The 168,599-nt window shown below is 55.6% G+C and carries 153 protein-coding genes, 4 tRNA genes and 3 pseudogenes; 85 read left to right on the forward strand and 75 right to left on the reverse strand.

Annotated elements, in window-relative coordinates; genetic code table 11:
• Positions 1-479 precede the first annotated feature (479 nt).
• Positions 480-1,175 (reverse strand): cyclic nucleotide-binding domain-containing protein, encoded by a 696-nt coding sequence (locus ABWV33_RS19310; protein WP_113821985.1) that lies wholly within the window; start codon positions 1,173-1,175, stop codon positions 480-482.
• Positions 1,176-1,421: 246 nt separating this feature from the next.
• On the opposite strand from ABWV33_RS19310, the gene ABWV33_RS19315 reads away from it, so the two are divergent.
• The 9 genes from ABWV33_RS19315 to ABWV33_RS19355 all read left to right on the forward strand — a co-directional run bounded on the left by ABWV33_RS19315 (position 1,422) and on the right by ABWV33_RS19355 (position 13,909).
• Positions 1,422-2,843 carry an MFS transporter gene (locus tag ABWV33_RS19315; protein WP_113821941.1) on the forward strand — a complete coding sequence of 474 codons (1,422 nt, stop codon included), beginning with the start codon at positions 1,422-1,424 and terminating at the stop codon, positions 2,841-2,843.
• 56 nt (positions 2,844-2,899) lie between these two features.
• Complete coding sequence (locus ABWV33_RS19320) at positions 2,900-4,507, forward strand: MFS transporter (protein ID WP_353333103.1); 1,608 nt, start codon at positions 2,900-2,902, stop codon at positions 4,505-4,507.
• Positions 4,508-4,571: 64 nt separating this feature from the next.
• The gene (locus tag ABWV33_RS19325) at positions 4,572-8,297 is read left to right on the forward strand and encodes a nitrate reductase subunit alpha (RefSeq protein ID WP_353333105.1); all 3,726 of its coding nucleotides are present in this window, start codon (positions 4,572-4,574) and stop codon (positions 8,295-8,297) included.
• A complete protein-coding gene (gene narH / locus ABWV33_RS19330) occupies positions 8,294-9,814 on the forward strand; it encodes a nitrate reductase subunit beta (protein WP_113821944.1) in 1,521 nt (506 codons plus the stop codon). The genes ABWV33_RS19325 and narH overlap by 4 nt, the downstream gene beginning before the upstream one ends.
• Complete coding sequence (narJ, locus tag ABWV33_RS19335) at positions 9,814-10,539, forward strand: nitrate reductase molybdenum cofactor assembly chaperone (RefSeq protein ID WP_353333107.1); 726 nt, start codon at positions 9,814-9,816, stop codon at positions 10,537-10,539. Before narH ends, narJ begins: the two co-directional genes overlap by 1 nt.
• An 11-nt stretch (positions 10,540-10,550) precedes the next feature.
• Positions 10,551-11,243 (forward strand): respiratory nitrate reductase subunit gamma, encoded by a 693-nt coding sequence (narI, locus tag ABWV33_RS19340; RefSeq protein ID WP_353333109.1) that lies wholly within the window; start codon positions 10,551-10,553, stop codon positions 11,241-11,243.
• A gap of 6 nt (positions 11,244-11,249) precedes the next feature.
• Positions 11,250-12,026 (forward strand): peptidylprolyl isomerase, encoded by a 777-nt coding sequence (locus ABWV33_RS19345; protein ID WP_353333111.1) that lies wholly within the window; start codon positions 11,250-11,252, stop codon positions 12,024-12,026.
• A 9-nt stretch (positions 12,027-12,035) separates the two neighbouring features.
• Positions 12,036-12,653: a carbonic anhydrase gene (locus ABWV33_RS19350; RefSeq protein ID WP_353333113.1), complete on the forward strand. Its 618-nt coding sequence runs from the start codon at positions 12,036-12,038 to the stop codon at positions 12,651-12,653.
• The gene (locus ABWV33_RS19355) at positions 12,650-13,909 is read left to right on the forward strand and encodes a molybdopterin molybdotransferase MoeA (protein WP_353333115.1); all 1,260 of its coding nucleotides are present in this window, start codon (positions 12,650-12,652) and stop codon (positions 13,907-13,909) included. The genes ABWV33_RS19350 and ABWV33_RS19355 overlap by 4 nt, the downstream gene beginning before the upstream one ends.
• Here the strand turns inward: ABWV33_RS19355 and ABWV33_RS19360 are convergent, their stop codons facing one another.
• A complete protein-coding gene (locus ABWV33_RS19360; RefSeq protein ID WP_353333117.1) occupies positions 13,910-14,797 on the reverse strand; it encodes a LysR family transcriptional regulator in 888 nt (295 codons plus the stop codon).
• Between the two features lie 98 nt (positions 14,798-14,895).
• On the opposite strand from ABWV33_RS19360, the gene ABWV33_RS19365 reads away from it, so the two are divergent.
• The 4 genes from ABWV33_RS19365 (at position 14,896) to ABWV33_RS19380 (ending at position 19,768) form a co-directional block, all read left to right on the forward strand.
• Positions 14,896-16,347, forward strand: coding sequence for an aldehyde dehydrogenase family protein (locus ABWV33_RS19365; protein ID WP_353333119.1), 1,452 nt, complete (start codon positions 14,896-14,898; stop codon positions 16,345-16,347).
• Between the two features lie 123 nt (positions 16,348-16,470).
• Positions 16,471-17,454 carry a membrane dipeptidase gene (locus ABWV33_RS19370; RefSeq protein ID WP_113821952.1) on the forward strand — a complete coding sequence of 328 codons (984 nt, stop codon included), beginning with the start codon at positions 16,471-16,473 and terminating at the stop codon, positions 17,452-17,454.
• 5 nt (positions 17,455-17,459) lie between these two features.
• Positions 17,460-19,148 (forward strand): hypothetical protein, encoded by a 1,689-nt coding sequence (locus ABWV33_RS19375; protein WP_353333121.1) that lies wholly within the window; start codon positions 17,460-17,462, stop codon positions 19,146-19,148.
• A complete protein-coding gene (locus tag ABWV33_RS19380) occupies positions 19,145-19,768 on the forward strand; it encodes a DUF3726 domain-containing protein (protein ID WP_353333123.1) in 624 nt (207 codons plus the stop codon). The genes ABWV33_RS19375 and ABWV33_RS19380 overlap by 4 nt, the downstream gene beginning before the upstream one ends.
• Positions 19,769-19,823: 55 nt before the next feature.
• Here the strand turns inward: ABWV33_RS19380 and speB are convergent, their stop codons facing one another.
• The 4 genes from speB to speA form a co-directional block, all read right to left on the reverse strand.
• Positions 19,824-20,672, reverse strand: a complete 849-nt coding sequence (speB, locus tag ABWV33_RS19385; protein WP_353333125.1) for an agmatinase — start codon at positions 20,670-20,672, stop codon at positions 19,824-19,826.
• Positions 20,669-21,838 (reverse strand): carboxynorspermidine decarboxylase, encoded by a 1,170-nt coding sequence (nspC, locus tag ABWV33_RS19390; protein ID WP_353333338.1) that lies wholly within the window; start codon positions 21,836-21,838, stop codon positions 20,669-20,671. The genes speB and nspC overlap by 4 nt, the downstream gene beginning before the upstream one ends.
• Positions 21,839-21,937: 99 nt before the next feature.
• Positions 21,938-23,149, reverse strand: coding sequence for a saccharopine dehydrogenase family protein (locus ABWV33_RS19395; protein WP_113821957.1), 1,212 nt, complete (start codon positions 23,147-23,149; stop codon positions 21,938-21,940).
• Positions 23,150-23,174: 25 nt separating this feature from the next.
• Positions 23,175-25,064 (reverse strand): biosynthetic arginine decarboxylase, encoded by a 1,890-nt coding sequence (gene speA / locus ABWV33_RS19400; protein ID WP_353333127.1) that lies wholly within the window; start codon positions 25,062-25,064, stop codon positions 23,175-23,177.
• Positions 25,065-25,355: 291 nt separating this feature from the next.
• Here speA and ABWV33_RS19405 point away from each other — a divergent pair, with 291 nt between their 5' ends.
• Positions 25,356-25,610 carry a hypothetical protein gene (locus tag ABWV33_RS19405; RefSeq protein WP_353333129.1) on the forward strand — a complete coding sequence of 85 codons (255 nt, stop codon included), beginning with the start codon at positions 25,356-25,358 and terminating at the stop codon, positions 25,608-25,610.
• A 17-nt stretch (positions 25,611-25,627) separates the two neighbouring features.
• Here ABWV33_RS19405 and ychF read toward each other — a convergent pair whose 3' ends face one another.
• Positions 25,628-26,725, reverse strand: coding sequence for a redox-regulated ATPase YchF (ychF, locus tag ABWV33_RS19410; RefSeq protein ID WP_113821960.1), 1,098 nt, complete (start codon positions 26,723-26,725; stop codon positions 25,628-25,630).
• 240 nt (positions 26,726-26,965) lie between these two features.
• Here ychF and trpA point away from each other — a divergent pair, with 240 nt between their 5' ends.
• Positions 26,966-27,757, forward strand: coding sequence for a tryptophan synthase subunit alpha (trpA, locus tag ABWV33_RS19415; RefSeq protein ID WP_164622562.1), 792 nt, complete (start codon positions 26,966-26,968; stop codon positions 27,755-27,757).
• On the opposite strand, the gene ABWV33_RS19420 is transcribed toward trpA, so the two are convergent.
• Together ABWV33_RS19420 and ABWV33_RS19425 are read right to left on the reverse strand one after the other, a co-directional pair.
• Positions 27,754-29,115, reverse strand: coding sequence for an ATP-binding protein (locus ABWV33_RS19420; RefSeq protein ID WP_353333132.1), 1,362 nt, complete (start codon positions 29,113-29,115; stop codon positions 27,754-27,756). The two genes, trpA and ABWV33_RS19420, sit on opposite strands and share 4 nt — an antisense overlap.
• 5 nt (positions 29,116-29,120) lie before the next feature.
• Complete coding sequence (locus ABWV33_RS19425; protein WP_113821963.1) at positions 29,121-29,666, reverse strand: heme NO-binding domain-containing protein; 546 nt, start codon at positions 29,664-29,666, stop codon at positions 29,121-29,123.
• Between the two features lie 135 nt (positions 29,667-29,801).
• On the opposite strand from ABWV33_RS19425, the gene ABWV33_RS19430 reads away from it, so the two are divergent.
• The 5 genes from ABWV33_RS19430 (at position 29,802) to ABWV33_RS19450 (ending at position 34,967) form a co-directional block, all read left to right on the forward strand.
• A complete protein-coding gene (locus ABWV33_RS19430; RefSeq protein WP_353333134.1) occupies positions 29,802-30,965 on the forward strand; it encodes an alpha-hydroxy acid oxidase in 1,164 nt (387 codons plus the stop codon).
• A 284-nt stretch (positions 30,966-31,249) separates the two neighbouring features.
• A complete protein-coding gene (locus ABWV33_RS19435; protein ID WP_353333136.1) occupies positions 31,250-33,292 on the forward strand; it encodes an oxidoreductase in 2,043 nt (680 codons plus the stop codon).
• A 45-nt stretch (positions 33,293-33,337) separates the two neighbouring features.
• Entirely contained in the window at positions 33,338-34,084 is a 747-nt protein-coding gene (locus tag ABWV33_RS19440; RefSeq protein ID WP_353333138.1) for an NAD(P)-binding domain-containing protein, read from the forward strand.
• 112 nt (positions 34,085-34,196) lie between these two features.
• Entirely contained in the window at positions 34,197-34,496 is a 300-nt protein-coding gene (locus ABWV33_RS19445; RefSeq protein WP_353333140.1) for a hypothetical protein, read from the forward strand.
• Between the two features lie 9 nt (positions 34,497-34,505).
• Positions 34,506-34,967: a hypothetical protein gene (locus ABWV33_RS19450; protein WP_121996510.1), complete on the forward strand. Its 462-nt coding sequence runs from the start codon at positions 34,506-34,508 to the stop codon at positions 34,965-34,967.
• A 76-nt stretch (positions 34,968-35,043) separates the two neighbouring features.
• On the opposite strand, the gene tcuB is transcribed toward ABWV33_RS19450, so the two are convergent.
• Both tcuB and tcuA read right to left on the reverse strand, forming a co-directional pair.
• Positions 35,044-36,102: a tricarballylate utilization 4Fe-4S protein TcuB gene (gene tcuB / locus ABWV33_RS19455; RefSeq protein WP_353333142.1), complete on the reverse strand. Its 1,059-nt coding sequence runs from the start codon at positions 36,100-36,102 to the stop codon at positions 35,044-35,046.
• The gene (gene tcuA / locus ABWV33_RS19460; RefSeq protein WP_353333144.1) at positions 36,092-37,477 is read right to left on the reverse strand and encodes an FAD-dependent tricarballylate dehydrogenase TcuA; all 1,386 of its coding nucleotides are present in this window, start codon (positions 37,475-37,477) and stop codon (positions 36,092-36,094) included. Before tcuA ends, tcuB begins: the two co-directional genes overlap by 11 nt.
• Positions 37,478-37,556: 79 nt before the next feature.
• Between tcuA and ABWV33_RS19465 the strand changes: the two genes are divergently transcribed.
• The 4 genes from ABWV33_RS19465 (at position 37,557) to ABWV33_RS19480 (ending at position 44,029) form a co-directional block, all read left to right on the forward strand.
• Entirely contained in the window at positions 37,557-38,459 is a 903-nt protein-coding gene (locus tag ABWV33_RS19465) for a LysR family transcriptional regulator (protein ID WP_353333146.1), read from the forward strand.
• A 353-nt stretch (positions 38,460-38,812) separates the two neighbouring features.
• Positions 38,813-40,609, forward strand: coding sequence for an adenylate/guanylate cyclase domain-containing protein (locus ABWV33_RS19470; protein ID WP_353333148.1), 1,797 nt, complete (start codon positions 38,813-38,815; stop codon positions 40,607-40,609).
• A gap of 38 nt (positions 40,610-40,647) precedes the next feature.
• On the forward strand, positions 40,648-41,874 hold the full coding sequence (locus ABWV33_RS19475; RefSeq protein WP_353333150.1) for a phosphatase PAP2 family protein: 1,227 nt from the start codon (positions 40,648-40,650) through the stop codon (positions 41,872-41,874).
• A gap of 13 nt (positions 41,875-41,887) precedes the next feature.
• Positions 41,888-44,029, forward strand: coding sequence for a S8 family serine peptidase (locus ABWV33_RS19480; protein ID WP_353333152.1), 2,142 nt, complete (start codon positions 41,888-41,890; stop codon positions 44,027-44,029).
• 287 nt (positions 44,030-44,316) lie between these two features.
• On the opposite strand, the gene ABWV33_RS19485 is transcribed toward ABWV33_RS19480, so the two are convergent.
• The gene (locus tag ABWV33_RS19485) at positions 44,317-45,237 is read right to left on the reverse strand and encodes a LysR substrate-binding domain-containing protein (RefSeq protein WP_353333154.1); all 921 of its coding nucleotides are present in this window, start codon (positions 45,235-45,237) and stop codon (positions 44,317-44,319) included.
• 63 nt (positions 45,238-45,300) lie between these two features.
• Here ABWV33_RS19485 and ABWV33_RS19490 point away from each other — a divergent pair, with 63 nt between their 5' ends.
• The 7 genes from ABWV33_RS19490 (at position 45,301) to ABWV33_RS19520 (ending at position 52,686) form a co-directional block, all read left to right on the forward strand.
• Entirely contained in the window at positions 45,301-46,410 is a 1,110-nt protein-coding gene (locus ABWV33_RS19490) for a dipeptidase (protein ID WP_353333156.1), read from the forward strand.
• A 54-nt stretch (positions 46,411-46,464) separates the two neighbouring features.
• Positions 46,465-48,060: an ABC transporter substrate-binding protein gene (locus tag ABWV33_RS19495; RefSeq protein ID WP_121996519.1), complete on the forward strand. Its 1,596-nt coding sequence runs from the start codon at positions 46,465-46,467 to the stop codon at positions 48,058-48,060.
• Entirely contained in the window at positions 48,061-49,119 is a 1,059-nt protein-coding gene (locus ABWV33_RS19500) for an ABC transporter permease (RefSeq protein ID WP_502930924.1), read from the forward strand.
• A gap of 13 nt (positions 49,120-49,132) precedes the next feature.
• Entirely contained in the window at positions 49,133-50,047 is a 915-nt protein-coding gene (nikC, locus tag ABWV33_RS19505) for a nickel transporter permease (protein ID WP_113821977.1), read from the forward strand.
• Positions 50,044-50,898: an ABC transporter ATP-binding protein gene (locus tag ABWV33_RS19510; RefSeq protein WP_113821978.1), complete on the forward strand. Its 855-nt coding sequence runs from the start codon at positions 50,044-50,046 to the stop codon at positions 50,896-50,898. The genes nikC and ABWV33_RS19510 overlap by 4 nt, the downstream gene beginning before the upstream one ends.
• Positions 50,895-51,635, forward strand: a complete 741-nt coding sequence (locus tag ABWV33_RS19515; RefSeq protein WP_353333159.1) for an ABC transporter ATP-binding protein — start codon at positions 50,895-50,897, stop codon at positions 51,633-51,635. Before ABWV33_RS19510 ends, ABWV33_RS19515 begins: the two co-directional genes overlap by 4 nt.
• Positions 51,636-52,326: 691 nt before the next feature.
• Positions 52,327-52,686, forward strand: coding sequence for a CHAP domain-containing protein (locus ABWV33_RS19520; RefSeq protein WP_353333161.1), 360 nt, complete (start codon positions 52,327-52,329; stop codon positions 52,684-52,686).
• A 314-nt stretch (positions 52,687-53,000) separates the two neighbouring features.
• Here the strand turns inward: ABWV33_RS19520 and gntH are convergent, their stop codons facing one another.
• The 3 genes from gntH to ABWV33_RS19535 form a co-directional block, all read right to left on the reverse strand.
• The gene (gntH, locus tag ABWV33_RS19525) at positions 53,001-54,440 is read right to left on the reverse strand and encodes a guanitoxin biosynthesis MBL fold metallo-hydrolase GntH (RefSeq protein WP_353333163.1); all 1,440 of its coding nucleotides are present in this window, start codon (positions 54,438-54,440) and stop codon (positions 53,001-53,003) included.
• A gap of 63 nt (positions 54,441-54,503) precedes the next feature.
• Complete coding sequence (locus tag ABWV33_RS19530) at positions 54,504-55,193, reverse strand: DUF3299 domain-containing protein (RefSeq protein WP_353333165.1); 690 nt, start codon at positions 55,191-55,193, stop codon at positions 54,504-54,506.
• On the reverse strand, positions 55,190-55,423 hold the full coding sequence (locus ABWV33_RS19535; RefSeq protein ID WP_181824529.1) for a hypothetical protein: 234 nt from the start codon (positions 55,421-55,423) through the stop codon (positions 55,190-55,192). Before ABWV33_RS19535 ends, ABWV33_RS19530 begins: the two co-directional genes overlap by 4 nt.
• 172 nt (positions 55,424-55,595) lie before the next feature.
• On the opposite strand from ABWV33_RS19535, the gene ABWV33_RS19540 reads away from it, so the two are divergent.
• Entirely contained in the window at positions 55,596-56,855 is a 1,260-nt protein-coding gene (locus ABWV33_RS19540; protein ID WP_353333167.1) for a tetratricopeptide repeat protein, read from the forward strand.
• A 215-nt stretch (positions 56,856-57,070) separates the two neighbouring features.
• Here ABWV33_RS19540 and ABWV33_RS19545 read toward each other — a convergent pair whose 3' ends face one another.
• Positions 57,071-57,412 carry an Lrp/AsnC ligand binding domain-containing protein gene (locus tag ABWV33_RS19545; RefSeq protein WP_502930926.1) on the reverse strand — a complete coding sequence of 114 codons (342 nt, stop codon included), beginning with the start codon at positions 57,410-57,412 and terminating at the stop codon, positions 57,071-57,073.
• Between the two features lie 45 nt (positions 57,413-57,457).
• Between ABWV33_RS19545 and ABWV33_RS19550 the strand changes: the two genes are divergently transcribed.
• The 6 genes and pseudogenes from ABWV33_RS19550 (at position 57,458) to ABWV33_RS19575 (ending at position 60,884) form a co-directional block, all read left to right on the forward strand.
• Positions 57,458-58,132 carry a Glu/Leu/Phe/Val dehydrogenase dimerization domain-containing protein gene (locus tag ABWV33_RS19550; RefSeq protein ID WP_353333342.1) on the forward strand — a complete coding sequence of 225 codons (675 nt, stop codon included), beginning with the start codon at positions 57,458-57,460 and terminating at the stop codon, positions 58,130-58,132.
• A 238-nt stretch (positions 58,133-58,370) separates the two neighbouring features.
• Complete coding sequence (locus tag ABWV33_RS19555) at positions 58,371-58,595, forward strand: acyl-CoA dehydrogenase family protein (RefSeq protein ID WP_353333171.1); 225 nt, start codon at positions 58,371-58,373, stop codon at positions 58,593-58,595.
• Between the two features lie 23 nt (positions 58,596-58,618).
• Complete coding sequence (locus ABWV33_RS19560) at positions 58,619-59,200, forward strand: acyl-CoA dehydrogenase family protein (protein ID WP_353333173.1); 582 nt, start codon at positions 58,619-58,621, stop codon at positions 59,198-59,200.
• A gap of 80 nt (positions 59,201-59,280) precedes the next feature.
• Positions 59,281-59,415 (forward strand): annotated as a pseudogene (locus ABWV33_RS19565) (hypothetical protein); the annotation flags it as partial.
• Between the two features lie 8 nt (positions 59,416-59,423).
• Positions 59,424-59,657 (forward strand): DUF1330 domain-containing protein, encoded by a 234-nt coding sequence (locus ABWV33_RS19570; protein ID WP_353333344.1) that lies wholly within the window; start codon positions 59,424-59,426, stop codon positions 59,655-59,657.
• A gap of 249 nt (positions 59,658-59,906) precedes the next feature.
• Positions 59,907-60,884 (forward strand): quinone oxidoreductase family protein, encoded by a 978-nt coding sequence (locus ABWV33_RS19575; protein ID WP_353333175.1) that lies wholly within the window; start codon positions 59,907-59,909, stop codon positions 60,882-60,884.
• 513 nt (positions 60,885-61,397) lie between these two features.
• Here ABWV33_RS19575 and ABWV33_RS19580 read toward each other — a convergent pair.
• Positions 61,398-61,847, reverse strand: a complete 450-nt coding sequence (locus tag ABWV33_RS19580; protein ID WP_113822858.1) for an Lrp/AsnC family transcriptional regulator — start codon at positions 61,845-61,847, stop codon at positions 61,398-61,400.
• Between the two features lie 172 nt (positions 61,848-62,019).
• Between ABWV33_RS19580 and ABWV33_RS19585 the strand changes: the two genes are divergently transcribed.
• Positions 62,020-62,457: a universal stress protein gene (locus ABWV33_RS19585; RefSeq protein ID WP_353333177.1), complete on the forward strand. Its 438-nt coding sequence runs from the start codon at positions 62,020-62,022 to the stop codon at positions 62,455-62,457.
• Positions 62,458-62,466: 9 nt separating this feature from the next.
• Positions 62,467-64,008, forward strand: coding sequence for an alanine/glycine:cation symporter family protein (locus ABWV33_RS19590; RefSeq protein WP_353333179.1), 1,542 nt, complete (start codon positions 62,467-62,469; stop codon positions 64,006-64,008).
• 531 nt (positions 64,009-64,539) lie between these two features.
• Here the strand turns inward: ABWV33_RS19590 and ABWV33_RS19595 are convergent.
• The 6 genes from ABWV33_RS19595 to ABWV33_RS19620 all read right to left on the reverse strand — a co-directional run bounded on the left by ABWV33_RS19595 (position 64,540) and on the right by ABWV33_RS19620 (position 70,792).
• On the reverse strand, positions 64,540-66,177 hold the full coding sequence (locus ABWV33_RS19595; protein ID WP_353333181.1) for a class I adenylate-forming enzyme family protein: 1,638 nt from the start codon (positions 66,175-66,177) through the stop codon (positions 64,540-64,542).
• Entirely contained in the window at positions 66,174-66,956 is a 783-nt protein-coding gene (locus ABWV33_RS19600; protein ID WP_353333183.1) for an enoyl-CoA hydratase/isomerase family protein, read from the reverse strand. Before ABWV33_RS19600 ends, ABWV33_RS19595 begins: the two co-directional genes overlap by 4 nt.
• A gap of 23 nt (positions 66,957-66,979) precedes the next feature.
• A complete protein-coding gene (locus ABWV33_RS19605; RefSeq protein WP_353333185.1) occupies positions 66,980-67,768 on the reverse strand; it encodes an ABC transporter permease in 789 nt (262 codons plus the stop codon).
• Positions 67,768-68,589 (reverse strand): ABC transporter permease, encoded by an 822-nt coding sequence (locus tag ABWV33_RS19610; RefSeq protein WP_121997432.1) that lies wholly within the window; start codon positions 68,587-68,589, stop codon positions 67,768-67,770. The genes ABWV33_RS19605 and ABWV33_RS19610 overlap by 1 nt, the downstream gene beginning before the upstream one ends.
• A gap of 64 nt (positions 68,590-68,653) precedes the next feature.
• On the reverse strand, positions 68,654-69,706 hold the full coding sequence (locus ABWV33_RS19615) for an ABC transporter substrate-binding protein (protein ID WP_353333187.1): 1,053 nt from the start codon (positions 69,704-69,706) through the stop codon (positions 68,654-68,656).
• 27 nt (positions 69,707-69,733) lie between these two features.
• Positions 69,734-70,792 carry an ABC transporter ATP-binding protein gene (locus tag ABWV33_RS19620; protein ID WP_353333189.1) on the reverse strand — a complete coding sequence of 353 codons (1,059 nt, stop codon included), beginning with the start codon at positions 70,790-70,792 and terminating at the stop codon, positions 69,734-69,736.
• Positions 70,793-70,867: 75 nt separating this feature from the next.
• On the opposite strand from ABWV33_RS19620, the gene ABWV33_RS19625 reads away from it, so the two are divergent.
• The 3 genes from ABWV33_RS19625 to ABWV33_RS19635 all read left to right on the forward strand — a co-directional run bounded on the left by ABWV33_RS19625 (position 70,868) and on the right by ABWV33_RS19635 (position 73,293).
• Positions 70,868-71,581: a TetR/AcrR family transcriptional regulator gene (locus ABWV33_RS19625; RefSeq protein WP_353333191.1), complete on the forward strand. Its 714-nt coding sequence runs from the start codon at positions 70,868-70,870 to the stop codon at positions 71,579-71,581.
• 325 nt (positions 71,582-71,906) lie between these two features.
• A complete protein-coding gene (locus ABWV33_RS19630) occupies positions 71,907-72,143 on the forward strand; it encodes a hypothetical protein (protein WP_353333193.1) in 237 nt (78 codons plus the stop codon).
• A gap of 94 nt (positions 72,144-72,237) precedes the next feature.
• Entirely contained in the window at positions 72,238-73,293 is a 1,056-nt protein-coding gene (locus ABWV33_RS19635) for a hypothetical protein (RefSeq protein ID WP_353333195.1), read from the forward strand.
• Positions 73,294-74,061: 768 nt separating this feature from the next.
• On the opposite strand, the gene ABWV33_RS19640 is transcribed toward ABWV33_RS19635, so the two are convergent.
• Complete coding sequence (locus ABWV33_RS19640; protein WP_353333197.1) at positions 74,062-74,319, reverse strand: hypothetical protein; 258 nt, start codon at positions 74,317-74,319, stop codon at positions 74,062-74,064.
• A gap of 130 nt (positions 74,320-74,449) precedes the next feature.
• Here ABWV33_RS19640 and ABWV33_RS19645 point away from each other — a divergent pair, with 130 nt between their 5' ends.
• Positions 74,450-77,407: a hypothetical protein gene (locus ABWV33_RS19645; protein ID WP_353333199.1), complete on the forward strand. Its 2,958-nt coding sequence runs from the start codon at positions 74,450-74,452 to the stop codon at positions 77,405-77,407.
• A 117-nt stretch (positions 77,408-77,524) separates the two neighbouring features.
• Here ABWV33_RS19645 and ABWV33_RS19650 read toward each other — a convergent pair.
• The 9 genes and pseudogenes from ABWV33_RS19650 to ABWV33_RS19690 all read right to left on the reverse strand — a co-directional run bounded on the left by ABWV33_RS19650 (position 77,525) and on the right by ABWV33_RS19690 (position 82,573).
• Positions 77,525-77,599, reverse strand: a tRNA-Phe gene (locus tag ABWV33_RS19650).
• 79 nt (positions 77,600-77,678) lie between these two features.
• Complete coding sequence (locus ABWV33_RS19655) at positions 77,679-77,861, reverse strand: DNA gyrase inhibitor YacG (RefSeq protein WP_353333201.1); 183 nt, start codon at positions 77,859-77,861, stop codon at positions 77,679-77,681.
• Complete coding sequence (locus tag ABWV33_RS19660) at positions 77,858-78,880, reverse strand: ribonuclease E/G (RefSeq protein WP_353333203.1); 1,023 nt, start codon at positions 78,878-78,880, stop codon at positions 77,858-77,860. Before ABWV33_RS19660 ends, ABWV33_RS19655 begins: the two co-directional genes overlap by 4 nt.
• Complete coding sequence (locus ABWV33_RS19665) at positions 78,877-79,455, reverse strand: Maf family protein (RefSeq protein WP_121996559.1); 579 nt, start codon at positions 79,453-79,455, stop codon at positions 78,877-78,879. The genes ABWV33_RS19660 and ABWV33_RS19665 overlap by 4 nt, the downstream gene beginning before the upstream one ends.
• A gap of 10 nt (positions 79,456-79,465) precedes the next feature.
• Positions 79,466-79,684, reverse strand: coding sequence for a translation initiation factor IF-1 (gene infA / locus ABWV33_RS19670; RefSeq protein ID WP_005978431.1), 219 nt, complete (start codon positions 79,682-79,684; stop codon positions 79,466-79,468).
• Positions 79,685-79,767: 83 nt separating this feature from the next.
• Entirely contained in the window at positions 79,768-80,646 is an 879-nt protein-coding gene (locus ABWV33_RS19675; RefSeq protein WP_353333205.1) for a carbon-nitrogen hydrolase family protein, read from the reverse strand.
• 420 nt (positions 80,647-81,066) lie between these two features.
• The gene (locus ABWV33_RS19680; RefSeq protein ID WP_353333207.1) at positions 81,067-81,324 is read right to left on the reverse strand and encodes a hypothetical protein; all 258 of its coding nucleotides are present in this window, start codon (positions 81,322-81,324) and stop codon (positions 81,067-81,069) included.
• Positions 81,325-81,459: 135 nt separating this feature from the next.
• A pseudogene (locus ABWV33_RS19685) lies at positions 81,460-82,107 on the reverse strand (tripartite tricarboxylate transporter permease).
• 154 nt (positions 82,108-82,261) lie between these two features.
• Positions 82,262-82,573: a type 2 periplasmic-binding domain-containing protein gene (locus ABWV33_RS19690; protein ID WP_353333209.1), complete on the reverse strand. Its 312-nt coding sequence runs from the start codon at positions 82,571-82,573 to the stop codon at positions 82,262-82,264.
• A 331-nt stretch (positions 82,574-82,904) separates the two neighbouring features.
• On the opposite strand from ABWV33_RS19690, the gene ABWV33_RS19695 reads away from it, so the two are divergent.
• Positions 82,905-83,315 (forward strand): FAD-binding oxidoreductase, encoded by a 411-nt coding sequence (locus ABWV33_RS19695; protein ID WP_353333211.1) that lies wholly within the window; start codon positions 82,905-82,907, stop codon positions 83,313-83,315.
• Between the two features lie 372 nt (positions 83,316-83,687).
• Here ABWV33_RS19695 and ABWV33_RS19700 read toward each other — a convergent pair whose 3' ends face one another.
• The 8 genes from ABWV33_RS19700 to ABWV33_RS19735 form a co-directional block, all read right to left on the reverse strand.
• Positions 83,688-84,146, reverse strand: coding sequence for an arsenate-mycothiol transferase ArsC (locus ABWV33_RS19700; protein ID WP_113822822.1), 459 nt, complete (start codon positions 84,144-84,146; stop codon positions 83,688-83,690).
• Between the two features lie 6 nt (positions 84,147-84,152).
• Positions 84,153-84,632, reverse strand: a complete 480-nt coding sequence (locus ABWV33_RS19705) for a UPF0262 family protein (protein WP_113822821.1) — start codon at positions 84,630-84,632, stop codon at positions 84,153-84,155.
• 118 nt (positions 84,633-84,750) lie between these two features.
• Positions 84,751-86,052 (reverse strand): histidinol dehydrogenase, encoded by a 1,302-nt coding sequence (gene hisD / locus ABWV33_RS19710; RefSeq protein WP_353333213.1) that lies wholly within the window; start codon positions 86,050-86,052, stop codon positions 84,751-84,753.
• A 61-nt stretch (positions 86,053-86,113) separates the two neighbouring features.
• Positions 86,114-86,617 (reverse strand): anthrone oxygenase family protein, encoded by a 504-nt coding sequence (locus ABWV33_RS19715; RefSeq protein WP_353333215.1) that lies wholly within the window; start codon positions 86,615-86,617, stop codon positions 86,114-86,116.
• Positions 86,618-86,687: 70 nt separating this feature from the next.
• Positions 86,688-87,197: a GNAT family N-acetyltransferase gene (locus tag ABWV33_RS19720; RefSeq protein ID WP_353333217.1), complete on the reverse strand. Its 510-nt coding sequence runs from the start codon at positions 87,195-87,197 to the stop codon at positions 86,688-86,690.
• 42 nt (positions 87,198-87,239) lie between these two features.
• On the reverse strand, positions 87,240-87,716 hold the full coding sequence (locus tag ABWV33_RS19725; RefSeq protein ID WP_353333219.1) for a DUF2948 family protein: 477 nt from the start codon (positions 87,714-87,716) through the stop codon (positions 87,240-87,242).
• On the reverse strand, positions 87,713-88,981 hold the full coding sequence (gene murA, locus ABWV33_RS19730) for a UDP-N-acetylglucosamine 1-carboxyvinyltransferase (protein ID WP_353333221.1): 1,269 nt from the start codon (positions 88,979-88,981) through the stop codon (positions 87,713-87,715). Before murA ends, ABWV33_RS19725 begins: the two co-directional genes overlap by 4 nt.
• Before the next feature lie 5 nt (positions 88,982-88,986).
• Positions 88,987-89,142, reverse strand: coding sequence for a hypothetical protein (locus tag ABWV33_RS19735; RefSeq protein ID WP_162930571.1), 156 nt, complete (start codon positions 89,140-89,142; stop codon positions 88,987-88,989).
• A gap of 84 nt (positions 89,143-89,226) precedes the next feature.
• Here ABWV33_RS19735 and ABWV33_RS19740 point away from each other — a divergent pair.
• Positions 89,227-89,301, forward strand: a tRNA-Thr gene (locus ABWV33_RS19740).
• A 521-nt stretch (positions 89,302-89,822) separates the two neighbouring features.
• Here the strand turns inward: ABWV33_RS19740 and ABWV33_RS19745 are convergent.
• Complete coding sequence (locus ABWV33_RS19745; RefSeq protein WP_353333223.1) at positions 89,823-90,017, reverse strand: hypothetical protein; 195 nt, start codon at positions 90,015-90,017, stop codon at positions 89,823-89,825.
• Positions 90,018-90,166: 149 nt separating this feature from the next.
• On the opposite strand from ABWV33_RS19745, the gene ABWV33_RS19750 reads away from it, so the two are divergent.
• Positions 90,167-93,844 carry a calcium-binding protein gene (locus ABWV33_RS19750; protein ID WP_353333225.1) on the forward strand — a complete coding sequence of 1,226 codons (3,678 nt, stop codon included), beginning with the start codon at positions 90,167-90,169 and terminating at the stop codon, positions 93,842-93,844.
• Positions 93,845-93,881: 37 nt separating this feature from the next.
• Here the strand turns inward: ABWV33_RS19750 and ABWV33_RS19755 are convergent, their stop codons facing one another.
• The 7 genes from ABWV33_RS19755 to ABWV33_RS19785 all read right to left on the reverse strand — a co-directional run bounded on the left by ABWV33_RS19755 (position 93,882) and on the right by ABWV33_RS19785 (position 100,209).
• Entirely contained in the window at positions 93,882-94,442 is a 561-nt protein-coding gene (locus ABWV33_RS19755) for a hypothetical protein (RefSeq protein WP_113822814.1), read from the reverse strand.
• An 80-nt stretch (positions 94,443-94,522) separates the two neighbouring features.
• Entirely contained in the window at positions 94,523-94,768 is a 246-nt protein-coding gene (locus tag ABWV33_RS19760; RefSeq protein ID WP_121996597.1) for a MoaD/ThiS family protein, read from the reverse strand.
• Between the two features lie 6 nt (positions 94,769-94,774).
• Positions 94,775-97,015, reverse strand: a complete 2,241-nt coding sequence (locus ABWV33_RS19765) for a xanthine dehydrogenase family protein molybdopterin-binding subunit (protein ID WP_353333228.1) — start codon at positions 97,013-97,015, stop codon at positions 94,775-94,777.
• Positions 97,015-97,494 (reverse strand): (2Fe-2S)-binding protein, encoded by a 480-nt coding sequence (locus tag ABWV33_RS19770; protein ID WP_164619040.1) that lies wholly within the window; start codon positions 97,492-97,494, stop codon positions 97,015-97,017. Before ABWV33_RS19770 ends, ABWV33_RS19765 begins: the two co-directional genes overlap by 1 nt.
• Positions 97,491-98,372, reverse strand: coding sequence for an FAD binding domain-containing protein (locus tag ABWV33_RS19775; protein WP_164619039.1), 882 nt, complete (start codon positions 98,370-98,372; stop codon positions 97,491-97,493). The genes ABWV33_RS19770 and ABWV33_RS19775 overlap by 4 nt, the downstream gene beginning before the upstream one ends.
• 225 nt (positions 98,373-98,597) lie before the next feature.
• The gene (locus tag ABWV33_RS19780) at positions 98,598-99,431 is read right to left on the reverse strand and encodes a tryptophan 2,3-dioxygenase (RefSeq protein ID WP_353333231.1); all 834 of its coding nucleotides are present in this window, start codon (positions 99,429-99,431) and stop codon (positions 98,598-98,600) included.
• Between the two features lie 4 nt (positions 99,432-99,435).
• On the reverse strand, positions 99,436-100,209 hold the full coding sequence (locus tag ABWV33_RS19785; protein WP_353333233.1) for a hormone-sensitive lipase: 774 nt from the start codon (positions 100,207-100,209) through the stop codon (positions 99,436-99,438).
• Between the two features lie 132 nt (positions 100,210-100,341).
• Here ABWV33_RS19785 and ABWV33_RS19790 point away from each other — a divergent pair, with 132 nt between their 5' ends.
• The 9 genes from ABWV33_RS19790 (at position 100,342) to ABWV33_RS19830 (ending at position 109,609) form a co-directional block, all read left to right on the forward strand.
• Entirely contained in the window at positions 100,342-102,636 is a 2,295-nt protein-coding gene (locus tag ABWV33_RS19790; RefSeq protein WP_353333235.1) for a bifunctional salicylyl-CoA 5-hydroxylase/oxidoreductase, read from the forward strand.
• A 2-nt stretch (positions 102,637-102,638) separates the two neighbouring features.
• Positions 102,639-103,391 (forward strand): SDR family NAD(P)-dependent oxidoreductase, encoded by a 753-nt coding sequence (locus tag ABWV33_RS19795; RefSeq protein WP_353333346.1) that lies wholly within the window; start codon positions 102,639-102,641, stop codon positions 103,389-103,391.
• Complete coding sequence (locus ABWV33_RS19800; RefSeq protein WP_113822805.1) at positions 103,388-103,855, forward strand: MarR family winged helix-turn-helix transcriptional regulator; 468 nt, start codon at positions 103,388-103,390, stop codon at positions 103,853-103,855. Before ABWV33_RS19795 ends, ABWV33_RS19800 begins: the two co-directional genes overlap by 4 nt.
• Positions 103,852-104,652: an enoyl-CoA hydratase family protein gene (locus ABWV33_RS19805; protein WP_353333237.1), complete on the forward strand. Its 801-nt coding sequence runs from the start codon at positions 103,852-103,854 to the stop codon at positions 104,650-104,652. Before ABWV33_RS19800 ends, ABWV33_RS19805 begins: the two co-directional genes overlap by 4 nt.
• Before the next feature lie 3 nt (positions 104,653-104,655).
• Positions 104,656-105,804, forward strand: a complete 1,149-nt coding sequence (locus ABWV33_RS19810; RefSeq protein ID WP_353333239.1) for an acyl-CoA dehydrogenase family protein — start codon at positions 104,656-104,658, stop codon at positions 105,802-105,804.
• 2 nt (positions 105,805-105,806) lie between these two features.
• The gene (locus ABWV33_RS19815; protein WP_353333241.1) at positions 105,807-107,429 is read left to right on the forward strand and encodes an AMP-binding protein; all 1,623 of its coding nucleotides are present in this window, start codon (positions 105,807-105,809) and stop codon (positions 107,427-107,429) included.
• Positions 107,430-107,441: 12 nt separating this feature from the next.
• Positions 107,442-107,837 carry a RidA family protein gene (locus ABWV33_RS19820; RefSeq protein WP_353333243.1) on the forward strand — a complete coding sequence of 132 codons (396 nt, stop codon included), beginning with the start codon at positions 107,442-107,444 and terminating at the stop codon, positions 107,835-107,837.
• Positions 107,838-107,887: 50 nt separating this feature from the next.
• Positions 107,888-108,700 carry a TauD/TfdA dioxygenase family protein gene (locus ABWV33_RS19825; protein ID WP_353333245.1) on the forward strand — a complete coding sequence of 271 codons (813 nt, stop codon included), beginning with the start codon at positions 107,888-107,890 and terminating at the stop codon, positions 108,698-108,700.
• A gap of 78 nt (positions 108,701-108,778) precedes the next feature.
• Positions 108,779-109,609 (forward strand): 3-oxoadipate:acetyl-CoA acetyltransferase, encoded by an 831-nt coding sequence (locus ABWV33_RS19830; RefSeq protein ID WP_353333247.1) that lies wholly within the window; start codon positions 108,779-108,781, stop codon positions 109,607-109,609.
• Between the two features lie 131 nt (positions 109,610-109,740).
• Here ABWV33_RS19830 and ABWV33_RS22440 read toward each other — a convergent pair.
• A pseudogene (locus ABWV33_RS22440) lies at positions 109,741-110,349 on the reverse strand (hypothetical protein); the annotation flags it as partial.
• Positions 110,350-110,441: 92 nt separating this feature from the next.
• Here ABWV33_RS22440 and ABWV33_RS19840 point away from each other — a divergent pair.
• From ABWV33_RS19840 to ABWV33_RS19855, 4 genes are all read left to right on the forward strand, one after another.
• Complete coding sequence (locus tag ABWV33_RS19840; RefSeq protein ID WP_113822799.1) at positions 110,442-111,674, forward strand: TRAP transporter substrate-binding protein; 1,233 nt, start codon at positions 110,442-110,444, stop codon at positions 111,672-111,674.
• Positions 111,675-111,791: 117 nt separating this feature from the next.
• Positions 111,792-112,463, forward strand: coding sequence for a TRAP transporter small permease (locus ABWV33_RS19845; protein WP_113822798.1), 672 nt, complete (start codon positions 111,792-111,794; stop codon positions 112,461-112,463).
• A complete protein-coding gene (locus ABWV33_RS19850) occupies positions 112,463-113,821 on the forward strand; it encodes a TRAP transporter large permease (RefSeq protein ID WP_353333250.1) in 1,359 nt (452 codons plus the stop codon). Before ABWV33_RS19845 ends, ABWV33_RS19850 begins: the two co-directional genes overlap by 1 nt.
• Before the next feature lie 9 nt (positions 113,822-113,830).
• Positions 113,831-114,595 carry an IclR family transcriptional regulator gene (locus tag ABWV33_RS19855; RefSeq protein WP_113822796.1) on the forward strand — a complete coding sequence of 255 codons (765 nt, stop codon included), beginning with the start codon at positions 113,831-113,833 and terminating at the stop codon, positions 114,593-114,595.
• Between the two features lie 312 nt (positions 114,596-114,907).
• Here ABWV33_RS19855 and ABWV33_RS19860 read toward each other — a convergent pair whose 3' ends face one another.
• Positions 114,908-118,120, reverse strand: a complete 3,213-nt coding sequence (locus ABWV33_RS19860) for a reductive dehalogenase (RefSeq protein ID WP_353333253.1) — start codon at positions 118,118-118,120, stop codon at positions 114,908-114,910.
• Between the two features lie 80 nt (positions 118,121-118,200).
• On the opposite strand from ABWV33_RS19860, the gene ABWV33_RS19865 reads away from it, so the two are divergent.
• The gene (locus ABWV33_RS19865) at positions 118,201-119,109 is read left to right on the forward strand and encodes a LysR family transcriptional regulator (protein ID WP_353333255.1); all 909 of its coding nucleotides are present in this window, start codon (positions 118,201-118,203) and stop codon (positions 119,107-119,109) included.
• A 26-nt stretch (positions 119,110-119,135) separates the two neighbouring features.
• On the opposite strand, the gene ABWV33_RS19870 is transcribed toward ABWV33_RS19865, so the two are convergent.
• The 4 genes from ABWV33_RS19870 to ABWV33_RS19885 form a co-directional block, all read right to left on the reverse strand.
• A complete protein-coding gene (locus ABWV33_RS19870) occupies positions 119,136-120,416 on the reverse strand; it encodes an NAD(P)/FAD-dependent oxidoreductase (RefSeq protein WP_502930925.1) in 1,281 nt (426 codons plus the stop codon).
• An 80-nt stretch (positions 120,417-120,496) separates the two neighbouring features.
• Positions 120,497-121,531, reverse strand: a complete 1,035-nt coding sequence (locus tag ABWV33_RS19875) for an ACP S-malonyltransferase (RefSeq protein ID WP_353333259.1) — start codon at positions 121,529-121,531, stop codon at positions 120,497-120,499.
• A complete protein-coding gene (locus ABWV33_RS19880) occupies positions 121,528-123,717 on the reverse strand; it encodes a dehydrogenase E1 component subunit alpha/beta (RefSeq protein ID WP_353333261.1) in 2,190 nt (729 codons plus the stop codon). Before ABWV33_RS19880 ends, ABWV33_RS19875 begins: the two co-directional genes overlap by 4 nt.
• Before the next feature lie 52 nt (positions 123,718-123,769).
• A complete protein-coding gene (locus tag ABWV33_RS19885; RefSeq protein WP_353333263.1) occupies positions 123,770-124,927 on the reverse strand; it encodes a pyridoxal phosphate-dependent aminotransferase in 1,158 nt (385 codons plus the stop codon).
• A gap of 106 nt (positions 124,928-125,033) precedes the next feature.
• Between ABWV33_RS19885 and ABWV33_RS19890 the strand changes: the two genes are divergently transcribed.
• A complete protein-coding gene (locus ABWV33_RS19890) occupies positions 125,034-125,939 on the forward strand; it encodes a LysR substrate-binding domain-containing protein (protein ID WP_353333265.1) in 906 nt (301 codons plus the stop codon).
• A 165-nt stretch (positions 125,940-126,104) separates the two neighbouring features.
• Here the strand turns inward: ABWV33_RS19890 and ABWV33_RS19895 are convergent, their stop codons facing one another.
• The 7 genes from ABWV33_RS19895 to ABWV33_RS19925 all read right to left on the reverse strand — a co-directional run bounded on the left by ABWV33_RS19895 (position 126,105) and on the right by ABWV33_RS19925 (position 135,463).
• Positions 126,105-127,262 (reverse strand): acyl-CoA dehydrogenase family protein, encoded by a 1,158-nt coding sequence (locus ABWV33_RS19895; RefSeq protein ID WP_113822789.1) that lies wholly within the window; start codon positions 127,260-127,262, stop codon positions 126,105-126,107.
• Positions 127,263-127,368: 106 nt separating this feature from the next.
• A complete protein-coding gene (locus ABWV33_RS19900) occupies positions 127,369-128,160 on the reverse strand; it encodes a TIGR03084 family metal-binding protein (protein WP_353333268.1) in 792 nt (263 codons plus the stop codon).
• Positions 128,161-129,288, reverse strand: a complete 1,128-nt coding sequence (locus ABWV33_RS19905; RefSeq protein ID WP_353333270.1) for an NAD(P)H-dependent flavin oxidoreductase — start codon at positions 129,286-129,288, stop codon at positions 128,161-128,163.
• A 3-nt stretch (positions 129,289-129,291) separates the two neighbouring features.
• A complete protein-coding gene (locus ABWV33_RS19910; RefSeq protein WP_353333272.1) occupies positions 129,292-131,265 on the reverse strand; it encodes an acetyl/propionyl/methylcrotonyl-CoA carboxylase subunit alpha in 1,974 nt (657 codons plus the stop codon).
• A 4-nt stretch (positions 131,266-131,269) separates the two neighbouring features.
• Positions 131,270-132,064 carry an enoyl-CoA hydratase/isomerase family protein gene (locus ABWV33_RS19915; protein WP_353333274.1) on the reverse strand — a complete coding sequence of 265 codons (795 nt, stop codon included), beginning with the start codon at positions 132,062-132,064 and terminating at the stop codon, positions 131,270-131,272.
• A gap of 2 nt (positions 132,065-132,066) precedes the next feature.
• Positions 132,067-133,686, reverse strand: a complete 1,620-nt coding sequence (locus ABWV33_RS19920; RefSeq protein WP_353333276.1) for an acyl-CoA carboxylase subunit beta — start codon at positions 133,684-133,686, stop codon at positions 132,067-132,069.
• 10 nt (positions 133,687-133,696) lie between these two features.
• Positions 133,697-135,463: an acyclic terpene utilization AtuA family protein gene (locus ABWV33_RS19925; protein WP_353333278.1), complete on the reverse strand. Its 1,767-nt coding sequence runs from the start codon at positions 135,461-135,463 to the stop codon at positions 133,697-133,699.
• A 114-nt stretch (positions 135,464-135,577) separates the two neighbouring features.
• Here ABWV33_RS19925 and ABWV33_RS19930 point away from each other — a divergent pair, with 114 nt between their 5' ends.
• Both ABWV33_RS19930 and ABWV33_RS19935 read left to right on the forward strand, forming a co-directional pair.
• On the forward strand, positions 135,578-136,237 hold the full coding sequence (locus ABWV33_RS19930) for a TetR/AcrR family transcriptional regulator (protein WP_162930578.1): 660 nt from the start codon (positions 135,578-135,580) through the stop codon (positions 136,235-136,237).
• On the forward strand, positions 136,234-137,391 hold the full coding sequence (locus ABWV33_RS19935) for an acyl-CoA dehydrogenase family protein (RefSeq protein WP_353333280.1): 1,158 nt from the start codon (positions 136,234-136,236) through the stop codon (positions 137,389-137,391). The genes ABWV33_RS19930 and ABWV33_RS19935 overlap by 4 nt, the downstream gene beginning before the upstream one ends.
• Positions 137,392-137,425: 34 nt before the next feature.
• Here ABWV33_RS19935 and ABWV33_RS19940 read toward each other — a convergent pair whose 3' ends face one another.
• On the reverse strand, positions 137,426-138,421 hold the full coding sequence (locus ABWV33_RS19940) for an AraC family transcriptional regulator (RefSeq protein WP_353333282.1): 996 nt from the start codon (positions 138,419-138,421) through the stop codon (positions 137,426-137,428).
• 101 nt (positions 138,422-138,522) lie between these two features.
• Here ABWV33_RS19940 and ABWV33_RS19945 point away from each other — a divergent pair, with 101 nt between their 5' ends.
• Entirely contained in the window at positions 138,523-139,731 is a 1,209-nt protein-coding gene (locus ABWV33_RS19945; protein ID WP_353333284.1) for an acetyl-CoA C-acetyltransferase, read from the forward strand.
• An 11-nt stretch (positions 139,732-139,742) separates the two neighbouring features.
• Complete coding sequence (locus ABWV33_RS19950) at positions 139,743-141,887, forward strand: 3-hydroxyacyl-CoA dehydrogenase NAD-binding domain-containing protein (protein ID WP_353333286.1); 2,145 nt, start codon at positions 139,743-139,745, stop codon at positions 141,885-141,887.
• 34 nt (positions 141,888-141,921) lie between these two features.
• Here the strand turns inward: ABWV33_RS19950 and ABWV33_RS19955 are convergent, their stop codons facing one another.
• Positions 141,922-142,488 (reverse strand): TetR/AcrR family transcriptional regulator, encoded by a 567-nt coding sequence (locus tag ABWV33_RS19955; RefSeq protein WP_113822779.1) that lies wholly within the window; start codon positions 142,486-142,488, stop codon positions 141,922-141,924.
• Positions 142,489-142,790: 302 nt separating this feature from the next.
• On the opposite strand from ABWV33_RS19955, the gene ABWV33_RS19960 reads away from it, so the two are divergent.
• The 5 genes from ABWV33_RS19960 to ABWV33_RS19980 all read left to right on the forward strand — a co-directional run bounded on the left by ABWV33_RS19960 (position 142,791) and on the right by ABWV33_RS19980 (position 146,073).
• Complete coding sequence (locus ABWV33_RS19960; protein ID WP_164618983.1) at positions 142,791-143,255, forward strand: nuclear transport factor 2 family protein; 465 nt, start codon at positions 142,791-142,793, stop codon at positions 143,253-143,255.
• A gap of 26 nt (positions 143,256-143,281) precedes the next feature.
• On the forward strand, positions 143,282-143,908 hold the full coding sequence (locus ABWV33_RS19965; protein WP_353333288.1) for a pyridoxamine 5'-phosphate oxidase family protein: 627 nt from the start codon (positions 143,282-143,284) through the stop codon (positions 143,906-143,908).
• An 89-nt stretch (positions 143,909-143,997) separates the two neighbouring features.
• Positions 143,998-144,498 carry a DUF8737 domain-containing protein gene (locus ABWV33_RS19970; RefSeq protein ID WP_353333290.1) on the forward strand — a complete coding sequence of 167 codons (501 nt, stop codon included), beginning with the start codon at positions 143,998-144,000 and terminating at the stop codon, positions 144,496-144,498.
• Between the two features lie 56 nt (positions 144,499-144,554).
• Positions 144,555-145,502, forward strand: a complete 948-nt coding sequence (locus tag ABWV33_RS19975; RefSeq protein WP_353333292.1) for an alpha/beta fold hydrolase — start codon at positions 144,555-144,557, stop codon at positions 145,500-145,502.
• A 157-nt stretch (positions 145,503-145,659) separates the two neighbouring features.
• Complete coding sequence (locus ABWV33_RS19980) at positions 145,660-146,073, forward strand: GFA family protein (protein WP_353333294.1); 414 nt, start codon at positions 145,660-145,662, stop codon at positions 146,071-146,073.
• Positions 146,074-146,110: 37 nt separating this feature from the next.
• On the opposite strand, the gene ABWV33_RS19985 is transcribed toward ABWV33_RS19980, so the two are convergent.
• Complete coding sequence (locus ABWV33_RS19985; RefSeq protein ID WP_353333296.1) at positions 146,111-146,752, reverse strand: TetR/AcrR family transcriptional regulator; 642 nt, start codon at positions 146,750-146,752, stop codon at positions 146,111-146,113.
• A 73-nt stretch (positions 146,753-146,825) separates the two neighbouring features.
• Between ABWV33_RS19985 and ABWV33_RS19990 the strand changes: the two genes are divergently transcribed.
• The 6 genes from ABWV33_RS19990 (at position 146,826) to ABWV33_RS20015 (ending at position 154,934) form a co-directional block, all read left to right on the forward strand.
• Entirely contained in the window at positions 146,826-148,142 is a 1,317-nt protein-coding gene (locus ABWV33_RS19990; RefSeq protein WP_353333298.1) for a flavin-containing monooxygenase, read from the forward strand.
• A complete protein-coding gene (locus tag ABWV33_RS19995; RefSeq protein WP_353333300.1) occupies positions 148,139-149,041 on the forward strand; it encodes a bile acid:sodium symporter family protein in 903 nt (300 codons plus the stop codon). The genes ABWV33_RS19990 and ABWV33_RS19995 overlap by 4 nt, the downstream gene beginning before the upstream one ends.
• Positions 149,038-149,970 (forward strand): SDR family oxidoreductase, encoded by a 933-nt coding sequence (locus ABWV33_RS20000; RefSeq protein ID WP_353333302.1) that lies wholly within the window; start codon positions 149,038-149,040, stop codon positions 149,968-149,970. Before ABWV33_RS19995 ends, ABWV33_RS20000 begins: the two co-directional genes overlap by 4 nt.
• Entirely contained in the window at positions 149,967-150,725 is a 759-nt protein-coding gene (locus ABWV33_RS20005; RefSeq protein WP_353333304.1) for an SDR family NAD(P)-dependent oxidoreductase, read from the forward strand. The genes ABWV33_RS20000 and ABWV33_RS20005 overlap by 4 nt, the downstream gene beginning before the upstream one ends.
• Before the next feature lie 168 nt (positions 150,726-150,893).
• Entirely contained in the window at positions 150,894-151,766 is an 873-nt protein-coding gene (locus ABWV33_RS20010; RefSeq protein ID WP_353333306.1) for an NAD(P)-dependent oxidoreductase, read from the forward strand.
• 108 nt (positions 151,767-151,874) lie between these two features.
• A complete protein-coding gene (locus ABWV33_RS20015; protein WP_353333308.1) occupies positions 151,875-154,934 on the forward strand; it encodes an aminotransferase class III-fold pyridoxal phosphate-dependent enzyme in 3,060 nt (1,019 codons plus the stop codon).
• 74 nt (positions 154,935-155,008) lie between these two features.
• Here ABWV33_RS20015 and ABWV33_RS20020 read toward each other — a convergent pair whose 3' ends face one another.
• Both ABWV33_RS20020 and hemP read right to left on the reverse strand, forming a co-directional pair.
• Entirely contained in the window at positions 155,009-155,482 is a 474-nt protein-coding gene (locus tag ABWV33_RS20020; protein WP_353333310.1) for a hypothetical protein, read from the reverse strand.
• Complete coding sequence (gene hemP, locus ABWV33_RS20025; protein ID WP_113822765.1) at positions 155,479-155,649, reverse strand: hemin uptake protein HemP; 171 nt, start codon at positions 155,647-155,649, stop codon at positions 155,479-155,481. Before hemP ends, ABWV33_RS20020 begins: the two co-directional genes overlap by 4 nt.
• 295 nt (positions 155,650-155,944) lie before the next feature.
• Between hemP and ABWV33_RS20030 the strand changes: the two genes are divergently transcribed.
• Together ABWV33_RS20030 and gph are read left to right on the forward strand one after the other, a co-directional pair.
• Positions 155,945-156,880, forward strand: coding sequence for an MBL fold metallo-hydrolase (locus ABWV33_RS20030; RefSeq protein ID WP_353333312.1), 936 nt, complete (start codon positions 155,945-155,947; stop codon positions 156,878-156,880).
• 162 nt (positions 156,881-157,042) lie between these two features.
• Entirely contained in the window at positions 157,043-157,708 is a 666-nt protein-coding gene (gph, locus tag ABWV33_RS20035) for a phosphoglycolate phosphatase (RefSeq protein WP_353333314.1), read from the forward strand.
• Here gph and ABWV33_RS20040 read toward each other — a convergent pair.
• The 3 genes from ABWV33_RS20040 to tmpT form a co-directional block, all read right to left on the reverse strand.
• Positions 157,681-158,094 (reverse strand): acyl-CoA thioesterase, encoded by a 414-nt coding sequence (locus ABWV33_RS20040; RefSeq protein WP_353333316.1) that lies wholly within the window; start codon positions 158,092-158,094, stop codon positions 157,681-157,683. The genes gph and ABWV33_RS20040 overlap by 28 nt on opposite strands.
• 55 nt (positions 158,095-158,149) lie before the next feature.
• Entirely contained in the window at positions 158,150-159,004 is an 855-nt protein-coding gene (locus ABWV33_RS20045) for a 2-dehydro-3-deoxygalactonokinase (protein WP_353333318.1), read from the reverse strand.
• A gap of 71 nt (positions 159,005-159,075) precedes the next feature.
• Complete coding sequence (gene tmpT, locus ABWV33_RS20050; protein WP_353333320.1) at positions 159,076-159,708, reverse strand: thiopurine S-methyltransferase; 633 nt, start codon at positions 159,706-159,708, stop codon at positions 159,076-159,078.
• Positions 159,709-159,874: 166 nt separating this feature from the next.
• On the opposite strand from tmpT, the gene ABWV33_RS20055 reads away from it, so the two are divergent.
• Both ABWV33_RS20055 and ABWV33_RS20060 read left to right on the forward strand, forming a co-directional pair.
• Positions 159,875-160,819, forward strand: a complete 945-nt coding sequence (locus tag ABWV33_RS20055; protein ID WP_353333322.1) for an aminotransferase class IV — start codon at positions 159,875-159,877, stop codon at positions 160,817-160,819.
• An 80-nt stretch (positions 160,820-160,899) separates the two neighbouring features.
• Positions 160,900-161,373, forward strand: coding sequence for an excalibur calcium-binding domain-containing protein (locus tag ABWV33_RS20060; RefSeq protein WP_353333324.1), 474 nt, complete (start codon positions 160,900-160,902; stop codon positions 161,371-161,373).
• 109 nt (positions 161,374-161,482) lie between these two features.
• Here ABWV33_RS20060 and ABWV33_RS20065 read toward each other — a convergent pair whose 3' ends face one another.
• Positions 161,483-161,938, reverse strand: a complete 456-nt coding sequence (locus ABWV33_RS20065; RefSeq protein WP_353333326.1) for a hypothetical protein — start codon at positions 161,936-161,938, stop codon at positions 161,483-161,485.
• 4 nt (positions 161,939-161,942) lie between these two features.
• Positions 161,943-164,141, reverse strand: a complete 2,199-nt coding sequence (gene uvrB / locus ABWV33_RS20070; protein WP_113822757.1) for an excinuclease ABC subunit UvrB — start codon at positions 164,139-164,141, stop codon at positions 161,943-161,945.
• A 164-nt stretch (positions 164,142-164,305) separates the two neighbouring features.
• On the opposite strand from uvrB, the gene ABWV33_RS20075 reads away from it, so the two are divergent.
• Together ABWV33_RS20075 and ABWV33_RS20080 are read left to right on the forward strand one after the other, a co-directional pair.
• Positions 164,306-164,617, forward strand: a complete 312-nt coding sequence (locus ABWV33_RS20075) for an ETC complex I subunit (RefSeq protein ID WP_353333328.1) — start codon at positions 164,306-164,308, stop codon at positions 164,615-164,617.
• Positions 164,618-164,619: 2 nt separating this feature from the next.
• The gene (locus ABWV33_RS20080; RefSeq protein WP_353333330.1) at positions 164,620-165,096 is read left to right on the forward strand and encodes a GNAT family N-acetyltransferase; all 477 of its coding nucleotides are present in this window, start codon (positions 164,620-164,622) and stop codon (positions 165,094-165,096) included.
• A 67-nt stretch (positions 165,097-165,163) separates the two neighbouring features.
• On the opposite strand, the gene ABWV33_RS20085 is transcribed toward ABWV33_RS20080, so the two are convergent.
• Both ABWV33_RS20085 and ABWV33_RS20090 read right to left on the reverse strand, forming a co-directional pair.
• Positions 165,164-165,241, reverse strand: a tRNA-Arg gene (locus ABWV33_RS20085).
• Between the two features lie 136 nt (positions 165,242-165,377).
• A complete protein-coding gene (locus ABWV33_RS20090) occupies positions 165,378-165,662 on the reverse strand; it encodes an ATP-binding protein (protein ID WP_353333332.1) in 285 nt (94 codons plus the stop codon).
• Between the two features lie 1,453 nt (positions 165,663-167,115).
• Here ABWV33_RS20090 and ABWV33_RS20095 point away from each other — a divergent pair.
• On the forward strand, positions 167,116-167,268 hold the full coding sequence (locus ABWV33_RS20095; protein WP_353333334.1) for a hypothetical protein: 153 nt from the start codon (positions 167,116-167,118) through the stop codon (positions 167,266-167,268).
• Positions 167,269-167,578: 310 nt separating this feature from the next.
• On the opposite strand, the gene ABWV33_RS20100 is transcribed toward ABWV33_RS20095, so the two are convergent.
• Positions 167,579-167,654, reverse strand: a tRNA-Trp gene (locus ABWV33_RS20100).
• 147 nt (positions 167,655-167,801) lie between these two features.
• Between ABWV33_RS20100 and ABWV33_RS20105 the strand changes: the two genes are divergently transcribed.
• Positions 167,802-168,500, forward strand: a complete 699-nt coding sequence (locus ABWV33_RS20105; RefSeq protein WP_353333336.1) for a lysophospholipid acyltransferase family protein — start codon at positions 167,802-167,804, stop codon at positions 168,498-168,500.
• Positions 168,501-168,599 lie beyond the last annotated feature (99 nt).

Raw genomic sequence — 168,599 nt, forward strand, 5'->3', positions numbered from 1 at the left:
TGGAAACAAAGCCAACGACATCCCTTAAACATCTAACCACATTACGCACGCACCCCTCCCAAAACACCCTTATCCACAGACTCACCCTCCAAATCCACCGAACAACACCACAAATCCAAGAGGCATAACTCATTTCTTCACCAAGAATCAGACCTTCGGTCATGCGGAATTCACTTCGATACGGGGGTTCACCTATAAGAGTTCAGCACCCCCCCTCCTGTCTCCCTCCTCAGGCTCCGCTACTATCGTGTGTCAGATTTCAAAGACGTTGTATCGTTCGGTATTACTCAGGAATGTACGCGGCCTTCGTTCATAACCTTGAAGGACTGTTCATTGAGTAGACATTGAGAACGCAATGAGAGCTGCACCGAACACGTGCCTCGCATTTTTGAGTTCCCTAGGAAGATGAAGATAATGCCGAGGCCAATTTGCGCCTCTGAGCAGTCAAGTTGTTTATGCCACAGTCTCTAAGCGATGTGTCAAACCGAAAAATCGTCGATCAAAGGGTCTGGACGAGCCAACTGATTAAGGTCTTCCAAGTTGGTGATCGTTACTTTTGCCGCGTCGACTTGAACACCATAGGGCCGCAACGCCTTGATTGCGCGTGACAGGTTTTCTGGCGTCATGCCCAAAAAGGACGCTAATCTGCGCTTATCCATCATCAGGTCAAATTCCAGCGAACCCGCGCGAATTTGGCTTCGCGAGATATAGTTTGCCAACCGCTCCAGAGACGTTCGCAATTTGAGGTTCTTCGTATTCTTAACCACCGAGCGATAGCAATTCGCCAGTTCATTGACCACGGAGCGGGCAAAAACACCGTCTTGTTCAAACGCGGTGCGCACATCATTGGACGGCAACAAAACAACGCGCGACTTTTCAACCGTCCGTGCCGACATCAAATATGGCCCGTCTTTGATGGTAGCAGCCAGAATGAATGTCGAGATCGGGCGCACCATGGCCATGGTCGTATCCCGCCCATTCCAATTTGCATAAAGCTCGACGCATCCCCCAACTACGATATGCAAAAAATCCGCAGGATCGCCCTCTTCGACCAAGTCGATCTGTGGTGGAAAGTTCTGAACATAGGCTCCGCGCACCAGAACTTTGAATGTGTCATCAGACATGTTCTGAAACAAATCCAGAGTTCGAATCTCGGGGATATCTTCGGGTCGCATCAACAGCTGCCTAATTGGGTATTTTGACCTACATCGGCCATCCAATTGATATTTGTCAACCGGCAGGCGGATATCTGCCACATTCAAAGGCGGCATTTTCACTCAGGCCACCCCACGTCCGTTGGGCCGTCATTTATTTCGACCGGGGCACGCGAAAAGCATGACATAGATCAAGTGGGTCTCGGTTCGCATAATAAAAGAGTTCCTCCAACTGTTTTGGCCTCGTGCCAATAGACGGAGGGACCGATGGAATTACAAAACAAGGCAACAAGCCTCTGGGGCAACTTCTTCAACGTGAAGATGGTGCAAATCAGAACCTTCCACATGACGTGGTTTGCGTTCTTTTCATGCTTTTTCGCATGGTTCGGCATCGCGCCGCTGATGATTATCGTGCGTGACGAGTTGAACCTCACAAAAAATCAGGTGGGCTGGTCGATCATTGCCTCGGTTACGGTGACGGTTTTCGCGCGCTTCTTCATAGGCTGGCTCTGTGACCGGATCGGGCCGCGGTTGGCATATACCTATTTGCTGATGCTGGGGGCATTCCCAGTCGCCCTGATCGGTTTGGCCGACAGCTTTGAAGCCTTTTTGTTCTTTCGCCTGTTGATCGGTGTGATCGGTGCTGCATTCGTCATCACACAGTACCACACCACTGTGATGTTCGCGCCCAACGTTGTGGGCACCGCAAACGCAACCTCGGCTGGTTGGGGTAACTTGGGCGGCGGCGTCACCCAATTCGCCATGCCCATGGTTTTTTCGATGTTCGTTGTCGGTTTTGGTTTTTCCGAAGCGGTGGGTTGGCGCCTGTCGATGGTGGTTGTGGGCTGTGTGATCTTCCTCACCGGTATCGCCTATTACTTCCTCACTCAGGATGCGCCTGACGGCAATTTCAAAGAACTGCGCGAAAAAGGCATGATGCCACCCAAGAAATCGGTCACCGGAGACTACTTCCGCGCCATGGCTGATTACCGCGTGTGGGTTTTGTTCCTGATTTACGGGGCTTGCTTTGGGATCGAGCTGACCGTCAACAACGTCGCCGCGCTCTATTTCTATGACTACTTCGACCTCAGCCTTGTTGCTGCGGGTGGTGTGGCTGCCTCATTCGGCTTGATGAACATCTTTGCCCGAACCCTGGGCGGCATCTTTGGTGACAACTTCGGTGCACTCTGGGGCCTCAAGGGGCGCTCGTTCTGGCTGTTCGTTGTGCTCTTGGGCGAAGGCTGTGCCTTGATGATCTTTAGCCAGATGCAGGTTCTGTTCCTCGCATTGCCCATGCTCATCATCTTCTCGCTGTTCACCCAGATGGCCGAAGGCGCGACCTATTCGGTTGTTCCCTTTATCAACAAAAAGGCATTGGGCGCTGTTGCCGGTGTGGTTGGTGCAGGCGGGAACGCTGGTGCGGTGGCTGCAGGCTTCCTGTTCAAAGGTGCGATGGAGTGGAACGACGTGTTCCTGATCATCGGGATTACCGTTGCCTGCGCCTCGGTTCTGGCCTTCTTCGTGCGTTTCTCTGAAGAGCAGGAAGAAGAAGAACGTGCCAACCTCGAAGCGGCACACCTCAACACCCTACGCGTTCGTGCGGATCGTGCCAACGCAGCCTTGGCCCGCTCGGTCGATGTGGTCGAGCAATACAATCGCGCGCACCCCGAAAACGCCAAATCATTCTGAAATAATACGGCGCGCCAACAAGGCGTGCCACAACCCTCATCCTGAGGAGGACTAAAGTGGGACAAGACCTAAGAAACTACACCCCGGAAGACGAGGCCTTTTGGTCGTCGACCGGTAAGTCAATTGCAACCCGCAACCTGTGGATTTCAATCCCGTCGCTGCTGTGTGGCTTTGCTGTCTGGCTGTACTGGGGCATCATCACCGTTCAGATGATCAACCTTGGTTTCGATTTTGAAAAATCAGAACTGTTCACACTGGCAGCCATCGCTGGCCTGACTGGTGCAACACTGCGCATTCCGTCTACATTCTTTATCCGCATCGCCGGTGGGCGAAACACCATCTTTTTCACCACTGCCCTGCTGATGATCCCTGCCCTCGGAGCCGGGTATGCGTTACAAAACCCCGATACGCCCCTGTGGCAGTTCCAGATCCTCGCCTTCCTCAGCGGTATCGGCGGCGGTAACTTCTCCAGCTCGATGTCCAACATTTCGTTCTTCTACCCGAAAAAGGTTCAAGGCTATGCACTGGGCATGAACGCGGGTCTGGGCAACTTTGGTGTGACCACCATGCAGATCGTTATCCCGCTGGTGATGACATTTGGCCTGTTCGGCGGCGAACCAATGATTCTGGAAAACACCTCGGGCACCCTGATTGGTAAAATCCCTGCCGGAACCGAGACCTACATTCACAACGCGGGTTATGTCTGGCTGCTGTTGCTCATTCCACTGGCCTTTGCGGGTTGGTTCGGCATGAACAACATTCGTGACGAGCACGTCAGCCCCGATATCCCCGGTCCTGTTGGCGCGTTCTCAACCATCACCTTTATGTTGTTGATCGGTTTTGTAACTGCTGCCTTTGGTCTGTGGCTGATGTTGCCCGCCAAAGTTGGTGGATCCGGCTTTATGGTTTCAAAGTGGATCGTTCTGCCCATCGTAATCGCCCTGACCGTATTCCTGCTAAAACTGATCCCCGGTCAGATCGGTCAGAACCTGACTCGTCAGTACAAGATCTTTGGCAACAAACACACTTGGGCCATGACCGTGATCTATACCATGACCTTTGGCTCGTTCATCGGCTACGCCGCAACCTTTGCCCTAGCAATCAAAGTGGTCTTTGGCTTTCAGCACGTCGAAGTTGACGGTGTCATGACCCATGATCTGGCCAACCCCAACGGTCCTTCGGCCCTGATGTATGCTTGGATGGGCCCTTTCATCGGCGCGTTGATCCGCCCCGTGGGTGGTATGATCGCGGATAAATTGGGCGGTGCCCGGGTTACCCAGTGGATCTCGATCGTTATGGTCGCTTCGGCACTGGGCGTGGCTTACTTCCTGAAACAGGCCTATGTTTCCGCGACCCCGGAAGAATTCTTCTTCCCCTTCATGGTGCTGTTCCTGATCCTGTTCGCTGCCACCGGTATCGGCAATGGTTCAACCTTCCGCACCATCGCGTTTGCATTCGACAAAGAGCAAGCTGGCCCGGTTCTGGGTTGGACCGCTGCGGTCGCTGCCTACGGCGCGTTCATCATTCCCAAAGTGTTCGGCGAACAGATCAAAGCCGCGACGCCTGAGTACGCTCTGTATGGTTTCGCCGTCTTCTACGGCGTCTGCATCCTGATCAACTGGTGGTTCTACCTGCGCCCCGGCGCATACATCAAAAACCCCTGATCCAGCCCGCCCGCCTGCCCCGGCACAGATCGGGGCAGGCCAGCCAATCCAAGGAGGCCTAAGAATGAGCCATCTGCTTGATAAATTGAACTTCCTTCAGCCCAAAAAGCTGGACACGTTCGCCAACGGCCACGGGGTCACAACCCGCGAGAACCGCGATTGGGAAGACACCTATCGCAACCGCTGGCGGCACGACAAAATCGTGCGGTCGACCCATGGTGTGAACTGTACCGGGTCCTGCTCTTGGAAGATCTACGTGAAGTCGGGAATTGTCACCTGGGAAACCCAGCAGACTGATTACCCACGCACCCGCTCCGATCTGCCCAACCACGAACCACGCGGCTGTGCCCGTGGCGCTAGTTACAGCTGGTATCTCTATTCCGCGAACCGGGTGAAGAACCCGTTGATGCGCGGCAAACTGGCTAAAATCTGGCGCAAAATGCGCGCCACGATGAGCCCGATCGAGGCTTGGACCAAGCTCCAGAATGACCCGATCCTGCGCGCGTCTTATGTCGAAAACCGTGGCAAAGGAGGCTTTGTCCGCTCCACTTGGGACGAGTCGACCGAACTGACGGCTGCTGCCAATGCTTATACCGCCAAAACCTACGGCCCCGACCGAGTCTTTGGATTCTCGCCCATTCCTGCGATGTCGATGGTGTCTTACGCCGCTGGCTCGCGGTATCTCAGCCTCTTGGGCGGCACATGTATGTCGTTCTACGACTGGTATTGCGATCTGCCACCCGCCTCGCCGATGACATGGGGCGAACAGACCGACGTTCCAGAATCTGCTGACTGGTACAACGCTGGCTTCCTGCTGCTCTGGGGCTCGAACGTGCCACAGACCCGGACACCAGATGCGCACTTTTACACCGAGGCACGGTATCGCGGCACCAAATCCGCCGTCATCTGCCCCGACTATTCCGAAGCCGCCAAATTCGGTGATGTCTGGCTGGCCCCTCAACAGGGCACGGACGCGGCACTGGCAATGGCCTTTGGCCACGTGATCCTGCGCGAATTCCACCTCGACCGTCAGGCCGAGTATTTCGAAGATTACTGCCGCAAGTATTCCGACTTCCCCATGCTGGTGAAGATGGAAGAAAAAGACGGCAAGCTGGTTCCCGGCCGGTTCCTGCGTGCCGACGATCTGGACGGCAAACTGGGCGAAGACAACAACCCCGAATGGAAAACTGTCGCCTATGATCGCACAGCCAAAGGCTTTGTCGCGCCAAACGGGTCTGTCGGTTATCGCTGGGGTGAAGACGGCGAATGGAACCTCGAAACACGCGCGGATGGCAAAGACACACAGTTGGCCATGACCTTTGTGTTGGAAGAAGATCACGACGAAGTAGTCGGCGTCGATTTCCCATACTTTGGTGGCTTGGCAACTGAAAACTTTGTCAAATGTGACCACCCCGACGTACTGACACGCAATATCCCGGTGAAAACAGTCAAAACGGGTGAGGGCGACGTTAAAGTTGCAACCGTCTTTGACCTGTTCTGTGCCAACTATGGCTTGGATCGCGGGTTGGGTGGCGAATGGGTTACATCTGACTATGACGCCGATATCCCCTACACCCCCAAGTGGGCTGAAAAGATCACTGGCGTCTCTGCAGAAAAGATCGTCACCGTTGCTCGCGAGTTTGCACTGAACGCCGAAAAGACCAAGGGCAAGTCCATGGTCATCCTCGGCGCTGGTTTGAATCACTGGTACCACATGGACATGAACTATCGTGGTATCATCAACATGCTGGTGATGTGTGGGTGTATTGGTCAATCCGGTGGTGGCTGGTCCCACTATGTGGGTCAGGAAAAGCTGCGTCCGCAAACCGGCTGGCAACCCCTGGCATTTGCGCTCGATTGGGCCCGCCCACCGCGCCACATGAACTCGACCTCAGCTTGGTATGCCCACACCAACCAGTGGCGTTATGAGACCCTGAAATCGGATGAGATCCTGTCCCCCACCGCCCCCGAAGGCGATTGGGATGCCAGCCTGATCGATTACAACATCCGAGCGGAGCGCATGGGCTGGTTGCCCTCGGCTCCACAGCTCAAAACCAATCCGTTGGAGGTTACCAAAGCGGCCAAAAACGCAGGTGTTGAGATCAAGGATTACATCGCTGACAAACTGACATCCGGCGAGTTGGAAATGTCCTGCGAAGACCCGGATGCGCCTGAAAACTGGCCACGTAACCTGTTCATCTGGCGGTCCAACCTGCTTGGGTCTTCGGGCAAAGGTCACGAATACTTCCTCAAGCACCTGCTTGGCACCGACCACGGTGTTCTCGGTAAGGATCTGGGCGAAGAAGGCGGCGAAATGCCGAAAGAGGCCAAGTGGCACAAGGATGCCCCCAAAGGTAAACTTGACCTGCTGGTCACGATCGACTTCCGTATGTCCACCACCGCCGTCTATTCGGACATCGTTCTGCCGACGGCATCCTGGTATGAGAAAAACGACCTCAACACCTCGGACATGCACCCGTTCATCCACCCGCTGCAGGCGGCTGTAGACCCGGCGTATGAATCGAAATCAGATTGGGAAATCTTCAAGGCCATCGCCAAGAAGTTTTCCGAGGTTGCCCCAGAGATTTTGGGCAAGGAAACCGATGTTGTCGCTCTGCCGATCCTGCACGACACCCCTGCCGAAATTGCCCAGGATCAGGTCAAGGATTGGAAGAAAGGCGAATGCGACCTGATACCCGGTAAAACCGCACCCAACTATGTGCCGGTCGAACGGGACTACCCTGCGCTGTATGATCGCTTCACTGCTCTTGGCCCATTGATGGACAAGGTCGGCAATGGCGGCAAAGGCATCGCTTGGGATACCAAGCATGAGGTGCAGGAACTGCGCGATCTGAACGGTGAACACCGCGACGGCTACAACGCAGGCATGCCCAAGATCGTGACGGATATCGACGCCACCGAAGTCATCCTGATGCTGGCACCCGAAACCAATGGTGAGGTTGCCGTCAAAGCGTGGGAAGAGATTGAAAAGGCAACTGGACGTGAACACAAACATCTGGCCGAAGGTCAGCAGCATGTGAAAATCCGGTTCCGCGACATCGCGGCTCAACCGCGCAAGATCATCTCATCGCCCACATGGTCGGGCATCGAGAGCGAGGAAGTCTGCTATAATGCCGGCTATACCAACGTTCACGAATTGATCCCATGGCGCACCCTGACAGGTCGACAGCAGCTCTATCAAGATCACCTGTGGATGCGGGCCTTTGGCGAAGGGTTCTGTACATATCGCCCTCCGGTCGATCTGAAAACGATCACCAAAGACGTGCAGGATGACGGCGACAGCCTTGTGCTGAACTTCATCACCCCACACCAGAAATGGGGTATCCACTCGACCTATTCAGACAACCTGTTGATGCTGACGCTGAACCGGGGTGGACCTGTGGTCTGGTTGTCCGAAGTGGACGCCAAGAAGGCCGGGATCGTGGATAACGATTGGATCGAAGCCTACAACGTCAACGGTGCACTCACTGCCCGTGCCGTGGTGTCCCAGCGGATCCGCGAAGGGTCGGTCTTTATGTACCACGCACAGGAAAAGATCGTGAACACACCGGGGTCGGAGAAAACCGGCAACCGTGGTGGGATCCACAACTCGGTCACCCGTACGACGCTGAAACCCACCCATATGATCGGCGGCTACGCGCACCAATCCTATGGCTTCAACTACTACGGAACCGTCGGCAGCAACCGAGACGAATTCGTCGTCGTCCGGAAAATGAAGAACGTCGACTGGCTTGACGACGAGCCGACCACGAAGGAGGCCGCAGAATGAGAGTACGCGCACAAATCGGCATGGTGCTGAACCTCGATAAATGTATCGGGTGCCACACATGCTCAGTCACCTGCAAGAACGTCTGGACCAGCCGCGACGGTGTCGAATACGCTTGGTTCAACAATGTGGAAACCAAACCCGGCACCGGCTATCCAAAGGACTGGGAAAACCAGAACAAATGGAACGGCGGCTGGGAGCGAACAAAATCCGGCAAACTGCAACCAAAGCAGGGCGCCAAATGGCGCATCCTGTCCAACATCTTTGGCAATCCGGATCTGCCCGAAATCGACGACTACTATGAGCCGTTCGATTTCGACTATGACCACCTGAAATCGGCCCCCGAGGTCAAGGCGTTCCCCACTGCCCGCCCCCGGTCCAAGATCACCGGCGAGCGGATGCAGAAAATCGAGATGGGCCCCAACTGGGAAGAAATCCTGGGTGGCGAATTCTCGAAACGCTCTGAGGACTATAACTTTGAGGGCATCCAAAAGGAGATCTACGGCGAGTACGAAAACACCTTTATGATGTACCTGCCGCGTTTGTGCGAGCACTGCCTTAACCCGGCATGTGCAGCGTCGTGCCCCTCAGGTGCGATCTACAAGCGCGAGGAAGACGGCATTGTCCTGATTGATCAGGAAAAATGCCGCGGCTGGCGCATGTGTGTCTCGGGCTGTCCTTACAAAAAGGTCTACTACAACTGGGAAAGCGGCAAATCCGAGAAATGCACCCTGTGTTACCCACGTATTGAATCTGGAAATCCAACCGTCTGTTCCGAAACCTGTGTGGGTCGAATCCGGTATCTGGGCGTTATGCTCTATGATGCGGATAAGATCGAAGAGGCGGCCAATGCGCCAGACGAACAGGACCTGTACGACGCCCAGCTAGGTGTCTTCCTTGATCCCAACGATCCCGAAGTGATCGCAGCGGCCCGTGCCGATGGCGTGCCCGAGGATTGGATCAAAGGCGCACAGGAAAGCCCGGTCTGGAAAATGGCAATGGATTGGAAAGTTGCCTTCCCACTGCACCCTGAATACCGGACCCTGCCTATGGTGTGGTACATTCCGCCACTCAGCCCAATCCAGAACGCAGCCGAGGCTGGCAAGATCGGTCACGACGGCGAAATGCCCGATGTCCGCTCTTTGCGTATCCCGGTCAAGTATTTGGCCAACATGCTGACCGCTGGGGATGAAGCCCCTGTGGCCCACGCGTTGGAACGGATGCTGGCTATGCGCGCCTATATGCGGTCCAAAACTGTGGATGGTGTGATCGACGAGGGCATCGCCCAGCGCGTCGGTCTGGACAGCGCAATGATCGAAGACATGTACAAGATCATGGCTCTGGCCGACTACGAGGATCGTTTCGTAATCCCAACCACCCACCGCGAACAGGTCGAAGATGCCTATGAACTGCGTGGCGAATGCGGCTTTACCGACACCAACGGCTGCTCGCCGGGGATTTCCAAAGGCTCGCTGTTTGGCGGCAAGAAGAAAGCCCTAAAAATGCCGGAGGCAATGTAATGGATCGCTCTCTTAAAGCGCTTTCGCTGTTGCTCAGCTATCCTTCAACCGAACTGCAGGCAGCCATGCCAGAAATCAGCGGCGTGCTGATGTCGGATACCCGCATGACCACGGTTTGCCGTCGCACCCTCAGCCAGTTGTTGGATAAGCTGGCCACGGACGACATATATGATCTGCAAGAGTCCTATGTCGGGCTCTTTGATCGCTCGCGCACCCTCTCGCTCAACCTGTTTGAGCACGTCCATGGTGAAAGCCGGGACCGAGGTGGCGCGATGGTCAGCCTGGTGGAAATGTACCGTGAGGCCGGGTTTGACCCGGTCACATCGGAACTGCCTGACCACCTGCCCGTTCTGCTCGAATTCCTGGCGACGCGTCCCTTTGCGGAAGTTCAGGATACCTTGGCGGACGCGGCTCATATCTTAGACACACTAAGCGAACGGCTTGCCCGTCGCGAAAGTGGATATGGTGCCGTGTTCGCCGCTCTTTTGCAGATCGCGGATGCCAAGGTTGACAAGGCGGCCGTCGCCGAGCTGCTCGAGCAGCCCGAAGACGATCCAACCGATCTAGATGCGCTCGACGCTGTTTGGGAAGAATCCGAAGTCACCTTCGGCCCAGATCCGAACGGTGGCTGTCCTCAGGTCCGCGATATGCTGGCCAACATGGACACTCCTGTGAACCCCGCACCCAATCCAGCCGTGGGCGCATCTGCCCAAGCGGCTGAGTAACGGAGGCTCAGATGCACGATTTTTTCTTTGGAACTTACCCCTACATCGCACTGACAGTGCTCTTTGTGGGATCAATCGCACGGTATGAAACCGAACCGTTTACTTGGAAATCCAGTTCATCCCAGATGCTGCGTCGCAAGCAGTTGATCATGGGCTCAGTCTTATTCCACATCGGTGTTCTGGTGATTTTCTTTGGTCATCTGATCGGCCTGTTGACCCCGATCTGGATCTTTGACGCTCTGGGCATCAGCCACGGTGCCAAACAATTGCTTGCAGTTCTTGCTGGTGGCGTTGCTGGCATCATGGCGCTGGTGGGTGGCGGTATGCTTTTTCACCGCCGCTGGACCGACCCACGCATCCGCCGCACCTCCAGCTTTGCTGACATCGGCATTCTGGCGCTGCTGTTGCTGCAACTGGTGCTCGGCATCCTCACCATCTTTGTGTCGCTGGGGCACTTGGACGGCCACGAAATGACCAAGTTCATGGCCTGGGCGCAGGGGATCTTTACCTTTGACAGCCAAGCCGCAAGCTACATCGCGGATGTTTCCCCGATCTTTAAGCTACACTTGTTCTTGGGGTTGACCATTTTCATCCTGTTCCCCTTCACCCGGTTGGTTCACATGTTTTCCGCACCCGTTCGCTATCTGGCACGTCCGGGATATCAGGTGGTTCGGTCACGTCGCACCCCCCCTCCAGCGGAGTAAGAGCAGATGAACGCACCTCTGTTCCCCCCGATCTTGGTCAATGGGTCCACAATTTCTGCCGCGGATATCGCGGCAGAGGCCCAAAACCAGCAAGCGCCCAAAGGCAAACCCGGCCTAGCTTGGCGTAAAGCCGCGCGAGCGCTGATCATCCGGCACTTACTGCTGGCTCAAGCAAAGGAGTTGGCCGTCGAGGCCTCTCCAACCGAAATCGCCCCGGGCAAATTTGAAACCGAGGAAGAAGCGCAAATTCGCGCCGTCTTGGATCACGCTCTAACACCTGATGCGGTCGAGACTGAAACGCTTCGGGCCATTTATGATCGCGATCCCGGAAACTTTCGCGCGCCAACGCTCTATCAACCGTCCCATATCCTGTTTTCAAGTGAAGACGCACAGATCCGGGCTGAGGTCGCGCTGAAGACCCTGCTAAAGTCACCTCGGGATTTTGCCGCACTCGCCTCACGCGAAAGCGATTGTGGGTCCAGAGAGGCAGGCGGCCAACTCGGCCAGCTGAGCAGCGGCGATACGGTGCCCGAATTCGAGGCCGTGATGCGGATTGCCGAAGAAGGGCAAATCCACCCTGAATTGGTGAAAACGCGGTATGGCTTGCATATCCTTCGCATGGATGCGCGCGCGGATGGGGAAATCCTCCCCTTTGAATCCGTCCAGCCACGCCTTCGGGATGCCGCTGAGAAATCTGCTTGGACTCATGCCGCCCAAGCCTATGTCGCGGGCCTGTTGGATACAGCCGACATTCAGGGGATCGACCTGAGCCAACCCTTTTAGGAGCCAGCCATGCTGACAGACCTGCTGACACGCAATCGCGGCTGGTCCGCGGACCGGACCGCTGGCGATCCGGACTACTTCACCGGACTCGCCGCACAGCAAGCGCCCGAATATTTCTGGATCGGTTGTTCCGACAGTCGGGTGCCTGCAAATGTGGTGGCAGGTCTGGCCCCCGGCGAAGTGTTTGTGCATCGCAACGTAGCAAACGTTGTGCATTCCTCAGATATGAACCTGCTTAGCGCGCTGGAATTCGCAGTCGATGCGCTCAAAGTGCGGGAAATCATCGTCTGTGGCCACTACGGCTGCGGCGGTGTCCAAGCCGCAACCGAGGACTTGCCACATGGCTTGGCCGACCATTGGCTGGAACCCATTCGCCGGTTAGCCCGGCAGTATTCAGTCGATCTGTCCCGGTCGACCAATCATGAAGCCCGCCGCGATAAGCTTGCTGAATTGAATGTGATCGAAGGAGTCATGCGCGTGGCCGAAACGCCGATCCTTCAACGTGCATGGGCCAATGGCAGTGAAATCGCAGTGCATGGATTGATCTACGGCCTGCGCGATGGGCTGTTGCATGACCTCAACTGCACGATCAGCCGCGGACACCTGCACCAAGAGGTAACATCATGACTTTGTTCGACCGAATTGATACCCCCGGGTGCGGTTGTGACACCAGCGATCTTGCAGCGACGCTTTTGCCAGTCGACACCGCCCTCAATCGCGGATTGGCCTTGGTTGATCCTTTGACTGCTACCGAAGATTTGCCCCTGCATCAGGCAAACGGCCGCGTTCTCGCAAGGCCCGTCAAAGCCCGCGCTGATCTTCCGCGTTTCGACAATTCGGGGATGGACGGCTATGCGCTGCGGCTGACCGATCTGAATGGCACCAAAACGCTCCCGGTATGCGGTACCAGCGCGGCCAGTGATGCGCCTCAGCCCCTTCCTGCTGGAACCGCCATGCGAATTTTCACTGGAGCGCCAGTTCCCGCCGGGGCCGATACTGTTGTGATGCAGGAATGGACCACGCGCACGGGTAACATGGTAACCTTCGAAAAACGCCCCCAAACCGGCAGTAATATTCGCCGGCAAGGCGAAGATCAGCGCGCGAACGCCACGGTGCTGACAGCCGGCCAACGCCTAAACGCACGCCATCTTGCGATCTGCGCAGGTGCTGGGCACGGCAGCGTTTCAGTCGTTTGCAAACCCAAAATCGCGCTGCTGATGACAGGCGACGAGCTGATCGCACCGGGAGCAGAGGCCACAGGTGGCGCGATATGGGACGTCAATACGCCCTTGCTAACGTCTGTGCTGAGTGATGTGGCTGATATCAGCTTTGTCTATCAGGTCCCTGACAGTTTTGACGCCATGATCGACGCCATTAAATCAGCGGCACAAGACGTGGATTTGGTCATCACATCCGGCGGGGTTTCGGTTGGAGATCGGGATCACGTGAAACCAGCCCTTAACCTGCTTGGGGCTGAAACCGCTGTAAGCGGCGTCGCCATCAAACCTGGCAAGCCGATTACATTGTCCCGGCTCGGACGAGTGCCGATCATCAGCCTGCCGGGCAACCCGCTTTCGGCCTATGTGACTTGGCAAGTGTTTGGCAACCCAATGCTGAACAAGCTATGCGGGCTAACAGAGGCTGTCCCCCCCAGACGTTTGGTCCGCGCGCAAACTGAATTGCGGCACAAACCCGGAAGGTGCGAGTACCGCCCTGCCCGGTTCTGCGGAATGGATCACTCCGGACTTGAGGTCGTGGAATGCCCTTCAGCGACACATTCGGGACATTTGGGTCCAATGGCACAGGCTGATGGATTGGTTTTGATTCCCGGAGACATCGACAAAACAGCCACCGGTGACTTGCTGGAATTTATGCCTTTCTGATCACCGGGTTCCGATCAGGCTCCAATCCGTGTCCAGAATGACCTCGCACATATCTTGAGCTTGGGCAAAGAAGGGGGTTTTTTCTCGCAACAACAGGCTGACATGCCGGTGATCCTGTAGATCCGCCAAGGGGCGAAACACCAGATCCGATGGGGCGATGCGCGCGACCGTTTGCGGCAGGATAGTCACCCAGTTCCCTGACCGGATCATTGAAATCAGCGACAGAGTATTGCGCGCCGACAGCTTTGCCTGCGCGCTCGCGGTTTGAAACTGTTCAGATCCGATCGACAGGCACAGATCGTTCCGCACAAAACCCGCCGCTAGAACCTGACCCATTGTCGGCTCTTCCACCTGCTTGGCCAAAGGGTGATCGACAGAACAAATCAATCCAAACGGATCTGACAATAGCGGCTGGGCTTTGACACCGTTCAACACGTGTTTGGGCGATGCGATACCGATATCAGCATACCCCCCGGTCAGGGCATCTACCACCTGTTGGGAATCTGTATCCCGCAACTCAATATCAATCCCGGGGTGGCGGCGCGTAAACTCTTTGACGATGACCGGAAACACCAAGCTCGCGACCGAGGGCACTGACACAATGCGAATGACCCCCTGTGGCGCCTTTGCAGAGGTTTCGATGGCCCTAACGGTTTCGTCGAATTGGCGCAGTTCGGTTTGGGCCAGCTCGAATACCTGTTCCCCCAGCCGCGTCAGCCGGTTTTTGCGGTCGCTTTCGAACAGCCGGTTGCCCAGATGATCCTCTAGCTGTTTCAGCGTCATCGACACCGCAGATTGGGTGCGCCCCAACCTTTGTGCAGCCTCTGCCAATGTCCCGGTTTGGGCCACGATACTGAAACATCGCAACATTTCGATCTTAATTGCCATATTTCAAAATTCCTGAAATTTTCTTCAATTATTTGAATTTGACTGATGCTGCACTCAGAGTCCATCCTGCAATCAAGCCAACCTCATTGGAAATTGTTATGTCTGATCTGAAACTGAACCTCATCGCTGGCGAATGGATCTCTGGCGAAAGCGAAATCGAAAATCGTAACCCTTCGGATCTGAGCGATCTGGTTGGTACCTTTGCCCAAGCCAGCGCCGATCAGCTGGACGCAACTCTGGATCAAGCCCGTGTTGCACAGGTCGAATGGGCCGCCTATGGGCTCGAGCGCAAGCAGGCCGTGCTGAATGCGATCGGCAACGAAATGATGCAGCGCGCCGAAGAGCTGGGCACCTTGCTCAGCCGCGAAGAAGGCAAACCACTGGCCGAAGGCAAAGGCGAAGTGTTTCGCGCCGGTCAGTTCTTTACCTACTATGCTGCTGAATGCCTGCGCCAATTGGGTGAAAACGCCGATTCCGTCCGCGATGGCGTTGAAATCGACGTGCGTCGCGAACCCATCGGCACCGTTGCCATCATCAGCCCGTGGAATTTCCCAACCGCAACCGCATCCTGGAAAATCGCCCCTGCGCTCTGCTACGGCAATGCCGTTGTGTGGAAGCCCGCAAATGTGACACCCGCCTCTGCTGTGGCACTGGCAGAAATCATCAATCGTCAGGACATCCCCAAGGGTCTGTTCAGCCTCGTTATGGGTTCGGGCGGTTCTATCGGTCAGCGTCTTGTCGAAAGCCCCAAGATCAACGCCATCTCCTTCACCGGCTCGGTTCCCGTTGGCAAAGGCATCGCATCCGCCGCGATCCAGAACCTGACCAAAGTGCAAATGGAAATGGGTTCGAAAAACGCACTGGCCGTGATGGATGACGCCGATCTGGATCTGGCGGTTTCGCTGGCTCTGGGTGGCGCGTTTGGTGGCTCAGGTCAGAAATGTACCGCCTCATCGCGTTTGATCGTACACGCCAATATTCACGACGCCTTTGTCGAGAAATTGGTTGCAGGCACACAGGCGATGAAGGTTGGCCACGCGCTGGAAGCCGGCATTCAGATGGGCCCCGTCGTCAGCCAACAACAGCTGAGCGAAAACCTTGCCTACGTTGACTTGGGCACAACCGAAGGCGCCGAATTGGCCTGTGGTGGTGCACGTTTGGACATGCCACACGACGGTTTCTACATGTCCCCCGGCGTGTTCCTGAACACCAACAACGATATGCGCATCAACCGCGAAGAAATGTTCGCGCCCCTGACCAGTGTCATCAAAGTCGGCAGCTATGACGAGGCACTCGCCACCGTCAACGACACCAACTTTGGCCTGACCTCGGGCATCGTGACCCAGTCACTGGCCCGCGCCACGCACTTCCGCCGCAATGCGCGCACCGGCGTTGTGACCGTGAACCTGCCAACTGCTGGCACAGACTATCACGTGCCATTTGGCGGCCGCGGCGACAGCTCTTACGGTCCACGCGAACAGGGCAAGAACGCGGCTGAATTCTACACAACCGTCAAAACCGCCTACATCAGCGCAGGCACACCGGTCTAAGACCGCTCAGACAAAGAAATGTATCCGGCCATTGGCCGGGTACAGCGCCCGACCCTCCCCACCAGAGGGCGCTCTGATCCCTGTTCAGGGTCAGACGGGCTGTCAAATTTACAGGGGACTTCCATGACCAATTTTCGCATCGACAACCTGCAATATGCCAACTGGTCCGAAAAGATCTTTCGCCAGATGCGCGAAGGCGGGTTGGACGCAGTACATGTCACCATTTCCTACCACGAAAACTTCCGCGAAACGGTTCTGAATTTTGAACAATGGAACCGCTGGTTTGAACAATACCCGGACCTGATCATGAAAGGTCAGTGGGCCAGCGACATCGACAAAGCCCGCGAAACCGGACGTACCGCGATCTTTTTCGGGTTCCAAAACCCCAGCCCGATCGAAGACGACATCGGTCTGGTGGAAATCGTGCACACCCTTGGCGCCCGCTTCATGCAGCTCACCTATAACAACCAGTCCCTGCTGGCGACCGGCTGCTATGAGTCCGAAGATCCCGGCATCACCCGCATGGGCAAACAGGTCATCAAAGAGATGAACCGCGTTGGTCTGGTGGTCGACATGAGCCATTCGGCAGATCGCTCTACCATCGAAGCGGCTGAAATTTCCGAACGCCCCATCGCCATTACCCATGCCAACCTGCATTCTTGGGCGCCTGCTTTGCGCAACAAAAAAGACGACGTTGTCCGCGCGGTGACCGAACGTGGTGGCATGTTGGGCTTTTCGCTCTACCCTCATCACCTCAAGGGGAAATCGGAGTGCAAATTGGAAAGCTTTTGCCAGATGATCGCACAGGCGGCAGATCTCTATGGCGCTGAACATCTAGGGATCGGCTCCGATCTGTGCCAAGATCAACCCGACAGCGTTGTCGAATGGATGCGTGTTGGCCGCTGGAGCAAGGAAATCGACTATGGCGAAGGCTCAGCAGCAGCGCCCGGTTTCCCCCCCATGCCCAGCTGGTACGAAGACAACCGCCACTTTGGCAACCTAGAGGATGGCCTCAAAGCGATTGGTATGAACCCGGAAGAAGTCACCGGGATCATGGGAGGAAACTGGTATCGGTTCTATGCCAAGAACTTTACACCGCAGGGATAACCGCCATGCTGGACGCACAGAATAACAAGATAGAACGCCGCGAACCGGCACAGGTGATGCGTCTGTCGCGCCTCGGCTCGCTGCATCAATGCCGCCTAAGTTTTATGCGCAATCTTACGCGTCGCATGGCGCGCGAGGGGTGGCAATTTTCCCGTCCGGTGTTTGATATCAACGACGCTGGCGTTGGACGGGCCGTCTACAGCGCAAAGGGGCCTGATCGCACCTACTCGTTGGTGGCCTTTGCACATGATTTGCCAGCTGAATTGCGCTCGGACCGTGTGATCGCAGAAGCCTGGGACGCGACATTTGCCTTGTTCGATGGGGTTCCCACCACCGAAGATGTGGACCGCCTGTCCCAAAACGTTCCCCTGCAAGAAGCAGGCCGGGTCAGCGAAAAGGAACTGTCCCTGTCACGGGCAAACCGGTCTGGTCGGCTCTGGGCCCATGTGGTTGATTCACTAGCCGCAGGCCATCAGCCGGATGCGGACCAGATTGCGCAAGTTGGGTACCTGATGCGCACGACAGCCGTTTACGGATCGGGCAAATTCGGCGCAGCGGATCGCGAAAAACTTTCGGATCGCCCCGAAATGAACGCCCCGTTTCAAGCTGAAATGCTGTCTGTGTTTCTCACGCGCGCTTTTGTCCGCGATCTGGTGCAGCACATGGCGCAAGCGAAAGGCGGTGATACCGCAGTTCCTTTGGACCCCGCCCTAGCGCGCGATTTCGGGATCGGCAATTCGACAGGCTTGGGCATGGCCCCCTTCATCGTCAATCACCCGATCCTGTTCAACAATTGGATCATGGCCCGCGAAGAAGCGATCGCCCGCGTTCGCAATGTTGAAACTGCCACGCCCGACGCGGTCACCACCTTCCGCAATCTGCTTCACCGCAGTGAGGCCTCGATCCACAATTGGCATTCAGCTCATGAAATCCAAATCGCAAAGCTTGCGACTTTGCGCAAGGATCTGCAGACAATCAGTGGTTTTGTTGCCGGGGATGATTTGCTGAACGATCACCCTTGGGATCGCATGCACAGGTGGGCTGCTAAGACGCTATCAGAAGATGGGCAGGAGCTGCTCGCCTCGCTGATGCTAGAGCCATACGGTGACTTGGTGGACACCCTCACACAAGATATGTCTGACAACGCCTCTGATGCTTTCGTCATTGATGGTCACCAGACGATTTCGCAAAGTCGCGACCAGATCGAAAATAGCTTTGGCTGGGCTTTGGGCATAGATTGGGCATCTCGCGAAAACATCGCGCGCGCTTGGTATGTATCCGAGGAAAAACTGGAACCCCGGTTGGGCGAGCGATTTGATGAGCCAATCGCAGAGTATGAACAACCACTAGCCCCGGCCCGAGATGCGGCCCTTGCCCATGCGGCAATGATGGGTTGGGACGCAGGACAACCCGTTGCAGATTTCCTTTTGCGTCACCCAGAACACCGTCACACCATCCGGCGCGCGCAAATCAATGCGACGGCACCTTACAGCGAAATCCACGACAACACGATCAGCGCGACAGTGCTGCCCATCGACATGTTGCGTGCCAAACTTGCCTTCTTTGGCGCAACGCATTTTGATCCACGATCAGATCGCTGGGTGCGGATCAGCATGTATTCAGGCGCGCCTTATCCCGAAGATCTGAACCAAGGAAACGCAGACCTGTGGGTCTATCCAGAGGTGTCGTCATGAACCTGTCCCTGAACGAAGTCGAAGTCACCGCGAAGAAGGCCGCACGTGGTGCGGGCTATAGCTGGGGCCTGGCCGAAGAGGCTGGCAAAGCGACACGCTGGCTCTGCGCTCAAGGTCTGGATGGGTGTGGGATACTTGCTGATCTCTTGTCCGCGACCGACGGTCAGGACCTTTCAAAAATGAGCCCAACCGCGTTGGACAATGAATGGACGGCAGCATCCGGGCAACTGTGCCCATTGATCGCCGGGGCTTCCCTGTCAGATCATTCTGCCCAGATCTCTCAATCTGGCTTGAAACTAGGTACGGTTTTGTCGCCCCTGTTTTTGATCCCCTTTGTCGCGCGCCTAAACGGACAGTCGATTAGGGTTGAATGGAACGGTGGATCTGCTGTGACCGATGGGGGAAATCTATCCCTGTCTTTGAACGGCACACCCACAGCAAGCGCCGTAACTGTCCACACGACGGATCAACCTGTCCCTTTATCTGTAGTACACACGCGCGCAGAACCGAGTGATCAGGATTGGGCCACCCTCATACAGTTGACTGGGCGAACCTATGCGCCGGCAACCGAAGAGTCTCGGCTGCTCGGGGCCGGATCTGGGTTGTCTGACGCGGACTAAAAGAGCGGCACAAACGTAAAAAAGGCGCATCCAACCGGGTGCGCCTCTTTCTATTCTATGCGGTCGCTGCCGCCATCAGTCGATAAACGATCTGCGCCGCTGTGAAATCCCAAGCGGCATTGCCATCAGGTGCCAGTTCCACAACATCAAAACCAACGCAGGTCCGCCCCTTCAGGGCATGTTCAACAAGATGCAGCGCTTGGTAATATCCCAGACCACCCGGTACTGGCGTTCCGGTTGCGGGCATTTGAGACGGGTCCAGCCCATCCACGTCAAAACTGACATAAACCAGTTCGGGAAAATCCTCTGGCAGATCGACGGCGTGAATATTTGCCGTGACCAGCTCTTCGGCATCTTTGTAGAAGACACCGTTTTTCGTACGACTTTCGGCCTCTTGTGTACAAAGTGCGCGCACGCCGAATTGCGCCAGCTTTACGCCCTCTTCTGCCAGCAAATGCATCACAGATGCATGCGAGTGCCGATTGCCCTGATAGGCCACCCGCAAATCTGCGTGCGCGTCAATCTGAACGATCCCAATCGGATTACCCAAAGCCCGCGCTACGCCCATAACCGCACCATAACTCAGCGAATGTTCCCCGCCGAGCGTTACCGGAACTTTGCCAGCCTTTACGGCCGCCTCAGTGCGCGCGGCCAAACGCTCCATCACATCCGGCATGTCGCCAGTGCAATCCACAGCTGGTTCTGTCACGATGCCCTGCGCACAGGGTTCTATGCCCTGACACAAGCGTTCCAGCTCATTCGACGCCTCGATGATTGCCTCTGGGCCTTTGGCCGTGCCGGACCCATAGGAGACTGTGCGCTCTAATGGCATCGGGATCACGCGAAAACGGGCATCTGAACCACGCTCGGACGAGCTGAGTTCACTGTCGAGGAAAATGCTCATGAGAGTCTTTCTTTGAAATCATCATAACTGAACTGTTTCACGATCTGCAGCGCATCAGTTTCACTGTTCCACAGCGCGATGGTCGGCAGGGGTACCCCGTTGAAGGTGTTGGTTTTCACCATCGAATAATGCGCCTGATCCAGAAAGGCAAAACGATCACCGACCTGTAGGGGCTGCGCCCAAGTGTAATCGCCAATCACATCACCTGCCAAACACGATGGCCCGCCCAGACGATAAGTGTGGCCCGTGTCGGTCTCATTCATCAAGGCCGGGCGATACGGGGCTTCGATCACATCAGGCATATGACAGGTCGCAGAGATATCCGTGATCGCAAGATCCATCCCGTTTTCCGGTAGATCGAGGATTTCACCAATCAGAATTCCTGCATCCAATGCCACGGCTTCACCCGGTTCAAGATACACGTCGATGTCGTATCTGGCCCGGATCTCTTTGATGAACGCAATCAAAGCCTCGCGATCATAATCATCGCGGGTGATGTGATGGCCGCCACCAAAGTTCACCCATTTGAGTTGCGACAGGTAAGGGGCCAATCGCGGCTCAACCGACGCCCACGTCCGCGCCAACGGATCAAACCCCTGTTCACACAGCGTATGCATGTGCACCCCATCAACCCCAACCAGCGTTTCGCGCGTCACTTGCGAAACAGGCGTTCCCAAGCGTGAACAAGGCGCACAAGGGTCGTATTTGGGAATTTCGCCCTCGGAATGTTCCGGGTTGATCCGCAATCCAACCTGTTTGCCAGCAGCCTGACATTTGGCCAGAAACCTGTCTTTCTGAGTGGGACTGTTAAAAATTACATGATCGGACAGCGCGATAATTTCATCAATCTCACTGTCTTTGTAACCTGCGCAAAACGTGGCCACTTCGCCTCCGTATTCTTCGCGCCCTAATCGGGCCTCAAAGATACCGCTCGCACAGACGCCGCCAAGGTGCTGACGTACCATCGGGGCCAAAGCGAACATCGAAAACGCCTTGAGCGCGCTGAGCACATGAGCCCCGGACCGGTCCGCAATATCGCCTAGAATAGTCAGGTTCCGTTCAACAGCCTTTTCGTCGACCACAAAGCACGGTGTCGGCACACGAGACATATCAAAGCTGCGGAAAGCGCCGGCATCACCGGCCTGAGTGGTCATCATCTCGGACAAGATGAACCCTCCGTATGAGGCAGGGGCAGCGCCCGACTGCGCGTGGATGTGAATGCCCGGCGACCTTGTCACCGGGCAACTCTTTTTTTTACGGATAACTTAGAAGTCGACCGGGCCGTCAAGCTCGTGAACTTGCCACGGCAGACCATGCTCGTTCAGCATGTCCATGAAGTTGTCGGGATCTAGCTGTTCCATATTCCAGACGCCGGGTTCTTTCCAGTTGCCCTTCAACAGCTGCGCGGCACCGATCATAGCGGGCACACCAGTCGTGTAGGACACGGCCTGCGATCCAACTTCGGCATAGCACTCTTCGTGATCACAGATGTTGTAGATGTAGAAAGTCTTTTCACCCGAGCCATCCTTGGCTTGACCCGTCGCGATATCGCCGATGCAAGCCTTGCCCTTGGTTTCTTTGCCCAGGTCACCGGGATCGGGCAACAAGGTCTTGAGGAACTGGATCGGAATGATTTTCTGACCGTCATGCACAACCGGATCAATCCGCGTCATACCGACGTTTTCCAGAACCTTGGCGTGCATGATATAGGCATCGCCAAAGGTCATCCAAAAGCGGGCGCGCTCAATCTCGGGGAAGTGGGTGCTGAGTGACTCCAGTTCCTCGTGATACATTAGGTACATGTTTTTCTGCCCGATTGCCGGGAAGTCGAACTCGACCTTGTGGGTCATCGCAGGGCTGTGTTTCCATTCACCGTTTTCCCAGTGACGCACTTCGGCCAGCACTTCGCGCAGGTTGATTTCCGGATTGAAGTTGGTGGCAAATTCCTGATCGTTTGACCCACCGTTTGCGTCCAAAACATCAATCTGGCGGATAGTATCCAGCTTGTGTTTCTTCAACCAAGTGGCAAAGACAGACGTGACGCCCGGATCAAAGCCAGAGCCAAGGATGGCGGTCAGGCCAGCCTCTTTAAAGCGATCCTGATAGGCCCACTGCCAATGGTATTCGAATTTGGCCACATCTTCGGGCTCGTAATTCGCGGTGTCCAGATAGTGGCACCCGGCCTCTAGGCAGGCGTCCATCAGCACCAGATCCTGATATGGCAGCGCCAAGTTTACCAAAAGCTCCGCCCCGGTTTCCTTGATCAGCGCGACAGTCGCGGCCACATCGTATGCGTCCAACGCGGCGGTCTTGATCTCAACGCCCACACGGTCCTTAACGGCCGCGGCAATGGCATCGCATTTCGACTTGGTGCGACTTGCCAGCGTGATATCGGTAAAGATATCGCTGTTCATCGCCATCTTGTGCACTGCGGCGTGGGAAACGCCCCCTGCACCGACAACCAGTGTCTTACCCATGCGCAAATCTCCTCTGGGTGGGGTATTATTCGTAGTAAGTATAGCCATTGATGCTGTCGCGATAAGCCCCAATGATCAGCTTGCGTTCGCTGGCTTTGAGTGTTCCAGCAGAAATTGCACCATCGACCAACTTGCGGAATGCCGCGACGCAGTCGGTCGGGTCAAACTCAACATAAGACAGCACCTGTGAGATCGTGTCGCCCTCTTGCTCGTGCAACAGGTCAAACCCACCGTCTGCGCGCAAATCGATGGTCACCACATTTGTGTCGCCAAAGAGATTGTGTAGATCGCCCAGCGTTTCCTGATAGGCGCCAACAAAGAACACACCCAGATAATAGGTCTCTTCTTCGGGCAGGGAATGCACCGGTAGGGACGGCGATACACCATCTGCCAGAATAAACTTGTCGACCTTACCATCACTGTCACAAGTGATGTCCGACAGAACCGCGCGGCGATCCGGGGTCTGGTTCAACATCTGTAAGGGCACGATCGGGTGCAACTGGTCAATCGCCCAGACATCGGGCAGCGACTGAAACAGCGAGAAATTGCAGTGGTAGATATCGGCCAACTTCTCCAGTTGGTCATCCACATCCGTCTCGCCGTCTTGCGCCGCAACCAGCGCTTTGACACGGGCCATCAGGTTCAGATAAATGCGTTCAGCGCGCGCCATCTGGCGCAGATCCACATAGCCACGACGAAACAGGGCGCGCAGTTCGTTGCGATAGAAATTCGCGTCGTTCCAGCATTCCTGTAACCGGTCGGGTTTCAGGTATCCGCGCACAGCGGCTAGATCCGAAACAAGGTGATGGTCGTCAGGATCCGCATCCGGTGCTGTTGGCGCGTCATAGAGCGTGCATTCCAAGACATTGAACACCAACATCGACGAGGTCGCGACCACCGCCCGGCCGCTTTCGGTGACCAAAGTCGGGTGCGCTACCTCTGCTTCGTCTAGAGCATAAGCCACGGTTTCAACGACATTGGCACAGTATTCTTCAACCGTGTAATTGATCGAATTCTCTGCAGCTTTCTTTTCGCCGGTGTAATCCACCCCCATGCCACCGCCCAAATCCAGATGGGTGAGCGGCACGCCTTCGGCAGTCAGTTCAGTGTAGTATCGGCAGGCCTCGCCCACGGCGCGGCGCACGTCGTTCACATCCTGCACCTGAGACCCCAGATGCGAGTGCTGTAGCTTGAGACATTGAATCAGCCCAGCATCACGCAACTTATCAACGACGGCCACCAGTTGATCGGTGTTCATGCCAAAGGCAGATCGGTCGCCCGAGCTTTCCTCCCACTTACCGCTGATCTGATTGGTCAACTTGACCCGCACGCCCAACAACGGTTCGATGCCCAATTCACGATAAACTTCGATGACAGTGTCGGCCTCTTTCGGGCTTTCCAACACGATCACAGTGTTAAAGCCCAGCCTGCGGGACAGAATCGCCAACTGTATGAATTCAGCATCCTTGACGCCATTGCACACAATCAGTGCCTCTTTGGCCAGCCGATGTGCCAATGCAATCACCAGCTCTGGCTTAGAGCCTGCTTCAAGACCGTAGTCGAATTTGTGCCCAAACTCGACGATCCGATCGATCACCTGCGCCTGTTGGTTGACCTTGATCGGAAAAACACCACGATAATTGCCCTTGTAGCCAACGCGCGCGATGGCATCCGCAAAACTTTCGTTGATGTGGGCGATCTCGTTTTCCAGGTACGAACTGACCCGCAGGATCATCGGAGATTTGATACCCCGTTCGTCCAGATCGTGCAGAATGCTCGGCAGGCTGATCGCGGGCGCCTCGGGTGCCAGTGGATTGGTCAGTCCAATCTCACCCTCGTCCGTCACCACGATGAGGCCCTTGCCCCATTTGTCCACGCCATAAACGGAATGCGGTGCGTCGTGAGAGTGTTTCAATAAGGTGGACCTACAGCTGAAAAAAAGGCGGTGTGGAAGCGCCGTTTACGTCAGAGGGTTGATTCGTCCAAGGGTTTTCTTTTGATCAGATTTGGGGGCGACAAAAAGACATTGTCTCATCCGCAGAGCATATCAGCAAAACTTACTAGCCGGCGCACCGAGGGTGGATCACGAAGGGGTGAAGCAGGGTGAGTTGATATATATTGATCTGAAGCGCAGTCTGTCTCTGTCGGATTTTCCTCAGACCCACCCAATCAACAGGCCCTAAAAGCCCTCTGGAGGCGTTAGAAAATGACATTACCGAGATATGTGGCATCCAGCATAGGAATTGCACTGCTGATCCTGCCGCAAGTCGCAGCGGCGACCGGGAAAGTAGATCCAAAAGACCAAAAAATTGAGAAAGGCGCGCAGGTGCCTGATACAGACCCGCGCTGGTCTAACTGGCCGCACTTACCCGATGGGCAAGCTGGTCGGTCATATCGAAAGCTTGTGCGCCCTGAATATGGCGGCCCGGTCGAGCGAAATTTCGAATCCGGGCGCCGTTAATCAGAACGCGCCTTGGTTCAGGTGTTGAACAAGAAGTGCAGCACGTCGCCGTCTTTAACGATGTACGACTTGCCCTCTGCGCGCATTTTGCCCGCTTCTTTTGAACCCTGTTCGCCATTGTGGGCGATGTAGTCGTCATAGGCGATGGTTTCTGCGCGGATAAAGCCGCGTTCGAAATCACCATGGATGACGCCCGCCGCCTGTGGCCCGGCTGTACCTGTTTTGATGGTCCAGGCGCGCGCCTCTTTCGGACCGACGGTGAAATAGGTTTCCAGATGAAGCAGCTCATAACCTGCCCGGATCAAACGATCGAGTCCGGCTTCTTCTAGGCCCATCTCAGTCAGGAACATTTCAGCTTCGTCATCTTCCAACTGGCTGATCTCTTCTTCGATCTGCGCTGAGATAATGACGTGTGAATTCCCCTGAGCGGCGGCCATTTCAGCAACCTTGGCAGAATGCGCGTTGCCTTCTGCGGCCTCGGCTTCACCGACGTTACACACGTACAGAACTGGCTTGGTTGTCAGAAGCTGCAGCATTTTCCACGCTTTTGCATCTTCTTCGTCAACTTCGATCAAACGTGCGGGCTTGCCGTCTTCGAGCATTGCGAGCGCCTGACGCAACAGGCGTTCTTGCTGAACAGCCTCTTTGTCGCCGCCACGCACCTTACGCACGATATTCTGCAACCGCTTTTCGATGCTTTCAATGTCAGCCAGCATTAGCTCAGTTTCGATGGTTTCCGCATCTTCTACCGGGTTTACGCGGCCATCGACGTGGGTCACATCTCCGTCTTCGAAACAGCGCAACACATGCGCAATCGCGTCTGTTTCACGAATGTTGGCCAGAAACTGATTGCCCAGACCTTCGCCTTGGGACGCGCCTTTGACCAGGCCAGCAATGTCCACAAAGGTCATGCGCGTTGGAATGATCTGCTTTGATCCCGCAATCGCGGCGAGTTTATCAAGGCGCGCATCCGGCACGCCGACCTCTCCGACATTGGGTTCAATTGTGCAGAACGGAAAATTCGCCGCCTGCGCTGCTGCTGTTTTGGTCAACGCGTTGAACAGGGTCGACTTGCCAACATTGGGCAGACCCACGATTCCCATTTTAAAGCCCATTGCCGGTCTCCTGAAGCCATATGACGGCTGCTTCTAGGCAGCTAGGGGCTAAGACGCAAGACAAGGTCGTGCTTTCACCCCGCACTTAAACCTCGATATCACAGAAATTCGGAGGGAATTGTACAGTTCGGCCCCCTTATCGTACGGTTTCAGCGCATTCTTCTCACGACTGGACTCAGTCGGGATTGATTTTCCCGCCAAGTTTCTGCACATCAGACTCAACCGAAAAGGATGCAGACCATGACCCGTATCGACGCCAAATTCGCAGATCTAAAATCCAAGGGCAAAAAGGCCTTTGTTTCTTATGTGATGGCGGGTGACCCGGATTTTGAAACATCACTGGAACTGGTCAAGGGTCTTCCCGGTGCAGGCGTCGATATTATCGAGCTCGGCTTGCCCTTTACCGACCCGATGGCAGACGGCCCAACCATCCAGTTGGCCGGGCAGCGCGCCTTGGACGCCGGGATGACATTGAACAAAACTCTGGAACTTGCGCGCCAGTTCCGCGAGACCGACGATACAACCCCTATTGTTTTGATGGGCTATTACAATCCGATCTATTCCATGGGCGTCGACGCCTTCCTTAGCGCTGCAAAAGCGGCTGGCATTGATGGCTTGATTGTCGTGGACCTTCCACCTGAAGAAGACGATGAGCTCTGCCTGCCTGCGCAGGCCGCCGGCTTGAACTTTATCCGCCTGGCAACCCCAACTACGGACGATCAGCGTTTGCCCCGTGTCATGCAAAACACGTCTGGTTTTGTGTACTACGTCTCGATCACAGGGATCACGGGTTCCGCCGAAGCACAGGCCGGTGATGTTGGCCCCGAAGTTGCACGCCTGAAGGCGGCCACCGATCTGCCGATCATTGTCGGGTTTGGCATCAACACTCCGGAACGCGCGGAAACCATCGCCAGCCTGTCAGACGGTGCCGTGGTCGGCAGTGCAATTGTCAGTCAATTGGCACAGGGCAAATCCACCGCAGAAGTTCTGGCATTTGTAAAAACCCTGTCAGATGGGGCTCATCGCGCCTAACCCACAGATTTCGAGGTCAAAGCTGTTGCCATCGCCCGGACAAGTTCAGCGCGACGCAACGGCTTTGCCACATGATCCGTTATCCCATGCGCAAGGTATCCATTGACCTGATGCGACATCGCATTGGCTGACACCGCAATAATCGGGATCGGCTCGAGGCCTTCTTCGTGTTCGTGATCACGGATGATTTGTGTCGCTCGCAACCCATCCATGACAGGCATGTTCACATCCATAAGTATCAGATCCCAAGGTTCCGCCCGCCAGCGCGAAATCAGCTGTTCACCGTTTTCTGACATTTCCAACTGCATCCCAAATCGCTTAAGCATGTGATGCAATACTAAGCGATTGGTCCGGTTGTCTTCGGCCGCCAGAATGCGCCATCGCGTTCCAGTGAGCACCGCTTCACTGTGCTCTAAGTCCTCACCGATCATTTCTTCATTGTCGCAGGGTTCGACCAATACCGAAGCCACGAACTCGGCCCCCTGACCAGCATCACTTTTCAGGGTGAGGGCACCCCCCATTTCTTGGCAAATTCGACGCGATATAACCAAGCCTAGCCCTGTCCCACCAAAATTACGCGTAATACCGGAATTTGCCTGAGAAAATGGCTTGAACAAACGCGAATGCTGATCCTTGGGGATTCCGGGGCCCGTATCCGTGATGGTTATCGTTAGTTTTGACCAGCCGCCATTCAAAGGGATGATATCTGCCAACATTGCGACAGAGCCCTTGTCCGTAAATTTGATTGCATTGGACAACAAATTTCCAACGACCTGACGAAGACGCGTTGCATCCGTTTTTACCCAAATGCCAGCGCCCTCAAAGATGGACACCCGGAATTCCAACCCTTTTTCCTGCGCGCCCAGTTGATACTGTTTTTCAATCGATCCCAAAAGCTGACCCAGTCCACACGGAATGTGTTCGCATTCGAGCTTTCCAGCCTCAATTTTTGAGAGGTCGAGGATGTCATTGATGACGGATAACAAAAGTGAGCCACTGTCTCGAATGACATCAACAATTGCGTTTTGCTCATCCGTAAGCCCGTTTTCTGACAGCGCCAACGCCATCCCAAAGATACCGTTCAGGGGCGTCCTGATTTCGTGGCTCATGGAGGCCAAAAAGACAGATTTGGCCGCATTCGCAGACTCAGCGGCGATGCGGGCTGCTTCAAGCTCAACAGTGCGTTCTTGGACCGCTTTTTCCAACCATGATTTTGACTTCAGCAAACCTTGATTGGCTTCATACAATTCACGGCTTTTGGCCTCTAGCAACCGCTCGGCCTCTTCTCTGGCGATCAGAGCCCGTTCATAGCGGCGACGCGACACCACCTGAGGTAAAGGGTGAGACGTCTCAGACATTCAGTTCAAGCCGCCTTCTCGATCAAAAACTCAGCTCGAAACTTTCGTGGATCCGACTGCTCGACCATCTGAATATCTGCTTGGTCTTCAAAATGCGCGATACACGCCTCGATCAAGCCAAGGCAGAAATGCATCAAAGGACGATCAGATTCGTAGACCATGCGCAATTGCGATGGGAGCGGTCGGTTGGTGGCAAAGCTCGGAAGCTCAACCTCTGGATACAGTTTCCGAACCTCGACGTGAACCTCACCTTCGATCGCCTCTAGCATTTCAAAGGCATCCTTTTTGCCATCGAAAAATTCGGGATATCCCTCAACGAACCGGCTAAACATCCAATGTCCAAACTTCACCTGTAAAGCTTCTGGCGGCGCACCAAGGCGCTCTCCGAACGCGTCAACCAAACTAAGAAGCTCTCGACAGGGGTAGTTACCGACCGCGCTGAACGCGCCATTAGATTGCAGTTCGGTTTGGTCCAGCACCTGATCTACGGCTTCTTCGCCCAAGACAGTCTCTGCCATCCGCAATAGCTCAACAAAAACAACGCCCTTCATGGCATCCTCCGACGTTCGGTCCGTCTAAAGTATGCTCAAGTCGTAAATGGCCGCTTAACGATGCCGATCTGCGATTGCATCCTGGAGCTAAAATTGGTAATAAAACTTAACCACATTAGCGAGGGAGTGCCTTTCGTGCCTGTCATCACCAATATCGCAGACCTCAAACGCATCTATGAACGCCGCGTTCCCCGGATGTTTTATGACTATGCCGAAAGCGGCAGTTGGACCGAACAGACGTTCCGCGAGAACACATCAGATTTCGACCAGATCCGTCTGCGCCAACGGGTGGCAGTTGATATGACTGGGCGCAACACGGCGAGTCAGATGATCGGGCAGGATGTTGCAATGCCGGTTGCCCTTGCCCCTGTCGGATTGACAGGTATGCAACATGCAGATGGCGAAATGAAAGCCGCACGCGCAGCCGAAGAATTCGGCGTGCCTTTCACGCTTTCAACCATGTCGATCAATTCGATAGAAGACGTCGCCGACTATACCAACAAACCTTTTTGGTTTCAGCTTTATACGATGAAAGACACGGACTATGTCAGCCGTCTGATTCAGCGCGCGAAAGACGCCAAATGTTCAGCTCTGGTGATCACGCTGGACCTTCAGATCCTTGGACAGCGGCACAAAGATCTAAAGAACGGTCTGTCCGCCCCGCCAAAACTGACCCCAAGCACGGTCGCAAACTTGATGACAAAGTGGACCTGGGGTTTGCAGATGTTGCGGGCGCATCGTCGCGAATTTGGCAATATCGTTGGCCACGTTGATGGTATCTCCGATGCCTCCTCTCTCGGGGCGTGGACCGCCGAGCAATTCGATCCAAGCCTGGATTGGGGCAAGGTTGAAAAGCTGATGAATGAATGGGGCGGCAAAGTGATCCTCAAGGGGATCCTGGATGCTGAAGACGCCAAAATGGCAGCTAAACTGGGGGCGGATGCAATTGTCGTGTCCAATCATGGCGGGCGTCAATTGGATGGGGCCCTAAGTTCTATCAGGGTTTTGCCAGAGATCATGGACGCGGTCGGTGACAGCGTTGAAGTCCATCTGGACAGCGGCATTCGTTCAGGCCAAGACGTTCTGAAAGCCCTCGCCCTAGGGGCAAAAGGAACTTACGTCGGGCGAGCTTTTGTTTATGGATTGGGCGCAATGGGACAAGCCGGCGTCACCAAGGCCCTGGAAGTCATCCACAAAGAGCTTGATACAACAATGGCGCTCTGTGGCGAAAAGAATGTGGCAGGGCTCAGCCGCGACAACCTCTTAGTCCCTGCCGACTTTGGCGGCCGTTGGGCCTAAGGTTCACAGTACGACACATACAAATACCACCACCACTCACGAACGAACCTGCCCTCCGATGCAATTTTCGCACTCGGAGGGCAGTTTTTCTCTGGCTCAGCCAGAGCCTCTTTACCTCATCAGTCTTTATCCCCTCAGCTACGACGCGCCTTTCTGCGAGGTTCTAAGGTGAGCTGAATTAATGCCCCTATGAGTTTTTTGCTCTGGTACACGGTGCATGATTTGCCCCATTCTTTGGACAAAGCCCGCACCTTTACTGAGATCGATTGAGAGGTTCAGCCATAATGTCCACAGATCCGCTGCTGCAGCCTTATCAATTGAAACATCTAACCCTTCGAAACCGGATTATGACCACCAGCCATGAACCGGCTTACCCCGAAGATGGCATGCCCAAGGATCGATACCGCGCGTATCACGAAGAACGGGCCAAAGCAGGTGTCGCCCTGACCATGACAGCCGGATCTGCGGCAGTCTCTCGAGACAGCCCGCCAGTATTTAATAACATTCTCGCCTACAAAGACGAAGTCGTGCCATGGATTCGCAACCTAACGGATGCCTGTCATGACCATGGCTGCGCCGTAATGATCCAACTGACCCATCTTGGGCGGCGCACCGGATGGAACAAAGGCGACTGGCTACCCTCGGTGTCTTCAGGTGCAGATCGTGAACCGGCACATCGCGCATTTCCTAAAAAGCTCGAAGATTGGGACATAGACCGTATCATATCGGACTATGCTGACGCCGCTGAACGGATGCAGGCCGGAGGCATGGATGGGATCGAATTGCAGGCCTATGGCCATTTGATGGACCAATTCTGGTCACCACTTTCTAATACTCTCGAAGGGCCCTATGGCGCAGCAACTTTGGACAATCGTCTTCGGTTTACGATGGATGTGCTCGATGCGATCCGAAAACGGGTCGGCTCCGAGTTCATCGTGGGTCTACGCTATACTGCAGATGAGGCTCAAAGCGGCGGAGTCTCTGCCCAAGAGGGTTTGGAAATCTCTAAACGGTTGCGCGACACAGGTCAGGTTGATTTCCTTAATGTGATCCGTGGCCGCATTCACACCGACCCAGCCATGACCGATATTATTCCTGTCCAAGGCATGAAAAGCGCGCCCCATCTGGATTTCGCGGGTGCGGTGCGCAAAGAAACCGGCATGCCGACCTTTCATGCCTCGCGCATCCCGGATGTAGCGACCGCTCGCCATGCTGTGGCCAGTGGCCTGCTGGATATGGTCGGCATGACCCGCGCGCACATGGCGGACCCCCATATTGTCCGCAAAATCATCGACGGGCGCGAAGACGATATTCGCCCCTGCGTAGGCGCGACTTACTGCTTGGATCGGATCTATCAAGCCGGAGAGGCACTGTGCCTGCACAATGCCGCAACAGGTCGCGAGTTGAGTTTGCCGCATGATATCTCGCCAGCGGAGATACCCAAAAAGGTCGTTATTGTCGGGGCGGGTCCTGCCGGATTGGAAGCCGCCCGTGTCGCGGCAGAACGCGGCCACCACGTCACCGTGTTCGAAGCCGCTGCTGATCCCGGAGGGCAAATACGGTTAACAGCACAATCCCAACGGCGACGCGAAATGATAGGCATTATCGATTGGCGCATGGCCCAATGTGCGTCACGCGATGTCGTGTTTCACTTCAACACATGGGCCACAGCCGAAGATGTATTGGCCCAGAACCCCGACGTGGTTATCGTGGCCACTGGCGGCTTGCCAAACACGCAGCTGTACGAAACTCATGCGGAGCCAGACCACGTCACCTCAAGCTGGGACATCATTTCCGGCGATGTGAAACCCGCAAAGTCGATCCTGATCTATGATGAAAGCGGGGACCATCCAGCCTTGCAAGCTGCGGAAATTGCAGCCGCTTCAGGAGCCCGGGTCGAAATCATGACCCCGGATCGGACTTTCGCACCTGACATCATGGGGATGAACCTCGTGCCGTATATGCGCAGCCTACAATCACAGGATGTCCATTTTACCGTGACGAGACGTCTGACCGGGGTGGCACGTGCTGGCAATCAACTGACCGCTACCATCGGTACAGACTACAGCGATCACACTTATCAAGCCAAGTATGATCAGATCGTTGTCAATTACGGAACTATGCCCTTGGATGATTTGTACTTTGAACTCAAAGATCAAAGCCTCAACAAAGGGGCTGTGAATTACGACCATCTGATAAGTGGAATTCCGCAGATACCGGATGAAGCGAGCCAAGGGTATCATCTGTTCAGAATTGGCGACGCAGTTTCCGCGCGTAACACCCATGCGGCAATCTATGACGCCCTCCGACTGGTCAAAGACATTTAAAATGCCTGGCCGCAAATAAACGCAAACACAGAAAAGAAACCTGTCATGAAAATCGGAGTTATCGGAACCGGAACAATCGCATCTGCCGTTATAACGGGCATTGCAAATGATGGGCATCAAATCGTGGTCAGCAATCGTAATGCGGCCAAATCGGAGCATCTGAAAACGACGTTTCCACATATCGAGATTGCGGATAATCAGAGCGTCATTGATGCCAGCGATGTGATATTCCTTGGCACCACTGTGGATGTCGCCGGGTCGGTTCTTTCAGCACTCACGTTTCGCCCGGATCAGAGCATCATCTCGTTTATGGCTGGCATATCATCCGAACAGATTTCGACCCTCATTGCGCCTGCCGAATTTACGGCCACCATGATCCCGTTCCCGTCGATTGCTCAGGGAAACTCACCTGTGTTGGTCCGCCCGCAATCGATGTTGGTTGAGTCTCTGTTCGGGACGGCGAACACCGTCTTCTCGTTCGACACCTCAAATCAGATGGAGGCCTATTTGACTGCACAGGCTGTCCTGTCTCCGGCCTTGAAATTGACCGAAGTAGCGGCAGATTGGCTGGGTGACCGGACCGGAGACACCGCAACCGCCGACCAGTTCCTGCGGCTATTGCTTGGGAGCACCCTGTCATCTAGTCCGCTTTCGGATGCGCTTGCCGACTTGAACACCCCCTGCGGGTTGAACGCAGAGTTGAGAGAGCATCTGGCCGAACAGGGCGGTTACAAAGCCTTGCGGACTGGGCTTGATCGACTGGAACGCAGGTTGGCAGGGACAACTGAGTAAGCGCAGAGTTCGAAAGTAGTGTTCATCAAAGCCAATCTGACTAAGATCAAACCCGAGCACGATGGGGTAAACTTAGACTGCGCCAAACCGGGCAATGGAGGGCAACGTTTTCATGACAACCAAAGCTGAACTGGAAATTGAATTGGAAAAGCTCCGTACGCGCAATGCGGAGCTAAAGGCGCAGGTGGAACTAAAGCCGGAAAGCGATGAGGGCGCGCAAGACTCCACACTGACCAAAACAAAGGACGAGATCAGGAAATCGCTGGACGATCACGGCATTGATATCAAGAAGATCGAAACGATGGGTGATGAAGTTGTTGAGGAAATTCACAAGCTTCAGGAACACTATCCCATTACCGTTTTATTGGTTGCTTTTACGCTTGGATATGTCGTTGGCCGCGTGCAGAAATAGGATACAGTCATGAACAGAATTAGCCGAAACTTGACCACCGTTTACCGTACCGAGCGGCTGATCGCACGCCGCCGGTTTGCGGTAGTGCAACAACAAACCATCATGATGGTCGTGGCGGGCATCGCGGGTCTTGCTGGGCTGATCCTGCTGGATATCTCTCTTTTTTTCGTACTGAAAACCTGGTTATCCTCAGCTGCTGCGGCGGCGTTGCTATCGCTTTCGAACCTCCTTCTGGCGGGTCTGCTCGTGCTGGTCGCAAAGCGTTCAAACGTTGAGCAAGAGATCGCGCCAGCCATTGAAGTGCGCGATATGGCCATCGCAGACATTGAAGAGGAGCTGGAAGAAATGGCCACCGAGGCTCGAGAAGTGGTAGAGGCTGTCAAGAGTTTCGGGGCGAACCCTCTGGGATCCCTACCCGCACTGTTGGTGCCGATTTTGACCACAATTCTGAGTAACAAAAAGAACGATTAAATCGCGATTGCGCCTTTCAGCAGATGCCCGGGCGCAGGCCTTGCCTGACGATACAAGGCCGTGGTGCCCGCAGGCCCTACTTTTGCTGAGCTTCGCGGATCAAAGCCGTCAATCGATAGAATCCGTGCGCCATCTTCGAATACGGTGTTATAAGAAAAAAGCTCAGCACCGAACCGAGATGCAAGGCGAGCAGCACAGGCATGGCTGCCGTTGATCCAAGCGCATAGAGCATAAGCCCGCTGAACGCGACAAAGCCTAAGAGCGCGATAAACCCCAGATCCCCACCCCACGCGCGCGCATCGCCAAGGTTCCGTTCTGCGCGTATCTTTAGGGCCGCCATCCACCCGCAGCCCACCGTCAGCAATACGCCCCCGGTCAATCCAAACACCTTGGGCACAGACCAAATCGCATACGGAGCCGGCATATCTAAAACGTAATGCATCACAGTGCCTACGCTGGTCGCTGCGAAGCACAACAGAAAACCGTACATGATGGCCTGATGCGCAAAGCGGCGGGCATGCGAAAATCGGTCTTCGTCTTCATAATTACACCCGTCGCCATGTCCAGCAGCCAAATCTTTCATCTGGGCCACCATCGAAAGCGCGGCGCTGATATCTCGGAACCTGAGCGTTTGTCCACCGACAGCCCGCCAATATTGGCGCAAGCTCTTAGCCAAGCTGACCAAAGGAAACAAAAACGCAGGCAAGAAAATAGCCACCATCGCATTGTGTGATAACACCGCGTAAAATCCGTTGCCATCGCGGGAGCCAATGAACCGGAGAGCCAAAAAAGTAAGTGTGATTCCGACCACCAGAGACAATGCAATAGCGCCACCATATGTGTGAAAACGGCGTGCAACGGGCTGGGGCCAAGCATAGCTTTCCCAACTGTCGCGGCGGACTTCGGCCAACGCTTTGGGCAGGTTCAAATCGAACTCATGCGGAGCCGTATACTGGCAAGCGTAATAGCACCCGCGGCAATTGTGACAGAGATTGGCAAGCTGGGTGATATCGCCGTCCGCAAAGGCTCTTTCCCGATGAAGGGCCGGGAACACTGAACAATACCCCTCGCAATATCTGCACGCGTTACAGATTTCTGCCTGACGACGGGCTTCTTGGATAAGATCAATTTGCATAGGCTGCGGCCCCCCGACCTGCGATGCGGCCAAAGACGGTGCCTATTGTCATTCCGAAACCTGCCAAATACCCCTGTCCAAGAATGGATCCCGCCATGGTTTCACCAGCGGCCCAAAGATTCTGGATGGGCCCTTGGTCACTGCTGCATTGTGCATTTTCATCAACCTTTAGCCCTAGGTAGGTAAAGGTCACACCCGTCCGAAGGGAGTAGCCATAAAACGGCGGATCAGTAATCGGGCGCGCCCAATTTGTCTTGGGCGGCTTTAGCCCATTTGTAGCCACACCATCCAATTCAGTGGGGTGAAAAGTCGAGGTGTCCCCACACGCGGCATTGAATCCATCTATAGTTTTGCGCAACTTTTCCGCAGGCAAACCCATCTGATTGGCCAGATCATCCAGAGTATCTGCTTTCAAAGGTGGAAAGACCGAAGGCATGAACAGCTCAAGAGATTTGGCATCAATGATCACATAGCCAATCTGATCTGGTTGTGCGGCAACCAGACGTCCCCAAATGGCATAGCGTTTAGGCCAGACATCTTCACCCTCATCATAGAAACGTTCCGCGTTCTTGTTCACAACAACGGAAAAAGGCACGCAATCCAGCCGGGTTACGATGCCACCGTCAAATTTGGGTGACCGCCCATCGATCGCAACTGCGTGGCATTGATCTGCCTCCCCGACGGAGTGCGCCCCCTGCTCCAACAAGTCGGCAAGCACCACGCCCCGATTGTAGGGCGAACCGCGGATCAAGAAATTCTGTGCTGCAGGCCCCCACGCCCTTGCGAGCCAATTCATATCTGCCTGAAACCCTCCAGACGCGACAATCACAGCTTTGGGTGCAATACGACGCGCGCACCCTTCGTAGGTGTAATCAATATGTGTGACACGATCGCCATCAAGCTCCAGATGGGCCACATGGGCCTCATAAAGAACATCTACACCCAGTCTTTCAGCTGAGCGGTAGTAGGCGTTTACCAACCCTTTGCCACCGCCCATGAAAAAGGCATTGGTGCGCCCCAACGACAAAGTGCCCGAAAGGGAGGGCTGAAAACGGACCCCGTGGTCGCGCATCCAAGGCAGACATTCCTCTGATGTGCGGATCGCCAGGCGCGCTAAGTGTTGATTGGTTTTCCCGCCGGTGACTTTCAGCAAGTCCGCAAGGTATTCTTCCTCGCTATAGTCATTTACCAATGGCCCCAACGGCCCAGTGTGCATGCAACGAAAATTGCGCGTGTGACGTGAGTTGCCGCCACGGTACGGTTTAGGGGCGGCTTCAAGGATCAATACTTTGGCTCCGGCTTCGGCCGCTGTCATAGCAGCGCAAAGGGCTGCGTTTCCGCCCCCGATGACCGTAATGTCATAGTCTCTGTGCATGCCGAATTCCTTTGTTGAAATCTTGCTACGGCTCCCTGTTTAATTTGACCAATGATGCTTTTCCTGGGATTATTGCGCCATGCGCATCAATTATGATTTCAGTGACCTAGAGGCCTTTCTTGCTGTCAAGGACACAGGATCCTTCCATGCCGCTGCAGAGCGATTGAATTTGTCCCAATCTGCAGTGACCCGACGGGTTCAAAAGTTGGAACAGGCACTGGACAGCGTGCTTTTTGAACGCACCACGCGCGCGGTGAAACCGACCCTAGCCGCCAAGCGCTTACACCCCCGTGCCGAAGCCATTGTTAACGATGCCGCAGAGACTGCGCGTGCGATGCGTGACGAAAGCGTTGCCTTTGTTCACCAACGGAATGCTTTGGTGACAATCGCGACCGTTTCGACCGTTATTTCAAGGCTACTGACACCGGCTATTCATACCTTTCGAGACAGTCCATTTTCTGCGCGAATTCGGCTGCTCGAAGCGAGCGCCAACGAAGTTGCAGAGACGGTTGCGGAAGGAGAGGCCGATTTTGGTTTGTGTTCGATCCCAATGCTCGAACCCTCGACGCTTTTTGAGCCTTTGTATGATGATAAAATTGTGCTGGCCCTGCCCCTCAGTCATGTTTTGGCCAGAAAAACATCCGTTAGCTTCGAGGAGCTGAGTGGCACCCCTTTAATCCTGCCCGCAAGGGGCACGGGGAACAGGTTGCTGATAGACGAAGCCATGGCGCGCGCGCGCCTGCGAATGGTTTGGGCACACGAAGTTACCCGGTCTTCGACCGCATTGGAACTTGTGGCCAGCAACATCGGCGCGGCGCTCTTGCCCCGATCTGTGTTCCATTCTGCAAGTGCTGCCCAGGTGGCGACCTGTGAATTGCACGATTTGGAGATTACACGACCGATCGGCCTCTTATCCCGGGTCAGTCAAATTGATACACCCCCTATTGCAGCAATTAAGGATGCAATCCGCTCAGCGGTTTAGGCCGGTTTCGATTAATAAATCAACCAAACGAATTCAAAAGTTGAGAACACTTGGTGGCAAATACCTGTTTCAATCGGTGAAATTTCTGCAAGATCTGAAATTACCAATTGAGAGCCGCAAGTCGCGCTGATTTTAGTGATGCCGGCCAGATAAATCTCATTTAATCAATGCCTTAATTTTTTGTTCAGGCGATAAATCCCAAACCTTGCAACACCTCTGACGCATCAGTTTTGGCAGGGGTTTCCTCGGAAAGCATCTTTCTGATTCCCCCACCCTTTTGCACGAAGGGTGCAATTTTCAATTAACTTGTTATAGTGGGGGCTTCAATAAAAGTAATTTGTGGAGTGCCGCACATGGTAGGCACGCGCGCGAACCTTTCTCGGGAGGTCTTTGGGATAAAATCCCTACAGCGCTCATTTGAGACTATCGTTTTTGCCGATGTTGTTGATTCAGTGCGGCTGATAGACAGTGACGAAGAAGGCACCGTTCAACGTTGGCTAAGCTTCGTTGATGCCGTCGAGTTGGACATATCCGAGCGAAAGTGCGGCCGCGTCGTTAAACGCCTCGGCGATGGAATTATGCTGGAATTCGACGATCCAATTGATGCCGTGCGCGGTGCTCTAAAGATGCGGCAGGACCTTGCTAAGGTTAATCAACGCGACCCAAAACTGCAGCGCATCGAAATTCGCATCGGCATACACACCGGAGAGGTGTTGCGCGGACCGGACTCCGATCTGTACGGAAAGGACGTCAACATCGCAGCCCGGCTTGCTGCGGCCGCCAAACCCGCCGACGTAATGGCGTCGGCCAGCGTTCGAGACGCGCTTGCCAACAGCGTTGATGCCGAATTCGAGGATATTGGACCGGTTTTCCTCAAGAACGTGCCCAATCCGGTTCATGCGTTTCGCGTTGTGCCACCTCATGAGGTGGCGCGTGTCATGCCGATGATGTCATCCGAAGATCTTTTGCCGACGATCGCGGTGCTGCCGCTAGTTGTGCGAAACAGTGACGAAGCCTCAGTCTGGGGTGACATGCTGACGGATGATTTGATCACAGCTTTGTCACGCTCTCACAGGATGCACGTGATTTCGCGCCTGTCTACGGTTGGCATTTCAATCCAAAAATACGAGCCGTCCAAGCTGTCTGAAACACTTGGGGCTGATTTTCTGCTTTCGGGGTCCTGCTCTGTGGGTAAAAACCGGCATGTTCTTGACCTTAGTCTGACTCGCGCCCGCGTTGGACGGGTTATCTGGTCAGAGCGCATAGAAGTTGAAGCAGCTGAAGTACTTAAAAAGAACGTGATTTTTTCTGAATTGGCCAACCAGATCCATCTGGCAATTCTTGATCTGGAAATGAAACGCGCTGTGAGCCACCCCGTGCCGACGCTGGACAGCTACGAAATTCTGATGGCCTCGGTTGCGTTGATGCATCGATTGTCGCCGACGGACTTCAACCGGGCTGGGGAGTTGCTGGATGCTTTGATCGAACGCATCCCTCATAACCCGGTGCCGCTGTCTTGGAAATCCCGATGGCATGTTCTTAAGGTCGTTCAGGGCTGGGCAACGAACCGAACTGAAGAGGCGCGGCAGGCGCTGAATCTCACGCATCGGGCCCTTGATTTAGACCCAACAAACAGCGGGGCGTTGATTGCGGAGGGTTTTGTCCAAACCAATTTGTTTCACGATCTGGACGAGGCCGAAGAGCTTTATAACAGTGCATTGGAATACGAACCCAGCGAGGCGACGGGACGAGCCTTGCGCGGTACTCTTTATGCCTTTCGCGGCGACGGCGCGCGCGCGGTTCGCGATGCGGAGCGTTCATTGCTGCTGGCCCCGCGGGATCCACATCGGTTCTTTTTCCAATGTCTTGCAGGCAGTGCCAGTCTGGTCGCAGAAGACTATCCCCGGGCGCTTGAGCTGATCAAAAGCTCGCTCCGTCTCAATCGATTGCACATGTCTTCGCACAGGATGTTGGCAGTGACCGAGTGGCGCCTGGGCAACCAGGTAGCCGCGCGTCGTGCGCTTGAGAAGATTCTCAGGTTGGACCCCGGGTTCACCGTCAGCAAATGGAAACGCAGCACGCCAAGTGCAGATTTGCCGGTTGGGCAGGCCTTTGCAAAAACACTAAAGGAGATCGGAGTTTCGGACTGAAAATTATTGGGACGCTTTAACTAATTGGAGGATTTTTTATGTCTAATGCATCAAACGTTGCACCCGAAGGCGCATTTGGGGCCTTTGGAGCTTTTTCCGGTAGCGGAGCTTTTGGCGCCTTTGGGGCCTTTGGCGCGTTTGGGGGACCCGGCTCGGCCAACCCTCCCTTGATTTCACAGGCTCTGATCACCAATCACGACGGGATCGCCGGCACTTGGGCATCGGTTGGCGCAGATGCGGTCAATCCAAATGTCCAAGAGAGTACCGATTATCTGGGGCGCCTCTCGCCCGCTGTGCGTGCCAGCATTTTTGCGCTGGAGCTGGGCAGCCACATCGGGTTTTCCTTTGAACCCAATATGACCGCTGGTGATCCGGGTTTGGGCAGTGTTTTCCACCTTGAAACAACATCGGTATCCCCTGTGCCCGACACCAAATATCAAAAACTGGTTGCCCTACGACGGCCCACGATCGACATCTTTGCTGAGCAATTGACGCTGGTTGCCAACTACGCTGATCTACGCCAAGATCGAATGGCGGAAATTCTAGCGGCATTGGGCACACCGACAGAATTTTTACGCGCAATCGCCTACATCGAACCGGCTCGCACACCGTTCACGATCGAACTTCTGGCCACGGCACACTGGTTGGCAAACTTCGTCGAGATGCGATTGAAATATGCACTCGGGTGCAAACGACCGATTGAATTCTCGCCCCAGATACAACCGATGATCTGGACCCCTTCGCACGGTAGCTTGCCCAGCGGTCACGCCACCGAGGCCTTCACAATGGCGCGAGTGCTGTGGCTGCTCTTGCGGCAACACAACGTCAAACCCTATTCACAAGGCATTTGGGGTGAGATGCTTATGCGCCAAGCTGCGCGGATAGCGATCAATCGCACAGTTGCTGGAGTGCATTTCCCAGTCGACAGTGCAGCGGGAGCGGTATTGGGTCTGACGCTTGGCCGGTATTTCGTGGATCGCTGCACGGGAGTGGCTCCAGCAAATAGCTGGGAATTCGACGGCACAAACTATCCCGGCCACATGGATTTTGATTGGCGCGACTATTTTGACCCACAGAACCCAGCCGACAACATCGCGCCAGAGCAGAAAGAGACGACCTGGGCAACAGAATCCATCCTCACGGATGCAGACCAAAACCAGACAAGGTCTGCGCCCCTAGACTGGCTCTGGCAGAAAGCGGCGGCGGAATGGGTCGATCTCGCTGCTGACATTGATCAGGATACCGAAACCGGCGACGGTTCATAATTGGGGGTGAACAATGGCTTATGAATGGAAAGAGCTGGCTCTAGAAGACCAGCCCCGCAATCCGTTGGCAGATTTCGCCCTGAATGTGATGGCGCGGTTCACCGCGGCGGAAATAGGTCTGAGCAATGAGCACCGACCGATGGATCGCTCGTCAGACTTTGACCAACAATGGTGGCTGGCGTTAGTAAGTGTAACACCGGGTCTGAGTATTGCCGGTTTGCTGGAACGCGCAGCAGACTTTCTGCCCCCAGATCACCCGGGTTCACTGGTGATCCCCGGTGAATATAGCGAAGGCTTCCGGAACAGACAGGACATCGACGTCATCACGCTCTATGCGCGCCGCGACTATCTCAATGCTGCCAATGCTGCCAATGGGGCGGAACAGCTGGGCATCGAAACGCTTTTGGTAAGCACTCCCTTGGAAAGCCAAACGCTCAGCTCGCCAGCGGAGCCGTTCACCCCCCCTGACCTGAAGGTGCCGGTCACGCCAAACACGGTTGTCACTGCGGTCATTGATCATGGGGTCGCCATCGCGCATGATCTGTTTCGCCGCAAGGATATCAACGGCGATCTGGTCTTAAGCCGCGTCGATTTCTTTCTCGATATGGACGGCACCCCCGATCCGAATGCGCCCGTACCAAGCACAATCGGGCGCGTTTGGACAGGTCCAGAGATTAACGAGATCCTGAAAAACAACCTTCACAATGGTCTGCTAGATGACGCTTCTGTGTATCGTGATTTGGGGTTAATCGACTGGAAAACTCGGCCCTTCAACGCCTGCGCACATCGCCTTTCGCACGGTACACATGTGACCGGCCTAGCATCAGGCTATGACGCGTCAGACGCTGATGGGCTGGAACGGCGTATCATTGTCGTGCAGTTGCCTACGCGTTTGGTCGCCAACACTTTGGGGTTTGGGCTAGAGCAGGCAATCGAGCAGGCGATGTCTTTCATCTCGCAACAATTGGTGCACTTCCAAGTAGACGAAGTAGCACAACAAATGCCTTTAGTTGTGAATTTTAGCTTTGGGAATTTCATGGGGCCCCACGATGGCACCGGCGAAGTTTCACGTTCCATTGATACAATTATGAGCAACATGGAGGCTTCCTCGAACCGCCCGCGGTTGCTGATGATGCCTTCAGGTAATGGGAACCTTTCGCGCTGCCATGCGGTGATCAATCTGAAGCAGGCGGCACCAACAGCCGAATTAGATTGGCAGCTGCAACCAGCCGATCGCAGCGCTTCGATCCTGAGCGTCTGGCTGCCGGTCATGACTCCGGTCGAAGATAACACCGTTACGATGCAAGTCACCGTGCCGGGTTTTGACACGCCCCGTACGCTCACCGCTGGAATGACACCTAGTTACAACTGGCTGACAGAACAGGATCATTTAGGAAATACCATCATCCTTGGCCTTGTCGTATATCAGCCACCAGTGGCCCCAACAGCACGGGGAAAGTTCACAATTGCGGTCGTCCCGACGGACAACCCGATGAGAGTTGGCCTTGTTGCGCCGTCGGGGGATTGGAAACTGCAGTTTGTGAAAGGCAATGCAGTGGACAAGCTATCGCTGAACGTTTGGGTCCAGAGGGACGAAACGCTGCCCGATTTTCCCGAGTTTGGGCGACAGTCCTATTTGTCTGACCCCAGCTATACTCGGTTCAACGTGCCGGGCGGAAAAGTGATTTCTGAAGATCCCGTGGCCCATGCTAGCCCGGTGAGGCGGGCGGGCATGATCAACGGCATCGCCTGTGGCAACCTGCCAGCCGTGATCGCGGGCTATGTTTCGTCAGACGGCAGGATGTCGGCATACTCCGCCGGAGGCCCCACGCTGAACGGTTTCCGTTTAACCGGACCAGATGCCTCGGCCGTCAGTGATGATAGCGTTGTCCTGCATGGGGTGCTGAGTGCTGGCTCCAACTGCGGTTCAAGGGTGAGCATGAGCGGAACAAGCGTTTCGACCCCACGTGTTGCGCGATGGGTTGCGGATCAATTCGCGCAATCCCCAACCACTCCATTTGGGCGCGGAAATGTCGTCGCCAAAGCTCTGAACGACGATCCGCCATCACCGCACAAGCCCAGCGCCTTTCGCACAGGAGGCGGTCGGATGGAGCTTAGAAACATCTTTGGCAGCTTGCGTTGGCCAGGGCAGTAATAGCCCTGGCAAATGTAATGCCAATTGGCTCAGGTCACCGTCGTTATGACGGTGATTGGCTCAGAGACGCATTGGGAGACAAACGTATTGCAGCTACATCATCGAGTTGATGCCTAACCCGTCCAGCCATTTTAACGGGCAATCCGCGCAACTTTGCCTACTTAACCTTCCAGCCCGACTTCTGGGACGCGATGCCTACCAGTTCATGCAGAGACTCGGTCGATCTGGAGCCACGACGACCTTTTCTCAGGACGTCTCATGTAGACTTGGATTTTCAAACTCATTTTTCAGGTATTTGCTGCAACCTTTTTTGAGTGCGGATCAGACGGTGTATGTAGCCTGAGATGGCGAATAAATGCGCGCGCTACGCGAGGTAGAGGGCGTTGGTCGGACATAACAAAATAGCTACGATATTCGATTTGCGACACGAACCTACGAAAGACCAAATCGTCTGAGCGATAATGATAAACTGGAAACGGATTCACCACAGCCAACCCCAGCCCTTCTTTGGCGAGATCCACTGCAGCAAACGAGGTTGAGACCTCGGCCATGATCCGTGGATTACTGCGTGCTTGACTAAAGATTTTGTCGAGTTGGGTCCGGCGCGCATGACGTGACGCAATCGCAACGAATGGTTGATTGTTCAGGTCAATTGGAAGCACATCTTCTTGTGCTGCAAGAGGATGATCCGCTGTCATGACACAGACAGCAGACGATGTTCGAAAAGCCTGCATTTTCACACCAGCCCGCGCAAGTTCAATGCCCGTTAGACCAAGATCGAAACGGTCCTCAAGGATTGCGCGGATCACTTCGTCGGATGTGTTTACTTCGAGGCTAACAAAGAAATGCGGATTGATAGCAAGAAAGCTGGCGATTTGACTGACTAGAAACCTATGAGCGTATGTTGGCGGAGCAATTAGGCGGAGCGTTTCTTTAACCGGTTGTGTGGGCCCGTCAATTCGATCCAAGGCTTCAAATAGCGGATCAAGGCGATGGTTTAGCCGTACTGCCTCTTCAGTAGGGCGCAATCGACCCGATTCACGTTCGAAAAGCGTCAAGCCTGTACGTGCTTCGAGGCTACCGATTGATCGGCTGACAGCGGATTGCGAAAGGCCCAAACGCTCAGCAGCAACCGTTGCTGTGCCCCCCTGCATCAAAGCGCGCAAAGCTTGATACTCGGATAAACTATGCCAGGATTTTCGTCTCATCCACTGCCTCTTGCATAAACTGCATAAGAATATGCGTATAACTCATGGCATTTTGACTCGCCCATGACAAAACATTTGATAGTCTCAGCACAGAAACTACCGGTGATTGATTTGAACGCTGCCAACGCACCCATAATTTTTGACGGACACAACGATGTCTTGCTGCACCTTTACCGAGCGGGAGGCCTGTCTGCCTCTGACAGTTTTCTGACTGGGCGCGATGGGGCTCTTGATTTGGTAAAGGCTAAAGCCGGTGGTTTTGGCGGCGGTTTCTTTGCTGTGTATATCCCATCCCCTTTGGATAAAGCCTTCAAGATGGAGGAAATGGCGAAGCCCAGCTATGATTTGCCGTTGCCGGATGCCATTGACTGGGAAGACGCCTTGCCGGTGGCAATTTCCATAGCAGCGATACTTTTTGATCTGGAGAACAAAGGTGCGTTGAAAATATGTCGGAGCGCTGCTGATATACGTGCGACCTTGGCGGCAAACCAGATCGCTGCGATCTTTCATATTGAGGGAGCAGAGGCGATTGACCCTGATTTGCACACTTTGGAAGTTTTGTATCAGGCAGGTTTACGCTCCATCGGACCCGTCTGGAGCCGCCCGACAATCTTTGGCAATGGTGTTCCGTTTCGCTATCCAAGTGACCCCGACATTGGCAAAGGCCTGACAGACCACGGTCTGCGTTTGGTAAAGCGGTGTGACGAACTCGGCGTGATAATCGATCTATCTCATTTAAACGCAGCCGGTTTCTGGGATGTAGCGCGTCATTCCACCAAGCCGCTGATAGCCACACATTCCAACGCACATAGCATCTGTCCGCATTCGCGAAATTTGACGGATGCGCAACTCGCCGCGATCAAAGACAGCGATGGCATGGTCGGTTTGAATTTCGCCGTGGCGTTCTTGCGCGATGACGGGCGCATGATTCCGGATGTACCACTGGAACAGATGCTCAGGCATCTAGATTACTTAATTGAACATCTAGGCGAAGACCGCGTTGGTCTTGGCTCTGACTACGATGGGGCGATTGTACCACAGGACGTGACCACGGTTGCTGATCTGCCCAACTTGAGATTGGCCATGGCGCAGCATGGGTATGATGATGTTTTGATGAACAAGCTGTGTCACGGAAACTGGTTGCGTGTGCTAGAAAAAACCTGGGGATCTTAACCCCAAAGTGCACTCTCGATTTTGTCCATAACCAAATAGGAGAGGTTTAGAATTATGAATGCTTTTAACCGTTTACTATCCACTGCGGCCATCGGCCTGGCAGTTGGGTTAACATCATTTTCTGCGATGGCAGAAACACCGGCAAACATGTTGGTGATCGCTAATCGAATAGATGACATCACAACAATTGATCCCGCCCAAAGTTTCGAATTTGCCGGGTCTGACGTCAGTCGCAACATCTACAACAAGCTGGTGAACTTCGATCCGCTGGACCTTGACGCGGGCTATCAGCCCGATCTGGCTGAAAGCTGGACCGTTAGCGAGGATGGCCGGACCATTACCTTTACAATGCGGGACGGCGTCAAGTTTCATTCTGGTAATCCTGTGCGCGCCGAAGATGCAGAATTTTCGCTGCGCCGTGTTGTGACGCTGAATAAAACACCATCGTTCATTCTAACCCAATTCGGCTTCACCCCTGAGAATGTCGGCGAAACAATTGTCGCCGAGGGCAATACTTTGCGTATCACGACGGACAAGCGCTATGCGACGTCCTTTGTGTTGAACTGTCTGACAGCGACAATCGGCGGTATCGTGGATAAAGAGGTTGTCATGGCCAATGAGGTCGACGGCGATCTGGGCAACGCATGGCTGGCAACGAACTCTGCAGGGTCTGGACCTTACGTCCTTCAAGGTTGGAAGCCCAATGAAAGCGTTACCTTGGTCAGCAACCCTGAATACCATGGCGGTGCCCCAGCGATGGAGCGCGTTATCGTGCGTCATGTTCAGGAGAGCGCAACCCAGCGCTTGATGCTGGAACGCGGCGATATTGACGTTGCTCGCAACTTGAACCCCGAAGATATCGCCGGTGCTCGCGCTGCTGACGGCATTGCAATTGACGACGAGTTGCGTGGTCGATTGATGTATATTTCGGTTAACCAAAAACACGAAATGCTATCCAAGCCCGAAGTGCGTCAGGCCATCAAGTATCTGGTCGACTATGAAGGGATGCAAAACAGCTTTCTCAACGGGCAGTACACCATCCACCAGAATTTCTTGCCTCGTACCTATCTTGGGGCAGTGGATGAGAACCCGTTCAGCCTGAACATAGACAAAGCCAAGGAATTGCTGGCGTCTGCTGGTGTTGGACCGTTTGAAATCGAGGTCGGCGTGCGAGAAGCACAAGAACGGATCGAGATCGCGCAATCGCTTCAAAACACCTTTGCGCAGGCTGGTATCACACTGAATATTACTGTGGGAACTGCCAAGGCCATCCTGGGCCGCTATCGAGCGCGGGAATTAGACATGTATATGGGCGCATGGGGACCGGATTATCCGGATCCGCACACAAACGCCGGTACTTTCGCCTATAATCCTGACAATTCTGACGAAGCAGGTGCAACAGGTCTCTTGGCCTACAGAAACGCATGGGACACTGGCGGATTGACCGAAAAGGTTGCGGCAGCAGTTATTGAAAGCGACCGTGACACACGCGCGGCGATGTACGCTGACATTCAATCTGAATTCCGCGACAACGCGCCCTTTGCGGTCATGTTCCAAAAAATCGAACAGACAGGCCGTAGCGAAGCGGTTCAGAATTTGAACCTAGGTGGGGCCATTACAGCTGTGTCTTACTGGCCGGTGACTAAGTAAGTGGCTTTGGCTGAAAACAATAACGGGGGGCGCCATAAGGCGCCTCTTGAGCTTTGGATCAGGGCAACCTTTCTGACCCTTGGTTCAATCATCGTGACGATGCTGGGCCTAATGTTCGTCACTTTCATTATCGGGCGCGTAATGCCGATAGACCCGGTGCTGGCAATTGTCGGAGAACAAGCGTCGAAATCCACCTATGACGCAGCATACGAGCAACTGGGCCTGGACCGGCCGATCATCGTACAATTTGGTCTCTATGTCTGGGATGTCATTCACGGCGATTTCGGGAAATCGCTTTTGACAGCACGTCCTGTGGCGGAGGATATCAAACGGGTTTTTCCGGCAACGCTGGAGTTGGCCACGATTGGTGTCTTTGCCGGAATTGTTCTGGGTGTACCCTTGGGTGTCGTCGCTGCTGTTAAACGCGGCTCCTGGATTGACCAAATCGCTCGGGTCATTGCCCTTGTTGGGTATTCGATGCCGATATTCTGGCTGGGCTTGATGGGCCTTCTGGTGTTTTACGGCATTCTTGGATGGGTTGGAGGGCCGGGCCGAGTTGGCATATTCTATGTCGATGTTGTGCCAACTGTAACGGGCATGATCCTTGTTGACAGTATCCTTGATCGCAATTGGGCCGTCTTCAAAGACGCGCTAAGCCATATTGTATTGCCCGCCTCTCTGCTGGGGTACTATTCGCTGGCCTATATCAGCCGCATGACACGGTCGTTCATGCTTGAACAACTCAGCGCAGAATACATTACCACCGCTCGGGTAAAGGGCATGTCAGAAAACGCAGTCGTCTGGCGGCACGCGTTCAAGAATATTCGGGTGCAACTGATTACCGTGATCGCTCTGAGCTATGCGAACCTGCTTGAAGGATCAGTTCTGACTGAGATCATATTCAGTTGGCCCGGCATCGGTAGTTACATCACCACTGCCCTTTTATCGGCGGATATGAATGCGGTTATGGGGGGCACAGTTGTGGTCGGCTTGATCTTTATCTTGCTGAATATTTTCTCTGACCTTCTCTACAAGGTGTTTGATCCCCGTGCAAAATAGAATGGCGATATAGATGGCCCAAGCCCAAACATGGCGCGCATGGTTGTTGACCGACACACCGACGTCGCGCAGACACGCAAAGCTGTCGGCACTTTATCAGGGATGGCTGTCATTTCGCGGCAATACGATGGCAATGGTCGGGTTGTGGATATTGATCCTACTTGGGGTGATCGCCCTAGCAGCCCCTTTGCTGGCGCCGCATGACCCGTTTGCACAAGAACTTGGCAATCGCCTGCAACCTTTGTGGTCGGAAGGTCATGTTTTGGGCACCGACAGCCTAGGCCGGGATATACTGAGCCGGTTGATCTACGGTTCTCGGATCACGCTATACATTGTTGGCCTCGTAGCGCTGATCGCGCCTATCACCGGCCTTCTGGTTGGAACTGTTGCCGGGTATGTTGGGGGCTGGACGGATCAGATTCTGATGCGGATAACAGATATATTTCTTGCATTCCCACGCCTTGTTTTGGCCTTGGCCTTTGTTGCAGCTTTAGGGGCTGGCATCGAAAACGCGGTTCTTGCCATCTCGTTAACCGCATGGCCTCCCTATGCCCGGATTGCTCGGGCTGAGACACTTACGATCCGGTCTTCGGATTACATCAGTGCCATACAGTTACAAGGTGCCGGCGCCCTTCGCATCATCACCAAACACATTTGGCCTTTGTGCATTTCCTCGCTGATTGTGCGGGTTACATTGGACATGGCGGGCATAATTCTAGCTGCCGCAGGTCTTGGGTTCTTGGGCCTTGGGGCACAACCGCCCAGCCCGGAATGGGGTGCGATGATTTCCGAAGGACGTCGGTTCATCCTTGATCACTGGTGGGTCGCTACGGTGCCAGGCATGGCTATTTTCACGGTCTCGCTGGCGTTTAACCTGCTCGGAGATGGGCTGCGGGATGTATTGGACCCGAAGGACGGTGACAAATGACGCTACTTGATGTCGAAAACCTTTGGGTGCAGTTTCCCTCGCGCCAAGGCGTCTTTGATGCGGTTCGGGGGGTGTCTTTTACACTCGGGCGCGAACGTCTTGCGATTGTTGGTGAAAGCGGGTCAGGCAAGTCGATGACAGGCCGCGCCATCCTGCGATTGATCCGTCCACCGGGAATTGTGACCGCTGATCAGATATCGCTGGACGGTATCGATTTGATGAAGAAATCAGAACGAGAAATGCGCGATGTACGCGGGCAGAAAATTTCTATGGTCATGCAGGATCCAAAGTTTTCGCTCAACCCAGTCATGACCATCGGACAGCAAATTATCGAAGCCTATCGCCTGCACAACAAGGTCAGCAAGTCTGCGGCTTTCGACAAAGCTATCGAAATGTTGGAAGCCGTCTCGATCAGAGATCCCGAGCGCGTTATGCGGGCCTACCCCCACGAAATGTCGGGTGGCATGGGACAGCGTATCATGATTGCAATGATGCTGATCCCAAATCCCGAAATCCTGATCGCGGATGAGCCGACGTCAGCGCTCGACGTTTCTGTCCAAGGACAAGTTTTGTCGATCATCGACAAGCTGGTGACAGATCGAGGCATGGGCTTGATCTTTATCAGCCATGATCTGAATCTGGTGGCCGATTTTTGTGATCGCGTATTGATCATGTATCTTGGCCGTATCGTCGAGGTCTGCGATGCTAAAAACCTCCACAACGCCAAGCACCCATACACACAGGGATTGCTCAATTCGTTGCCGCGACTAAGTGAACCGCGCAGAAAACTGGACGTTCTTAATCGTGATCCGGCATGGTCCGAAGCCCCAAGCGTGAGTGGCCGCGTATGACTATGCTGAATATTGAGAACCTGAGTGTCTGGTTCGGTGGCGGTCGTGACCGTGTGGATGCCGTGCGAAGTGCAAACTTTCATGTCAACCGGGGTGCTAGTTTCGGGTTGGTTGGCGAAAGTGGATCGGGCAAATCCACTATCCTACGGGCGATTATGGGGCTCGTGCCCAATTGGTCTGGCACAATTTCAGTGGACGCAACACCCGTCGGTAAAAAGAGAGAAAAGACCTTCTACAAAGCAGTTCAGATGGTGTTTCAGGATCCTTATGCTTCACTTCATCCGCGTCATTCCGTGGATCAAGTACTGGGTGAAACCCTGTATCTTCACGGTTTTCGCGACATCGACGCGCGCGTTGTAAAGCTATTGGATGATGTCGGCCTTGGCGCTAAATTCCGATTTCGCTATCCCCATCAACTGTCCGGTGGGCAACGCCAAAGGGTTGCCATCGCCCGCGCTTTGGCCCCTGAGCCAAGCATTTTGTTGCTCGATGAACCCACATCAGCCTTGGATGTCTCGATACAGGCTGAAATTCTGAACTTGCTGACAGATTTACGCTCGGAACACGGGTTGACCTATGTGATGGTGTCCCATGACCTGTCTGTCGTGGGTCATATGTGTGAGAGTTTGGCAGTCATGAAAGATGGCGAAATCGTCGAAATAATGGATGTTGAAACCCTTCGAAATGCGAAGGCGCAGCACGCCTATTCGAAAAAATTGCTTGCGGCATCAATTTGAACAGCGCCAAGGCCGACATTTGGACATAACAAGTTTGAGTGGATTGGTCGACTTCAGTCAGACGACACCTCAAGGAAGCTGCAACGACTTAGACACGCTTGGAGAAATCCCTTCAAAAACCGAGGGTTCCTCCTTGGAAGGCATGCGGTGGGATGAGCGGGCGCTTCACAGAAATTCACCCATTTTGAACGCGCTCCCCCTACCGAAATGTCTTTTTCAAGATTTGAGTTATTGCATTTCGCACATCCAGATTTTGCAGACTTCCAAACCGGAAACGCTTAAACGTCTATCTGCTTTGCGCTCATTGAAGACCCTTTGGTCAAACGCAGCGTGGGGCACTCAGGTCGGATACACACCGTTTGCCTAAGCCTTGAGACCAAATGCGGCACGGGTAACTGGCAAAATCTTGCCGGGGAATAGCAGACCTCTTTTCTTTCCCGATTGGATCACCCTAAAATTCCGCGATTCTTCGAACAGGCCGTGAAAACTCTTGCTAAACAAAGCCCGCAATACGACGACGATGTCGCCGCGCCTATCCGGCGCCGCCCGAACAGCGGTTGCGTTGGGGCTTTTGAGTCTTTTCTCTGCCTGCGCTCAAAACACGACTTATGCGAAACTCGATCCGGCACGTCAGTCGATGGCGTTGCTAGAGGTCTCGCAAAAGCAAGCCCGTGGACAAAGGGTGTGGTGCGTGCCTTACGCACGAAACCTCAGCGGCGTTGAAATTCGCGGCAACGCCAAGACCTGGTGGGGTAAGGCGCACAATACCTATGAACGGGGCACTGAACCGGATGTCGGCGCAGTGATGTCGTTTCGCGCGACCAATGGGATGCCACTGGGCCATGTTGCGGTCGTGTCCGACATTGTGACTGACCGGGAAATCATCGTGAACCACGCCAACTGGCATCGCAACAAAGTGTCGTTGAAAATGGGCGTGAAAGACGTGTCCAAACACAATGACTGGACGCTAGTCCGTGTCGAAAGCCTTCCAGGGCAGTATGGCAAATTCTATCCAGTGAACGGGTTCATTTATCCGAATGTTGACGGATAGCCTAACCTAAATTTCTTTCGCGACCACGGCGATCCAGAGGAATTCGCCACAGTCACAAAACGCCTGCACTCGCTTTCCGCGCTGGGTGACGGAACGGCTGCCGTTAGTGCTCTGATCAGCCTCACCGGTTGACCGGGTCCCGCTTATAACGGACTTGTTTAAACAAAATAAAGAGCGGGAAGCGCACTTTATCTATGGTCTGAAGCAATGGCTGCTCAGTAGAAACTGTGCAGGCAATTGAGCGTCGGATAAAAAGCGGGCGGCACCCCTGTTAAGTGCCGCCTTCAGTGTTAGAATATGAAGTTGTTCGCTCCTTAGAACTTGCCCATATCCTTCAACACTGCGCGGTTCTTTTCACGATGACGCCAAGCGGCACCCATGCTGCTTTTCAAGTTTTCAGGCAGCATTTCCATGGGTACAACGAGATCCCCATCAACGGGCCAGTGTTCAAGCAATTCCGGTTTGTAGCCTTCTGGGTAGTATAGATCCGGATCCAATTCACTTTCACGGATGAACGGTTCTTGAATGTCTTCACGGGCATGAGGCGGTGCTGGGACAACCAACTGCTCATTTGTAAAGTCAAACTGTGGCGCGCGCACGTTGGGGAATTCCGGGAGAATGCCTTCACGCACCCAGATCTGGTCTTTCGTTACGTTGACAACTATCCCGTCTGGCGCGCCAAAGTGGAACGGGCCTTTCCAGTGCTCTCGGATTTCGGCGACCGACTCTTCCAGCAAGTATTTGTCATAGCTCATGTGTGTGGTCATGAAGATACGTGGTTGGATCAAGTTGGCAATATAGCCGGCCGCGTAGGTTGGCGTGTGGTGTGTGTCGATCGTGTAGCGGGCAAGGAAAGGCGGTACACCCTGTACACCGGAGTTGATTTCAACCACTTCCTGTTGTTGCTCGGTGATGTAGACGTCACAGCCTTTGGCATATTCAACATCCAGCAAATTCGGACGGCCGTCGCCGGTCCAGACGAAACACAAGTCATTCCAATCGAGACGATAGGCGGTGGCACCGTCTTTGGCGTGGCTGCGCTGCCAATGACGCACGGTGACGCCATTTTCGTCGTAGATGATCCCACCGTTGTCGCGGAAATCAAATTCATTGACTTCGATGTCCCAACCAACACCTGCCGGAAAAACGCTAAAGGCATCTCGGTGCCAAGCCGTCATCATCTTCATACCTTCGACCATCGCCGCGGTGCCAAACTCGGGCGTACGGCCTGATGGGCCGTGAATACGCAATGGCTCATGCCAGCCGCCGCTCCACGTGCGGAACATCCATACATATGGCAATGCGCCAAAGTGATCGACGTGAAGGTGAGTGATAAAGATGTTTGTCATCTCATTGAGCGCAACACGAGCGGCTTGGTAGTTCGCTACAGAGCCTTCGCCGATGTCAAAGATGAAATTGTCGCCGTTGCCCAATTCAACAAAAACAGATGTATTGGCCTGACCGGGGCGGAGAATAGGCGCGGTCCCCATAAAGGTGATCCGCATTTCCTCGGGCTGCACCTCCTCAGAGCCGGGGAACCAGTTCGCGGCGCTTGTCAGCCATGGCTGTGGGGATATCCCCTCAAACATCAACCCTTCTTTCCATCGTCCATTTGGCACGCCGCCAGTTAGAGCTTTCTGGATATCCTCTTGTGACGATGGTTCTCCCAACTCTGGGGCTTGTTGCGCGTTGGCCCAGCCAGACAAGCTTAGCGAAGCGAGTGCCGCTACGCTCAATGCTCTGATATTTATCATCTTTTCCTCCTGTTCGGATTTTTCGGAATGAGATCTCTATGGATTCGCAAGGGTTTTCGCGCCTTACCTATGTTGCTCAATACCTTTGGCCTTCATGCTGTAGGTGGTCTCGAGGCTAAGCTGGCCGTCAGATAAGGTTACAAGCTCAACCTGTTTTTCGGCCTGCAGTTCACCGATGATCCAAACCGGATCATAAAGCCCGCGAATTTGATATCCGTCGGGGTAGCGGACGTGAATCATCTGGTTGGCATCAGGTGGGGGAGTATGGATGCAAGCGCCAACGGTTGGCACCAACAAGAACTCGACAGCCAGTGTGCCTTTCATTTCAAGTGGAATGATATATCCAGGCACCCGCACAATCTGTGCTATGACTTCGGGGTTAGGAGCACTCGCTTGGCGTGTGTGCTCCTGCATCAATCGCTCCCGTTGCTTAAACAACCAATCGGGATCCAATCCATCAGCTTTGAGCCGCGCGCGAATTTCGACCGCTTGCGATTTCGTGAATTCGCTTGTGGTGCTATTTTGACTTGCCTCAAGGCGGTACAGTTTTGCCAAATCATTGGTTTGGCGAAATTCTAAGCTTTCGAAGGGGTTCTGTACTTTCTGTACCCGAGGCACCAAGTCATCCCAGTTCAGATTGCGCGCCTCTGTGGCACCTGCGTGCGCAGCGGTTGACAAAACTAGCCAAGCTGCAAACCAGAGCCGTATGATCACCCTGTGGCGTCCCAATTCCGCCAGAAGAACCCGTATCATGTATTGCCCCCTGATTTAGATTGACGCGAGATCAGCCTTTCAAGTTCAGCTGCGACTTCCTTTCGGATACGGCTCCACTCGGCCTTTTCATCCAAGCGCATAGTGCCGTCCTTTTCTTTGGCGCAGGCTAATTCATAATCCTCCAATGCTTCGAGAATGGCCTTGTTTTCAGGCGCACGCGCTCGAACTATCGACGCTAATAGTGGCAAATCTGCTTCGAGTTTGGACATTGACTCTGCACCGATGAACAATACGATTGGATCACCGATAGGATTTGTTAGCTTTGAAATTTCAACAAGTAAGTCACAGTGAGTTTGGAGTGAGTTGGCCGTGAGCCACGTCCAAATACCTCTTGCAAATCAGACGTTTGATGCAAATCAGCGCGAGGCGATTGCAGCAGAGTTGGATCGTGTTGTTTCGAGCAAGGTGTTTTTAGCCTCCCCCCGTTTGCAAGAGTTTTTGACCTACGTTGTAAGCGAAGCCAGCGCCGGAAGAGGCGGCGGCATTCGGGGCAAATCCGTTGCTGTTGATGTTTATCATCGCAAGCTTAAGGGGGATGCAGGTATAAACTTGGTGCGGGTTGAAGCGCGCAGGTTACGGCGTTTGCTCACAGAGTACTACGACACCGAAGGAAGCAGTGATGCCGTACACATCGCGGTAGACCCTGGCGGATACTGTCCCAGGTTCGAGTTTGCAGACACCCTTGATCAACCGCCTAAATCTACGGAAGAACCGGCACGGCCGCTGCGCTGGCCGAGACTTACAGCAGTTTTGGCTGTGCCTTTAGTTGGTTTGGTAGCACTTTTCGCTTTCTTACAGATGCAGCCAAACCTAGAATTGCCTTTTCCAGCAAAGAATGAGGGTCCCGCGCGCGAGGCTCTAAGAGAGCATTCCATTCTATCCCTGCAAGCTGCGAATATCTCAGACCAAGCTCAAGGTATGTTGTTTCCAGTTTTTGACTTGAAGCGGCAAGCCTTAGCGCTCGGTATGTTTCGGCATGCAATTGAACTGGATGACGCTCTTTCAAGCGGCCATGCTGGTGCCGCGCAAACGTTGACAGTTATGGGCATGTTTTCTCCTGACCAAGATGCGGCTGAAACGTTCCTTCTTGACGCTCAAGCAGCGGCTGATAGAGCGCTCCAAATTGCGCCCACTGATGCGTGGGCTAACGGTTCTAAAGCATTTGCTCTAGCGGCCACCCACGAATATGCCCATGCCCTGAAGTATGCCCATATCGCGTTTGACTTGGCCCCAAATGATGGCCACGTGCTCGACCTTGTTGGTATGACGGCCATTGTCGCAGACGATGCTGAACTTGCGGCGCTAGCGAGCGATCCAACGCGCTTACGCGAAGGCACTGGGCGATTTGGCTCTCGAAACATTTGGGGGGTATCACAACTAATGCTGGGCAACTATCCGGAAACGGTAGAGGCCTTTAAAGGCGCGGCTGCATCAGGGGCGCCTGTAAGCCCGCCTTCATTGCTATTACAGGCAGTTGCCTTTGATCAAATGACAGATGACCGTAAAGCTCAAGCGTTGATGCTCGAGTTGCGTGAGACCTGGCCTGACTTCCCTGCCCTATCCGTTGTTGATGCCATGTTTCGCGAGGGCTCGCATGCGAAACGGGTCGTATTAATGACGCTTGAGAAGTTTCCTCATTGAGGGCGGCTCTGGTGCATGGAAAAAACTTTGCGAGAGCCACATAGAGCAGCCATCAGTTTTGAACAAAAGCGGACCAAAAACTTGCGGCTGTCCAGCGGCCAGTATGCGGCGTGATCCCCATGCAAGCCAAAGACTAAGTTTTGACCTTGCAAGGCCTCTCCATGTGCATAGCTACGCTTCAAGCGGTTCTCGTAGTCAAATTCAACGGATCCAGCTCACGTCCAAGTTTTTATCAGCCCAGAGTAATCCTTGCCTACCGAAACATCGGACGAGAAGCTGACATTCGTTGCGCACCCCTTCACCACCCGCTTTGTTTTTCCGGTCGACTTGACGGTTTCCAAAATGAGCATTGTTGTCTCAGACGCGCAAGGAATGGTTTTCAGCTTGGTCAGAACGAAGTCCTTAAGGGCTTCGACATCTGTCGCGCTGAACTGCAGGATGTAGCCTAGGTTCCTAGCCACCAATAGGCATTCAGTAAGGTCAGGTAAATTTCGAATGGCCGTCAGGAATTCTTCGATATCCAAAGGGCCTTGGCGCGACAACTGAACACTGACCAGAACGCTGACCTCTTAAGGGGATCATTGCGGTGCACTCGACCGCTCTTGGCCCCGCGGCTGGCGGCTGGCGGCTGGCGGCTGGCGGCTGGCGGCTGCAGAATGCATCCCTATGCCTCGACGGACGAGGCGCTAACGGATGTGTTGTGCCTGTCCAAAGGGATGAGCTTCAAGAACTCGATAGCGGGACTACCATTGGGCGGCGGCAAATCGGTGATCAACGCGGACCCATCGCGCGCGAACAAACCTGATCTATTGCGCGCCTTCTCGCGACATGTTCAGGATCTCGGTGGGCGCTATTGGGCTGCGTCCGCTGCGAACCACGCGCTCGGGCGCAATGATCTATCAGGTGGGCGCGTCACCGTTCAGGGGCTCGGACAAACAGGTGGCGATCTGTGTCGGCAGCTACACGAAGTTGGTACCAAACTGATCGTTGCCGATGTGAACGAGATGGCCGTACGCGGCATGCTCGAACGTTGCGGCGCAACGCCTGTCGCGCCTGATGCCATTCATGCGCAGGATGTCAACAGTATCGCGCCAAGTACCATGAGCGACGGGATCAACGATTTCACCTTACCTGACATCAAAGCCCGCGCGATCTGTGGTCTGGCGAACAACCAACTTGCCGAACTGCGCCACAGGGCAGCGCTGCAAGAGCGCTGCATCACCTATGTGCCTGACTATGTTCTCAACGCGGGCGCGATGATCTGGCCTCGACGGTGATTATTGATACGCCATCGCGCGACGCATCAACCCGACACATCCTGAGGCTCTAATATACGATCCTGACTATCCTTGACCGCGCAGATGAGGCTGGGCGGCCAAGTTCAAAGATCGCCGACAAAATAGTGCTTCAGCGGATGTTTGACGCGTCATCGCGATGACCCCAAAAAGGTAGAAATGCCATGACCCAACTGCTCTCCCCCTCGTATCTGATCCGTTGACAGGCTTCGATGCAGACTTGCGCAACAGGGCCAGTGCCTTTGCGCGCTGCTACATCTTTGAGAATGCCGAGCAATGGGAACGCGACCGTAGCTATCCTCATGAGGTGGTAAAGCTGGCCTCGAAAGGGTTTGGCGGATTTCTTGTCTCAAACGAGCTAGGGGGAAATGGCGGAACTGCCACTGATTTCCTAATGATGGTCGAGGAGTTTGCCAAAGCGGGTATCGGCTGCTTCCAGACCTGATTTCTGAAGAGAAGATCGGCGCGGTGGCTGATGTCTTGGCGGTCTTTGCCATGAGCGATGAGGGCCAAGGCGCCAAGAGCATGGGTTGCTTTGCCATCGACCCGGCTGCTGAAGGCGTCTCTCAGGGCGCGCCCTATGGAATGATTTCTGGTCATGTTGCCCAAGTCTACGATGTTAAGTTTGACCAAGTTGCGCTCTCTGTACAGGCGATAATGTTTTATGCGGGCACTGGCTTTGCTTCCGCTATGGGCGCGCTTGAAACCGCCTTGACCTATGCCAGTCAGCGAAAGATGTTCGGCGCGGACACGCTGAACCAACAAGGCAAACAGTGGGCCTTAGCCGATCATCTGACCCAGTTGGAACCCAGCCGTGCGTTGATGTTCCAAACGGCGCGTCTATTTGAGGCAAATCAACCAGCCACACTCGCGGCGGCACACGCCAAGAAATTCGCCAATACCGCCGCGAATGCAGGTCTGTCTTGGGCGATGCGCGCCATGGGGTCCGAAGGCAAGCGGCTGGAAATTGACCAGTTTAGAAGGCACATGCTGCACGTCATGCGTGATGGTCAGACAAAGCCGCCGCCAAGGCCTTTTTGCCGACCCTGATTATCTGAAAGTGGCCGTGCTGCGCAGAGCCGAGCCTACAATGGAACTTCTGATTGTGTAGAATGGCATCAATTATACCAATGCACCGGCACTTGACTTCAAGGCCTAAAACAGAAACCCACATACCCGCATATATCGTGTCACTGATGACAATCACCTACCCTGAAACCTACAAGCAATACACCAGCCGCACCCCACCGATTATTAAGAAATACGGTGGCAAATTTCGACCCTTGGAGAAGAGGTCACCTGCGTCGAGGGACAGGACTATGAAAGTCGCATGGTCATCCTCGAGTTTCCAAGTAAGGCGGGCCTCGAAGCATGGTTTACCGACCCCGACTATCAGGACGCGATGACATTTCGCCATACGGCCTCGACGATGAACTACCTGTTATTGCAAGAAGGTGCGGCAAATACCAATGACCCAGATCCAAAGCTTAAGATATGTTTGAACTGAACACTTCGGCCAAGTTGACCTGCGCATATGACGGCGTCTCGCGCCTCGTCACAGATGCGGCGCGTTTTGGGTTTGCCTTGCGCGAAATGAACGTTCAAACGTAACAAGATGGCCCGGCACGCGCGGACCTGGTCCTGGCCTCCAGCACCGCAATTCACGGCAATATGATCGCTAACCGCTTCGGTCGCCATCCCGGCATCATCGCGGTTGAGGTGAAAAAAAGACAAACAAAACAGGAGGTCGAAGGACATGTCCAAGGCCATCGTGATAAAAAACTATGGTGACTCAGACGTCATGTGCATCGAAGACATTGATGTGCCATCGCCCGGAAAAGAGGAGGTACGCGTCAGGCAAACGTCCATTGGCGTGAATTTTCACGACGTCTACGTGAGGTCTGGCCTCTACAAGACACTCCCGCTCCCAGGGGTCCTTGGCTGTGAGGCAGCAGGTGTCGTTGAGGAACTCGGCGCAGACGTAGAGGGGCTCAAGGTCGGCGACCGTGTGGCCTATGTTACCGGCCCGCCCTACGGAGCTTATGCGTCACACCGCCTTCTACCCGCGCACACCGCAGTGCCTTTGCCAGATGGAATTGATGATGATTTGGCCGCCGCCACACTGTTGCGTGCGCTGACCGTGGAGATGCTGACCAATCGTGTGCATAGGTTGGATGCCGGCATGACGATCCTCGTGCATGCCGCAGCTGGTGGTGTTGGTCGGCTGATGTGCCAATGGGCGTCTCATCTAGGCGTCACAGTTTTGGGCACCGTTGGGTCTCCCGAGAAGGGAGAAATAGCCAAAGCGTCCGGCTGCACCCACCCGATCCTGTATCGTGAAACAGCGTTTGAGGACGAGGTGTTGCGCCTGACAGATGGGCGTGGTGTGGACGTGGTTTACGATTCCATCGGAGCGGATACCTTTTCCGGCTCGCTCACAACGCTTGCCTCTTGTGGTCATTTGGTGAATTTTGGGCAATCCTCCGGTCCTGTTGCACCCTTGGCCATGACCACACTGGCCGAAAAGTCCCTGACAGTTACACGACCTATCCTGTTTCACTACCTTGCAGATCCACCACAATATCGCGCGATGGCGGAAGCGGTGTTCAGGAGCTTTGAACTGGGAATTCTTCATTCCGAAAGCCCCCAGACGGTCCCATTAGCTGATGCCCGGAAAGCCCACGACATGCTGGAAAGTCGCAAAGCAATGGGTGGACTGGTTTTGAAGCCTTAACCGATTTGGTAAACTTTCCAACGGTGCCGGTGGAAATATCCTAGCTCAACGCCGGCTTTGGGCCGTTTGCTTTCTTCAAGAGTTTCGGGGGAGAGCTAAGTTTCACTATCCATGAATGATAGCGACACGCAAAACAGCCTTGGAAATTGTGGTTCAAAGTTATGCTCAATCCTACAGCCTGTGTGGCACCAGGAATACAGATCAGCAGCCTGCAGATAGCACCTCTCGCATCGCTCAAAGATATGGGCGGCCGGTAGAAAAAGCTGCACTTAAATGCATTTGGGCCGCACTTGGGACGCTGCGGTTCAGCTTGCCTTAACCAGCCTTTCGGCCGGATGGCCTGGGGCGTTTAAAACTCGCTGCAATCATATTTACGCATCATTTTGGCTGCAACTTTGACGGTTTCTCGGATATGTAACCGGCCCGAAACAGCCCCCTTTCAGAGTATTTATTGCGCCCGCTCCAATCGGATGCATAAAAACCAAAACTCACAATTGGTCCACGCGGCGCGAATTAATTTTTGACAACTTCCATCACTGCAAAGGAATTCGTTTGAAGGATGCCGGGTAGCTTGTTGATGTTATCTCCCAGAACTTCCCGAAAGTGGCGCATATCTCTTGTTCGGACCATCAACAGATAATCGAAAGCCCCTGCAAGCATGAGGCAACTTTCGACCTCGGGGATTGCATGGACCGCCTTGTTGAACGCATCAAGTGAGTTATCCCCACCTGTTGCCGTGAGTGAAACCTGCACAACAGTTAGGTGGCTCAGCCCAAGCTTGTCCAAATCCAACGTTGCCCGATACCCCGTTATGTAACCGGACCGTTCCAACCTTTTGACCCGTTCTGAACAGGGTGTGTTGGTTAAATTCACCCTTTGAGCAAGCTCAACAATAGACAGTCGTCCGTCCGATTCGAGCTCTGCCAGGATTTTGGAATCTATGCTGTCAATTTCCCTGTTCATCAGTGATTTTTCCTGAATTTGCGCCAGTATATGGGGATTATTTCAGCTTATACCCTGCTTTCATCACCAATTTCTAGTGATAATCACTTATTCTTAAACTTGTTACCATCGCCTTTCATCTGATTTGAAAACGGTGGCGACCTAAAAGAAAAACCAACACGGAGCCTGACCAATGACAGTTAAAATAGCAGTTGGACTGGATGGCACGGATACCGGTGAACGCGCACTAACCTTCGCTCGAGACCTCGCGTCTCGTATCGAAAATTGCGAGTTGATCGTAACCTATGTCGTCGAATGGTCCCCCTTCACTTTCCAAACCGCGGAAGAGAACGAAAAACGCCATAAAAGGCGTGAAGAAGAGATCAAAATTGCGACAACGCGGGTTGTGACCCCCGCCGTCCATACCTTGCAAGATGCCGGTATCAAGGCAACGGGCGTGGTGCAGCATGGCGATGTTGCAGAGACGCTGAACCGGATCGCAACCCAGCATGGCGCCTCTCAGATCATAGTGGGCCGCGTTTCGAATGACGGATTCACAAAACGCATTTTCGGCAGCTCAACACAGAACTTGGTCATGCATGCAGACGTGCCCGTCACGGTTGTTGGATAGAGGTCAATCATGAAATATTTTAGAACACTTACCTCGGCATTTATCGCCAGCATCGCTGCACCCGCCGCGTTCGCCCAAGGCATAGACGAACAAGTCAATCAGGCCTTTGCAACAGTGACAGGGCCGTTTGTTGGCTTTATTTTCGCCCCCATTCCAGGGACCAGCTTCCCTTGGATCGTCATGTGGCTGGTCATTGCCGCGACGGTTTTTACGATCTACTTTGGTGCCGTCCAGTTTCGGTTTTTTAGCCATGCTATTCGGCTGGTAAAAGGTGACTACTCCGATCCAAATGATGCAGGCGAAGTCAGTCACTTCCAAGCTCTCGCAACAGCACTGTCTGGTACAGTGGGCCTTGGTAACATCGCTGGTGTCGCGGTTGCCGTAGGCATTGGCGGACCCGGTGCAACCTTTTGGATGATCCTGGCGGGTTTGCTTGGGATGGCATCCAAATTCACCGAGTGTACGCTTGGTGTTAAATATCGAAACGAATACGAAGACGGCACCGTGTCTGGTGGCCCGATGTACTATATCTCAAAGGGTTTCAACGAACTTGGTTTACCCGGTGGGAAAATTCTCGCTGTGTTGTTCTCGATCTTTTGTATTCTGGGGGCTCTAGGCGGCGGCAATATGTTCCAAGCCAACCAAGCCCACGCGCAGATTTCCGGAATTGTTGGCGATTATCCGGGTTGGATCACTGGCCTGATTTTCGCTGGCGTGGTTTTTGCCGTGATTGTAGGTGGCATCAAATCCATCGCCAATGTGACGGAAAAAGTCGTGCCGTTCATGGGTATCTTGTATGTTGGCGCCGCGCTAATCATCCTGATCGCCAATTATGACATGATCGGTTGGGCGTTCGGCCAAATCTTTGCTGGTGCCTTTACCGGTTTGGGTGTTGCGGGTGGTATGGTCGGGGCCTTGATCCAAGGTTTCAAACGGGCGGCGTTCTCGAACGAAGCAGGCGTTGGGTCGGCTGCGATTGCGCACTCCGCCGTGAAGACCAAAGAGCCGATCACCGAAGGTTTTGTGTCTTTGCTTGAACCTCTGATCGATACGGTTGTCATTTGTACAATGACGGCCTTGGTCATCGTGATTTCCCAGCAATTGGTTATCGATGAAGCAACCGGCGTTTATATGCTGAACGAAGCGGGTTCGGCGATCGCAACCGTAGATGGCAACACAGGTGTTGCTCTCACATCGGCGGCCTTTGGGTCCACAATCAGCTGGTTCCCGTTTGTGCTGGCCATCGCTGTGGTGCTGTTTGCCTTCTCTACCATGATCTCTTGGAGCTACTATGGCCTAAAAGCCTGGACCTACCTCTTTGGCGAGGGGAAAATGGTTGAGCTGGTTTTCAAAGTTATTTTCTGCATCTTTATTGTGATTGGCGCATCTGCTTCGCTGGGACCGGTCATCGATTTCTCTGATGCAGCAATCTTTGCTATGGCCGTGGTGAACATTCTGGCTCTGTACTTCCTGATGAAGCTGGTTCGGGTAGAGCTTAACAGCTACTCAGAGCGGCTGGAAAAGGGTGAGATTAAGAAGTTCGGTCACTAATTGAAAAATCCCCGGCGCATTTAGGTGCCCCGGGGAACCCGTTTAGAGATTGAGCACTGCAATGGCTTTTCGGCAAAACTGCATTTCGCAAATGACCCTATTTGGAGCCATAAGCGCTGACATCAGACACCGTTGAAAACAGGCCATTGTTTTCAAACGCGCCGGAATTCGATCAGCGCTGGCTGAATCGTCTGTTAGGCCACCATTGCCCCGTGATCTCTGACTTTGACGGAGCAGTATGGGCCGCATTTTCAAGTGAAGGCTGCATGGTGCCAGGGCATCTTCACTGAGTCTATTGCAACATGCAAAACCGGCCCACCTTGCACCGTGCTGGCGCGGATGCCGCCAATTTAATGTACGCTTGGAGAGACGGGATCGGGAAGTGAGCGAAAAACGCAAAATTATCAAGGGAGACCCGCCTCATCGACACGTAGCGACTACCCGGGTACGGCCCAAACCGGACCTTCACAAAGACATTGTAAAATGTCCGGTTTGAAATTGTGGGGGCTATCGAAATCGCGGTATCAAGAATCATCTGCCTATCAGATTTCTCGCTTTCGTTGCCTCAACCGATTTCATACTTTCGCAATCAAACACGCTCCCGGTCAGGTGTGTCACAGATAGCTGCTTCTTTGCGATCTTGTTGGTCGCGGTTCGGGGAAACTCCTCGACAAAGGCGAAATATCGAGGTCGTTTGAAAGCAGCCAGCCTCGTGCTGTGGTCCAATAGTCGCTCGGCTGTGAAGTCATCTTCACCAAACCCGTCTGCCAGCTTTAGGACCACCATTACCTCTTCCCGCCTCATCTCATCAGGAACAGAAATCGCCGCCGCTTCGGCAATTTCAGTGGCTTCGCGCATGGCAGCTTCGATCTCAGTCGCCGAGATGTTCTCACCCGCGCGTTTTATCATTTCTTTCAGGCGCCCGACGATGCGATGGTAACCATCGGCATCCTTGACGAACAAGTCGCCCGAGCGGAACCAGTCGCCATCGAAATTATCAGCATTGGCATCAGGCCTTTTGTAATAGCCCAACATGATCCCTCGGCCGCGGATTTGTAGCTCACCCGGCTCTCCGGGTGCACATTCCGCGCCGTTCTCATCTACAACACGGGTTTCACGATAGGGGGCGGCCACACCGCAGGTGTTCTGCTCCAGCTTCTCCCCACTTGCCTCGGGGCAGATGATCGCGGGGCCGACTTCCGTCATGCCAAAACTGTCGCGCGCCACCAGGGTGAAGCGGGCCTCGGCCTCGGCCCGGGCAGAAGGGCGCCAGCCAAATGCGTGCACGAATTTCAAGGGTATCTTGGCATCTTCGGTGGTCGGGGGAACCGCCTTCAGGATCGGTTCCGGCAGGACACAGTAATGAGCGTCTTGTTCATGCATCCAGCCAAGGAACTTCGTAAGGCTCATCTTAGAGGCGATAATCGCAGTGCCTCCGGTCGCCATGGCGGACAGGAATGACCATTGCCCGTCCATGTAGAAAAACGGGGCCCAGAAGAACAGGCGCGTGTTGCCGTAGTGATTGTGCACCTGGGCAATCGAGTGGCTGAGCACGAGCCAATAGTCCTGGGCCAACATGCAGCCCTTGGGGAAGCCGGTGGTGCCTGACGTGTATTGCAGATTGGCAAGGTCGGTCGCTGTGACCGGGTAGCCGGGGTCGAATTTGACCAGTTCGCCGCCTTTTTCCAGGCCACCCAATTCGCCGCTCAGGACGACAATCGGATCGCTCAGCAGGTCGGGGCAGGCTTTCATTTCCCGGAAGGCTTCCTGGAACTGGTCCCCGATAATCAACGCCTGTGCGTCAGACTGGTTGAGGATGAAATCAAGCTCCTTGCCGCGATAAGCGGTGTTCACCGGCACGATCACCGCGCCGATCTTCATGATCGCAAACCAGATCAGCACCGAGGCCGGGCCGTTGGGCAGCATCACCGCGATATGCGCACCTTTGCGGTAGCCGCGCTTCAGCAGGTTGGCGGCCACTCGGTTCGACCGTTGGTGCAGCGCGCGATAACTGAGCTGCACACCATCCTGGAAATAGTCGATGGCAATCGCATCGCCGTATTTTTCTGCCTGAGTTGCGCAGAAGGTGGGCAGGTTCTCAGGAAAGCCGGTCGCATCCAACGCAGTAGCCAGACTCTCCACTTCAATCTGTCCGGGATGTGTCATCATTCCGCCGCATCCTGATCGGCCAGAGGTGGCTGGGTTGGCTGTACTGAGCGTGCCAGACGGTACATGTGGCCGGCCATGGCCATGCTGTCAGAACGGCTCATGTCAAAGCCACGCTGATAGCTTTCCATCTCGACCCGAATACCCAAGGGAGGATGCGAAGCGATGCGTTCGGCAGCCGCCTGCGTTTTTTCCATCAGCTTGTCGGGGGCAACCACATCATTCACTAGGAACAGTCTCTGGGCTTTTTCAGCGTCTATCTTCTCGCCCAGAAGCAGCAATTCCATTGCGGCGACATGCGGGATCATCTTACCCAGCGACAAGGCTGCGCCGGCTCCACCCATCCCATAGGCGATTTCGGGCATTCCAAAAACTGCGGTGGTCGCGGCATAGCGAATGTCGGTGAGCAGGTTGAAATAGATGAAACCCTGCCCGAAACAGTATCCGTTCGCGGCACCCACGATGGGCTTGTAGCGTTGCATGGTCATGACCTCATGCTCCCACCCTGGATATTCCTCGGTGTCGAAGGACCGTGACGGGGTCAGATGACGTTCGACAACCTCTTCGCGGGTGCGGTCGGGGCGTTTCGATTTGATGTCGTCTCCGGCGCTGAACGACCGGTCCCCGGCGCCCGTCAGGATACCGCAGTAAACATCTCGGTCTGCGTTGAATTCCTGCAAGATCTCAAACATCTGCTTGTGCATCGCAGGGGTGAAGACATTCACCGGCGGGTTGTCGATTGTGATCGTGGCGATATGGCCGGATTTTTCGTATCTCAGCATGTCGGGTCTCCGGTCTTATGCGGTCAGGCCGCATTTTTCTTTTCTGCGCGGCGGCGCAGCAGTTCGGTGCTTGACATGGCGACGGTGGTCACCAGCACGAAGAACACGCTGACGGCAGCAATGGTCGGGTTGATTTCAAAGCGCAGGTCATTCCAGATGCGCATTGGCAGGGTTTCGGCGCTCGACATCAGGAAGAGCGAGATGATCAGCTCGTCAAAGCTGACGAAGAAAGCAAAGATACCGGCCGACAGGATTGCCGGCGTCAACGGCGGCAGAGTGGCCGTTAGAAACGCGCGCGCCGGACCGGCCCCCATGATCCTCGCCGCGCGTTCCAGCGTCGGGTCGATCTGGCGATAGGCCGAACCGACCATCAACACCACGAATGGCAGGCCAATCGCCGCATGGGCGCAGACCAGGGTGAATTCTTTGTCGCTGACACCAAGGCGAATGGCGAAGATGAACACACCCAGCGCGACGATGATGTTGGGCACGATGGCGGGGGCCACAAAGATGGCGGTCAGGAAGCCGCTTGTCTTGGTGCGGCGACGGCCAAGTCCGACAACCGAAAGCGTACCCACAAAGGTGGCGAGGATGCTGGCCCCCAGCGCCACGCGCAGCGAACGGAATGTTGCCGACATCCACACCGGATCGGAGAAATAAGCGCGATACCAGCGCAGGCCGAATTCTTCCGGGGGAAAGCTCAGAAAGCGCCCGTTCGAGAAGGAGATTGGAACCACGATCAGGATCGGGAAGAACAGGAAGAGAACGACCAGCAAGTAGAAGACCGGCAAGAGGAAATTTCTGTCACGCATCAGTGGGCCTCCTCATGGTGGTGCACCAGCTTGGCCGAGGCACCGCGCACAAGTGTCAGGATCAAAAGGGTAGCGGCCAGAAGCACGATGGCCAGGGCGGCGGCAAAGCCCCAATTGGTCTGGCTGACCTGTCCGCTGATGACGTTGGCCATCATCGTGTCCTTGCGTCCGCCTATCAGTGCGGGGACGATAAAGAATCCCATCGACAGGATGAACACGATCAGCGTGCCGGTGATTGCGCCCTCGGCGGAAAGGGGCAGGAACACTTCACGGAAAGCTTTGCGTGGGCTGGCGCCCATGATCCGGGCCGCGCGCAGCAGCGATTGGTCGATCTCGGTCATGGATGAAAAACAGGTCACGATCAGGATCGGTAACATGATCTGCACCATGCCCACATAGACCGCACCGGTGGTGAATAGCATTTGAATGGGTGTGTCGATGATGCCAAGTGCTATCAGCGTCTGGTTGATGATGCCTTCCTTGCCCAGCACCACCATCCAGGCATAGGTCCGCGCCAGGATCGACATCCACATCGGCACCAGCACCAGGAACATCAGGAACGGGCGGCGTGCAGTGGGCTGGCGGACGATGAAATAGGCGATCGGATAGCCGATCAGCAGACAGGCCAAGGCGACCACCGCCGACACCTGAAGCGTGTTCCAGAAAATCCGCATATAGGCGCCGCGGGTGGCAAAGCGGGTGAAATGCTCGATCGTGAAAGCCGGATCGAACAGCCCCTGCTGAAACACGATCCCAACGGGGATCAGGAACAGTATGAGGATCAGCGCAATGCCGGGCAGTAATGTTAGCCGTTTGCTCATCGGTCAGCTCCGAAAGGAAAGAGCGGGCCACCGTGGAGTGGTGGTGACCCAAGAGAGAGGTGGATTATTCTAGGATCCAGTCTTCCCAGCGTTCTTTCAGGGGCCCCAGGTTCTTGCCCCAGAAAAGGGCATTGGTGACGAACTGATCGCCCACATTGTTGGGGTGGGTCGGCATCATTGTGCCTTTTTCAGCCGGGATATGGTCATAAAGACCCTTCACCATGCCCGGGTAGGGCACCATTGAGGCGAACTGGGCGGCGCGTTCGGGGCTGGTCATCATGAAGCTGATGTATTTCTGGCCGGCTTCAACGTTCTCGGAGCCCTTCACGATGGCCACGTAGGACGCCTTGATGCCACCGCCATTCCAGTTGATCGTTACCGGCACACCTTCGGCTGCCAGCTTGGTGATGCGGCCGTTCCACGCAGAAGTATAGGCAACTTCGCCATCTGACAGCATCTGTACCGGCTGCGCCCCAGCGGTCCACCAGACAGCGATATGCGGCTTGATCTCGTCCAACTTGGCAAAGGCACGGTCCTGGCCTTCTTCGGTGGCCAGAACGGTATAGACATCCGCCGGGGCCACGCCATCGGCGATCAGAGCAAATTCAAGATTGTCGATCGGTTGGTTCTGCAAGGCGCGGCCACCGGGAAAGCCTTCTACATTCCAGAAATCTGCCCAGGAGGTCATCTGCTTGCCCTCGGGCAATTTGTCAGTGCGCACGGCCATGACGGTCGAGAAGGTCGCCGCGATCCCGGCATCCGCCAGTTTGGCGTCATCCGGCAGCGCGTTGTTCGGGTCCATAACCGACCAATCCAACGGGGCCAGCCAGCCCGAAAGCGACGCGGTGGCGTATTCGATCGGGTTAAGCTCGGTCACGTCCCAGGTGACCTTACCCGCGACCTGCATGGCCTTCAGCGCCGAAGCACGGTCAGAGGTGGCCAACGCATTCACGGCAATTCCGGTCTCGGCAGTGAACGGGTCGTCAAACACGCCTTTCATCACCTGGGCCAGGCCACCGCCCGACCCTGCATAGGTCAGGGTGCCTTCAGCAAAGGCAGCACTTGCCGCCATGGTCGCGCCCAGCGTGAACGCAGTGAGGGTCTTGGTGAGTTTCATGGTTCTCTCCCGTTGAACTCCGAAAAATCAGTCCGCCGCCAGAGGAGCGGCATCTGCTGGATCGAAAGCCAGCCTGATGGTTTCGCCTGCATGCGGCAGGCGGTCATGCCCCGAGCGTTGGCTGCGCACGTCCAGCACCCGGCCAGAGGCCAGGCGCACTGTTTGCGCGACAACGGGGCCAAAAAAGGTCTCGTCCTCCACGACCCCTTCGAAAACGGATTTGTCAGCCGGTGCATCGCCAAGGACCACGCGGATACGTTCCGGGCGCAGACTGATTGCAACGGCGTTTGCGTCGACCACGGGGATGGTGATCCCCATATCCGGCACATCGGCCTGCCCGTTTTGCACAGTTGCCAGATCAAACATGTTTGACTGGCCAATAAAGTCGGCGACGAACCGGGTGCGCGGACGGTCATAAAGCGCCTCGGGTGCATCGATCTGTACAATCTTGCCGCCTTCCAGGATAGCAATCCGGTCGGACATGGTCAGCGCTTCGGTCTGGTCATGTGTCACGAACAGAACCGTGGTGCCGATCTCGCGGTGGATACGGCGGATTTCGTCTTGCAGTTCTTCACGCAACTTCAGGTCCAGCGCCGAAAGACATTCATCCATCAACAGCACCGGCGGCTCGAACACCACAGCCCGCGCCAGAGCGACACGCTGGCGCTGACCTCCCGAGAGGGCCGCCGGCTTGCGCGCGGCGAATTCGCCCAGACGTACCATCTCCAGCGCGGCTTTCACCCGGCGTTCGATTTTAACCCGGGGCACCTTACGCATCTTGAGCGGGAAGGCGACATTCTCAGCCACCGATTTGTGGGGAAACAGTGCAAAGTTCTGAAACACCATGCCGACGTTGCGGTTTTCAGGCGCCACGCCTGTCATCGGACGACCGTCTATGTAGACCTCGCCCGATGTGGCGTCGGAAAACCCAGCCAAGATGTTGAGTGCGGTAGACTTGCCCGAGCCCGATGCCCCCAGCAAGGTCACGAACTCACCCGGTGCAATGTCGAGATTGAAATCAGAAAGCGCAATGGCGGTACCGAAGGACTTGGTGACTTTTTCGAAGTGAATGCGTGATCCTTGCATAGGTGATCCATTTTTGAACACTGTGTCTAATTTTCTAAGGTTGACCAAAATTGGACAGTATGTCAATAAAATTTCATGCAGATCAATCATACCGTTTCGCTACAAGAAAAAGTGCCACCTCCTGAGGGGTTTAGCGTTGCCGAGATTTTGGAGGAACGCGCCCACGCAATGCAAAGCCGCCGGAAAAGAGTGCGCACCCGCGCAGCCTTGCTGGCGGTCGCCGCCCGTGAAATCGAAATAGTCGGCTACGATTCTCTGACCGTTGATCACCTGGTCAGCTCCGCTGGAATGGTGCGTGGCACCTTCTATCTCTACTTTCACAGTCGATCAGACATCATCAAGGCGGTGCTGCGCAAATACTGGGCCCTGATGCGCATCCACCGGCCGCGCGGCGGTGGCCTTGGCCTGCGCGAGTCGATACACAGGGCCAATACCTACTCGGTGATGCTCGCTGCCCGTAATCCCCGTCTTCTGGAAGCCCGAGAGATATTGTTGCGCGAAGACGCCGACGTTGTTTCTCGCATGGCGTCGGTAAACCGTATCTGGTCCGAGCGAATTGTGCGGGACCTGGAGCGCCGCGGTTTGACAACGTCTGAAGACGCCGACCATGCATTCGTGCGCCTGAAGGCGCGTGCGGTGATCAATATGTCCGACACGCTGCTATCTGACGTGAACAGATTGTCGGGCTGGGACGAGAGCGACGGCCCCATCGATCTGAATCTGGTCATCCGTGTCATGGATGATCTGTGGCATCGCTCTCTCTATCTTCCAGAAGCCTGCCAAACTTGATTTGCTCCGCATAAAGCGGGCTTTGACGCAGCGCCTAGCGAATGTCCGGCCCCGCCCATACTCACGAGTGCTGCGCCTGCTACTTCCTTTAATCTGGGGCTTGCCGCGTCTCATTCTTCCCCAAACGTTCACGTCGGAGTGCAAAATTATGCCCGAACCTACACCCGGGAAGCAAGTGAAGTCGCTGGCAAATTAAGAAAAAGAACTTCTCGGCCCAGGATGGGTCAAAGATTGGCTGTAGTGCAGTTTCAAACTTAGCTACCAAAGCAGTTTTTGCGGTGCATCAGACGGACCCACCTCCTGTGCAGAACAACAGGAGATCAAAATGATCCAAGAGACAGAACCCGCTTTCACCGGCGCTGCCAATGTCACCCAACTTGGCAAATGGCTTGAAATGTCGCGCAACCGCGTGGAAGATTTTGCGGAGGCTGATATCGAGCCAATGACCTACAACCTGATGACGCTTGCCGAGGCAGCTGTCGAACTCGGATCCTCCGCTCAGGATTTGAACAAAGATCGAAGAAGGCGCGATCACCGTTCCTCCAATGTATGTCTTCGGTGAACGCAGTCGCCAATTCCTCCCACATCAATTCCTTAGGTTTTCACGGAATCCTCGCGGTCACTACGATCGCAACGATTTCCTGCCCGGCTTTTTCATGAGCGGTGACGAGCTGACTCAGGCAGCCGAGCAGCAATCGGATGCACTCAAGGAAAAATTCAAAGCGGGCAACTTCATAGAACCGGCCCACGTCATCCTCGAGGGCGGCAACAAAATTTACATCTGGGCTCATGCGAAGACGCTCTTCAAGAGGTTGAAAGCTCTGGAAGAAGCAGTTTCGGGAGCCGAACCCCCAGCATTTAGCGGAGGCATTCTTGGCCAGGTTTCCCGCTCAGCTGCTTCGGGAAGCCACCCTTCGCGCCACATGGGAAGAGCTGGAACGTTTTGCGCGCCTCACGGGCACCTACCCAGAAGGTCTTATGTCGGCACTGAAAAGACGTTGGCAACACTACGAGACGAAGAACTGACGGTGACCCAGCTGAAATACGACAGAATGCACGGGCTTGGCAGCCCCGCTGACATCATCCGCGAGGCGATTGCACTGCTGGACAAGACGGTAAACTCCGGTAGGCCCGGAAAGCGTCACATTTTGCGCAATCGCGCTACCGCTCTCGGCTTGCCGGCGATACTGCCCTTGCGCCGGGACTGGCATCGCATCGTGTTTGGAAAAACGCAGTTCTGGGATCGTGGGCGCTATCGGTTTCGCAACTTCAAGCCTGGGAAAACGGCATTGCTCGACGGGCGCAGGACATTTCCAGCGTCGATCCACCCCAGGATGTCGTGCTTCATTGATGCACTCCTGCTGCAGGACAACGATCCGAAGTACCTCGAGGCCCTCCGGCAGAAAGCAGAACAAGAGCAAAGACCTCTTTTAGTCCATCCCAACGGTATGCCAGCGGCAAAATCCTATGTCAGCCGCGTCTGGGCAAATACCGCCGGCACCGGTGCGACGATATCAAGAACAATGATGCATGATCATTTTGGCGCGAAACGCGAAGAGGGCCTGACGAAGGCCATGATCCTCTGTGATCAGTATTCGCCGAACACGCCGGATCATTACAAAGGCGTCAGCGTTCATCAGCGGGTGTTCAACGCGACGCAAAATGATCTTCTCCAGGAATTCGAAGACCCGATGTCAACAAATTGGACATAAGGGGAATATCACGCATCGAATGACTTTGTTTTCAGCGCAGTCCTCTGGGTGAGACCGCGCTAAAAACAAAGCCACCCGAAACCAGAAAAGGAACATCCAAGCAACGCTCCGATCCCCCTCTTGAGCTGCCCGAAGTGGTACGCAAACAATGGAGTAATCGCTATGCATACAACACCAATCTCGCCTGCAATCCGGGCTCTTTTTCTCTTTCTTTCCCAGAACTATGAGGGCCTGCAAAATGCCGCCCTGGTACTCGGTGGCGTGATGGCGCTGAGACGTGTCCAACATCTGCTCGACCATCTCAGCTCAACCCATGACCTGACTCGGTTGAAGGTTCAGGCGAAACAGAAGCGTGGGCACTGGATTTGGTCGCTACCACCGACATGATCCAGACTGCCACAATGCCACTTTTCCATATATCGCCCTGGCGTTCTGAAACGTTTATCACGATGCCACGGTTCAATGTGACATTGTGGCGTTGTGGCATCCTGACATTGCTGGCAGTGGCAGGTAATCGGCTCAGGACCCAAAAACTTGGAAATCAGTATGAGTGCTTGTCTGCGGGATTGGCGCGGCGCGTTAAAAAAAACACCTCCCCCATCCCCCTGTGGTCGCCCGGTATTTGTTCCGAACATATCGTCCAAGACCGACACGCTGACTATTGATCAGGCTGTTGGAAGTGAAGCGGAACCAAATATCTGAGTCTTTTCAATTGGTCCGTATTCGGCTCTGTCTGCAAACACTGATTTGGGTGCCGTGTGGGTGGGTTTACTCATCGGCTAGAGCGCCTGTGGCGTCGTTTTGAACCCATCCCTTTTTATGGAAGTGACGTAGGACAATAGCACGGTTGTACAGAGGAAAGCCGATCCACAGACCGTTGGCCGTGATCAGCGACAAGATCGACCACAGGAACATACCCTTGAACAGATAATACAGAGGACCGAATAACAGACACCACAGCCTATGCCAGTTGCCCAAGATCACCTTGCGTTGCCCATTGAAGGTCCATGTTGCCTCGATTGTCATGTCATATTCTCCTGTAGTAAATTGTGGTCTACGCTCAATGCGATAAGGAAATTAGGGGCCCGCGTCAGGCGTAACCCCAGCGCCACTGGCTGCCCTCAGCGTGATGAGCGCAGGGACTACGCAGAAATTGGTGCTCACGGCGCTGCTGGCTCATTGTAACGCCGCCGCGCGGGCGTATAGCTCTAGCGTGCTCGACAGTCTCTGCTACCTGTTTTTTTCTGCGAAACGCTCCGATGTCCTATTGGTACTGAATTCGTCTGATCTGCCAAATAATGAGTTTCTATTCGCTTGCGAGCTTCACGGTGGCGTCGCTCACACTTTGTCGGAATTTTCGGAAGAAGACATCCGGGAAATCCTTGAAAAATGCGGAGTGAGCGACACAAATTGGGCAAAGTACACCCATTTGGTATCTGGGGGCGGTCATCCTCAACTTGCCATGGCGTTCATTCAAAGCATGACTGCATCTGGCTGGGACACTTCAGAGTTTCAAACTCTAAACGCTTTGTTGCAAGGATCACCAGCCGTTGAGGACGTAAGGAAACGAACGCGCGAACGTTTACTGAACGACCTACCTCCACCAAGCCGACAACTCCTCGAACGCCTTTCTCTTAAGACAGGTGATTTTTCCAGAGAGCTTGCCCTTGATCTAGGGAAAACTAAGCCAGCAATCGCGGATGCGGGAATCATTCTAGAGACACTGACTGGCTCGTGGGTGGATCAGCAAGAAGGTAATAGATTTGGCCTGTCACCCTTACTAACTGGCTTTGCTGCCAAAACGCTTGGTGCAGACGACAAGAAACAAATAGAAAGCGCAATCGCCGAGTCTTTGACGAAAAGTCACGAGCTCGACGTTGTCGATATGAACTCTGCCGTTCTCGCTGCTTGGACGAGTGAAAATGAAGGCGTTCTTCTGAAACTCTGCATGGCGGTACTCGGCTCTGATTTTTCAGAGCTGGAAATGCTCGCGCCTCACCTCTCAATGTTCACTCTATTCAGGACGGACAAGATTGCGTATCCAGCGAACGCGTCGCTCAGCCACATGTTCAGAGGTGCGCAGGTTCTGCTCTTAAACCAAGATAGCGATTCACCCGATAAGCTTCAGGATGCGTTGCATTGTTTCGCTAGAGAAGCCGCGAGCGTTGAGCATGAAGAGATGCGCGCAGGAATGAACTTACTCGTCTATTCAAAACTACTACTTCAGACGTCAAAGGCTGGATTGAGCGCAAGCTTCACAGATGTCGTTCTTCAACTCGATCGCATATTAGAGAGCGACCTGCTTCCGGTGGACATGCTGCAAGGCGCACGAAGTTTTGAAGAGGAAGGTGTCACTGCAATTGGGTTCATGTTCATGAACCAAGCACGGCAACTAAAAAAAATTCAAGATTTGCGCTGTGTTTTTGATTTTCTTGATAGTGCCTCACCCAAATTTCGTTCGAGACTACTAGCGCCTTTCACCCATGATGATTTCGAAGTGGACATGCTTGTGTCGGGGGCTTGGCTACGTGAGCATGATAATGAAACCATCGACTCACCGGTTCACAGCGCAATCTTTGCGCGATTGGAGGGACAGGCCAGTAGTTGGGGTGAAACTGATCTTGCTGTGTGCTGTCGCAAGTACCAGGCCATCATATTGGACGAGTACGGAAGCGACAAAGAAGGTGCACTCTTAATTCTCGACGAGGGTCTTTCGAAATTTGGTCAGACGAACTCTGAACTTGTGCGTGCAAAAGCAAAAGTTCTTTATCGTTCAGAAGATCACAAAGAAAGCCTAGCGCTGTCAAAAATGCTGATCGAGAGTGATGCGCCTTTAAGCGAAGTTGAGAAGGCTTTTCTTGGACGGGACGCTGCAATCAGCGCCGAGAAGCAAGGCGATTTTAAAACAGCGCGTCGCTATTATCTCTACGGTAGTGATGCTGCGAAGAAGTCTAATCTTCCTGATATGACTGCAATGCGCGTGGGGCTGTTGGCTGATGCCGCGCTGGCAAGTTGGCATGACGGTGATAGGCAAACCTGCTTGCAAGACTTTGTCGCCGTTCTTAGTGAGTTGAGTAAATTCAGGCCTGATGAGACATTGCGTACCGCTCACTGTCACGCAGTCGTTCGGCATGTCCTTCTTTGGCTTGATCAAGACGCAACAGGTGAACAACGTCTGCTTGAAAATAACGAAGAAACAAAGATATATCCCGGCTGTGTCAGTAACCCAGAGCCACACCCGAAAATAAAAACAAGATTCATCACTCCGATTGAAATGGCTTGGTACATGCTTACCACGATCGAAAATCATGCGTTTCTGGATGTAGGGATCACAGAAAACTTAGAGCGCTTTTTGCCAGCCGGGCCGGTCCTTGAGGGACAGATGCTTTTGGGTTCGGCCAAAATGCAGAAGGCTATGGCACTACTGGATACAAAGCTATTCATCAGCGCTTTGCGCGACACGAATTCTTACTTCTCGTTCGTCCAGTCGAATGGCACAATCTCCGGTGGCCTTGACGTCAAGAATGTAACTTACAGCACATTCCCTTTGGCTACGGCTGAACAGCAAGCAAAACTAAAAAACCTAACTGAGCAGTTCATTCTACTCTTTTGCGCCAACTATTTGTTCCAAGGCAACGCCCTTGAGATGTTGGGGGCGGTTAAGGAAATCTCCGAGGCATCAGGCTTTTCGGTACGACCAGAGGTTTTGGATCGACTGCAAAGCGAAGGGCCTACGCCGGATTTCCATACTGATTTAGCAAAACTTTTGTTCATGGAAAGGCTCGTAGCTACAGGGGAGCAACAAGGGACACCTCGTCAGGTTTTCGAGGTTGCATTCAAGTCATTGCAAGTCGCGCAACAGATAGGAAGTTATCGAATTATTGCAGACAGTCTCGTTCTGTGGCTCGAACAAAGGTGGGCATTTGTCTGGGAACGTCAACGCTTTCTGCTAAGTCGTCCCTCACTCCACGAGACTAGTATCAAAACAGCTATGAACAATGAAGTTGCGTCACCCGAAACTATGGCTGCCGAAATCTTGAGTGCCATATTGCCAATGCTCGGCATTGAAAATCAAAGCGAGCTTGAGGCGATTATCGCCACTCTACCCAGATAGCTATCGTTGTATTCAATATCTGGGGTCTTCGACACCCATATGGCACCCAAGACAAATCAGGTGCTTGAAGCCAACAAGCCTACGGTGGAATTTAATAATTTTTTTCATATAGTTAGATGGTGCCCGGGGGCGGAATCGAACCACCGACACGAGGATTTTCAATCCACTGCTCTACCCCTGAGCTACCCGGGCATGGGAACGACTATTGTCGTTGGGTGTGGGCGTTCTATGACTTGAGCGTGACAGTGTCCAGAGGCTTTTTGAACTTTCTTCAATGCGGATGTAAAAGATTTTTTTCCACGGCTTCTGCAGTCTCGTCAAGGTCTTCAAGGTCCTGAGAAGGCACAGCATATGTACCATTGAACCAACTGGCCAAATCCAAATCAGCGCACCGCTTTGAGCAAAACGGGCGATAGACCTGCACCGTCTCTTTATCACATTTTGGGCAAGTCACCGCAGCGCCTCGGTCAGTGCAATACGCCCGCGCTTGCGGATCAATTCATAGTGGCCCAGAGGGGTCCAACCAACGAGGGTTGTGTCCTCGCTATCGGCCCGGAACGCGGCGCGGAGCGTGCTTTCAAATCCACGCCGGTCCTTTTTGGCCATTGGGGCCAAATCAATTGTGATCTGCCCCCCCAATCCGCGCACCCGCAAGGCGCGCGGCAACGCACGTGCACAGGCGAAATTAGCTTTTTGGCCTGCCGCAATGGACGTGTCGCTGCCGGTGTTCACATCCACGGAAACCAACGCCCGTGTAGGTTCGACATAGATATGCCCCCCACCCGCCAGAGGTTCCGAAATGCCTTGAGCCATGTCGAGCGCATCCAGCACGCCATGATCTTCAAAGCCACCGGGCTGCGTGATCACTTCGGCGGGTTCAACCCAATCGCGCCAGGCCAACGCATGCGGACCGTCACCTTCGCATAACAGCGCAATGTCTGCGCCCTGATCGCCCATGACCTGATCGGCTAAATCCGCCATCGCGGCGATATCTTCGGCGATTTCTGCGATGTCTTCGCCGCTACAGGCCGATCGCAGGATCAGGCCGTATTCGGATTCGCCCATTTCCGCATTGGCAACTTCGAGCAAACGATCGCGTTCGTCATCATCGCGAATGCTGCGTGAAATGTTCAAGCCGGGCGCGTCTGGAGTGACGATCGCGTAACGGCTTTTGAACAACACCTTTTGCGTGACTGGGATCGCTTTGCCGGGCTCTGCATAGCCGGTCACCTGAACCAGCAGCATTGCGCCGGGGGCCAAACCTTTGACCTGGCGTAGGAAAGCAGGCCCGTCGGGAGTTGTCATAAACATCCCCCCCTGCCCTTTGATCGGGCGATCCGCGCGGGCGCGATAAATCGTGCCAACCGCAGGTGCGTCGCCGGCGATTAGAAAATCATCAAGTTGACCATCCACCATCAAGGCCGCTGCAGGGCGGTCATTCAAATGATCCAGAACAATAGTGCGACCTTTCATGAGGTCTCCTTGTAAAGCGGATAGCCAGCGGCCTGCAGCAAACCTGCGGTCTCTGCCAACGGTAGGCCAACGATACCGGTAAATGAACCACTGATCCATGGGATGAAGGCCCCGGCCGGACCTTGTATAGCATACCCGCCTGCTTTGCCTTGCCAATCATTGGTTGCAAGATAGGCGTTGATTTCGAGGTCAGACAGGCGTTTGACTTGCACTTGGCTAACCACTGCACGTTCCCAGATCTTGTCGCCGCGCCGCACGGCAACAGCTGTGATGACACGGTGGCGACGACCTGACAGAGCGTGAAGGAATGCAGCGGCTTCGCCTGCATCTGCAGGTTTGCCGAGAATACGCCGCCCCAAAGCGACAGTGGTATCTGCACAAAGCACCACATCATCGTTATCCGCTTGAACCGCCGCGACTTTCTCACGCGCGATGCGCGCACAATAGGGGCGTGGCAGCTCGGCTTTTAGCGGATCTTCGTCAATATCAGGGGGGCGCACGGCATCGGGCTGCACGCCAAGCTGCGCCAGCAGGTCCAGCCGTCGCGGGCTGCCCGATCCGAGAATGAACGCCATAGAGGTGGCGTTACTTAAAGCGGTAGTTGATCCGACCTTTGGTCAGATCGTAGGGGGTCATTTCGACCTGCACCTTGTCGCCAGCCAGAACACGGATGCGGTTTTTGCGCATCTTGCCTGCCGTGTGTGCGATGATCTCATGGCCGTTTTCCAGCTCGACCCGAAACGTCGCATTGGGCAGGAGTTCCTTCACGACACCGGGAAATTCGAGCGTATCTTCCTTGGCCATGTTCTCTCCAAATTGGTTTCACCCGCCATTGTGCGGGATGTGCGCCTAAATGGGCGCATTCCACCTTGAATTCAAGGGCGCAATCACAAAAGGGAGCAATTAGTCACGGATTTGGCGCGAGGGTTCTGTTCTTCCCAGTGGGTTGCGTTCAAAACCACGCCATCTGCGCGTACATGGGCGATGGCGGCGGGGTCAACGTCAGCGTAGGTCCAGCCGGATTGACCCAACGTGCCTTCGGCCAAAACGCCGGTCATGGGGAAACCTGTGTCGGGGGGGCCAAAGATCCCGCCCATGCCGGTGGCGACCTCTACGGATTGAGACCAAGGCGCTGCGCCCACAATCGAGGACATCGCCGTCACGCATTGGTTTTCCAGCGCCCGGGACATGGCCCCAATACGCACGCGCCAATACCCCGACAGGGCCTCGGTGCAGGACGGGACCAGAATGATATCCGCCTCTTTCAGCGCCCGCCCCAGAAGTGGGAATTCGCTGTCATAGCAGATCAAGACCCCTATTTTCCCCAAAGCAGTATCAAACACTTGCAGGCCATCGCCACCCACAACACCCCATGGGTCACGTTCAAAGCGGGTCATGATTTGTTTGTCTTGATAACCACTTACACCGTTCGGGGCATAAAAGGTCGCGCGATTGACCGGGCGGCCATGATCGGCGTTCACCGGAGCAGAGGCACCCAGAATATGGACGCCGTGCTCTGCTGCAAGGGTCTTGTGCAACTGGTGCACGGGCTCCATCCGGTCAGACACGGCATGCATGGATTGCTCTAGATCGGCGGCCATATCGGCACCTGCGAGGGTCGACAGCTCCATCGCGCCGTATTCCGGAAAGACCAGAAGATCAGCCCCCTGCTTGGCAGCGTCCCCAACCCATTTGGCGATCTTGTCCTCGTACTGTGCCCAGCTGTCGAGCCAGTCGAGAGGGTATGCGGCGGTGGCGATTTTCATCTCAATTCTCTCCCCTAAAGTGATCGAAGTTAAGACCAAAGGCGCATCGGGACGCAACGGGGAATAGACAGTTTCGTGAGCTGGCGGCGAATCAGAGGTTAACGCCGTTGTTTTTCTGGGTTTGGTCAGGGTGACATACGTGCACCTTACGTGCACCCGGCGTGCACCCCCTGTGCACCAAAATCCAAAACTGTTGCGGATTAACAGGGCGGCCGGTGGAATAGGTGGCTTTAAATAAATCCCAAGGACAGCGCCTACCACCGGGGGGTTCAAAACCTCTGCGCCGAGAAGGTCGGGCGCCAAGCGGCGGTGCTCAGGGCGTATCAACGCGCTCTAAAACATCGCTCACGATCCGCAGGGGGAACCCTTTTCTGGCCTTTCACTTTGGTGGCTTTACCCATGACAGGACCAACTGGAACATCAGGCACCCTCTAGAGAAACGGCGCGAGCCTCGCAGCTCAGGGCGCGGGCCCGCAGGGCAACCGTGACCACCCCGAGCAACAAAAACCCAAGAGCAACCGGACACGTGACAAAGATCAACAATCCATTGTCCGACAACAAAAGAGATTGCCTGAACGTTTCCTCGGCTCCTCCGGCTAGAACAAAGGCGATGACAAAATCCGCTGGATTGAATTCCAGCTTTTTCATCAGCCATCCCAGCACACCGGCACCAATCATGACCCAGACCTCAAACAGGCTGCCGCGTGAGGAACAGGCTGCGTCAAGGAACCCGATCAGCGCATAAGCGGCGATGCCTTCTGGCGCGCCTTAGCCCCATTCTTATGTGTTTTTCGCACGCCGTTTCCCTTCGCCCTAGGCGAAAACGGCTGCAATCGCGGACCCAAGCCCCGGCAACATGCCGATAAAGGCCCCGATAAAAGACGACCGGATCACGTGGGGCATACAAGGTTTGAATTCTTCCCACGTCAGACGATTGCGCGCTTTTGATTCATCGGTGTCAGGCGCATCATATTGTTCGACCTTCGCGCCCGGGGTTTCGAGCTGGGGAAAAGACTTCGGCCAAAACGAACATGCCGATCATCAACGCTCCAGACCGATGCTATTCAGCAGCTCAAAACTGCCAAACGTGTAACCTTCTGAGGCTGAAATCGGATCGGTGCCGACCATCTTGATCGACACACCAAGTGCAGCGCTGGCAAGCCCTTTGATCACGGATTTACCGATGACCGATCCGATGACCTCAAAGGCTGAAAAATACGCTGCAAACAGTTCGAGCGGGCCCAATTTCAAAGCAATTTCTGCAATGACCCCAACGCCGACGATCAACCGGATCTCGCCTGTGAAATCACCGATGATCGAGGAAACGGTGGCAACTTTCATCGCGCTGGAAGACAGACCCCGTTGCGGCATGGGATACCCGTCAAGCTGGGTCGCGGCCGAGGCCGCCGTGCCCGGCGTGTTAAACAGGATGGCGGCAATTGAACACCATAGCGCCCCGATTTACCGATCACATACAGAAACGCGGTGATCAAAAGGCCAAGCGGATTGCGCGTGCCAAACATCCACATTGCAAGGGGTGCAACCAGCCCGGTGCCGAGCAACACCTAACCTGCGCCCACACTGACCAAAGAACTCAAACGCCCCGACATCATGTTTAGTTGCTTTTGAGCGCGTTGATCACGGATGTGACCGCGTTTTGCATAGCGCGCACGGCGGCCTTGATTTCGGCACCTGTGCGATAGAGCGGCAGGGTGCCTTTGGCGGTCACAAACTCAGCGAATTCAGGCTCGGCAACGATCTCTGCCACGGCCCCTTCGATGCCGGTAGTAATCTCGGGGGCGACACCTTTGAGCTCATACAAAACGATCGGAGAGCTCACGATTGGGAAATCATAACCCTGTTCGGCAAAGGGTGGCACATCAGAAGCAAGCGCGTCCCGGTCAACAGCCAGAACGGCGGCGCGCACGGTTGAGCCACCTTTGAAGAGACACCAACAGCCTGAAGTCCAACACTGTTCAGGAAGATTTAGCCAGAGACGTGATACGTGCCGCCTTTGCCTGTGTGGGCCCAACACAGCTTGCCCAGCGCAACCTTGGCTGCATCCACAAGATCCTACACGGACCTGATCGGGCTACCGGCGGGAACAGCAAGACAGGCAAAACGGCGAAGAAATGTTGATGTCGCTGTTCGAGCATGGGCTGGAAGAGGGTCTGGTTCAGGACGGTTTGATCGCCCAATCGCAAGGCCAGCGCGCTGAATTCTGAAACGCACGAGAGCATCTTCCTGAAGCGAATAGATTGATTGGCGCGGTCGCGGGTAATGATGTTTCGCTGCCATTGACCCACCTGCCCGAATTCATCGAACAGGCCACTGCCAAAGTTGCTGCTCTTGCGCCGCTGAGGGCCAATTGCTTTGATCATCTGGGAGATGGCAATCTGCACTTCAATTTCTTTTCCCAAAAGGGCGAGACACGCGACGCCTATATACATCTGAAACCTACTATCGAAGACATCGTTCATGACGAGGTCAACAAATTCAAAGGCTCAATCAGTGCCGAACACGGGATAGGACGCACCAAAGCACGGGCATTGGAGCACTACGCCAATCCCGCGAAACTTTCTGCTTTGAAAGCCATCAAAACAGCTATGGACCCCAAGAAAATAGTGAACTTGGTGTTGTTCTTGCACTTTGATGTATCTTCACCTTAGGGACCTAGGGTTATTTATGAAGCTGGCGCCCTGCCCGTTTTGGCAAATGTTCAGTGGATACGCCAACAAACGCTGAACATTGCGCGCCAGTTTTCTGCCTGCCCCCCCCGATGCGTTCTACCAGAGGGCGACGCACTACTTATCAAGAGGCATTTTGAAACACCCAAGCGTTCAAAGGGTAAGTGGGGCTGCTGACAGGTTAAGAATTAAACTCTCTGCCTGAGGTTTTTGATGAACCTGAAGGTACTACGGAAGCGAAGGCCGATTTCCATCGAACATAGTGCTGTGACTAACACGTGGGTAAGGTTGTCATTTAGCGCAAGGCATTGACAGAGAGTGATAAATTTAGAATTCGACCCGACATGGAGCCGATTATGGCGCCTCCGTTGGTTCGCCCCAGCGGTCCTTTAGAAATGTGATGATCTGATCGCGAGTCTGGCGATAGCTGTTTAGCTTATCGTTACGCGACTCGCCGACCCCAGTCGGGTCCATAATTGGCCAATAATCGACATCCAGATGGAAAACGCGGGTCAATTCCAGCGCTCGATGTTGACTTGCGGGGGACAGCGCAACGATCAGGTCAAACGAGCTGAGATCATCGCCCCATTGCTCCATCTCATCAAAGGAACGGGATCTATGACGGCTGAGTTCGACATCCAGTTCTTGGCATACAGCGATGCAGAACCCGTCGATTTCAAGATCATTGTGCACACCTGCGGATTGGACATAGGTATCCATTCCGTAGAACTTTTTCATGATCCCCTCGGCCATAGGCGAACGGACCGCGTTGTGGTCACAACAAAACAGAACCGACTGCGGAAGCGGACCCACCACTCCTTAGCCTCCGAAGTGCAGCACGCAAATCAGCGTGAAGAGACGGCGGGCGGTGTCAGTATCGATGTCGGCTTTACCCTCAAGGCGCTCCTGCAACACGCGGCTGCCTTCGTTGTGGATGCCGCGCCGGGCCATGTCGATGGTTTCGATCTGGCTGGGTGGCATGGTTTTCACAGCGTTGAAATAGCTTTCGCAGATCTGAAAGTAATCTTTCACGACCTGACGGAAGGGGCCTAATGACAGGTGGAATTCCGCTGCTTTTTCAGCCGCTTCGGTCTCGACATCAAAGACGAGGCGTTTCTCTTTGATCGACAGGTTCAGATGATAGGGGCCATTGGGGGCCGTGCGATCATCACGGGTTGGCAGCGCAAAGCTGTTCTCTTCCAACAGATCAAACATTGCGACTTTGCGCTCTTGTTCGATTTCAGGTGTCGGGGGCGGCAGATTGCTGTCGTCCAGTTCGATATGGCTGATGCGGTTCATCGGATGTGGGCCTTGGCCAGAAATGTTTCGCCCATGTCCTACAACACCACACCACAGGGGGCAACGACCCGTTGTGTCGTTGTCCCTGCTGTTGTTTTCCTGCGCCGATCAGGGGCCGTCAGCGGTTCAACGCATCCAGGCGCACGCGCACCGACAGGCCGTGCGCCTCAAGGCTTTCGGATTGCGCCAGACGCTCCGCCGAGGGACCGATTGCGCGCAGGGCGTCAGGGGTCATCTGGCTGAGCGTGGTGCGTTTAAGGAAATCCATCACCGACAGACCAGACGAGAACCGCGCTGAACGGGCCGTGGGCAGGACGTGATTGGGACCGCCAACGTAATCGCCAATGGCTTCGGGGGTGTAGCTGCCGATAAAAATGGCCCCGGCGTGGATGGTCTTTTCGCTTAGGCCAACGGCGTCCGCAACGCAGAGTTCAAGGTGTTCCGGCGCAATACGGTTGGACAGGTGCGCCGCTTCATCCAGATCACGCACCGTGATGATGGCGCCAAAATCGCGCCAGCTCGGACCGGCGATGGCGCGCCGTTGCAGGGTGGTGAGACGTTGCTCGACGGCCTGCGCAACAGCGCGGCCAAACGCTGCGTCATTGGTGATGAGGATCGATTGCGCGCTTTCGTCGTGTTCGGCTTGGCTGAGCAGGTCCAGCGCGATCCAGTCGGGATCGTTGTCTTTGTCTGCAATCACCAGAATTTCCGACGGGCCGGCGATCATGTCGATGCCAACTTTGCCGAACACTCGGCGCTTGGCAGCCGCCACAAAGGCATTGCCGGGGCCGGTGATTTTGTCGACCGGCGCAATACTGGCTGTACCATAGGCCAGCGCCGCAATCGCTTGGGCGCCGCCGATGCGATACACTTCATCCACGCCAGAGATTTGTGCCGCCAGCAGCACAAGCGGATTAACCGTACCATCGGGGGTGGGAACGGCGATGGCCAGACGTTCCACCCCAGCGACTTTGGCGGGAATGGCATTCATCAACACCGATGAAGGATAAGAAGCCAGTCCGCCGGGCACATAGAGCCCCGCCGCCGACACGGCCGACCAGCGCCAGCCCAATGTGGCCCCGCTTTCATCTGTCCATTGATCATCTTTGGGCATCTGACGCGCGTGATAAGCGCGGATACGGTCGGCCGCCAATTCCAGCGCAGCGCGGTCTTCGGCGGAGACCTGCGCCGCGGCCTGTTCGATTTCGTCAGGCGTAAAGGCCAGTGTGTCTGGGGTCAGGTCAAGCCGGTCGAATTTCGATGTCAGCTCGATCACCGCTGCATCGCCCCGATGGCGCACGTCGGCGATAATTTCGGCAACGATTGCATCTACGTCTGGGCTGTCTTCGCGTTTGGCGGACAGCAGAGCAGTAAAGGCGGCTTCGAAATCGGGCGACGTGGTGTCCAGAAACTGGGGCATGCGGCTCTCCTTTGGTCCTCCCTTAACCGGAGCAGCGGCGCGCCTCAAGATTTATGCCGCGTTATGCCGCGCGCTGCGGCAATGCGAACAACCCAAGGCCTGTCAAAAGCAGGGTCAGGCCGGAAAAACCGGTGCGGATCTGATTCCAGACCTGCCATGGGGCGGAATAATCGGACCAAACCTGTTGCGCCTGTTCGGGCGACAGCGGTGTTTCGACCAGAGCCAAGGCTTCGTTCATCGGAACATTCACGGCCATGGTCAGGATCATCCCGCCAAAGAGGTAGATAAGCCCGCCAAGACCAAAGCACAGCGCCGCCCGGGACCGCTGCACACGATAGGCAACAAAGGCGGTGAGCAGCAGAACAAAGGGCGTGCCAAAGAAAGCCTGGGCAAACACGCCATTGCGCACGCTGGCGTTCATGGCTTGCATCGCTTGGATCGCCACATTGGGGTTTGCCTGGTCCAAACCCCACATGGTCGAGCAGACCCACGCATAGAAAAAACCGAAAATAGCGCCTGACAGCAACAGGGACAGCAGGGCGAGAGGAAGCAGCAGAAAACGCATATCCAAAATCCATTATCATCTAAATTTGTCAAAGTAGTACGGGACAACGGGAGAATTCCGTCGGGAGTATCTAGATCTTTTTCTGCATTGGATAGGATGGGCCAAGGGGATCAAGTTCGACCCTTCCAGCAGAGGTCCACCCGTGTTTGACGTAAAACCCCTGTGCGGTTGCGGTGCTGGACAGGTGGGCGGTTCGATGTCCAGCGTCACCTGCGGTGGATTCGAGCCTTGCCAACAGCGCGGCGCCAACCCCTTGCCCCACGGCCTCTGGAGCCACATACAACACAGAGATTTCCCCAGCAGGGGACACCGCCCCGACACCAGCCGCCCTGCCGTTCAGTGTGGCCAGCCAAATTGCGTGCTCTCCGGCGAACCAGCCGCGCAAGGCGTCGGGTGTTTTGTTTGCGGTCCACTGTGTGATGATCTGCGGATCATTGTTGTGATCCGCACCGCAGAGATCCCGGATCGAGCTGCACAGCACCGTGCTGAGGTCAAAGACATCAAACACAGTTGCCGGGCGCAGCACGAGCCCAGTGTTGGGGTGAGCAAAGGCCTGTGCAATACCGCGTTTGTTTTGCATGGCCAGCCCTTCCTTTGCCCCAACAGGGCGATTTACCTAGTGTCAATCGTCGTGGTGCGGAGCCTGGCCCGACGGGGCCTTATAGGGGCGCGTCACATCGCGCAGCGAGACGCCGATGGCTTCAACGTTCAGACGCAAGGCTCCGTCACCTGCCAATGTCAGCAAAATTTGCCCAGCGCCGTCTTCGCCGGTTTCGAAATCAACCGACAAGATCGAAAGGATAACGTCCTTGTCCGAGCGATCCACGCCCTGACTGGAAACGCCCAGCACATTGTCGATCACCAGCAGGGATTGCACCCGCTCAAAGGGGCGATCGCGCTGGCTTGCCGCGTTTTTGTCTTCCCAACGAAAGCGGTTGAGCAGCAAGGCAAAGCGTCGTTCGGACGCGCGCCAGGACATTTCAGTAATCGGAAACACCGCGTCCTGCGTCAGGGTCGAAATCACCTGCAGGTCATCGACGCCCTCGGCCCCGAGGTTCAGAGGCGCTTCGCCGCCTTCGTGGAATGATGCGTCTGTCATTGGCCCGAGATCCTTTCGATTTTTGCGCCGACGGCTTCCAGTTTGGACACCACACGTTCATAGCCGCGATCCAGATGATAGACCCGGCTGACGCGGGTTTCACCTTCGGCAGCGAGCCCGGCCAGAATGAGCGACACCGAGGCGCGCAAATCGGTGGCCATCACGGGCGCGCCTTTGAGGCGTTCAACACCTGTCACGGTGGCGGTGCCGCCGTGCACGTCGATGTTGGCACCCATACGGATCAATTCCGGCGCATGCATGAACCGGTTTTCGAAAATCTTTTCTTCCAGCACGCTGGTGCCTTCGGCGGTGCAGAGCAACGCCATCATCTGCGCCTGCAGATCGGTTGGGAAACCGGGGAATGGTTCGGTTACCACATCCACCGCCTTTACCCGGTCGCCGCGCCGTTTGACGAGCAGGCCGGACTTGGTTTCCGTCACATCAACGCCGCACTGGTCCAGCTTTTCAACAAAGGCGCCAACAAGGTCGAGACGCCCGCCGAGCAATTCGACTTCGCCACCGCAGATCACCGGGGCGAGCATGTAGGTGCCCAATTCGATCCGGTCAGTGACAACCGGATGTGTTGCGCCGTGCAAGCGATCAACGCCATGAACGGTGATGGTTGATGTGCCTTCGCCCTCGATCTGCGCGCCCATCTTTTGCAGGCAATGTGCCAGATCAACGATTTCAGGTTCGCGTGCGGCGTTGTTAATCACGGTTTTGCCTTTGGCCAACGTCGCTGCCATCAGCACGTTTTCCGTGGCCCCAACCGACACGATAGGGAAATCAACCACACCGCCCTTGAGCCCGCCGGGGGCTTTGGCGTGAACATAGCCGTCTTTCAGCTCCATCTCGGCACCCAAAGCTTCGAGCGCTTTGAGATGCAGATCAACCGGGCGCGCGCCGATGGCACAGCCACCGGGCAGAGACACAACCGCCTGCCCTGCCCGCGCCAGCATCGGGCCCAGCACCAGAATAGAAGCGCGCATTTTGCGCACGATGTCATAGTCCGCTGTCAGGTTGTTCAGATCATGGCTGGACATCGCCAGCACCTGTCCGCCCTGCAGGCTGGACACTTCGGCGCCCAGCGATTGCAGCAGCGTCGTCATGGTGGCGATATCTGATAGACGCGGCGCATTGGTCAGCGTCAGCGGTTCATCACTGAGCAGCGTGGCTGGCATCAGGGTCAAACAGGCATTTTTTGCACCTGCAATTGGAATTTGGCCATTTAGCGGGCCGCCGCCTGTTACAAGAATCGAATCCATCTGCCTTACCCCTTACTTTTATCGTTTTGCACCGCATCATCCGCCCGTGCTTTGGCCTGCGTCTTACGGCGACCAAGATTCGCTTTAAGGGCTGCCTTTAACCGATCCTCGCGTGCTGCGTTGGACTTTCCGGGCTTTTTGGGTGTTTTTTGCTCTGCCATACACACTCTCTACAGGAGCGGAAAAAAAGCGTCCAGATACCCCTTGCGCCCTGTTTCGTTTGAGTCTAAATCCCCCCTCACGGCGCTGCTGTAGCTCAGAGGTAGAGCACTCCCTTGGTAAGGGAGAGGTCGAGAGTTCGATTCTCTCCAGCAGCACCATTTACCCCCTTTGTTTACAAATACTTATATCTTCCAGTGCTGAACCATCGCTTCTGGGCATTGTGCGGTATTGCGCAAATTTTCTGTGCAAAACCAACCAAATCCGTGCAAATCCCTTACACGTTTTCTCCGTTCTTTATATGAACGAAAGATTGCCCCCTTCACTGCTGTAGTGCGCTCTGGGCCTTTTTGCGAGGGTGATGCAGAGAGCAGCTCACTCCTGCAGGCAAGCGGTTGCAACTTTGACCAATGTCTGGACGCCAGTCACACCGTGCGTCTGAATGCAGGTGTTTCAAAGTACGGTTGCGCGGGTTCGTGCATGGGCTGATTTGCGTGGAATTTGCCCATGTTCAGGCGTTCGCTGTTGTCGGCCATTCGCCCAAACACAACATCGGCGACAAAGAACAATCACCAAACTGAACGAAACCTGTCTGACACCAGCTTTGGGGTCAATCATACCGCTCCGGTCTGGCTGTATTTCAAGAGGCTTGGAGCCCCATGCGCTTCCCCGGGATCATGATCTACATCAAGGCAAAAAGCTCAAAACATTCTACAATATGAATATCTATAAACCACAGCGCATTTGAAGTGCTGAGGCGAAAAAGACCAACGCCAATGTTGGTTTTAACCGTCGAGTTGATAGCCAGATATTGCCTCCTTAAAGGAGGGTCGAATTCTTGGCTGGCGGCATCAAAGCCTTGAGATTTCTGGCGCATATGGACGCCAGTTCAACTGCTCTTCGGCCTCGGTGTGATCGCTGCAAATTTGATGGAAACACCTCTCGCGGCGTCGGAGTTAGCTCTGCGTCTTCCAATGCCCAGACTTGGGCAAAGTTAGAAATTTGTAACAAGCTAGGAACTGCCAGATGACATATACACTCGCGCCAACCTCAGATGCATTCCCCGCCTACGCCGACCGTACAGGTTCACAATCCCGCTCCGACATTGCGGCGCTTGCCGATGGTGGCGCGATTGTCGTTTACACGCAGAAAACACAGCCCGACCAAAACGTTTATCACTATGTGCATGAAATGTTCGCTCAGCGATATGATGCAAACGGAACGGCTGTGGGGGCGGCCATTTCTATCGATTTGAGTGACAGCGACAATGATGGCCACGGTGGCCCAAGCCTGTACCCTGCTGTGACCGGCCTCGCAGACGGTGGCTATGCCATTGGATGGCGTGATTTTGCGACAAGAGACGCCAAGGTGCGCAGCTATGATTCAGACGGCACCGCGCGCGGCGAAACGATCATTGCTTTGCCCGATCACGATGTCGGGGGTGGGCGCATGGCTGAGGTCCATGCGAACAGTGGCTATTATTCGATCAATGCGCTCGATACGGGTGGCTTTGCGTTTACATGGAACGCGGAATACAGCGGAATTCTGGCGCAATATGGCGGCGCGCAGATAATGTATACGCAAACATTCGCACAAGATGGCACCGCTGTAGGCAGTCCTGTGGCAGTAACGCCTTGGGTTGGCACGGGCAGCTATTCTGTAGACCGCCACAATTGGATCTCGGACTCTGTTGAGCTTCCGGGAGGCAATTACATTGTCCTGATGCGGGGTGGAGAAGGCGCGCCGGGCAATACCAGTGATGACGCCGCAGTTCTTGGGCGTATTTACGACCAGAACGGAAATGCTGTGGGCGCAAGTTTCATGATCAATGAAAACACGCCCGTCTGGAACGAGAGTAACCCGGCGGCCACAGCGATGCCCGATGGTGGCTTTGTCGTCACGTGGCACAACGGAAGCGTCTCGGCGTGGCGCCGTTTTGATGCCGATGGGGACCCCGTAACCAGCAGTATGGTGCTTGATGCCAGCTATCGCGACACCAAGGTTGCCGCGCTGGAAGATGGGGGTTTCTTGATCACCGCAAGATACGTTGCGGGCGGGTCTGTCGGCTATACCACATATGCCCAACGCTTTGACGAGAACAACGAAGCGGTTGGCGACATGTTTGTAGCAACAGAGCGGCGTGCGCCCGATTACGAGACGAATTATTATCATAGTCCGCTTGATCTCGTGACGCTTGGAAACGGCAAGGTCATGGCTCTCATCAAAAGCAGAGCTTTCTCGGACGATCTCAGCGACGACGTGTTGCTTAGGCTTTATATGCCTGACGCGCTTGGCACGAGTGGCGATGACCAAATGACCGCAGCCGTTGGTGGTACGGCGATCTTTGGCCGCAATGGTGATGACTCGCTGCAAGGATCAGATGATGCCGATTATCTGGATGGCGAGGTCGGAGACGACACTGTTAGTGGCGGTCAAGGTGACGACACGCTTGTGGCCGGCGATGGCGCAGATAGCCTTGATGGCGGTGTTGGTGATGATGTTGTCATCGAAGGCGCGGGCAACGACACGATAGTCGGTGGTGATGGTACAGACACGGCCGTGTTCGGCGTTAGGGTTTCTGACGTTACTGTCAGGGGCGCGGCGGATGCGCTGACCATTTCACATACAGGAAGCAGTGACTTGGTGCAGGGGTTTGAAACCTTCGAATTTACAAATGGTTCTTACACCGACACGCGCACCCTGGCCGAAGTTTTGGAACTTCGGAACATGTACGTCTATGGAACAGGTGGCGACGATACGATTGTCGGCGATTTTGGCGAGGACAGCCTATATGGGTCTTCCGGCGATGACGAGATCTTTGGCGAAGCTGGCGATGACTCCATAGAGGGTAGTGATGGTGAGGACCAACTCCGCGGCGGTGTTGGCAACGATACGCTAGATGGTGGGCACGGTAATGATGGGTTGTTTGGCGATGCAGGCGATGATGTGCTGCATGCCGGCAAGGGTGACGATGCTTTGGACGGTGGAGAAGGCAATGACACAGCCGTTTTCTATGGGTTCCCCATTGATGCGCTGGTTGTTGGGGGACCTGATGATGCAATAACCATAGAGTACAACGGCTATTACGACCCTCAGCACAACGTCGTAACAAATGTCGAAACATTCGAGTTCCGGCCCTACAATGACCTGGTCACAGTGATGACCTATGCCCAGATCCTGGACCTCCGGAATCGTGAAATCACTGGCACTGCGGGTGAGGACACTCTCACGGGCAACCACGGTGATGACACCATCCGCGGCCTTGCAGGAAATGACCTTCTTCAAGGCGCAGAAGCCGACGACCTGCTCGTCGGTGGTGCGGATGATGACATATTGCAGGGTGGCAGCGGGAGCGACACCGCCGTTATTGATGCGTCCCTACGCTCCGGCGGCAGTCTATCTGCGATGCTGGGACATGTGCAGGACGGATTGTCGGTGGGAACGTCAGATGGCAATGATATAATCCACAACGACATTGAATTTATCCAGTTCTCGGATGAGACGGTCAGCTTTAGTGACCTTGCTGATTTGGTTCCCCCGACCATCACAGGTACAGCAGCGGCCGAAAATGTCACCGGTACGGCCGCGTCCGAGTTAATCAACGCGATGGACGGAGATGACTGGATCACACCGGGCGGTGGCGATGATACCGTAGACGGTGGATCCGGGCGCGACATGATCAGCTTCTTCAACCTAGCGGATACACCGGGCAGAACGAACACGGATTATCGCCTAGAAATCGACATGAGCGCCGGTTCGGCAGTTAATCACGATGGCAGCGAAAACATCTCGTTTACTAATGTTGAACGTTTGACGTCGACGATCTTTGCAGACTGGATTCGCGGCACTGATGGCGATGACCAGATCCGCGGTCTTGGCGATTACGACTGGATTATTGCGACTGAAGGCAGCGACACGATTGATGGCGGAACAGGGCAGGACATGATTTCCTTCTTTGAATATCAGTCGAACGCTACAAACGTGGTTGCTGATATCTTTTCGTCGAATGGGCTACCACCCACAGGCGCGCAAGCTTCTGGGCTAGTTGTTGATCTCGCCAATCCAAGCAATAACACAGGGCTTGCAGCCGGGCTTAACTTGACCTCGGTGGAGCGGATTACTGGGTCAGGCCGTCAGGACGTATTCTATGGCGACGCGGGACAGAACGACTTTCGCGGGCTTGGTGATTACGACTGGTTCGTCAGTTCGACGGGAGGGCGCGAGCGGTATTTCGGCGGTGATGGCATCGACACAGTGACCTATTTCAATGCATCGAGTGGGATAGTCGCGAACCTTAGCAATGGCGCAACGGTGAACGGACGCGAAAGTGGTTACGGCTCGGGCGGCGACGCAGCACGAGACCTCTATTTTGAAATTGAGAACCTAGTCGGGTCGCGATTTGACGACGAATTGCGTGGTTCAAGTGAGCGCAATCAACTGAATGGACTCGAGGGGGATGACTTTATCTTCGGCTATGGTGGAATCGACTACCTGAAGGGCGGGTTGGGCAATGATCACATCGACGGTGGTGGCGGCTCGGATTATGCACTCTTCGAAGGCAACGCGTCGGACTATTCGTTGACCCGAGGCTCCGGTTCTAACAGCAATCAGATAACGGTCGTGGGCGCTGAAGGCACTGACAGCCTCGTTGATGTGGAATACCTCTCGTTCGATGATGGAGATATCTCAATCTGGAGCCTGTAATCTTGATCCCTTTGCGGGGTGATGCGTGGCCAGATCCTCAGTAACGGCCTGGTTTGCTGAGGCTGAACACCCGTGACGGGAGGGAGCGCACAACCTGATCCTGCACCGGGTCGAGGTTAAAGGCGATCTTGGATCCGAAGGTGAACAAAGGGCAGGTGCGCACCGGCATCGACAAAATGACATAGAGTGCGTCGCGGTTCAGGCTTGGCGGTGTTGGGGCCTGACCTGTTTGGGCCTCGACAGCTGAAAAGTCGTGCACCGAATATCGGGTATGCGCCCTTAGACTCTGCCCCGGTTCCAGCACAATATAGGGGCTGCGAAATTTGTCTGAGGTGGCTTCGTCTGTCGGCGCAACGGTCAGCGGTGCGTCGTCAGAGGCGCGGAACTGTCCAACAAACACCGATGGATCGTTGCGTGACCCCGGCAAACAGACCCGTTGATCGGCCTCATTGTTGATTTCGTAATACACCCAAACTTGCCCGTTCTTGTAAACAGACAGCCCCTCGATCTGGACGCCATAGTCAGCTTGAGCCAAGGCCGGGCCGGTGGCCAGCGTCAGGGCAAGACCCAAAGACAGGAGGAGGCGGGACAAGGTCATAAGGACAGCGATCCGTGATTCGAATGTGCCCTCTCACTTAGAGCGCCATCAGGGGCAACGACAAGCGGGGAATTCCCGAATTAGCCGCCCTTGAGACGTTGCATCAGGTAGATTTCGCTGTCGGGATTGACCGGTTCGGTCAGCCCACTGGCGATGATGCGGCCATCCACAGCCACGGAAACGCCTGCCTCAATCGGAGCCTGCAGTTCCGGATAGGCTTTAACGAGGCCCGACAGGACCTCGCCAACGGTCGAGGCCTCAACCTCGACCACTTGTTTGCCGCCGGTCAGTGCCCGAAGGCCTGACCAGAGGTTTACCTCAACCATCCGAGATCACCCGTTGTCTTTGAGCGCCGCAAGGATGCGGGGCGGAGACATGGGCAATTCGCGCAGACGCACGCCAGCCGCCGCAGACACAGCGTTCGCAATAGCCGCCAGCGGTGGCACGATGCCAGTTTCGCCCACACCACGGACCCCAAAGGGGTGACCAGGGTTGGGAACTTCGACGATGACGGTGTCGATCATGGGCAGATCCGAGGCGACAGGAATGCGATAGTCGAGGAAGATCGTGTTCTGCAACCGACCGTCTTCGCCATAGATGTATTCCTCGTTCAGTGCCCAGCCGATGCCCTGCGCAGCGCCACCCTGAAACTGACCTTCGACGTAGGTCGGGTGAATTGCTTTGCCTGCATCCTGAATCACGGTGTAACGCGGGATCGAAGTTTTGCCGGTTTCCTGATCAACGATGGCATCCACGATGTGTACGCCAAACGAGACGCCAGCACCTTCGGGGGTTGCCTCAAAATGACCCGAGATCGGGCCGCCGGTTGCGCCCATGTTGGCCGTGATCGACGCCAGTGGCAGGGGATCAAAATCGCCTGCGTTTGGTCCCGAAGGAACCGCACAGCCGTCCTCCCATTTCACTGCGTCTTCGGGGATGCCCCATTTCGCAGCGGCGCGTTGGCACAGGGTTTGCACCGCAGCTTCGGCCGCTTTGATAGTGGCCAGACCCGAGGCGTACGTCACCCGCGAACCGTGGCTGACGTCATTGTAGCCCAGTGTCGCGGTATCCGCGATGGTGACGCGGATGTTTTCATACGGAACGCCCAGAACTTCGGAGGCCATCAGCGCCATTGACGCACGCGAGCCGCCGATGTCGGGAGTGCCAACAGAGACCTGCACAGTGCCGTCTTCGCTGAGCGCCAGCGAGACCGAGGTTTCACCGCCGTGGTTGAACCAAAATCCACAGGAAATCCCACGCCCCTGCCCCGCCTCAAGCGGTGCTGCGTAATGCGGGTGCGCTTTGGCCGCCTCAAGACATTCGACCAGACCGATGGCATCAAAGCGGGGGCCATAGCTGGCCTTAGTGCCCTTTTGCGAGGCGTTCTTCAGGCGCACATCGATGGGGTCAAGGTTCAGCTGGTTGCACAGCTCGTCCAGCACGGATTCAACCGCAAAGGCGGCCATGGGCGAACCGGGCGCGCGATACGCGGCCTGTTTCGGGCGGTTGGCGATAACGTCATAACCCATCTGTTTGACGTTTTCGAGCGCATAGGGCGCAAAGGCGCACATGGCTGAGAATTCCATCGGAGCACCGGGGAATGCGCCGCCTTGCAGGCGGAAGATACCCTGCGCCGCGGTAATGGTGCCGTCCTTTTTCATGCCGATCTTGATGTCCATCGAGGTCGACGAGGTCGGGCCCGTTGCACGGAACACTTCGGATCGGTTCATCACCAGTTTCACCGGGCGGTTCGCTTTGCGCGACAGAGCCAGTGCGACCGGTTCGATAAAGACAGTGGTTTTGCCACCAAATCCACCACCGATTTCGGAGGCTGTCACACGCAGCTGCGAGGTTTCGATACCGACCAGCGCGGCGCAGTGTTTCTGCGCATACCAGTGCCCTTGGGTAGTACACCACAGCTCGCCCTTGCCGTCTGCGCCCAGCGAGGCGAGACAGGCGTGGGGTTCGATGTAACCTTGGTGGGTGGCTTCGGTTTTGAAGTGATCCTCGATCACCAGATCCGCCTCAGCGAAACCAGCATCCACATCGCCGTGGCCGCTTTCGTGATAGCGCACGACGTTGGGGTGCATGCCTTCGGGAACTGAGCTGTCGGCGGTCCCGGCGCGGATCACGGGCGCATCGGGGGCCATTGCCTTGTCCACGTCGGTGACGTGGGGCAGGATCTCGTATTCCACCTCGATCAGCTTAGCCGCGTCGCGGGCGTCGATAGCAGAGCCTGCCGCAACCGCCGCAACCGTGTGACCATCATAGAGCGCCGTGTCACCTGCCATGACGTTTTCCAGCACATTCCAGAATTCGCCGGTCAAACCGGTAGCGAAATCCGCGCGGGTTACGACAGCTTTGACGCCTTTCATGGCCTCGGCCTTGGAGGTGTCGATCTTGACGATCCGGGCGTGAGCATGGGGGGAGCGCACGATGGCACCGAACAACATGCCCGGTGCAGTGGCATCTGCACCGAATTTGGCGCGGCCAGTGACCTTGTCCATCCCGTCGGGACGGTCTGGGCTGGTGCCTACGAAGGTGAATTCTGTCTTGCGATCGTCCAGAGCCATTACGATGCCTCCCGCATGTCAGCAGCCGTGTCCATCACGGCGCGAATGATTTTGTCATAGCCGGTGCAGCGGCACAGGTTGCCTGCCAGCCAATATCGGACCTCAGTTTCGGTGGGGTTCGGGTTCTTTTCGAGTAACGATTTTGTTGCGACCAGAATACCCGGTGTGCAGACCCCGCATTGCAGGGCGGCGTGTTCGATGAACTTTTTCTGCAGCGGGTGCAGTTCGTCCCCATCGGCGATGCCTTCAACGGTGCCGATCTCTTGGCCTTCGGCCTCGACGCCCAATACGAGGCACGAGCAGACCAGACGGCCATTCAGGGTGACGGAACACGCCCCGCAATCGCCTGTTCCGCAGCCCTCTTTGGCACCGGTCAGGTTCAGCTTATCGCGCAGGGAATCCAGCAGCGTTTCGCGTGGATCGCAGAGGAATTCCATCTCGTCGCCGTTGACGGTGGTTGTGACGTGGACCTTGCTCATGCGTGGGCTCCTTTCACGGTTTCGCCTTTTGCACGGGCATAGGCGATTTTGGCAGCGCGCTTGGCCAGAACGCCAGCGACCTCGGTGCGGAATTCGATGGTTCCGCGTTTGTCAGTGATCGGGTTGCAGGCTGCCGAAGCGGCAGCTGCCAGCGCGTCCAGAGCGGCATCGTCCAGCGTTGTGCCGATGATCGCATTGGCGCAGTCCTGCACCAGCAGAACGGTTGGAGCGACCGCACCAAGAGACACGCGCGCCTCGGTGACGGTATCGCCATCCAAACGCAGGTTCACAGCACAGCCGACAACCGCGATGTCCATTTCGGTACGCGGGATAAAGCGCAAATACGCATCACCTGCATGTTCGCCACGGGCCGGGATGTTCACCGCTGTCACCAACTCTCCCTTGGCGATCGAGGTGCGACCCGGGCCGGTTGGGATATCTTCTACTGCAACGGTGCGCGCGCCTTCAGGGCCGGTGATCGAGACAGTTGCGCCTGCGGCCACCATGCCCGGAACGCTGTCCGCAGCGGGCGAGCCGTTGCACAGGTTACCGGTCAGCGTCGCGCGCCCCTGCACCTGTGTCGAGCCGACCAGATCCATGCCTTCGACCACACCGGGCCAGGCTGCAGACAGGCTGGCGTGTTCGGTCATTTCTGCGCCTGACACTGCGACGCCAAGCGTCCAGCTGCCATCGGCGTTTTGGGTGATGTCAGAAACACCGTCGATCTTTTTGATATCGATCAGCGTATCGGGTGTAACGATGTCTGCGCGCAACTGAACGAGTACGTCCGTTCCGCCGGCCAAGAATCGTGTCACGCCCGTAGCGGCTGTCGCCAAAGCAACAGCATCGTCAAAACTGGCTGGGGTATGATAGTCCACGCAAATGCCTCCCACATGGATTTCGTGCACCCGGATCGGGCGTTGACCGAAAGTGTTAGAGCAGGAATTTGGCCGCGTCCATCGTCCGTTTTCACAGATTTGCAAACTTGTGACGGGAAATGGTGAATTGTGGGCCGCCTTGGGATCACAAAACCGCCACACAGCAGGGCATGCGCGCGGCGGTCATGTAATTTCGTCTTGGACCGAATGGGATCGGAGTCGCGCTTACAGATCGCCGCGCAAGTTCCACAATTCCGGGAACAGTTCCACCTCAAGCATGCGGCGCAGATATTGAACACCGCTGGTGCCGCCGGTGCCGCGTTTAAAGCCGATCACGCGCTCGACTGTGGTGACGTGGTTGAACCGCCAGCGACGGAAATAGTCCTCGAGATCCACCAGCTTTTCGGCCAGCTCGTAAAGATCCCAGTATGTTTTGGGGTCCTGATAGACCATCACCCAAGCGCGCTGTATCTCCGGGTCAGCGGCGTGTGGCGCCTCCATTCGGTAGGCCTCAGGCGCAAAGATGACACCAGTTTTGGCGGACAGCGCATCAAGGGCCACGTGATAAAGCGATTTGGTCGCCAGTTCATCTTGGAGCACCTGATGGGATTCGGGACGGTGTTCGTGCACCTTGAGCATTGCAGGATTGCGATTGCCCAGAGAGAATTCGATCAGGCGATATTGGTGCGACTGAAAGCCAGAGGAATTGCCCAGCGCCTCACGGAAGGTGGTGTAATCGCTGGGCGTCATGGTGCGCAGCACGTCCCATGCGGAATTCAGCTGATCAAAAATCCGCGCGACACGGGCCAGCATCTTGAACGCGGGGCGGAAATCATCGCCCTTGAGCAATTCCCGCGCGGCGGCGATTTCGTGCAGGACAAGACGCATCCACAATTCGGACGTCTGGTGCTGAATGATGAACAACAGTTCGTCATGCGCGTCCGAGTGCAGCTCATGCGTGGCAAGCAGTTGCTCCATGTGTAGGTAATCGCCATAGCTCATGTCCTTGGCATAGGACATTTTGGCGCCGTCCTGACTGGGATCATAGGCATCGGTCATGGGGTTAATCCTTGAGCAATTCAGTAAGAAGGGGGGAACCCGGGCGGCTGATCGCCTCAACCACGGAAAAGTGATCCTGATCGGGTTCGAACACATTGGGACATTGCCATTTTTCGGCAATCAGACGGGTCTGGCGGATCAGTTCAGGACGTTCCAGCGCGCCGACCCAAAAGGTTGCGTTGAGACCCTCGCGTTTGGGGTGCAAGACCGGGCTTTGCGCCTCGGCCTCAGCCGCGTCAAGATGCAGGGTGTCGTTCATTTTTGTACCCAGCAGCGGGCGCAGATCGTGGATGCCGCTGACCGAGACAAACTTGTCCAGCCGATCCTGTAGCGGGCCATCGGTACAGGCCATGCGGGATACCAGATGTCCGCCTGCGGAATGCCCGATCATGCGGACGGGACCCCCGACGTGGTTCGCCGCCTCGGTCACGGCAGCGGCAATTTCACTGACCATCTGGCCCAAACGGGCCTCGGGCGCGAGGGTGTAGCTGGGAACGGCCAGCGCCCAGCCCTGCGAAATGGGACCAACTGCGAAATGGGACCAATAGCTTTTGTCCAGCATCTGCCAATAGCCGCCATGGACGAACACAACCAACCCCTTGGGCACGCCCTTGGGGCGAAACAGGTCAAAGCGGTTGCGCACCCCCGTCCCATACGGCAGATCCAGCTCACCCGCCGTGGCGCGATAGGCCGCAGCCTGTCCGCCCCACCTGTCTGCGAGCTGATCTGACCCCGGCACATAGCTGGAATTGTCAAAGGCATCATCCCAATCGATCATGCGACCCTCCGTTTGTTGGGAACAGCCTATGGCCCCTCCTTATTTATTTCAAGCTTAAAGGTTTAGACTTGAAATAAATCCAAGCCTGCGTATCCTCTGATCTCAACAACACCGGTTTGAGGGAGAGAATCGATGCGCGTTGCATGTTTGGGCGGAGGGCCTGCCGGGCTCTATTTTGCGATTTCAATGAAACTGCGTGATCCCTCGCATGAGGTCACGGTGATCGAACGCAACAAAGGCGATGATACCTTTGGCTGGGGTGTGGTGCTGAGCGATGATGCCCTGGGCAACCTGTCGGTGAATGACCCAAAGAGCGCCCAGATGATCCGCGAAAACTTTGCCTATTGGGATGACATTGCTGTTGTCCATGACGGCGTGCGCACCGTTTCGGGTGGCCATGGGTTTGCCGGGATCGGGCGCAAGAAAATGCTGCTGATCCTGCAAGAGCGGGCGCGTGAACTGGGTGTCGATCTGCAGTACGAGACCGAAGCCCGCCCTGTCGCCGAATACCAGGCCGAATACGATCTAGTGGTGGCTTGTGACGGGTTGAACTCACGGGTCCGCACCGATCTGGAGGAGCACTTCAAACCGGACGTGGACACGCGCGAGTGCAAGTTCATCTGGCTTGGCACCAAGCAGAAATTCGACGATGCGTTTACCTTTATCTTTGAAAAGACCGAGCACGGTTGGGTCTGGGTGCACGCCTATCAATTCGATGATGAAACAGCGACTGTCATCGTGGAATGCAGTCAAGAGACATGGGATGCCTTTGGCTTTGAGCATATGTCCAAAGAGGACAACATCGCCACTTGCGAGCGGATTTTTGCAGATCATCTGGATGGCCATGCGCTGATTTCCAACGCGACGCATTTGCGCGGGTCTGCAGTCTGGATCAATTTCCCCCGCGTGCTGTGTGAGAAATGGCACCACGAGAATGTGGTTCTGATGGGGGATGCCGCAGCGACGGCGCATTTCTCGATCGGGTCCGGGTCACGTCTGGCCTTTGACAGTGCGATCTCGCTGGCGACGTTCCTGCATTCGGAACCTAACTTAGAACAGGCTTTTGTTCGGTATCAGGACGAACGCCGTTTGGACGTGCTGCGCCTTCAATCCGCAGCGCGCAATTCGCTGGAATGGTTTGAGCAGGTCGAACGCTATCTGGATATGGATCCGGTGCAGTTCAACTATTCCCTGCTGACCCGATCTCAGCGCATTAGCCACGAGAATTTGCGATTGCGAGATGCAGAATGGCTCAAGTCAGCCGAAGGTTGGTTTCAGACCCGGTCGGGGGGTGCGTCATCCCCCGTCCGCGCGCCGATGTTTGCACCCTACCAACTGCGTGACATGGCGTTGCAGAACCGGATCGTTGTGTCCCCCATGGCGCAGTACAAAGCCGAAAACGGCACCCCGACAGACTGGCATCTGGTGCATTACGGCGAGCGCGCCAAAGGCGGTGCGGGTCTGGTCTATACCGAAATGACCTGTGTTTCCGCCGTGGGACGGATCACGCCGGGCTGTCCGGGGCTCTATGCGCCGGAACATGAGGCAGAGTGGGCCCGGTTGACCCATTTTGTGCATCAGCATTCGAATGCAAAGATCTGTTGTCAGATCGGGCATTCCGGGCGCAAGGGGTCGACCCAGGTGGGGTGGGAGATCATGGACGCCCCCCTAAAAGACGGCAATTGGGAGCTGATGTCAGCCTCGGCCCTGCCGTGGGCGGATGCGAACCAGACCCCGCGGGAAATGACCCGTGCGGATATGGACACCGTGCGGGATCAGTTTGTGGCGGCGGCCGAGATGGCCGGGCGCGCCGGATTTGATATGATCGAACTACACGCGGCGCACGGCTATCTGGTGTCGTCGTTCATCTCACCAGTCTCGAACGTGCGCGGCGATGAATACGGCGGATCACTGGAAAACCGGATGCGGTATCCGTTGGAAGTGTTTGCCGCCATGCGTGCCGTCTGGCCTGCGGCCAAGCCTATGTCGGTGCGGATCTCGGCCAACGATTGGATGGGCGACGATGGCGTCACCCCGGAAGAGGCCGTGCAGATCGCAGCAATGTTCCGCGATGCGGGCGCCGATATCATCGACGTATCCGCCGGGCAGACCACCACTCAGGGGCAGCCGGTCTATGGCCGCATGTTCCAGACACCCTTTTCGGACCGTATCCGCAATGAGGCGGGTATTGCCACCATGGCCGTTGGCAACATCTATGAAGCAGATCACGCCAATTCTATCCTGATGGCGGGGCGCGCCGATCTGATCTGTGTCGGACGTCCGCATCTGGCAGACCCTTACTGGACACTGCACGAAGCCGCGCGCATTGGCGACCGCGCCGCCGACTGGCCTCTGCCCTATCTGGCCGGACGCGATCAGGCCTGGCGTTTGGCCGATCGCGAAGCTGAGGCGGAGATCCGGGCGTGAGTATGGACGGCAAACATGTGGTAATCACCGGTGGCGGCAGTGGCGTTGGGGCCGAAATGGCCGAGGTCATGGCCCATGCCGGCGCCAAGGTCACGATCATGGGACGCCGCGAAGCGCCGCTGAAGCAGGTGGCCAAACAGCACAAATTCATCGGTTGGGTCACCTGTGACGTGACCGACGGCGAGGCCGTCAATGACGCCTTTCGCCAAGCCCGTGGGCTGAATGGCCCCGTCGATGTGGTGATCGCCAACGCAGGCGCGGCAGAAAGCGTGCCCTTTGCCAAAATGACCGCCGATGATCTAACCGCGATGCTGTCGGTCAACCTGATGGGCGTGGTGAACACATGGCAGGCGGCGCTGCCGGATATGAAATCCAACGATTGGGGCCGGATGATCGCCGTGGCCTCGACCGCCGGACTGAAAGGGTACCCCTATGTGTCTGGCTATGTGGCGGCCAAGCATGGGGTGGTCGGACTGACCCGTGCTTTGGCCTTGGAACTGGGCGCGAGCGGCATCACCGTCAACGCGATCTGCCCCGGTTTCATCGAGACCCCCTTGTTGGAACGCTCGATCCAGAACATCGTGGACAAAACCGGCATGAGCCCGGAACAGGCCGCCAAGTCGCTGTACAAGAACAACCCGCAGAAACGGTTCATCCAAACGGACGAGGTGGCGGGCACGGCGTTGTGGCTCTGTTCTGATGCGGCACGCTCGGTCAATGGCCACACTCTGACCCTATCCGGAGGCGAAATATGACATCCGCTGACCCTACCCCCCTGTCTGAACCGACCAGCAAAACGCGGCTGCGGCTGTGGCTAAAACTGCTCAAAGCGACCCGACTGGTCGAAGCTGACCTGCGCGAAAACCTGCGGACCGAATTTGGCACCACCCTGCCCCGGTTCGATGTGATGGCCGCGCTGAGCCAATATGCTGACGGATTGAAGATGAGTGAACTGTCGGGGCTGCTGCGGGTGTCGAACGGCAATGTGACTGGCATCGTTGAACGGCTGGTCGAAGACGGTTTTGCCCTGCGCGAAGCCGTGCCGGGGGATCGCCGCGCATCCCGCGTGCGCCTGACCCGCAAAGGCGCCGAGGAGTTCGCACGCCAAGCATCGGAACATGAACATTGGGTGGATGAATTGCTGGGTGCGCTGGGGCCGGAGGAGGCCACAGGCATGACAGAACAATTGGATAGAATTTTGAGGGAGGGAGCGCAATGAGCGCCGAGACAACGCATTTTTTGTGCAAGATTGAGGATGGGATTGCCACCATCGCACTGGACCGCCCTGAGCGGAAGAATCCGCTGACATTCGATAGTTATGCCGAGCTGCGCGACTGGTTCCGTGATCTGGTGTACAATGACGATGTGAACGCTGTTGTGTTTGCCTCGAACGGCGGAAACTTTAGTTCTGGCGGCGATGTGCATGATATCATCGGCCCCCTGACCCGCATGAGCATGAAAGAGCTTTTGGCGTTCACCCGGATGACTGGCGATTTGGTCAAAGCCATCGTGAACTGCGGCAAGCCGGTGATTGCGGCGATTGATGGGATTTGTGTTGGCGCCGGGGCGATCATCGCGATGGCCGCTGACCTGCGGATCGCAACGCCCGAGGCCAAGGTCGCATTCCTGTTCACACGCGTTGGTTTAGCAGGCTGTGACATGGGCGCCTGCGCCATCCTGCCCCGTATCATCGGTCAGGGCCGTGCAGCTGAATTGCTGTACACTGGGCGGTCTATGTCGGCGGATGAAGGGTCGGCATGGGGCTTTCACAATCGGGTTGTACCAGCAGAGGAGCTGGACGAAGCGGCGCTGAAACTGGCAGAGCAGATCGCGGCGGGGCCAAACTTTGGCAACATGATGACCAAAACGATGCTGGCGCAGGAATGGTCTATGTCAATCGAACAGGCGATCGAGGCCGAAGCGCAGGCACAGGCGATCTGTATGCAAACTGCTGATTTCGAGCGGGCGTATAATGCGTTTGTGGCCAAGCAGCGCCCTGTTTTCGAAGGGGATTGATACATGCCTGATCGGAGTTTTTTACAGTGGCCGTTTTTTGAGGACCGTCACCGCGAACTGGCGGCCGCTCTGGATACATGGTGCGCGGACAACCTGAGTGTTGATCACTCAGATATCGATGCGGCCTGTCGCAAGTTGGTGGCGGATCTGGGTTCTGCTGGATGGTTGCAGCCCACAGCCGGGGACACGCTGGATGTGCGCACCCTGTGCCTGATCCGTGAGACTTTGGCGCGTCATGACGGGTTGGCGGATTTCTCATTTGCAATGCAGGGTCTTGGAACCGGAGCGATTTCGCTGTTCGGGGCCGAGGAACAAAAAACAGAGTGGTTGCCGCTGACCCGCAGTGGTCAGGCGATTTCTGCTTTTGCGCTGACGGAGCCACAGTCGGGATCGGATGTTGCGAATTCGACCATGACGGCAACATTAGATGGTGACGATTACATTCTGAACGGTGAGAAAACCTGGATCTCAAACGGTGGCATCGCGGATGTTTACACTCTGTTTGCACGCACCGGCGAAGCGCCCGGTGCTAAGGGACTGAGCGCCTTTGTGCTGCCTGCTGGGTTGCCGGGATTTGAGGTGGTTGAACGGTTGCAGGTTATTGCGCCACATCCCTTGGCGACCCTGCGGTTCACCGATGTGCGGGTGCCCAAATCGGCCCTATTGGGGGCTGCTGGGCAAGGGTTTAAGGTGGCGATGGCGACGTTGGACGTGTTCCGCACAACGGTGGCGGCGGCGGCGTTGGGCTTTGCCCGACGCGCGCTGGACGAGGCGCTGTTTCGGGTCAATGACCGTCAGGTACAGGGCGCACCCCTGTTTGAGCTGCAGATGGTGCAGGGCCACATCGCGGATATGGCGCTGGACGTCGATGCGGCGGCTTTGCTGGTCTATCGCGCAGCCTGGACCAAGGATTCAGGCGCGGCGCGGGTCAGTCGCGAGGCCGCGATGGCCAAGCTGTTTTCCACCGATCAGGCGCAGCACGTCATCGACAAGGCGGTGCAATTGCACGGCGGTGACGGCGTGAAACACGGGCAGAAGGTAGAGGAGCTGTACCGTGATATCCGCGCCCTGCGCATTTACGAGGGCGCATCGGATGTGCAGCGCGTTGTGATCGCGCGTCAAACGATGGGAGCGTTTCTGGGAGGGAACTGATCATGCTGGGACCAACAGCGCATACAGATACATTTTCGCGGGATAATCTGCCCGCACCCGAGATGTGGCCAGAATTCCTGATGGAGGGGTTTGACTACCCCGATCACGTCAATGTCGGTGTCGAACTGACCGATGCCATGGTTGGCAAAGGCTTTGGCGATCACACCGCCCTGATCGGCAACGGGCGGCGACGCACCTACAAAGAGCTATCCGACTGGACCAACCGACTGGCCCATGTGCTGGTCGAAGATTTGGGTGTGAAACCGGGCAACCGGGTATTGATCCGGTCTGCAAACAACCCGGCGATGGTGGCCTGCTGGTTGGCGGCGACCAAAGCTGGTGCGGTAGTGGTGAACACCATGCCAATGCTGCGCTCAGGCGAACTGGGTGCAATCATCGACAAGGCCGAAATCACCCATGCGCTGTGCGACACCCGGTTAATGGAGGACATGGTCAAATGCGCCAAAGAGTCCAAATTCCTGAAATCAGTCGTTGGCTTCGACGGCACATCGAACCACGACGCCGAACTCGATCGCTTGGCGTTGGAAAAACCCGTGCGCTTTGATGCGGTCGACACGGGCCGTGATGATGTGGCGTTGCTCGGATTCACCTCGGGCACCACGGGCGACCCCAAGGCGACGATGCATTTTCACCGCGATCTGCTGATCATTGCCGATGGCTATGCCCAAGAGGTTTTGGGCGTGACCGAAGACGACGTGTTCATTGGCTCCCCCCCACTTGCGTTCACCTTTGGCCTGGGCGGCTTGGCCGTATTCCCCTTGCGGTTCGGCGCGGCGGCGACCCTGTTGGAACAGGCCAGCCCGCCAAACATGGTTGAAATCATTCAGCAATACAAAGCGACCGTGTGTTTTACTGCGCCCACAGCGTATCGGTTCATGCTGCAAGCGATGGAGGATGGGGCCGATCTGTCATCGCTGCGCGCGGCGGTGTCCGCAGGGGAAACCCTGCCTGCCCCGGTCTATGACGCCTGGATCGAACAGACCGGCAAGCCAATGTTGGATGGTATCGGCGCGACTGAGATGCTGCATATATTTATCTCAAACCGGTTTGACGATCACCGCCCCGCCTGCACCGGCAAGCCCGTCAGTGGATATGAGGTGCGTATTCTGGACGACGAAGGGCGCGAATTGCCGCCGGGCGAGGTTGGCAAACTGGCGGTGCGCGGCCCAACCGGGTGCCGGTATCTGGCGGATGATCGGCAGGGCGTATACGTCAAAGACGGCTGGAACGTCACTGGTGATGCCTTTGTGATGGACGAAGACGGCTATCTGCATTTTGCGGCCCGTAACGACGACATGATCGTTTCGTCCGGTTACAACATCGCTGGCCCCGAGGTCGAAGCTGCACTGCTGGCCCATCCGGCGGTCAGCGAATGCGGCGTGATCGCTGCCCCCGATGAGGCGCGTGGCCATATCGTTGAGGCGCATGTGGTGCTGAATGAGGGCGAGACGCCCAGCGATCTGATGATCAAGACCCTTCAGGATCACGTCAAAGCGACCATCGCCCCCTACAAATACCCGCGCAGCGTCAAATTCATCGACGCGCTGCCCAAGACACAAACCGGCAAGATTCAGCGCTTTCGCCTGCGCCCTGATCTGCACTGAACGGAGAGCAGTATGACTCATCAAATTATTCAACCCAACGGTTGGGCCCCCGCCAAAGGCTATGCCAACGGAGTGCTGACAAAAGACGGGCAGTTGTATGTTGGCGGTCAGATTGGCTGGAACGCAGAGCAGGTGTTTGAAACCCATGACTTCATCGGTCAAATGGAGCAGACGCTGCGCAATATCATGGATGTCGTCGAGGCCGCCGGGGGCCAGGCAGGACACATCACCCGGTTGACGTGGTACGTAACGGACAAGAAAGAATACCTAGCCCGTCAGGGAGAAATCGGCGCCGTGTATCGCAGAATTCTGGGCCGGCATTTTCCGGCAATGGCGATGGTGGTTGTGGCCGGATTGGTCGAGGACGACGCGTTGCTAGAGATTGAAGCGACGGCTGTCATCAACTGACTCGACCCAACACGGAAATTCAGAAACAGTCATTCCGAGGAGGAATCGGGATGACTGAAATGACCGTTAAGCAGGTCGCAGGCTATGTAGGGGCAGAGATTTCGGGCCTGTCGCTTAGCGGATTGGATGACGCCGGGTTTCAGGTGATACGGGATGCCCTGTTCACCCATGGTGTCGTGTTTTTTCGGGATCAGGGTGTCTCACCCGAGGATCAAATCGCGCTGGCAGAACGCTTTGGGACCATCGACGTAAATCGGTTCTTTACCCCCGTTGCCTCCCACCCAAACATCGCTGAGGTGCGCACCGAAGCGGATCAGAAATACGTTATTGGCGGGTCTTGGCACACCGATCATTCCTACGACACAGCGCCCGCGATGTGCTCGATCCTTGTGGCGCAGGAATTGCCGCCCTTTGGTGGAGATACGCTGTTTGCGTCACAGACTGCCGCCTATGCGCACTTGTCAGATGGGTTAAAGGCCATGCTGGAAAATTTGAAGGCCTGGCATTCAGATGCCTCGTTCAGTGACAGCCCCAAGGATGGGCGTTTGACGGATGACGGTGTCACAAAACCGGTGCTGCATCCGGTGGTCATTCACCACCCACAGACCGGTGAAAAGGCGCTGTATGTGAACGGGGATTTCACCACACACTTCGAGGGCTGGACCAAGGCAGAAAGCCAGCCGCTTTTGGATTACTTGTATGACTACTGCACCCAACCCGCGTTTGCCTTTCGGTTCCAATGGAAACCCGGCAGCGTCGCAATCTGGGACAATCGCTTGGTGCAGCATTATGCGGTGGCCGATTATCACGGTGCGCAGCGGTTGATGCATCGTATCACGGTCGAGGGCCAGCCGCTGTACTGAGACGCACCAGCGCAATCAAATTGACATCCCCCGGCTTCAGGGGGATGACTTGTTCCTATCGAAATCAGGAGCCCGCTTATGTCCAAACCTTGCATTTTGTGCTGCGCCATCACTGGGTCCGTTCCGACCACGGCGGATAACCCGAATGTGCCTGTGACCATCTCACAGCAAGTCGAAAGCAGCCATGCAGCGGTCGAGGCAGGCGCGTCGATTATCCACGCCCACGTGCGCAACGATGATGAAACCCCGACATCCGACCCGGATCGGTTTGCCCAGCTCAAGGAAGGTCTGGAGAAGCACTGCCCCGGCGTGATCATTCAGTTCTCAACCGGTGGGCGGTCTGGTGCAGGACGCGATCGTGGTGGCATGTTGCCCCTAAAACCGGACATGGCCTCATTGTCGGTTGGGTCCAACAATTTTCCAACGCGCGTTTATGAGAATTCGCCCGATTTGGTGGCGTGGCTTTCGGCGGAAATGGTCAAGTATGAGATCACGCCCGAGATCGAAGCCTTTGACCTGAGCCACATTTTGCACGCGATCCGGATGAGCGAACAAGGGTTGCTGTTTGGTAAGCTGTATGTGCAGTTCGTGATGGGTGTGAAAAACGCTATGCCTGCGGACAAAGAAGTCTTTGATTTCTATGCCAAGATCATGCATGAACGCGCTCCAAACGCGGAATGGTGCGCCGCCGGGATTGGACCAAACCAGTTGATCGTCAACGAATGGGCAATTGCCAATGGCGGTCACACACGCGCTGGTCTTGAGGATAACATCCGCATCGACAAGAACACCCTTGCCCTGTCAAACGCGGCATTGATCGCGCGGGCCGCTGATCTTTGCGAAAAATACGAACGCCCAGTGGCAACACCGGCGCAGGCACGTGAGATTTTGGGCCTGAAACCAACCTGATCTGGTGTGTCATCATCGCGCAAACTTAGCGCGACACTCTAGGCTTTGTGAATGCTAGCTGGGGGCCGTGTGACACAAAACTGGCCAAAATATCAAGACTATTTGACCTAAAGCGACCCTTGAATGCGGTACGCACCTTTTCCGGGTTTTTCGGCTGAAAGCGGTTGAACGTGGAATAGGTGTCAGGTGTCTCGTCATCATGGGTTTTCATGAATCCCTTCGCAATGGTTGCTGCCATTGTCTTCAGCCCTGATCGGAACCTGAGCAGTTCTGGCGCATTACCCGAGCCACCAGACTAAGATTTCTCGACCGGCGCTGGAGCGATTGCCCTCAGGTTTTGTGTGACTTGATTGCATTTAGAAACGCACCGGCTCAAGAACAACGCCGACCCTATTACAAAGTGAGTTGAAAGAATCCGACGCCCTCTTGATCCGCACCGCTATAGTCGGGGTTGAATTCTTATCCTGCTGCCTTGGGCGCCAAGCAACTCGTCTGCACCGCGCTCGTTACTTTCTGTTCTTTATAACAGCGGTAGCATGTCCATTTAGACCAGCGTCTGGTTCGGTCTTATTGCACAAATCCAAATTTGGATTACGGATCCAAGGATTACAGCCCACTGGTCCGGCTTCTAAAAGCACGGCTTTTACATTGGGATCGGCACTTAGCCTGTTGGCCAAAACGCGACCTGCTGAGCCAGTTCCAACCATCTCAATATCCACAATTATGAGGACATTCCTCATCTTTTGAAAAAAAACACTAGCCAAAAGCTCCAAGCTAAACTAGCCTTTTTTGATAAGAAAAGTCTCAATAATTGAGAAAATGGGAGAAGACAATGACAATCAACAATAGAATTAAGGGTGTCTCGAGGAGAGATTTCTTCAAAGTCGCAGGTACTTACGGCATGAGCTCGACGCTCCTTGCTGCTGGTGCATTTGGTGGCGCAATGACAACCGCGAATCTCGCGGCTGCTGCAGAATCAACGTACGACCGTCGCTTCGCCAAAGACGCAAAGTTCACTTTGAAGTTCGGAGCTGCTGGTTTTAACCCGCAAAACCTTTTGATCGAACGCGCTGGCGCACTTGAATTTGCACGCGATCTTGAATCACGGACTGACGGTGAAATCCGCGTTGAGTTCATCGGCAACAATCAGATTTGTGGTCAGACATCCTGCGTTGAAAAAACACAGCAAGGTATCGTTGATATCTATGCGGCTTCGACACAGAACTCAGCAGGCGGTGCACCATATCTGAACGTGCTCGATTACGCATATATGTTCCGTAACCGTGCCGATCAGTACCACTTCCTTTACTCTCCAAAATCACAAGAACTCTTGCGTGACCCCTATGAAAAGAACCATGGCTTGAAGTTCCTCTTCAGCCATGCGGAACTGCGTGGCATTCAGCTAGGTCTTGCTTGGGAAGATAAGCCAACGGTTACTTCTATCGAACAATTGTTCGGGACAAAGAACCGCGTCACAGGCACACAACTTGGCCGTATCGCCATGAAGGCGTTGAACCTGAACCCGGTTCCGGTTGCTTGGGAAGAAACACTTGATGGCCTCAAGCAAGGCCTCATTGATGGCGCTGAAACTTGGGCGTCTGCGGTGGCCTATGCCAACATGTCACCAGTGGTGTCCCAGTCAGTTCACCTGAACTTCTTCTGTGGCACAGAGCACACTGCGATGAGCGCGTCAGTGTTTGATAGCCTTGGTGGTGAACTTCAGGACGCTGTGATGGAATCGTCCTATTGGGCGCAAACGCACGTTCAAGCGGCAAACGAAGCGGCATTGGTGAAAACCGTTGGTATGTCTGACCCAATGTTGCCTGATACAATCTTTGCACAGAACAACGTGCGCAACGCGTTCTTGTCGGATGCAGAAATCCGCAAAGCAGAAGAAATGTGTTCACCAGAATTCCAACCGCAGTTGTGGGAGGAATGGCGTGAGCGGATCAACGGTTGGTCCGGCGGGCACGACACCTATCAGGAAATCTATGACGAAGTCCGCACAATTGACAAGGACACGCTGCCTGAAAACGTTGAGCCACGTCGTTGGTGGAAGGGCTAATAGCCCCCAGCTAGCTGACTAAATTGGGCCGGTCCGAAGGGAAACTTGGACCGGCCCTTTTCATATTACAGGGCCATCGCTTAGTGGTGGCAATCAATAAATCTGGGAGAGAGCGTGATGTCTATTTGGGCTGACGCAGCGACTATCGTCTCGAAGACGTTAAGTGGCGACATCGATTTCCAAGTTGTAAACGCATATAGATCCAACGCCGCTTGGATCGTATTCACAACGGTCACGTTGGTAGGCGGTTTCTTGGTCTACTACCTTTACAAGGCTAGCCCATGGCTTGAAAGAAACCTTGAACGCACAATCGTCGTTTGGTCCTACATCATCATGGCCGCGATCATTTTCTTTGGCGTGATTCAACGTTTTCTACTCAGTGGCCAACCCGCTTGGTCGACGACAATACCCCCGCTCATTTTCATGATCATGGCTTGGTACGGGTGTTCGTTTAATGTCCGCTTGCGCACGCATCTGAGTTTTAATGAGTTTCGCACGAAATTCTCACCTAAGGGCCAAATTGCAGCCCTCAGTTTGGATGCCGTGCTTTGGATGATCTTCTGCATCGTGATCGTGACAACTGTGTCGCGCGAAGTTGTTCGGTCCTATTCAAACTTTCAGATCGTACTCGGGACCGACAACACCATGCAGTGGTGGTTCCTAATCACAATTCCAATCGCCTTTATCTTGATGGCCGGTCGCGTTCTCGAAAACTTATTTGAGGACTGGTCCAATTATCGCAAGGGCGAACCCTTGATCAAGCAGGCTGTAATCGGGGGGGACGTCTAATGGCTGATAGTACAATCATTACGTTGATTTCACTGACTGTCACCGTGCTCTTCATGCTCGGCACGCCGGTCCTACTCGTCATCTTTTATTGGGTCGTTGGATGTAGTTTTGTAATTGGCTTGCCGTTAGACAATACCGGCGCTGAAATGCTGAACGTATTCAACAAGGGCTTTGCCCTCTTGGCCATGCCGTTGTTCATCCTCACCGGTGATTTGATCAACAAATCCGGCATCGCACGACGGCTTTCTGATTTTGCCTATTCCTGTCTTGGTTGGCTACGTGGCGGTCTTGCCATGGCAGCAATTGGTGCATGTGGCTTGTTCGCCGCGATCTCTGGTTCTAACTCAGCAACGACAGCGACCATCGGTTCGATGTTGCATCCCGAAATGGTCAAAGGCGGCTATGACGAGCGTTTCTCGGCCGCAACAGCTGCGGCTGGTGGTACGGTTGGGATCATCATACCGCCGTCGATCATCTTCATCGTCTACGGCTTCTTGATGAACCTGCCGATCTCGGACCTATTCGTCGCTGGTATTATTCCCGGCACATTGATGGTTGTCGGTATGATGGTCACGTGTTTCATCATCTGCTCGATCAACGGTTGGGGTTACCTGATCAAACTGTCGTTTGAGCGCGTTATGAAGACAGCAATTGGCGCATGGTTGGGATTCTTCGCGATTGGGCTTGTCCTTTGGGGCATTTACACGGGTAAGTTTTCACCGACAGAGGCGGCAGGTGTGACCGTTGGTTTCTGTATCATCGTCGGCCTTTTGTCTTATCCGATGAACAAGATCATGGGCACTGATGCGGATACGCCGGTTGCGGACAAATCCGTGTCATCCATGTTCGTTGTCGAAGGGTTCACCCCATTCGAAATCCCATCTATCGTCGTACGTTCCGCGCAAATTACAGGCATCCTTGCGCCACTCATCGCGGTATCGGTTGTTATGCAACAGGTACTGTCGGCAATGGGCGCGCAAGATACAATCGGCAATTTCGTGACAAGCATGGGCGGCTATTACCCTGTTCTGTTCACGGCAATGGCCATGGTTTTTGTCGCTGGAATGATCCTTGAATCGCTTCCTGTGACTATCATCCTGGCACCGATCCTTGCGCCGATCACAGCAACAGTTGGTGTCGATCCTATCCACTTCTCTGTTATCTTCCTTGTTGGTGCCTCAATCGGCTTCATCACCCCCCCCTATGGCCTCAACCTTTATGTGGCTTCAGGTGTGACGGGCGTCCCCTACTTCCGTCTCTTGCGGTATTCATCATTGTACCTCATTTCGCTGATCGCGGTTTGGATAGTCGTGGCGCTGACACCTGAACTCGCACTTTGGCTACTGCCAAATCGATAAAGGGACGACATGACAGACGATAACAAGGGCCACATTCCAACGAACTTGCGTCTGTTATTGCTGGTGGAGCAGATCGCGCAAGAGGGCGCGCCTGTTTCACCTAGCGCCCTTAGCGCAGCCCTTGGCCTGCCTAAACCAACCGTCCATCGGATTTTGGCAACAGCTGAAGAAGAAGGATTTTTGCAACGCGATCTTGATGGCCGTTCGTTCGGTCCAGGATCGCGTTTGCGCAAGCTTTCAGCCAATGCGTTATCATCGCAACGCGTACGGACAGAGCGATTGCTGGTCCTTAAAAAGCTTGCTGAAGAGATCGGTGAGACGTGCAATCTAGCGGCGCCAGGTCGTTACGGCATGGTCTACCTTGACCGTGTCGAAACGCACTGGCCGCTGCGTATCCAGTTACCCGTCGGAACACGGGTTCCGTTTCATTGCACCGCAAGCGGTAAGATGTACCTCTCTTCAATGCCGCCCGACAAATTGCAACGCCTGTTGCAATCCATGCAGCTGGAACAGAAAACTTCTCGCTCAATTGTTAAACCGGAACAATTGATGACTGAGCTTGCTGAAACCCGCGAGCGTGGGTTCGCAACTGATAATCAAGAGTTCATGGAGGGGATGGCAGCTGTAGCTGTCCCAATCTGTGACGATCACGGACGTTTACTTACCACCCTATCGATCCATGCCCCAATCCTGCGACACGATTTAGATGATCTCACGCTATCGATAGATACGGTGCGTGCCGGTGCAAAGCGGCTGGAAGAAATCGTGCAATAGCCCCTGCTCGGGGAGAATTCCCGGCTTTCCAAAAGCGAATGAACCTTAAATCTGGGTCAGGTTAACGCCGATCCAGTGTATCAAATCATGACACCAAGGTTTTTCGAGGTATGCCAATTTTAAAGTAACCTAACGATCTGCCTATCCCACAATTCGCGACCTTGCAGACACTCGATACGTTGCAGAAATCAATCAATTTGGGCTCAATCGAAGCGTTCGCTGCAGCGAACCCATAGGTCTGGTTTTCCACTTCAGGTTAGCAAATGACGTAACAATCAAAGTTGTCTGCCCTTCCGCTCGCGGTGATCTGGATCATAGGTCGATTTCAATCACGTCGTCTGCTTTGGCCGCGCGACTTTGGCACAGGATGATTGCCCCCTCACGTTGCTTGTTTGACAGCACAAAATCGCGGTGTTCCACCTCGCCCGCAAGCAAGCCACATTTGCAGACCCCGCAGATGCCGTCGGCACATTTCACATCCACCTGAATGCCAGCTGCATTCAGCACCTCGGCGGCGTCTTTGTCCGCGGGCACGGTCAGTTCGCGCCCAGATTTGGCCAGCTTCAACGTGAATGCGTGGTTCTCATGCTCTGGCTGCTCAGGAACCGAGAAATACTCCAGATGCCTCGCCTCTTCGGGGAAGCCCTGTTGTTCAGCGGCCTGCATCACGCCGTCCATGAACCGATCAGGGCCACAGGTGTAGACGTGCCAACCGCTCTGATACCCGGCCATGACGGCGTTCAGATCCGCACGGGTGCCTTCGTCCGAGAAATGCAGATGCACCCGATCCACCCATGGCATGGTGGCCAGATCGTCCAGATACCCAGCCCCGGCACGGGTGCTGGCGGAATAATGCAGCTCAAAGTCCGCCCCCAGATCATGCAGGCGGTGTGCAAAGGCGATCATGGGCGTGATGCCGATCCCGCCTCCCATGAGAAAAGTTTTGGTAGCTGTTTCATCCAGTTCGAAATGGTTGATGGGTTTCGAGACGAAGACCTTGCGCCCCTCATCAAAAATGCGATGCAATAGGGCCGAGCCACCGCGCCCCTCATCCTCGCGCAGCACTCCGATCTGATAGGTGGAACGATCCGTTGGGTTGCCCGACATCGAATATTGGCGCAGGAATTCAGGTGCCACAAGGATATCGAGATGCGCCCCAGCGGTCCAGTTCGGCAAGGGGCTACCATCCAACGATGAGAATTCATATTTGGTGACGTCTGCGGTCATCTGATCGACCTTGGACAGCTCAACCCGGATCACCGGCGCATCGCCAGAAATCTGATAGCGGTGCACGACCGACAAATCGCCCGCCGCCTTGCGGGCTTGATATTCCTCGGCGCTGATCATGTTTTCATAGGCAGCGATCCCTGCCTCGCGGTCCATCGCAAAAGGATAGGGCCAAGGGTGCGGGGCCAGCGGCGCGGGATAGACCGCAAGGGTCTGATCCTCGAACTTCAGATCCAGATCCCGTTGCAGGCCACGCCGGTTCAAGGGGTGTTTGGTCGGACGGTAAGCCCCATCCTGGTCCAGTTCGATATCCCACCACCACTTTTTGACGTCATTCAATTCGCCGTGGCCCACCGCATCATCCAGTTTGGCCAGCACAGGCGCGGCTGAAGGGATGTTCATCGCGGCCCAGCGAAACGGTTTTTCTGCAAAGATCCCTTCGAGGTTCCATGGGCAGGTTTTCATGCATCGCCCACACATCGCGCCGCCGGGCGTAGTAATCCGATAGGTGGCGCATTTCTGGCTGTCGGATTTCCAGATCTCGTATCCGTTGAACATGCGCTTGGGGCCTGCGGTGATTGCGCCCGATGGACACTCACGGGCGCATTTGTTGCAGCTCTCGCAGAATTTTTGCAGGCCAAAATCGATTGGCCTGTCGTGGGCCATTGGCATGTCGGTGGTCACGGCACCCGATTTCAAGCGTGGGCCAAGGTATGGGTTCAAGATCACCTCGCCGATGCGGCTGACCTCGCCCAATCCGCTCAGCAATAGCAAGGGCGGTTGCAGGACCTCGCCATCCATCACTGTGTGGGCCTTAGCTTTGTAACCAAGATTGCGGATTTGTTGCGCCATCACGCCGCCCAACAGCGAAAACCGCAGATATGCGCGCATGGATTGACTAACCGCGATCCAGTCGTCGCCGCTGGACCCCTCCATGGTTTCATAGCCCTGATCAATGATCATGCTGATGGCTTGGTCGTGAGGTGGCACGATTTCCTCGCCGGTGGCGTCATGCGAATACCAAGACCAATCCGGACATCGGCTCAGGCCCGCAGCGTCCGCACCTAGGAAGTAGCTGGCCGCTTTGAGGTTATCGGCATTGCGTTGCGCGTCACCAGGGCGGGTGCCGTCGGCCGTTTCACCATCTTGCAACAGCACGAAGGCCCCCAGCGCGCGGCGTTGGGCAAAACTGGGCGCGGCTTTGCGCACGTAGTGACCGCCCTTTGCCCCATCTTGCAGCGTCTTGCCCATGTCACCAAACTGTGCCCGGGCGAACATATCGGCGCGCTTGGGAACGCGTGCGACGTTTTCTTCGTCGATATAGGTGGTGGGGGTGTCCACGCGTTTCAGCCGCTCGAACGGCTGCGCGCCGTCTACATAGCGGCGTTTCGCGTAGGGGTCGCGGTTCATCGCATTCTTGGCAAAACCCGCGCCCAGCCACCATGCGGGGCCTTGAGTTTTGAACCACGGCTGATCCGCCATAGGGGCCAATGGCTGATCATGTGCCAAATCCATCTCTGTAGTGATTACCGCAAGGCCAAAGCGTTTGCCCAGCCATGGCGTGACAAGATCACCCTCTTCAAGCGATACGAGACCCGCAGAAACGGCGAGTTTTCCAAGATCCACATCAGTCGAAGTCGCGGTATGCGCCCGTGCATCAAAGCCCAACAGACGGATGTAGTTGGCAATGACCATCGCATTTTCAGTGGCCAGCAGACAGGCTCGGTGATCTTGGGCATCCATGATCCAATCGCTGCCCGGTTCGTCCGCCTTGGGGTCGCGCATATGTTCGTAGAGAAAGACAATCGCATTACGGTGGCCATCGATGGGACGTGGTACAGCCTGCATGCTATCGCGCAGATCTGCCATGATCACGTCAATGCCTGACGCCAATGTCTTTGTCTGACGGGTTTTGAGCGCATGCGCCAAGCGGTCAATGTCAGGGTTGCGCAGAGGCGTTTCCAACAGGGCTGCTTCAGGCAGAGGCCCAATGCCAATCATCGACGCATCGTTGAAATACCCAAACGCCTTGAGGTGATCCGAACGTTCCTGCGGATCAGTTGGAATTTCCGATTGAACCGGATTCACCAACCCATCTCGAATGGCATCCATCATTGCTTGAAATTCGCCCATCGCATTGACGATGCTGTCGGGCTGGTCCGGGCGATGAAAGCTGAGTTGCTGTTGCGCCGGTGCTGACGACAGATCAGGAAGACCGGACCTGCGCTGCAATCGCTCCAACGGATACGATCCCAAATGCACCGGTCTTTTCTTATCTGAGAATATGCGCATGCCCATGGTGCGTCCCCTGTTCGCGTGTTCGTCAGGCCATATCGCGCCATCGACACAAAAACCATTCATGCCTATTAATAGATTGCATGAGCAATTTCGATATTACCGATCTGGATGGCAAGGTTTTAAAGACCTTTCTGACCATCCTAGAGGAGTCTTCAGTGTCCAAGGCCGCTGACCGCTTGGGGGTGACCCAATCCGCCGTCAGTCACACGTTGGGCAAGTTGCGCGTGGTTCTGGGTGATCCGCTGTTTGTCCGATCGGGTCAGGGCCTGACACCAACAGAGCGGGCAGTGGCCCTGCAAGAGCCGATGCAGCGGGTGCTGGATGGGATCAAGGCGCTAACCGATGCGCGCCCTTTTGACCCCAACGCCGAAGCCTTGCATTTCCAGATCGCTGCAAATGATCTGCAGCGCGAGCTCATTTTTCCCCAGCTGCTGCGAGAGGCCCGGTCTGAGGGTTTGCGATTGCGGTTGGATTTTGTGCCTTCGGGTGTGCCGGACGCTGCCATTTTGCGCAGCGACCGCTGTCAGCTGATGCTTACCCCCATGCCCCCCGATGGGCCCGACATTTTCCAGAAACGTCTGATGCAAAGCGAGATGCGGATCTATTACGATGCGAGACACCGCGCACCCCCATCAACTTGGGACGCGTATTGTCAGGCCGATCATGTTCAGGTGCGCTTTGCCGATGGGCGCAGTGCGCAGGTGGTGTTGCGTGGGGTGGATCAGAGCCAGATAAAGGCGCCGGTTTTGACCCTGCCTCACTTCAACGCAATCCCGGCGTTTATTCAGGGCAGTGACCTGATTTCCACTGATACGGCACTGATGGCGCTGGGACCCTTGGCTGGGTTGGATAACGCCCCGGTGCCATTCCACTGTGAACCCGTCGCGATCTATATTGTCTGGCATGAACGCTCGAATGCAGACCCCGCGCATCGCTGGTTGCGGCAGCGAATTGAACGGTTGGCGCAACAATTTGCGCACGGGATCTAGGCCAGCCGCCCAAATATCGCGAAGCTTTAAATAAGCCCGCGGGATTTCACCAGATGGGTCAGGGTCGCCCCGGTTTCAAAGAATATCTGACGTGCGCCAGTCAGGGCTTCAGGGTGGGTCGGGATCGCAGAGATGGGCAATGGATCCGGTGAACCTGACAACAGACTGTCAGCCATGCCCATGCCAAACACAGTGCCCGGACCGATGCCCCGCCCCGAATAACCGAACACAGCCAAGGCGTTTGGCCCAATCGAAATAATTTTAGGGATGCGATCCGAGGTCATCGCGATGCGTCCGTGCCAGCCAGCCGTCAGTGGCTGGCCTGCAAGCGCAGGAAACAGCTCTGTCAGTTTGCGTTTGATCCAAGCCTTGTGGGCAAAGCTAGCGATGTGGTCGAGATTCCCCATCGCACCAATCACCAGACGCCCAGCCTGATCCATGCGAAATGACGTCATAATCAGCCCCGTATCCCAGCATCCTTCGCCACCGGCCAGAATGGTGTCGCGCAAACCCTGTGCTAAAGGGGCCGTGGCATATTGGAAGTAGTTCACGGGAACGTATCTCTGCGCAGAGGCTGACAGATCCTGATGATAGGCATTGGTTGCTTGTATCAGTGCCTTGGCCTGCACAGTGCCGCCAGCGGTTTCAACCTGCCAAACCCCGCCGTCATGCTGGATGTTCAGTGCTGGGGTTCGCGCATGCAATTGCGCTCCGGCGGCCACGGCCGCGCGCGCCAATCCCCGGACATATCCAAGCGGCTGAATGGTGCCTGCACGCGGATCAAACAGCGCACCATGAAAGGCAGAAGAGCCCGTGCGCCGGGTGGCTTCGGCCTGATCCAGTAAAACAACTGGTGCGCCATCTTGAGACAACTGCCGGTGGCGGGTTTGCAGGTCAGCGAACCCTTTGGGCGAATGGGCACAATGCAGGGTGCCTTGGCGCACCGGTTCGCATTGAATATCGTGCTGTGCGACCAAGTCGAACACCCGGCTCGGGGCCTCGGCTAGCAGAGTCACAAGGCGATCCCCCTGCGACTGTCCCAGATGTTTGCGGATCTCAACCGAGGGCAACCATAAACCAGCATTGGCCAGACCAACATTGCGCCCGGATCCGCCAGACCCGATCTCCTGCGCCTCGAGCAGGCAGACGGATGCACCGCTTTGCGCCGCTTGCAACGCCGCAGCAACACCAGAATACCCACCGCCGATCACAACGAGATCAACAGAAACATCCCACGACAGTGGCGGAGCAGTCACTTTTTCTGCACAAGTTTGGAACCAAATGTTCTGCGCGTTTTCAGGAGTCAATTTCGGTCCTCGGAGTCAGGATATGCCAGCAATGTGGGGTGCAGTTAGGGGGCCCGCCCCAACCGGGGCAGGCTGGTCGCTCATTTCACAACCAAGCCACGTTGATCATCGCGGCCCATCGAAATCAAGAAGGGATTGGCTGTCTGCGCGGACTGAAAGGCGGCTTTGCTGTCCATACCCTGCCAATTGGCCAAGGTCAGAGATTGCGCCACCGCGCCGCCCAAAGTGGTGCCGGGACCGGTGACAATGAACAGATCAGGCGCAAATTCACGCGCAGCTGTTTGGATGGCGCGGCTGAAGTCATACGTCTCGGTCACCTGATGCCCCAAAGTATAATCCCACAGTTCTTTGATATCACTGGCCCCCGGCCACCAAATTTTACCGCGTCCATCAATCAGGGGGCAGTCCGGTTGTGTGAACAGATCAATGCCGAGCTGGGCCCGGCCTTGCGCCGCAACAGGGGTCTGTAAATGGGTGTGGAACGCCGCGTGATTAGCCAGCCGCAGCGGGAACCGATCTTGGACCACAGGGTTTTCTGCCTCAAACGCCTTGAGCCCTTCTTCGTTGCCAGCAAGGACCAACATACCGCCCAGATCAATGGACAAGGCAAGTGTGTGCCCTTCGCGCGCGTTGATCTCAGTCACCTGCCCCAACAACGCAGACTTGCGCGCGGGGTCGTTGACCCAGTCGACGTCGGTAAACGGATAAACCAATTGACCGCCGATCAGCTGTTCTTGCATCAACGTGCCCATGGTGTTGACGACGCGAAATCCATTTTCAGGGCTGACCGCCCCCGCTACCGCCAAGGCGATGTACCACCCCATGGAATTGCCGGTGACGGCCACAACCTCGATATCATTTGCCAATGCCTGTGCATCGGCCAGTGAGGCGGAATAGATCAGTGGCGAGGCGACGTCCCCGCGTGAGTATTTTCCAACTGAAAACCGGCTTGCACTATCCAACGCCGTTACCGGTTCTTGCCGGGTTTCTGCGCGGATCGCATCGAATTCCCGGAACATGTCCATCCGTCCCGCGTAATGGCGGTGCAGATACCCCAGTTCGGTCTTGTTATAGGTGCCCCGACCGGGACAGATCACAACAGCGGTGCGGGTCATGAGCGGGCTCCTGTCAATGCAAGCGCGGAGGCAATAATGCCGTCTTTGGAGGGGAGCGGCGCGGCATAGGCCGGGCCGGTGGCAATAAAGCAATCCTCGGCCACGACGCGGGCGGTAGGTTGATTGCTGTGCTCGGCGAACAGCGTCATCAACGCCTCGGATTGGCTGCCGGTGCGGCGACATTCATCGACGATCAGTACATGTTTGCAGCCTTTTGTCGCCTCGAGCAGGGCTTCAGCGGGCAGCGGCGATAGCCAGCGCATGTCGATGACCCGGGTGCTTTGACCGGCGGCTTCGAGTTCGGGCAGCGCCTGTTTCGACAGATAATGCCCGTTGCCGTAGGTGACAATGGCCAGATCGGTTCCATCGCCGTGCACGCCAACCTCACCCAAACCGATGCGTTGGTCTGGCGACGGATAGGTCGTCATCCAGCCCGCATCCTGCGCCCTGTGCAGATCGCGCATCGGATAGAGGGCAATGGGTTCCAAGAACACCACAACGCGCTGTTCTTCGCGCGCCAGTCGCACACTTTCCCTCAGCATCATGGCCGCATCCGCACCAGTCGAAGGGCAAGCAATGATGACACCGGGAATGTCGCGCAGGACAGCCAGCGAGTTGTCGTTGTGGAAATGGCCCCCAAATCCTTTTTGATACCCAAGACCAGCGATCCGCAGCACCATTGGGTTGGTGAATTGACCGTCTGAGAAGAACGGCAGAGTTGCTGCTTCGCCACGGATCTGATCCTCAGCGTTGTGCAAATAGGCCAAAAATTGGATTTCGGGGATTGGGATAAACCCATTGTGCGCCATGCCAATCGCCAGCCCTAGAATAGACTGCTCGTCGAGCAAAGTATCGATCATCCGGTCCGGGCCAAAGCGCGCCTGTAGCTTCTGTGTGACGCCATATACGCCACCTTTGCGACCAACGTCTTCCCCCATCATGACGATTTCGCCATGTTCCAGCATCAGATCCGTCAGGGCCCAATTGATGATCCGGCTCATCGGTTGCGGATCGGCCATGGCACGCATGTCGCCGCCGAAGACTTCGGCACGGGCTGCGTCGCTGGGGCCATTGGTGGGCTTACAGTCACGTTTCGGCGGGATGAGGCTGGCCATGACGGATTTAGCGTCGCTCAGGTGGGGGCGCTTGACGGCCTCGGCCGCGACACGATCCACCCGCGCGCAGGTGTCATGGTAAATCGAGAGGGCCTGTTCCGGGCTGAGCGCTCCGGCTTGATCCAGCAAGCGCACGCTGTGCAGTAGCGGATCATTGGCCTCGTCACTTTCGACCTCAGCTTTGCTGAGATAGGTGGTCGGAACATCCGCCCCTGCGTGGCCATAAAGGCGGACGGTTTTCAGATGCAAGAACGCCGGTTTACGCCGTGTGCGGACATATTCGGCTGCCTCTTGAGCAACCGCATGCGCCTCGTAAATATCCAACCCGTTTGCGCGGAAGTACTTTATGCCGGGTCGATACTCCATCGAGGTTTCGATCCACCCTTTGGGGGTTTTGGTCGAGATGCCGATGCCGTTATCTTCGCAGATGAACAGCAATGGCAGGGGCACGGATTGCACCGATGTCCATCCCGCTGAATTAATCGCCCCCTGCGCGGTAGAGTGGTTGGCGGACGCATCCCCAAATGAACAAATTGCAATACCATCTTCCGGCAATTCACGATGTTCAGGTGCATGACGACGCGCAGCCCCCAGACCATAGGCCGCCCCGACCGCCTTAGGCAGGTGGCTGGCGATGGTTGAGGTCTGCGGTGGGATGGTCAGGGCCTTGGAACCCAATACCTTGTGACGCCCCCCCGAGGTCGGATCCTCGGACGAGCAGGCAAAGGACAACAGCATGTCCCACGCGATCTGTTGCCCCGGCACCTGATCGGCCCGCGCGATCTGAAACGCGGCGTCACGGTAGTGCAGAAAGGCGATGTCGGTTGGGCGCAGGGCATGGGCCACCGCGGCCATGCCCTCGTGACCCGACGATCCGATGGTGTAAAACCCCTGCCCCGCCTTTTGCATCGCGCGGCTGGTACGGTCCAGTGCGCGGCTAAGCACCTGCGCCCGGAACAATGACACAGCCTCGGTGGCGCTTAGCCCCATCTGCGGGGCCGCGCCTGCGGGGAAATCCCGGGCAGCCACGCGAGACAAGAAGTTTTCGTGAACGATCTGGGCGCGATCCATTGGGCGACCTTTTCTTTAGATATGTAAGTAAGGGCAAACGCCCAGAAACAGGTTACAGAGCTTCTACCGCGCGGGTGATGCGCACCAATCCTTGCTGCAGGCTTTCCAGCCCGTAGGCAAATGACAAGCGTAGATGTCCCGGCATGCCAAAAGCCCGCCCGGGAACAACCGCAACTCCCGCCTTATCCAGCAGATGTCGGCAGAACTCCGGATCCGATGGCATTTTTTCCGGGCACTTCGGAAAGACATAAAACGCGCCATCCGGCACAGGACACTCCAGCCCTGCGGCGTTCAGGCCGTCAACCATCATATCCCGCCGGCTCCGTAGTTCGACCAGACGATCCGCAAGCAGGCCTTGTGGGCCCGTGACTGCGGCCAAAGCCGCCGCCTGTGCGACAGAACACGTCCCAGAAGTAACCTGCCCCTGAACGGCGGTCATTGCTTTGATTAGGGGCAGTGGCCCAATGGCCCATCCGATCCGCCACCCGGTCATAGAAAACGCTTTGGACACACCATTCACGGTCAGAACCCGGTCCGCCAATTTTGGCAGCGCCTCTGCAAACGGTGTAAAGGGCACATAGCTCAGGTGTTGATAGATTTCATCCGAGATCACCCAGACATGTGGGTGACGGGACAGAACATCCGCCAGAGCAAGCAGCTCGGCCTCGGAATAAATTGCGCCGGTTGGATTGGACGGAGAGTTCAGCAACAACCACCTTGTGCGCGGGGTGATGGCCTGTTCCAACTGCGCCGGGGTAAGCTTGAACGCCTGGGCCGCGTCGCAGGTTAGAACAACAGCCACCCCGCCCGCCAGTCTCACCATATCAGCATAAGAGGTCCAGAATGGCGCGGCCATGATCACCTCGTCACCCGGGTTCAACGTCGCCAGAAACGCATTCGCAAGCACCTGTTTTGCTCCGGTCGAGATCATCACCTGTTCCGTCCCAACCCCAGCCTGACCAGCAACGGCAGCGCGTAAATTTGGTGTCCCTGCGGTAGCGGTGTATCGGGTCTGTCCCGCCAGCGCGGCCTGATGCGCGGCCTCGACCACATGCGCAGGGGTTGGAAAGTCAGGCTCCCCGGTGCTGAGCGCGATGACATCCACGCCCTGACGCCGCAACTCCGCTGCGCGCTCGGAAATCTGAACGATCTCGGACAAGGCGATTCCATTCAGACGACCCGCGGGTTGGAATTCAGTATGTGTGTTCATCTTTGGAATAGGTCCTTTGACTGACTTTATGCAGCAAGAGCAATATCACCCTATGATCCAAAGAAAGCGAATGATAATTCGGAAGGAAGGTATGAGGTAAAGTTATATGGATATCCCGCGTCGGTTCCTGCCCTCCATCAGCTCTCTGCTTGCATTAGAGGCGGTAGATCGTCTGGGCAGCGCTTCTGCAGCAGCAGAAGAGTTGTCACTGACACAAAGCGCAATCAGCAGGCAACTGAAGGTGATGGAAGAGCAATTGGATGTCGCACTGATTCAACGCAATCAGATGCGACTACAGCTGACACCTGCGGCGCAGGAATATGTTATCGAAGCACGCGCAGCGATCCAGAAGTTGGCGCAGGCGTCGCTAAAGCTGAAAGCAAATCCAATGGGCGGATCGCTAAACCTGTCCGTCTTGCCTGCATTTGCCATGCATTGGCTTGCTCCACGGCTGAGCGATTTCGCCCGTAAGCACCCCGGTGTCACGATCAACCTGAACACGCGGTTGAAGCCGTTTGATTTCACCATGGAACCCTTTGATGCCGCGATCCATTTTGGTGGTCTCGATTGGCCGGGCGTCAATGCGTTGCGGATCATGCGCGAAGAGGTCGTGCCGGTTTGCGCACCGCACCTTTGCCCCCAAAACCGACACTCGGCCGAATGGTTGCTGGACGCACCGCTGCTTCACCTCGATACCCGGGCGAACGCTTGGGAGTCATGGTTTTCAGCACAGGGAATCTCTCCCCCAGCATTGCAGGGCATGCTGTTTGATCAGTTTTCCACAATGATCCCAGCAGCAATCCACGGGCTGGGTTTGGCACTTCTCCCCAGTTACCTGATCCAAGACGAATTGAGCTCTGGACGGCTCATCAGAGCCTTTGAGAGCAAAAGCATCTCATTGGGGGATTATTTTCTGGTGTGGCCAAGCACAAGGCCGATGCCGGTGGCTTTTGAGACGTTCCATACCTGGCTACTGGAACAGATTGACGACCTAGACCCCAGCTTCGGATAGTCAGTGGCCTCAGCGCTGTTGCCTGCGCGGCTTTTCGCCTTGCGTCCTGCGGACGGCGGGATGTGGGCCCGGCAGGGCGCGGCTTTGCCGCGCCCTGCCGGGCCCAACGGGAGGCAATGTCTCGCTAGTGACATTGGCGACGGGCGGGAGTGCCCGTTTGATTAGTTAAACGTCGATAGAACGCGCGATGAGTTCCTTCATCACTTCGTTGGTGCCACCATAGATCATCTGGACACGTGCATCTGCATAGAGACGGGCAATCGGGTATTCCATCATGAACCCATAGCCCCCGAACAGTTGCAGGCACTCGTGCATGATTTCATTCTGAACTTCGGACCCCCAATATTTCACCATCGAGGCCGTAGTTGCATCCAGTTGGCCTTGTTCCAAACGCCCAATGCAGTCATTCACAAAACTACGCAGCAACTCTGCCTTGGTTTTGCACTCTGCCAATTTGAACCGTGTGTTTTGGAAATCCATTACGCGCTGCCCGAACGCCTTGCGTTCCTGCGTATACTTCACGGTTTCGGCGATCGCGAAATCAATCGCCCCAAGCGCCATCAATCCGATTGTCAAGCGCTCCCATGGCAGCTGCTTCATCAGTTGATAGAAGCCTTGACCCTCTTCGGCACCAATCAGGTTGGTCATCGGCACTTTGACGTCCTCAAAGAACAGCTCGGCCGTATCATTGCCCTTCATCCCCAGTTTCTTGAGGTTTTTACCGCGGCGGAAACCTTCAGTTCCTTCGGTTTCCATTGCAATCAGTGAAACACCTTTGGCACCCAGAGTTTTGTCCGTTTTGGCCACCACGATCACCAGATCAGCAGACTGACCGTTGGTGATAAAGATTTTGGAGCCGTTGATTTTGTAGCTGTTGCCGTCTTTTTCAGCGGTGGTACGCACCGCCTGCAAATCGGATCCGGTGCCCGGTTCGGTCATCGCAATTGCACCGACCATTTCGCCAGAGACCAATTTCGGCAACCATTTTTGCTTTTGCTCTTCGCTGCCGTAGCCGTTGATGTAGTGCATCACAATGGACTGGATGCCAAAGCCCCAACCGCTGTCGCCCCGCGCAGCTTGTTCGTACATCGCCACGGCATCAAAGCCCATGCCTCCGCCTACACCCCCGTATTCTTCGGCAATGGTTCCGCCCATCATGCCAGCTTCGCCAGCTTTGTTCCAAAAGCCGCGATCAACGACACCGTTGGCATTCCACGAGTCGATGTTGGGAACCAGTTCGTCATCGTAAAACCGGCCCGACATTTCGGCAAACATCCGGTGTTCTTCGGTGATCCAGCTGGCGGTTGGGGTAAAGAGCGTCATGGCATGCCTCATTGAAATCTAGGTTGAAACCAAGCTATCGCGTGCGGTGCTTTGTGCCAATCTGGGTGACGCCGCGTCCCAATTCTGCAACGCAACGTCCTTTGGTTTAGTTCGCAACGCGATGGCGCATTCCTTGGGTCGGTGGGGTCTCAACGCCACCAGCAAAGCACTGAGCAATGGACATCCATTCGACGGCAATTGGCCCGTCCAGCTTTAGCTCTGTGTCCGTCACGTTTCGCGTTTGCGCCATGACTTGGGCGAACTCCACGGCCGATCCGTTGATCTCATTGTCGTTTGGTTCGCCAAAGGTCCAGATCGCACCTGACGGGGCAACCAATGTCATATACGGCATCACTTCGGGCACCTTCCGGCCATTGACCTTGTAAGACCAGGCAAAGGTGTTCACTCCCAGAACCACGATGTTCTTGATGCGATCCATTTCGTGCCGCTCAGCGCCGAGGATATCAAACACCTCTTGTCCATGCGCCCATGTTTCCATCTGCCGCGCCGTCATGGACGAACGTACCGACATGTCCGGCCCGGCCCATTTCACCCGTCGCTTGGGGTCGAGATCCGCCCAGCGCACGCCCATATCGGTATATAGGCTGCGCCATGCTTCGCGCAGCTGTTCACCGCGTTCTGAAACCATTGCGTTTTCGGTGGCACGGAATCCTTGCTTGGCGATTCCGCCCATCACAGCCCCCACCTTGGCTGCAAACGCGTCTTCGTCCTGCAACGACAGATCCGCCATTTGGTTCCAGAAATGCAGGTGCACCATGACGTCATTCAGGGTCCAGCCTTTGAATTGGGTGACCTGATCCCACCCATCCCCACGCACATCTGCAAGCACCGCATAAAGCGCCTCGCTTTCGTCCAGAAAATCCTGCGCCTGTTCCATTTATTCCTCCAACGTTGCCATCAGCCGTTCCACGGCGGCAAGGTAGTCCTGTTTAAAATCCTGTACCACAGCGGTGGTTGAAGTCGCCTGATTCATCAACCCAACCCCCTGCCCGACCCAATAGGTCGACAATTCGGCCGCGCCATCATGGCCGGACTGCGCCAGCTTTTCGACCTTGCGCAGGGCCGGTTCCGATACCAGCGTCTGCAGTGGCATCGGCAGCGGGCTGGGGCCTTTGACCTCCCAGGCATCCGTCCAAGCTGATTTGAGCTGTCGCGACCCTTTGCCGGTGCGCGACCGAGACCGAACCGTATCGGACGAGGTCGCGGCCAACATCTTATCCTTGATTTGTTGTGGCGGTTCGCCTTCTGCCGTGGTGAGCCAGACAGACCCGCACCAAGCGCCCGCAGCCCCCATGGCCATCGCCGCGGCCATTTGTTGCCCTGTAACGATACCACCAGCGGCCAATACCGGCGTGCCCTTGGCGACCGAAACGACTTCGGGCACCAACACCATGGTCGAGATTTCACCGCAGTGACCGCCCGCCTCGCCACCCGCCGCGACAAGGATATCGACCCCAGCAGCGACCTGCAGTTCCGCGTGTTTCTTGGCCCCAACCAATGCAGCGACAGGAACACCGGCGGCCTTGGCGCGTTCCATCATGATCGGAGGGGGCGTGCCCAGCGCATTTGCAATCAGCTTGATCGGAAACGAAAACGCCACATCCAGCATGTCCTGTGCGCCAGCGCTGTTCATGTTGTGCGAGAACATCAACAGATCGCCGCGCACCGCATCCAGATCATCGGTCGCCACGCCATATTGCCCCAGCACCTGATTGGCGAATTCCACATGTTCTTGCGGAACCGAGGCCAGCAAATCTGCATCACTGGGTTCAGCGCCCTGTTTTTGGATTGAGGTCGGAACGATCAGATCCACACCATAGGGTTTGCCATCGCAATTGGCATCGATCCACTCCAATTCGGTCCGCAGCTGTTCGGGCGTGTACATCACCGCCCCAAACACGCCCATGCCCCCGGCACGGGACACCGCAGCCACCACATCACGGCAATGGCTAAATGCAAACAACGGGAATTCGATGCCCAATTGGCGGCACAGGTCGGAATTCATAACTCAGGTCTCCTCAATCTCGATCATCACGTCACCCGCGGTCAGCTGCTGCCCGGCTTTGATGTGCACAGCGCTAACTGTTCCATCGACAGCGGCCATGATCTGATGTTGCATTTTCATGGCTTCCAAAACGGCCAGTGTGTCCCCTTTGGTCACGGTCTGACCCGGTTGGGCTGTGACATCGACCACCAGCCCGGGCATTGGCGCGCTGACACGTCCTCCGGCAATGACGGTTTCGTCCTGCGCCCCCGGTCGCACCCGCGAAAACGTCATGCGTTCAGCCCCCACCGCGATTTGAACGCTATCGCGGCTGAGCACAGCGACAACATCGACCGTTTTTCCGTTTACACGGGCGCGGATCATGTCCGTGTCGCGGGCTGTCAGGGTGATCTCAAATGTCTCATCGCCCGCCCCAATAGTCCAACCACCAAGCGTAGCAGTCGCGCGCAGGTGCAGGTCTTGCCCGGCAATGGTCAACGTCACATTCAACGGCAACAGCGCTGCGCTAGACCAGCCCAACTGATCCTCAGAGACATACCCAGCAGCCTCTCTTGCCCGTTTCGCATCCGCATCAAGCAGCAGGGCCAAGGCCAATGCTGCATCTTGCGCGTGCGACTGTGTCTTAGGGAAACCTGTGGGATAGGCCTGATCCAAAAAGGCGGTTGTTGCTTCGCCTTGCGCGAACCCCTTTTGGTCCAAGACATCCGCCAGAAAGGCAGAATTGGTCACAGTACCCAACAGAACACTTTCGCGAACTGCTTTGATCAAACGGGTGCGCGCGACCTGACGCGTGGGGCCGTGGGCGATGATTTTGGCCAACATCGGATCATAGAAGGGTGAGACGTCTTGCCCGGTCACGACCCCTGAATCTACCCGCACACCCGGGCCTGTCGCAGGGTGCCATAGATCAATTGGACCGGTTGCAGGCAAATAGTCATTGGCAGGATCTTCGGCATAGAGACGCACCTCGATCGCGTGACCGGTGAGGGTCACGTCATCTTGGGTCAACGCCAAGGGGTCCCCCTGAGCCACCGCGATTTGCATCGCGACCAGATCCAACCCGGTGACCAGTTCAGTTACGGGATGTTCAACCTGCAAGCGGGTGTTCATCTCTAGGAAATAGAACTGCCCGGCCTCATCCAGTAAGAACTCAACCGTACCTGCCCCACGATAGTTGACCGCGCGCGCCGCGTTCACAGCCGCCGCACCCATGGCTGCGCGCAGGTCGGGTGTCATGACCGGGCACGGCGCTTCTTCGACCACCTTCTGATGGCGGCGCTGGACCGAGCAATCGCGTTCGCCCAGGTGGATGACTGCACCATGACTGTCGGCAAAGACCTGAATTTCGACATGGCGCGGGGCGATGATTGCCCTTTCAAGGATCAACTCGCCTGAGCCAAACGCATTCTCAGCTTCGGATCGTGCCAAGCTGATAGCCTCGGCAAGATCTGTCTTACTTTGAACCAAGCGCATCCCGCGTCCGCCACCGCCAGCGGCGGCTTTGACCATGATCGGGAACCCTATTTCATCGGCGGCCTCTATTAGCACATCGTCGGCTTGATCCGCCCCCTCATACCCGGGTACGCAGGGCACCCCAGCGGCAATCAACAGGCGCTTGGCCTCGGCCTTGTTGCCCATCGACAGGATCGCCTGCGGTTCTGGCCCGACAAAGACCAAACCCGCAGCCTCGACCGCAGCAGCAAAATCCGAATTCTCTGACAGAAACCCGTATCCCGGATGAATGGCCCCGGCCCCAGTGTGCTGAGCTGCTGCAAGGATCTTACCTGCATCAAGGTAACTGTCCCCCACTGGCCCGTCGCCGATCCACACGGCCTCATCCGCCAACGCAACATGCGGCGCCTGTGCATCAGCCGTGGTGTAAACCGCCACAGCGCGCAGCCCAAGCGCCTGAGCCGAGCGGATCACACGGGCGGCGATTTCGCCTCGGTTGGCCACCAGAATTGTATCAAATGCCATCTGTTCAGCCCTCTGCCCATTTGGGTTTACGTTTGTCAAAAAATGCGGAGATGCCTTCACGTGCTTCGTCCGAGAGCATCCGCGCGGCAAAGCTTTCAGCGGCCGTCTGGCGTTGCTGATCGCGTGTTTGAAACGGCGTCTGCGCCAATTGCTGTTTGATCGCCGCCAAAGCCGCGGGCGCAGCGGCCTGTACATTGGATCGCACCTGCCCAAGGGCTGTTTCCATCCCGCCGGGTGGCACGATTTGATCTACCAGCCCCGCTTCATGCGCTATGGCACTATTGAACGCGGCCCCGGTCAGCATCAACCGACGCGCAGTAGGCAGGCCCAGACGCGCGACCACAAACGGTGCGATCTGGGCAGGGGTCAGGCCGATGCGGGTCTCTGACAGGCTGAATTTCGTCCCTTCGGAAGCGATCACCATGTCGCCAACACAAGCCAGACCAAAGCCCCCGGCCATCGCGGCACCTTCGACAGCCATCACAGTGAACTGTGGTAGGGCGGCAACCGCATCGAACAAATCGGCGGCTTGCAAGCTCATAGCAATGATGTTCTGTTTCGACGCACCACCCTGAAACACGGATTTGAAGGCCTTGAGGTCACCGCCCGCACAAAAGGTCCCACCCTGCCCACGAAAGGTGATTCCGCGGATATCAGATGTTTGCAGGGCAGCGCACAGATCAAGCAGCGCCACAACCCGCTCACCGGTCAGAGGGTTGCGTTTGTCGGGCTCGTTGAACCAGACGGTCAGCCACACGCCGTCCTGTTCCAGCTCTAAATGAGGAGAAGTTGGCAACATGATCAGAACCTATGCACCCCATATGAGGTTGGCTTAACTTTACGCGCCCGCCCTTCAAGGCAGGTTTCAAGACAGAACCCCAACACCCGCCGGGTGTCGCGCGGATCAATCACACCATGATCTATACACCGCCCCGAAGTATAAAACGCCCCTTCCTGACGGGTGAAATGATGGGTTATTGCTGCCGTTTGGGCTGCCATCTTTGCCTCGTCCGGCTCAACGCCTTTGCGTTTGAAACCGGCGCGAGCGACCATCTCCATCGTGCCCGCAGCTTGTTCGCCCCCCATCACGCCGGTTGCTGCATTGGGCCACGCGAACAGAAAATCCGGGTCATAGGCGTAACCGCACATGCCATAATTTCCGGCCCCGAAACTGGCCCCGATGTACAGCGCGATTTTGGGTACATCGACCGAGGTCACAGCCTGAATCATCTTTGCGCCATGTTTAATCATGCCACCTTGTTCAGACTGCGTGCCGACCATAAATCCCGTGATGTTGTTGAGGAAAATCAGCGGCGTATCACTTTGACCGCAAAGCTGGATGAACTGTGTGGCCTTGTTTGCACCCGCCGGATCAAGCGGTCCATTGTTGCCGATGATGCCAACTGCAATACCGTTGACCGCCGCCTGAAGACACACGGTTGCGGGGCCATACCCCGGTTTGAAATCCTCGAACTCTGAACCATCGACCAGACGCGCCACAACTTCGCGCATGTCATAGGGCATGCGGTAGTCCGTTGGCACCACGCCCGCGATTTCCTCAGCGTCATACCGGGGGGGCTCGACGTGCTTTTCTTGTCGCACAGGCAGGGACTTGTTCCAATCCAGCCGCGCCATCACATCACGGGCCATTTCTACGCCATGCGTGTCGTCCTCGGCCAGATACTCCACCAAACCTGAGATGGTGGCGTGCATTTCCGAACCACCCAGATCACGGTCATTTGCCCGCTCACCCGTGGCCGCATGGGTCAAAGCCGCGCCCGCCAACGCCGCCATGCCATTGTTTTTCACGCCAACAACGTAATCAGCCAACCCGGGCATATAAGCCCCGCCAGCCGTGGATGGACCATGAAGAACCGCAACGTTGGGCAAACCCGCTGCCGAGTGACGTGCGAGATTGCGGAACAGCTTACCGCCATTGGCCCAGAACTCGACCTTATACTCCATCAGGTTCGCACCGGCGCTTTCGACCAGATGCACAAAGGGCAGGTTCTGCTTAAGCGCCATGTCCTGCGCGCTCAGGACTGCCGCGCCGGTCATTTCAACCATCGAGCCCGCCTTAATGCCCGCGTCATCCACAACGATCATGCAACGCACGCCTGACACAAACCCAATGCCGATAATGACCGAGGCCCCCGGCACCGACTTCTCGGGGTCTTTGCTGTCGACCAAATACCCGGCCAGGCCGTGAATCTGCAAAAACGGCATCCCCGGATCCAGCAGATGAGCAAGCCGGTCGCGCGGTGTGATTTGGCCACGGGCCTCCATCCGTTCCCGGCGCTGTTCAGACAGGGCGACCGGACGCGCCTCGAGCGCACGCATTTCGGCGACCAAATCCAGCATTCCGGCGCGGTTCTTGGCAAAGGTTTCGGATTCGCGGACAACTTGACTGACAAAGCCCATGCGTCGCTCCTTAATTCGAATTCAGGATCAGCCCGGCCGGAATTTGCACCGGCACAGACAGGAGTTTCTGGGCAAAGCCCTTGCCCTGTGCATCGTTGCGCAGGGATGCGATGCCGCCGCCGCCTAGGGCGTTGTGCATCAGGATGTTCATGGAATGGGATCCGGGCAAGAAAAACCGTTCAATCTCGCCCCGGGTCTGGTCTGTGAAGACCTCAGCGATCCGATCCGGTGAGAGAGCGGCCCAAATGTAAGGGATATAGGCGGGGTGGCGGGCAATGACGCCGATGTTGGCGCTGTCGCCTTTGTCACCGGATCGCGCCCATGCCAAATCTTCGAGGCCATGCGTGACCATTTCAGTCGATGTGTCCGCAGAAGCTGGCGCTTTTGGCGAACTTGGAGCGGGTGGTTTCAACCCACCCTGCTCCGGTTCATAATCTATCGTCTTCTCATCAAGCGAGATTTTGTACGCCAACTGATCCGCGTCTACCAAAAAGGAAAACAACGCGACCACGGGCGAGGGTTTAGGTCGCCCGCCACCAGTAAAGAAATGCAATCCCGGCGGTGTCGCCAAGGCTCCACCGATCAATTCCTTTAGGAACAGTCCAATGGCGCGCGGATCATGATGGCGCACTGCCGCTTTGAACGCGATCTCTTCATAAGGGCCATCACCGGGACGTCCGCCAAAGGCCTCAAAACTAACCTCGCTATAGTCCGGCACGCGCATCTTGGTCAGCGTTGCCCGCGCCCGATCAAGACCGGCCTGCGCGAACGCCTGCGCTTTGGTGCGCGCATCCCGGCCATTAAACTGAAACACCATGCCAGCCCGGTAGCCATCCGACCACGTGGTGGATACCTTGAGCTGCCCTGAGGCTGGTCGCCCCTTGGCCCCACGGACCTGCACCCTATCAGCCCCAAGCTGCACGAGCTGAACGTCAGAAAAGTCACACACGACATCGGGCAGCAAATAAGCCTGTGGGTCGCCTATCTCATAGAGCATTTGTTCACAGACTGAGGCCGTCGAAACAATGCCGGTTGTGGCATCAGGTTTGGTCAATACCATACTGCCATCGGCGTGAACTTCGACGATTGGATACCCGATCAAGGCGACATCCCCGGCCTGCTCCCAATCCGTAAAATTCCCACCGGTGGATTGCGGTCCGCATTCCAACAGATGACCGGCCAAAGATCCGGCCGACAACAGATCAAAGTCATCCGCGGACCAATTGAAATGATGCATACACGCTGCCAAGGACAACGCGCTGTCGACGCAGCGCCCCGTAATCACGATATCAGCGCCCGCATTGAGCGCCGCCACAATCGGAGCCGCCCCGATATAGGCATTCATTGACGCGATTTTGTCCCGTGCGGGCATTGTCGCCCCTGAAAACATCTCGGTCGCGCTGGCAAATTCCGCCGCACGTGAAAGGAGGTCATCCCCCTCAACCACCGCAACCGCCAAAGACAACCCAGCCTCGGCAATCCTGGCCCTAAGCGCTGCCGCGCAGGCCGCAGGATTCACACCGCCCGCGTTGGACAAAACCTTGACACCTTGCGCCGCGATCGTCGCCAGATTGCGCCCCATCGCATCAGAAACGAAATCACTCGCGTACCCCGTTTCGGCATCCTTGAGCCGTGCACGCGCCATGATCGACATGGTGATTTCAGCGAGGTAATCATAGACCAGCACATCCACACCTGCTTCAAGCAATTGCGCCGTCGCATGTGGTGCTTCCCCCCAGAACCCGCTGGCCCCGCCGATCCGCAATGCGTTTGTCACGTCACGTTCCTCCATCCCGATCAAAACGGCACTTTACAGACCGTCCGTTCTGTTTTTAAGTTCCAGCCATCGCTCCGGTCAACGGGGTTTTGCAACAAACGACGCCACGGAACGATGCCACAGACACCCGCCCCCACCAAACCAACCCCGCAAGATTTACGCTCGCAGGCGACCCGCACAAAGGTGTGTCAGGCCACCATCGATTGTCTGGATCGACTGGGCTACGCCGAAACGACTTTTGCCAAAATTCAGGCAAAAGCCTGTGTTTCACGCGGCGCCATCACCCACCACTTCCCCACCAAACAAGCCCTTGTTGCCGCCACCGCGATGGATTTGCTAGGCAATGCACTGGGCCCCGTAGAACGGCGCGCCGGATCGCCGCGCGAAAACCCCGTGCCGGTCTATGAGTTGATCATGAAAGCCTGGGACAACGTGGTGAATTCATCAGGCGGGCGTGCGATTGTCGAAATCCTTGTGGCATGTCGCACCGACCCCGAGCTGTATCAACTGCTCGAGGATCGTCTGCACCATTGGGACCGCGTCAGCCTGACCTCTGTCACGCAGAGCTATCGCGGCACTGGCCCTGACCCAGACGACGCAGAACTGTTGTGGAGCATGAGCCGGAACTTTCTGCGGGGGCTGATCCTGCACGAAAGCTTTGTCAGCGATCCCGCCTATCTGGCCCGGATGGTCGACCGCTTTGCCCGCATGATGGAAACGCAGCTGATTGTGCTGCCCCCTGAACACCGAACACCGCAAGAGGATCCGAAATGACCTGCCCATCGCCTTTTATGACCCCCGAACGCGAGGCGTTTCGCGCCAACCTGAAACGGTTCTTTGATGACGAGGTGAAACCCAACCTTGATGAATGGGAACTGAACAAAGCCGTGCCATGGGCAATGCATGAACGCGTGTCCAGCTTTGGTGTCTTTGGATTTGGGATTGACGAAAAATACGGTGGACTGGGGTTCGATGATGCCTTTATGCGCGCCGATTATGCCGAGCTTGCGTTTGGCTGTGGCGCGTCAGGCTTTGCCGCCGCTGTGGGCGGGCGCATGATCTCATTGGGGCCGATTGCCAAATTCGCGCCGGATGGTTTTCGCAACACCGTGCTGCCCGAAATTATCGCCGGACGGATGAATTCGTCGCTGGCTATTACCGAACCCGGGGGCGGATCGGATGTTGCCAACCTCAGCACAAAGGCCGTGCGCAAAGGTGACAAATGGGTCCTGAACGGGGTCAAAGCGTTCATCACCGGGGGCATGGACAGTCAATGGTTCGTGGTTGGCGCCCGTACCGGGGGGCCGGGCATTGCTGGCATTTCGCTGTTCCTGATCGAGGCCGACACGCCCGGCTTCACCCGAACGCCATTGGGCGGCAAAATGGGGTGGCATTGCTCAGAACAGGCGATGTTGCACTTTGACGATTGCGAGGTGTCCGCCGAGGCCCTGATTGGCCCTGAAAACAAGGGCTTTATCGCGATCATGAACAATTTTAACTACGAACGGCTGGCGATGACCGCCGGGTCCTTAGGCATGATGCGGCTGTGTTACGAGGCCTCGCTGGATTGGGCACGTGAACGTAAAACCTTTGGTGAACGCCTGATCGACCATCAGGTGATCGCGCATAAGTTCGCGGAAATGTCCGCTAAGATTGATATGATCGAAGCTTATGTCGAACGGATTTGCTGGGCCATGAACCAAGGCGTGATGCCAGTGGCCGAAATCTCCAAGGCCAAAGTGCAATCCACCAAAGCTCTGGAATATGTCGCTTCAGAAGGAATGCAGATCTTTGGCGGCGCCGGGTATTTGCATGGCAATCCGGTGGAGCGCGTTTGGCGTGAAATCAAAGTCATGGCGATTGGTGGCGGCTCCGAAGAGATCATGCGCGATCTGGCAGTCCGTCAGATGGGGCTGGCGGGGCAATAGGACGTCACGCCCGTTTCCGAAAGGGCCGCGCGTGTTAAAGCTCAGACAGGCGATAGGCCCGCGGTGTCACGCCTGTCCAACTGCGGAACGCGCGAATGAAAGCGCTGGCTTCGCTGAAGCCCGCGCGTTCAGCAATCCCTTCGACCGATGCGTCCGTCGTGGTGAGCAGGCGAACCGCCAGATCCCGGCGCACTTGTTTTCGGATGTCCGAATAATCCACGCCCTCTTTTTTCAAACGACGGCGCAGGGTGTGTTGAGCAATGCCAAGCGCAGAGCAAACCTCGGCCATGTCCGCAAGCCGCCGCTCAACGGTCAGGACATTCTCGACCGCCACCGCCACCTCTAGCGACAGACCCACGGCTGCATCCACCGGCAGGAAGGCATCCAGAGGCGTCCGTCGGGCATAATTGATCGCTTGGGCTTCGCTACGCACGATGGGCAATTTCATCAATCCAGCGGGAATCGCGATCCCTGAACTGGATTGCCCGAACTGCATCGGCGCACGAGCGAACATTCCACGATAGGCCGCGACATGCCCGGGTGCAGGGTAATCAAACCACGCTGCATTGGTGGCACCGCGATTGCCGGCCATCCAGCTGAGCATTCGTGTAACCAGCACCAAAATCATCTCAATCGCCATGACGTTTAGAACCTCGCGACCGGGAATCCGAGTAAGTTCGAACATCACGCTCGACCCGGATTCACGGAAACCGTAGCGAAACGAATTGTCCATCAGGTCCATGAACTGAACCGCCCGACCATATGCTTCGCCCAATGTTTCTGCGTGGCTCAAGGCTCCGGCCATGATCGCAGTGATGCCGATGCGCTGTGGGCGATGCTGAAGACCGCCAAGCTCATCATCCATTGTCAGAGTAACCGTACGCACAAGCCTGACGAAATCAGGGGCGGCCAAATCGGTCGGCTGCGGCGGCAATCCTGCCCGTCGCAATAAACCCGCCGGGTCAATGCCCTGAAGTGTTGCACCCTCTAACATGTTTGCCGCAAAGGCCGCTGGAATCCTGACCGCCATGCAGTGTCACTTAATGTCTATTTTTCTGCACCGCCAGATCATTGTCTGATTTGCGACCCCACGTTTACCCTGCTGCCAACCGTCAACGGAGGATCCATTTCATGGCAACTGCTGCCTATATCTACGACGCCGTCCGCACCCCGCGCTCCAAGGGTAAGGCCGGGGGTACCCTGAACGAAGTCAAACCCATCCAACTGGCCGCTGGCCTGCTACGCGAGTTGGAAAGCCGCCACGATCTGGACACCGCCTTGGTCGGTGACGTGATTCTGGGCTGTACCGCCGCAATTGGGGATCAGGGCGCCTGTGTGGCCAAAGCCGCAGTGCAAGCCGCGCATTGGGACGAATCCGTTCCGGGTGTTCAATTGGACCGGTTCTGCGCATCCGGACTGGAAGCTGTAAACATGGCCGCCGCCAAAGTCGGCTCAGACCAAGAGGATCTGGTGATTGCAGGTGGCATTGAATCCATGAGCCGCATTCCAATGCTGTCCGGTGGCGGGGCGATGTTCACCGACCCTGATTTTGTGATCGACCAGAACTCCGCCCCCCAAGGGATCGGCGCGGATCTGATCGCCACCATTGATGGCTACAGCCGCGAGGACGTAGATGCCTTTGCAATGGAAAGCCAACGCCGCGCGGCGCACGCGCGCGACAATGGCTGGTTTGATCGCTCGGTCGTGCCTGTCAAAGACGAGAACGGCATCACTATTTTGCAACGTGATGACTTCATCAAACCCGCCACGGACATGCAGAAACTGGGGTCTTTAAACCCGTCGTTCGCGCAAATGGGCGGCTTTGGCTATGACGACATGGCGCTGGCGAAATACCCACAGGTGAGCAAGATCAACCACGTCCACACGCCGGGCAACTCCTCGGGCATCGTAGATGGGTCATCGGCGGTGATGATCGGCTCTGAACAAGCAGGCAAAGACATGGGGTTAGAGCCGCGCGGGCGCGTCGTTTCGGCCACCGTGATTTCTACCGATCCCGTCATCATGCTGGCAGGCCCCGGCCCAGCGGCCAAGAAATGCCTCGCCAAGGCGGGCCTTACAGTCAACGACATCGATATCTGGGAGATCAATGAGGCGTTTGCCTCGGTCGCGATGCGCTACATGAAAGACCTAGAGATTGATCACGAAATCACCAACATCAACGGCGGCGCAATTGCCATGGGTCACCCATTGGGGGCCACGGGCGGTATGTTGGTGTCGACCGTGCTGGACGAGTTGGAACGCCGCGGCAAGAAACGCGCGATGATTTCGCTGTGTGTCGGTGGTGGCATGGGCATTTCGACCCTGATCGAGCGGGTGTAAGGAGAAAAACAATGGGTGAATTTGCTTACGAAAAAGACGCCGATGGAATCGTCACCATCACCATGAATATGGACGGCCCGGTCAATGCGATGAACGACGCATTCTGGCCGCTGTTTGCGGACACTATGAACAAGATCGAGGCCGAAGAGGGTCTGACCGGCGTCATCTGGACCTCGGCCAAAGACACGTTCTTTGCCGGTGGGGATCTAAACATGCTCAAGGGCATTCAGCCCGATGGTGCAGGTGCTCTTTTCGAAAGCGTCGAGGCCACCAAGGCCGTGATGCGCCGTCAGGAAAAGCTGCCGGTACCGGTTGTGGCCGCGATCAACGGGGCCGCACTAGGTGGCGGTTTTGAGATCTGTCTGGCGTGCAATTATCGCATTGCTGCCGAAAACCCCAAGACAAAGATCGGCTTGCCCGAGGTCACGCTGGGCCTGTTGCCCGGTGGCGGTGGCGTGGTGCGAATGACGTATCTACTGGGCTTAGAGGCCGCAATGCCCTTCCTGTTAGAGGGGCGTCAGGTTTCACCTGAAAAGGCTCTGAAAGCCGGCCTGATTCACGAAGTTATACCTGCCGACCAACTGCTGGCGCGCTCCAAGGAATGGATCCTGTCCGTCCAAGGCGATCAAGCTGTAATCACGCAACCTTGGGACACCAAAGGCTACCGGTTCCCCGGTGGACCGTCGAACTCCCCCAAAAACATGACCCGCATCGCTGGTGCGGCGGCCATGCTCTATAAGAAAACTAAGGGTCTGATGCCCGCGCCCGTGCGTATTCTCGACATCATGACCGAGACCGCAGGTAAGGTCGATTTCGACACCGCCCAACGCTATGAAAGCCGCCGGTTTGCCTCGCTGACGCCACTTGCGACCACCAAAAACATGATCTCGACGCTGTTCTTCGGCATGAACAAGGTGAACGGTGGGGCCAGCCGCCCCAAAGACATCCCACGCTCCAAAGTGGACCGTCTGGGCGTTCTGGGCGCGGGCATGATGGGCCAAGGTATCACCTATTCCGCTGCCATGGTGGGTATTCCGGTTGTGCTCAAGGACATGTCGATGGAAGCCGCCGAACGCGGCAAAGCCTATACCGCTGGATTGTTGGAAAAGCGGATCAAACGCGGCCAGATGACCCCTGAAAAACGCGATGCCGTTCTGGCCTTGATTACACCGACGGACAAATCCGAAGACGTCAAAGGCTGCGATCTGATCATCGAAGCGGTGTTTGAACAGATCGACATCAAAGATAAAGTGCTAGCGGAACACGAGGCCCTGCTTGCTGATGGCGGTTTCTGGGGGTCAAACACCTCAACCTTGCCCATCACGCGTCTGGCGACCGGATCTGCCAAACCGGAGAACTTTGTCGGGCTTCACTTCTTCTCGCCCGTCGACAAGATGCCATTGCTTGAGATCATCGCAGGCGATCAGACATCGGACGAAACGCTAGCGCGCGCCTTTGATTTTGCACGTCAGATCAAGAAGACCCCGATCATCGTGGGGGACAAAACCGGGTTCTATACCTCGCGCACCATCGGCACCAAGATCATCGAAGCGGTGGAACTGGTGGCCGAAGGGCACGACCCTGTTCGTGTCGACAACCTGTCCCGCCTGATTGGCATGCCCACCGGAATGCTGTCGTTGCTGGATGAGGTGCAGATCAAACTGGTCACCGACATCTACAACACTCAGGTCGAAATGGGGCTGTTGGACCCCGCCAAAGAGCCAAACCCCGGCGCACGCGCCATGTTGGCAGAAATGATCAGCCAGCACGAACGCCACGGCCGCGCCACAGGCAAAGGGTTCTATGACTATTCGACCGACGGCAAGACCATCTGGCCGGGTTTGGCCGCATGGCGCAAAGACGGTGCAGATATCCCGGATGAGGATATCAAAGACCGCATCCTGTTCCGCGCGGTTCTGGAAAGCCTGCGCTGTCTCGAAGAGGGTGTGTTGCGCACTGTGAACGACGGCAATGTTGGCTCCATCCTGGGCATTGGTGCCCCGGTGCACACAGGCGGTTACATCCAGTTCGTCAACACCTATGGTCTGGATCGGTTCAAGGCCCGGTGCGAAGAGCTGGCCGGCAAATACGGTGACCGCTTTGCGCCGCCAGAAATCCTAAAAACGCACGTTGCCGAACAAAAAGAGTTCGCCTGAAACCAACTGGCGCGGGGGGGTCCCTCGCGCCAGCTTACTTCGCTAGCGCGTGATCTAACAAAACACGTGCAGCCTCTTTAGCATCTTGTGCTGGCTTGCAACTGTTGAGCAGCACAGATGATACAATCGCCCCCTCTTTCAGCAACAGGATCTGACTGCCCAGCGCCTCGGGGTCTTTGGTTCCAGCTTCGGTTGCCAGTCTGATAAAATGATCCAACAACGCCTGTTTGTGCCCGGCCGCCTGTTGGTGGATCGGGTGGCTCTTTTCCTGATATTCGGCCCCGGCTTTGATGAACATACAGCCGCGATACCCGTCCTCAGCGAACCATTCTCCCAAGGCATCAAACCCGGCCATCAGCTGCCCTTCTGGCGTATCTGAAAGCTCTTGAATGCGGTCTAGAAACCAGGCTCGAAAACTTTCGTCGCGTAGCTGCAGCGCTGCAACGATCAATTCTTCTTTCGTGCGGAAGTGTTTGTACATCGACGTTTTAGAGACGCCGGTTTCCGTCACCAGCTTATCCATGCCCGTGGCATGAAACCCATCGCGATAGAACACCTGCAGCGCCTTGCGTACCAGCTCGTCTCTTTTGTTTGGGCGCATGATTCGGCTCCTTAGTGTACCGATCTGTACATAGTCACAAACTTTCTTACGTGCAACAAGGCCCCATCAACCGGCTGAAATAAAACACTTTAATTTCAGCTTTGAATTTTAAGAAAATCTTTCTGAAAACAAAGACCTTGAAAAAGGTTACCGATCGGTACACTTTATCTTCATAGTTTACAGATCAGTACACCAAGGAAATTCATCATGCCTCGTTTCATCTCTCCGTTCCCGGCCAATTGCGGCCCCCTCATCCTGACACTGGCCCTTTTGGCCGCAACACTGACCTGAAAGACACTCTTATGACACGTCCTCCCCTCCCTCCGTTTACACGCGAAACAGCTATTGAAAAGGTCCGGTTGGCTGAAAACGGCTGGAACAGCCGTAACCCTGATTTGGTTACACCCGCTTATACTGACGACAGCACGTGGCGAAACCGTGCTGAATTCCCCAAGGGCCACGCAGAAATCCACGCTATGCTGACCCGCAAATGGGAAAAAGAAACGCAATACCGCCTGATCAAAGAGCTGTGGGCCTTCACCGACAACCGCATTGCGGTGCGCTATGCCTATGAGTGGTGTGATGCAGACGGCAATTGGACCCGATCATACGGCAACGAGAATTGGGAATTTGCCGAAGATGGCCGCATGGCCAACCGGCATGCCTCGATCAATGATTTGCCCATCCGCGAAGAGGATCGCTTGTTTCACTGGCCCCTCGGCCCTCGCCCCGATGACCATCCCGGCCTAAGCGACCTTGGCCTGTAAGTTGAGCCTGTAGAGGAGATAAACCAATGCCCCGCGCCTTTTCCGAACTCATGTTCACCCCCGCTGTCCGTGCTCACCAAGAACGCATGGGATCGGCAGCATCTTATGCCAAATTCATCGCCGATGGCCCCAAAAGTGGGCATTTGATCGGCCCCGCAGAAAAGGCATTCATCGAGGCGCGGGATGGGTTTTATCAATCCACTGTTTCTGAAACAGGTTGGCCGTATGTTCAGTTTCGCGGCGGTCCCGTAGGGTTCTTGCGGGTGCTGAACGAACGGACAATCGGGTACGCTGACCTGACCGGCAACAAACAGTACATTTCGCGCGGCAATCTGGATGACAATGACCGGGTGTCGCTTATCCTGATGGATTACGCCAACAAACGACGGCTCAAGATCGTGGGGCGGGTATCCTTTACCGAGGGTGCGCAAGCCGCCGCAAGCCTGTTTGCCGATGGCTCAGAAACAGAACCAGAGCGCGCTGTTATCATCACCGTCGAAGGCATGGACTGGAACTGTCCCCGCCATATCACGCCACGCTACACCGAGGCCGAGTTGCGCCCACACTTGAACAAATTGGGGGCTGAGATTGCCCAACTCAAGGCCGAGAATGAACGCCTACAAGCCGAAGTAGCTGCGTCCAAAACCAGATAAGCCATTCCCAAACCTCGTAAATTACGAACCGCAGCCTGATCCCAAGGCTGCGGCCCGTCCCCTGCACCCTTTCGCCAAAGGAATTCGCCATGCCTGTCGAACCTATCTTTCTGTTGCAGTTCGCGCTCAGCCTCCTTGTCATTGCTTTGCTCGCTGCGTGGTATCTTGGCCCGGCCCTGTCAACACGCCCCCTGCACATAGCGATTGGCGTCCTGTTGATCCCTCATGCCTTTCGCCACATTGGCTTGGTGTTCATGGTTCCGGGCGTTGTGTCACCTGACTTGGCCCAGGGTTTTGCGAGCAGCGCCGGCTTTGGTGATTTGGCCGCAGCCCTGCTTGCGCTTACCGCGATGGTCGCATTGCGCCTACATTTGCCCGGGGCGTTGCTGGTGACATGGATCTTTAGCATTGTCGGCATCGCTGATCTGGCTAACGCCCTGCGTCAGGCCGAAGTCATCCCCAACTTTCAGGCCGCTTGGTATATCCCCACCTTTTTCGTCCCACTGCTGCTGGTTACGCATCTCATGATTGTTGTCCGGTTGATCCGTGCAGCACGTGACGCAGATGCCGCTGTGCCCTCTCCCTCTTAATCCCCCCGTTGGATCAAGCCGATCCAATCCATCCCTTCACTTCGAAAGGAAATACAATGACGACGTTCACCAATTTCGCGCTTTCTGCCCTGATCACAGGCGCAACGGCCCTTCCCCTTGCTGTGCAAGCGGGCCAACCCGACACCTTTGCCCCCGCCATGCGGGCCGAGGTCATAGACGGGCTCAAGATCGCCTATCGCGAGGCAGGCGACCCCGCAAACCCCACAATCGTGTTGTTGCACGGGTTTCCAACGTCGTCGCACATGTTCCGCAACCTGATCCCAGCACTGGCAGACGAATATTATGTCATTGCACCGGATTACCCCGGATTTGGGGCCTCTGACATGCCGCACGCGGCTGAATACGAATACAGTTTTGCTAATACAGCCGACCTCATGACAGAATTACTTAACCGGAAAGGCGTTGAGGACTACGCCGCTTACGTAATGGATTATGGTGCGCCTGTTGGCTATCGCATGTTTGCAAACGACCCGGATCGTGTGACCGGCTTTGTGATTCAAAACGGCAATGCTTATGATGAAGGGCTGCGTGAATTTTGGGATCCGATCAAGGCTTATTGGGCGGCCCCCTCCGCCGAAACAGGCGATCCTTTGCGCGCCTTCCTTACGCTGGATGCCACCAAATGGCAGTTCACCCACGGCGTAAAAGACCCCTCAGCGATCAACCCGGATAACTATTGGCATGTACAGTATCTGCTGGACCGCCCGGGCAACCAAGAGGTGCAGTTGGAAATGTTTCTCGATTACGGCACCAACCCTGCCGAGTACCCGAAATGGCAAGCGTTGTTCCGTGAACACCAGCCGCCTGCCTTGTTGGTATGGGGCAAGAACGATCCGATCTTTCCCTCTGAGGGCGCGCACCCCTACAAGCGTGATTTGAAGGATCTGGAATTTCACCTGCTTGATACCGGACACTTCGCCTTGGAGGACCATGGCGCTGAAATTGCAGGCGAGATGAAGGATTTTCTCGCCCGGATTAACTAGTTCCTCGACAACCCCCGCCCAAACTGGGTGGGGGTTTTGCCTTAGCCGCTTTAAAGCAACCCATAATTCCCCTCGCGATCCACCAAGATACGGCTCATACTTCCTGTGTCACATGTTGATGGTCATAATTGGACTATCTGGTTGAGAGGGTTCGAAGATGGTTGAACTGAATGGCCGATGCCTTTGCGGGGCTGTGACATGGCACTATAACGGCCCTCGTGGGCGTAACTTGGTGTGCCATTGCGAAAGCTGCCAACGCGCAACATCCGCCCCATTTGCCGCTTTTGTTGGTTTGGACCCGAATAATCTAACGTGGTCAGGCAAGATCAATCACTACGAAAGCTCCCCAAAAACGTGGCGCGGCTTCTGTCCTGCCTGTGGCAGCAGACTATATTTCAAATCCGCTAAATGGCCGGGTGAAATTCACCTTCATTCCAGCACATTAGATGATCGCGCGGCCTATCAGCCGGATCAAGAAGTGGTCTGCGAAGAACGGATTGGCTGGCTGGATCACTTACCCGACATCCCAAAGCACAACAGTTTTGGAGCCAGTCCAGAACCAGAGGACTGAGCGAAGCTCTCTATTTTGCTGTTCTGCAAAGCCAGAGTTAATCCCCTGTCACCATCGCCTCGACACCTGCGGTACAGAACCGAACCAACTTGTCGAGATCAGCCTCTTGTGCGCCCGGACTCAACGCCTCGACCCGCCACCCGGTATTGAGATGCGCCAGCATGGCTGCCACTGAATAAATTTGACCCGCCGCGATCTCCTGCCGTTCGGCCTTTGGATACAAGCGCGCGATTTCACCTATGAAAATTCCAGCGGTGGGGTCAAAGCATTCGGCCGCGATGTCGCGCCACCGAGGGTCGACCGAGACATGTGCAACAATGCGCCCATAAGCGATCCAATGCGCGCCCCCGGTTTGGGCCAGCGTGACATAGGGGCGAATAAAACAATCCAGGATTTTGTACAGCGTCAGACCGCCCGTCCGCGCGGCCTCTAACGCTTCCAATCGAACGCGCGCCAATTCATCCGCACGGCGGGCCACAGTTTGATGAAACAACTCTTCTTTACCACCGCCGTGATGGTGCACCAACCCAACCTGCACCCCAGCCAAAGCGGCGATATCGCGGATCGAGGCGCCTTCGAATCCCCCGACCGCAAAAACTTGCTCAGCCGCGTCCAGAATCCGTGCCTTGGTCTCCAAAGATCGTGCGGATGGGGCTCTTTTTCGTTGTTTCTCAAGCATCTACTTCCCTCTTGAAATACATATTGCCTTATATTGAACGATCGTTCAAGTTAAAGCGATTGCGGGAGGCCAAATGACACAGACACGTGAACAATATGCCCTGATCGGGGCGGGTCCAATGGGCTTGGCTATGGCCAAGGTACTGACGGAACAAGGCATCCCGTTTCAGGGGTTTGAATTGCATTCAGATGTGGGCGGTCTGTGGGACATCGACGGACCCAATTCGACGATGTACGAGACAGCGCATTTGATCTCCTCCAAACGCATGACCGAATTCACCGATTTCCCGATGGCAGATGATGTTGCCGAATACCCGTCGCATCGGGATCTCAAGCATTATTTTGGCGCCTTTGCCGATCATTTTGGATTGCGGGAACAATACCACTTCAACGCCAAAGTCACCCATGTGGAACCGCTGGGTGGACCCGGCGAAGGATGGCGTGTTGACTGGTCTGATCCTGATGGGGATCACAGTGCCGAATTCGCCGGTGTGATGATCGCCAACGGTACACTGACAGAACCCAACATCCCCGATTTCCCCGGTCAGTTCGACGGCGAGATGATCCACGCCTCGCAATATCGCTATGCGTCACAGTTTACAGACAAACGGGTGTTGATCGTAGGCGCAGGTAATTCCGGCTGCGATATCGCGGTGGACGCAATCCACCATGCCAAGCTGTGCGATTTGTCGATGCGGCGCGGATACTATTTCGTTCCAAAGTACGTATTTGGAAAACCTGCGGACACAATGGGCGGGTTGATCAAACTGCCCATGTGGCTCAAGCGCCGGATCGACGGGATGATCCTAAAGTGGTTTGTAGGGGACCCACAGAAATATGGTTTCCCCAAACCGGATTACCAACTGTACGAAAGCCACCCGGTTGTGAACTCTCTGGTGCTGTACCACGCGGGCCACGGGGATCTGCGCATTCAGCCCGACATCGAACGCTTAGATGGCAAGACCGTACATTTTCGCGATGGAACTGTACAAGATTATGACATGATCCTGACCGCTACCGGGTACAAGCTGCACTATCCGTTTATCGACCGGGACCTGTTGAACTGGCAAGGCGACGCCCCGCATCTGTACCTGAATGCCATCCACCCCGCGCGCGATGACTTGTTTGTTCTGGGCATGATCGAGGCCAGCGGTCTGGGATGGCAAGGGCGTCACGAACAGGCGGAAATGGTTGCCCGATATATCAAAGGGCTGTCCAAAAACTGTCCTGTTGCAGCTGAATTAAAGGCCGAGAAATCTGCCGAATTCCAGCGCGCAACCGGCGGCATGCAGTATCTCAAACTGGCGCGGATGGCCTATTACGTCGACAAGGCAACCTATCGCGGGGCAGTCACCGGTTGGATCAAGCGGCTGACGCAGGCCAAGTCATGACTGGCATTGATGATATCACGCTGAACTTTTCGCCTGCGTCCCTGACGCTGTTAAATGCAATTCTGGCAATTGTGATGTTTTCCATCGCAATTGACCTGAAGCCCTCAGATTTCGACCGGCTGCGCCGCGCGCCAAAACCACTTTTGGCCGGGCTGATTTCTCAATTCCTGATCTTGCCCGTTTTGACCTTTGGTATGATTTTAGTGACGCAACCGCGCCCCTCTATCGCGCTAGGGCTGATCTTGGTTGCGGCTTGTCCGGGCGGGAACATCTCAAACTTCATCACCCATCGGGCTGGGGGCAACGCGGCCCTGTCTGTCTCAATGACGGCTTTTGCCACCATCGGGGCGATCCTGCTTACACCGCTGAACATTGCGCTGTGGGGCGGGCTCTATGCCCCGACCCGCGCCATTTTGCAGGAAACCCAGATTGACCCTGTTCAAATCGCCATAACCGTCAGCCTTATGCTGATCCTGCCCTTGGTTCTGGGCATGTATCTGAACCTGCATCGACCCAGCCTGACCTTTCGGTTGCGCCGTCCGCTGCAACTGCTGTCTATGGGTATCTTTATCGCCTTTATCGTACTCGCTCTGGCGGCAAACTGGGAATTTTTTCTTGGTTTTGCCGGGGCAGTCGCCGGCCTTGTGATCCTTCACAACGCACTGGCACTGGGGGGCGGTTGGGCTGTGGCCACTCTGGCCCGGCTGTCCCCCTTTGATCGTCGCGCCATCACCATCGAAACCGGCATCCAGAATTCCGGTCTGGGTCTGGTTTTAATCTTTGCCTTTTTCAACGGCTTGGGTGGCATGGCTGTCGTGGCCGCGTTCTGGGGTATCTGGCACGCGATTTCGGGCCTTGTTCTTGCATCAATCTGGTCCCGGACGGAGGCCCGAAAATGACGCGTATTCTGATCACTGGGGCCGCTGGCATGGTCGGCAAGGCGCTTTTGCACGAACTGAGCGAACACACGGTTTTTGCCACTGATTTGCAGCCCCCCAGCCCCCTGCCAAATGGGGTCTCATTTCATCGGATGGACGTGACCACAAATGAACCTGAACGGGTTATCGCCAAGGTCAAACCTGACGTGATCGTTCATCTGGCCTCGATTGTGACCCCACCCAAAGGGACAGGTCGCGCGTTCGCCTATGCCGTAGATGTCGAAGGTACCCGCAAGGTTCTGGAGGCCGCCATCGCGCATGGCGTAAAGCGGTTGGTTGTCACCTCGTCCGGAGCGGCATACGGATACCATTCAGATAATCCTGTTCCGCTGCGAGAAACGGACCCTGTGCGCGGCAATCCAGAATTTGCCTATGCCGATCACAAACGGCAGGTCGAAGAGATGCTGGCAAAGGCACGGCAAACCGCGCCGCACCTCGAACAGGTCATTCTGAGAGTTGGAACAGTTTTGGGTCCCGGTACCGAGAACCAAATCACCGCCCTGTTTCACAAGCCCCGCCTGCTGGCCCTGCACGGCAGCGAAAGCCCGTTTGTGTTCATCGCCACCAAGGATCTGACCCGTATTCTGCACCGGGCTGCGACGGACGGCCCACCCGGCATCTTCAACGTCGCAGGCGATGGCGCAATGGGCGTCACCGATCTCGCCAAGGCAATGAACAAACCCGTTTTGCGCCTGCCTGTTTGGGTTTTGAAAGCGGCTCTGGCCATCGCGCACCCGCTACGGCTGAGCCAATATGGACCAGAACAGGTGCGGTTCCTACAATATCGCCCGGTTCTGGCCAACGACGCCCTGAAGGCTGAATTTGGGTACACCCCGGCGCAAACCAGCGCCGAAGTGTTTGAGAGTTGGAAAAGAGAAGCAATATCATGAAAACAGCTGTCATTTCCGGAGGGGCCGGCGGGCTTGGCCAATCGCTGTCGACGCAATTGCAGGCCCAAGGGTGGCGGGTCATTCTGCTGGATCTAGATGTATCAGCTCTTTCCGAAACCGACACCCAATTGCCAATTCAGTGTGATCTGACCGATCCCACCCAATTGACCGAGGCCATGCAGAGCATTCTAAAACACAGCCTCAGCTTGGATTTGGTTGTGTACAATGCCGGCATTACCCAAATCACCAGCTTTGCAGACAGTGACGACGCCGGTCATCGCAAGGTCTTTGAGATAAACTATTTTGCAGCGGTCGAAATGGCACGGGCGCTTCTGGGTGCAGTGCGCGCGGCCAAAGGGACCCATCTGGCCATTTCATCCGTCGCAGGGTTTGCGCCCCTCTATCACCGCACCGCGTACGCAGCATCCAAACACGCGCTCGAAGGTTTTTTCAAATCGCTCCGCTCCGAAGAGAAGGCGCATGGTGTTCAAACATCTATCGCCGCACCCTCGTTTGTGGCCACCAATATTGGCAATGACCAAAGGCAACCTGACGGCACCGCCCGCCCCGGATCTGCAACCGATGGTGTGGATTACATGAGCCCGCAATCCGCAGCCACTGAGATCTTGCGTGGTGTTGAAAAGGCGCGCCCAATGATTCCAATCGGCCGGATTGCCCGCATGGCATGGTGGATCAACGGCGTCGCGCCCCGTCTGTATCAGCGCCTGATGGAGCGTCAGATCGGCGGCACATAACCAATTCCGAGACAGTAAGCTTTGCATTGCCCCGTTGGTGACCCTTAAGGATCTTGGCCGAACACGCTAAGACACCTTGCCCTTTGGCCCAAGCTTTGGTTTGTCTCACGTACAAATTTTCAGGGCTCATCCAGCGGGACGGGTCTCAGCACGTAAGAGGGAAAACCAATGGCAAAAGTCGCATTTTTGGGCCTGGGGGTCATGGGCTATCCGATGGCCGGGCATCTACAGGCCGCTGGCCACGACGTCACCGTCTTCAACCGCACCGCCGCCAAAGCCGAGGCTTGGGTGGCTGAACATGGGGGCGCTATGGCGCTAACCCCAGAGGAGGCCGCCAAAGGCGCGTCCCTCGTGTTTGCCTGTGTTGGCAATGATGACGATCTGCGCATGGTTTGCACCGGTGAAGGCGGTGCGTTTCAGGGCATGGAGAATGGCGCGATCTTTGTCGATCACACCACGGTATCAGCCAAAGTCACAACCGAGCTATATGCGGTAGGGCAAGACAAAGGCATCGCCTTTGTTGATGCGCCGATTTCTGGCGGACAAGCGGGGGCAGAAAATGCTGTTCTGTCAATCATGTGTGGCGGAGATCAGACCGCTTATGACGCCGCTGAACCGGTGATGCAGATCTATTCCAAAATGTGCCGCCGTATCGGGGACAGTGGTGCCGGCCAAATGACCAAGATGTGCAACCAAATTGCCATCGCTGGTCTGGTGCAGGGCCTGTCAGAGGCGCTCCACTTTGCTGAAAAGGCGGGGTTGGACGGACGTTCGGTTGTCGAGGTGATCAGCCAAGGTGCTGCGGGCAGTTGGCAGATGGCAAACCGGTATGAGACCATGCTGGATGACCATTTTGAGCACGGGTTTGCAGTCGATTGGATGCGCAAGGATCTGGGCATCTGTCTGGATACTGCAAATGAAACCGGGGCCTCGCTGCCAGTTACCGCTTTGGTCGATCAGTTTTACAAGGACGTTCAGAAACTGGGCGGTGGGCGGTGGGATACGTCAGCCCTGATCAAGCGATTGCGGGCGCTGGACTAAGCTTTGGCTCCTTGCCGAATGGCGCCGTGCTATCAACGGCGCTATTCCATTTGAAGGTTTCGACAATAGCCATGTGCGGGGCGTCACAGGGCAACAAAGGACACATCCATGAATCTGGATTTCTGGGCGGACACCCTGCCGCGCACTTGGGGTATTTCTGGCAAGCTGACACGGTTGGACGGGGAATATGACCTGAACTTTCTTGTCGAAGCAACGAATGGCAAAGACTATGTATTGAAAGTCATGCGTGCCGGGTGCGCCGCCGATCTAGTTGATATGCAGATTAACGCCTTGGCCCATATCTCCGAAACCGCCCCCGGCCTGCCCTTTCCCAAGGTATTTCCCAGCCTGGGCGGCACATCCTTGCCCGAACTGACTGACGAAGAAGGCCAAGCCCGGCTGGCATGGTTACAGGAACGGCTTCCGGGGGACTGTTACGCAAAGGTGACGCCCAAATCGCAGAGCCTGATCCTGAAACTCGGTCGGGTGTTGGGCGCAACGGACCGCGCCCTGAAAAACTTCCGTCACGACGGGCTACACCGAGATTTCAAATGGGATCTGATGCAGGCTGGATGGGTTGGCGATGAGTTGACCGCCATCACTGACCCGCACCGCCAAGGCTTGCTGCGTGAGATCGCCAACGCCTTTACAGCGGTTAAACCCACATTGGAGAGCCTGCCGAAACAAGCGATCCACAACGACGCGAACGATTACAACATTCTGATCGACGGTGATCTGGGCGAGGCCAAACAAGTGACCGGCCTGATCGACTTGGGCGACATGTGTGCCGCCCCGCGGGTCTGTGATCTGGCGATTGCAGGCGCCTATGTTGTTCTCGATCACCCGAACCCCGAGGCAGCGCTCGTTGCACTGGTCCAAGGGTATCACGCCGCTGCCCGTCTGAGCCCGCAAGAGATCGATCTGATTTGGCCACTGTTGCAAATGCGTCTGGCCGTCTCAGTCGTCAACTCGACCCTGATGGCTATCGAAAACCCAGAAGACCCCTATGTCACCATTTCACAGGCCCCGGCTTGGCGGTTCCTCGAAAATCCCGCCGTGAATGGTGGTCTTATGTCGGCCCGCCTCAGGGCCGCATGTTACATGCCAGTGACCGATGGCGCGGATCGCATTCACGCGTATCTGAACGCCCACCGGGGGGAATTTGCCCCCTTGTTTGATCGCGACTTGAACGACGTGCCGATGGGGTCTCTATCGGTCGAGAACTCGACATGGCCGCAAAACCCGTTCCACATGCCCCTCAGTGAAGCAGCACAGGTTGGAGCCGAATTCGGCCCCGATTGGTGGATGGGGTATTACAATGAACCGCGCCTGATCTACGCTGAACCGGGGTTCCGCAAAGGCCCATGGAAGGCCAGCGACAGACGTACCGTTCATCTGGCGGTCGATGTTTTTGCCCCTGCGGGGTCACTGTTGCATGCCCCGCTCAGCGGGCGGGTCGAGGCCATCGAAAACCGCACTGGTCATCTGGATTATGGTGGGGTTGTGATCCTGCATCATGAAACTCCCGAAGGGGATCCGTTCTATACCCTCTATGGTCATCTGGACCCAGAGGTGTGTGATCGTCTGAAACCCGGTGATCCGGTGGCACAGGGTGCCACATTCTGCCGGTTGGGGGATGCCACGCAAAACGGTGGCTGGGCCCCGCATGTGCATTTCCAATTGGCGCTGACCACAGATGGCATGCAAAACGACTGGCCCGGTGTCGGGGACCCCGATGAGATGTATCTGTGGCATGGGGTCTGCCCCAATCCTGCGGCCTTGCTGAACCTGCCAGAGGACAAAGTGTATTATCAGCCGGTCAACAAAGACGAGATCCTGCAAGGGCGGCACGATCATTTCGGCGGCAATCTGTCCCTCACCTATGATGATCCGGTCATGTTGGTGCGCGGATGGAAGCATCATATGTTTGATGAATGGGGTCGCCCCTATCTGGATGCGTACAACAACGTCCCCCATGTCGGGCACGCCCATCCCCGCATTCAGGCCGTCGCTGCGGATCAGTTGAAGCGAATGAATTCCAACACGCGATACCTGCACCCGGCACAAACCGCATTTGCTGACAAAATCATGTCGAAACTCCCCGAACAGTTCGAGGTCTGTTTCTTTGTCAATTCCGGGACCGAGGCCAACGAATTGGCCCTACGCTTGGCCCGGGCCCATACTGGCGCCAAAGGGATGGTGACACCAGATCACGGCTATCACGGGAACACCAATGCGGCGGTCGCAATATCCGCGTATAAATTCAACAAGCCCGGCGGCATTGGTCAGGCGGATTGGGTTGAGTTGGTCGAGGTCGCAGACGACTATCGCGGCAGTTTCAAACGGGACGACCCGGACCGGGCGCAGAAGTATGCGGACCTTGTTGATCCCGCTATTGCGACCTTGCAAGAAAAAGGCCACGGAGTAGCCGGTTTCATTGCCGAGACTTTCCCTTCGGTTGGTGGGCAAATCATCCCTCCCAAAGGGTATTTGGCAGCGGTGTATGAAAAAATCCACGCCGCTGGCGGGGTGTGCATTGCCGACGAAGTCCAAACCGGCCTTGGTCGGCTTGGCGACCACTATTTTGGCTTTGAACATCAAGGTGCCCTGCCCGACATCGTGGTGATGGGCAAACCCATTGGAAACGGTCATCCGCTGGGCGTGTTGGTGACAACCAAAGCCATCGCGGAAAGCTTTGACAACGGGATCGAGTTCTTTTCGACCTTTGGCGGCTCAACCCTATCCTGTCGCATTGGCAAAGAAGTGTTGGACATCGTTGATGACGAAGGGTTGCAGGACAATGCCCGCGAGATGGGCAATATTCTGATTTCCGGGCTGAAAGAGCTGGAAACCGAATTTGGCTGCGTTGGGGATGTGCGGGGCATGGGGCTGTTTCTGGGCCTCGAACTGATCAACTCGGATGGGTCCGAAGGCACGGAAATCTGTAAATACGTCAAGAACCGCATGCGCGATCATCGTATCCTGATTGGCAGCGAGGGGCCCAAGGACAATATTCTGAAAATCCGCCCGCCACTGACGATCGAGCAAGAGGATGTCGAGATGATCCTAATCACTCTGCGCGCGATTTTGGGCGAAGTTGGCGAATTTTCACCCGCGGCACCGGTTCCAGACCATCATCACCATCACGCTGGATGTGGGTGCAGCTGACACGGAATACCTCTGACCCAAAAGGTCAGAGGTTTGCTAGGTGCTGAAAATTTCTGCTAAAAACCCAATCAGGCTTAGTGCACCACCGCCGTGTGCGGTCGGTGTGTCGCTTTTTGATAAGGCTGTGGCTGCACCATGCGGCGCAGCGCCATTCCTAGTTTCTCAGACAACACTGCCAATGACGGCGCATAATCCGCACGCACCAGCAAGGACGCCATCAACATTGCATCTTCGCGGTCCCCATCCGAGGCCGCGCCGATCATTTGCGCGAAACAGTTTTCATCTGCCCCGAGGCACGAACAACTCAATCCGTGTCGGATCATGGGACGACGGCTGTATTTGGCGCACAGCATACAAATCTGCTCAAGCGTCATCATTGCCGCGCGCCCTTGCTCTGTTCCCAACGCAAGATTGAAATCGCTGGCCGCATCATCGCGGCCATGTGCGCCGTCACTCCACAGCCGCAGATACATCACTGCACCTGCTTCGACTGGGGCTAGGTCTGCGAGGCGGCCAACAGCCGCCCCGCCACGATTCGTAGCACTCATTTCGTCAGGATCAACTTACCAGCGCGCGTGATGCGCAATGTATAAAGTTGATCACCCAGCTCAATATGCGCCAGATTTCCACCTTTGGTCAGCTCTTCGGCCCGGTGTGCTGGCAACAACGAAGTGATAGGGTACCCTTGGGTCGGGGTTGGGTTCTGGATATTCATAGGATCATCTCCTGAGCGATGGGCAGGGGTACGCATAGCGCTGGCCGAACGGTTCTGATTTGAGGAAACGGTCATGAATTCAGCGTTTTGCATCGGGTCAACTGGTCGAAATGGTTTAAGTTCATTTTATCTGGCTGACCCGGGCCGATGTGGGTTGGCTGACGTTCTGCGTGTAATCTGACAAAAATAGTAAGGTACTGTCAACCCCAAAGCGTATGCTTTCAATACATGTTTAAATGTCTCATTGTCATTCACATCTATGAATGCGAGAATTTATAGAAAGAGGAGAGGCTGTATGACACTGACACGCCGTAAAATGCTGCAAAGTACGGGTCTGGCGTTGGCCGGAATGACAGGTCTGGGTTCGATTGCCCCCCGATCTGGTTGGGCCGCGACAGAGTTGAAACTGGGAACCACCCAGATCCACAGCCTAAGCGACGGTCATTTGGTACTGCCCCCTGACTTCATCTTTGCCCCAATGCCCAAAGATGAGCTGACCCCGATTCTGAATGAATATGGATTGGGCAGCGGGCCATTGACCCCCTCTTGCAATGTGACCCTCATGCAGGACGGCGAACGCACGGTCTTGTTTGATACCGGATCTGGCCCGGGCTTTCAGGAAACCGCTGGCGAATTGGTCGATGCGCTGGATGCTTTGGGCCTAAGCCCCGAAGACGTCACGCATGTCGTGTTTACCCATGGCCACCCCGATCACTTATGGGGGGTGTTGGACGATTTCGAAGACCCGCTGTTTTCAGAAGCCGAGCATATGATTGGCCGAACTGAATGGGAGTATTGGCTAGACCCCAACACAGTCGACACCATCGAAGAGGCGCGCACCACAATGGCAGTGGGTGCCAAGCGGCGTCTTGAGGTTCTGGAAGACAGCATTACGCTTTTTGATGACGGTCAGGAAATTTTGCCTGGCGTTGCGGCACATGCCTCATATGGGCACACGCCTGGGCATATGGCATTTGAAATTCGGCAGGGGTCAAATTCAGTCATGGTTGTTGGGGATTCGATCGGCAATCACCATGTCGCCTTTGCGCGACCTGACTGGCATTCTGGCTCTGACCAAGATCAGGCGACGGCAGCAAAGACGCGCATGCGTCTGCTGGATCATATGGCAGCGGATCAAATGCAATTCATCGGGTATCATCTGCCTGAAGGGGGGCTAGGACGGGCCGAACGCAAAGACAGCGCATACCGGTTTGTCGCTGAGGGTGCTTAACACCTGTCATGGCCAGCATCGATTGAAGAGCTGGTCATTTTCAATCTTACAGCTCAATCTTACAAAGCCTGTCGTCCGAAACGATTGGCCGAGCAGTTTTGACTTGCGCGTTGCGCCTCGGGCACCTGATATGCAGATATCCCAAACACAAGGCGACCTGAGATGACTGTAACCATTGTTTTTGATCTGGACGGCACCCTGATCGACAGCGCCCATGACATCGCAGCCGCAACCAACAAAATGCTGGCAGAGCAGGGTGTTGCCCCTCTGAGCGTTGCTCAGGTGACGTCCTTTGTTGGGGACGGGTTGCCCAGTCTGGTCGAACGGGTCATGCGCCATTGTGAGTTGGACGCCAGCTTGCACCCTCAACTCTGTGACGCAACTCTGTCCCACTACAACGCGGCAGGGTCTGAATTGACCAAAGTCTACCCCGGTGTTTACGACGCCCTAAACACTCTGCGCGACCAAGGCTGCCATATGGGGATCTGTACGAACAAACCAGTTCAAGCCGCTCACCACGTCTTAAACGCCCTGAACCTCGCGCCCTATTTTCAGGCGGTGATCGGCGGCGATAGCCTGCCACAGCGCAAACCTGATCCAGCGCCCCTGCGTGCCACATTCGATGCGCTACCTAACGGTCATCGCATCTATGTTGGCGATAGTGAAATTGATGCTGAAACGGCGCAGCGCGCAGCGATACCCTTTTTGTTGTTCACACAAGGGTATCGCAAGACCGAAGTCGATCAGATCCCGCATACCATCAGCTATGACGACAGTCGGGTCCTACCAGAAATTGTTGCTCAGGCCTTGTCCGCTTCGGGCAACTGAGCCTCGATACGAAGCCGAACATCATCAGGCCAAGGCAGAGACCGGCCGAGCTTTTCAATGTAAACAAGTGTCGCAGAAGCCTTCAACCGGAGCTCGGATCCACAATGCGCCTCTAAGTCATAGCGCACACTGCTGCGGCCCAGCTTAGTGGGGGTCAATTGAAATTCCAGCACATCCCCGTGCAGACTCGGCGCAGTAAAGCTCGCCTCGATTTGGGCTGTTGGAGCACCGTTTGCGATGACAAGCTTTTCAAATGGCAGATCAAGTGTCTCTGCAAACCAGTCTTCAACGACATCATTGATCATTTCGAAATAGCGCGGGAAAAAGACAATGCCTGCAGGATCACAATGACGAAACCGGACGGGGACTTGTACTGTAAAAGCCATTATTGCGGGCTCCTCTATTCGTTTGTACACACTCTTTCTGTCTCAGCCGAAAACTTCAAGTGGACAAAGCGCGCCAAGCAACCTGCAACCCTTGTCGCGTGATCCGCAGTTCGTCCGCCAAAGTCGCAGGTGCCCCCTGCGCAGCCAGAGCATCGACATAGGCCTGTGCCATTGCCCCCTGCCCGATGACCGCCAATTGCTGACCCAACCAGAACGGGCGCGCTGCCGCTAATTCAGCACCAATCAGCCCCCCAAGAATTCGGCCCCGCGCCTGCCCTTGGGACAAGCCATCTAACACTCCTTCAGCATGAATACTGTAGAGCCGAGCCAGAATGCGTTCAGGTTTCGCCATCGCATCGCTCAGCGCCGCGTCAAAGGCTGCGACCTCCAGATCCGGACTATTCAACCATTGGTGCAATCCAGTTTGCGCTGCCAAGGCCCCCAAAACTGCCCCTGTCATGAAGGTCTGGAAACTCACCACCTCACCTGCGCTGACGTGAACCCAACGGGTTTCGGACCCAACAAGGCACAAAACCCCATCCCAATCCTTATTCAAGGCCAAGAACCCCGCCACACGGGTCTCATCGCCCTGCATCATGTCGACCGGCGTTTTTTGTTTTAGTCCTGGAATAACGTGCAAATCAACACGCGGATCGCCGAGATCCATAGACCACGCCCCCTCCGCCAGCGGCGCACAGGGGATGGTGCCGCTGACGGGGCCAAGCAGACCACAGGCGATAACCGGAAGCGGCTTGTCTGACAGCCAATCAGAGACCAAGGAAATCAATCCCTGTGGCGTGACAGTCAACCCGCCCTCGTGCGCCGCCTCGGATACAACATCTCCGCCCTGCATGGCCCAAACCCGCTGGCGATCAGCGGCCCAATCCAATGCAATCCAATCTACGGTCATGTCTGCGGCCTTTTCTGTAAGAACTGCCGCCTGTTTACGTCAGCGCGTCCCAGCAATCCAGAGCGACCCGCTCAGCGCAATACCCAAACCGTTTCGATTGCATCGCAGCGTTCTTTCATACGATCCGTCGCCGGGGTTCGCGCGATGGGTACAACCGAATACTGCCCCGCATAAAGATGGGTGATCTCACCTGTGTGTACCGAAAACGGAGGGCCATCCATTCTGGATTGATCATAGTCAAAACTGATCAGCAATTGACGAGCGCCCCCCGTGATTGTGATCAGGTGCTGGCTGTATCGCGCTCGCATATCTTGCGGCAATGCAACAAGGGCCGCACGATCATAGATCGCATCGACCCGATCCAATGTCTGCGCATCCAAATCAAAGATATCGCCCACAAACATCGTGATGTCTTGCGCCTCGAACCTGGTGAGTGGGCCCAGTTCGGTAATGTCTGGAACCAGTTCCAGTTCTTCGAACAACTGCTCGATCGCCAAGCGGCTCAACTCGGCTCCAACAACCTGTAGCCCCTGCGCCAAAAGCCATGCCACGTCCCGTGTCTTGCCACACAACGGCAGAAACACCCGATCCCCCGCTGACACTTCTAACTGAGAAAAGTGCGCCACCAGCAGCCTATTTGCCTCTGCCTCGTGAAATCCAATCCGATTGGTTTGCCAACGGTCGTGCCAAAAATCTGGGGTCATCGAATTTACGGCTCCTGCGTCCGGGTTTGCGCTCGGGCACAGATACGACTGAAACCCAAATGGGCGTCAAGGGAAACCCGGCCTCAGGTTGTTGACAATACCTGTTGTCCTCGTGCCAAGTTGCGCCGCAGTCAGAGACACCGACGACCACAAGGATAGACGCCCAATGATTGATCAAAGCCATTCGACACACGACGCCGAGGCAGACGACCGCAACGAGCATATCAAGATCTACGTCAATGGTCAGATCGTCGACAAAGCCGAAGCCGTGGTATCCGTCTATGACAGCGGCTTCATGCTGGGTGATGGCATGTGGGAAGGGATGCGCCTGTACGATGGCGAATGGGCGTTCTTTGACGAACACATGGATCGGCTGTTTAACTCGTTGAAATCTGTCTCGCTTGAGATTGACGAAACCCCCGCCGATATCCTGCGCATTCTCAACGACACCGCCAAAGCCAATGGCATGACGTCAGACGCGCATTGCCGCTTGATGATCACCCGCGGGCGCAAGGCGAAACCGTTTCAGCACCCTGCCCTGTCGCGATTTGGTCCGACCATCGTGGCCATCATCGAACATTCCAAACCTGCCGAAAACGTTCAAAGTCAGGGCATTCGCCTAGCCACTGTGCCACAGGTCCGTGGATTGCCGATGAGTCAGGATGCCAAATTCAACAGCCACTCAAAACTGAACTGCGTCATTGCCTGTTTGCAGGCAGAACAGGCCGGCGCTGATGAGGGCTTGATGCTGGACCCGCATGGGTTTGTGAACACGACCAATGCCTGCAACTTTTTCATCGTGCGCCGGGGCGAGGTTTGGACCTCGACCGGGGATTATTGCATGAACGGTGTTACCCGCCAAAAGGTGATCGACCTGTGCCGCAACAATGGCATCATCGTAAAGGAAAAGAACTATTCCCTGTACGAAGCCTATGGCGCTGACGAAGCGTTTTTGACCGGCACATTCGGTGCGCAAACCCCCGTGGCTGAAATTGACGGCAAAGCCATCGGCCCACACCAAGGCGCAGGCCCGATGACCCTACGCATTCGCGAACTCTACAAACAGATGGTTGCGGAAAATGTGGCTCAGCAACAAGCGACACGGGGCTAACACTCTAAAAGTGGTGCGTATTTCAGGTTTAGGTTGATCTTGGTCACACTTTTGCCAATTCGGCCGTTTAGACAAAGCAGATGTTTAACCGAAAACGCATTATTCAAGAAGTTGACCTAAACCCACGCTCGGTTCAGCGCATAAGGCGCGCCGAGGCACAGCGTGCGCAATTCCTATCGCCAAGGCGGATCGTGATGCTGTTGCTCAGCCTGCCTGTGATCGCCTGCAGCGTCGGGATCAGCGCGTATATCCGCACCAGCCCCTATGAGCCAGAGGCCGCCTTGCAGCATCTGGTGGCCATGTGGGGCTGCGACGCGGCCCGTTCAGTGGGTCTGGGTCCAACGTCTGTTGGTGAACCGGGGTATCACCTGCGCAATGATGGCGACCAAGATGGGGTTGCCTGCGAGCCGTATCGCCACGGCTCCACTGTAGGAACAGTTCAGGGGGATCGAGAGGTTCCAAATGTGCGCATCACGCATGGAGCAAGTGCACATCAGGGAAGCGAGGCTCCTGTCCGACGGCCGATAGGATCAGCGAAGTTTGTGAGGCCATAAAAGCGCCTCACAAGAATACCGCTTCCTTCTCCTAAATTTCTAGAAATTCACCCACGCAATAGAGGTTGAGATTTGAAGTTAGCAAGTAAATAGAGTGGCAACTCCCATTCTAAAGTTCTAGATCGGAGAGACGGTTGCTCCAAAAAGCAACCGCTGCATCAAGTAAATCATCAAGCAGAAACCTGCCTTCCTGTGCATCAATCACATATAAACCAGCTTGTTTAAAACTCCGGGAGAAAGCTCTGGAAAAGCCTCCGCTGCGCTCAGTGTTTTTTACTTTCGGAGTATAGCGATCTATTCTTGTATGCTTTTTAGCGTTGCAAATATCCTGTAGTAAGGCGAGCTCCGGGCATAGCGTTTTAACTTCGTTTGCATACTGCGTTAACGACCCCTCGCAAAATTCAGGTTCATGCAAAAAGACCCATTCAGTGAGTGACCATGCGTTTATTGCCGCCTGCTGCCCTAAACCAATTTCTGTTGGGGAATTCTTCAATCGCGTCACAGATTCGACTAATTGATCAAAATGATCTCGAGGGCTGTCTTGCCCAAAGTTGAGAGACCTCATGACCTTACCGCCTCCGCCGCTTCACATTCCCACCGTGCTGCCCCGGCCTGCCTGCAGTTGAGCGACCCCGAGATTTCACGGCAGCTTCTGACGCTTTGTCGATGGCGTATTGGCGCGCCATCGGGTCGTCGGACACGGCCAAATCGACAGCCTCGAGCCGCTTGACCTCATCCCGCAGACGGGCGGCTTCTTCGAATTCAAGGTTCTCCGCTGCCTTGCGCATGTCTGTCCGCAGGCCATCCAATACCGCCTCAAGATTGGCGCCGTGCAGTGGTTTGTCGATGGTAGCGGTGACGCGGGACATATCCGTGTCGCCTTTGTAGAGACCCGCCAGCACATCCTCGACGTTCTTTTTCACGGTCGCCGGGGTGATGCCGTGTTCGACATTATAGGCCTGTTGTTTTTCACGGCGGCGGTTGGTTTCGCCAATCGCGCGTTCCATCGAGCCAGTGATGCGGTCCGCATACATGATCACGCGCCCTTCGGCATTTCGCGCCGCGCGACCGATGGTCTGCACTAGGGACGTTTCAGAGCGCAGGAAGCCCTCTTTGTCAGCGTCCAGAATGGCGACCAACCCGCATTCGGGAATATCCAACCCCTCGCGCAACAGGTTGATGCCGATCAAAACATCAAACGCGCCCAAGCGGAAATCGCGCAAGATCTCGATCCGTTCCAGCGTGTCGATGTCAGAGTGCATGTAGCGGACCTTGATCCCCTGCTCATGCATGTATTCGGTCAGGTCCTCGGCCATGCGTTTGGTCAGGGTGGTGACCAGCGTGCGGAACCCGGTTTCGGTGACTTTGCGAACCTCGTCCAGCAGATCATCGACTTGCATGTCCACCGGACGGATTTCAACAGGGGGATCAAGCAAACCAGTGGGGCGGATCACCTGTTCCGTAAACACACCACCGGATTGCTCCAGTTCCCACGCCGAAGGGGTCGCCGACACAAAGATCGACTGCGGACGCATCGCGTCCCACTCCTCGAACTTAAGGGGGCGGTTGTCCATACAGGATGGCAAGCGGAATCCGTGTTCCGCCAAAGTGAATTTACGTCGATAGTCGCCCCGATACATGCCGCCGATCTGCGGTACGGAGACATGGGATTCATCCGCAAAAACAATCGCATTGTCGGGGATGAATTCAAACAGGGTTGGGGGTGGCTCGCCGGGGGCACGGCCCGTCAGATAGCGTGAATAGTTCTCGATCCCGTTGCAAACTCCTGTCGCCTCTAACATTTCCAGATCAAAGTTGGTGCGTTGCTCAAGACGTTGCGCTTCGAGCAGTTTGCCCTCGCCCACCATGCGGTCCAGCGTCTGACGCAACTCTTGCTTAATGTGGATCATCGCCTGCTGCATCGTCGGCTTTGGCGTCACATAGTGCGAATTCGCATAGACCCGGATCTGCTCAAAGGTATCGGTTTTTTCACCTGTCAGAGGATCGAATTCTGTGATCCCTTCCAGCTCTTCCCCAAAGAACGACAAACGCCATGCGCGATCTTCAAGGTGCGCCGGAAAGATTTCTAGGGAATCGCCGCGCACCCGAAAAGACCCGCGCTGGAACGCCTGATCGTTGCGCTTGTACTGCTGCGCCACCAGATCGCTCATCACGCTGCGCTGATTGTATTCGTGGCCGACCTTTAGATCCTGCGTCATCGCACCGTAGGTTTCGACAGATCCAATACCGTAGATACACGAAACAGATGCGATGATGATCACATCATCCCTCTCGAGCAACGCACGGGTGGCCGAGTGACGCATCCTGTCGATCTGCTCGTTGATCTGGCTTTCTTTCTCGATATAGGTATCCGAGCGCGCCACATAGGCTTCGGGCTGGTAGTAGTCATAAAACGAGACGAAGTATTCGACTGCGTTGTCTGGAAAGAAGCCTTTGAATTCCCCGTACAGCTGTGCCGCGAGCGTTTTGTTTGGGGCAAGGATGATCGCAGGGCGTTGTGTTTCCTCGATAATTTTCGCCATGGTAAAGGTTTTACCCGTACCCGTCGCCCCCAGCAGAACTTGGTCACGCTCTCCGCTTTGGATGCCACTCCTCAGTTCGGCGATCGCTGTGGGCTGATCCCCCGCGGGTTCGAATTCTGTCTCCATACGAAAGGCGATGCCGCCCTCAAGCTTGGGGCGCGCCTGAACCTGATCGGTCGAGGTCGGCATTTGAGCAGCGGTTTTATCTGAGTGGGCAAAAGCCATGGAGGAGATTCCTTTCGTGGCTGGATTTTGGTCTGTTTTTGTTCTTGTTCAAGGGGCATTCGACCAGAACCGCGCAAACACCAATAAACATGAGACAAAAGGTGCCTTGCTCAGCACGAGGGACTCGCGCATATATGAGTGCAGCGAGATACGAGGAGACTGCGATGCCTGCGCGGATTTTCAAGCCTACCAGAAATGCGATGACATCGGGTATGGCCAAGACCCACAAATGGGTGCTGGAATATGCACCGGCGTCCTCACGCGAAGTGGATCCGTTGATGGGATGGACGTCTTCTTCGGACACGCAATCTCAGGTGCGGCTCAAGTTCGACAGCAAGGAAGAGGCGATCGACTACGCCGAAGCCCATGACATCGATGCCCAGGTGTTCGAACCTAAAACGCGCAAACCGAATCTGCGGGCGGGTGGATATGGCGAAAACTTTGCCACCAACCGCCGCACCCCTTGGACCCACTAAACATGATCGAGATACGGCAGGCCGATCCCGGAGCAGAGAACCTGCGCCCTGTCGTCGAAGATCACCTGGCACACAGTCAGAGTGCCGGGCCAGACGACAGTAACCATACAATGGGTGTCGATGGGTTGCGGGGTGCTGGTATCCAGTTCTGGGCCTTATTTGACGACGAAACCCCGCTTGGGTGTGGCGCGTTAAAGCAGCTTCCTGATGGCTCTGCCGAAGTGAAATCTGTACATATCATCGAAGCCGCTCGTGGTCGTGGGCTGGCGCGGCAAATGATGGCGTTTCTGGCCCAAACGGCGCAGGCCGAAGGGGTCACTGCCTTAGTGTTGGAAACAGGGTCTGACCTACTGCCAGCGTACGATTCAGCACGTAAATTGTACGAAAAATTGGGCTATAGCTATTGCGAGCCGATCTATGGCTACGATGACGACCTCAACAGTGCCTTTATGCGCCTAGATTTAGCCCCAGAACGCTAGAGTTCCACGGCTCTTTCCTATGCTTTTCCCACCACCTTCTGGAGAAAAATTTGTCTGTTGGAGGAAATGGCGAGCCGTGGAGGACTCGAACCCCCGACCTGAGAATTAGAAGTTCCCTGCTCTAATCCAGCTGAGCTAACGGCCCGCACTTTGAGGGTTACCCTTCTAACAGAGTCGCTGAATTGTCAACCACACTCAGTGCCCTAACGGTTGAATGACCTCACTTCATTTAGCACGTTGGTTTCGCTTACGGGAACCCGGCTATTTTCCCGCAAGTTACGTCAATCATACCAGCCTAGACAGGGGCAAGCTGACAGAGCCAAAAGCCTCGCAAACAGCATTCCAACGGACAAGACGCGTAGACGAGATTTGTCTGAGATGCCAAAGACGATTTGACCATCAGTCTTGTTTGCAAAGGCAGCAATAGTCCTAGGAGATTTCCGAAACGTCGCCAACGTCAAGGCGCGCTTGAACTCAAGTTCTGTACTTTCGCGGGCCGAGATGCGGTGCTCGCCGTCATCTTTGGGAGCTAAAGCGAACCTATTCTGCAGTTCATCGGTTTCCATTTTCAATCCCGCAAAACACTTGCGGACGTAAGCTAGATTCTCATCCTAGCCCCGGGGTCTCTTTAATCGTTGGGTCTTTAACTAAACCATCTGACCGCGACTACAGCGCCGGGGTTCGGCAGAATTTGAAGCGCAATCTCTAAAGACCAAGATTTTATTCAAGAAACCGTTCTATGATCACTTCCTTGCCATCGATTAAAATACGCCAGTTTAGCTTTACTGTCTCCAGGACTTCAAAACTGCCATAGTGAGCCTGCCTCTTATGATTTGGGCGTAGTACCATTATGTTGTCACACCCAAGTGATCCTGTAGCGAGTTCCGATACCGCCTGCGACACGGATACAACCGCGCACCGGCCACCGGGAAAGTCGCCGCATCCGCCGCCGAACCTCCGTCAGCATAGAATCCACTTGGCAATGGTCCGTTGCCAACACTCACCAATCACAAACAAAACAGACCCGCGCGCCCTTCCCTTTTACCAAGGTAGAAATGATCAACGCCAATATCAAAATCACGGCTCTAACACTCATAGCCGCAATTTCCGCCTTGTGGTTGGCCCTGTCCGGCCTTAGCGATTGGACCAAGGATCCCCGACCTGACGCACGTCAACACACAGTCAATGCACCTTACAGGAGCGAGCCTTGCTCAAGCAGAGTTTTGTCGAAATGACGGGACGCTGCAGATGTCACAAACATACGCATTCTGATTGGTTACGAAACATCAGGCACCGCCCAGCCTGCATTTGACGCACTGGGACATGATGTGTGGCCCTGCGAAATTGCGCCTTCCGAGGATATGCCAAGACGCTGGATCTGCCGATCCAAAGTTTTCGTTCGTTAGTGTTAGAAGGGATACCCCCCCCGAGGTCCCGCAAGATCGGAACGCACGAACCTTGGGACGCGGATGAATTGCGCACCTCTATTCGCGGGCAAATGGTGAACGGCAATTAGGACGTCAAATGGTAAAGAAAAAATTCACGGCAGCCAAAACTATCAAAGGCGCAAATATCAGTATTTTCGCAAAGATGGGCGTTATGTGCGCCTACCCGATGATCCCAACAGAGAAGAGTATGCCTGAGAGTATTTGAAGCTAATGCGGCGCGGTGGGTCCCTGTGATCCAGATATATCTTTGAAAAGCTAATCATCAGCTACAAGCACACATCCTAATGGGGGCGCTTAGCCCCTCGAACAAAATCCGATTATTCAAAGGTCCTAGAATATCTATCTGACACAATTGGAACACTCAATCCGGCAAAAATGCGACGACCCTCAGTGATCAAGGCCCAAATGGCGAACCATCATCGGGCACGTTTCCACCAACTACATTCCCCAAATGCTTTCAATCCTATTTGAACATGCGATCGACCTAGATTGGCAACGGGACAATCTAGCAAAGGGTATCGAGAAATTGAAAACGGGAAGTGGTCACCAGCCCTGGCCAACAAGCGCAGTTATGATCTACCGCAAAAACGTGACTGGGCTTGCCCTTATGGTTTCTGAGCTTGCTATTGGCACGGGGCAACGCGCCCCGGATCTGACTCGCATGGAATGGGATCACATCGAAGATAATGGGATTTGGGTCACACAAGCCAAAGCCGAAAGCTGAGCTACGACAGGATTCAGAAGATCACACTAACCAAACGCAAGGGGGGTGGCTTTGGAAGGCTACAGCCTGCACGGATGGCGATATTGCGCCACCAGCGAATTTGCTGAGGCTGGATCAGATTGATGCGATCACAGGACACAAAAGCCTGTCCATGGTTCAAAGGTATTCAAAACGCGCTAGTAAAAAACGCCTCGCCCGACAGGCTCAAAACCTGAACGAAAGGAACAAAAACAAACCGTGTATCTGGGAAACTTTGCGGGAAACGAATGTCGAAAGAATATACGTTTATACTCTAAGCCATTGATGGAAATGGCAGGGGCATCAGGGTTCGAACCCGAGACCTACGGTTTTGGAGACCGTCGCTCTACCAACTGAGCTATACCCCTAAGATCGAGGTCCAGATATGATAACATGGCCAAGGACTCAAGAGGAAAAGCAACCCAACGACAACGGAATCACAAAGAAATCCTACAGCACATTTGCTTGATGGTATTTTTTGACTACAGAAGACCCACAAGCAGAGGACTATTATCTTGAACCTAAGACGAAAAATTGCCGACAGCCCTAGGTTCAACAACATGGTCGAGCGGCTGCTCGCAGGATATATCCGCTTTGCCTATCGAACGTCGACATGGGAAACGCAGGGGTTTGAAGCGATGGACGATGTCCTGCGCACAAACGAACCGGTAATTGTCGCCCTCTGGCATCAACGCCTGATCATGGCCCCCTATCTGTTCAATCTTGAACTCGGCCAAATCACCTCGCTGACGTCTACAGGGCGTGCGGGGCGTCTGGCAGGGCAGATCTACACTCGGTTCGGCATGAACACGATTGCGATGAACAGCCGGGATCGTCATGTGACCATGTCCCGGAAAATCCTTGGAAAAATCCGCGATGGATTTTCGGTTGGGATCGCCACCGATGGGCCACGAGGTCCTGCGCGCGTCGCGTCCTTGGTACCGCTCATTTGGGCACGCGCTTCGGGGAAGCGCGTCTTTGTCGTCGCTTTTTCCGCCAACCGCGTGCTTGAGTTGCCCACCTGGGACCGCCAATGGCTACCCACTCCTTGGAGCAAGGGGACTTTGGTTTGTTATGAGTGGACTGAAACAGTTCCACGCAAGGCCACTGACGAAGAAACAGAAACCCTGCGCCTGTCTTTGGAGCGCGCGCTTGATGACGTTACGGACAAAGCCGACACATTGGCAGGGCGCGCACTTCCCCCCAAAACTTAGAGCACTTTGTCCAGCGTTGGGTTTCTTGACCCAAAATGCCCCCTCTAAAGCAAAAAGGCCGCTCCATTGTGGAGCGGCCTTTTCTATTTTCTCACCGAA

The sequence above is a fragment of the Phaeobacter sp. NW0010-22 genome (genome assembly GCF_040365955.1).
Classification (GTDB): Bacteria; Pseudomonadota; Alphaproteobacteria; order Rhodobacterales; family Rhodobacteraceae; genus OMPR01.

What these genes read in the sequence shown, in the direction of transcription:
- ABWV33_RS19480 (WP_353333152.1), top strand. Translation starts at nt 41,888, where the DNA reads ATGGCTTATGAATGGAAAGAGCTGGCTCTAGAAGACCAGCCCCGCAAT.
- ABWV33_RS19720 (WP_353333217.1), bottom strand. Translation starts at nt 87,197, where the DNA reads ATGCAAAACAAACGCGGTATTGCACAGGCCTTTGCTCACCCCAACACT.
- ABWV33_RS19440 (WP_353333138.1), top strand. Translation starts at nt 33,338, where the DNA reads ATGAAAATCGGAGTTATCGGAACCGGAACAATCGCATCTGCCGTTATA.
- ABWV33_RS20055 (WP_353333322.1), top strand. Translation starts at nt 159,875, where the DNA reads ATGATTGATCAAAGCCATTCGACACACGACGCCGAGGCAGACGACCGC.
- ABWV33_RS19860 (WP_353333253.1), bottom strand. Translation starts at nt 118,120, where the DNA reads ATGGGCATGCGCATATTCTCAGATAAGAAAAGACCGGTGCATTTGGGA.
- ABWV33_RS20075 (WP_353333328.1), top strand. Translation starts at nt 164,306, where the DNA reads ATGCCTGCGCGGATTTTCAAGCCTACCAGAAATGCGATGACATCGGGT.
- ABWV33_RS19755 (WP_113822814.1), bottom strand. Translation starts at nt 94,442, where the DNA reads ATGACCTTGTCCCGCCTCCTCCTGTCTTTGGGTCTTGCCCTGACGCTG.
- ABWV33_RS19895 (WP_113822789.1), bottom strand. Translation starts at nt 127,262, where the DNA reads ATGACGCTCTTTACCCCAACCGCCAGCTGGATCACCGAAGAACACCGG.
- ABWV33_RS20030 (WP_353333312.1), top strand. Translation starts at nt 155,945, where the DNA reads ATGACACTGACACGCCGTAAAATGCTGCAAAGTACGGGTCTGGCGTTG.
- tcuA (WP_353333144.1), bottom strand. Translation starts at nt 37,477, where the DNA reads ATGCACAGAGACTATGACATTACGGTCATCGGGGGCGGAAACGCAGCC.
- ABWV33_RS19395 (WP_113821957.1), bottom strand. Translation starts at nt 23,149, where the DNA reads ATGGGTAAGACACTGGTTGTCGGTGCAGGGGGCGTTTCCCACGCCGCA.
- ABWV33_RS19475 (WP_353333150.1), top strand. Translation starts at nt 40,648, where the DNA reads ATGTCTAATGCATCAAACGTTGCACCCGAAGGCGCATTTGGGGCCTTT.
- ABWV33_RS19975 (WP_353333292.1), top strand. Translation starts at nt 144,555, where the DNA reads ATGACGACGTTCACCAATTTCGCGCTTTCTGCCCTGATCACAGGCGCA.
- ABWV33_RS19840 (WP_113822799.1), top strand. Translation starts at nt 110,442, where the DNA reads ATGACAATCAACAATAGAATTAAGGGTGTCTCGAGGAGAGATTTCTTC.
- ABWV33_RS19765 (WP_353333228.1), bottom strand. Translation starts at nt 97,015, where the DNA reads ATGGCTCTGGACGATCGCAAGACAGAATTCACCTTCGTAGGCACCAGC.
- ABWV33_RS19910 (WP_353333272.1), bottom strand. Translation starts at nt 131,265, where the DNA reads ATGGCATTTGATACAATTCTGGTGGCCAACCGAGGCGAAATCGCCGCC.
- ABWV33_RS19930 (WP_162930578.1), top strand. Translation starts at nt 135,578, where the DNA reads ATGCCACAGACACCCGCCCCCACCAAACCAACCCCGCAAGATTTACGC.
- narH (WP_113821944.1), top strand. Translation starts at nt 8,294, where the DNA reads ATGAGAGTACGCGCACAAATCGGCATGGTGCTGAACCTCGATAAATGT.
- ABWV33_RS20060 (WP_353333324.1), top strand. Translation starts at nt 160,900, where the DNA reads ATGTTTAACCGAAAACGCATTATTCAAGAAGTTGACCTAAACCCACGC.
- ABWV33_RS19785 (WP_353333233.1), bottom strand. Translation starts at nt 100,209, where the DNA reads ATGATCGATTGGGATGATGCCTTTGACAATTCCAGCTATGTGCCGGGG.
- ABWV33_RS19580 (WP_113822858.1), bottom strand. Translation starts at nt 61,847, where the DNA reads ATGAACAGGGAAATTGACAGCATAGATTCCAAAATCCTGGCAGAGCTC.
- ABWV33_RS19995 (WP_353333300.1), top strand. Translation starts at nt 148,139, where the DNA reads ATGACTGGCATTGATGATATCACGCTGAACTTTTCGCCTGCGTCCCTG.
- ABWV33_RS19715 (WP_353333215.1), bottom strand. Translation starts at nt 86,617, where the DNA reads ATGCGTTTTCTGCTGCTTCCTCTCGCCCTGCTGTCCCTGTTGCTGTCA.
- ABWV33_RS19915 (WP_353333274.1), bottom strand. Translation starts at nt 132,064, where the DNA reads ATGTTGCCAACTTCTCCTCATTTAGAGCTGGAACAGGACGGCGTGTGG.
- ABWV33_RS19630 (WP_353333193.1), top strand. Translation starts at nt 71,907, where the DNA reads ATGATCCAAGAGACAGAACCCGCTTTCACCGGCGCTGCCAATGTCACC.
- ABWV33_RS20005 (WP_353333304.1), top strand. Translation starts at nt 149,967, where the DNA reads ATGAAAACAGCTGTCATTTCCGGAGGGGCCGGCGGGCTTGGCCAATCG.
- nikC (WP_113821977.1), top strand. Translation starts at nt 49,133, where the DNA reads ATGGCCCAAGCCCAAACATGGCGCGCATGGTTGTTGACCGACACACCG.
- gntH (WP_353333163.1), bottom strand. Translation starts at nt 54,440, where the DNA reads ATGATAAATATCAGAGCATTGAGCGTAGCGGCACTCGCTTCGCTAAGC.
- ABWV33_RS20065 (WP_353333326.1), bottom strand. Translation starts at nt 161,938, where the DNA reads ATGAGGTCTCTCAACTTTGGGCAAGACAGCCCTCGAGATCATTTTGAT.
- ABWV33_RS19370 (WP_113821952.1), top strand. Translation starts at nt 16,471, where the DNA reads ATGACCAATTTTCGCATCGACAACCTGCAATATGCCAACTGGTCCGAA.
- ABWV33_RS19880 (WP_353333261.1), bottom strand. Translation starts at nt 123,717, where the DNA reads ATGGATCGCGCCCAGATCGTTCACGAAAACTTCTTGTCTCGCGTGGCT.
- ABWV33_RS19850 (WP_353333250.1), top strand. Translation starts at nt 112,463, where the DNA reads ATGGCTGATAGTACAATCATTACGTTGATTTCACTGACTGTCACCGTG.
- ABWV33_RS20095 (WP_353333334.1), top strand. Translation starts at nt 167,116, where the DNA reads ATGATCTACCGCAAAAACGTGACTGGGCTTGCCCTTATGGTTTCTGAG.
- ABWV33_RS19360 (WP_353333117.1), bottom strand. Translation starts at nt 14,797, where the DNA reads ATGGCAATTAAGATCGAAATGTTGCGATGTTTCAGTATCGTGGCCCAA.
- ABWV33_RS19605 (WP_353333185.1), bottom strand. Translation starts at nt 67,768, where the DNA reads ATGCGTGACAGAAATTTCCTCTTGCCGGTCTTCTACTTGCTGGTCGTT.
- ABWV33_RS19665 (WP_121996559.1), bottom strand. Translation starts at nt 79,455, where the DNA reads ATGGCGTTCATTCTCGGATCGGGCAGCCCGCGACGGCTGGACCTGCTG.
- ABWV33_RS19905 (WP_353333270.1), bottom strand. Translation starts at nt 129,288, where the DNA reads ATGAATTCCGACCTGTGCCGCCAATTGGGCATCGAATTCCCGTTGTTT.
- ABWV33_RS19810 (WP_353333239.1), top strand. Translation starts at nt 104,656, where the DNA reads ATGCCTGATCGGAGTTTTTTACAGTGGCCGTTTTTTGAGGACCGTCAC.
- ABWV33_RS19620 (WP_353333189.1), bottom strand. Translation starts at nt 70,792, where the DNA reads ATGCAAGGATCACGCATTCACTTCGAAAAAGTCACCAAGTCCTTCGGT.
- ABWV33_RS19530 (WP_353333165.1), bottom strand. Translation starts at nt 55,193, where the DNA reads ATGATACGGGTTCTTCTGGCGGAATTGGGACGCCACAGGGTGATCATA.
- ABWV33_RS19830 (WP_353333247.1), top strand. Translation starts at nt 108,779, where the DNA reads ATGTCCAAACCTTGCATTTTGTGCTGCGCCATCACTGGGTCCGTTCCG.
- ABWV33_RS19345 (WP_353333111.1), top strand. Translation starts at nt 11,250, where the DNA reads ATGAACGCACCTCTGTTCCCCCCGATCTTGGTCAATGGGTCCACAATT.
- ABWV33_RS19945 (WP_353333284.1), top strand. Translation starts at nt 138,523, where the DNA reads ATGGCAACTGCTGCCTATATCTACGACGCCGTCCGCACCCCGCGCTCC.
- ABWV33_RS20090 (WP_353333332.1), bottom strand. Translation starts at nt 165,662, where the DNA reads ATGGAAACCGATGAACTGCAGAATAGGTTCGCTTTAGCTCCCAAAGAT.
- ABWV33_RS19770 (WP_164619040.1), bottom strand. Translation starts at nt 97,494, where the DNA reads ATGAGCAAGGTCCACGTCACAACCACCGTCAACGGCGACGAGATGGAA.
- murA (WP_353333221.1), bottom strand. Translation starts at nt 88,981, where the DNA reads ATGGATTCGATTCTTGTAACAGGCGGCGGCCCGCTAAATGGCCAAATT.
- ABWV33_RS19865 (WP_353333255.1), top strand. Translation starts at nt 118,201, where the DNA reads ATGAGCAATTTCGATATTACCGATCTGGATGGCAAGGTTTTAAAGACC.
- ABWV33_RS20080 (WP_353333330.1), top strand. Translation starts at nt 164,620, where the DNA reads ATGATCGAGATACGGCAGGCCGATCCCGGAGCAGAGAACCTGCGCCCT.
- ABWV33_RS19420 (WP_353333132.1), bottom strand. Translation starts at nt 29,115, where the DNA reads ATGTCTGAGACGTCTCACCCTTTACCTCAGGTGGTGTCGCGTCGCCGC.
- ABWV33_RS19900 (WP_353333268.1), bottom strand. Translation starts at nt 128,160, where the DNA reads ATGGAACAGGCGCAGGATTTTCTGGACGAAAGCGAGGCGCTTTATGCG.
- ABWV33_RS19845 (WP_113822798.1), top strand. Translation starts at nt 111,792, where the DNA reads ATGTCTATTTGGGCTGACGCAGCGACTATCGTCTCGAAGACGTTAAGT.
- ABWV33_RS19875 (WP_353333259.1), bottom strand. Translation starts at nt 121,531, where the DNA reads ATGACCCGCACCGCTGTTGTGATCTGTCCCGGTCGGGGCACCTATAAC.
- ABWV33_RS19965 (WP_353333288.1), top strand. Translation starts at nt 143,282, where the DNA reads ATGCCCCGCGCCTTTTCCGAACTCATGTTCACCCCCGCTGTCCGTGCT.
- ABWV33_RS19920 (WP_353333276.1), bottom strand. Translation starts at nt 133,686, where the DNA reads ATGGGCTTTGTCAGTCAAGTTGTCCGCGAATCCGAAACCTTTGCCAAG.
- ABWV33_RS19640 (WP_353333197.1), bottom strand. Translation starts at nt 74,319, where the DNA reads ATGACAATCGAGGCAACATGGACCTTCAATGGGCAACGCAAGGTGATC.
- ABWV33_RS20015 (WP_353333308.1), top strand. Translation starts at nt 151,875, where the DNA reads ATGAATCTGGATTTCTGGGCGGACACCCTGCCGCGCACTTGGGGTATT.
- ABWV33_RS19820 (WP_353333243.1), top strand. Translation starts at nt 107,442, where the DNA reads ATGACTCATCAAATTATTCAACCCAACGGTTGGGCCCCCGCCAAAGGC.
- hemP (WP_113822765.1), bottom strand. Translation starts at nt 155,649, where the DNA reads ATGAATATCCAGAACCCAACCCCGACCCAAGGGTACCCTATCACTTCG.
- ABWV33_RS19600 (WP_353333183.1), bottom strand. Translation starts at nt 66,956, where the DNA reads ATGCTGAGATACGAAAAATCCGGCCATATCGCCACGATCACAATCGAC.
- ABWV33_RS19375 (WP_353333121.1), top strand. Translation starts at nt 17,460, where the DNA reads ATGCTGGACGCACAGAATAACAAGATAGAACGCCGCGAACCGGCACAG.
- ABWV33_RS19815 (WP_353333241.1), top strand. Translation starts at nt 105,807, where the DNA reads ATGCTGGGACCAACAGCGCATACAGATACATTTTCGCGGGATAATCTG.
- ABWV33_RS19890 (WP_353333265.1), top strand. Translation starts at nt 125,034, where the DNA reads ATGGATATCCCGCGTCGGTTCCTGCCCTCCATCAGCTCTCTGCTTGCA.
- ABWV33_RS19735 (WP_162930571.1), bottom strand. Translation starts at nt 89,142, where the DNA reads ATGGCAGAGCAAAAAACACCCAAAAAGCCCGGAAAGTCCAACGCAGCA.
- ABWV33_RS19750 (WP_353333225.1), top strand. Translation starts at nt 90,167, where the DNA reads ATGACATATACACTCGCGCCAACCTCAGATGCATTCCCCGCCTACGCC.
- uvrB (WP_113822757.1), bottom strand. Translation starts at nt 164,141, where the DNA reads ATGGCTTTTGCCCACTCAGATAAAACCGCTGCTCAAATGCCGACCTCG.
- ABWV33_RS19950 (WP_353333286.1), top strand. Translation starts at nt 139,743, where the DNA reads ATGGGTGAATTTGCTTACGAAAAAGACGCCGATGGAATCGTCACCATC.
- tmpT (WP_353333320.1), bottom strand. Translation starts at nt 159,708, where the DNA reads ATGACCCCAGATTTTTGGCACGACCGTTGGCAAACCAATCGGATTGGA.
- ABWV33_RS19955 (WP_113822779.1), bottom strand. Translation starts at nt 142,488, where the DNA reads ATGCGCCCAAACAAAAGAGACGAGCTGGTACGCAAGGCGCTGCAGGTG.
- ABWV33_RS19510 (WP_113821978.1), top strand. Translation starts at nt 50,044, where the DNA reads ATGACGCTACTTGATGTCGAAAACCTTTGGGTGCAGTTTCCCTCGCGC.
- ABWV33_RS20020 (WP_353333310.1), bottom strand. Translation starts at nt 155,482, where the DNA reads ATGAGTGCTACGAATCGTGGCGGGGCGGCTGTTGGCCGCCTCGCAGAC.
- ABWV33_RS19825 (WP_353333245.1), top strand. Translation starts at nt 107,888, where the DNA reads ATGACTGAAATGACCGTTAAGCAGGTCGCAGGCTATGTAGGGGCAGAG.
- ABWV33_RS19365 (WP_353333119.1), top strand. Translation starts at nt 14,896, where the DNA reads ATGTCTGATCTGAAACTGAACCTCATCGCTGGCGAATGGATCTCTGGC.
- ABWV33_RS19405 (WP_353333129.1), top strand. Translation starts at nt 25,356, where the DNA reads ATGACATTACCGAGATATGTGGCATCCAGCATAGGAATTGCACTGCTG.
- ABWV33_RS19800 (WP_113822805.1), top strand. Translation starts at nt 103,388, where the DNA reads ATGACATCCGCTGACCCTACCCCCCTGTCTGAACCGACCAGCAAAACG.
- ABWV33_RS19310 (WP_113821985.1), bottom strand. Translation starts at nt 1,175, where the DNA reads ATGCGACCCGAAGATATCCCCGAGATTCGAACTCTGGATTTGTTTCAG.
- ABWV33_RS19625 (WP_353333191.1), top strand. Translation starts at nt 70,868, where the DNA reads ATGCAGATCAATCATACCGTTTCGCTACAAGAAAAAGTGCCACCTCCT.
- ABWV33_RS19350 (WP_353333113.1), top strand. Translation starts at nt 12,036, where the DNA reads ATGCTGACAGACCTGCTGACACGCAATCGCGGCTGGTCCGCGGACCGG.
- ychF (WP_113821960.1), bottom strand. Translation starts at nt 26,725, where the DNA reads ATGGGCTTTAAAATGGGAATCGTGGGTCTGCCCAATGTTGGCAAGTCG.
- ABWV33_RS19745 (WP_353333223.1), bottom strand. Translation starts at nt 90,017, where the DNA reads ATGCGCCAGAAATCTCAAGGCTTTGATGCCGCCAGCCAAGAATTCGAC.
- ABWV33_RS19380 (WP_353333123.1), top strand. Translation starts at nt 19,145, where the DNA reads ATGAACCTGTCCCTGAACGAAGTCGAAGTCACCGCGAAGAAGGCCGCA.
- ABWV33_RS19495 (WP_121996519.1), top strand. Translation starts at nt 46,465, where the DNA reads ATGAATGCTTTTAACCGTTTACTATCCACTGCGGCCATCGGCCTGGCA.
- ABWV33_RS19465 (WP_353333146.1), top strand. Translation starts at nt 37,557, where the DNA reads ATGCGCATCAATTATGATTTCAGTGACCTAGAGGCCTTTCTTGCTGTC.
- ABWV33_RS19470 (WP_353333148.1), top strand. Translation starts at nt 38,813, where the DNA reads ATGGTAGGCACGCGCGCGAACCTTTCTCGGGAGGTCTTTGGGATAAAA.
- ABWV33_RS19315 (WP_113821941.1), top strand. Translation starts at nt 1,422, where the DNA reads ATGGAATTACAAAACAAGGCAACAAGCCTCTGGGGCAACTTCTTCAAC.
- ABWV33_RS19970 (WP_353333290.1), top strand. Translation starts at nt 143,998, where the DNA reads ATGCCTGTCGAACCTATCTTTCTGTTGCAGTTCGCGCTCAGCCTCCTT.
- trpA (WP_164622562.1), top strand. Translation starts at nt 26,966, where the DNA reads ATGACCCGTATCGACGCCAAATTCGCAGATCTAAAATCCAAGGGCAAA.
- ABWV33_RS19610 (WP_121997432.1), bottom strand. Translation starts at nt 68,589, where the DNA reads ATGAGCAAACGGCTAACATTACTGCCCGGCATTGCGCTGATCCTCATA.
- ABWV33_RS19490 (WP_353333156.1), top strand. Translation starts at nt 45,301, where the DNA reads ATGACAAAACATTTGATAGTCTCAGCACAGAAACTACCGGTGATTGAT.
- ABWV33_RS19980 (WP_353333294.1), top strand. Translation starts at nt 145,660, where the DNA reads ATGGTTGAACTGAATGGCCGATGCCTTTGCGGGGCTGTGACATGGCAC.
- ABWV33_RS19760 (WP_121996597.1), bottom strand. Translation starts at nt 94,768, where the DNA reads ATGGTTGAGGTAAACCTCTGGTCAGGCCTTCGGGCACTGACCGGCGGC.
- ABWV33_RS19590 (WP_353333179.1), top strand. Translation starts at nt 62,467, where the DNA reads ATGAAATATTTTAGAACACTTACCTCGGCATTTATCGCCAGCATCGCT.
- ABWV33_RS19435 (WP_353333136.1), top strand. Translation starts at nt 31,250, where the DNA reads ATGTCCACAGATCCGCTGCTGCAGCCTTATCAATTGAAACATCTAACC.
- ABWV33_RS19635 (WP_353333195.1), top strand. Translation starts at nt 72,238, where the DNA reads ATGAGCGGTGACGAGCTGACTCAGGCAGCCGAGCAGCAATCGGATGCA.
- ABWV33_RS20040 (WP_353333316.1), bottom strand. Translation starts at nt 158,094, where the DNA reads ATGGCTTTTACAGTACAAGTCCCCGTCCGGTTTCGTCATTGTGATCCT.
- ABWV33_RS19535 (WP_181824529.1), bottom strand. Translation starts at nt 55,423, where the DNA reads ATGTCCAAACTCGAAGCAGATTTGCCACTATTAGCGTCGATAGTTCGA.
- ABWV33_RS19885 (WP_353333263.1), bottom strand. Translation starts at nt 124,927, where the DNA reads ATGAACACACATACTGAATTCCAACCCGCGGGTCGTCTGAATGGAATC.
- ABWV33_RS19515 (WP_353333159.1), top strand. Translation starts at nt 50,895, where the DNA reads ATGACTATGCTGAATATTGAGAACCTGAGTGTCTGGTTCGGTGGCGGT.
- ABWV33_RS19485 (WP_353333154.1), bottom strand. Translation starts at nt 45,237, where the DNA reads ATGAGACGAAAATCCTGGCATAGTTTATCCGAGTATCAAGCTTTGCGC.
- ABWV33_RS19805 (WP_353333237.1), top strand. Translation starts at nt 103,852, where the DNA reads ATGAGCGCCGAGACAACGCATTTTTTGTGCAAGATTGAGGATGGGATT.
- ABWV33_RS19935 (WP_353333280.1), top strand. Translation starts at nt 136,234, where the DNA reads ATGACCTGCCCATCGCCTTTTATGACCCCCGAACGCGAGGCGTTTCGC.
- ABWV33_RS19325 (WP_353333105.1), top strand. Translation starts at nt 4,572, where the DNA reads ATGAGCCATCTGCTTGATAAATTGAACTTCCTTCAGCCCAAAAAGCTG.
- ABWV33_RS19575 (WP_353333175.1), top strand. Translation starts at nt 59,907, where the DNA reads ATGTCCAAGGCCATCGTGATAAAAAACTATGGTGACTCAGACGTCATG.
- ABWV33_RS19795 (WP_353333346.1), top strand. Translation starts at nt 102,639, where the DNA reads ATGGACGGCAAACATGTGGTAATCACCGGTGGCGGCAGTGGCGTTGGG.
- ABWV33_RS19660 (WP_353333203.1), bottom strand. Translation starts at nt 78,880, where the DNA reads ATGAAAGGTCGCACTATTGTTCTGGATCATTTGAATGACCGCCCTGCA.
- ABWV33_RS19445 (WP_353333140.1), top strand. Translation starts at nt 34,197, where the DNA reads ATGACAACCAAAGCTGAACTGGAAATTGAATTGGAAAAGCTCCGTACG.
- narI (WP_353333109.1), top strand. Translation starts at nt 10,551, where the DNA reads ATGCACGATTTTTTCTTTGGAACTTACCCCTACATCGCACTGACAGTG.
- ABWV33_RS19960 (WP_164618983.1), top strand. Translation starts at nt 142,791, where the DNA reads ATGACACGTCCTCCCCTCCCTCCGTTTACACGCGAAACAGCTATTGAA.
- ABWV33_RS19595 (WP_353333181.1), bottom strand. Translation starts at nt 66,177, where the DNA reads ATGATGACACATCCCGGACAGATTGAAGTGGAGAGTCTGGCTACTGCG.
- ABWV33_RS19585 (WP_353333177.1), top strand. Translation starts at nt 62,020, where the DNA reads ATGACAGTTAAAATAGCAGTTGGACTGGATGGCACGGATACCGGTGAA.
- ABWV33_RS19615 (WP_353333187.1), bottom strand. Translation starts at nt 69,706, where the DNA reads ATGAAACTCACCAAGACCCTCACTGCGTTCACGCTGGGCGCGACCATG.
- speB (WP_353333125.1), bottom strand. Translation starts at nt 20,672, where the DNA reads ATGAGCATTTTCCTCGACAGTGAACTCAGCTCGTCCGAGCGTGGTTCA.
- ABWV33_RS19855 (WP_113822796.1), top strand. Translation starts at nt 113,831, where the DNA reads ATGACAGACGATAACAAGGGCCACATTCCAACGAACTTGCGTCTGTTA.
- narJ (WP_353333107.1), top strand. Translation starts at nt 9,814, where the DNA reads ATGGATCGCTCTCTTAAAGCGCTTTCGCTGTTGCTCAGCTATCCTTCA.
- ABWV33_RS19705 (WP_113822821.1), bottom strand. Translation starts at nt 84,632, where the DNA reads ATGAACCGCATCAGCCATATCGAACTGGACGACAGCAATCTGCCGCCC.
- ABWV33_RS19425 (WP_113821963.1), bottom strand. Translation starts at nt 29,666, where the DNA reads ATGAAGGGCGTTGTTTTTGTTGAGCTATTGCGGATGGCAGAGACTGTC.
- ABWV33_RS19990 (WP_353333298.1), top strand. Translation starts at nt 146,826, where the DNA reads ATGACACAGACACGTGAACAATATGCCCTGATCGGGGCGGGTCCAATG.
- ABWV33_RS19725 (WP_353333219.1), bottom strand. Translation starts at nt 87,716, where the DNA reads ATGACAGACGCATCATTCCACGAAGGCGGCGAAGCGCCTCTGAACCTC.
- ABWV33_RS20000 (WP_353333302.1), top strand. Translation starts at nt 149,038, where the DNA reads ATGACGCGTATTCTGATCACTGGGGCCGCTGGCATGGTCGGCAAGGCG.
- ABWV33_RS19355 (WP_353333115.1), top strand. Translation starts at nt 12,650, where the DNA reads ATGACTTTGTTCGACCGAATTGATACCCCCGGGTGCGGTTGTGACACC.
- tcuB (WP_353333142.1), bottom strand. Translation starts at nt 36,102, where the DNA reads ATGCAAATTGATCTTATCCAAGAAGCCCGTCGTCAGGCAGAAATCTGT.
- ABWV33_RS19940 (WP_353333282.1), bottom strand. Translation starts at nt 138,421, where the DNA reads ATGGCGGTCAGGATTCCAGCGGCCTTTGCGGCAAACATGTTAGAGGGT.
- ABWV33_RS19675 (WP_353333205.1), bottom strand. Translation starts at nt 80,646, where the DNA reads ATGAAAATCGCCACCGCCGCATACCCTCTCGACTGGCTCGACAGCTGG.
- ABWV33_RS19450 (WP_121996510.1), top strand. Translation starts at nt 34,506, where the DNA reads ATGAACAGAATTAGCCGAAACTTGACCACCGTTTACCGTACCGAGCGG.
- ABWV33_RS19790 (WP_353333235.1), top strand. Translation starts at nt 100,342, where the DNA reads ATGCGCGTTGCATGTTTGGGCGGAGGGCCTGCCGGGCTCTATTTTGCG.
- ABWV33_RS19985 (WP_353333296.1), bottom strand. Translation starts at nt 146,752, where the DNA reads ATGCTTGAGAAACAACGAAAAAGAGCCCCATCCGCACGATCTTTGGAG.
- ABWV33_RS19780 (WP_353333231.1), bottom strand. Translation starts at nt 99,431, where the DNA reads ATGACCGATGCCTATGATCCCAGTCAGGACGGCGCCAAAATGTCCTAT.
- ABWV33_RS20045 (WP_353333318.1), bottom strand. Translation starts at nt 159,004, where the DNA reads ATGACCGTAGATTGGATTGCATTGGATTGGGCCGCTGATCGCCAGCGG.
- infA (WP_005978431.1), bottom strand. Translation starts at nt 79,684, where the DNA reads ATGGCCAAGGAAGATACGCTCGAATTTCCCGGTGTCGTGAAGGAACTC.
- ABWV33_RS20010 (WP_353333306.1), top strand. Translation starts at nt 150,894, where the DNA reads ATGGCAAAAGTCGCATTTTTGGGCCTGGGGGTCATGGGCTATCCGATG.
- hisD (WP_353333213.1), bottom strand. Translation starts at nt 86,052, where the DNA reads ATGCCCCAGTTTCTGGACACCACGTCGCCCGATTTCGAAGCCGCCTTT.
- gph (WP_353333314.1), top strand. Translation starts at nt 157,043, where the DNA reads ATGACTGTAACCATTGTTTTTGATCTGGACGGCACCCTGATCGACAGC.
- ABWV33_RS19680 (WP_353333207.1), bottom strand. Translation starts at nt 81,324, where the DNA reads ATGATTGGTGCCGGTGTGCTGGGATGGCTGATGAAAAAGCTGGAATTC.